We start from the raw sequence: 195,886 nt of genomic DNA on the forward strand, positions 1-195,886 counted from the left end.
TCCCGCTTCGGGCCGGTTTTGCCGATTGTCGGTGCTGGAACCAAGTTCCAGCCGGTCTATGTCGATGATGTTGCTGCCGTCGCCGTTATGGGTGCCGAAGGGGAAGCGCAGGGCGTTTTCGAACTCGGCGGACCTGACGTTTATACGTTCCGTGAAATGATGGCTAAGATGCTAAAGGTCGTTCGCCGCCGCCGTCTGGTCTTGAATATCCCGTTCTGGATTGCGCGGATTATGGCGTTTGGCTTCAAGGTTGGGCGTGTGTTGTCGCTGGGCTTTGTTCCAGGTCCACTTACTGCAGACCAGGTGAAGTTGCTTGCTGTCGATAACGTCGTGTCTGACGATGCGCAGGGTTTTGCTGATCTGGGTATGACGCCAACGCCGATGGAAGCGATCTTGCCGGACTACCTGTGGCGGTTCCGCCCGAGCGGGCAGTACGACGCTATCAAGGAAAGCGCGAAGAACCTGCGCGTTTAGGAATAAGAAATTCCAAGAAGAACGATGCCGAGGATAACGCGGTAGATCACGTAGGGCGTGAAGCTTACGGATTTCAATAAACGCATCATGAGCGACAATGCAGCGAGCGCGGCTAGGAATGCCAGGGCTGCTGCGATTGCGCCGTCTTTTGCGGCTTGCGCATCTGCCGTGACGGCGACTTCTGCGCCCAACAACACACCGGATGCAATAATTGTTGGGATCGACATGAGCATGGCGAGTTTGGCGCCGTCTTCGCGTTTGTACCCGAGGTGAAGCGCCGCGGTGATGGTGATGCCGGATCGCGACGTGCCGGGGATCAATGAGATAGCCTGCCAAACACCCATCGTCAGCGCGTCGCGGATCGTCCAGTCTTTGGCGGTTTTCTCGGTCTTTCCAGTTTGGTCGGCCCAATAAAGGACGATGCCGAAAATCAGCATCGTCCAGCCGATGACGGTCATGCTGCGCATCATGTCATCTAATCCGCTGAGTTTTAGGATGAGGCCGAAAATCACCACGGGAATCGTTGCGAGGATCAGGCACCACGCAAGAAATGCACCTTCGGTGTCGATCTTTCCGCGCAACACGCGGGGTAGGCCGAACAGCGCGGCGCGTGCGTCTGTCCAGAAATAGATGATCACAGCGAAGAGGGTGCCAACGTGAACCGCGACATCGATGACCTGACCTTGGTCGGCCATGCCCGTGAGTTGCGGCAACAAAATAAGGTGCCCAGAGGAGGACACGGGCAGGAATTCGGTAATTCCCTGAATGAGTGCAGCAAGTACGAGCGTTAAGAGCGGCATGGCGGTCCCTGATTCGTTTTGGTCTTTCTAAATCATGGGAGTCGCGGGGGAAGAGGGTATATAGGGCCAGATCGGACCTAAAAATCTTTGATGTATTGACAAACTCCTACTTCCAAGCACAAATATCCGGCAAATAGGTAAACTATACTGACTTTTATTTCCCCTGCGCGTGAAATAGAAGTGCGGTTCGAAATTCGATTTGGAGAATGTCCTGTGGCTGGTCAAAAGATGCTGAAGTTTGTGGAAGTGGAACGGGATATGCCCGAGAAGCGTCCGCCTAATCTACGTAAAGAAGACTTCGGAGAGATTTACGCAGAGTACGCTACGGCGAAAGCTGCCGAACAGGCGTCACGTTGTTCGCAGTGTGGTGTTCCGTACTGCCAATCCCACTGCCCGTTGCACAACAACATCCCGGACTGGCTGCGCATGACCGCCGAGGGGCGCCTTGAAGAAGCTTACGAGATTTCCCAAGCGACCAACACGTTCCCTGAAATCTGTGGCCGCATTTGCCCGCAGGATCGACTGTGTGAAGGCAACTGTGTGATTGAACAGTCCGGCCACGGTACGGTTACAATTGGGTCCGTTGAAAAGTATATCACAGACACCGCGTTTGAGAACGGTTGGGTTAAGCCGATCAAACCCCAGACAGAGCGTGCCGAAAGCGTTGGCATCATTGGTGCCGGCCCAGGTGGTTTGGCAGCGGCCGACATTCTGCGCCGTCAGGGCGTGCAGGTGACTGTTTATGATCGCTACGATCGCGGGGGCGGTTTGCTGACTTACGGCATCCCCGGATTCAAACTGGAAAAAGACATCGTCATGCAGCGCATGGCGCAGCTGGAAGATGGCGGTGTTGAGTTCGTTTTGAACTGTGATGTTGGCGATGACCTGTCTTTTGACGCCATTCGCGGCAAGCACGATGCGGTGCTGATTGCCACGGGTGTGTATAAAACACGTGGCCTTGAAGCACCGGGCGTTGGTGCTGAGGGCATCGTTCGTGCGATTGATTACCTCACAGCGAGCAACCGTAAGTCGTTCGGTGACGTGGTTGAAGAATTCGAAAACGGTGAGCTGAACGCAGTTGGTAAAAAGGTCGTTGTTATTGGCGGTGGCGACACGGCGATGGACTGTGTGCGCACAGCGATCCGTCAGGGCGCCGAAAGCGTGAAGTGTCTGTATCGTCGCGATGAGGCGAACATGCCGGGGTCCATGCGCGAAGTTCAAAACGCCAAAGAAGAAGGTGTTGAGTTCGTTTGGTTGTCCGCGCCCAGGGGCTTCACAGGTGACAAGGTTGAAGGCGTGATGGTGCAAAAAATGCGCCTTGGCGCGCCGGATGCATCGGGCCGTCAGATGCCGGAATTGATTGAAGGCAGCGACTACGTTGAAGACGCTGACTTGGTTGTTCAGGCGCTGGGCTTTGAGCCGGAAGACATCCCGACATTGTGGGGCGTGCCTGAGTTGGAAGTGACCCGCTGGGGCACGATCAAGGCAGAATTCACAACCGGTCAGACGAGCCTAGAAGGTGTGTTTGCTGCGGGTGACATCGTGCGCGGTGCGAGCCTTGTGGTTTGGGCCATCAAGGACGGACGCGATGCAGCTGAGGCCATTTTGGATTACATCAATCAAGAGGCTGCTGTTGCGGCGGAGTAACTGTCTGGGGGCCATACGGAACGGGTATGGTTCCGGTATGGGTATCGTATGGGTCCCAAAACACAGGTTAGGTCAGCGACGCTGACATGGAGAATTAACAGATGATGAAAATAGGTCTTACGATTGCCGTTTTGTCTGCCAGCCCGCTGGCGGCCCAAGAATTTGCATTGCCGCAAGGGTGCGAAGGATATCTGACGATCCAAAGCACCAGCTGTTCCGTGTCGCATTACTTTACCTGTGAAGGTGACAATAACGGTGAACAACGCCGTGCAACAATGGACGAAGAAGGCCTGTCTTATGTGGGTCGCATTAGCGGTGAAGCGGAATGGTTGGAGAGTTTTCATTTGCGGTCCGGCCACACGGAGCGTTTGTTAGAGGCCGCAGATTCAATGTCGATGAGTGAACTATTGGCCAACGACATCGATACGTGGGATTTCAAAACTGACAGTCGTGAGATTGGTGTGAGCCAATATGTGGGCTTTGACCGTCTGACAGGTGAAACGGTTGAGATTGACGGCGTGCCACTGCGCCGAACGGAATACGCGCTAACGGCCTATGATGTGGCAGGCACCGAGATGTGGAAAAGCGAAGGTGCGGAATTTGTGAGCGACGAGTGGCGCATGTTTATCGGCGGGACCAGCAGCTACATCACGTCTGACGATCACTTTGACAGCGACGACACGCCTGTTGAATTCATTTTTCCTGACGAACCCGGATTTCTGTCGGTGAACCCGAAATTTGGATGCGGCGTTGAGATGTCATCATACGACACAAACAACGCCCAGCTGATCCAAGCCAATTATTGAATAAGACCGCGCCGATCGAGGCCGCGATGAGGAGAAACGACATGACAAAGTACGATCAAGCATGGGTGGAAGCCGAACAAGCCAAGCGCGACTACATGGCCGAGAATGGCCTGTATGCGCATGATGATGAAAAAGCCAATTGTGGTGTTGGTTTGGTCGTTTCGATTGACGGCAAGAAGTCTCGTAAAGTGGTTGAAAACGGCATCGCTGCGCTGAAAGCGATCTGGCACCGCGGCGCTGTGGATGCTGACGGTAAGACAGGTGACGGCGCGGGAATCCACGTTCAGATCCCTGTTTCATTTTTCTATGATCAAGTTGTTCGCACAGGTCACACGCCGCGCAAGAATGAGCTTTTGGCGGTTGGTCAGGTGTTCTTGCCACGTACGAATTTCGGCGAGCAAGAAACCTGCCGGACGATTGTTGAGACCGAAGTTCTGCGCATGGGCTATTACATCTACGGCTGGCGTCATGTGCCGGTTGATGTGTCTTGCCTTGGTGAAAAGGCGAACGCGACACGTCCGGAAATTGAGCAGATTTTGATTTCGAATTCTAAGGGTGTGGACGAAGAGACATTTGAGCGTGAGCTGTATGTTATCCGTCGTCGTATTGAAAAGGCGGCGACCGCTGCTGGTATCCGCGAGCTGTACCTCGCGTCCCTGTCGTGCCGCTCAATCATCTACAAAGGCATGATGTTGGCTGAGCAGGTTGCGGAGTTTTATCCCGACCTGATGGATGAAAAGTTCGAGTCCGCGTTTGCGATTTATCACCAGCGCTATTCAACAAACACCTTCCCGCAGTGGTGGCTGGCGCAACCATTCCGCATGTTGGCGCACAACGGTGAGATCAACACGCTCAAGGGTAACTTGAACTGGATGAAGTCCCACGAAATCCGCATGGCGTCCTCGACGTTTGGCGATATGGCGGATGATATTAAACCAATCGTCGCAGGCGGATCATCGGATTCTGCCGCGCTGGATTCCGTGTTTGAAGTTCTGGTTCGCGCTGGGCGTTCTGCGCCGATGGCGAAAACAATGATGGTGCCGGAAAGCTGGTCAAAGCAAGCTACGGAATTGCCGCAAAAGTGGCGCGATATGTATTCCTACTGCAACTCCGTGATGGAGCCTTGGGATGGCCCCGCCGCTTTGGCGATGACCGATGGTCGTTGGGTTTGTGCGGGCCTTGATCGCAGTGGTCTGCGTCCGATGCGTTATGTTGTGACGGGTGACCGTTTGCTGATTGCGGGTTCCGAAGCTGGCATGGTGCCGATTGAGGAAGCCAGCGTTGTTGAAAAAGGCGCGCTTGGTCCGGGTCAGATGATTGGCGTGCACATGGGTAAAGGCGAGCTTTACCACGACGTTGAATTGAAGGACAAAATGTCCTCTGCGTTGCCGTTTGGCGATTGGGTCGGCAAGATCAGTGATCTTGATGAAGACCTCGGGGCGGTTACAGAAGCACCGCTTTACGCGGGCGCTGAGTTGCGCAAGCGGCAGATCGCGGCGGGCTACACCATTGAAGAATTGGAAAACATTCTGGCGCCAATGGCTGAGGACGCCAAAGAAGCGCTCGCGTCGATGGGTGATGATACGCCAAGCGCGGTTCTTTCCGAAAAGTATCGCCCGCTAAGCCATTTCTTCCGCCAGAACTTTAGCCAAGTTACCAACCCTCCGATCGACAGCTTGCGCGAATTCCGCGTCATGAGCTTGAAGACGCGGTTCGGGAACCTGAAGAACGTGCTAGACGAGGATTCGAGCCAGACAGAAATTCTGGTGATGGATTCCCCGTTCGTGGGCAACGCCCAATGGGACGCGCTGCAGACGAAGTTCAATGCGTCCTGCGTTGAGATTGATTGTACTTTTGCGGCAGACGGTAGTGCTGGCGCATTGAGCGCGGGACTTGAACGTATTCGCGCAGAAGCTGAAGACGCTGTGCGGTCGGGTGCTGGGCACCTGACATTGACGGATCAGCATCAGGGGGAGGGCCGCGTGCCTATGCCAATGATCTTGGCGACGTCTGCTGTTCATAGCTGGCTGACACGCAAAGGATTACGGACGTTCACGTCGCTGAATGTGCGGTCCGCTGAATGTATCGACCCGCACTATTTTGCCGTGCTGATTGGCTGTGGTGCGACGGTGGTGAACGCATACTTGGCCGAGGATTCACTTGATGACCGGATCGAGCGTGGCTTGCTGGATTGTACGCTGACCGAAGCGGTTGCGCGGTATCGCAATGCGATTGATCAAGGCCTGCTGAAGATCATGGCGAAGATGGGGATTTCTGTAATCTCGTCTTATCGCGGTGGTCTGAACTTTGAGGCTGTTGGTCTGTCCCGCGCGATGGTTGCCGAGTATTTCCCAGGAATGCAGAGCCGGATTTCCGGTATCGGTGTGTCGGGTATTCAGCGCAAGATCGAGGAAGTTCATCAAGCCGGTTGGCTGGGTGGCACAGATGTTTTGCCGATTGGTGGTTTCTACAAAGCGCGTCGTTCCGGCGAGAAGCACGCATGGGAAGCACAGACGATGCACCTGTTGCAGCAGGCCTGTAATCGCGCGTCGTATGAATTGTGGACACAGTATTCCAATGCGATGAAGGCGAACCCGCCGATCCATTTGCGTGACCTGTTGGCTGTGAAGCCACTGGGGAAATCCATCCCGATTGAAGAAGTCGAAAGCATCACGTCGATCCGCAAGCGGTTCGTAACGCCGGGTATGTCCTTGGGTGCGTTGTCACCTGAAGCGCATAAGACGCTGAACGTTGCGATGAACCGCATTGGCGCGAAGTCAGACTCTGGTGAGGGCGGTGAAGATCCGGCGCACTTCGTGCCGGAGCCAAACGGGGACAACCCGTCTGCGAAGATTAAGCAGGTTGCGTCGGGTCGTTTTGGTGTGACGGCCGAATACCTGAACCAGTGTGAAGAGCTTGAGATCAAAGTCGCGCAGGGTGCGAAGCCCGGTGAAGGTGGTCAGCTGCCAGGGATGAAGGTTACTGACCTGATTGCCCGTCTGCGCCATTCCACAAAAGGCGTGACGCTGATTTCACCGCCGCCGCACCACGATATCTATTCGATCGAGGACTTGGCGCAGCTGATCTATGACCTCAAGCAGATCAACCCGCGTTGTAAGGTGACTGTGAAACTGGTGGCGTCGTCTGGCGTTGGGACGATTGCGGCGGGTGTTGCGAAGGCGAAGGCCGATGTGATCCTGATTTCCGGTCACAACGGTGGTACTGGCGCATCCCCTGCGACGTCCATCAAATACGCGGGTCTTCCGTGGGAGATGGGTCTGACAGAAGCGCACCAAGTGCTGGCGATGAACAACCTACGTGAGCGGGTGACATTGCGGACCGATGGTGGTTTGCGCACAGGCCGTGACATTGTGATGGCTGCGATGCTGGGTGCCGAGGAATATGGCATCGGGACTGCTGCGTTGATCGCGATGGGTTGCATCATGGTTCGCCAGTGTCAGTCCAACACCTGCCCAGTGGGTGTCTGTACGCAGGACGAAGCGCTGCGTGACAAGTTCACCGGCAATGCCGACAAAGTTGTGAACCTGATTACGTTCTACGCAACTGAGGTTCGTGAAATCCTGGCCGAGATCGGCGCGCGTTCGTTGGATGAGGTTATCGGCCGTGCCGATCTGCTTGCGCAGGTTAGCCGTGGTTCTGCCCACCTTGATGATCTTGACCTGAACCCGATGCTGATCACAGTCGATGGCTCCAAAGGGATCGTTTACGATCGCAACAAGCCGCGCAATGCGGTTCCGGATACGCTGGATGCACAGATCGTTAAGGACGCTGCGCGCTTCCTTGAGGATGGTGAGAAAATGCAGCTGGAATACGCGGTGCAGAACACCTTGCGGACAATCGGTACGCGGACGTCCAGCCATATTGTTCGCAACTTCGGTATGCGCAATTCGTTACAGCCCGATCATTTGACCGTGAAGCTGAAAGGTAGCGCCGGGCAATCGTTGGGTGCTTTCGCAGCGCCTGGATTGAAGCTGGAAGTTAGCGGTGATGCAAACGACTATGTTGGTAAGGGTCTGTCTGGCGGTACGATTGTTGTGCGTCCGCCGATGAACTCCCCGCTGGATGCGTCCAAGAACACTATTATCGGTAACACGGTGCTTTATGGTGCGACCGCTGGCTACTTGTTTGCTGCTGGTCGTGCAGGTGAACGCTTCGCTGTTCGTAACTCTGGTGCCAGTGTCGTTGTCGAGGGGTGTGGTTCGAACGGGTGTGAATACACCACCGGTGGTGTTGCCGTGATCCTTGGGTCCATCGGCGCAAACTTTGGCGCGGGTATGACGGGTGGTATGGCGTATCTGTACGATCCTGAACGCACGTCCGAGACCTTGATCAACATGGAAACGCTTGTGACATGTGCCGTAACGGTTGAGCATTGGGAGACCCAGTTGAAGGGGCTGATCGAACGCCATCTTGAGGAAACGAACAGCCGAAAGGCCGCCGATATCTTGCAACACTGGGAGCTTGAGCGCGGTAACTTCGTGCAGGTTTGCCCAACAGAGATGTTGGTTCACTTGCCTGCGCCGTTGTCTATCGAAAAGACTGCAGTTCCGGCTGAGTAACTAAGTAAATAAGGCACCCGCCGCCATAATGTTGGTGGCGGGTTCTTCTTTGTTTCCAATTTGATGGCAATCGATCTGAATTTGGAAACAATAGGTAACACATTGTAATTAAACAGATTTATCTCGTTACATATGGAATTATCGCTAACGGCGCGATCACCAACTTACCTTAGGGTAACCTTAATTGTTCCTGAAAATGGACCAGTTGAAGGGGCATCTTTGCACTGTAATTTTTCAGAGCGGGTGCTTTATGCCTACGACGTACACAGATCAGTTTTATACATTCGACCCTGCCAATCCTCCGAGCGGCGGGACGTCCGTTAGTTTTGTCAGCTATAATCTGACTGACCAGAACGATGACGGTGATGTGGATGCATTTGACAATGACAGCGTCAATGGCAGCGATGTTTCGAGTTCCTATCCAGGGGATACGGTAACGATTAACGTCCCCGGAACTGGGAACGTCACGTATACGGGTACGACCTTCTACCTTGCGAATGGTGACCGAGTCTTTACGCCGACCGATGGTCAGGTGCTGGCGAACGGCACATTCGTTTCCAGTACTTGGGTGAGTGGGCAAGGCCCGCTTGATGTGGGTGATCTAGGCCCGCCGTGTTTTGCGGCTGGTACATTGATCGAAACCGAACGTGGCATGACACCGATCCAAGACATCGAAGTCGGTGATCTGGTGCGCACCCTCGACAATGGATTACAGCCTGTGAAGTGGAGCGGCAAACGTACTGTCGCGGCTTTGGATAAACGCGCTCCGATCCGGTTCGCGAAGGGTGCGATCGGGAATACACGCGAGCTTTTGGTTTCGCCGCAGCACAAGATTCTTGTGAGTGGCTGGCGGGCTGAGCTATTTTTTGGAGAAGACGAAGTGCTGGTAGCTGCAACGCATTTGGTGAACGCAGATACTATTCACCGCGCGCCGCGCCGCCACATCAACTATCATCATTTGATGTTTGATCGCCATGAGATTTTGCTCGCAGAGGGTATTCCGACCGAGAGCTTTTATCCGGGCGAGTATATTCTTCAGGACAGTGATTTACATGATGAGGTCATGGACCTGTTTCCAGAGATGATCGGCCAAGCCGGACCGGATTGGGAAACAGCGCGGACAGTTCTGCGCAGCAAAGAGGCGCAGGTGCTTTGCGGTGACAATCTGTAAATTGCGTGAGTTTGCCCGCTTGACGCTACCCCCTTTGCTGAGGTGAATGGCAGCATGGCCCGCAAGAAAACTTCCAAGACGGCAAAGACCTCAAAAACTGCTAAGGCGGCAACGCCTGTGCGGTTGCGCGATCGTCCGCGACTTTTCGTGCGGCGGGTCATGAAATACATATTCCGAGGTGTTCTGATAGTGATTGCATTGGCTGTGGCCGTGACAGCGGCGCTTACTGTCGTGAACCCACCGACAACACCTTACATGTTTTCAGAAAGCCGCCGAGTTGGTGGCGTGAACCAAACATGGGTCGCAATGGAAGACATTGCACCCGTCATGGCGCGTTCAGCCGTTGCTGCTGAAGATGCGAATTTCTGCCTGCACTGGGGTTTGGACGTGAATGCGATTCAGGCTGCTTTGGAAGAGGGCGGAAACCGTGGGGGGTCTACGATTTCCCAGCAGGTCGTGAAGAATGTGTATCTGTGGCAAGGGCGTTCGTGGCTTCGAAAATCACTTGAGGCGCTGATGACGCCGCTGGTTGAAGCGATCTGGAGCAAAGAGCGCATTCTGGAAGTTTACCTGAACGTGGCCGAGTTTGATGATGGCGTTTTCGGCGTTGAAGCCGCGGCGGTTCATTACTTTGGCGTGCAGGCGGCGGATTTGTCAGCGGTGCAGGCCGCGCGTTTGGCTGCGATCCTTCCGAGCCCGAAGACACGGTCTGCGTCCCAGCCGACATCCTACATCCGCAGTCGTGCTGCGAGCATCGTCGATGGTGCCGCAACAATCAGAGCGGATGGCCGCGCGGCGTGTTTTGAATAGCATGCTGGGATTGTAACAGACCGCGCGTTGAGGCATTGAAGGAGCACATTTCAACTCGAGGCCCTTGATGAACCGTCTCTATCATTACCCGTTGTCCCCGTTTTCACGAAAAGTGCGCTTGAGCCTCGCTGAAAAGCGGATTGAAGTTGAGCTGGTGGAAGAGCGGTATTGGGAAAAGGACGCCGATTTCCTGCGCCGTAACCCAGCCGGAAAAGTGCCTGTGTTGAAGATGGGCAATCGTACGATGGCCGACAGCACGGCGATTTGTGAATATCTGGAAGAAACGCACCCGACACCAGCGTTGTTACCAAAGGGTGAAGACAGCCGCTACGAAGTGCGGCGGATCGTTGCCTGGTTTGATGACAAGTTTAACGAAGAAGTCACCACGAAGCTGATGGGCGAGCGTGTGTTCCGTAAGGTTATGGGAACGGGCTATCCGGATTCGGCCAATGTGAAAGCAGGGTCTCGGGCGATTAAATATCACCTTGATTACATGCACTGGCTGTTGGACCAGCGGCGCTGGTTGGCGGGCAACGAGTTGAGCCTCGCGGACTTTGCGGCGGCGGCGCATTTGTCGTGTTTGGATTATGTGTCTGATGTGGATTGGAACCGGTCCGAGATTGTTAAGGACTGGTATGCGAAGATTAAGTCGCGCCCTGCGTTCCGGTCTATTCTTGCGGACCAGATTTCGGGGTTTCCGCAGCCCGCGCATTATAGCGACTTGGATTTCTAAGGGTCGAATTTGCTTCGCAAATCCGATCAAGGGGGCCAGCCCCCGTCCTGGCGGACTCCCCCGGGATATTTTTGAAACAAAAGCAAGGTGAAGGCGATTGGTTGAAGCGTTGAAAGATCAATTGCGGGCCAAGGCGCTTGAAGAGGGCTTTGTTGGTTTTGGTGTGTGTCGGCCGGATGCGGTGCCGCTATTGCCGGATAAATTGCAGACTTTTGTGGATGAGGGCCGTCACGGGCAGATGGGCTGGATGGCGGAACGGATGACGTGGCGCAGTGATCCGACTGCGCTGTGGCCTGAGGCGAAGTCGGTGGTGATGTTGGCGGAGCCCTATACGCCAGAGCACGATCCGCTGGCGGTTTTGGAGCAAAAGGATCGCGGGGCGATTTCGGTCTATGCGCAGAATCGCGATTACCATGACATTGTGAAGAAGCGTCTGAAACGGGTCGGGCGGTGGCTGGTCGATCAGGCAGCGTGTGAGATTAAGGTGTTCGTGGATACCGCGCCCGTTATGGAGAAGCCGTTGGCTGCGGCGGCGGGTTTGGGGTGGCAGGGTAAGCACACCAATCTGTTGAGCCGCGAGTTGGGGAACTGGTTCTTTCTGGGTGCTATTTTCACCACTGTTGAATTGGAGCCTGACGAAGCGGGTGTGGAAAATTGCGGGTCGTGCACGGCGTGTTTGGATGTTTGTCCGACGAAGGCGTTTCCGGCCCCGTTTCAGCTCGATGCGCGGCGGTGCATTTCTTATTTGACGATTGAGCATAGGGGGCCGGTTCCAGAGGACCTTCGTGCGTTGATGGGCAACCATATTTACGGGTGCGATGATTGTCTGGCGGTTTGCCCTTGGAACAAGTTTGCAGCCGATGCGCAGGAGATAAAATATGCGGCGCGGGCTGAGTTGGTTGCGCCGTCGTTGCGGGAACTGGCAGGCTTGGACGATGGTGCGTTTCGCGTGTTGTTTTCAGGTTCACCCATCAAGCGGATCGGGCGGGATCGGTTTGTGCGCAATGTGCTTTATGCGATCGGCAATTCGAGTGACGGGGCGTTGCGCGATGTAGCGATTTCGTTGTTAGAAGACCCAGCTGATGAGGTTTCGGATGCTGCGCGTTGGGCTGCGGCGCGTTTGGCGGAAACGTCGTGACGGTTGCACCGCAAAGCACAGTGATGCGTGGCATATTGCTGATGATGTCATCGGTGACGGTTTTCACAGTCATGTCTGCGTTGATCAAGGCGGCTGATGTTGTTCCCGCTGGCGAAGCGATGTTTTTCCGGTCGCTGCTGGCGTTGCCCATCATCATAATCTGGCTGATGACGCATGGTGGAATCGCGCAAGGCATCCGAACTGTGTCTGTGCGCAGCCATGTGATACGCGGGGTCGTTGGGTCCTGTGCGATGGGGCTTGGCTTTGCGGGGTTGAAGTTCTTGCCGCTGCCGGAGGTGACGGCGATCCAATTTGTGACGCCGATCGCTGTGGTTGTTTTAGCGGCGATTATCCTAGGTGAGAGATTTCGGCTGGTTCGGATTTCGGCAGTCCTGCTGGGGTTCATTGGTGTGATAATCATCGTCGCCCCACGTCTGAGCGTTGGCTTAGGGTCGCGTGAAGCATTGGGTGTGGGATTAGTGCTGGGGTCGGCCTGTCTTGCTGCGCTTGCGCAGATATTTGTGAAAGGCATGGCGGGGCGCGAAAGCACGACGGCGATCGTATTTTGGTTTTCGATCACGTCGATGGTTCTGTCGTTGGTGACCGCGCCGTTTGGTTGGGTTTTACCGAACGGACAAGAACTGGCGCTGCTGTGTAGTGCGGGGTTGATTGGCGGAGTTGGGCAAATCTTGCTGACGTCGAGTTATCGGAATGCGGATGCCAGTGTTCTGGCGCCGTTTACCTATGTGTCCATCCTTTCGTCGGTGCTGATTGGTTATGTCTGGTTTGACGAGGTTCCAACGGTTTCAATGGTGGTCGGGGCGATGTTTATTGTCGTTGCGGGCGTCGTTATCGTGCTGCGCGAACGCGCGCTGGGGACGGATGCGACTGCGCGGAGAAAGGTCAAAGCGAAGGGGCTTTGGTAGGGTCGGGTGAATTTTCACTGGATCTGTGTTAGGGTGCGGAACCTTTAAGGAGGAGCTGCCCATGACACGTCATGTTCTCGACCATCGCGAAACGCCGGATTCAAGCAAGCGCGTTGCCAGAATTCTGAAGAAAGAAAAACAGGAAATGGGGCAAACGACGCGGCGCAGGCTCATTGAGCATTCTCGTTTGGCGGGGGGAAAGCGCCTCGTTCAATTCACAAAAATCGAACGAGGCCACGTAGCATAGTTTAAGCGCGAACGAGCGCTTCGTATTCTGCGGCAAGGTCTGTGACCAATTTGCCGACTTCAAACGTCTTGTCGCCGATTTGACCAACTGGGGTCACTTCGGCCGCTGTCCCGGTGAGCCAGCATTGTTCGAACGAGTCGAGTTCTTCTGGCATGATGTGGCGTTCGTTTACTGTGATGCCTTTGTCGCGCAGCATGCCGATAACTGTTTGACGTGTAAGGCCGTTAAGGAAGGCATCTGGCGTTGGCGTATGCACTTCGCCGTCTTTAACGAAGAAGATATTCGCGCCAGTCGCTTCTGCGATGTAGCCGCGATAGTCGTACATCATCGCGTCAGAACAACCTTTGGCTTCGGCAGCGTGCTTGGACATGGTTGCGATCATATAAAGGCCAGCCGCCTTTGCTTGGGACGGGGCCGTTTCAGGAGACGGGCGTTTCCATTTCGCGATGTCGAGTTTCGCGCCTTTGGTTTTCGCATCGCCGTAGTAGTTGCCCCATTCCCAGCAGGCCACGGCCAAGTGGACAGGGTTTTTCGCGGAGGCGACACCCATGTCTTCACCAGCACCGCGCCACGCAACGGCACGAACGTAGGCATTGGTCAGACCGTTGGCGTCGAGAGTAGCTTGTTTAGCGGCTTCGATCTCATCGAGAGTGTAGGGAATGTCAAAGTCGATCAACTTACCGGATGTGATCAAACGTTCAGAGTGTTCACGTGATTTGAATATCTTGCCATCATAGCAGCGCTCACCCTCGAAAACCGAGGAAGCGTAGTGTAGAGCATGGGTCAGGATGTGCACGTTTGCATCGCGCCACTCGACGAGCTTGCCGTCCATCCAGATTTTTCCGTCGCGGTCATCGTATGCACCAGCCATGTGTAAGCCTCCTCTAGTTTTGCAAATATTACGCAATTAGGTCCGATGTGGACATTTTGTTGCGCACAACCTGCGATTCGATACCTTTCACTGCTTGGAATGTCAACAAAGCTGACGTATTATTGGGCGAATTGTGAAGGAGCGAATAATGGAAGGCAGCAGCAGAGAAAGCGGTAACGCGTTGTTGTTCCTGACGGATGAGCAGCTGCGCAAGGGGATTGAGGCGATGTTCTTTGCCTATCGCGGGTTTACTGCAGATCCCGATCGTATCCTTGCAGATTTGGCATATGGGCGGGCACATCACCGTGCCGTGCACTTCATTCACCGCAGTCCCGGAACGACGGTTAACAACCTTCTCGCGATCCTTGGCGTTACAAAGCAGTCGCTGAACCGTGTGTTGCGCGCGTTGGTAGAGGATGGTTTGGTGCGCAATGAAGTCGGTAAGCGCGATAAGCGGGAGCGGCACCTGTATCTGACGGAGGCCGGTGAGGGCCTAGAGCGCCGTTTGTCAGATGCGCAGAGGGATCGGATGAGAACGGCGTATCGAGCCGCGGGTCCGGAAGCGGTTACAGGGTTCCGGCAGGTGCTGGAAGCTATGATGGATGATGAAATGCGCAAACGATATGATGCGCTAAAAGAGTTAAAGGGATAACCGGATGCATAGTGACCAGCCGCATCTACTGATTGTAGATGATGACGAGCGCATTCGCGTGTTGCTACAGAAGTTCTTGGTGCGCAGCGGGTTTCTTGTGACCGCGGCACGGGACGCGGCGCACGCGCGGCGGATTTTGTCGGGGCTTGATTTCGACATGATCGTTCTGGACGTGATGATGCCTGGCGAAGATGGCGTGACGCTATGTGCCGATCTGCGCCGTGATCGTGAGACGCCGATTTTGTTGCTGACGGCGAAAGCTGAAACGGATGACCGTATCGCGGGGCTTGAGGCGGGTGCAGATGATTATCTGGCCAAACCGTTTGAACCCAAGGAGTTGTTGCTTCGCATCAATTCCATTTTACGACGCGTGCCGCCGAGTGAGGCGGAAACCGTATTGCCGAAGGTCCTGCACTTGGGGCCGCTTCGCTATGAAATGGAACGCGGTGAGATGTGGCGCGGTGAGGATTTGGTGCGTCTGACCGCAACTGAAGTACAGCTAATGAAGATTTTTGCTGCAACGCCGGGAGAGCCGATTAGCCGTGAAGAGTTGGTCGATAAGCTCGGGCGGTCGGGAGGCCAAGCGCAGGAACGCGCGGTGGATGTGCAAATCACACGGTTGCGTCGTAAGTTGGAGGCTGACCCGAAGCAGCCGCGCTATTTGCAGACGGTGCGTGGTGCTGGGTATATGTTGGCGCCTGACTAGGTTCTGACGTGTGCGAGGCTGCGTTAGGAGCCTCCGGCGGGGATATTTTTGAAACAAAAGCAAATAGAAGGTGCGTGTTTTGGCGACTGCATTGATTACACATAAAGCGTGTTACGATCACGTGACGCCACAGGGGCATCCAGAACAAGTTGCGCGGTTGGATGCGGTTTTGGGTGCGCTTGATGGGCTGGAGTTGGAGCGGGTGAGCGCGCCAATGGCGGCGGATGATGATCTGTTGCGGGCGCATCCAAAAGCGCATGTCGATGCAATCAAGGCGGCGGCGCCAAGCGAGGGGTGGCGCTCGCTTGATGCGGATACGCATATGTCTGTCGGGACGCTGGAAGCTGCGTATCGCGCGGCGGGTGGCGTTGTTAAGGCGGTTGATCTGGTGATGTCTGGAGACGTTGGCAATGCGTTTTCTGCGATGCGCCCACCGGGGCACCACGCAGAGCGCGAAACGGCGATGGGGTTTTGTTTCTTTGGCTCCATTGCGGTGGCGTCCAAGCACGCGCTGGATTTTCACGGGCTAAAGCGCGTCGCGATCTTGGATTTTGATGTGCACCATGGAAATGGCACGCAAGATTTGGTCGAAGAAGACGCACGGATCTTGTTTTGCTCAAGCCATCAGATGCCGCTGTATCCAGGAACAGGGGCCGCGCATGAGACTGGTGTTGGCAACGTTGTGAATGTGCCGTTGCCGGATGGGTGCGGATCGGCCGCGTTTAGGGCTGCGTGGGAAGCGCATGTTTTTCCGCGCGTTGATGCGTTTAAGCCTGAACTTCTGCTGATCTCGGCGGGATTTGATGCACATGCGGATGATCCATTGGCGGGTATGGAGTTGCGTGAGGATGATTTCGCGTGGGTGACGGGAAAGATTTGCGATTTGGCGGATAAGCATTGTCAGGGGCGTGTGGTATCCGCACTTGAGGGTGGTTATGATCTTGAGGCGCTGGGTCGGTCGGCACGCGCACACGTAGATGTATTGAAGGAACGGGCGCAATGAGTGCAGACGTACAAGACATGAGCTTTGAAGACGCACTGCGCGAGCTGGAACAGGTTGTCGGTAAGTTGGAGCGGGGCGAAGTTCCGCTGGACGAGTCTATTGCGCTGTACGAACGCGGGGCGTTGTTGAAGAAGCTTTGCGAAGGCAAGCTGAAGGACGCTGAGGAAAAGGTGGCCAAATTGACGCTGGATGGCGATGGCAAACCTACTGGGACGGCGCCGTTGGATGGCTGAGTTCAAAACAACGCTTGCGGCCGATGCCGCAGCGATTTCGGAGTTCTTGCAAGCACGGATTACCTGTGACCTGCACCCACCACTTGCCGAAGCAATGCGCTACTGCGTGGTTGGCGGAAAAGCATTGCGTGGGTTTTATGTGATGGAAAGCGCGCGTCTTCACGGGGTTTCTGGAGCAGTCGAAGTTGCCGCAGCGATTGAGTGCATGCATGCCTATTCGCTAGCCCATGATGATCTGCCTGCAATGGATGACGATGACATGCGACGGGGTCGTCCGACAGCACACAAGGTTTGGGATGATGCGACTGCGATTTTGGCCGGCGATGCGTTGCAGGCTTTGGCGTTTGAATTGATTGGTGACACAGAATTTCCCGGTAACACGCGGGCGGCCTTGATGGTTTCGTTGGCGAAGCAAGCGGGCATTGCTGGTATGGTTGGTGGGCAGGCTGCCGATATCGCTGCTGAAACCGCTGCGGTTCCCTTCAAGCTGGATGAGATTATCGCAATGCAGAATGGCAAGACTGGCGCGTTGTTGACGTGGTCTTGTGTTGCGGGCGCTGTCATGGCGGGCGCTAACCAAGGGCCATTGAAAGCTTATGGTGATTCCGTTGGACTGGCGTTTCAAATCGCGGACGACGTATTGGACGTTGAAGGCGATGAAGCCACGGTTGGTAAGGCCGTCGGCAAGGACGAAGATGCTGGTAAGGCCACGTTTGTTTCCCTTTTGGGGCTGGATGGGGCGAAACGCCGCGCAGATGAGTTGGTGGAATCAGCCTGTGATGCGTTAAGTAAGTATGGTGACCAGGCGGAAACGCTGAAAGAGGCGGCGCGGTTTGTTGTGAACCGCACGCACTAAGGAGACGCCAGTTATGGCCGAGAGACCCAATACACCCCTACTGGATCAAGTTGATCTGCCCAGTGACCTGAACGGGCTGAGCGATGCGCAGCTGAGCGCGCTTGCGGGTGAGTTGCGGGCCGAGACGATCTCGGCCGTATCAGAAACGGGTGGGCATTTGGGTGCTGGGCTTGGTGTGGTTGAGCTGACGGTCGCATTGCATGCTGTGTTTGATGCTCCGAAAGACAAGATCATTTGGGATGTGAGCCACCAGTGTTATCCGCATAAAATTTTGACGGGGCGGCGGGATCGTATTCGCACATTGCGCCAGAAGGACGGGCTGTCTGGTTTTACGAAACGGTCCGAGTCCCCGTTCGATTGTTTTGGCGCGGCGCATTCGAGCACATCTATTTCTGCTGCCTTGGGTTTCGCTGTTGCGCGTGATCTTGGGGGTGAAGGCGGTGATGCGATTGCGGTGATTGGTGATGGGTCGATGTCTGCGGGCATGGCTTATGAGGCGATGAATAACGCCGGGCATTTGAACAAACGCTTGATCGTCATTCTGAACGACAACGAGATGTCGATTGCGCCACCTGTTGGAGCGATGTCTTCGTATTTGTCGCGCCTATATGCGGGCAATCCGTTTCAGGAATTTAAGGCTGCGGCGAAGGGTGCGGTTTCGTTTCTACCTGAGCCACTTCAGGAAGGTGCGCGACGGGCTAAGGAAATGCTTAAAGGCATGACCGTTGGTGGGACATTGTTTGAGGAACTTGGGTTTTCCTATGTGGGGCCGATTGATGGCCACGATATGGAACAGCTTTTGTCGGTACTGCGTACGGTGAAAACCCGCGCGACGGGGCCGATCCTGATCCACGCGATTACCAAGAAGGGTAAAGGCTACGCGGAACATCGCGCCGACCGTGGTCATGCGACGGCGAAGTTTGATGTCGTTACGGGTGAACAGAAAAAGACGCCGAGCAACGCGCCGTCATATACATCGGTGTTTGCTGAAAGCCTGATCAAAGAAGCGACCAAAGACGACAAGATTGTAGCGGTTACGGCTGCGATGCCGGACGGGACGGGGCTTGATCGTTTCATGAGCCGTTTTACGAGCCGCTGTTTTGATGTTGGCATTGCTGAGCAACACGCGGTGACGTTTTGTGCGGGGATGGCGGCAGGCGGAATGAAGCCGTTTTGCGCGCTGTATTCCACCTTCCTGCAACGCGGCTACGACCAGATTGTGCATGATGTTGCGATCCAACGTTTGCCTGTCCGTTTTGCAATTGATCGCGCTGGGCTGGTTGGCGCGGATGGTGCGACGCATGCGGGGTCGTTTGATGTCGCGTTCCTCGCCAACCTTCCGGGGTTTGTGGTGATGGCTGCGGCAGATGAGGCTGAATTGGTGCGTATGGTTGCAACCGCCGTGGCGCATGATGATGGGCCCATCGCGTTCCGTTTCCCACGTGGAGAGGGTGTTGGGGTTGAGATTCCTGATGATGCGCAGCCGCTTGAAATTGGGAAAGGGCGCATGGTCCGTGAAGGTGCACGTGTTGCGATTCTATCATTTGGTACGCGCCTGCAAGAGGTTGAGAAAGCCTGCGAAGCGCTGGCCGCCAAAGGCATCACGCCGACGGTGGCAGATGCGCGCTTTGCCAAGCCGCTGGACCGCGATATGATCCTTGGGCTTGCGGCGGACCACGAGGCGTTGATCACTGTTGAAGAGGGCGCCGTTGGTGGGTTTGGATCCCACGTAGCGCAGCTGTTGGCGGATGAGGGTGTGTTTGATCACGGGCTGAAGTTCCGTTCGATGGTGTTGCCGGATATCTTTATCGATCAGGCCGGACCACGCGAAATGTATGAAGTCGCGGGTATGAATGCGGAACACATCGAAGCGAAGGTTTTGGATGTGTTGGGTGTCGAGGTGATCGGTAAGCGGGCTTGATGGGGGAGACGCTGTTGCCTTCGGCAAAACGCCCCTCCCGCCATCCCTATTTTTCGCTGAGACGCTTTTCGATAGCTTCTAGGCGGGTAAGAACCTCATCGCGGTAGCTGTCGGTTGCGGCATTGGATTCTTCTGCGTGGGCGTCCTGCATCGAGTTCACGATAAGACCAACCAGCAAGTTAACAACTGCGAAGGTTGTGACCATGATGAATGGTACAAAGAAGGCCCAAGCATATTTATAGGTTTCCATGACGGGGCGCACGATGCCCATCGACCAGCTTTCCAGCGTCATGATTTGGAACAGCGAATAGCCGGATGCGCCAAGCGTGCCGAACCATTCTGGAAATGCCTCGCCAAACAGTTTTGTCGCCATAACAGAGCCTATGTAGAAGATAAGCGACATCAGGAGGAACACGCTGCCCATGCCGGGAAGGGCGGACAAGAAGCCTTCGACAACACGGCGCAGGTTCGGGGATACGGCGACAAGTCGCAACACTCGCAAAATGCGCAGGGCACGTAGAACCGAGAACGTTTGCGCCGCTGGTACGAGCGCGATGCCGACGATGACGAAGTCGAACAGGTTCCAGCCGGAACGGAAGAACCGGAGGTGATGCGCGAATAGTTTCGCGGTGATTTCAGCCACAAAGATGTAGAGGCAAATCATGTCGAGGAAGTGGATGAGGTCACCGACCTTGGACATGACGGTCTTGGACGTCTCTAACCCCAGAATCACCGCGTTAAATAGGATTACGCCGATGATAAAATTGCGGAAGTAAGCGGTGTCCAAGATCTGAGCGGTTTTTTCGCGAAGTGTCATGTGTGCCCTCATTAACTGCCACGCATATTGCAATGAAGTGACTCAAGGGCAAGTGGGGCTATCGCGTTTGCTGATCTGAAGCGAGCAGTGCTGCAAGGCCAACACGGTAGTCGGGGTACTTTAGCTTAATGCCGAGCTCGGATTTGATGCGATCGTTCCGCACTTTTTTGCTTTCGGCGTAAAAGCTTCGTGCCATTGGAGTCATGTCGGCAGTTTCGAAATCTTGCGCGGGCGGGATCGGCATGCCCAGAAGTTCAGCAGCGTGCGCTATGACGTCTTCGGGTGGCGCGGGGTCATCATCGCACAGGTTATAGATCGCGCCAGCGTTGGGTTGATCGATGGATGCAGCGAGGATTTGGGCAATGTCTTCGACATGGATGCGACTGAAAACCTGACCCTGTTTGATGATGCGCCGTGCGGTCCCATTGCGAACCTTGGCAAACGGACCACGACCCGGTCCGTAGATTCCAGCGAGGCGAAAAATATGAAGCGGAAGGTCGAGGGATTGCCATTCGGCTTCGGCATCCACGCGCATTTGCCCGCGTTTGGTGGACGGGGTGAGGGGAGTGGTTTCATCGACCCAACCGCCGTCGTGATCACCGTAAACGCCAGTGGTCGACAAATAGCCGACCCATTCAAACTGATCGCGTCGGATTTCGATTTCTGCGCGAAGCTCGGTCAGAACAGGATCGCCTTGTTCGGTAGGGCCAGCGGAAATGAGCAGGTGGGTTGCAGCGTTGAGGGCAGGGATGAGGTCAGCACCCGGCCAAATGCGTGGCTCAATGCCTTCGCTCATCAATTGGGCGGCTTTGTCCTCATTGCGGGTGGTGCCGATGATGCGCCAGTCATCCGGCAAAAGCGCCGAGAGCGCCTGTGCTGAGTAACCGTGGCCGAAAGAGAGAAGCGTTTTTGTCATGCCCTTTCGTGGCGCAGGCTGCGTCGTGGTGCAAGGTGTGTTAGGCTGATTTCATGACAGATGAACCGGATCTAAAAAGCGCATATGCGTTGAATACACCCGATGATGCCAAACGCCTTTATGCGGCATGGGCGGAAACCTATGATAGCGATTTTGGCGAGGCGCAGGGATACTTGTCGCCCCGTGAAGTGGTGCGAGTGTTTGCGCAGGCTGGCGGGCAAGGCCCTGTTCTTGATGTTGGTGCAGGTACGGGGCTTGTCGGCGAAGGCTTGGCCGCAGCGGGGGTTGGCCCGATTGATGCGCTTGATCTGTCTGATGAGATGCTGACTGTCGCAAGGTCCAAAGGTGTTTACCGAGAAACGATTGCTGCAGATGTGACACAGCCGCTTTCGATTGGGCCGTATCGCGGGATAATCAGCGCGGGGACGTTTACGATGGGGCATGTGGGGCCGGAAGGCATTCCACCCTTGCTCGAGATCGCCGAGGTGGGGTGTTTGTTTGTTATATCGGTCAACGCAAAGCACTTTGAAAGTGCTGGTTTTGAGGCGCTTTTTGCAGGATTAGACACTGAAATTCACGAATTCTCCTTCGAGGACGTGCGTATCTACAGTGACAAAGCCGATCTGTCGCATCGCTACGACACTGCGCGGCTTGTCCAGTTTCGGAAGGCTTGAGGGCTTGCCATAGCGCAGCCCATAGCGGATGGTCTGCGCTATGGATAAAATACTTCTTCTCAATGGCCCGAACTTGAACCTTTTGGGGCAACGTCAGCCTGAAATCTATGGCTCTGAGACGCTCGATGATGTCGTGGCGACATGCACGGCGCTGGGCGCCGAACTTGGGGTCGAGGTGGACGCGCGTCAGTCGAACCATGAAGGGGTTTTGGTGGATTGGATTCAAGAAGCGCGCGGCGATGCTGCGGGCATCATTATCAATCCCGGTGCGCTGAGCCATACGTCGGTTGCGATTTTGGATGCGCTGAACGCGTTCGAGGGGCCGGTGATGGAGGTCCATATTTCAAACATCCACAAACGCGAGAGATTCCGGCATCATTCCTATGTGTCCGGCCGCGCCGAAGGCGTTATCGCGGGCTTCGGCACGGACGGGTACGGCTTTGCAATGCGTCGGATTGTGGCGGTTCTGGCCTAGCGGCCCTTCCAAACAGGATCGCGTTTTTCGGCAAAGGCTTTGGCACCTTCAAGCTGATCTTCGCTGGAATAGAGTCTATCTATCGACCCTAGTTGCCGTTTTGTGATGCGGTTCATCGCGTCTTGGAACTTGGAATCCTCAGCGTCGCGCACGACTTCCTTAATGGCTGCGTAAACAAGCGGCGGTCCGGACGCCAAAAGGCGCGCCATGTCCCAAGCTTGTTCCATCAGGTCGCCCGCAGGGTGAACGTGGTTGATAAGGCCCCAACTCAAGGCTTCGCCTGTGTCGAACCAACGACCTGTGAGCAGAAGTTCCATCGCGATATGATAGGGAATGCGCTTGGGAAGTTTGACTGACGCCGCATCTGCAACGGTGCCAGACCGGATTTCAGGCAATGCAAAGGTTGCGTGGTCAGCCGCAAGGATGATGTCCGCCGAAAGGGCCAATTCCAGCCCGCCACCGCAGCAAATGCCGTTCACGGCGGCGATAACCGGCTTGTTCATGTCGCGCAGTTCTTGCAAGCCGCCAAAACCGCCAATGCCGTAGTCACCATCAACGGCATCGCCGTCGGCGGCGGCTTTGAGATCCCAACCGGGGCAAAAGAACTTCTCGCCAGCGCCAGTTAAGATTGCGACGCGCAGTTCTGGATCATCTCGGAATTCTGCGAAGACTTCACCCATGATGCGGCTGGTCTGTAAATCGATCGCGTTTGCCTTGGGGCGATCAAGCGTAACCTCAAGAATGGCACCTTCGCGCTTTGTTTTGATCGGATTAGTCATGGTGTTTCCTTATGAGGGCATCAACGGCGACGGCGCGCGTAGGGGTGACGATAAGTGGGTTAACCTCAACCTCTTCAATGGTGTCGAGATTGGCAAGAACATACGCCTGAATCGCTTCGCATGCATCAAGAAGGGCGTCGATGTTGCCCGCGGGTTGGTTGCGATAGCCATCAAGAATTTTCGCGATTTTCAGGTGTGTTAGAGACTGTTTTAGGTGCGAACGCGAGGTCGGAAGCATTACAGAAACCGAGTCCTGCAACAGTTCTGTGAAAATTCCGCCAGCGCCGAGCGTTATGATGAACCCGTGCGCTGGATCTTTCACGACACCGATGAGAATTTCGGCGACGGCACCTGTAATCATCTCTTCTAGAATGAAAGTTTCGGACGTCATCTTAGCGCCAGCGGAACGAACAGCGTTCCCGTCGGTGAGGGACAAGGCGACGCCGCCTGTCTCACTTTTGTGGGCGATACCGACAGATTTCAGAACGTAAGTACCAGGGTTTTCATCGGCGAATGACGCGAGATGGTTGATATTTCCGGTCCGTAGGCTTGGGATTGTGACACCAACGCCGGCCAACGCCTGTTTTGCGTCGGCTTCGGGCATGGTTTCAGCCGCTTTGGTATCGGTGGGAACGGTCAGGTCCTGTTCGTGCGGTGTTCGTAACAGTGCGGCCTCTGTTGCGGCGAGTGCCTCGGCCAAACCGTTCAAAGGGATGACGCCACCTGCCATAAGCCGCTGCGCGGCGTCTTCGGGCATGAGCTCGGGAAGGGATGCAACCATCGCAATTGTTCCACCGGTTGCGCGGCGTGTGCTAAGCGCGGCTTGGATCACGCACTCCCAATCGGAAGGGTCGCAAATATCGGCGCGCGGGAAGTCGACAATCAGAAAGGTTATTGCCAAATGAGACTCTATCATGGCGGAAAATGCCCGTGTCATCGCCTCTGTGTCGCGCCAAATGTAGGTGTGGTAGTCGAGCGGATTGGCCAACGCGACCTTGGGGCCAAGGGCCGTTGATAGGCCTTTTGTTTGTTTATTCGTTAGGGGTGGAAATGAAAGCGCGGTGTCATGCGCCATATCGGCAATCAGGCTCGCCTCGCCGCCAGAGCAGCTGATTGAGGCAATTCGTCCTGAAGAAAGTCGGCCTGAGATATGAAGGATCTTTAGTGTTTCGAGCAGTGTTGGAAGGCTGTCCACGCGGGCGATTCCTAGGTGGTCCAACAATGCTTTCGCGCCGGTGTCACTGCCGGCAAGGGAAGCGGTATGAGAGATCGTCGCGTTCTGGGCCTCAATAGATTTCCCGACCTTAAGCGCCACAAGAGGGATACCCTTTGCGTGGGCCTTTCGTGCGAGGGCTTGCCATGCGGGGAGGTCACTAAACCCTTCGATATGCAGCCCGATCGCAGTTACGCGGGGGTCATCCAGCAGGGCGTCCGCAATTTGCGCTTCGGAAAGCTGCGCTTGGTTCCCACAGGTTATGACGTAGGCGATTGGCAGGCCGCGCCGCTGCATTGTCAGGTTAATCGCGATGTTTGAGCTTTGAGTCAGAATCGCAACGCCGCGTTCAACGGGACGGCATCCGTGTTGGTCGGGCCAAAGCGATACACCGTCGAGCGCGTTTATCATGCCATAGCAATTTGGCCCAAGGATCGGCATATCGCCAGCGGCCTTAAGTAGGCGCGCGTTCGCATCTTGTCCGTCGTCGGTTTCGCCAAAACCACTGGCAAAACAAACGGCACCACCTGCGCCAAGGCGGGATAGGCGTTCGACCGCACCAATCGTTGCGTCGCGGTTGATGCCGATAAAAACAGCGTCTGGTGGTGTCGGAAGATCAAGGACCGTTTGGTAGGCTTTGAGGCCGCAAATCTCTTCACGGCTTGGGTGAATGGGCCAGTTGTCACCGTCGAAATTCGACTTTTGCAGCTGTTCAATGACAGAACGGCACCAAGCGCCGCCGCCAATAACGGCGACGCTTTTAGGGCGAAATAGTCTCGAAAAGTCAAGTTTCATGCGCCAAGGGTCCGTAACATTTCGCGGCTAATGATGTGGCGTTGAATTTCGGAGGTGCCGTCCCAGATGCGTTCAACGCGTGCGTCGCGCCAGAAGCGCTCTAACGGGTAGTCATCCATTAACCCCATGCCGCCGTGAATTTGGATCGCTGCATCCGTGACACGGGATAGCATTTCAGAAGCGTAGAGTTTGGCGCTGGCAATCTCTCGATTTGCGGGGAGGCCTTTGTCGAGGCGATCAGCCGCGGCGAGCGTAAGGAGATCTGCTGCGTCGATTTCGGTGATCATGTCGGCGAGTTGGAAGCTGATACCTTGGAATTTGCCGATCTTTTGGCCGAATTGTTCGCGTTCAGCGGCATAATCTAGGGCGTAGTCAAAGACGCGACGTGCGCGGCCGACGGACATAGTGGCAACGGTAATGCGCGTCGCGTAAAGCCACTCGTTCATGACGGCAAAACCACCGTCGACTTCGCCCAAGACCTGAGCATCGGGCAGGCGGCAATCGTCAAAGTCGAGGATCATGTTTTTGTAGCCACGATGGGAGACGGATTTGTAGCCGTCGCGAATGGTGAAGCCAGGGGTGCCGCGGTCCACGAGGAATGTGGTGATCCGCTTTTTAGGGCCACGTGGTGTTTGGTCCTCACCTGTCGCGACGAAGACGATGATGAAATCCGCATGGTCGGCACCCGAGATGAAGTGTTTCGTGCCGTTGAGAACCCAATCGCCACCATCGCGCACGGCGGTACATTTCATGCCGCGAACGTCGCTGCCTGCACCGGGTTCTGTCATCGCAAGGGCGTCCATCCGTTCGCCACGAATGGCAGGATCACGATAGCGTTCGATTTGTTCGCCTTCGCAGGCCATGAGGATGTTTTGCGGGCGGCCAAAGAAGTGGTTGAGCGCCATAGACCCGCGCCCGAGTTCGCGTTCCACCAAAGCGAATTCGAGATGGTTCAGGCCAGCGCCACCCGCGCTTTCGGGAAAGTTGCAGGCGTAAAAGCCGAGCTCGATCGTCTTGCGTTTGATTTCATCCGCGATTTCTTGCGGGACTTCGCCCGAGCGTTCGACGAGTTCTTCGTGCGGATAGATTTCGTTTTCTACGAAGCTGCGGACGGTATCCGCGATCATCGTGTGTTCTTCGGTGAGGCCGTAAGTTGTCATGTTGTTTTGCCTTGAATTGAAAAAAGATGCAGGGCTAGAGCCTGTTTTCTCTCCCCAAGCGGCGCGTGCTGGTCCAACGTTTGAGGTTTTCAACAAAGATCATGCGCGTCTCCGCGCTTTTAGTCGTTCGGACAATTTGGCTTTCCCATCAGGCGTGCCATCGTGCCAGCTGCCGAATAGAATGTCCCACGGAACATCGAGGTTGCCGTAGTTGCATTCGAAATAGCGGTGGTGGATTTGGTGGTGAAACATGCCCAGCTTAAGGCGTTTTTTGTTGCGGAACAGCACGCTCTCGAACCCAGTATGGGTGGTGACCGCCGAGAGACCGTAGAACGCGAGGTGGAAGATGATGTGCACCGGATGGGAGGCGATGGCGAAGTGAATGAGGACTGAACCGAAGTAAAAAAGGTGCTCAACTGGGTGCATGGACAGGCCAGACCACGGGCCAATGTCGTTGTTGCGGTGATGCAGCGCGTGGAAGCGGTACATGACGTTGGTGTGCAAGAAGCGGTGCATCCAGTAGAAATAGAAGCTCTCCCAAACAGGGATGAGGAAGAAAATTGCGATAAACCAAACTGGGTTGGTCTGGAATGTGATGACGGAGGCATAGCCATTCGCCATCGACCACCACATGAGTGATTCAAACAGAGACCAGATCGTCACGCCAGATGCGATGGTCCAAAAGATGTTGTCCTTCAATTGGCTGTCGAATGTGAACATGCGGCCCATGCGCGGAAACGGGCGTGGATCATATTTTAGGTCAGTGCCTTGCACGGCGTATTTGTGGAACCAAAGGTGTAAGATACCTGCAACGATAGACACTATTATAGCGTTTCGGAGCCATATCCCCGCGATCCAGAGGCCCGGTGTGCTGGTGGTTTCTAATGTGGGACTGGCCCAAAAAAGCACCGCAAATGAAATGCCTACAATCATCAGGTTGATGGTGATGAAGAACCAACTGTCGAAGTACCACCTTAGAACTGCCAGTGGTTTTGGTGGCCATTGCCATAGCGGGGACACCACAATCGGCGTCTCTGGCAAGTGGTTCCATTCTTGCCGTTTAGGGGGTGCGGAATCAGCTGGCATAGCCAGAACCTTCCTCATCCAAGATCGCTTTGAGCTCGGACAGGTGACGTTCGTCTTGTTCGGGATAGTCTTCGACTTCTTGCGCGGTTTTTTCAGCGACGTCGTCTGAGAGCACGCGCAATGGTTGACCGGTTTGCAGGGCGCGGATGTAGGTTTCCGCCGCACGTTCGAAATAATAGAGGCGGTTAAAGGTTTCGGCCACCGTTGCGCCGATGATCATGATTCCGTGGTTGCCCATGATCATGACCTTCTGTTTGGGGTCGGTCAGGAGGTCCGCACAGCGTTCGCCTTCCTCCTCAAAAGCCAAGCCACCATAGTGGTCATCAATCACGTATCGGTTGAAGAATGTCGCACAGTTTTGATCAATCGGAAGCAAGCGACTGTCTTTGAGGGCGGCCAGAACGGTCGCGTGGATCGAATGGACATGCATTGCGCAACGCGCGTGCGGGCAGTGGCGATGAATGCCACCGTGGAGCCCCCAAGCAGTCGGATCGGGGGCATTCGGGCCAGACAGCGTTTCAGGGTCGTTGGCGTCTACGACGATTAGATCGCTGGCTTTGATCCGGCTGAAATGCATTTGATTGGGGTTCATGAGGAACTTGGTGCCATCATCGTTGATGGCGAGGCTAAAGTGGTTCGCCACCCCTTCGTGCATATTCAAGCGTGCAGTCCACCGAAATGCAGCGGCGAGATCAACGCGTTCTTGCCAGTTAGATAGGTTTGTTTTGAGTTCGGTGACGGACATTTTAGCTCTCCTTGATTGCAGACAATACGAGGACAGGGCTTCTGACTAGAGGAAAAACGACATTTTGCGTCTCATAACCGGGGCTTGCAGAGTGTCATATTCTGGTGGCAATATGGTGCATGAATACACAGATACATTTGACGAATGCCGCCGCAGCTTGTTCTGCGGCCTTTTTCGTCGCGCATAAGAACAATAATATAAGAAGGTACGCCCAATGATGAAATCTGACGCACATCTGCCCGTAGTTTCGCCCGAAGTCCCGGCTGCTCAGGAATTCAGAGACCCGAAGGCGGCTGTTAAACGCCTGCAAGAGCTTTACCAGATCGCGGTTACATTTTTGTCTGAAACGTTTTCGGAACATGTTGCGGGCACACGGCCGGACACGCGGTTTCGCGCGTTCTACCCCGAGATTCGCATTCGCACGTCGACCTATGCGCAAACCGATACGCGGTTAAGTTTTGGTCACGTCGCAGGCCCTGGAATTTATTCAACCACCGTGACGCGGCCAGACCTGTTTGAAGGGTACTTGTTGCAGCAGATCGGATTGTTGATCGAAAATCACGACGAACCCGTGGTGATCGGTGTTTCGTTGACCCCGATGCCGATGCATTTTGCGGTTTCAGGTGAGATCGCGGTGCCGCAAGAGGGTGCGCTGAAGTTCACTCTGCGGGATGTTTTTGACGTGCCTGACCTTGCCACGACTAACGATGACATCGTGAATGGCGTCGATTTTCATCACCAAGATGGGTCCAGCCCGTTGGCGCCGTTTACAGCTCAACGGATTGATTACTCGCTTGCGCGGTTGCAACACTACACGGCAACCCAAGCAGAGCATTTTCAAAATCACGTCCTATTCACGAACTACCAGTTTTATGTCGAAGAATTTGAGGCATACGCACGTAAAATGCTTGCCGATCCGGACAGCGGTTACACGTCGTTTGTAAGCACCGGAAACCAAGTGATCACAGATGCCGATGCGCCTTTGAACGTGCCGGAAAAAATGCCTCAAATGCCAACCTATCATTTGTGTCGCGAAGGGCAGGGCGGCATTACTTTGGTGAACATTGGCGTTGGGCCAAGTAATGCGAAGACCGCGACCGATCATATTGCAGTATTGCGGCCGCATGCTTGGTTGATGGTTGGGCATTGTGCCGGTTTGCGTAACTCGCAGCGCCTTGGTGATTTCGTTCTCGCCCATGGGTACCTGCGTGAAGACCATGTGTTGGATGATGATTTGCCTGTTTGGATGCCAATCCCAGCGCTGGCCGAAATTCAGATCGCCTTGGAGGAGGCAGTGGCCTCAGTCACTGAGCTTTCTGGGTATGAACTTAAGCGGATCATGCGGACGGGGACAGTTGCGACGATTGATAACCGCAACTGGGAACTGCGAGACCAATCCGGCCCCGTTCAACGTCTGAGTCAATCGCGTGCTATTGGGTTGGATATGGAAAGTGCAACAATCGCGGCCAATGGTTTCCGGTTCCGCGTGCCATATGGCACGTTACTTTGCGTGTCTGACAAACCGTTACATGGAGAGTTGAAGCTGCCTGGAATGGCGTCAGATTTCTACAAAACGCAGGTTTCGCGGCATTTGATGATCGGAATTCGCGCGATGGAGCGTCTTCGCGAGATGCCGTTGGAGCGGATTCACAGCCGGAAATTGCGCTCATTTGAGGAAACTGCCTTCCTATAATGCAGGAAAAATGGCGATTTTACCCACAATATGCAGTTTTTCACTTGTAAAGTGGCACTATTCGTTGTGGAACATAGCCACATACAGTCTAATGACGAAGTAAGAAGCTCAATAAACGGGCAGAACGAGGAGAATGAAGATGGCTACGAAACCAATGACAAAGACACAGCTGGTAGCAACACTTGCTGAGGACATGGGTACAGACAAGAAATCCGCATCCGCAGCACTGGACGCGATTGTCGGCCTGATCACTCGCGAAGTTTCCGGCGGTGGCGCTGTTACGCTTCCAGGCGTTGGCAAAATCTACTGCCGTGAGCGTCCTGAGCGTATGGTTCGCAACCCAGCAACTGGTGAGCAAATCAAGAAAGACGCTGACAAGGTTGTTAAAATGACAATCGCGAAAGCACTCAAGGACAGCGTGAACGGCTAAGGCTGATCCGCTATTTTGGTTAGAGGGCCGCCTGAAATGGCGGCCCTTTTTCGTTTGGAGAACCGATGCAAAAAGTTGACAGCAAAGCGATACTAATGGGCATCGCATTTGGAGTTATGTGGGCGTCCGCGTTTACGTCTGCGCGGGTGATCGTGCAGTATGCGCCGCCTTTGCATGCGCTTGCCTTGCGGTTCTTGGCATCTGGCCTAATCGGTATCGTGATCGCTTTGGCAATGGGTCAGAACTGGCGGCTAACTCGCAATCAATGGGTTGCCGTTGTTGTTTTCGGCATCACCCAAAACGGGCTGTATCTGGGTTTGAATTTTGTCGCGATGCAAACAATTGAAGCGTCACTCGCGTCTATTGTTGCATCGACCATGCCGTTGCTTGCGGCCTTCGCAAGTTGGGCGGTTTTCGGTGAGAAGATAAAGCCACTGGGTGTATTGGGATTGCTGGCAGGTGTTGTCGGCGTGGTGCTGATTATGGGCGCGCGACTGCAAGGGGACATTGATCTGTTTGGTGTCGCCTTGTGTGCGATCAGCGTCATTTCCCTTACGGTTGCCACGCTTGCGATGCGTAGCGCGTCGTCGGGTGGAAACTTCTTGATGGTGGTGTCGCTCCAGATGTTCGTAGGAAGCGCGATACTGTGGGGTCCTGCACTGGTGTTTGAGACATTCGACGTCACATGGAATTGGCAACTTGTCGTCGCGTTCAGCTACACCGTACTGGTGCCCGGCCTATTGGCGACGCTGATTTGGTTTTTTCTGGTGGATCGCATCGGCGCGACACCTGCTGCCGTGTTTCACTTTCTAACGCCATTCTTTGGTGTGCTGATTGCCGCTATTCTGTTGGGCGAAAAGATGGGCTCGATGGATATTATCGGGGTGCTGATCATCACTGCAGGTATTCTGGCCGTTCAGATGTCGAAACAAAAGCCTACGTCCTTGTGAAGTGACAGTGAATGGCCTGCGCGGCATAGATTGCCGCAATGGAATTAGTATTCGCATATGTTGCTGGGTTGTTGACGCTGATAAACCCCTGTGTCCTCCCGATCTTACCGATTGTTTTGGCAAGCGCGTTGCAGGTGAGCCGTGCAGGCCCTCTCGCGCTGTGTGCTGGGCTTAGTCTTTCGTTTGTTGTGCTTGGCGTCGGCATCGCGGCGTTCGGCCGTGCTCTTGGTATTGATAACGACATGGTCGCCTTTGTCGGGGCGCTGTTGATGATCGCCTTTGGCGTCATGATGCTGGTGCCGCGTTTTGCAGAAAAGTTCGCCTCGGCGACTGGCGGTATGGCCAGTGCCGCGGACGAGCAGCTTGATGATTTAGATCGCAGTGGTTTGCACGGTCAGTTCATGGGCGGCGTTTTGCTTGGTGCGGTTTGGGTGCCGTGTGTTGGGCCCACGCTAGGTGGTGCGATTGCGTTGGCATCGACGGGTGAAAGCCTTGGGTGGGCGACGCTTATTATGTTGTTCTTTGCGCTGGGCATTTCGACGATCATTCTGCTTTTGGCCTATGGCGCGCAGGCCGCGATCCGCACACGCCGCGATTGGTTGCGCAATGTCGCGGCCAAAGCCCGCCCTGCGATGGGCGTCCTGTTCATTCTCACTGGTCTTGTGCTTGCCATTGGGCTGCACAAATACGCCGAAATCTGGCTGCTGGATAATCTTCCATATTGGCTACAGGACCTGTCGGTCCGCTTTTAGAAAGGAATACCAAATGAAACGCAGAGAATTCTTGATTGCCGCTGGTGCGACAACGCTGGTCCCATTCGCGGCGCAGGCTGAAAACCTGCTGTATACAGAAGGCTTAGTTCAGGAACGTTTGGACGCTGGCGAAACGGTGTTCCTCGACTTCAAGGCGGAGTGGTGTTCAACATGTCGTGCGCAAGAACGTGTCATCAATGCCCTCAAGGCGGAGAACGGTTCTTATGAAGAAGCCATCACCTTTATTGACGTTGATTGGGACGAATTCGGCCGTTCACAACTGGTCAACGACCTGAACATTCCACGCCGTTCGACATTGGTCGTCTTGAAGGGCGATCAAGAACTTGGCCGCATCGTTGCTGGCACTTCAACCGCCGATATTCAGAACCTGATGGATATTGCGCTGAACGCGGCGACTGCTTAACCGATCTGGCCGCGCACACCGCCTGTTTGTCCTCGGTCGAGCAAGAGATGATCGAGGACAACAGCTGCCATCATGGCCTCGCCCACAGGCACAGCGCGAATGCCAACGCAGGGGTCATGACGGCCCTTTGTGACGACTTCGGTTGGCGTGCCATCCATACGGATAGAAGCACGCGGGCTAAGGATGCTGGACGTCGGTTTCACAGCGAAACGCACGACGATGTCTTGTCCGGTTGAGATACCGCCAAGAATGCCGCCCGCGTGGTTGCTGGAATATTCAGGCCCGTTCGGACCCATGAAAATTTCATCTGCGTTTGCACGACCTGTCAGGGCAGCGGCGGCCATGCCTTCGCCGATTTCAACGCCTTTGACGGCATTGATAGACATCATCGCGGCGGAGAGATCAGTGTCTAACTTGCCGTAAACGGGCGCACCGATGCCAGCGGGCACATTTCGCGCCACGACCTCAATCATCGCACCGACCGAGTTGTGATCGTCTTTGCGCAACCAATTGATGTAGTCGGTCCATTCGTCAACGACGGCCGCATCCGGGCACCAGAAATCGTTGCCCTCAATCGCGTCCCAATCAAAGCGGGATCGGTCGATGTGCTTTTCGCCCATCTGAACCATGTAGCCTTTGATTTCGACATTCGGTGCGAGCGTTTTGATCGCTTCGCGTGCAACACCACCTGCGGCCACGCGGGACGCTGTTTCGCGGGCGGAACTACGACCGCCGCCGCGTGGGTCACGCAGGCCGTATTTCTGGTGGTAGGTGATGTCGGCGTGACCGGGACGGAAGGTGTTCAGGATATCACCGTAGTCTTTGGATCGCTGATCAGTGTTTTCGATCATCAGCTGGATTGGCGTGCCTGTGGTCTTGTCTTCATAGACGCCAGACAGGATTTTGACGGCATCAGGCTCATTGCGCTGGGTCGTCATTTTGTTTTGCCCAGGGCGGCGCTTGTCGAGCCACTGTTGGATCATCGGTGCCGTAAGCGGAACACCAGGAGGGCAGCCATCAACAGTTGCACCCAAGGCAGGACCGTGGCTTTCGCCCCAAGTTGTGACGCGGAATAGGTGTCCGTAGCTGTTAATCGACATGAATGGCTCCTTTTGAAGGGGTCTAGCGTTGCTGCGCCCCCTTGCCAAGTCTCGCGCCGCGTCCTAGGTCTGTGCGTACCTCGGGGGGCTTTGATTGAAGCTGAGATGCCACATGGCGGACCCGTTGAACCTGAACCGGTTAAGACCGGCGGAGGGAAGGTAGCGGGTACTGCCCATCCTTTCTCCGTTCGGCGCAATGAGAGGAAGAAAGATGAAGAAGACCCTACTCACTGTCGCAGGACTGACGTTTGCCAGCGTTGCTGCTGCTGAAACGAATGTTCTGACAGTTTATGCCCCTGACTATTTCGGATCCGAATGGGGCCCAGGCCCGAGCATTGAAGAAGCATTTGAAGCGCAGTGTGATTGCGATTTGCAGTACCAAACGGGCGATCTGTTGCCGCGTTTGTTGTTGGAAGGTGAGCGCACCGAGGCCGATGTTGCCATTGGGTTTAACTCTGACATCACCAAGCGTGCCCGTGAGAGCGGGTTGTTTGCACCACATGGCTTGGACTTGTCACCGCTGACGCTGCCGCTGGAATGGGCGGACGATACGTTCCTGCCGTTTAACTACGGCCACACAGCGTTCATTTATGACAACACAAAGCTAGACGGGTTTGATTCATTCGAAGCCTTGTTGAACGCGCCTGACGATGTGCGCGTGGTCATCCAAGACCCGCGTTCGTCGATCTCAGGTCTTGCTTTGGTTCTTTGGGTAAACGCTGTTTATGGCGATGAAGCCGAAGCCGCTTGGGCGCGTCTTGCGCCAAAAATCGTGACGGTCACACAGGGTTGGTCTGAAAGCTACGGTTTGTTCACCGATGGTGAAGCAGATGTGGTGCTGTCTTACACAACATCCCCAGCTTACCACATCATCGCTGAGGAAGACCTGACGAAGTCCGCGGCGATCTTCGATGAGGGTCACTATTTCATGGTTGAATTGGCGGCGAAGTTGGCTGGCACGGATAACCCTGAATTGGCGGATCAGTTCATGGCCTTCATCCTGACCGAGGAATTCCAAACAATGATTCCGACAACCAACTGGTCCTTCCCCGCTGCGTTGACAGAGGACAAATGGCCGGAAGGTTTCCAAGAACTGCCGATGCCTGAAACTGTGTTGTTCTACGACGAAAACGAAGCCGCCGCCTTGCGCGACGGAGCGATTGAAGCGTGGCGCAGCGCGCTTTCTCAATAATTGCAGCACTTGTCGTTGCAGGGCTGATAATTGGTCCCGTAACGGCGGTGTTGTGGCGGGGCGGTGGTTTCACTGCCCTGTCTGCAGCTGACGTTTCCGCCCTTCAGTTCACGATTTGGCAGGCGTTTTGGTCAGCGTTTATTAGTGTCGGATTGGCAATCCCTGTTGCTCGCGCGTTGGCACGCAGGGCGTTTTGGGGTCGGTCTGCATTGATATCCGTTATGGGCGCACCGTTCATTTTGCCGGTGATCGTTGCGATCCTTGGATTGCTAGCCGTGTTTGGCGGCAACGGGATGCTAAACTTGCTATTGTCGCCCTTGGGCTTGCCGAGGTTGGAAATCTACGGCGCGCAGGGTGTTATCCTTGCCCATGTGTTTTTCAATTTACCACTGGCTGTTCGGCTGATCCTGCAAGGGTGGCTCGCCGTTCCATCAGAACGGTTTCGCGTTGCGGCGTCGTTGGGGGCGCCCGTGTTCTGGTTGTTGGAATGGCCGATGTTGCGGCGCGTGGTTCCCGGTGCGTTCGCAGTGATCTTTGTGATTTGCTTGGGGTCGTTTGCTGTTGCCCTGACACTCGGGGGTGGCCCAAGGGCAACGACGGTTGAGCTTGCGATCTATCAAGCGTTCAAGTTTGACTTTGACCTCAGCAAAGCGGCGTCACTAGCGGTGGTGCAACTGTGTTTGGGGTTGGGTGCAGGCGGATTGGCGTTGCTGTTGTCGCGTGGCGATATGCTGGGCGCTGGCTTTGACCGTGTTGTACAGCGCTGGGATGGCTCAAAGGTATTGGATGCTGTTTTCATCTCGCTCGCGTCGTTGTTTTTGTTGGCGCCCCTTGTCGCGGTGGCGATAGCAGGGATGGCTGGTTTGCCCGACTTACCAAGCAGTATTTGGGCCGCAACGTTCCGGTCGCTGATGATCGCGCTTGGGGCTGTGGCGTTGACGATGGCACTGGCACTGCCGTTGGCAACCAAGGCGGGGGAAGCAGCGTCGTTGTTGGGGATTTCGGTGTCCGGATTGGTACTGGGCACGGGGTTGTTCCTGATTGTGCAGCCGTTTGTGCGGCCCTCATCCGTGGCGCTACCCGTTACGATGGTTGTGAATGTGTTGATGGCGTTGCCGTTCGTTCTGCGAATACTGCGGCCTGGCGTGGAATCTGCGAAGGCGGATTTTGGACGGTTAGGGCAGTCGTTGGGGTTAAGCGGATTTGCCTTGTGGCGGATCGTTTATTTGCCGCGTTTGCGACGCCCGATGGGGTTCGCAGCAGGGCTGACAGGTGCGTTGGCGATGGGGGACCTTGGGGTCATCACGTTGTTCTCGCGCCCTGGCGAAGGCACGTTGCCGTTGATGATGTATGACCTGATGGGGCGGTATCAGATGGACGCGGCTTATGGTGCTGCGCTGTTGTTGGTGGCGCTTTCGCTCGGGGTATTCTGGGTGTTTGACAAAGGAGGCCGTGCCCATGCTGTGGTGTAAGGAAGCTGAGTTCACGCAAGGCGCGTATGCGCTGGCGGCCGATTTGCGGATTCAGACGGGAAAGGTCACTGCGGTGATTGGGCCGTCTGGAGCGGGCAAGTCGACGTTACTAGGCGGCCTTGCTGGGTTTGTGCCGCAAACGCGGGGTGCGCTGTTTTGGAAGGGAACGGACATTACGAAGCTGGCGCCAGCGAAGCGGCCGGTTTCGATGCTGTTTCAGGACAACAATCTGTTCCCGCATTTGACGGTTTTGCAAAACGTCGCGCTGGCTTTGGGAGCAAAGCTGAAACCGAGTGCGGATGTTCGCAATCGGGTTGAGACGATGCTGAAACACGTTGGGCTGGACGGTTTAGCTGACCGGAAACCAGCGGAGTTGTCGGGTGGGCAACAGAGCCGTGCGGCATTGGCGCGTGCGTTGTTGCAGGATCGTGACGTGATGCTGATGGATGAGCCGTTCAGCGCCCTTGGACCCGGCTTGAAGGCCGAGATGTTGGATCTGTCCGTGGCCTTGGCGAAAGAGGCTGGGCGTACCGTTTTGATGGTGACCCATGACCCAAACGATGCGGCACGGGTGGCCGATGCGATTGTCGGTGTTTCGCCAAACAAGGCGTGGCCACCTGTCGCGACGCAAAGCTTCCTAAGCGATCCGCCAGACGTCTTTGTCGACTACCTTGGTTAAAACGAAAAAGGCCCGCCAAATTGGCGGGCCTTCCGTTTGATTGTGTCAGACGCTTAGTCCTTGCGCTTGGCCGCTGCTTTGTGCGGCGCCCACAAACGTTTGTTTGTGAGGTACAACAACACAGACAAGACAGTCAGGAAGATCACACCTGTGAGGCCCGCCTGCTTGCGTGCCATCATCTTAGGCTCAGCTGTCCACATCAAGAAGGCAGCAACGTCCTGCGCCATGTGCTCAACATCGGCGGCATGGCCGTCGTTGAACTCAAGCTGATCATCATAAAGCGGTGGCGCCATTGCGATCCAGCTGCCTGGATAGAGATGCTCTCCGTGGTCGCCTTTACACTCATCAGGATAGCCGCCTGCCGCGAAGGTCGTGTTGTAGTAACCGTCAAAGTCCTCAGGCGCACAAGATGGTGCCTCGTGATAGCCGTTCAGCAGGGAAGCGATGTATTCAGGGCCGCCCATGCCACGTGTCAGTTGGTTGATACCTGTGCCGTAAGGGCCGTGGAAACCAGCGCGCGCCTTAGCCATCAAAGACAGGTCAGGTGCGTTTGGATCATTGCTTTCAGGGAAGTGATCAGCAGGCGTTGCCGTGCGGAAATCGCCTTCGCCGTCGAACAGCGCTTCGTCGAATACTTCGTAGTATTCTGCATAAGCACGCATCTGATCTTCCGGCAGGTGTGGCCCGCCTTCATCATGCAATGTGCGGAACGCTACGAACTTCAGGCCGTGACAGGAGGAACAAACCTCAGTGTAGATCTGAAGACCACGCTGAAGCTGGTTCGTGTCATAGGAACCGAATGGACCCTCAAACGAGAAATCAAAATCCTCGACGTGGGCTTCGGAACCGGCTGCGTACGCAGAACCCGAGGCGAGGCCTAGGGTAACTGCTGCGGTAAGGGTGAGTTTGCGGAACATGTTCATCGGTCCTTTCTCACTCAGCCGGAGATGCTGCGGAGTTATCCGAAGCAGCCGTTTGGCCGTAGTGGGCGTTGAAGTCGTCCTCGATTGTCGCTGGGGGTGTCATCGGCTTTTCGATAACGCCCAGAAGCGGCAGGATTACGAGGAAATAGGCGAACCAGTACGTAGCACCGATGAGCGCGATGATCGGGTAGATACCCTCAGCTGGCATAGCGCCGGCCCACATCAAGACGATGAAGTCCACGCATAGGATGGCGAACCACCACTTGAACATCGGACGATAGCGACCGGAGCGTGTGGAGGATGTGTCGAGCCAAGGCACAAGCGCCATCACTGCGATCGCGCCGAACATCGCCAGTACGCCAAAGAACTTAGCGTCGATGATGCCGAAGCTGATCCACTCAGCGAAGATCACAACCCATACAGTGTTATCGAAGGCCCGCAGGATCGCGTAGAATGGCAAGAAGTACCATTCAGGAACGATGTGCGCTGGTGTGACCAGTGCGTTGGCTTCGATGTAGTTGTCTGGGTGGCCAAGGAAGTTTGGCATGAAGCCAACGATTGCTACGAAGACCGTCAGAATGACGGACAGCGCGAACAGATCCTTGATCACGAAGTAAGGCCAGAACGGAAGCGTGTCTTTCTCAGCTTCTTCTTTGGAACCGCGACGAACCTCAACACCTGTTGGGTTGTTGTTGCCTGTCGTGTGGAACGCCCAGATGTGAACGATCACAAGGGCCGCAATCACGAATGGCAGAAGGTAGTGCAGCGAGAAGAAGCGGTTCAGAGCAGGTTGGCCAACGGCGCTGGCGCCCAAGAGCCAAGTCTGAAGGCTTTCACCGATGAACGGGATCGCACCGAAAAGGCCAGTAATAACGGCTGTACCGTGGAAGGACATTTGACCCCAAGGCAGAACGTAGCCCAAGAAGCCTGTCGCCATCATCAACAGGAAGATCAACATGCCGATGATCCACGTGACTTCGCGTGGGGCTTTGTATGAACCGTAGTAAAGGCCGCGGAACATGTGGGCGTAAACAGCCACGAAGAACAGTGATGCACCGTTCATGTGGAAGTAGCGGATCATGTGACACGAATTCACGTCGCGCATACAGTGTTCAACAGATGAGAACGCCATTTCGACGTGCGGTGTGTAGTGCATCACAAGGACAACGCCCGTTGCGATCTGCAAAACAAGTGTGAAGGCCAAAACGATGCCCCAGATCCACATCCAGTTCAGGTTCTTTGGTGTGGGGATCATCAATGTGCCGTAGATGAGGCCAATTACCGGAAGGCGGCTTTCGAGCCACTTTTCAGCGTTAGACTTCGGTTCGTAATGGTCGTGGGGAATGCCACCCATGTGTCTATCTCCTTAACCGAGTTCGATAGTTGTTGCGTCAACCCAACGCGCAGGCGGAACCGGAAGGTTCTCTGGCGCGGGGCCTTTACGAATGCGGCCAGCCAAATCGTAGTGAGAGCCGTGACATGGGCAGAACCAACCACCAAAATCACCAGCGCCGTCACCAAGTGGAACGCAGCCAAGGTGTGTACAAACACCCATTTGAACAATCCATGCGCCGTCGGCTTCGCCTTCAGGGGATGGCATTACGCGGTTGGCGTCAGATGCATCAGCCGTCGCCTCCAAGTTTTCATTGCGGGCGAAACCGTCGATAAATTCCGCTGCTTCGGCGTCTTGCGCCTGAGCTTCTGCGATTTCTGACCCTGTCCGGTGACGGATAAAAACGGGTTTGCCCTGCCACAGCACTGTAAGCTGCATGCCCGGCTCAACGGCACTTACGTCCTGTCGAATCGAAGCAAGCGCAAGAACATCTGCGGATGGGTTCATTTGATTTACGAGCGGCCAAACCGAGGCACCCGTGATAACTGCACCAGCGCCAGCGGTTGCATAATAAATAAAGTCGCGGCGCGTTGTGTGATCGTCTTCTGCTGTAGACACCTATCTAACTCCGGATTCTGGGGCTTTTGCCCGTCAAATACGACGAAAGCCCCTCAAAAGGGACATTCATTCCGTTTGGTTCTTAGCGGCCAACACTGCGCAGGTCCAGCAAGATTCAAGCACAGTTCGTCGCATGCGGCGATTGGCCCTTAGGTGGGTTTGGTCGCCTGCATAGAGTCGCGGTTCTCAAATTCGGCCTGCCAGTTGGCCAAAGATTCGTTGCCGTGGCGCCAATTGCGGGCGTCGTGACGCAGATCGACGTAGGAGAGAGCACAGGAAACCGCGATTTGGGCCATATTAAGTGGACCGTTCAGGTGGCTCATCCAACGGCTGTTTATTGCGGCTATGGCGCGGGATGCCTTGCCCCATTGGGCGTCAACCCATTCAGGTGCGTCGTCGCGGAAGCGTTCGCCGTAGATCATGCCGACGGTCACGACCATTAGCTCGTCTGCGGTCGCCTCAAGCGTTAGGACTTCGTAGAGGCTGGTTGCGGGGTAAAGACCAGCATCGGCCATATCGTCCAGGTAGCGTGTTATCACGCGGCTGTCGTAGATTGCAGGGCCATCTTCACGGATGAGAGCCGGTATTTTCCCCAAGGGATTCGCAGCCAGAATTTCGGGAGCAGAATTTAGCGGCGTTGATGAAACTTGCTCCTCTTCGACACGGTCAATCAGCCCAGTTTCACGCAATAACACGCGGGCTTTGCGGGCGAACGGGGAGGGTGGGGACATGATGAGCTTCATGAGGTGTCCTTTCAGTCGTCGTTAGGTGGGTTGCGCATAAGGTCGGCAAGGGCGCTTGTTTCCATACCGATGCCGCTTTGCGCCATTTCATCAGCGGCGCGCAGGCGCACGTCGTCAGGTTTGTTTTGGTTGAGCTTAAAGGTGCTTTGAATATCCGTGATGGTCAAACGGCAGGGAACAATCTGGCGCATCATTTTGTCGAGGACTTCTGGCGTCATTTTCTGGGTCGTCCACGGCGTTTTGGGAAGCTGGTTTTCAAACAGAGCCGACTGGCGGTCCAACACATCACGGATCATGTCTTGGTCAAGCTTTTCCAACGTGCCGCGAATGTGGACAGAAACGTAATTCCATGTTGGGACTTGGTCGTCAGCGCCGTACCAATCCGGCGAAACATAGCCATCCGGCCCTGTAATCGCGAGGAGTACCGTCAGGGGTTCGGACAACGCACGCGTGATGGGGTTTGAGCGTACCAAGTGAAGGTCGAGCGTGGTGGCATCATCGGAAAGCAGGACGGGAACGTGGGATGCTAGCAATCCGTCGGGGCCCATTGCCGTGATCTGACCAAAGGCGCGTTCGCGCACAAATTCGATTGCACGGTCTTCTGGTGTTCTGCGGTAGATCGGGTTGGGGTGCATGGCGGTGTTCCTTTGTTACGGGAACAGGACCACGTCATCCCCCGTTTTCCAAGGGGTGTATTTCGTCATGATCGACGTAAACCGTTCAGATGCTTTGAACGCCGCTAGCCAAGTTTGCGCGTGGGTGAAGGGCTGGGCATTCCACCAATCAATGTCGGTATGGGCGAACTGGCGCACGAAGGGCAGAATGGCGAGGTCGGCCAGCGACGGGTCATCGCCGAACAACCAAAGTTTACCATTCAGCTGAGAATCAAGCTTTGCGATAAAGGTTGCGGCTGTCGCTCTGCTCTCAGCTGGGTCCAGTTCGGGATGGCGGACGGCATACTTAGTGTGATCCAGCGCGGTCTTAAATGGCCCGTCGGATTCCTCGATCAGGGTGTATGCTTGTTCGGTCATTGGGGGCAGCAGGTTTTCGGGGTCTGACTGTTCCAACGCCCAACGCATGACGTCATAGGATTCCTCGACAATCGTGTCGGCAACGAGAACTGGAACCGTGCCTTTCGGGGATGCTTCAAGAAATTGGGGGGCTTTGTCGCGCAAAAGGATTTCGCGCAACTCAACCGTCAGGCCGCTGGATGCAATCGCGAGGCGGGCGCGCATCGCGTAGGGGCATCGGCGAAAGGAATAGAGGATGGGATAGGTCATGCTGTCAGCTGATCGCCGCGTGAGCCCATGATTCTCGCGGTGACGATTTGGGATTCCGGTTGGTCAGTATCAAACGTTACTTCGGTGAATTGTTCGGTGCGGCCCATGCGGGGGTTCTCCATCAGGATATGATGGGTTTTGCCGATTTGCTGGGACAGATGCTTGGCAACGGCTTGATCGCCAGCCGCACGAAGGCGTGCGGCGCGAGCTTTGATGTCTTTGCCGTTCACCGCGGGCATCCGTGCGGCGGGGGTGCCTTGGCGGGGCGAATAGGGAAACACGTGCAGCCAAGTCAGGGCGCAATCATCGACGAGTCTTAGAGAGTTTTCAAAATGCGCTTCGGTTTCTGTTGGGAAGCCCGCAATGATATCTGCGCCGAAGGTCATATCGGGGCGCAGTTTCCGGGCGTCTTCAGAAAACTTGATCGCATCATCACGCAGATGGCGGCGTTTCATACGTTTCAGGATCAGGTCATCACCGTGTTGAAGCGACAGATGGAGGTGCGGCATCAAGCGTGGTTCAGTGGCGATGGCCTGCATCAGGTTTTCGTCCACCTCAATCGAATCGATGGAGCTGATCCGCAGGCGCGGCAGGTCGGGGACTAACTTCAGAATACGCATGACGAGATCGCCAAGTTTTGGCTCCGCTGGGAGATCAGCCCCCCAAGACGTGAGATCAACGCCCGTAAGCACGACTTCATTGTAGCCTTTGCCAACCAGCCGTTTGATCTGTTCAACAACAACACCTGCGGGAACGGAGCGTGAATTGCCACGGCCATAGGGGATAATGCAAAACGTGCAGCGGTGATCGCAGCCGTTTTGCACCTGCACGTAAGCGCGGGAGCGGGTGCCGAAACCGTCGATCAGGTGTCCAGCGGTTTCAGTGACCGACATGATGTCGTCGACCTGCACCGGTTCGGTTTGCCCGATGAGGTCAGGCGCCATGCCGTTCCATGTTTCGGGCTGCATCTTTTCGGTGTTGCCGATGACCTTGCTGACCTCGGGCATGGCCACAAAGGTTTCCGGTTCGGTCTGCGCGGCGCAGCCTGTTACGATCAATGTCGCGTCTGGATTTTCGCGGCGCAGCTTGCGAATTTCTTTCTTAGCCTTGCGCACGGCCTCAGCGGTGACGGCGCAGGTGTTCACAACGACCGCGTTTTGAACGCCTGCAGCACCCGCGAGCTCTTTCATGGCTTCGGTTTCATAGGCGTTAAGGCGGCAGCCGAGGGTGGTGAACTTTGGTGCGTTCATAAGTGCCAGATACCGTCAAAGACGTGGGCGGTGGGCCCTGTCATCCAGACGCCGTCATCGCGCCAGTCGATGTGGATCGTGCCACCGTCGAGGTCGATGCGGACGGATTTGCCGGTAAGCCCTTTGCGATGTGCGGCAACGGCAGTCGCGCAGGACGAAGAACCAGACGCTAGCGTTACGCCAACGCCGCGTTCCCAAACACGCATGCGTAGATGGTCGGGCCCGACAAGGTGAGCGAACTGCACATTGGTGCGTTCAGGGTAAAGTGGGTGATGTTCTAACTCAGCGCCACGCGCCTCAAGGTCGATTGCGTCGGCGTTTTCAACGAAGAATGTGCAATGCGGGTTGCCCATACCGGTCGCCAGCGGCGCGCCGTCGATTGGCAAGGCATTGAGGTCAACATCCTCTGCAAGCGGTACGTCCTGCCACGTCAGTTGTGGGTGCCCCATGTTGACAGACGTCAACTGATCGCCAGCGTCGCGCGCAAAGAGCGTTCCACGTTCCGTCGTCAACGTCAGGTCGGCCTTACCCGATTCGTCCATGATGTGACGTGCAATGCAACGAGTCGCATTACCACAGGCGCCCGCAGTGCTGCCGTCAGAATTATAAAACGTCAGATGGACATCAGTATTCCCACGCTTGGTCATTACCGCCAATTGGTCGAACCCCACGCCGCGGTGACGATCGGCAATAGCCGCAACAATCGCTGGAGTGACGCGTGAGACGCCGTCACGTTCATCAATCACGACGAAATCGTTGCCTAGCCCGTGCATTTTCATGAAGGGCAGGTGGGAAGGGGAAGTCTGTGTCATGTGGGCGCATATAGTTGAGCTAAGTTCATGAATCCAGTCTTGCCGTATGATTAGGGGTTGACCCCTCGCGCTACGGTTTCTAATAGCACGCGGAGTGGGCCGTTAGCTCAGTTGGTAGAGCAACTGACTTTTAATCAGTAGGTCGATGGTTCGAACCCATCACGGCTCACCACTTTTTCCTCTTTGACGAATGACACCTGATCGTTCCTTTACGACAGGTTTTTGTCCTTTCTCGAGCTAGTTTGCTCGGCTGGCTCTATTTATTTTGGTCTATCGCTCAAATGGATGGCCGTGTGACTCATCCCTTCCAATCGTGCTGCCCTTCATTCTTCTTGGATTTTCTCCGCTAGGATGCCACTATGCTTACAAGCGATTTTCGAAAGCCAAATCTTAAGTAAGCGTATCGCAGCCAAATGCTAAAACCATGAATTCATATCTTCAGATTGCCCAATCAGTACTGCAGAAGTCTCGCCAGCCCTTGTCAGCACGTGAGATTTTGGATGCTGCTTATCGACTGCAGCTAGTACCGGAGCATCTCTTTGGAAAGACACAGTACAAGACGCTACAGGCTCGTTTGTCTGAAGATTTGCTCCGCAACCGCAAGAGAACCATTTTTGCGCGCACCGGACCCGGCCGATTTGTGCTACGGGAGCAGTTGAGCAAAACAAAAACTGACAATGATGAGTATGTTGCGCCACTAAGAGCATATCAGTTAAAGTAGTTTGATGTGATCTGTGCAGCGCAAGAAGATATTGATGCTATGTGGACTGCAGGCGCAACAGTCGCTCCTTTTTCAGGACTCGCGAAGGCGTTCACGCGCCAACTTCCATTGCTCGAAGTCGAGAAAGAGCCATCTCTAATACACATCAGATTGCTTGTAACAATCAAATGTTTGGACAAGTTTCTAAGCATGAACTCGATGCTAACAGCCAATGAAGCTTCAGGACGCTCACTAGGTTTTGGGGGATACTTGAAAGGCATGGATGCAGATTTATTTTCCACCGATCCATTTGGATTTGACGAAGCATCTCGACGGACTTTGGCGGAGCAAACCACACTGTCGAAGGAAGACCTCGACGGCCTCACATCTTTGATGGCAGATCATTCGCTACAGTGCATTAAACGGCTAGATCAGGACGAAGCTGGTAATTCAGTTGTGCTTTTAACGTCATACGAATGTTCTGAGCCAGACAAGTTGATATCACACATTCCCACTCATCGTTCGCCAAGATGGGTCCAGGTTCCTTCAGGCATCAACAATTACGAGAACTTAGAACCGGTATCAAAAATCGCTGTTGAAAATCGAGTCTTGGCGTCACCAATTTAAGTCTAGGTTTGCTACGCATATCATGGGATCTCAGCATACTGCCAAATCCGCGTGAACGCTTTCGTGATGAGTTTTTAAGTCAGTAATCGGTATTTATCAGCTTCTTCTCGGCTGACGGTAGAAACTTCAGCAACACCCATCCTGAAGGCATTTTCGTAGGAGCGACCATGTGCCAACGCCTGGTAGAATGCATAGGTAAATTTTGGAGCAGTCAGGTCATTAATCGAGTCAACGGAACCCACGACAGTATCAACGTGCTTCCGACAAGCTTGAGCGACATCCTCGGTTAGGCACGCATGCAGTACGACGCACTCGAGATTTCCGTATGCACCTAGGATCTCTGCAAGAACCTCTCCATCAATCTCCGAGGTGTTGCCTTCCCTGTCTTCAAACAACAAAACTCCAACATCGCCGTGGCCACTAAAATGAAGTACCATGGGTTCGTTGTTGAGCAATTCCTTTTGGATCTGATCTAGGCGGACAGCAAATTTCTGAACTACGGTCAGATCACGTCTTGGAGACTTCACCATTTCCAGCTGTTCTTCAAGAAGCGCCGCTTCACGATCAGCCCTGATGCGGCCTTGATCATCGGGCGTTGCGTTTAGTACGAGAACGTTCAATTTAGCTTGCATATCTACCGCCTTTACAACTTGTTGTTCATTGGATGGCTCTTCACTATGGGTTCTACGTGACAACCCATGTTCATCCGAAAGGATTGCAGCCAATTCCGCACTTGCATCTCCTATTTCTAGGGCTTCAATTTCGGTTGGATCTGTAAGACTGCCAGTTTGTCTAAGGGCCAATTGTGCCCAATCAAAAGTAGCTTTCCTAACTGCATTCGCCGTATGATACCTGAGGTCAGTTTCGCTCGGATATTTTTGCGCAAGCCCAGCATACGCATCAATTAGCTCAACAAATCCCGGCTCTGCGCGTATTCTCACAATGAATGCGGCTGAAGCTTGAAGCAGCATATTAGATACGCCAAATGCACTCAAAAAAATCTTAAAACGCTTAAAATTGTAGACGGCTCTCTGTGCTGGTAGGTAGAATAACCGTCTTCTCCCACAGGGTCTTTGTCGCCTGTAAAAACCTCGAGCTGGTCATGCAAAAGCGCGAGTTCAATAGCCTTTGCCTTGTTCAACTTTTGGAAGTGCGGTGCAAGAAGCTGAACGGAGCTTGCAACTTGAAACGTATGCGCTGCGACATTCTCGAGAGCTAACTCCCCTGGCTTAACTTCAGCTTCGCTCGTTTCAGTTTCCCAATGGTATTGTCCAAAAAAACGAATTGTTCGTTCCAGCTCAAACATTCGATAGATTTGGTCAATGTCTGCTCGAATTTCTGTCTTTGGGAGTCCCAAAACTTCGTTGATTGTCAAATCAGGGGTTAGCGTCTCTAGAAACATCTTGATAATACTCAAAGAAAATACTGTTTTACCCTATCGTCAAAGTTGTGGAATGGGAACACTTTGCTACCCATTTGGCGTAGTGCGCACAGTCGCGAGAGTTCGCATATGACTCCTACGCAAACGCGTACATGGGACAATCGGTAGACACAGATAGCCTGCAATTCGCATTTTTGACGTTCGTTTTAGTTTAGCCGCTGGCTTGCTTGTCCAACACTGACTAATCTGGATCAAGCAACACGGACTTCCAATCGATGGGCTAGTTTATGGTAAAATGGTCAGATCTAAACCGCTCTTCCGACGTCATCCTCGCTGTATGGCCGCGATACCGTCCGTTGCACGAGCGTTGGTTCATGCAAGAGTTTGTCGATAATGGAGATTCGTCACCAACTTGGCGTGATCGTCTAGTGCCTGGCGATGGTGACATGGTATTCGCTGATCATTACCCTGATCGGGGTTCTGCAATATCTGCTGCAGAAACGCTGAATGTGACCCTGCGGCAGGTGTTTTCAGGACGAACCATGGACGACAGTCTAAAGCGGTCTTTGGAACTCAAGATAGATAAGACGCTGCAGGCAAAACAGCGTTTGCAAGCCGAAGAATCGTTGATGCTACAAGAAGCAATACGACGTCATGCTGATGACGACCGGCCCGACGCTTCGTCTCTAAAGATCGCGCCGGAATCTGAACGGCATCGACATGATCTTTCTGTTCAGCTTGCTGCTATGCCCTACCTAAAAGTCGTAAAAGTTAGCAGGGTCAATAATCGCTGGTCTCATGATTTACTCTACCTTGGCCCCGACGATGTCTGGTCGAAACCATACTTTGCCGGTGAGAAAGCAGCCATGATTGCGGAACGTGCAAAAATAGCCAACGGTTTCAATATCAGCGCAACTGCACACTGGGGAAAAACCAAGGCGAAAATTCGCGAAATCCTTCTCCCGCGCGCCAATCAGCTGCTCCAACTTGCGAGCGTCCAACGTTTGCTTGCCGACACGCTTGAACGCGGGGAACGCGTGCTAGTTTCTAACGGGATTGTTTTTTGGTACGAGGGTGATGAGATCGGTTGGCTGATCAAGGAAATATCAGCCTCCCAAGCACGGGGCGGTCAAACTATATGGAAAGAGGGCACTATTCTTTCCAAAAACCATGGGCGTTTAGTCGTCCTCCCTTACATAAAGGAAAGTGGTGAACACGTTTGCGGGCACACTAAAAACGGACCAAACGATGGGCGAGCCTTACCTCGCCATCCAGACCAATATGTTGAAATTGATTTTTCATTCTATGATGGAGATCTGATGATCGGGCTTTTTGGTGAGTTGCCCTACGAATGAAATATCAGCCGTTGATAGGCTCAAAATTCATTTTCTAATTCCGCCTATCATTGATGTGATCAGGTTGGCGTAACGGACTAGCGAGTAAGAATGGTCTGTCAGATATCAGCTGGATGAATGATGGGCGTGCGTATCTACGACGCGACTGTTTCATGATCATTGGGTCCTAAGCGATCGAGGTTCCCCAAAGCCTTAGGCAACTTTGTCGCCTTGGCTCCAGACGCCGCGGAGTAGAGGCGTTTCGCCGATTTTGCGCACGCGCAGAACGTCACCGCGCAAACCTGTTTTCAAAGCACCACGGTCATGCAACCGCACGGCATTCGCAGGGTTGCTGGTAACGGTCGCAATAGCGCGAGGCAAATCATTCCAGATATCAGCAAGGCGGAAGGCCGACAAAAGCAGCGCTGAGGGCACGTAGTCCGACGAGACAATATCGAGAAGATCGGCTTTTGCGAGGGCCTCTGCCGCAACATTGCCGGAGTGGGATCCGCCGCGGATAAGGTTGGGTGCGCCCATCATCACGGCAATGCCGTGCATGCGACAGGCAGCTGCGGCCTCAACCGTTGTGGGAAACTCGGCAAACCCCACGCCGTTCCCCGCTGAGGTTCCAACATGATCGGCCGTGGTATCATCATGGCTGGCCAGAACTGCATTCAGGCGGCGGGCTTCTTTCACCGCCCCCACCTCGTGCTTTGCCCCGAGGCGTTTTTGCAGACCCAAAAGAGTCTCAACATGTTCGGTAAACTCTGCGTCGTTCATCCCGCGTTTCTTAGCGACGTAGGTTTTCAGCGCGGTTAGGTCACGGAACTGGCGCTGGCCCGGGGTGTGATCCATCAGGCTGACGATGCCGACCCTGTCTGACGATCCGAACGCCGACAGTTCCTCAAGCAGCGTCTCTGAACAGATTTCGGCCCGTAGATGGAGGAAATGACTTATCTTGAAATACCCTTGCGCGCGCGCTGCCAAGAGTTCATCCGCCAGCTTTCGGGCGTAGTCTATGTAGCGTCCCTTGCCGTTGTGGATGGACCCCACCCGCATGGCGTCAAACACCGTCGTGATGCCGGTGGATGCCAACTCTGCATCGTGCGCGATCAGCGCGGGCAAATGTGGCCAGTCCACCTCTGGGCGCGGTTCGATATGGCGTTCGACATTGTCTGTATGCAGTTCGACAAGACCGGGAAGAACAAGGTCACCGGCGCAATCCAGGGCTCCGGTTGGGACATGATCTCCTTCAGTAATGTCACAAATGACGCCTTGTTCGATCGTCACCGCACCAGTGAGTACCTGATCTTCCAACACAAGCTGCGCATTGGCGAGACATAGGTCGCTTGACACATCGTTGTCACAAGCCTTTGTCAAAGAGGACGTGGGGAAAGGGGAATTCATGTCATACTCTCGATTTGCAATTTACTATGTGCCGCCGGTAGGGCCCTTGGCCGATTTCGGTGCTTCTTGGCTTGGTTGGGATGTGTTGCATGGCCGTGAGACACCCCAGCCAGATATGCCGGGTTTGGATGACATCACGATGACACCGCGCAAATACGGGTTTCATGCGACTTTGAAACCGCCATTTCGTCTGGCAGAAGGGCAAAATGTGCCGGCTCTTGAAGCAGCCGTATCTGACCTTGCTGTCGACCTCGCGCCGGCCATATGTGATGGCTTGGAATTGACGACTTTGGGCGGTTTTCTGGCGCTGACCCCGCAAGACGATATGCAAGCAGTGCGCCGGGTTGCTGGGGGCTGTGTGCGAGAGCTTGATCAGTTTCGCGCCCCAGCTTCCGAGGCAGAATTCGCGCGCCGTCGCAAAGCCGGTCTGAGCCCGGCGCAAGAGGCGCTGTTGACGCAATGGGGCTATCCTTATGTGATGGAGGAGTTTCGGTTCCACATGACCCTGACGGCGGGGCTGCTGCAGGATGACATCGCCGTATGGTCGGCTGCTGTGCGGCGTCATTTGCCGGACCTGCCTCGCCTTTTTGTGTTGGATCAGATCGCTTTGTGCGGTGAGCGGGAAGATGGCCGGTTTGAGGTGATCCATCGCTACAAACTCACCGGCTGAAGCAGTGCTGCGCCCCGGGCGATGGTCTGGGACAGCGGACCATCGTTTGCGAGGTTGATCACCTTGAGCCCAGCCGGCAAGGGCTTGTCAGCCACTGCAAGGCGTTTGCTGATCTCTTTTTCCGTCTCACGGGCCCGCGCGGCCAGACGGTGCGCAAGTGTTTCCGGTTTCGCGGTGATGTTGAGAACGACGAGGCGTGGAAAAATCTCGGCCGCTTGGGCCAGAGCCTTGCGGGAGAAATTGACAAGGCAATCGGTGCCCTTGCCAAGTTGGTATTTGACGGCAATCGGAACGCCGTAATGCAGCCCGTGCGCGCGCCAATGCACGGCAAAAGCCCTACTTTCAACTAAGGCTTCAAATTGCGACACAGACACAGCATCGTAATCCTCGCCACCCAATTCGGGCGCACGTGTGATGACGCGGCGCACCAGATGCAAATCGGGTATTACGCCGCGTAGGCCCGCCATCACGCTGTCCTTGCCGACACCCGATGGACCGACAACCGCGATGAGGCGTCCCCCAGACTTTGAGGCAAGCGTCATGCAGCCATTCCGGGGGTAAAGCGGCCGACATCAATTTCACGATCACAGACTCGGGTGCGGGCTGCCTCATCATGGAAAATACCGATAATGGCCGCGCCGCGCGCTTTGGCGTCCTCAATCAAGGAGAGCACCACCTCGCGGTTCGCAGCGTCCAAGCTCGCGGTAGGTTCATCAAGCAACATCGCAGGGTAGGTATGGGCAAAACCACGGGCAATGTTCACGCGCTGTTGCTCGCCGCCCGAGAAGGTTGTGGGGGACAAGGACCACAGCCTTTCGGGGATGTTTAATTGGGTCAGAAGCGCCGATGCGCGGTTCTGCGCTTCGTCTGCCGGCACTCCCAAGGCGCGCAGAGGCTCCGCAACCACATCCAGCGTTGGCACGCGCGGCACCACACGCAGGAACTGGCTAACATAGCCCAGCACATCACGACGCAATTTGATGAGGTCGCGCGGTTCAGACCGCACGATGTCCAAATCGCCAATGCGAATTTCACCTGCCTGCGTCAGGTAATTGCCGTAGATCATCCGCATCAGCGTGGATTTACCAGCACCAGAGGCCCCAGTGAGCGCCACGCATTCACCGGGAACAACCGCAAAGGACACATCGCTGATCACTTCGATCACGGCACTTCCCTGGTTGTGCAGGGTAAAGGTTTTGGAGACGTCTTTGAGTTCAATCATGGCTCATACCTGTAAAACGGAACTGACAAGAAGCTGGCTATAGGCATGCTGCGGATCGTCCAGTACCTGATCTGTCAGACCCGCTTCGACCACGCGGCCTGATTTCATGACCATTAGGCGGTCCGCCAGCAGGCGCACCACAGCCAGGTCATGGGTTACGATGATCGCTGACAGCCCCATGTCACGCACCAGACCGCGCAGCAGATCCAGCAGTCGCGCTTGAACCGACACATCAAGACCGCCTGTGGGTTCATCCATGAACACAAGACGCGGGCCCGTCACGAGATTGCGCGCTATCTGCAAGCGTTGCTGCATCCCGCCAGAGAAAGTTGTGGGCCTATCATCTACACGGGTTGCGTCGATCTCGACCCGCCCGAGCCAATCCGTGGCCTTGTCGCGGATGTCACCGTAGTTGCGTTCGCCCACAGCCATCAACCGCTCGCCTACATTGCCTCCTGCGCTGACGCCCATGCGCAGCCCGTCGCGGGCGTGTTGGTGGACAAAAGCCCAATCGGTGCGACCGAGCATCCGCCGCTCCGGCTCTGACATGGTAATTGTGTCGCGCGGGCCGTCGGTGCGGGTGTCGAACACCACCTGTCCCGCATCGGGGATCAGATGCCCTGCCATGCAATTGAGCAAGGTGGATTTACCTGACCCGCTTTCGCCAACGATCCCCATAACCTCACCGGGATACAGGTCAAAAGACACATCCGCGCAACCGATATGCGCACCATATCGCTTGGTGATGCCTTGAACGGAAAGCAAAGGTGTCATGCTGCGTCCTTTCCTTTATGGCCCGCTGCCTGGCGCGCTTCGCAATAGTCGGTGTCAGAGCAGACAAACATTCGCCCACCTAAGTCATCGATGATCAACTCATCCAGATAGCTGTCGTTCGCACCGCACATCCCGCAGAGATGATCTGCTTTGGACGCTTCGAACGGATGATCCTCAAAGTCTAGGCTGACCACCTGGGTATATGGGGGCAGCGCATAAATACGTTGCTCGCGGCCTGCGCCAAAAAGCTGGATTGCGGCCATATCGCCCAGTTTGGCGTTGTCGAATTTGGGGATCGGCGAGGGATCCATCACATAGCGTCCTTCGACCTTGACCGGATAGGCATAAGAGGTCGCGATATGACCGTGGCGGCTGATATCTTCGTAAAGTTTCACATGCATCAGTCCATATTCTTCAAGGCTGTGCATCTTGCGAGTCTCGCTTTCACGGGGTTCGAGAAAGCGCAGCGGTTCCGGGATCGGCACCTGATAGACAAGGATCTGACCTTCGTGTAGCGGCTCTTCGGGGATGCGGTGCCGGGTCTGAATCACAGTGGCGTCACTTGTCGCAGTGGTCGTCGCAACTCCTGCCGTGCGTTGAAAGAAAGTCCGGATTGAAACGGCGTTTGTGGTGTCATCGGCCCCTTGGTCGATCACCTTGAACGTGTCCGAGGGCGTCAGCACCGCAGCCGACACCTGCACGCCGCCTGTTCCCCAGCCATAGGGCATTGGCATCTCGCGAGAGGCGAAAGGGACCTGATAGCCGGGAATGGCAAGCCCCTTAAGGATTGCGCGGCGGATCATCCGTTTTGTTTGTTCGTCCAAATAGGCGAAGTTGTACTCAGTCATTCCGCTGCCTCCTGCACCTGTTGCGCACCCGCTTCGCGACGGAGCTTGCGCACCAGTTCCAATTCAGATTGAAAATCGACGTAATGGGGCAGTTTGATATGTTCTAGGAACCCCGTCGCCTGAATGTTGTCGGCGTGATACAAAACGAATTCTGCGTCCTGTGCAGGTGCACCAACGTTATCCTCGCCCAATTCTTCCCAGCGTAACGCGCGATCGACCAAGGCCATGGAGATTGCCTTGCGTTCGGTCTGGCCAAAGACCAGCCCATAGCCCCGCGTAAACTGTGGCGGCTCGGTTTTCGAGCCGGTGAATTGGTTGACCGTTTCACATTCGGTCAGGGTCACTTCTCCGATCTCAACGGCAAATCCCAGTTCGGGGATGTCCATCTCGACCGGCACCGACCCGATCCGTAGCTCGCCCACAAAGGCATGGTTGCGCCCGTAGCCGCGTTGCGTGGAGTAGGCGAGGCCAAGGGTAAAACCTTCGTCCGCGCGGGTCAGCGCTTGCAGGCGCAGGGCGCGGTCGGCGGGCATTTCCAGCGGTTCGCGGGTCAGGTCTGGGGGCGGCGTATCGTTATGGGGGGCCTCTTCGATCAGCCCTTCGCGGTTCAGGAATTCGGTGACATGCGGGACAGTGCCCGTCTCGGCGTCACGTGAAGGAGCCTTGGGCACATCGCCATCAGCGGCCAGTTTGAAATCAAGCAAACGGTGCGTGTAGTCAAATGTTGGGCCCAGGACCTGCCCGCCGGGCAGGTCCTTGAACGTGGCCGAGATCCGCCTGTCGCAGGCCATAATGCCGGTATCGACAGGCTCGGACGCACCAAAGCGCGGCAGAGTGGTGCGATAGGCGCGAATGAGGAAGATCGCTTCGATCATATCGCCACGCGCCTGCTTGATCGCAAGTGCCGCCAGGTCCGGATCATAAAGCGACCCTTCGGCCATGACGCGATTGACGGCAAGACTGAGTTGCTCGCGGATTTGCGCAATGCTGAGCTCCGCGACATCCGTGTTGCCGCGGCGTTCTTCAGCGAGCCAGGCATGGGCATTTTCGATTGCCCGCTCTCCGCCTTTGACTGCTACATACATATCAGGATGCTCCCGCTTGCGCACGCGCTTGGCTACTTGAACGCGAGACTTCGGCTGATCGGGGCAAAGCCGCGAGGCGGCCGCCACAAGTGAAAATGAAATCCAGCCCCAAAGGGAACAGGGTTCGGTTGGCCTGAAACGCTTCCAATTCTGGCAAGGAAAGCGTTGCCGTTTCCTTGATACCAGGGCCCGTCAATGTTGCACCTGAGGCAAGTTCGGAACATTCAACTATGAGCGTGGCCGAGCGGTCAGGGTACTCGGACGTGCCGATCGGGTAGACCTCGAGCGGCGTGAGCGCGTCCCATTTGCCAACCGCAAACATGCACTGCGCGGGGCCAACAAAAGGGGCACCTGTGTGAAAGGCCAGCCACGCCCGCGCCGCATCGCAATCCATGTCGCCAGCCAGATAAACCGGTGTTTCCGTATCGCAGAGTGTCAGCAGAACGGCACCCATCGCGGGCGACAGCGGGGCTGGGGGTGCAGCCCCGTGGATATCCTGAATGGTGCCGGGGCGGGCCATGGCCTCCATCACACTACGAAAGGCGTGGGCTGACTGGGTGGCTGGATCAGCAAAGCCGCCGGACAGGGTGTTTGCCTGCATCAGTCTTCTCCTCTGGTCATAGTAAAGAAATCAACCTTTGTCGCGGCTGCCTTGGCCGCGCGGGCAGCTTTCATGGTGGCCATTCCTGTTTCCAGAGGCGCAAGGACCGCCTCGCGCAGCCTACTTGCCATTGCGGTCTGCATAAGCGCATCTACGAGAGCGGCGACTTCGGCATCTGCTTTGCTGCGCCCTTGAATATAGCTGTGCCCGACTTCGCCGGTTTCCAACGTCAAAGCGCAGCGGGTTATAGTCATCTCGCCCAGATTGAAGGGTGCGCCGGTGGCACCAGCGCGTGCGCGGACCATCGTGCTGCCAATCTCTGGTGCACGCAGCCACGTAAAAGCAGGGCGCGATATTTCAGCATCCAACAGTGCAGCCACGCGGCCTTCGGGCGCTTTAGCCAGCAGACCCATCCACGCCTTACGGGGATTATTTTCGCTTACAGTGTCTTTCATCTCGACAACTTGTCTCTTTCCTATACAACTATACATATCTTATCATATTGATGTCCTCATGACAGAAGAGTTTTGTGAAATTTGCGTGACAGTTCTGACAAAACCCCGATCTGGAAGGCCATCGCTAACGCATTGCGCAGCGACTTGGCCGAAGGGCGCTATAACCCCGGTGACAAACTGCCGACCGAGGCTGCGCTGGCAGAGCGATTTGGCGTGAACCGCCACACGGTACGCCACGGGATTTCTGTATTGGTTGAGGACGGGCTGGTGCGCACCCGTCGCGGCGCAGGGGCCTTTGTCGCGGCCACGCCAACTGACTATCCGATTGGCAATCGCGTGCGGTTCCACGAAAACCTGATCGCCGCGGGCCGTAGGCCCGAAAAGCGCATGCTCGCGTTGGACGAGCGCGCTGCGACGATTGGCGAGGCTCAGGCGTTGCAGATCGAGGCCGGCGATCCGGTTTGTGTCTATCACGGGCTTTCATTGGCAGATGGCCAGCCGGTTGCTGTATTCGAAAGCTTGTTCCCACTGGCGCGCCTAGTAGGCATCACCACTGCATTGAAGGAAGCAAGCAGCGTGACACAAGCCTTAAGTGTTGTGGGCATCGACGACTATACGCGTGCCTCAACCCGCCTTACGGCAGTCCGCGCCACGGCAACCCAGGCATTGCTGTTGCATGTTGCCGAAGGTGATCCGCTGCTGAGATCCTCGAGTCTAGATCATTCCGAGGGCGGGCTGCCCGTAGAATACGGTCGCACTTGGTTTGCTGGTGACAGGGTTACGCTGACACTTGAAACGTGAGGCTTGCTCACCAGCGCAGCACCCGTATCCATCTGCTTTGAACCTTATGATAAGCCTGCCTGTTCCTAGCGGCGCAACGCGACAACATTGTGACGTCTAGTGTCAGATCGTGCCCTCGTGGTGCTCCAGAAATTCCTCTGCACTGAGGTTACGAAAATCATCAAGCGCGCTGCGCAGGCGTGCGTGCGGCCAATCCCACCATGCAAGCTGCATAAGCCTGTCAAAAACCCGTGGTGCGAAACGAGGACGCATCGGGACAGCAGGGATGCCTGCCACGATCATGTAGGGAGGCACATCCTTTGTCACAATTGCACCGCCTGCGATAACCGCCCCGTGGCCGATGTTCACTTCGGGCCGGACCTGCGCGCCATGGCCAAGCCATGTATCATGACCAATCACCGTACGCCGGGTCCGTCTGTGGGCGAACCAAGCGTCATCGTGATCTGCATCTTCGAAATAATCGGCTGAGCGATAGTGAAAGTGATGCAAACTTGCTTTTTCCATCGGGTGGTCTGTGGCGCCGATCCGTACGAAGGCTGCAATGTTCGAGAACTTGCCCACGGAGGCATTGGCAATGTCGGCAAATCGGTCGCAGTATGAATAGTCATCCATTTCGCATTGCGCCAAGCGGCTACCGCGTCCGATTTCCACATACTGTCCGAATGTTGCATCTGTGATCTCGCAATCGGGATGAATAAAGGGGGCATCCGGTTTTAATCTGGTCGCACTCAAAACGCTCGTTCCTCGCCATTCCACCGAAAGAACTTGCCGGTATGCTCAAGGGTAATGCCTTCTGCCAAAGCGACGACCCCTGCCGCGACCTCACACGGGGTAAGATCGGCCTCTGCCCCACCCATATCGGTTTGTACCCAACCGGGATCGACAAGCACGACGGCAATGCCGTCAGGGTGCAAGTCCGTCGCCAGGCCTTGCATGACTTTATTCACCGCAGCCTTGGAGGCGCGGTAGGCAATACGATCCGATTTGGCATAACCCATATATGACATCTGACTTGAAACTGTCAGGATACGGGGCCTGCTGCTACGCTGCAAATGATCCAGACAGGCCGTGCTGACGGCCAGAGCACCAGCGACATTGACCGCAAATGTATAGGCCATTGCAGTCCAATCCATATCGGTTGTAGGGCTGTCCGGTCCGATAATACCTGCATTATTGATGACAATATCAATCGGATGGTTGATCGCTGATATCGCGTCCCGAACTTGCTGGGGATTGCTGACATCAAAGATGACATCGCCGCCCTGTCCCACGCGCGAGGCGCGCAGCACGTCATGCCCGCGATCCCCTGCACGTGCAGCCAGTGCCGCGCCAATCCCCCGGTTGCTTCCGGTAATCAGGATGCAGGCCATTAGTCCTTGCGCCCGATCAGCTTGCCACGCAGCCAGCCCGAGAACCAGTCCATGAACATCACCATGGCGATGATCAGGACGATATAATAAGCGACTTCTTCCCAGTCTTTCTGGGTCTGGATTGCTTGGGTCAGCATAAGGCCGATGCCACCGCCTGTGATGGCGCCGATGATGGTGGCAGAGCGGGTGTTGGATTCAAGGAAGTAAAGGATTTGGGCCAGAAGCACCGGCACAATCTGCGGTATGACGCCAAAGCGATAGCGTTGGAGCGGCTTGGCTCCGGTCGAGGCGACACCCTCGATTTGCTTTTGATCCACGTTTTCCAAAGCCTCCGAGAAGATTTTGCCAAAGGTGCCGGTATCCGTGATCAGGATTGCCAATGCGCCAGTAAGCGGGCCGGGGCCAAAGGCGCGGGCCAGGACCACCGTCCAGATCAGCGCATCGACACCGCGCACAAAATCGAACAGTCGGCGGGTTGCAGCGCGCACCAACATCAACGGCGAGAACCGTTTGGCTGCTAGAAAGCCCAAAGGCAGGGCGATGATTGCAGCACCCATGGTGCCGAGGAAGGCCATCAGGATCGTCTCGCCAATGGCCCAAGCCACATCCTTGTGCCGCCACATGGCGTTGTTCCACCAATCGGACACTGCCCCAGTAATATTGCCGCGCGCAGGGTCGATCTGGTCGCCAAACAGGATCTTGGCCAAGGACTGTCCGTAGTAAGGACTGTCGAGCGTGAACCAGAACAGTTCCCAACCGGGGAAATAGTTGAAAACCTCGGTCCGAGCGCCCGTTAAGGTTATGCGGCCTTCGGCCGTGGTGATGCCCACGCGGCGGTTTGAGGCGGAAATCCAATCGGGCAGATCATCGGGCAGGTTGGTCGTGACGGTGCGCCCCTCTGCCTGCGCCTCGATCGGTTGGAAGCCGGGAATTTCGATCTCGGTCCGGTTGTCGGGCAGATAGCGCACAATGATGTCACCGCCCAGATCGATGGTGATGACTTCATCTCCTCTTACCCAATCGGGACGCTGGCCCTCTGGGTAGCGACCCTTGCGTTCTCCCTCTACGGCATAAGTGATCTCTCCTGACCGATTGTCTCGGGTGACATGCACCTTGTGGGACCAGCTGTCGGAAGCCAACGTCACGGCGTTTTCCATATTGGCGCGTCCGGCAAGACCAGGCAGGTCAAACGCGAAGAAGATGTAGACGAAATAAACTGCGATGACCGCCGGGAAGCCAAAGCCAATCAAGCGTTTGCGCTGAAAGAGCTTTTCGGCCTCAAACTTGGTCGCGTCCAGATCAATAGTGGTCATTGGCCTTGTCCCTCAGTCAAACGATTGCGGTAGCGGCTGGACACTTGATCGAAGAATATGATCGTGCCGAACAGAAGGATGAAAATCGCGGCGGCTTCATCAAAACGTCCTGGCCCCCAGGCCATAGCGTTTCGCAACTCGTAACCGAGCCCACCGGCACCGACAAATCCAAGTATTGCCGAGGCACGGATGTTGATTTCAAATCGCAACAGCGTGTAGCTCACGTAGTTCGGTGCGACCTGCGGCAGCACACCCAGAAGCATCCGCTGCGACCATGTCGCACCTGTGGAGGCAAGCCCTTCTACAGCTTTCAAGTCGGTGTTTTCGGAAACTTCGGAAAACATCTTAGCCAGTGCACCGGCCGTGTGGATGGCTATTGCAATCATTGCGGGAACGGGCCCACCACCGAGTACAAAGATCAGAACCAGTGCGATGACGATTTCGGGCACGGCGCGCATGATATCCGAGATGCGGCGGAACAGGGGGATCAGACGCGGCCATTTCGCCAAGCCGCGGGTGCCGAGCAGCGATAGGAACAAGCCACCAATTGCACCGATTAGGGTTGAGACAGCGGCGATGTTGATGGTCTCCACTAAGGCGGGAAAATACTTGGCGATCAAGGCCGGCAGATCGGCGCGCTTTTCCCATGCTTCAGACAAAACATCTGCTGGGTAATCGCCGATCTGATGCAGTCCATCCCAGAAACCTCCAGCGTTGCGGTCATCTGCGACATTGAACCCGGAAACCATCAGAACGACGAAAATCAGAAGAGTAAGACCGCCATAGAGCCTGCGGCGCTGTACCTGCGCCATACAGCTGGCTTGAATGCTGTCCACGTGGTGTTGCGCGCCACTCAGTGAAATATCTACCATCCTGACCCCCGGACAAAGAAATACCGGCAGCCCCAAAGGGCTACCGGATGCGTCATAAGAATTATCTTAGTTTCCAATTACGGACTGGCGTGCCGCTACGATGCTTTCGTACATCGCGTGCGTGACTGGCTGGAAACCCAGTGTATCCCCCGCAGCGACGCCGTAGGCACATTCAGGGTCTGCTTCGTAAAGCCCATCTACCAGTGCAACCATTGTAGCTTTGACGTCGTCCGGCAAGGCTTGACGCAGAACGACTGGGCCTTCGGGGATTACGTTGGATTTCCAGATTTGAACCATGTCGTTCATGTCGACGAGGCCTGCATCAACCGCTTTGCGCAGTGCGCCGGAGTTGTAGCCGTCTTCCCAGTTGCCCTGACCATCGGCCCACGTCACGCCGCCGTCGATATCGCCGTTGTTTACTGCGACGATGGTCTGCTCATGACCGCCTGTGAATATGACTTCACCGAAGTATTCGCCGGATTCCATTGTGATGCCGTCTTTGTACTGCGGGATCTCGATGGATGGGATAAGGTAGCCCGATGTGGAGTTTGGATCACCGAAACCAAACACCTTGCCTTCCATATCATCCAGCGATGTGACGCCGTTATCGATGCGGGCAAAGCCGATAGAATGGTAGCCGACTGAGCCATCAAGGTTGACCTTGATCAAGACAGGCTCAACGGCGTCCGGATCCTGCAGGAATGTTGCGGCATAGGAAGATGCGCCCAACCATGCCATGTCGATGGTGCCACCCAGAAGGCCCTGAATGACGCCATTATAGTCGGCTGGGGCGAAAAGCTTGGTTTCGACGCCGAGCGCTTCGGCCGTGTAATCCGCCAGACACTGGTAGCTGTTCATCCGGTCCTGCGCGTTTTCGCCGCCGAGGATACCGATGCGGAATTCAGTGATCTCTTGGGCAAAAGCGCCCGTGCTGAGGGCTGTGGTGGCGGCGAGCGCCAGTGCGAGGGTCTTTTTCATTGTCATCTCCGTGGTTTGTTGCCCTACCGCTTTGCGGATAATTGAGGGCAGGTTGATAAAGGTGGCCTGCTGCAGATGCACAGGCTGAAACTGGCTCAGGCGTATGCTTTCACTTCGCGGATCTCCGACCTGTCCAGTGTTTCGATTTCGGTGGAAGTGGCGGCTTCGGAAAAATCCGCGCCAGCCCCGTAGATGTCCCGTGCCACCCCGGTGGTCAGCTGCTCTGGCGTGCCGTCAAAGACGATCCGCCCATCGCGCATCCCGATTACGCGATCACAATAGCGCCGCGCAGTATCAAGCGTGTGAAGGTTCGCGATGACCATGCGTCCGTCTTCTTCGTGAATGCGGCGCAGGGCTTGCATGACCACTTGCGCATTCATCGGATCAAGACTGGCGATCGGTTCATCTGCAAGGATGATTTTTGGGTCTTGCATCAAGGCGCGCGCAATCGCCACGCGCTGCTGTTGCCCACCCGAAAGGGCCTCGGCCCGTTTCGGGGCCTGTTCGGCAATACCGAGCCGGTCAAGGATTTCGATGGCGCGGTGAATATCTGACTGCGGGTAAAGGTTGAACATTGTCGCGAAGGTCGACCGCTTGTTCAGGGTGCCATGCAGCACGTTTGAAACGACATCCATGCGGGGGACGAGATTGAACTGCTGGAAAATCATGGCGCATCGCGATTGCCAATTGCGACGCGCAGCTCCCCGCAGCCCAGTGATCTCTTCACCCTCAAAGGTAATCGTGCCCTGCGAGGCATCGCTTAGACAATTGACCATCCGCAAGAGCGTTGACTTACCCGCACCAGAACGGCCAATGACCCCAATCATCGACGGTTTTTCTACCAGGATGTTTGCAGCATCTACAGCCGTTTTATCCCCGAACCGCTTGGTCAGCTTATCAATCTTCAGCATATCGCCCCCATGTTTGGTGAGGGCGTAAACGCCTGACGCTACGGTTTGATGACGGTTTTGAGTCAGTTTCTTTACATAAAAGTAAAAGAAAAATGACCCTTCCAAGGGACGCAAAGCGCAAGCTTTTGCAATGATTGGCACATATTGCCTAGGCGCCACAGTTATCCACACGGCTTCATTATTCTGTTATATTTTGAAAATCAGACGCTTAGGATTGCCTTATGGCCTTTCGAATGCGCTCACTTTGTCGGTCTGCTTCTCGTTTCCTGCGCTTACGGAAGTGCAAATGACTGATGTGAGTTGTGATGACTCCACTCGAATGGCGCATATACTGACCGATGCTATGGGAGCAGAGCGTCAGGGGAGTGGCCTGCGGGACCCCGAAACGCTGGTCGAAATCTGGGTCACCCAAAGAAACGGTGACTTGATCATCGTACAGAACTACACAAACGGAACATCGTGCACTGTCGCCATGGGCGAACATTGGGAAGGCGAAATTCCCGGACCAGCCTAATTGCTGGCTTCCTCAAGCCGATCCGTCGCTGGAGCAGGTCTTGGTGATAAAGCTTCCATGCGCGCATAAACTTCCGCGCTCAACATCACGTCTTTAGCGTCCAAAGAAGGTTTCAATTGCTCAACATTGCGTGCGCTGATGATCGGAGCTGTTACAACAGCATTCTGTGCGGCCCAGGCGACGGAAAGCGTGGCAGCGTCAATGCCCTGTTCAGCAGCCAGTTCTGACAACGAACGTGCCGCCTCGAGCATCCATTTTTGACCATAGCGGGCGGCATAGCGTTTGTCCGTCGAAAGACGCCCCGTCCCCCCCGAAAAATACTTGCCTGTCAGCAATCCACTACCGAGGGGAGAATAAGGGGCGACGGCGATCTCTTCTGAGAGTGCCATTGGAAACAGTTCAACCTCTGCCTGACGTTTGACGAGCGAATACATTGGCTGGATTATGTCGATGCGCGTTCCTGCAATATTTGCCGCCGCCTGAGCTTTCATCACCTGCCACGCAGCAAAGTTTGATACTCCGATATAGCGAATTTTGCCCGATCTCTGCAAAGCGCCCAAAGTCTCGAAAGTTTCTTGCAAGGGTGTTTCCGGGTCCCAGCGGTGCAAATAGAGGATATCGACTGTGTCGAGGCCAAGCCGAATACGGCTTTCATCGAATTGTCGAATAATGTTGTTGCGGCCGCAACCACCGGTATAGCCAGCCTTGGTTGCCACGATCAGCTTTTCGCGATCCAGTTTTGCAAACTGGCCCAACATCCGCTCAGAGGAGCCGTCCGTGTAGGTATGGGCGGTGTCAAAGAAATTAATGCCCGCCTCTTTGCACGCTTCGAACATGGCTTGGCTTGCCGCAGTATCGGCCGTGCCGCCAAATTGCATGCATCCGAAACAGAGTGTAGATGTCTTTGAGCCATCTTGCGCATTGAATTCTTTCAATAGATCGCTCCAAGTGTGCAGTTATCAGCAGAAATCCTTAGACCTTTTGCATGACTGTTTTGTGACGGCCCTGAGAACTGTCAGTCTATTGAAGTACCTCCTTAGGACAAACCCTCCATAATTTGGGTGTCGTATGGCGGATCAACAAATGAACTCGACGCCAGCATTTTCCGCGGTTTTCTGTCGGAACCCTTCACCCAGGTCCTTACCTATAGAGGAGTGGACAAGCCGACCGTTTGAATCAATGCCACAGCCAGTGTATCTGCGCAACTTCTGAACACTTCAAGGTGAAGGTCCGCAACCCGTTGGATCTTAGCGGAGTTAAATGACGGCACAACGTTAATGCCAGATGGAAGACCGGCCCGAATTGCGACCGTAACACTAGATGGGAAAATCAGCTGGAAAGATCTAGGTATCCATACATTAAGAACCGGACTTAGATATCCAATAAAAGACGGACGACATCTTAACCAACGCAATTATTGGGAAAAGGTGAAGACTCAAACCCAAAAACAGGGCGTGGTTGGTGTCCACAATGACGAATGTCAGCACATATTTACCAACAGAAAGCCTGAAGCGCGCGAATTGATCCTGGATAGCTTCAAACGCTTTTGAAGCAGCCCGACTGGCCGTTCATACTGGTTCTTTCAGGGACCGGCAAACTCGGGGAGCGAATTCAGGAAGAGCCACAACTTGCTCATCTCTTAAGACCGGTATCGTTCACGGAAATCGATGTTCATCGACAGGAGGACCTGAACGAGCTGAATAGCTTGTGCCACGCCTACGCCGAACGCGCTGGTCATGACTTTACTGAAATCGGCACGGTTGATTTCTATCGAAGGTTTAGTATCGCCCGCGGATACAGCTGGGGCATAGCTGCTGACCTAATGATTGCTGAGCTCTTGATCGCTCATGGCAAGAACGTCGATATCTTATCCACCGCAATGTTCTGTGAGGCCTTTACTGAAAGGCTAGAGCTGCAGCCTGGCTTTTCGCCATTCTCAGTTGATGACTACGAAGAGATCTTTCACGCTCAGAAGATGATCGAGCTATGGAGCAAGTCGAAAGAATGAACTAGCCACTTTTAAATTTTGGTGCTTCTGGGCCTATGCATTGCGCAGGCGCTTTTTGTTGACCCCCCCAACTTCTGCACGCTTTTGGGCCAAATCTGCACTTTTATGGGATAATGACACCTCTGAACGATAGATTGTCATGTCGAGCATGAGTAAGGCGCTTGAATTGGACAAGTTTCCATTCAATTGTGACCTCAGTCAGGGAACATCCCCATCAGGAGGACAGTTATGCGATACGAGAGTCCGGCAACAATCGAGAATGCGGTCGATTTGTTGGCAAATTCAGACGGCCACGCTTTCGTGCTTGCAGGGGGGACCGACCTGTTAGTTCGGATGAAAGGCGATGATTTTAATGCAAGCCTTGTGGTTGATATTAAGTCGGTCGATGGGATGGGTCAGATCGAAGAGACCGCAGATGGTTTCGTAATTGGCGCAGCGGTGCCTTGCGCCGCACTGTCAGAGCACGCGGCGCTGGTTGCGGCTTGGCCCGGTGTGGTTGAAGCCGCGAATCTAATCGGTTCCACACAGGTGCAATCGCGCTGCACAATGTCTGGCAATCTTTGCAATGCATCACCAGCGGCAGATAGCGTTCCGGCGATGGTCGCCGCGAATGCGCAGGCGCGCATTATTGGGCCGGATGGACGGCGCACGATTGATGTGGCTGATGTCCCAACCGCGCCGGGGCAAACGTCGCTTGCGAAGGGTGAGATCATCGAGGCGATCTTGTTGCCAAAACCTGGGGCGCGAACTGGCGACGCATATTTGCGTTTTATTCCGCGCACCGAGATGGACATCGCCGTCGTCGGCGCGGCTGTTAACCTAACGTTGGATACGGACGGCACCGTGCAAACGGCGCGGGTTGTTCTCGGGGCTGTTGCGCCGAGTGTTGTTGTCGTAGACGCGGCTGCTGATGCCCTTCTGGGAAGCAAGTTGAGTGAGGACACATTGAAGTCTGTTGAAGTTGCTTGCGTCGCGGCGAGCAACCCGATTGATGACAAACGCGGTACCGTTGAATTTAGAAACCAAGTCGCGGGCGTGCTGGGGCGTCGTGCCGCTGCAATCGCATTTGAACGCGCAGGGGGCCAATCATGACATCGATAGCTGTATCCACGACCATCAATGGTGATGATGTCGAATTTCTGTGTAACGCAGACGAAACGTTACTGGACGTTTTGCGCAATCGGCTTGGCCTGATGGGCGCGAAAGAAGGCTGCGGCACGGGAGATTGCGGCGCATGCAGCACGATAATGGACGGGCGCGTTGTTTGCTCATGCCTCGTGCTTGGGGCCGAAACGCAAGGACGCGAGATCGAAACGATTGAGGGGATGTCGGAGGGGCAAGACCTGCATCCGCTTCAGGCTAAGTTCATCGAACATGCAGCGCTGCAATGTGGAATCTGCACGCCGGGTTTCTTGATGGCAGCCAAAGCATTGCTTGCGGCCCACCCAGATCCGAGTGAAGAAGAAATTCGGTTTTGGCTGGCAGGGAACCTGTGTCGTTGCACTGGTTACGACAAAATCGTTCGCGCCGTGCAAGGCGCCGCTGCCGAGATGAGAGGAGCAAAAACATGACCTTTGATCCCAGCTACAAAGAACAAGGCCTTAAATCCGTCGGTACGAGGCCACTGCGCCCGGACGGTGTAGATAAAGTCACTGGTCGCGCGCGCTATGGTGCGGATTTCAACATGCCAGGGCAGTTGGTCGGGCGCGTGCTGCGTAGCCCTCATGCCCACGCACGGATTGTTCGCATTGATACGTCACAGGCTGAGGCGCTAAAGGGTGTGAAAGCTGTCGTCACCGCTGCCGATCTGCCGGACCAGAGCAATGGCGATGCCGCAACTTTTGCGGTTCTCGACAATTGTATGGCGCGCAAAAAGGCAATGTATGACGGGCACGCGGTTGCGGCTGTGGCAGCTATTGATGCTTCGGTGGCGAAGGCTGCGCTTAAGTTGATTGTGGTGGAGTACGAAGTCTTGCCCCACGTCGTAGACGTGGATGTTGCAATGGCTGCCGATGCGCCGGTGCTGGACGAAACAGTTTTCACAACGGGTGTAGAACCTGCGCCGAAAACCCCATCGAACGTAGCGAACCGGTCCGAGTTTGGCCACGGTGATGTAGAGGCCGGATTTGCCAAGGCCGACATGATCGTTGAGCGCAACTACAAGACCGAACAGACCCATCAAGGCTACATTGAGCCGCACGCTTGTGTGGCCAATTGCAACAGCGATGGCACTGCCGACCTATGGGTCTGTACGCAGGGGCCGTTTGTCTATCGTCAGGTCTGCGCGGATCTTTTGGGGCTGGATGTGTCGAAACTGCGCGTTACTTCGTCCGAGATCGGTGGCGGTTTTGGTGGAAAAACCCATGTCTGGGCCGAACCTGTCGCGCTGGCGTTGTCGCGCAAAGCAGGGCGGCCTGTGAAACTGGTGATGACACGGGAGGAAGTGTTCCGCGCCTCTGGCCCGACAAGCGCCACGTCTATCGACGTCAAGATCGGGGCGAAGAAGGACGGAACTATCACTGCAGCCGAAGCGACGTTGCGCTACACCAGCGGACCTTATGCGGGCATGTGGGCTGAACTGGGCGCGATGACGTCGTTTGCCTGTTATGACCTTGAAAATGTTAAAACGGTCGGCTGGGAAGTCGTTGTAAACCGCCCGAAAGTGGCGGCGTATCGCGCGCCCTCAGCGCCTATGGCGGCTTTTGCGATTGAAAGTGCGGTGGATGAGCTGGCACATAAGATTGGCATGGATGCGGTTGATTTCCGCATCAAGAACGCGGCCAGCGATGGCAGCAAATCCTCCTACGGACCGGTCTATGGCCCCATTGGGATTGGCCCGACGTTGGAAGCCGCCAAATCGCATCCGCATATGTCCGCCCCACTTGGCGAAAACCAAGGGCGTGGCATGGCCTGTGGGTTCTGGTTCAACTTTGGTGGGCAAACCTGCGTGGACCTTAACATCGGTGCGGATGGCACGGTGACGATTGCTGTGGGTACGGTGGATGTGGGCGGATCACGGGCCTCGCTGTCGCTGATCACGGCTGAGGAGTTGGGCATTCCCTATGAAAACGTAAAAGCCATCGTCGCGGATACGTCTTCACTGGGGTATAACGATATGACCGATGGCAGCCGTGGCACGTTTTCAAGTTCTATGGCCGCGATTTCGGCGGCCCGTAATGCGATCCAAGTGATGCGAGAACGGGCGGCCACCATGTGGGACATTTCGGTAGATGACATCATCTGGGAAGACGGCCACGCTAAGGCGGTCGGTGCAACCCATGACAACCTTGCACCTTTGTCAGTGGCCGATATCGCGGCAGAGGCTGGTAATACCGGCGGGCCGATCGCAGGCCATAGTGAGTTGGTGGCGGACGGTGCTGGGGTGTCGTTCGGAACGCATATCTGTGACGTCGAAGTCGACCCAGAGACCGGTTCCACGCGTGTTGTGCGCTACACGGTCATTCAGGACGCGGGTAAAGCGGTGCATCCCGATTATGTCGAAGGGCAGTACCAAGGTGGTGCCGTGCAGGGTATCGGTTGGGCGTTGAACGAAGAATACGTCTACGGTGCTGATGGGCGTTTACAGAATCCGGGGTTCCTCGATTACCGCATTCCGGTTTGTTCAGATTTGCCGATGATCGACACGCAAATTCTTGAGATTCCAAATCCCAACCATCCTTACGGCGTGCGCGGTGTCGGTGAGACGTCGATTGTGCCACCACTGGCAGCCGTCGCGAATGCGGTGTCAAATGCGGTCGACGTTCGGATGTTCCACATTCCGGTCTCGCCACCACGGATACTGGCGGCGTTGAATGCGCAGGCAAAGGGGTAATGGTTGAGGTGACGCTCTGGGCAGGTTTGCGTCCACTGGCAGATCACCAAGAACGTGTCATGGTGGAGGCCTCAACGATCCGCGAGTTGTTGCGCAAGTTGCAAGATCGGTATCCGGGTTTGAAGGTGCCGTTCAAAAACGATGTCGCAGTGGCCATAAATGGCACGATCTATCGCGATGACTGGTCGCAACAGATTAGCAGCGACGACGAAGTGTTTTTATTGCGTAGGCTGGCGGGTGGCTAAAGACGCTGTAGCGTCTTGCGCATCGCTACCCAAAAGTGACGGCTGGTTTGATTTTACCGACACAAGTGCCGAAACCCACTTGGTATCCATCACCATGAGCCGCGCCAGTTAGTGTCAGCGTATCCCCATCTTCGATGAAGGTGCGTGTGTCGCCGGTGTCCAATGTCAGGGGCTCTTTGTCACCCCAGCTGAGTTCTAATAGTGACCCTCTCTCAGATGGGTCTGGGCCGGAAATTGTTCCTGAACCGATCAGGTCACCGGCGGTCATTGCGCAGCCTGAAGACGCATGATGTGCCAACTGCTGAGCCGCCGAATAATACATCATACGGTAGTTTGTTTTCGTGATTGTCGTAGCGTCTTTGCCATCGGGCGCGATCGTGACGGAAAGGTCGATATCATAGAGCATCGGACCGGGTTCAGTCAGGTAGGGCAGTAGATCTTTCTCGCGGTCTGGCGTCGTTGTGCGGAAGGGCTCCAAGGCGGCCTTCGTGACAATCCACGGGCTGATGGAGGTCGCGAACGCTTTTGCTTGAAAGGGACCGAGTGGCTGGTACTCCCATGCTTGAATGTCGCGCGCGGACCAGTCGTTCAACAAGACGTAACCAAAGATCATATCATCGGCTTCTTGCACCGAAATCGGTTGCCCAATTGCGTTGGCCCCACCAACAATTGCGCCCATCTCTAATTCATAATCAAGCCGTTTGCAGGGGCCAAAGGACGGCATATCCGCATCAGGGGCCATGGTTTGGCCGTTTGGCCGGGTGATTTCGGTTCCTGAAACCACAACCGTTGATGCGCGGCCATTGTAGCCGATGGGGATGTGCAGCCAGTTTGGCGGCAATGCGTTTTCAGCCCCACGGAACATCGTTCCAACGTTGGTTGCGTGGTGTTTTCCGGCATAGAAATCCGTGAATTCCGACACCAAAAACGGCATGTGCATCTCGGCATCTGCCTGCGCGGTCAGGTAGTTTTCCAGTTGTTCTTGCTTGTCCGAATTGGACGCCAGTAAAGATGTCAATCGTTGCCGGAGACTGGCCCAAACTTCGGGGTTTAGCTCCATAACTTCGTTCCAGAATGGAACATCGAACAACGGGCTGTCATGAATATCAATCAAGCCAGCCTCTTCGAGGGCTGCAAGATCAAGGATCATGTCACCGATCGCTACGCCGCACCTTGGCTCGGTTCCTGAAGTGGAGAACACGCCGTAAGGCAGATTGTTCAAAGGGAAGGGAGCCTGTGCGCTGTTTGCGCTTTGCACCCAGGATTTGAGCAATGTCATACCTCTACCTTCACGGTCTATTTCTTACCTGGTGTGCCATCGAATTTCTTTTCGATGTCGTCCCAACAGTCGATGTAGTCGTCCTGTAGCGGCGCTTCTTTTCCGGCAAATGACGTGAGGTGTTGGGGGAACCGGGTTTCAAACATGAAGGACATAGTGTTGTCCAATTTTTCCGCTTTCAGGTTTGCATTGGACGCCCCTTCAAACGCGTTTTTGTCTGGACCATGTGGCAGCATCATATTGTGTAGCGACATGCCGCCCGGAATGAACCCTTTGGGCTTGGCGTCATACTGGCCATAAATATTGCCCATCAGCTCTGACATGACGTTCTTATGATACCAAGGTGGTCGGAACGTATCCTCGGCAACCATCCAGCGTTCGCGGAACAAAACGAAGTCAATGTTCGCAGTTCCATCCTGACCAGACGGCGCGGTCAACACGGTGAAAATGGATGGGTCGGGATGATCGAACAGGACGGCCCCAACGGGACAATAGGTTTTCAGGTCGTACTTCACGGGCGCGTAGTTACCGTGCCAGGCGACGACATCTAGCGGGCTGTGACCGATCTTTGTTTCATGAAACTGGCCGCACCATTTGATCGTAACTGTGGATGCGACTTCACGATCTTCAAACGCAGCGACAGGTGTTTTGAAATCGCGCCGGTTTGCCATGCAGTTCGCACCAATTGGCCCTCTGCCCGGTAGCTCAAACTTCTGCCCATAGTTTTCACAAACGAAACCTCTGCACGGGCCATCAAGAACTTCGACGCGGTAAAGAAGGCCGCGAGGTATGACCGCGATTTCCTGCGGCTCGAGGTCAATTATGCCGAGTTCAGTGCAAAACCGCAGGCGCCCCTCTTGTGGAACGACAAGCAGCTCACTGTCGGCGGAATAGAAGTAACTGTCCTGCATACTTTGTGTGACGAGGTAGACATGGCTGGCCATGCCGACCTGGGTGTTCACGTCGCCTGCGGTGGTCATGGTTCGCATACCAGTCAGCCACGTCAGCGGCGCGTCGGAATGCGGGACTGGGTCCCAACGGTATTGACCTAGGCTGGTCACGTCGATTGGAATGTGCGGTGCAGATTTCCAGTAAGGGAGATCTATTCGATCGTAACGATGCGAGTGCTTTACTGACGGCCTAATCCGGTAGCACCACGTGCGTTCATTTTGATGGCTCGGCGCGGTGAACGCCGTACCCGACAACTGTTCGCCGTAAAGACCGTAGTTGCATTTCTGTGGGCTGTTCATCCCTTGCGGTAACGCATCAGGGAGAGCTTCAGTTTCAAAATCGTTGCCAAATCCGGGCATGTACCCAGCATTAGGGCCGGGCAAAGAGGGGGCTTGTACCATTCCAGATAGCCTTACTTCTTCCATTACTTCAATCCTCGAAAACCATTTCAACTGCGGCCGCTGCTTTCTTACGTACCGCTGCTTCCGCGGTGCGCGCTAGCAAGAACGTACCTTTGATCCCGCTCATACTTGGAAAGTGCCAACGCCCCGTAATGCGTGTAGCTGTTGCATTGATCTGCCCTTCGTAGTGCGGGTGGTCGGTGTCTTCAAAGTCTGTGTAAGTTTTGACGAAGGAAACGTTTGACCCGCTGCGCGTTCCCGTCAAAACAGAAAGCAGTGTATCCGTTGCCTCGGGGCGAAATGTGTTCGGTTCGACAATTTCGCCTCGAAGGGTGCTGCCTGTTTCGATCAGGACCGCATCAAATGACACAGGAGTACCATGGGTAATGTTGTCGTAGTCAAACCGACCCGTCCAGCTGCCACTTAAGGAGTCTGAACCTGCCATATGTCAGGCTTTGCGCAGCGTGTCGCCAAAGGACAGCGTCGGTGACAGCTCAACAACTTGGCCGTCGTCATTCGCGCCTTCTGCATTACGTGCCGCAATAATGCGCGCAGCGGTTTGCCCGATTTCACGACGACAGGCATCCATTGTCGCAAGCTGCAATGGCAAGCCGTCAAGTAGCTCGACGCCATTGAAACCGGCTAGACCGATTGTGTTTGGAATATCGGTGCCATTTTCATGCAGATAGATGAGCCCGCCCGCACCGATCATGTCGTTGGAATAATACAGAAAATCCAAGTCTGGCGTGCGTTTTAGCATTGCGGCCGTCATCTCGCGCCCCTTCGCGAGAGCGGACCCACCGGAATAGAATTCCTGATCTGCGATCTCGATCCCACTTTTTGCGAGCGTCTGGGTAAACCCTTCGAACCGTTTGCGGGCACGGTGGTCGAGTGGCATTTTGGTGCCCATGAACCCGATCCGTTTGTATCCGGCCTTGATGATCTGATCAGCCATTAAGCGACCTGCGCGACGGTGCGAGATACCTACTGCGGTGTCGATCGCTTCGCCGTCTGTGTCCATGATTTCCACAACAGGGATGCCCGCCTGATTCAGCATTGCACGTGATGCTTCGGAATGTTCAAGGCCCGCAATAATGACACCTGACGGACGCCACGAAAGCATCTCAAACAAGACCTTCTCTTCCTTCTCGGGTTGATAATCTGTCACCCCGACAACGGGTTGAAGCTCGGTGCCCTCAAGCTCTTCGCTAATGCCGGACAGAACTTCGGGGAAGACCATGTTGCCCAAAGACGGGATGATGACGGCCACGAGATTGACCCGCTGGGACGCCAAAGCACCTGCAATCTTGTTGGGAACATATCCCAGTCGCCGCGCCGCTTCTTGAACTCTCTCACGCGTTGCGGCGCTCACGTCGCCTTTTTTGCGCAAAACGCGGCTAACGGTCATTTCGCTTACACCGGATGCCTCAGAGACATCACGTAGAGTAAGCGGGCGTTTAGAATGAGTCGGCAATGGCACTGTCCTGTAGAAGCTATACACAAATGTTAGCGCCGATAGTCGAGGATGTCCAAGCCCTTGCAGTAACCACGGTTCCACGGCAGATAGTCAAAACGTGGCCCCGTGGCTCAACTGGATAGAGCAGCCCCCTCCTAAGGGGCAGGTTGCAGGTTCGAATCCTGCCGGGGTCACCACTATTAACCTAACATTGTCTTTTGGAGGCTTAGGCAGGTACAGTTTCCGCGGGGAAAGCGATAGGATTGGGTATGCGTCAGGCCACAATAGACCTGATGATTGAGTTTGCCGTTGCGAGTTTGGCGACTGAAGATCATCGACGTATCAGAAAACTGGTGCGCGAACTGGCGCAAGTCTGGCCAAATGAGCCTGCGCTTGGCATCGCTTTTGCGATCACGTCAGCAGCTTCAACGATTGAGGATATGGTGGATACGCCTGATTCCGTGAAGTCAGTACAATTGGCGTATAGACTGGCGGCATTGGTTTCGGCAGATATCTACGCGATTCAACAGATGGGGCAGGTTCCGGCAAAGGGGCAAGATTTGCTGCATTTTTGGAAACGTGTTGATCCGTACTTCTTGGACGTCTAAGCGGCCCAGCCATAGCTGGGGTCAGTGACAACATGCGCCATAACTGCGTTAAACTTGCTCAGTAACGCTTGGTTTTCATTGCTCACGTCGTGCTTTGATTCAGTTTCGGCCGGAATCTCGGGCGCACGTTTGTCCCATGCTTGCCAAGCTCGTGTGGGTTGGGCCCGTCCGTCAAGACCGGGTGCATGAATGACACCACGCATGAGCATACGGTCCATGAGGCCCGAAGCGTCGCTGGGTGAGATGCGGAAAACGCGTGCGATATCTGCTGCGGATACACCGTTGTTCATTTGCGCATAAACGCAGGCCCAACCGTAGTGAAATGGAATGACCTTGGTTGTCCCAACTGCCGCAGCCTTCGCGAACGTTGGCACAGGGAATGTAGCTGCCCCCGCGCTTGCGGCGATGCCTTGCAAAAAATTACGGCGTTTCATTTGCCGTCTCCTCAATTGTTGGCTCTGGCGTGGTTTCAATCTGGTCGTCTGTTTCATCCTCCTCAACCAGCGTGTCGAACACCTCTTTGGCGGTTTCGACAGCTTTCTTTGACTTGTTGAACATACCAGTAACGCCGCCACTCGGATACATTGGCTGAACTGCGGTTGCGCTGCCTGCGACTGGCAATTTGATGATGTTTCGACTGACCAGCTCTCCCATTAAGGCGTTCGCCTGTTCTGGACCGACCCGCAGCCATTTTTGGATGAGGGCAGGGCTCGCTTGGTTTTGCGCGCGGGCGTATAACGCCGCCCAGCCGACCTGCATGGCATTGACTGGGGCTGTGGCCACTGGGACGGCCGCAGCGGGCAAGGGCAAGACTGGGATCACAGCCGCTGCTCCGGCGGAACGGAGAAAATCACGTCGTTTCATGATGTATAGATGGGTGTGAATTGCTGACCTTTTAGGGGGAAAGCCTACCTGATCTTCCCCGTTCTTGGTCAGACCATGCGAATGACGTCTTTATCAATCGCCAGCATATAGCCGCGCCGTGCGATGTTGCGCACAAGCAGTTCGGAAATCATCTGGTTCCCGAGTGTGTCACGCAGGCGTTTAATCCGTGTCGCGCCTGCTGCTTCTTCACAGTCCGAAGATGGGCGGCCAGAAATGACGCCTTCGATTTCAGCACCTGACAGTACTTCGTCGTCCATGCGGGCTTCGGCTAAGACAGACAGCGTTTCAATTGCGGCATCCGTTAGTTTGAATTCAAAGTTGTTGAGGTAGACCATGTTCTGATCGCGTGAGATCAGGAGCGAGTTCACTTCGATCCCTTTGCGTTCAATCTGCCCCATGCGGCGATTCATCGCGATGAGCATGACAAGAAAGGCAACAGCGGCGACAAGCAAGGCTGTCGCGAAGATCAGCAGCACGAAGATCACGAAACGATAGCTGTCCAGTGTTTCAGAAAACGCGGTGCCGGATTGTGCAAGGATCTCGAGCAGTTTGATTTCGGCTTGCCCAGTGAGCGATGCGTTTTCGACAAACAACGCTTCGACTCGGGCATTAAATGCGTTCGCGTCGGGAAGGTTAAGGAACAACAAAACAGCCGCCGTGAGCAAGATGACCACGATGGCTGCAATTCCGCCGATGACAATTCGATTGCCCGTCTGGCGTGCTTCAATAGCGGAGGTAGTATTCGCCTGCACTGTTCTCTCTCTCCTCAAGTCCGGCGTCATCAAAGACGCCTTCGATACTTAATAACTGCCAGTCATCTGCAGCAAGGCGCGGTGTCAGTTCGGCAAGTGCGCCTTCTGGCGTACATGCGCCCATGACCTCTGCGACACCGTAGTGCAGCCGGAGGGGATCGTCACGCTTGGCTTTGTAATCAGCATAACAGGCGGCCTGCGCCGATGCTGACATCGCCATAAGTGCGAGGGTAAGGAGGAGTGTGCGTTTCATGCCGTGAACATGCCGTGTGGCGTCTTGTTATTCAATATCCATCAAGGCGACGTGCGGCGAAAGGCGATAACACCGTCCCGTTATTGAGAGACATTCAGCCCATCCCGCATCGTTGGTTCATCACTAGCCGTCACACGTTGCGGCGAAACCCGAAAGGACCACACAATGTTTGCTCGTTCACTTAAAACAACGATTACCGCAGGCTTACTTGCTACAACGCTGGCAATGACGGCTGTCGCTCCGAATAACGCTGAGGCGCGGATGTCAGACGATGAAATTGTAGGCTTGCTCGGCCTGTTGGCTTTCGGCGCGATCATCCATCACCGCCGCAACAGCAACGATGCCGCCCCCGCCCCTGCACCTGCGCCGCAACCGACTGTGAACCGTGGTTGGCGCGTGTTGCCTGTCGATTGCATTCGCAATGTGACGCGCAGAAATGGCAACACGATCCGCATGTTTGGTCAGCGCTGTTTGAACAACAACTACAACCACCCGAACCGTTTGCCAGAAGCGTGTCACGTTCGCGTTCGCAATGAAAACGGCCAACGCCGTCAAGGGTACCGCGTACGCTGTATGCGCGACCATGGATTCCGCACCAACCGTCGCTAAGGACGAAGCGGATACCGGGTAGCTGCCCCCCAGCGGTTACCCAACTAGAGGCAGGGGGGAGGACATGGCCCCCTGCCTCTTTTTTATGCTTAGCAGGTAAGGTCTTTGCAGCCAGTGCATGACGGGATTGCACGGCTGGCGCTACCTAGATGGGTCAGGATAACTTACCTTTGATTGCAGGGAGCGATCGATCTGAAAGGACAGACCATGATCCAAGACCGTTTGACCGCAAAATTTTTGACGGCGCCACATGCCAAAAAGAATAACGTAAAACCGTTAAAGGCAGCCCCTATTAAACGAAAGGTTGCTCCGGCAACTGACCTGTACACCCGCGGGCGCAGCTTGTTCGGTACTTTCTGGCTCTGAGGCTTGCAGGTTCTGCCTGTGTTTGAAACACGGGCAGGATGAGTACATCAATTACAATCGGCCCTGACTTCACATTTGAAGAAGACTTAATCGCTCGCGGCGCGTTGCGCATCACGGGCGTTGATGAAGTGGGACGTGGCCCATTGGCTGGTCCTGTTACTGCCGCGGCGGTGATCCTTGATCCGGCAAACATTCCCAACGGATTGAATGATAGTAAGAAACTGACGGCCAAACGCCGTGAGGCATTGAATCCGCTGATCCTTGCAAGTGCGCAGGTATCCATCGCCCACGCGACTGTCGAAGAAATAGACGAAATCAATATTTTACGCGCCAGCCATTTGGCGATGGAACGGGCGGTTGCCGGATTGAGCGACGTCGATCATGCGCTGATTGATGGTAACATGATCCCCAAAGGGCTGGTCGTTCCGGCGACGACCGTCATCAAGGGAGACAGCCGTTCGCTGTCCATTGCGGCGGCCTCAATTGTGGCCAAAATATGTCGCGATCGGATCATGGTGGATTTGGCGCAACAGTACCCAGGCTACGGATGGGAGACGAACGCCGGATATGGATCAAAAAGTCACATATCGGCGCTTCAAAATTTGGGGGTTACCCCACACCATAGACGGTCGTTCAAACCCGTCCACAATATGTTGTGACAAGAGTATTTTCTAACCCTTTGATTCAATAAAGTTTTTGACTGCGAATCGCCTTTGACTCACATTGAGGTCAACAAACGAGCGGATAACCGCCGTGACTATCAAAGTCGGGACAGAGGCGTAAAATGACTAAGAAAACCAAAGAGGCAGCTGCGCCAGCGCTGCCGCTCAATAGCATTCTTGACGGTGATTGCATCGATATCATGAACAGCCTGCCAGAGTGCAGCGTTGATCTGATCTTTGCCGACCCGCCCTATAATCTTCAGCTGAAGGGTGAATTGCATCGCCCAGACAATTCCAAGGTCGATGCGGTTGATAATGACTGGGATCAGTTCGAGAGCTTTAAGCGCTACGATGAGTTTACGCACGCTTGGATGAAGGCCGCGCGCCGTATCCTTAAGCCGAATGGCGCGATGTGGGTCATCGGGTCTTACCACAACGTTTTTCGCATGGGCACCGAGCTGCAGAACCAAGGGTTCTGGATTCTTAACGATGTGATCTGGCGCAAGTCGAACCCGATGCCGAACTTCCGTGGCATGCGTCTGACCAATGCCCATGAAACGATGATCTGGGTGTCTAAGACCGAGAAGTCGAAACCAACTTTTAACTATGAAGCGCTAAAAGCGCTTAACGAAGGAACCCAGATGCGCAGCGATTGGGTGCTTCCGATTTGTACAGGACATGAACGCTTGAAAAACGAAGCTGGCGACAAAGCCCACCCGACACAAAAACCAGAAAGCCTGCTTCACCGCGTATTGGTGGGGTCGACGAACCCTGGTGATGTGGTGCTTGATCCGTTCTTTGGGACGGGCACGACTGGCGCTGTCGCTAAAATGCTTGGACGTGATTACATCGGTATTGAGCGTGAGGCCGAGTATCGCGCTGTCGCTAAAAAGCGCTTGGCGAAAATTCGTAAGTTCGACAATGAGGCGCTTGAAGTGTCGCAATCCAAACGCGCAGAACCGCGTGTTCCGTTTGGCCAAGTTGTTGAACGCGGCATGTTGCGCCCAGGTGAAGACCTGTGGTCCGTCAATGGCCGCCACAAAGCTAAGGTTCGCGCTGATGGTACATTGATTGCCGCTGACTCCAAGGGGTCGATCCACCAAGTTGGCGCTGCCTGTGAAAACGCGCCAAGCTGCAATGGCTGGACATATTGGCACTACCGTCGCGATGGCAAGAAGGTTCCGATTGATCTTTTGCGCCAGCAGATACGCTCTGAGATGCGCGCCAACTAAGCCAACACACAGTTTACAAGTTTACCGCCTGTGCCTGCGGCCCAATAGCCGTGGCACCACTTATCCCCCGTCGGTTTTATGACCTGACGGGGGTTTTTTCTGTTTCAGTTCCCGCGTGACGTTGTGCAAATTCCACGCCATAAGGGGCCAAGTTTAACGAGGATCAAAATGGCGAAAATTCTACTAACGGGTGGCGCGGGTTACATCGGATCGCACACGTATCTGGCGCTTGTTGAAGCCGGCTTTGATGTTGTGATCCTCGACAATTTTTACAATGCAAAACCAGATGTTCCGAACCGCTTGGAGGATATCGCAGGTGGAACTGTTCACGTAGTTGAAGGCGATGTGTTAGATCGCGCGACGCTGGATCAGTTGTTCATTGAACATAAGGTTGACGGTGTTGTTCACTTTGCCGCGCTGAAGGCCGTTGGCGAAAGCGTGCAAAAGCCGCTGGAGTACATGAATACGAATGTCGGCGGTTTGCTGAACCTGCTGGCCGCGATGGACCGCGCTGGTGTGCGGCGTATCGTGTTTTCGTCCTCAGCAACGGTTTATGGCGACACAAACGTGCAGCCGATCCCGGAAAACCACGCGCGCAGCTACACGTCCCCCTACGCGTTTACCAAAGTCGCGGGTGAGCAAATTCTTGAACAACTGACGGATGACTGGGCCGTCGGCATTTTGCGTTACTTCAATCCAGTGGGCGCACATAAGTCCGCGATTATTGGTGAAGACCCTGAAGACATTCCGAACAACCTGGTCCCCTATATGGCCAAAGTTGCGACCGGAGAGCTGGCAGAGCTAAGCGTTTTTGGAGACGACTATGACACCCCAGACGGGACAGGTGTGCGTGATTACATTCACGTCGAAGACCTCGCAGAGGGGCACGTGCTGTCGCTGAAGTCGCTTATCGAGACGGGTCAGAGCCATACTGTTAACTTAGGCACCGGCGAGGGTTCGTCTGTGTTTGATGTTATCAAAGCCTACTCGGACGCTTGCGGGCACGAGCTGGCATATAAGGTCACACCGCGGCGTGATGGCGATGTTGCAGAACTGACCGCACGGCCAGAAAAGGCGAAAACGGTGCTAGGGTTTGAGGCAAAGCGTACGCTTGCGGATATGTGTGCTTCTAGTTGGGCATGGGTTAGCGGACAGCGCCGAAACTCGCGTTAACGGGGCATCGGGTTCGTGGCGTCTTTATACGGCGTCCAGTCCTCGATTTCGGGATAGTACTTTTTACGCCATGCACGCACGCGCGGGTTCATTATCCGAATCCAAACTGGCGGAACCATCGCCGCCATCGTCATAATCGGATAACCATACGGCAGTTGCGGCGCGTCGTTTTCATCGTAGGTTTGAAGTAGCGGAAAACGGCGGTCAGGTTTGTAGTGATGGTCAGAATGGCGTTGCAAATTGATCAGCAACCAGTTGGACGCAAGCTGTGATGCGTTCCAAGAATGGCGCGGCAGAACGTGCTCGTATTTGCCGGCCCCAAGGTGTTTGCGCGTCAGGCCGTAATGTTCAACGTAGTTCACGATCTCAAGCTGCCACATTGAAATGAAGGCTTGGTATACGAACAGGCCGAGCCCAACCCAGCCGCCAATCCAAATCGCAAGGCAAATCATTGCCAACTGAAGCGCCGCATAGCGCCAAAACGGGTTGGACCGGTGATGCCACGGTTGATTTTTACGCGCCAACATCGCGGCCTCTGCCTTGAAGGCCGAAACGGGTTGCTGGTGAAGAACGCGGAAGAAAAATTTGTGGAACCCTTCGTTGTAACGCGCCGTCACAGGGTCGCGCGGAGTGCCGACATAGCGATGGTGCACCAACAAATGTTCGCTACGGAAATGGGAATAGAGCGACATTGAAAGCAGAATATCTGCTAACCAGCGTTCAAATTTCGGTTTTTGGTGAGCGAGTTCATGGGCGTAGACGATGCCGATTGTGCCGGACATCACACCAAGCCCAAAGGCGAGGCCGATCAGTTCCCAGACGTTCAGGTGCCCAGCTGCGGTGACGTACCAGATGATGCCAAAGAGAGTCACGAACTGCAGTGGCGCCCAAATGATGGTGACGAGGCGATACCAGAACAGTTCGCCCTCGGATGTTTCTAGGTCTGCGTTGGCGTCATAAGTGCCCGCAATCGCGTCGATCGCGGTGAACAAATACCATGTCATGACTGGCATCAAAAATAGGGTCCAACCGCCGTAAATCGCCTCGATCCATGCGATGGGAACAAGCCCGACCGAACACCAAAATGGGGCCGCCCGTGTGATGCGGGCCATATTCGCGGGGGAGACGATTGGGAAAGTTGTCATGACAGACTCCGATTTGGGTGGAGTATAGCGATTGAGGGGGGCTGCTCAAACATGTCGTAGGGTCGCAGCGGCTAATGTGTAGGCCTTTTTCATCACGGTCGGAAGTGATGTTGCATCAAAGGTTTCCGCGGCGATGAAGTGACCGCGGTTTGGGGATGCATCAGCGGGAAGCCATGCCGTTTGAACCCGTAAAATCAGATGGAAATGTGTGAACGTGTGGCGAGCGTGATCATTCAATTCAGTCCAATTTGTTGAATGTGGGGCGGCATCGACGGGGTCGTCGGCCCATTCCGTTGTCGGCCACCCGAGCATCCCGCCAAGGAGCCCTTTTTCAGGACGAGTTTCCAGAAGCCAAGCGCCGTCTTCGCGCCGCGCGATATAAGCAATACCGGTACGCGTTGGTTTGGGTTTCTTTGGTGTCTTTTTGGGCAGATCAAGCTGTGTTCCGGCGCAGAAACTATCACACTGACTTTGGATGGGACAGATCCCGCAGACTGGGGTTTTAGGCGTGCAGATCGTCGCGCCGAGGTCCATCACCGCTTGCGCATAGTCACCGGGGCGGTCGTTGGACGTATGGCGCCGGGCGTAGTCCATGAACACAGTTTTAGCGGCGGGAAGCGGCGTATGATCATCATACAACCGCGCCATCACGCGTTCGACGTTGCCATCGAGCACGGTTGACGGCTCGTCAAAGGCAATCGCCGAGATCGCAGCGGCGGTATAGGGGCCAATTCCAGGTAATTTGATCAGCGCATCATAGGTTATCGGGAACATACCGCCGTGTTCATGAACCACGGCACGGGCGGATTTCAAAAGATTGCGCGCCCGTGCGTAGTACCCAAGCCCTGCCCACGCTGCCATGACGTCGGCATCGTCAGCCGATGCTAGGGCCGCAACGTTTGGCCAAAGGGTCGTGAACTTTTCGTGGTATGCACGTACGGCCGCGACCGTAGTTTGCTGTAGCATAACTTCAGATAGCCAAACCGCATATGGATCAGGGCGTTTTCCCGCCTTTCGGTCCGCTGGCATCACACGCCACGGCATTGCGCGGGCATGGATATCGTACCAATCCAAAAGAGCGTTGGTAATCTCACGCAATGTTTATGAACCTTTAAGCTTGGTTTCTCTGGCGTTGTGGTGCCAGAGGTTTAGAATAGCGCAGAAATATGAAACAGCCACGCCCTCATAGCACCACGCGCGGATTCTCTCGTGCTGTCACCCTGATGCAAAAACGCATTCGTGGGGCGACTGAAACGCGTGGCTTCGCGCAATCGCGTGTTTTGACCCATTGGGCAGAGATTGTAGGCGAAGCGACGGCTAAAATCGCGCATCCAGTTGATGTGGGCTATGCAAAGGGCGGATTTGGCGCGACGCTCACGGTTCTAACGTCAGGCGCACAAGCGCCGATGCTTGAGATGCAGAAAGAGCAGATTCGCGAAAAGGTGAACGCGTGCTATGGCTACAATGCGATTGCACGCATTCGTATCACGCAGACCGCGGCAACGGGGTTTGCTGAAGGGCAGCTGGCGTTTGACCACGGCCCTAAGGCACTGCGCGGCCCGAAACCGGAAGCTCAGGCGGCGGCCAAAGACCTTGCCGAACCTGTTGAAAACGAAGATCTGCGCTCTGCCCTCGCGGCGTTGGGTGCAAACGTAATTAGTAAACGTCCTACAAAGACATAAATTTCAGACCTGAAAGAAGACCCGATGAACAAATCTGTCCTTACATCCGTTGCTGCTGTTGCCATTGTCGCCGTTGCTGGTGGCGCATGGTTTATGAACCGCTCAGCGGCAAACGCTGAAACGGCGAGCATTGTCGCCCCTGATGTCGCGAATGAATTTGATGTCGTTGAAATGATCCAGGGCAATCCGGACTCTGCGGTTCAGGTTGTTGAGTACGCGTCTTTCACGTGCCCACATTGTGCGACATTTCATGCGAACCAGTACCCGCAGATCAAAGAGAACTACATTGATACAGGTTTGATTGGTTTCACTTACCGTGAAGTCTATTTTGACCAGCCGGGACTTTGGGCGTCCATGGTTGCCCGTTGTGGCGGCGAGATGCGTTTTTTCGGGATTACAAACCTGATCTTTGAAAACCAACAGGATTGGGCGCGTCAGGCTGATGGCGCAGCAATTGCAGACGCTTTACGCAATATCGGTAAGGTCGCAGGCCTGACCGACGAAGAACTCGACGTTTGCATGACGGATGCGGAACAGGCGCAAACGCTTATGGGGTGGTATCGTGCGAATGGCGATGCGGACAACGTGCAGGGTACACCGACATTCCGCATCAACGGCGAAGAATACTCCAACATGAGTTACGAAGACTTTGCAACGGTTCTTGACGAAAAGCTGGCTGAAGCAAACTGATGACACCTCTGGCTGGCCTGAAGGTCGTTGAATTGGCCCGTATTCTGGCGGGCCCTTGGGCTGGCCAGCTGCTTGCCGATATGGGTGCAGAAGTCGTTAAGGTGGAAGCACCCAGCGGTGATGATACGCGCACATGGGGCCCTCCGTTCATTGAGCATAAGGGTGAGACTTCGGCAGCATATTTCCACGGCTGTAACCGTGGGAAAAAGTCGGTTGTGATTGATTTTCGAACCGATGACGGCAAGGCTGAGCTGCTTTCGCTCCTTAGTGATGCGGACGTCATTATCGAAAACTTCAAAGTCGGCGGACTAGCGAAATACGGGTTGGACTTTGCGACCCTCAAGCAAAGCCACCCGCGCCTGATCTACTGTTCAATCACTGGTTTCGGCCAAGACGGGCCTTATGCGGAGCGTGCGGGTTATGACTACATCATTCAAGGAATGTCCGGCTTAATGTCAGTCACCGGAGAACCCGACGGCCAGCCGCAGAAAGTCGGTGTTGCCGTGACTGATATCTTTACCGGTCTATATGCGAGCAATGCAATTCTGGCTGCCGTGCACCAACGTCATCAGACTGGTCGTGGTCAGCACATTGACCTCGCGCTTTTGGATGTTGCGGTTGCTACGACGGCAAATCAGGCGATGAATTATTTGGCGACGGGCAAGTCGCCCGAGCGCCTTGGGAACGCACACCCGAACATCGTTCCCTATCAAGTTTTCGAATGCGCGGATGGGCATGTGATAATCGCTGTGGGAAATGACGGACAGTTCCAGAAGTTCTGTACCGTGTTGAGTGTCGAAGACCTGGCCGACGATCCGCGCTTTGCAACCAATCCAGCGCGCCTTGAGAACCGCGATACTCTAGTGCCTATGTTGGCTGACAAAATACGTGCGTGGACAAAGTCTGATGTCATGGGTGCCTGCGAGGCTAACGGTGTTCCTGCTGGCCCAATCAACACGTTTGAAGATGTGTTTGCTGACCCGCAGGTCATCGCGCGTGGTCTGAAGTTGGACATTGATGGTGCGCTTTCAGTGCGCCCGCCGATGCGGTTCTCGGATGGGGAATTGTCGCTAGATCGGCCTGCGCCTAAGTTAGGGCAAGACCAGGATATTATTGGCGAGTGATGCCGATTTGGGCGAGTTTCTCGTCAAGCGGCGTCCAATCCGCAATGGACAAGCGCACGGGTAAAACTGATACTTTTGGTCGGAACGCATCCGGTAGGCGCACGGAATCTTTTTCAGTCGTGACGAGGTTTAGTCCGCGTGCTTTCGCTTCGGTCTCTAACCGCGTCAGCAACGCTTCGGTGAACGGTTGGTGATCATCCAGTGCTTCACCACGCACAACGTCCGCGCCCAATCCTTTAAGCGTCGCGAAGAATTTTTCAGGGTGGCCAATTCCTGCAAAGGCAAGCACGCGTTGTCCCTTCCACGGCATGCCGGTTGGCAGCGCATCAAGTTGGCCATTCAGTCGCGCACAATTTGACGGCAGTGAAGGTTGGAACGACTTGCGCGCGCGCTCGGGCCCGATCACGAGCATCGCATCCGCGCGCGCAAGCCCACGATTGGCGAATTCTCGTAGTGGACCTGCAGGTAAAACACGACCATTGCCAAACCCTTTGACGGCATCAACCGTCACGATGCTGAGGTCTTTAAAAACACTTGGGTTCTGAAAGCCGTCGTCAAGGAGGATCACAGATGCGCCGGCGCTTTCGGCTGCCTTAACCCCAAGTGCCCGGTCCTTTGACACCCAAGTTGGTGCAAATTCAGTGAGGAGAAGGGGTTCGTCCCCAACATCATTCGCGTCGTGATTAGCTGGAGAAACCTGTACCGGCCCAGCAAGTGAGCCACCGTATCCGCGACTAACGATATGGGGGGTCTGGCCCATCTCAACCAACTTTTGGGTCAGGGCAATTGCAGTCGGTGTTTTGCCAGTGCCCCCAGCGTTGATATTACCGATGCAGATGACGGGAACCGAGGCGCGATGTTTCGGGTCTTGCGCAACACGTCGTGCAGTTGCGGCAGCATAGATCGCCCCGATAGGAGCAAGCAGAACCGAAAGCAGGCTATTGTCGCGATACCAAAACAGTGGCGGTCTCATAGTGTGCCCTTAACGGTTTCAAATTGCGTGGCCGCTTCTTGCATTAGATCATTAATGATCTCGGCGTTCTGCGTGATCTCCGACCATCCGGCCATTGCCATTCTTGCAGTTTGTTCTGGCGAGATCAAAGCACCCACTGCAATTCCAAGTTCGCCAGCAGTTCGGACTTCACGACAGGCCTGTGCATCAGAAAGACGGGTGTAACGTGCACCGTGGGGTTTTTTGCGCGGACCGTGAATGATCGCTGAACCTAATACGATTGGCTCGAATGGAGACGCAGCACCGCCCGCGCTAAACGTTCCGCCCATAAAGGTGAGCGGAGTAATGCGATACCACAAGCCAAGTTCGCCATTGATGTCTGCGACATATGCTTGTTGTTCCGGCAACGGGTTGTCGCCTTGCGAGCGCACACCAACCTTCAAGCCAGCTTCGCGCAGGGTTTCGGCAACTTGTTGGCCGCTTTCGAGGTCGCGAGGCGTTATGATCAACAACAATCGATAGTTCTTCCGACTGGCCGCCAATTGTGCTGCGGCCATGTGCTTAACCTCACTCGAAACCACGTCAGCCGCGAACCAGAAGGGGCGCGTCCCTAACGTTTCCACGATAACGGTTAGTTCATTTTGGTCATGGGGAAGCGCAATGGGTTCTTCTAGGATTGGGCCGGTCGCTGTGACTTTGTCACGCGAGACACCACCACGTATAAGGCGCGTCGCAGTGGCACCATCCGCCGTAAGTATGCGTGAAAACGGCATCGCTGCGTTGCGCGACGCACCTGGCAACCAACGTGACCCACCTGAGAACAAGGTGCTAACGCGCGCGTTTATTAAGGTTGCGTTGATCTTGTTTCTCGCGACGAGCCGCAGAAGCGCCGAACGGATCGGGCCGCCATTCCAGACGAGGAACTTTGGTTGCCACTTCGCAAGAAAATCGCGTGCCTTGGCCGGTGTGTCGGGCGGAATTTTCTCAACGTTGACGCCATCGGGTACATTGGAAAATGATGATAGGATATCCGCTTCGGCCGTGATCAGAACGTCGTTGTGATCCAGAAATCGCGTTGCGAGTGAAAGGGTTGCGGCAACTTCACCTGCTTCACCGCAATGAACCCAGATCACCGCCCCCAATCCCGTTTAGCCGAGTTCTTCGGTCGAGGACGCTTCGACGCCTTCTTCGCGCAAGCGGTGAATATGCGCGATGAAGTAACGCATGTGCGCGTTGTCGACGGTCTTTTGCGCTTCAGATTTCCAAGCGTTGAATGCTGTTTCGTAGTTGGGGAACATGCCAACGATGTGAATGTCATCGACATCCTTAAAGGCATTCTTGGTTGGGTCGATAAGTTCGCCACCAAAGACGAGGTGAAGACGCTGGGACATAGGGCACCTGTGGGTCAAATAACGTTGTCGCGACCCTATGGCTTGGGGCGCGAATGGTAAAGCAGATCAGGCGAGGGCTTCGATAAGAGCTGCGTGAATTCCACCTGCTGCAACTGTGCCATTAATCTGCGGGTGTGGATTGTTGAAAACTGCTGTCTTACCGGCTTGATCGCTTGCTGTGCCGCCTGCCTCTGAGACGATTAACATGCCAGCGGCAACATCCCATTCCCACGTCGGGCGCAGCGTAAGCATTCCATCAAAGCGCCCCTCGCCAACAAGTGCGAGGCGATAGGCAAGTGAAGATCGGAATGCGCGTTTGAAGGGCGGAGCCGTATTTGCCCAATATTTCGAGTCCAAATTTGGCTTTGAGGACAGCACTGTTGCGGTGTCGATTGGTTTGTCCTGTAAGGCCATGAGTGGGACGCCGTTGAGAGTAGCGCCGCCACCCAGTGTCGCGGTGTACATTGCGTCTCGCATAGGGACGTAAACGACTGCTGAGGTGACAACGCCATTTTCGGAAATCGCCAAAGAATGCGCCCAGTCTTTGCTGCCTTCGATGAACGCGCGCGTGCCATCAATGGGGTCGATGATGAACTGGCGGTCCGTCTTAAGGCGGGCATCGTTGTCTTCGGTTTCCTCCGACAACCATCCGTAGTCAGACCGTGCGGCTTGTAGATCGGCGGAAAGCTGACGGTTCACGTGGAGATCGGCTTCGGTGACAGGGCCTTGGCCGCCTGATTTTTCCCACACCTCGGGCGAGGCATTGAAATAACCGCGCGCGATTTCGCCGGATGCCCGCGCCGCGTTGATCAGCAGGGAGAGATCCGGATTAGGCACCAGCGAGCGTCATCCCGTCGATCATCAAAGATGGAATGACCCGACTGATATGTGTTCGAGCATCATTCGCTGGAATGATCCGCGCGAGCATGTCGTGCAGATTTCCAGCGACGGTGCATTCGTTCACGGGGTAAGCGATTTCGCCGTTCTCGATCCAGAAACCAGACGCGCCGCGCGAATAGTCGCCGGTGTTGGGGTTGATTGTTGAACCGATCATTGAGGTGATGAGCAGCCCTGTGCCCATGTCTTTCATGATGTCGGTTGGGCTTTGGGTGCCTTGCGACAATGTCAGGTGTGAAACAGACGGGGACGGTGGGCCAGATGTGCCGCGCGATGCAGAGCCAGTGCTTTGCAAGCCAAGTTTATGGGCAGTGGCGAGGTCCATTGTCCAGCCGGTGAGCACGCCATCGTCAATGATCTTGCGTTCAGCCGTTGGCAATCCCTCACCATCAAACAAACGCGATCCGGCGACGCGGGCGCGGTGTGGGGTTTCGATGAGGTCCATACCCTTTGGGAGTACCTGTTTTCCGTCTTTTCCAAGCAGCCACGACGATCCACGTGCGATCATCGCGCCGTTACTGGCCGATATAAGATGTCCGACTAAGGATGATGCAATGCGCTCGTCAAACAACACCGGATAGGTGCCGGTTTGAGGTTTGCGAGCGCCATGGCGTACAACTGCGCGTTCACCTGCGATACGACCAATTTCAGCCGCGTCTCTCATGTCAGACCGATGGATGCGGCTGTCGAAATCGTAGTCACGTTCCATCCCAGTTCCGGTTCCTGAGATGGCAACAGAACTCAGGGAATGGCCTGTGCTTTCGGAGCCACCTGAGAAACCGTTGGAGGTCGCTAAATGGGCCTGACGGCGACCATAGGTTGCCGATGTAGATTGAACCTGCGCAACGCCCTCAACGGCCATTGCTGCAGCCTCGGCGATGCGGGCCTGTTCTTCCAACCACTTTGGATCAGGCTCATCACCTGCATCAATTAGGTCCAAGCGCGTTGCGTCAATATCTGTGGCAAGCTGGCTTACATCCGCAATTCCGGCGTGCGGATCTTCGGGTGCCTCGTTCGCCATTGCAACGGCGCGCGCGGCCATTTCATCTACAGTGCGATCGCTTGTGTTGGACGCCGACACATTGGCAGAACGTTGCCCGACAAAAACACGCAACCCAATGTCTGTACCTTCAGACCGTTCCGCCTGTTCAAGCACGCTATTGCGCACATCAATCGACACGGACGTGCCTGCAACGGCAACCGCATCAGCGCCATCAGCGCCCGCTGCTTTGGCAGCTTCAATCAATCTATGTGTGAGGTCTGCAAGTGATTTGGTCATGTGACGTCCTTTACTTGCCTCAGGACGTAATGTGAGACGAGGCGGCCCGCAAGTGCAGGCCGCCTTGAATTGTTGTTATTGGAGACGTTGACCGTTGGCCAACACGTGGCCTTCGCTGTTCACTTCAAGAACAGTTTCCAGCATGTCGTCACCCACTGGCGTTGCGAACATGCCCATCATCATGCGTGGCATCATCAGGTCTTCTTCGGGGATGAGGCCCATTGCAACTAGCTTATCCATCAGTGCGTTCGCACCAGTCAGGTTCACGGTTACAGTTCCTTCCGGGCGGGCGATGCCGGGGATTGTTTGGAAGTCGGTCCAATCAAATGTCATCGAGCCCGTAGCAGTCGCATCAGCGCCTACAGCTGCAATGCGAAGATTTTCGATTGTCACTTCGTCTACTTCGATCGGCGGAGGCCCCATCAGGCCAGCCATCGCTGCAAAGTCGAGCAGGTCCATGCCGTTAGTACCCATCCCAGTGACGTCGAAAGAGATTTCAGCAGGATCGCGCGGCAATTGTCCTGAAGGGTCAAACATGCCCCAGATTGACTCACCGATGGTCACGTCTTTGAGGCTCGTCGCTACGCGGAAGTCTTGAGACTCATCAGATGCGTTCAAAGGTACATCGTAGTCCATTGAGAGCCCGCCGATGCCAAATGCGATCTCGCCGGGGAAAATCAGCGGATCAAGCATGGTCATTTCGAACGCACTTGCGACGCCGTTCATCGCAAGACCTTCTTCAGTGAAGGAAAGTGCGAATTCTTGAGCGCCAGTAGATGTGCGCTGTGTGTTGAACTGTTCACCGTCCAGTGTGGTTTCTGTTGAAGACGAGTTGCCCTCACCAGTGCTTTGGATAACCAAAGACAAACCGTTACGAAGCGCTTCAGATAAGTTCATGACGTCGGAGCCGCCGACTTGGAATGTCGCGTCGATTGAAGACGTCATCGGTTGGGTGGTCTGCTTGCTGCGCGACGTAACGTTGTCAACGCTGAACGTGAAGTCCGCCTCGGACGCGCCAACTACAGTTTCCGCGGTGTAAGCGATTAGGTTGCCTTCGGTCACATGAGACGTTCCACCCCAATTGGCGAGCGTCATGAACCCTTCGATTGCCATTTCCTCAAGGCCAGTCGCGCCGTCAACAGACACTTTTCCAATCTCGAAACGCAGGTTGTTGCCTTCGGACACGTAGGCAATGTCACCCGGGTTACCTGTCGCAGTTACCGTGTAACCGTCATGAGTCATTGTTGCTGTCGCGTTAAAGCTGCCTTCGCCTTCTGCACCACCTGCAAACGTGATCGTCATCGGGGACGGGTATTCGATGGTGACAGAACCGTCGCCGTTCTCGATCATCGTGACTGCATCAGTCTTGATTTGAAAGCTTGCGACGCCTGCTGGAAGAATGACATTGATTTCAGGGTTAATCAGCTGATCACCAGAAATTTCGCCACTCATTGATGCGCCCATTGACGCGTACAATGCCTGCTGATTTGACCAAACATCTGCTGCGGTTACGTCTGCCATTGCGGGCGCTGCGAGGGCAGTGGAAAGGGCGATAAAACTCGTCGCCAAACGATACGTCATGGTTTGTCTCCTAAAAAGGTTCGCGGCGCCTGAACCGTTCAGACGCCGCAGTCGCGTTACTCTTATATAATATTAACGAAGCCGTTGACCATTGGCGAGAAGATGACCTTCGTTATTCACCTCAATTGTCGAAGTGAGCATATCATCGCCGACGGGTGTCGCGAACATGCCAAGCATCATACGTGGCATCATGGCTTCTTCTTCAGGGATCAGGCCCATTTGGATAAGTTTATCCACAAGGCCGTTCACGCCGTTAATCGCAAAATCAACCTTACCTTCTGGGCGTGGCAAGCCATCGAACGTCTCAAGGTCGCTGTTGTCGAAGGTGAACGCGCCGCCACCAGTGATTTCAGCACCCGCTCCGCGAATGGTAAGCTCTGTGATCTGAACGCCATTCAGTTCACCGGGAACATCGGTCATCATCGCGGCTTCTTGTTGGGCTGGGTCGAGGAAATCAAAGAACGGCGTCACTTGTGCATCTAAGCCTAGCGCAATCGTCAGTGCGTCACGCGGCAGAATGTTCTGTGGGTCCGCCATGTTCCAAATGGTTTCACTGATTGCGAGATCCGTAAAATTGAACGCCATACGCGCATCGTGCGGGCCATCTTCGCCTTGGCTCAAGGGAATTTGGAAGTCGAAGCCGTAGTTGCCCATTGCCACTTCAAGCGGGAAGGGCACTTCGTTCGGGATCAAAAGGTTTAGGCTGATGTTGCGCGTTTCGCCGATGTAGGAAAGACCATCAATGTCCATTTCAAAACCAAGCGTACCGCCATCACCAGTAGAGGATCCAGATGCCGCTTCGCCGTCGACATCAAAATCGAATGTGTAACCGAAGGCGCCAGAGGTGTAGCCACCTTCAATTGCCAAGCCATCAATAAACGGAGGCATCTCTGCTTCCATGTCCATATCAATCGGCGTGACAATGTTCGCAAACATCGCGAGGTCCGCGATATCGCCGTTGGCTGCCACAATACCTTCGCCGTCAGTCTCGTTGAACAAGACGTCGATATCCAATGCGCCAACATTAAAGGCATAGGCAATGCGCGTTAGGTTGTCGGATTTAACTGAATAGGTACCTGCAAGGTCGATCATCGCGAACATAGCGTCCGTGAGCTCAATTTCTTCACCCGCACCACCTTCAAGACTATCAATGCTGATCGCATATCTGTCTGCAGAGATGTCATAGATCATTGCCTCAGGGTCACCTGAAACGTTCAGAACCATTTCTTCATGCGTGACCGAAAGATTGATCACCGAAGGGTCGTAGTATTCCGGTGTGAGGTTCAGGGTAATCGGGTAGCTGTCCGGCACAGTGATCGTAACCGTTCCGTCACCGTTCTCCACAAGCATGATGTCGCCAAGGGCCGCCGTAACGGACGCTTCGTCATCAGACATCGCGATCTTTACATCTGAAATCGTCAATGTGTCGCCGGACATGTCTTCACCGCCAGTGGTGAAACCTTGACCGTAGACTTCCATCTGTTCAGTCCAATTGTCCCAAACCTGTTGGGCTGTGACGTCGGCTGTTGCAGTTGTCCCGCACAAAACGGCGGCAATGATTGCGGTATGGCGAATGCACTTCATGGAATGGCTCTCTTATTAAAAAATGTTGCGCAAAGCTTTTCAAGTCTGCGCAGGAGGGTCAAGGTCAGGAAAACGTTACATCATAAGAGAATTCAGCACAAAGTGTGCAATTTTTCGAGAGGACAAAATATGGATTTGAAGGGCAAGGTTGTCATAATTACAGGTGCGAGCCGAGGAATTGGTGCTGCCAGTGCGCGTGCATTCGCTGATGAAGGGGCAAAGGTTGCGCTGTTGGCACGTTCCGGTGGCGAAATCGGTGAACTGGCTGCCGAAATCGGAGATTCCGCTATCGCTATCCCCTGTGATGTTTCGTCCTACGAGGAAGTTGTGAAAGCAATTGATGAAACGGTCAAAGCCTTTGGCCCTCTTGATGTATTCATCGGTAACGCGGGGCTCCTTGACCCGATCAGCCACTTGGCAGACGCTGACCCTGACACTTGGGGCAAAACGATTGATGTGAACCTCAAGGGGGTCTTTAACGGGATGCGGGCGGCGATGCCTGACATGATTAAACGTGGCAAAGGTACGATCATTACCATTTCGTCAGGTGCGGCCCATGGCCCGGTTGAGGCATGGTCGTCTTATTGTTCGTCGAAAGCGGGTGCTTACATGCTCACCCGTTGTGCAGACAAAGAAGCCCGCGAACACGGGCTTCGCGTTATGGGGCTATCCCCTGGAACGGTCGCGACGGATATGCAGCGCGACATTAAAGCATCGGGAATTAACCCTGTTAGTCAGTTAGAGTGGTCCGATCACATTCCACCGGAATGGCCCGCAAGAACGCTGGTTTGGATGTGTAGCGATGAGGCGAATGAATTCTTGGGTGATGATGTTTCCCTGCGTGACGAAAACATCCGCAAGAAAGTAGGATTGATATGATCGAAGCAACTGTTACCGACGGGCGACTGACACTCAAAATTAACCGCCCGGACAAAGCCAATGCATTAACCGAGGCGATGTTGGCAGAGCTTGCTGATCATGTAGAAGCCGCGGACCAACCTGTGTTGGTGATTACTGGTGAAGGCAAAGTCTTTAGCGCGGGCGCTGATCTTGATGATGTGCGTGGTGGGACACTTGCAACGTCGCCGGAGTGGGAACGTCTTTCGTCTGCGGTCGCGTCTTTTAAGGGTCTCAGCGTTGCGTCATTGAATGGGTCTTGCGCTGGTGGATCGATGGGGATGGTGCTTGCATGTGACCTGCGCGTTGCGGTCGAAACTGCGAAGTTTTTCTATCCAGTTATCAAGATCGGCGTGCTGCCCCAGCCCTCCGACCCCGCACGCATGCGTGCGCTTGTCGGCCTGTCCGCGACGAAACGTATTTTGCTAACCGGTGCGAAGATTGAGGCGCAAGAGGCGCTTTCGCTGGGGCTGATTGACCAGATAAGCGACCTGGACCTTGAGGCTGATACTCTTGCCCTAATCGAACCCGCGCTTAAGGCTAAGCCGGCTCAGGTTTCCGCGATCAAAGCGCTGATCGGTTAACGTCGCCCGTTTTAATGAATGCTTGGGTGGTGTAAGGGGACTTTATGAACGATCTTTTGAACACTGCTTTGGGCTACGTGACGCCGGTACTAGAATTCGCACTTGCTTGGATTATCGATCCGGCAAATTGGGTGCAGTTCGCGCTTTTAGTTGGCGCGTACGTGGCGGCTGTATTCATTACCCGCAAATTCAACCCGCGTATCACGAAACTTCTGACTCCGGCTCAGGAGAGCACGACGATCCTGTCACAGACCCGGCGGTTTATCCTTATCTTCCTTCCTTTGCTCCTTCCGCTTTTGGCGTTTGGATTGACGGCGGTCGGCGAACAAGTAACTCGGTCTATCTTCGGCTCAGGCGAGGTCATTGCTTTCGGTAAGCGTGTGTTCTTATTCCTCGCCGCACGGGCCTTCGTGCGCGACATGCTGAGCGACCCATTGCTGAAGATGGTCGGCAAGGTCGTCCTTGTTCCTCTCGCGGCGGTCTATGCGCTGGGCTTCCTTGATCCTGTTCTTGCATGGTTAGAAACGACAGTGGTTCCTCTTGGTAATATGTCGTTTTCCGTTTTGGGACTTTTGCGGTTCCTTGTCGTTGCAACGATCATGTTTTGGCTTGGTCGCTGGTCCAACGACCAAAGTAGCGCACTTATTGAAAAGCAGGAAATGCGGCCTGCAACGAGGCAGTTGGCTGCAAAGGCGACCGAGATCGCAATCTTTGGCGCTGCATTCCTGGTCGCAATGAACATCGCGGGCGTCCCGCTGACATCGCTTGCGGTTCTAACCGGTGCGCTTGGTGTTGGTATCGGTTTCGGCCTGCAAAAGATCGCATCGAACTTTGTGTCCGGCGTCATCTTACTACTCGAAGGACAGGCGACCGTCGGCGACTATGTTGAGCTTGATGGCGGTGAGACCGGTACAATTGTTAAGATGACGGCCCGTGCCGCGATTTTGGAAACTTATGACGGCAAGTGGATCGTCGTTCCGAACGAAGATTTCATCGTCACACGGGTTATCAACTATTCCGATAGCGGTTCCGCGAACCGATATGACGTTACTTTTTCTGTCAGCTATGACACGGACATAAACAAGATTCCCGATATCGTCGCCCCCGCAGTTGCCGCGCTCGATTTCATACTGAACGACCCTATGCCGCCGGACGTTGAGCTGGAAAACTTTGGCGATAGCGGCATTGATTTCATCGTGGAATTCTGGGTCAACGGCATTGATGATGGCCGCTTCAAATACCGCAGCCACGTGCGCTTTGCGGTTTGGAATGCGCTTAAGGAAGCTGGTATCGAAATACCGTTCCCGCAGCGTGTTGTCGAAATCAAAGGCGGGTTTCCCAAAGGTTTGACTGAATGACGGACGCGCTGATAATCGGCGGTGGACCTGCCGGTTTGATGGCAGCGGAGGTATTGTCAGCGTCGGGGTTCTCTGTCGAAATAGCGGACTCGATGCCAACAGTGGGCCGAAAACTCCTGATGGCGGGTAAGTCTGGGTTGAACTTAACAAAGGCTGAGGCGAAGCCAGAGTTTCAAGCAGCATTTGGAAATGCCGAAGTAGCCCTTTCACCTATGCTTTCGGCATTCGGACCTGAAAACGTCGTCGGCTGGGTTGAGGAGCTAGGCCGGGACGTTTTTACAGGATCAACTGGTCGCGTGTTTCCCAAGGAAATGAAGGCTTCGCCACTCTTGCGGGCGTGGCTTGAAAGACTGACTAACCAAGGCGTAACAATTAAAACACGTTGGCAATGGACCGGCTGGGATGGGGATGTCGCGACGTTTGACACACCTAATGGCTCCCAAGGAATAGCGGCGAAAGCAACGGTCCTTGCGACGGGTGGAGCAAGCTGGAAACGCCTTGGGTCAAACGGGCGGTGGATAGAACATCTGGCAAACGACGTCGCGCCATTTAAACCCGCGAACATGGGTTTTGCGCTGGACTGGTCAGACCACATGACCCCGCACCATGGCTCTGCTGTGAAGGGTGTGAAATTGACAGCTGGCAACGCCACATCGCGGGGTGAATTCATCATCTCTGGCAAAGGGATAGAAGGTGGCGGAGTCTACATGGTGTCGGCGGCGGTTCGTGATGGCGCCAAGCTGACATTGGATCTCTTGCCTGATGTTTCGGCGCGAGAGATCACGGCGAAGCTCGCCGCGCCGAAAGGTAAACAGTCACTTGCAAATACGCTCCGTAAAACGCTGAAGCTCGACCCAGTAAAGCGCGCGTTGTTGAATGAGCTTGGTCGAGGTCTAGACCTGCCGCTCGCGGAAAAAATAAAAGCCCTTCCATTCCCGGCTCTTACAGCGCGCCTGATTGATGAAGCTATTTCCACAGCAGGTGGAGTTCGGTTTGACGCCTTAACAGACGACCTCATGCTGAAGTCGCGTGAAGGGGTTTTTTGTGCCGGTGAAATGCTTGACTGGGAGGCGCCAACGGGTGGCTATCTGATCACCGGTTGCCTCGCGACGGGTCGTTGGGCGGGACGAGCTGCCGCGCGGTATCTTCAGACGTCGTAGTAGTCACGGTACCAATCTACGAATGCCTTAACCCCGGTCTCGATATCCGTTTTTGGGGAGTAACCGGTTAGCTTTTGCAAGAGCGCACCATCAGCCCACGTCGCGGGGACATCACCAGGTTGGATGTCCATGAAATTTTTCTCAGCGGGCATTCCGGTGGCTTTCTCGATCGCTTCGATAAACGCCATCAACTGGACAGGCTCGCCGTTGCCGATGTTCACGATGCGGTGCGGCGCGACGGGTGAAAGACTGTCGCCATCTGGCACTTCGTCCAATCGTTCGGGGGCTGCGTCCAACAACAGCTGAATCCCGCGAACAAGGTCAGTTACATAGGTAAAATCGCGGGACATATCTCCATGATTGTACACATCAATCGGGTCGCCATTCAGCACCGCTTTGGTGAACTTGAACAGCGCCATATCCGGACGCCCCCAAGGGCCATAGACAGTGAAAAAACGGAACATCGTCGTCGGGATGTCGTAGAGGTGGGCGTAGGAGTGGGCCATGACCTCGTTTGATTTTTTGGTCGCGGCGTAGAACGACATTTGCGTGTCAGCCTTGTCCGTTTCGGCGTAGGGCATCTGCGTATTCGCGCCGTACGCCGAAGAGGTGGACGCCAAAAGCAGGTGCTTGACTGGCGTCGCGCGCACTGCTTCAAGCAAGTTGAATGTGCCGATTATATTTGCTTCTACATATGAGCGCGGTTCATCAATCGAATACCGAACACCCGCTTGCCCTGCCAAATGCACAATGAAGTCGGGCTTTTCAGTTGCCACGAGATCCATCAGCACACCGTCCGCCTCTAAACGTTCGTTTACAGCTCTAAAGTTCCCCGATTGCAGCAAGTTCGCTTGCCGACGTTCTTTCAAACGCACATCGTAGTAGTCCGTCATCGCGTCAAAACCGACGACGTCGAACCCCTGATCCAGCAGCAACTTGCAAAGATGGTAACCGATGAATCCGGCAGACCCAGTGACGAGAACTTTAGGCATTAAGACTCTCCGTCGGTCGTAGGTTCCAGCGACGAGCGACCGATTGAAACATAGGCATCAAAACCAGCGCGCTTGGCGTCTTTGGTGGAATAGATGTTGCGTAGATCGGCCATGCGTGGCGTTGTCATATGTTTCGCCATGCGTTTTAGGTCGAGCCCACGGAATTCGTTCCATTCGGTCAAGATAACCACAAGATCAGCATTGCGGGCTGCCTTATAGGCGTCTTCAACCCAGTTCACGCCGGGCAATAACGCTTCGCCCTCGTGTTTACCTTGTGGGTCGGTCACGCGCACCTTCGCACCGCCGCCAACCAGTGCAGGTACAATGGTTAATGCAGGGGCATCGCGCATGTCGTCGGTGTTGGGTTTGAACGTGACGCCTAGCACAGCAACTACCTTGCCGTTAAAGCTGCCATCACAGAGGTCGAGAAGTTTGTCGACCATCCGGCGTTTTACTTCTTCATTAACCTTAATCACAGCCTCGGTGATCTGCATTGGCACCGCGTGTTCCTGACCAATGCGTGCTAAGGCTTTGGTGTCTTTCGGGAAGCAAGATCCACCGTACCCAGGGCCGGCATGCAGGAATTTATTTCCGATGCGCCCATCAAGGCCCATGCCCTTACTGACCTGTTTGATGTCAGCGCCAGTGCGTTCGCATAAAGCGGCGATCTCGTTGATGAACGTAATCTTCGTAGCAAGAAACGCGTTGGCAGCGTATTTGATCATTTCGGCGCTTTCGAGGTCCGTTATCACGACAGGGAAGTCCCGTAAAAACAGCGGACGGTATACGTCGTTCATGACATCGCCTGCGCGTTTGGTTTGAACGCCAACCACAACACGATCAGGACGCATGAAATCGTCGATAGCGGCACCTTCGCGCAGGAACTCAGGGTTGGACGCAACGTCGAATTCAAGGTCAGGGTTTGCTTTGTGAACAACCTGTTTGACCTTGCGGTTCGTCCCGACAGGTACCGTCGATTTGGTGACGATGACGGTATAATCTTTGGCGGCGAGGGCAATTTCCTCTGCTACCGCCATCACGAACGTAAGATCCGCATGTCCGTCACCGCGGCGGGTCGGCGTGCCAACAGCGATGAATACCGCTTCCGCGCTTTCAATCGCGGCCGCGAGGTCCATCGTGAACGTCAAACGCCCCGCATCGACGTTTTTGGCCATAAGCTCTTCCAAGCCAGGTTCGTAAATCGGGACTTCGCCCGCTTCTAGCTTAGCAATCTTAGCTGGATCTTTGTCGACGCAAACAACATCGTGCCCGAAGTCGGAAAAACAAACACCCGACACGAGGCCCACATAGCCCGTTCCGATCACTGCGATTTTCATGGTTTAGCCTCAAGATTGTTTTGACAGTTGCATACCGCAAGGCATGTCTTTGCTGCCAGCCCAAATCTGAGCGCCGTGAAATCTGTTGGGGGGATGTGCCTCTAACGCTTCAGCAGGCATATTACGGTTTGCCACATAATTTTGGCATCAAACCAAATCGATGCATTGCGCTGATAGATAAGATCAAGCGCTGCTTTACGTGGAATGCAGCGGGTCGTGTAAATCTGTTCGGTCTCAGTGGGTGACTTCGTACGGGCAATAAGGCGCTCTTCGTGGCGATGGTAATGCAAGGTCGCCAAACCGGTTACCCCAGGGCGAGACTGAAGGACCGCTTGATAAATTTCTGGGAACGCATCGGTGTATTGGCGTAGCGGTGGGCGAGGTCCAACAAAGCTCATATCCCCTCTGAGTATGTTTATTATCTGCGGGGTTTCATCCAAACGAAAACGGCGAAGCATCCGGCCTACCGGTGTAATTCGACCTTTTTTGTCCCCTCCAGTTACCCCCGCATCGGCCCCGTCAAGAGTTGTATACATCGTACGGAATTTGATGATTTTGAACGGTGTACCTGGCGCTTTCATGCGTTCGGAAATGTAGAAAATCGGTCTGCCTTCCAAAACAAGGAGTAGAACCGCGACGCAAATGATGATGGGGGCGATGAACACAATCCCGATTCCAGCAACGACAAGGTCAAATACGCGTTTTGTTGGGCGAATACGTTTGAAACGTGTGCTTTTGTGGGCAGCGCCATCCTTGAGCGAAGGTCGGACGAGCGAATTAAACGAAATGGATCGAGAAGTTTCCGGAAACGAGTATTTAGGCTTCTCGAATAATACCAGTTTTGTCACCTTTGGCATTTATTACGCAACTTTCGCAGTTGGAAATCAGATGTATTGCATTCCGCCCACGGGTTATTGCCGAGATTTCGGCTGCGTTAGAATTGGGTTGCGGTCAGGCGTGGTACAATGTCAGACCAATATGTATGGTAAGTGTTAACAAAAAATTTCTCTTCGCGTGTGCAGCGGTTGCGGCGGTTTGCGCGACGACATCAGTTGCGCAAGATGACTGGCGTACAAACTATACATTGTATGGCACGCCTGGTATCATTGATATGCCGTCTGCCGTTGCGCCTGCCGACGGAGAGCTTTCGGCGACTTTGGCGATGTTCGCGGAAAATTGGCGAACAACCTTTTCGTTCCAGGTGCTGCCGCGCCTCACAGGGAGCTTTCGGTATTCGCATATTTACTCTTATGATCGCAGTTTCGACCTGCAATATCAAATTGCTACCGAAGGGCAGTATCGCCCTGCAATAGCCGTTGGCTTGCGGGACTTCTTGGGCACAGGGCTTTACAGTAGCGAGTTTATCGTCGCAACAAAAACGGTGAGCCCGAATGTTCGGGTTTCCGGTGGTTTGGGCTGGGGCCGTTTGGCGTCGCACAACGGATTCACTAATCCTCTGGGAGCGTTAGATGAGGCGTTCGAGGTTCGCCCCAACGATAGGTCTGGAAAAGGCGGAACCGTACTTAGCGGTCGATTTTTCAGAGGAGACGCAGCGTTTTTCGGGGGTGCAGAATTTCGCGTAAGCGATGAGTTGACCGCACTCGTTGAGTATTCGTCAGATGCGTACAATATTGAAGAATCTCGAGCAGGCTTTGACCGTCGCTCCCCTTTAAACTTTGGGGTGAAATGGCAGCCAAACAGTACTTATCAACTGGGTGCCTATTACCTGTACGGAACAGATATCGGAATTTCCGCGACGATCATTATCGACCCTACCAGCTCAAGCTTTCCGAGTGGGCTTGAGACAGCTCCGATGCCAGTTGGCGTGCGTGCTGAAGCTGAAGGAGTAGCGGCGGCTGCGTCATGGGACACGCCTTCGGCGCAAGCTTCCGGTGTTGAAACCTTGGGGCAGGTTATGGCGACGGATGGTTTCCGTTTGCTAGGTGCCGAAGTTAACGGCAATACGATGCGGGTCCGCTATGAAAACTCAACCTACCGCGCGGAGGCGCAAGGGTTGGGTCGTGTCGCACGAATGTTGAGCCATGTAGCGCCTACAAATGTCGACACTTTCATTCTGGAGCCCACTCAGCATGGGATAGCGTTGTCCGCGGTAACGATAAGCCGTGACGACCTTGAAGAGCTCGAAAATGCGCCTAATGCTGCTGCACTATCGTATGATCGCGCCATTTTTGGGGATGCAGCGGGCGCTGCCCCAATGATTGGTTGGGATGATCCAAATCCTGCGTTCCTGTGGGGTATTTCACCGTATCTTGAAGTGTCATTATTTGATGGCGATAACCCTGCTCGTGCTGACTTGGGCCTTGAGGCGTCTTTCCAGTATGAAATTCAGCCAAATCTTGTTTTGTCGGGTGCTTATCGCCATAGGCTCGTTGGGAACCGCGATGAGATTGGTTCAATTTCACCTTCAACACTTCCGCCAATTCGCCGAGAAGGTCTGCGGTACGGCGCTGAAAGCGGCGGCGGCATCGAGAATTTGACGTTGACGTGGTATGGTCGTCCAGCGACTGATTTATACTCGCGCGTTTCTCTGGGGTATTTGGAACGTATGTTTGGCGGTGTTTCCGCTGAATTGCTTTGGAAGCCTATCGATAGCCCGCTCGCACTTGGAGCAGAGGTTAACTATGCGATCCAGAGGGACTTTGACCTTGGGTTTGGCTTTCAAGATTACGATATCGTGACGGGCCATGTGTCTGCATATTACGATTTCGACAACGGTTTTCAGGCACAGCTTGATGTTGGCCGTTACCTTGCAGGCGACATAGGTGCGACGTTCCGACTTGACCGCGAATTCGATAACGGTTGGAAAATCGGGGCGTACTTTACACTGACAGATGTTCCGTTTGATGACTTCGGTGAAGGGTCTTTTGATAAAGGGATCGTTTTTGAGATACCGACGGATTGGGTTCTCGGGCGTCCGACGCGTAATTCAACGGCGACGCGGTTGTCATCTTTGGAAAGGGATGGCGGAGCTCGCCTGAGGGTGGATGGCCGATTGTATGAGATTGTCCAAGATGGGCATCAAGGAACGATGGGCGACCAATGGGGACGGTACTGGCGATGAAGTGGATTTGTGGAGCTGCGCTGACTGTTCTAGCATCATGTGGACCGCTTGGGCGAAACGAAAACGCTATAGGCGCAGTTCGCGGAGTTACCGGTTCGAACGCGCAAAACGAATCGCCTGCCGCAGATGCGTTTACCGGATGGGCGCTTGCTGGGCTTGAGGAGCAATCTTCGGACCGACTGCTCCTAAACGTATTTGAAATTGGAGCCGCCGCTGCAATGGTGCAAATTGGCACCAATGGCTCTCGGGCCACTTGGGTCAGCACAGAAGGTGCCTCAATAACGATCGAGCAGGGCGTTATCGTTGGAACACGGGGATTCGGGGCCGACTTAATGGGACTTCAAACCCCAGTCGCCGGAGCCGCACTTCAAGATTCGTCTAACTACATAAGAACACACGACTTACTTAACGGCCTTGGTCAAATTGAGCGACATGAATATCAGTGCGTTTCTTCGTTCCTGAAAGAAGAAACGCTAGAGATATCCGACAAGAGCTATGAAACTTCTGCTTATCGCGAGGCCTGTCAGGGCGAGAATTACAGTTTCGAAAACACTTATTGGCTAACGTCTGACGGTTCATTCGTGCAGTCAGTTCAATGGATTTCGCCCGAACTTGGGCATATTGGGTACCAAAAGCTCTAGTTTCACAGTTCCTGCTTGCTTTTCGTACCTGCCAAAGTATTCTACACATGATTTTTTCGCACTGGAGTTTATTATGAAAATCAAGACACTTGTCGCAGCTGGCGCACTTGCTACAGCATCCACGACTTCGTTCGCGGGTAACAATGACGCAGTAGTTATCACACCTGCTCCTGACTTCGTTGCACCTGCAGCTACTAACTCACCTTCCGCAAAGTACATTGTTCCGATCGTAGCTTGCTTGATCATCTGTACTGCTCTGGGTTCCGGTGGCGGTTCCTGAACTTTAAGCTTATAAAAGTTTGGAAAAGGCAGGCCTCGCGCCTGCCTTTTTTACGTTCAGGTCTAACCTCTGCGGCGACCAAGCATTGCTAAACGGATGAACATGCGTTCCACCAAAGCGCGATCCGGTGCCGAGTGAACAGACCTTAGCGTCAGGTCCGTGTCCGTAATCGTTCCAAGCGCATCTTCCAGGTTAATCCGCCCCCAGCTCGATGCTTGACGCATTAAGCGGTCCCGTCGCGGGCCGAAGACGGGCGGGCGAAGACGGCCGATACCAGCCCCGGCACCGCCGGGGTCCGACGCGACTGTATGCAACTGACGGAAGTGACGTAACGCGCCGATGCAAAGTGCGACAGGTTGCGTACCTTGCGCGTAAAGGCGGCTAAGTACGGGGCCAATCTCGGCAGCCTTTAAATCGGCAACCACGTTTAGAATGTCATCTAGGTCGGCTTCGTTGGATACCGGTGCGCAGGCCTCGACGTCGGCGACGGACACCTCTCCTGCTTCCCCTGTCATATATAGGCCGAGCTTTTCGATCGTTTGGCGGAAATCCCCTGGTGACAGTTCGCGTGCGAGAGACGTTATGAGCTCCAACGCGTCACGCTCAACATTCGTTAACCCAGCTTCACGAAGCGAACCTTCGATTTCTTCACGCGTGGGCGGATCATCGTAGACGCCAGCGGCATAAGCGGACGAATGACCCTCAAACAGTTTGCGTAAGGATGATCGAGCATTCAACTGGCCAGCTGTCACGACGATTTGCGCGTCGCCCTCAACCCAATCTGCAAGTGCTGGTGCAATCGCCTTCGTAACACTATCCCCTGCTTCCTCGATGAACGCGACCCTCGGGCCGGGGAAGAACCCCTGCGCTTTGATCGCATCCCCGAGCAAGGCGGGATCTTTGCGCAGCTCGGTGCCCGTCATCCGCGTCAGGCGCATTTCTTCTTCGCCGTTGGGTCCGACCAATGCTTTGATGACCTCTTGGCGTTTCAACGCAACCCGCATTGCGTCACCACCGTAGATCAAAATACCCGCACCTTTGGAATCAGGCTTTCGAAAGTAATTGGCGGCATCGCGTGCAGAAAGTTTCATGGGCTAGCGCCCTGCCGACGCAACGATGATATCCGTGACGATCAGGTCTGCCAGCGCAATTGCCAGACGATCACGCGCGTCATCTTGGGCTTCGCGGGTGGCAACGGTGGTGCCAAATGCTGAATAGGCGGTGAAAGTTACCGCGATTCCTGACGCAAGCGGAGTATCATTGCCCTGTTCTGTCAGTTCCCATGTAGCTTTGCCGGGCAGATTGAAGCGGTTGATGTCTTGCGCGGATGAGATCACGACCGCCTCTTCACCTATTTCAAGCTGAACCGTGAGTAAATAGTCGCCCTGCTCAACCCGCCCGAGCCGATCCTCAAGACGTGTGCGTAGACGGAACCCTTCTGGCGTATCTGGTGCACGATACGCAATACGGCCCCGCAAAGTGCGCGCTGATCCGTTTGTGCCATAGACAGGTGTGAACCCGCAGCCTGCCAATGGCAGTGCAGCAAGTACGCCCAAGAATTTACGTCTGTCAGATGACAACATTGATAATCCGGCCCGGTACAACAATCAGCTTTTTGGGCGCGTTGCCCTCCAATGCCTTAACCACAGCCTCATCCGCCAGCGCGAGTTTTTCAACCTCTTCCTTGCTCATGTCTTTTGGAACGGCAAGTTCAGACCGACGTTTACCGTTAATCTGGATTGGCATGGTGATGGTGTCTTCGACCAGCATCGCCTCATCCGCAACGGGCCATGGCGCGTTCGCGATCAGGCCATCACCACCCAGCATCGCCCAGATATCCTCAGACAAGTGCGGCGTCATTGGTGACATCAGCTGTGCTAGGGTTTTCATCGCCTGACGCTTAGCGTCGCCACCCGCCTTGGACTTCGCAATGGCACCCGTGAAACCGTAAAGCTTGGCGATGGATGCGTTGAAGCCAAAGGATTCCACACCTTGTGTGACGTCATGAATGGCCTTGTGCATATCGCGCAGCAGGGCTTCGTCTTGGTCGTTGGAGGCATCTGTGTTGGACGCGATTTCCGTTGCGATACGGTAGACGCGTGACAGGTGTTTGTGCGTCGCTTCCGCGCCGGAGGCCGTCCACTCCACGTCCCGCTCAGGAGGGGAGTCGGACAGCACGAACCAACGAGCCGTATCCGCGCCATACTGATCAATGATCGCCACTGGATCGACAACGTTGTTCTTGGATTTCGACATTTTGGCAGACGGGATGATGTCCACTTGCGTTCCGTCTTTTAGGAAACCACCGCCATCACGAAGCTCGACTGCTTCAGGGTAGTGATAGACTGGGCGGCCGTCTGCTCCGTCGGTTTTAAAGATCGCGTGTGTCACCATGCCTTGAGTAAACAAAGCATCGAACGGCTCGATAGCCGACGCAGGCAAGTGGCCTGTCTTGTGCATCGCACGGGCAAAAAAGCGCGAATAGAGCAGGTGCAAAATCGCGTGTTCGATGCCGCCGATGTACTGATCGACATTCATCCAATAATCCGCGTCGGCCTTTTCGGTCGGTGTCTGTGCGTGGGGTGCAGTAAAGCGGGCGAAGTACCAACTGGAGTCAACGAAGGTGTCCATTGTGTCGGTTTCACGCAGGGCGTCTTTGCCACAGGATGGGCACGGCACGTTGCGCCAAGTTGGATGGCGGTCTAGCGGGTTGCCAGGAATGTCGAACGAGACATCGTAAGGCAGCTCAACCGGCAAGTTCTCTTTCTTTTCGGGCACCACACCGCAGTCGTCACAATGAACAACTGGGATAGGCGCGCCCCAGTAGCGTTGGCGGCTCAGACCCCAATCGCGCAGGCGGAACTTGGTGACGCCTTGACCAACGCCATTTTCTTCGCAGAAATCCACAGCCTTGTTGATCGCGTCTTCACCATTTGTGGCTGGGTCCCAAGCGAAGGGCGTCACCCAATGAACCATGTCGGTTTTGTTGGGGACGAAGGCCTCGGTCAATTCAGGATCACTATCCGCGGACGGTAGGAATGTCGGGATGATTGGCAGCTCGTACTTCTTGGCGAAGTCAAAATCACGCTGGTCGTGCGCTGGGCAGCCGAAGATCGCGCCGGTGCCGTAGTCCATCATGATGAAATTCGCGATGTAGATGGGCAGTTTCCATGATGTGTCAAACGGGTGACGCACGCGCAGGCCCGTGTCAAAGCCCAGCTTCTCGGCCTTCTCCAAAGCCTCAGCCGTCGTGCCACCTTTGCGGCATTCGGCGTTGAAGGCTGCGATATCTGCATTGTCTTGCTCAAGCTCCTTGGCGAGCGGATGATCAGGTGAGATGCCAACGAAAGATGCGCCCATAAGGGTGTCAGGGCGGGTTGTGTAAACCTCAACCCGATCATGCGCGCCAATACCTTCGAGCATCGAGAACGAGAACTGAAGGCCACGTGACTTGCCGATCCAGTTTTCCTGCATCAGGCGCACCTTGGCGGGCCAGTTATCCAAACCATCCAGTGCTTCCAGAAGCTCATCGGCATAGTCGGAAATCTTGAAGAACCACTGGGTCAGGTCCTTACGCTCAACCTCGGCACCAGAGCGCCAGCCTTTGCCGTCGATCACCTGTTCATTGGCCAACACGGTCATATCGACCGGATCCCAGTTCACGGTGGCGTTTTTGCGATCAATCATACCTGCGTTCAACATATCGATGAACAGGGCCTGCTGCTGGCCGTAGTATTCAGGGTCACAAGTGGCGAACATGCGCGACCAGTCGATGCCTAGGCCCAGCGGCTTCATCTGCGCGACCATGTCGTCGATGTTTTGGTAGGTCCAATCCTTGGGGTGGCCACCGGATGCCATCGCCGCGTTCTCGGCGGGCATACCAAAGGCGTCAAAACCCATCGGGTGCAGCACGTTATGGCCTGTCGCCAGTTTATAGCGCGCGATTACGTCGCCCATCGTGTAGTTGCGCACGTGGCCGATGTGGATGCGGCCGGACGGGTAGGGGAACATCTCAAGCACGTAGTATTTGGGCTTGTCGTCACTGCGGACGGCCTTAAAAGTTTCGGCTTTATCCCAAGCGGCTTGCCACTTTGCTTCGATTTCGGAGGGGGAGTATTGCGACATGTCGTGTCCTTAAAAGCGAACGCCGGGTGCTGGACCCGGCGCCTGAAATACTATGGGTTGCGCCTGTTTTACAGTGCGCCGTCTGCGATGCGGATTTGGCGTGCGCGTGAAAGGATTGCATCCTCAATCGCACGGGTTGTTTCAGCGGCGGCAGGGCCGGAACGCGTCAGAAGCGAAACGTTCAATGACCGCGCATCAAGTGCAGGGTCAGTGATGTAGATCGTCGCGCGATAGGCGCGGCTGCCACCGGGTGGTGTGCCGTAGCCTAAGACGATAACGCCAGTGAATGGATCAACGGATTCAACAGGTAAGAAGCTAAGCACATCCAAAGACGCAGCCCAGAGGTAGCGGTTCACGGCTACGTTTTCGACGCCGCGCGTTCGTGATGCCTGTGATGTGCCAGCGTTGTCGTTGCCACCGCCGCCCAAACTGCCGATTGACCCGAATGGATTGCTGCCGGAAAGGCTGCCTGATCCGCCGCACGCAGAAAGCGTGGCAATCAAGCCAATTCCAAAAGTCATGCGAATGCGTTTCTTAAATCCGGTCACAGGATCGCCCTTTGCGCTTTTTGCTTAGCAAATGTGTAGCGAAGGGGGGCAGGTGCCACAAGACCCGAGGTTGATGCGAACCGGAGAGTTTCTTGTCTAACAAATAAAAAGGGCGGCTCCCGAAGGAACCGCCCAATCTTTAGATAACTTCAGGTTCAATTAGAACGCGAAGGAAATCTCAACAGTTGTACCGTGCTTCAGCTCGTAGCCACCGAATGTGTCGATGTCATCGGAAGTAGCTGTCGCAGCGTTGTTGCTGTCAGCGAAGGAAGCAAGAACAGATGCGCCGCCACCGAGGTCGTATTCAGCAACTACGTAGTTAGCGAAGTCGTTGTCTGTAACGCTGCTACCATCGATCATACCAGCAGTAATTACGAGGCCGTTGCCGACGTCATAAGAACCCTGCAGAGCGTACTCATCGTTGCCACGGTCGTCGTTGTAGTATGCTGCAACAGATACTGGGCCAGAAGCGTAAGCAACAGAAACACCCATTGCATCGTTAGCAACGCTTTCCATTACGTAGTAAGCACCCAATGTGATGTCGCCGACTGTGTAGCCAACTTCAATACCAGTGGAGTCTGTACCAGCAGTAGAGTTTTCAGCGTAAGCAAGCTCAACGTCGAAACCAGCTACGGACGTCTGAGCGAAGAGACCGAGAACTTCAGCGTCAACGTAGTCGCCGTTAGCTACAGAACCAGAAACGCCGCCAAAAAGACCGGATGCTTCTTGGTATGCCATACCAACTGTGAAGTTGCCGAATGTACCAACAACACCCAAGGACAGCTGTGTGAAGTCGTCGTCAGCTTCTACGCCATTGTCGTCTGCAACTGCATAAGACACGGATGCATCTACGTTTCCGAAGGACAAGTCGCCACGAAGAACGATTTCGTCGGAAGCATCGGAGAAGTTGTCGGCGCCCATGTCACCAGCAGACTGCCAGTGTGTTTCTGCTGCGAAGTCTGTAACACCGAAGTGCAGGCCAGCAGTGTCGGAAGACAGGGACATTTCCCAGTCATCAAAGTTGACGTCGGTCCCGTTAGGGCGGCCGTTTTCGTCAATGATGTTCAGGTCAAAAGACGCAGCAGCTGTCAGGCCGTTGTCGAGAGCTTGGGAAAGCCCAACATCGACACCAGCGTCGTAGTAAAAGCCGTCTTCGACGTCGTCATTGTAACCAACAGTAACATCACCTGTAAAGGAGACTTCAGCAGCAGCGGCGCCAGCGAAGGCGACGAGAGCTGTAGATGCGAGAAGCATGTTTTTCATTGTGTAATTCCTCGTGTTTGCATTCTTCGAGAATGCCAGTTCAACTAGCATTGAAGGGTGTTTGCGCCCAAAGCTTTGCACACTCAAGGAAATTGGCCACTCAAAACCGTCCTGCTGGAGAAATGATGCAGACGTGCCACACACCCTTATACCGTATTATGGCCATGACAGCCCTTAGATAACGGCCTATGTCAAAGTGAAACACAAAACACGCCGATTTATCAGGAGGTTGCTATGGCCCTGCAAGATATCAAGGACCGGATCAGTTTAGCGGAAGAGAAGGCAAGACGCGTTGCGGGAAGTACCCAGCTTATCGCCGTATCCAAGGTACAGCCCAACGAACGCGTCCAAACGATTCTCGAACAGGGGCACCGTGTGTTTGGTGAAAACCGTGTGCAGGAGGCTGCAGGTAAGTGGCCAGCATTTCGTGAGCAGTTTGAGGGAATCGATTTACACCTCATTGGCCCGCTGCAAACCAACAAGGCACGCCAAGCGATGGAACTTGCACAGTCTATCCATACTTTGGACCGCGCCAAGCTCGCAAAAACATTCGCGCGCTTGGCGCAAGAGATCGGGAATTGCCCTGACCTCTATATACAGGTGAACACGGGCGCGGAGCCGCAAAAGGCCGGCGTGTTGCCAGCGGATGCGGATGCATTTGTGGCTGAGGCAATTGCAATGGACCTGCCCGTGCGTGGTTTGATGTGTATTCCACCGGTTGATGAAGACCCTGCATTGCATTTCGCAATGCTTGGTAAAATCGCGGCCCGCAATGGGCTAACTGGTCTGTCGATGGGGATGTCTGGTGACTTTGAAACCGCAGTTGCCCTTGGGGCGACCCATGTGCGCGTCGGGTCCGCAATCTTTGGGGACCGCGTGCCGCCAGGGGGCTAAAGCACGATAAGGCGTGATTTAGGTAATAAGCGTGGTGTGATCCATGTGAGGTCCGCAGGTCGTAGTCCAATGCACCCTTCCGTTGGGTGGCCCGGTTTGCGCCAGCGGTGAATGAAAATCGCTGATCCACGGTCTTTTACGGCATTCGGCCAGTTCCAATCCGTCAGAATGACAAGGTTGTATAAAGGGTCCGAGCGGCGCAGTTTTTCGTGGCTGTATATATAGGGCGCTTGAACCATCTGATTATAGTCGGGCTGGGACGGATCATCTGACCACAAATCACGCGGGCGAATTGGCTTTGCACGACTGGTGGGTTTCTCAACCCTATCTGCGCGAAACAACACACCGACAATCTTGTGCGTGCCACGCGGCGTTGCCCCGTCCCCCTCCATTTTATGATCACTCAGGCCGCCTTTGCCAATTGAGCAAGGAAATTTGCGGTTTAGAAAACGTAAATGGGTCGGGGTGACGACAAGATCAGTGGGTTTCATACCACGAGATTGAGCAGAACTGAGCGGGTTGTTCAAGCAGCCCCGCAGCGCCTAGTGTGCACCAAAGGGGAGCGGTATGCCAACAATTGTTATTGGGACCACGCTGTTGGCAGCTTTGCTGCATGCCTGTTGGAATGCGCTCGCAAAAGGGGCCGCAGACAAACACCTGAGCATGGCGGGCGTTATAATCGGGCATTTGCCGCTTGCTGTTGTCGGGTTGTTTTTCGTTCCAATGCCGGATTTGGCATGTTGGCCGTATTTGCTGGGGTCGTTGTTGTTTCACTTTGGCTATCAGGTGTTTTTGCTGAATTCCTATCGCATTGGCGATCTAACACAGGTTTACCCTGTTGCACGTGGGATCGCGCCGTTGATCGTTGCGATGGTGTCTGTGTCGTTCCTGAACGTTATCCTTGGCTGGCAAGAAGTTATGGCCATTGTCTTGATTGGCACAGGGTTACTGTCACTTGGCCTTGTGCGTGGGCACGGCGGCGTGAGAAACCACAAAGCGGCGATGCTTGCGGCGATTACGGGGTGCTTTATTGCCGGATATTCACTGGTGGACGGGCTTGGCGCGCGTGTCGCGGGCACGGCTGTTGGGTTCTACGGGTGGTCCGCCATAGGAAACGCATTCGTCTTCACGCTGTATATGCGCGTAGCCAAGCCAGGAACGTTGTCGCGGCTGTGGACTGAGGGGCGATTTGTGCTGATCGTGGGCGGGTGTGCGTCTTATTGCGCTTACGTTTTGGTGGTATGGGGGTTCATGCAGGCGCCAATCGCGTTGGTGACGGCCTTGCGCGAGACATCCATTATATTCGCGTTGTTCATTGGCGTGTTCTTCATGGGTGAACGATTGGACCTGTTTAAGGTCGGGTCGACATTCCTCACGCTTATCGGCGCGATCTTACTTCGGTTTGCCCGCTAAAGAAGGTGGCCGGATTTGCTGGCTTTGGTCGCTAAATAGGCTTGGTTGTGACGATTTTCCCCAACTCTAAGCGGCACACGCTCTGTCACGTCTAAACCGCAGCTTTCCAGCTTTGCGATTTTGGCGGGATTGTTTGTCAGCAAACGAACTTGCGAGAACCCCATTTTTTGCAGGATTTCCCCGCCAATGCGAAAGTCACGTTCATCATCGGCAAATCCAAGGCGGTGATTTGCCTCAACTGTATCGAAACCTTGATCCTGCAAGGAATAGGCACGCATCTTATTGGCAAGTCCAATGCCGCGCCCCTCTTGATTCAGATACAAAAGGACGCCGGCGCCTTCAGACCCCATTTGCGCCATTGCGCCGCGCAGTTGCGGGCCGCAGTCACATTTAAGGCTGCCAAGCACATCGCCAGTGAAACAGGCGGAATGCAATCGCGCCAGGACGGGTTTGCCGCGATCAGGATGACCGATTTCAATTGCATAGTGTTCCTCACCACCGTCATCGGGGCGGAAAATGTGAACACGCCCTGCCTCAGATGCGTCCATGGGAAGACCGGCGTGAACAACACGTGTTAGGGGACTTGCCTCGGGATCAGAAATCGCATCGGTGGACACGAGCGTTAAGTCATTCGCAGCGGCGAAGCTTTTGGGGTCTAAAACGGGTGCACAAAGAACGGACGGCAGCAATTGCGCTGACTTCGCGAGAGAAATAGCCGCGTGGACGGGCCCAGCTGGGCCATCGCGTAAAGTTTTCAGTGGACCCTTCATGGGATGATTAAGATCATCAGCGGGGTCTGCAATTGAACGCGCCCAAGTTACGGTTGCGAAACTGGGCAGCGCGATGCGGGCGATGTCACCATCATATGCATGCGCCTTAAGCGTGTGGGCGCGCCATCCTGTGATTGCAAGGACTGGATCAGGGCCGATTGAGCGAAGGCTATCAAACCTGTCCTTCGTTAGCGTTTCAACGGCGAGTATGACCAATCCGCTCGACATAACGACAGGCACACCCGTTCGCAAATCTGCGCGGGCGCGGGCTAGGCGTTCAGTTGTGTCCGGTGCGAATGTCATAAATAGCCTCAAATTACTGCAATCGAATACCTGTAAGTGCGGGAAATTGAAACAATTACCCCTCATTCGACACGACGGCGTGAGAAGTTGCCATAAAACTTGTGTGAACAAGTATCTCAACACATCTAGGATGCAACGAAGGAGATACCAGTAATGGCACAACTCAAGAAAATTCTACTTGTCGACGATGATGAAGATCTGCGCGAAGCGCTTGGTGAACAATTGCTTATGACCGAGGACTTTGATGTCTTTGAAGCAGGCAATGGCGCTGAGGCAATGACGAAAGCCAAAGAAGGGCTTTATGACCTTGTAATACTGGACGTCGGTCTTCCTGATACGGACGGACGAGAGCTGTGCCGCCTGATGCGCAAACAGGGCGTGAAATGCCCTGTGGTTATGCTGACGGGCCATGATGGGGATAGTGATACGATCCTTGGTCTGGATGCCGGTGCGAATGATTATGTGACTAAACCGTTCAAGTTCCCAGTGCTTTTGGCCCGCATCCGCGCCCAGCTGCGCACGCATGAGCAGTCTGAAGATGCCGTATTCACGCTTGGGCCTTACACGTTCCAGCCGGCGCAAAAGCTGTTGGTTACCGAAGACGAGAAGAAGATTCGTTTGACCGAGAAAGAGACGAATATCCTGAAGTATCTTTACCGCGCGACCGAAGGCGTCGTGGCGCGGGACGTTCTTTTGCACGAGGTTTGGGGCTACAACGCTGGCGTTACAACTCACACGCTTGAGACGCATATTTATCGACTGCGTCAGAAGATTGAGCCAGACCCAAGCAATGCGCGTTTATTGGTAACAGAAAGTGGCGGATATCGTCTCGTTGCTTGATACAGATCAAGGCTTTGCCTGTTGATGCAGGCTAGCCAGAAGAAGTTCCTAATTGACGGGGTTTCTTCACTTTTTCCCTGTTGGACTTGCCCCGGCCTTAGTTGGTCGGGGCTTTTTTATTTGTGCGGCTGGAAAGTGGGGCGCTGCCCCGTCCTTCGAACTCCCCGGGATATTTGAGAAACAAAAGCAAATGGGACGCGAGAAGGGATGGACCTTGAGGGGTTGTCCTGTTCCAGTGGCGCTAAGGGAGAATTGGCATGAAGATTGAACCGTTTGGCGTAGAGCAGTGGATGAATGCTTGGGAAACCAAGTGTGAGTTGAATTTGGCTGAGACGTGCGTGGCGTCTTTGACGCTTTCGGAATTGATGCAGATGGCGGGGGCGACGCAACAGATGCCAAGTGAGTTGGCGGCTATGCAGATGACCTATGGCGAGATTCGCGGATCAACCCGATTGCGTGGGCTGGTGGCAGGGATGTTTGCTGACCAGAGCGCCGGAAATGTGCTGATTACCCATGGGACGATTGGGGCGAATCACTTGGTTTATCAGACGCTTGTCGGTGCTGGGGATCATGTCGTTGCCGTGACGCCGACGTATCAACAACACACAGCAATTCCGCGGTCTTTAGGCGCCGAGGTGACCGAAGTGGCGTTAAGTGAGGCGGGCGATTGGTTGCCGGATTGGGATGCTGTTGCCGCAGCAGTTACGCCGGCCACTAAGGTTATTGCGCTGACTAATCCGAATAATCCGACGGGCGCATTGATTGAGCGCACGGGGTTGGAGCGTGTTGCCGAGATTGCGCGATCTGTTGGCGCCTGGGTTCTGTGTGATGAGGTTTATCGCGGGACTGAGCAGGGTGATCCTGTGCCGTCTATCGTTGATGTCTATGACAAAGGCATTTCTACGGGTTCGACGTCGAAGGCATTTTCCCTAGCGGGGTTACGGTTGGGATGGATCGTGGGGCCGGAAGAACTGCTTGATGCGTGTGAAATTCACCGTGATTACACGACGATTAGTGTCGGTATGGTCGATGATTATTTCGCGGCGATGGCGATTGAGGCCAAGGACGTGATTTTAGAACGTTCGCATGACATCACGCGCGGCAACCTTGAAATCTTGGACGCATGGGTGCAGGGCGAGCCTAAGGCGCGGTATGTAAAGCCGAATGCGGGGACCACAGCGTTCGTGGTGCTTAATCTGGATATTTCGTCGTATGATCAATGTGTTGCGCTGTTGAAAGATACTGGCGTTATGTTTACGCCGGGGTCGGCGCTGGGCGTTGAGGGTTATGTGCGGATCGGGTTTGCATGTTACCCGCAAGTTCTTAAGGAAGGGTTAGAACGGGTGTCGCAGTGGCTGGCAAAGCAACCTGCGGCCAGTTAGAGTCCCGTAAAATCAGGAGAATTTCATGTCATTTACGCTAGCTACTTGGAACATCAACTCGGTTCGTTTGCGCGAGGGTTTGGTTGCGCGGTTGATGACGGAGGAAGCGCCGGATGTGCTGTGTTTGCAGGAGTGCAAAAGCCCTGTTGAAAAGATCCCGTTAGAGCAGTTTCACGCCCTTGGTTACCGCCACATGGTTGCCCGTGGGCAGAAGGGGTACAACGGCGTTGCGATCTTTTCAAAGATGGCGATTGAGGAAGTGGACGCACAAGATTTTGCGTCCCTCGGCCACGCCCGCCACATCGCGGGGCGGTTGGAAAATGGCGTAACGGTTCACAACTTTTATGTGCCAGCTGGCGGCGATAAACCAGACCGTGAGGTCAACGAAAAGTTCGGTCAAAAGCTCGACTATCTATCTGAAATGCGGGACTATTTTAACGCAGATAAGCCCAAAAAGGCGATCCTTGTTGGGGATTTGAACATCGCGCCGCGTGAAGACGATGTTTGGGATCATAAGAAGCTTTTGAAAATCGTGAGTCACACACCTGTGGAGGTCGAGGCACTTGCCGAAACACAGGCAGCTGGCGATTGGGTTGATGTGACCCGCGCGGACGTGCCCGAGGGTAAGTTATACAGCTGGTGGAGCTATCGCGCGAAGGATTGGGATGCGGCCGATAAGGGGCGTCGTTTGGACCATGTTTGGGCCACGCCTGATATCTCAAATTCTGCCCATTCGAGCCGTGTAATTCGCGCTGTTCGCGGGTGGGAGCAGCCCAGTGACCATGCGCCAGTTTTTGCGACGTTTGATCTATAAATTGGTGTGTCACACTCCGTACACAATGCGTACACAACCTGTACATACCGCGTATGTACAACTGGCACTTGGACTTTGGTGCGCGCTTGCCCATATAGACGCAAACGAGATGCGCTAATTCGGAGACGAAAATGATTGAGCTTGGTGGCGAACAGCAGTCCGCGGTCGCGGATGATTTGATTAAGGACGTAAACGAAGACACGTTCATGCAGGACGTTGTTGAGGCGTCTAATGAAGTTCCGATCATCGTCGATTTTTGGGCTGGATGGTGTGGCCCGTGCAAAACGCTTGGGCCGAACTTGGAAGCTGCCGTTAAGAAAGCCGGCGGGCGGGTGAAGATGGTGAAGGTCGATGTGGACCAGAACCAAGCCATCGCTGGCCAGTTGCAAATTCAATCCCTACCGACGGTTTATGCGTTCTTTAACGGCAAACCTGTTGACGGGTTCCAAGGAGCATTGCCACCAAGCGAAGTTGAAGCCTTTGTGAACAAGATCGCCGAAATGGGGCCAGAGCCGGACAACGGGTTGGATGACGCGGTAGAAGCGGCGGAAACCATGCTGGCGGATGGCGATTTCGCGGATGCGGTTGAGACGTTCTCGGCGATTTTAGAAGAAGACGGTATGCACGCAGGGGCAGCAGGCGGTCTGATCCGCGCGCATCTTGCGCTTGAGGATCTGGAAAACGCGGAAGCCGTGTTGAATGGCGTTCCGGCAGAATTGCACGACGCACCCGAAGTTGAAGCGGCGCGCGCGACATTGGAATTGGCTAAAAAGGCCGCCGATGCTGGCCCCGTTGCTGAATTGATGGCAGCGGTTGAGGCGAATGGTGATGATCACCAAGCGCGCCTTGATCTAGCGGTTGCGCTGCATGCATCCGGTGACAGCGAAGGCGCTGTTGAGCAGTTGCTCGAGAGTTTCCGCCGTGATCGCGAGTGGAATGATGGTGCGGCCAAGGCGCAGTTGTTTACTGTATTTGAAGCGCTTAAGCCCACTGATCCGGTTGTTTTGAACGGACGACGGAAACTTTCATCAATGATATTTGCCTGATGCGGCGATCGGTCTAGGCTGGCGGTATGACAAAGCCAAAAGACCTTCCTTCGGTAGTTCCGGTTTTTCCTTTGCCTGGTGCGCTGTTGTTGCCGCGTGCGCAGCTGCCGTTGCACCTGTTTGAACCGCGTTATCTGGCGATGCTGGATGACGCGCTAAAGACAGATGCGCGGATGATTGCGATGGTGCAGCCGAATGATGGCGTTGATGTCGAAGACGCGCTGCACAGGATTGGTTGCGCGGGCCGTGTTACGGCGATGTCTGAGACCGAAACGGGTGGTTACATGATCACGCTGACAGGTGTGTCCCGTTTTCGTATTGAGGAAGAAGTTGACGGGTTCACTCCTTATCGCCGTGCGCGCGTGAACTGGGCAGGATTTGAGGACGATCTGGGTGAGGCACAAACGGACCCAGACTTGGACCGTGCAGGCCTGACGGATTTGCTGAAACGGTTCTTTGATGACCGCGACCTAAGCACCGATTGGGGCAGCATGAATGAAGCGGAGCCGGAATTGTTGATCAATTCCCTGTCGATCCTTTGCCCGTTTGAACCAGAAGAGCGTCAGGCGTTGCTAGAGGCGGATACATTGAAAGCGCGGCGGGAAATGCTGGTGACGTTGATCGAATATGCGCTTCATGGCGGAAATGAGCAGAAGGTGATGCAATGACACAAAGCGACGAGCGCAAGTTTGACCCGAAGATGCTAGAGGCCCTGGTCTGCCCGCAATGTCAGGGGCGGTTGAGTTTTGATGCGGAGGCACAGGAATTGATCAGTGCCGTTGCGCGTTTGGCCTATCCAATTCGGGGCGGTATTCCGGTGCTGTTGATCGACGAAGCCCGCGTGATCAACGAGGACTAGCGTTTCATTAGGTTTGGCAAGTCACCGGTCAAACCCGCGGCTTCGCGGATGAATTTGCGGCGTAGGTTTGGGGCAGCATTGATTACGCCCATGCCAACATCGCGGACCGCACGCAGCAGTGGGTTGTCATTTGAGAACAGGCGGTTGAATGTGTCTGTCGCGGCGGCGAGGGTTGTGGTGTCAAAGCGTCGCCATTGCTCGTATCGGGCGAGAACGGCTGCGCCGCCGATGTCTTCGCCGCGTTGTTTGGCGTCTGACAGGACGTCCACAAGTGCCGCGACGTCGCGTAGGCCAGCGTTCAAGCCTTGTCCAGCAATCGGGTGCACACCGTGGGCAGCATCCCCGATCAGTGCGATCCGATCTGCGATAAAACGATTGGCTAAGGTGAGGTTCAGCCGGTAGCTGAAACGTTTGCCCGTGAGGGAGATATCACCCAAGAAATCGCCGAACGCAGGGCGCAATGCGTCCAGAAAATCGGCATCGTTCATATCCATGATTTCAGCAGCGCGGGCGTCGGTTTCGGACCATACGATGGAGCAACGATTGCCCGGTAACGGCAAAATCGCGAGCGGGCCTGAAGGCATGAAGAACTGGTGCGCGATGCCACCGTGCGGCTTTTCATGGTCCAAGGCGCAAACGATGGCTGTTTGACCATAGCCCCAGCCGGTGCGTTTGATCCCCGCACGTTCCGCAGTTCCTGAGGCACGCCCATCCGCGCCAATCACCAGTTGCGCAGTGAGGGTCTTGCCGGAGGCGAGGGTCACGCTGCCTGCGGATTGCGCCACGACGGTTTCGCCAGATAGCTGTGTAATTTTGTCGTTCGCGTCCATGCCCGCAAGCAGGGTTTGGCGCAGAAAGCGGTCTTCGCACATGTAGCCCATGGGGCCTTCTTCGATTTCGGCATGATCAAAATGCAGCATCCACGGGGCCGGACCTTCGCCAGCACGGCCGTCGGTCACTTTGATTTCCAGCATAGGTTGCGCGTGGTCTGCGACATCGCCCCAGATGCCGATGTTTTTGAACAAACGCATAGAGGCGAGGGCAAGGGCATAGGACCGCCCGTCAAAGTCAGACAAGCTGCGCGTCGGGGCGGGCAAGGTGTCGATCACTGTGACGCGAAGCCCTATCTGAGCCAGCGCGAGCGCGAGTGTGGGGCCGTTTAAGCCGCCACCAACAATGGCGATATCTGTATCGGTTTTCATAAGGCGCAATATGGCCCGTCCTGCGGGATTGTCCATGCGTGAGATGGTCGCTACCGTCCGCCCAAAGGAGACGTGCAATGAAAGACTGGCTTTGGACAGCGGCGGCAGATTTAGGGCGTGGAATTGAGACCGGAGAGATTGATCCGGTTGATCTGTGCGAGGCCTATTTGGCCGCGATTGATGCGCATCCATTGCGGGACCGGATCTATGCGCGTGTGACGCATGATCGTGCGCGGGCTGAGGCGAAGGCGGCGTCTGTGCGCGCCAAGGTAGGGCAACGGTTGTCGCCGCTGGATGGGGTTCCGATCAGTTGGAAGGATTTGTTTGATACGGCTGGTGTTGCAACCGAAGCTGGAACGAAACTCATGGAAGGTCGGGTGCCTGAACGCGATGCAGAGGTACTGCGCGTGGCGACGGGTATGGGACTGGTGTGTTTGGGCAAAACGCATATGACCGAAATAGCGTTTTCGGGCCTTGGCTATAATCCGGTGACCGCGACGCCGCCCTGTGTGAACGACGAAGCGGCGGTTCCGGGCGGGTCGTCATCTGGTGCGGGGGCGTCCGTGGCGTTTGGACTGGCGGCGGCAGCGATTGGGTCAGACACCGGTGGGTCCGTGCGTATCCCGTCGATGTGGAATGATCTCGTTGGTCTCAAAACAACGTTTGGGCGTTTGCCCGTTGATGGGTCCGTCGCGTTGTGTTCTGAATTTGATACCGTCGGGCCGTTGTGCCGATCCGTGGAAGATGCGGCATTGGTGTTGAACGCGCTGGAAGGCGGGTCGCCCGTTGACCTGAAAGGCGCGTCGTTGAAGGGAATGCGGTTTGCCGCGTTGCAGACCGTTGTCATGGACGACATGCGCGAGGTGCCTTTGTCTGGATATCAAGACGCGGTGGCTAAGTTAGAAGCGGCAGGCGCTGAAATTGTGCCGCTGGAGGTGCCTGAGCTTACACGGGCTTTTGAGATGTCTGGCCCGCTTTATACGGCGGATGCCTATGCCAATTGGCGCGATTTGATCGAGCGGGATGGCGACAAGATGTATTGGCAGATCTACAATCGGGTGATTGCTGGCAAAGAGGTCTTGGCCCATGATTTCCTCGCGCTTTGGCAAGAGCTGCGCGGTATTCGGGCGGATTACGCGACTGCCACAGCGGGTTTTGATGCCGTGTTGTGCCCCGGATCGCCGATCATGCCGCCAAATTGTGAAAAACTGGCCACCGATGAGGACTATTACCTTTCCGAGAACCTATTGGCGCTGCGCAATACGCGGGTTGCGAACCTTATGGGGCTCGCGTCGTTGGTATTGCCGACGGGGGTGCCGTCGGTTGGGATCATGTTGAACGTGGCAGAGGGCGATGATGCGCGTTTGCTGCGGATTGGGGCCGCTGTTGAAGCTGCGCTGGCCTAGAGCAATTTGCGTTTCAACTGTAACGAAAATCGCTGCCTCGCGCTTTGCGCGAACGCGTTTTCCGTTACACGATGACAACATGAAAAACGCAAATTGCTGAAAAGCCACACAAGTTACCGATAAAGCGTCCTTTTTCTGGACAGTGGGACTCCTGTCAGGCTACTTTGGGCGAAAGCGACCCGTTAATGAGGTCGTAGTTTGAGGCAGTAATGACGTACCCCGAGCGGTTTTCGAACCTACCGGCCTATGCGTGGCCGCGCTTGCGCGCTTTACTCGACGTCCATGAAGCGGGCGGCGAGCCTGTAAATATGACTATTGGCGAGCCTCAGCATCCGTTCCCGAATTTCGTGCCCGACGTGTTGGCACAATCCGTCGGCGAATTTGCGAAATACCCAACAAATGAGGGCGCGCCAGAGCTTTTGGCGGCGATTTGCGGATGGGTCACGCGGCGCTATTCAGTTGATATAACGCCGGATCGTGTGATGATATTGAATGGCACGCGTGAGGGTTTGTACAACGCGGCGATGGCGCTTTCACCGGAAGTAAAGAACGGCAAGCAGCCTGTCGTGCTGCTGCCGAACCCGTTTTACCAAGTTTACGCGATTGCGGCTTTGTCGGTGAACGCCGAACCTGTGATGGTGCCTGCGACGGCTGAAAGCGGGCATTTGCCGGATTACGCCGCCCTTGATCCTGAAATTTTGGACCGTACGACGATTGCTTATATTTGCAGCCCCGCGAACCCTCAGGGCGCTGTGGCGGATCGCGAATACTGGGCGCAGCTTATTGCGCTTGCTGAAAAGCATGATTTCAAGATTTTCGCGGATGAGTGCTATTCCGAGATTTATCGGGATACGCCGCCGATGGGTGTTCTTGAGGCGGCAGCCGACACTGGATGTGATCCTGAACGCATTGTTGCGTTTCATTCGTTGTCAAAGCGCAGCAACCTTCCGGGCTTGCGGTCCGGCTTTGTTGTGAGTGGACCCAAGAACACCAAAGAGATGCGTCAGTTGCGCGCCTATGCGGGTGCGCCGCTTCCTATGCCGATCCAGCGCGTGTCGACGCGTGTGTGGTCTGATGAGGGGCATGTGATCGAAAACCGCGCGCTGTACCGTGCGAAATTTGACGCCGCAGATGCGATTTTTGCTGGCGTGAACAGTTATACCTCACCGGAGGCAGGGTTTTTCCTGTGGCTTCCAGTGGAGGATGGAGAAACCGCAGCGTTGAAGCTGTGGAAAGAGAAGGGTGTGCGGGTTTTGCCCGGCGCCTACCTGAGCCGTCCCGACCCAAGCGGTGACCCAGGCTCAGGATATATCCGGGTGGCACTGGTCGCCTCAATAGAAGAAACGCAGCGCGGTTTGACCCAAATCCGCGACTGTTTGTACACGTGAGGAACGGCAAAATGGCATCGTATCAGACCCGACAGAGAGACCCACTTTTGGATAGCTCTACCCAAGCTGCGATTGAAAAACGCGGGCGTGAGTTGGTGGGGATCGGCCTGTTTGTTGCTGGTCTGATGGTCGCTATGATGCTGTGGTCTTATGCAGCCGATGATCCGAATTTCATGTCCGCTACGGATGCCCCTGTTCAGAACTGGCTGGGTCGGCCAGGTGCGTCGTTTGCCGCGGCGCTGTTTATGATCGTTGGGTATGCGTCTTGGATGGTGCCGACGGTGCTGATGGCTTGGGGCCTACGTTTCACGCTGCATCGTGGGCAGGAACGCGCATTGGGTCGCGTGATTTTTGCGCCCATCGCGATTGCCGTATCTGCGATTTACGCCGCGACGTTGTCGCCCGGTGCTGGCTGGGACGAAACATTTGGTCTGGGCGGTCATTTCGGTGACATGATCCTGTCGATCCTGCTGACGATCTTGCCGTTTGGCGCAACGTTTAGTGTGAAACTGATGTCCTTTGTAATGGGCTTGGGTGTCCTTGCGCTTATGGCGTTTGCACTGGGTTTTACGATACATGAAATCAAACGCTTGGGCCGTTTCCTGTTGGTTGGTCTTATCGTTGCCTATTCCGGGCTTCTAAAGCTTTTGGGTCAAACTGCGTCCGCTTCCTACAGGGGTGCGCAGGCGTTTGGTGCAAAGGTTCAGGAACGCCGCGAGTTGTCGCGTCAGGAAAAAGAAGAATATGAAGCCGAGCTGGAAGCAGCGCGCGCTATTCCAACGCCTTCGATTGCGCAGGAAACTGCACGTGTAGCAGCTGTTGTTCGTGCGAACCCTGTCATGCCAACACGTTACGAAGACTTTGATCCGATTGAGGGTGCTGAACCGGCGGTTGCGCCTGCTGCGCCTGCGCCGTTGGCCGCGCCCGTGCGCCATGCGGAGCCTGAGCAAAAGCAAGGTTTGTTTGCGTCTGTGTTCAAGCGTGCGGACCCGATGCCAGAGCCTGAGTTGATCGAAGAACCCAGCATGGAAGGGGATGTTCCGCCTGCGGATACCGATCGTATTTCCGCGCGTATCGCCAATGCCGTGCGGTCCCGTTCCGGTCAGCCGCAAGAAGTACAGATCGCCACGAAACCGGGTGTTAACCCTGCGATCACAGCCGCGATTGCCAGCCGTATGGAACAGCCACAAGACGCCCGTGTTGAGCCGCCTGTTGAACGCCATACTGGCCCGCGCCCATTGGTGTTGAACACCGAGCAAAAAGCAGCCCTTGAAATGGCCGCCCCTACTGAGGCACCAATGGCAGAGTTCGTTGAAGATTACGTTGAACCGGCGATGGAATACGCATCTGTTGACGTCGCGCCGATGGCCGCGCCAGCCGCCACGTTCACGCCAGCGGCTGTACCTGTTCCTGAGGCGAAAGCGGTTGTGCAATACCCTACACGCAAGGCCCCGCAACCGTCGCGTCAAGCGAAGGCAGAAGCGCAGCCAGCGCTGAAATTCGAAGACAAACGCCCAGAATACGAAATGCCGCCTCTTAGCCTTTTGGCATCTCCATCTGGAGTGAAGCGTTATGTGTTGTCTGATGAAGCCCTCGAAGAAAACGCACGCATGTTGGAAAGCGTGTTGGACGACTACGGCGTCAAAGGCGACATCGTCTCTGTTCGCCCGGGCCCTGTTGTCACCATGTACGAGCTTGAGCCTGCACCCGGTTTGAAAGCGAGCCGTGTTATCGGTTTGGCCGACGATATTGCACGTTCGATGTCCGCATTGTCAGCGCGTGTATCTACAGTTCCAGGTCGTTCGGTGATTGGTATTGAACTCCCGAATGAACACCGTGAAATGGTTGTTCTGCGTGAAATGATTGCCGCGCGCGATTTTGGTGACAGCAATATGAAGCTGCCGTTGGCCTTGGGTAAAGATATCGGTGGTGAGCCGATCATCGCGAACCTTGCCAAGATGCCTCACCTACTGATCGCGGGTACGACGGGTTCTGGTAAGTCTGTGGCGATCAACACCATGATCTTGTCGTTGCTTTATAAGCTGTCGCCGGAAGAATGCCGGATGATCATGATTGACCCTAAGATGCTGGAACTGTCGGTTTATGACGGCATCCCGCACCTGTTGTCGCCTGTTGTGACAGATCCGAAAAAGGCCGTTGTTGCCTTGAAATGGGTCGTCGGTGAAATGGAAGAGCGTTACCGCAAGATGTCCAAAATGGGCGTGCGTAACATCGACGGGTATAATGGTCGCGTGAAAGATGCGCTTGCCAAGGGTGAGCAGTTTAACCGCACCGTTCAGACAGGGTTTGATGATGACACGGGCGAGCCGATCTTCGAGACGGACGAGTTCACACCAGAGGTTCTGCCCTACATCGTCGTTATCGTCGACGAGATGGCCGATTTGATGATGGTCGCTGGTAAAGAAATCGAGGCCTGCATCCAGCGCCTTGCACAGATGGCGCGTGCGTCGGGTATCCACCTTATCATGGCCACACAGCGCCCGTCGGTTGATGTTATTACCGGTACGATCAAGGCCAACTTCCCAACGCGGATTTCGTTCCAAGTGACGTCCAAAATCGACTCGCGCACCATTTTGGGTGAGCAAGGCGCGGAGCAACTGCTTGGGATGGGTGACATGCTTTATATGGCGGGTGGTTCCAAAATTACCCGCGTGCATGGGCCGTTCTGTTCCGATGAAGAAGTCGAAGAAATCGTCACCTACCTTAAGGCTTATGGCCCACCTGAATACATGAGTGGTGTCGTCGAGGGACCTGCCGAAGATAGCGCAAGCAATATCGATCAGGTGCTTGGACTTGGTGGGAACACAGATGGCGAAGATGCGCTTTATGATACGGCGGTGGCGATTGTTGCCAAAGATCGCAAATGTTCGACGTCCTACATCCAACGCAAACTGGCGATTGGCTATAACAAAGCCGCGCGCTTGGTTGAACAGATGGAAGACGAAGGAATTGTGTCCGCTGCGAACCATGTTGGCAAACGCGAAATCCTTATTCCCGAACGCCAATAACGCACCGCTTTTGCTCTGCCTTTGTTTCGTAAATATCCCGGGGGGGCGCGTAGCGCGGGGGCTGGCCCCCTCCGGGATTTCGGGTGATGGGCGCATTGTTAACGGATAGCAGTTAGCATGATATCGCTTAACGCGCTGCGATGCCGGAAGTTTATCTCATCCAAGGGTGCAAAACCCTGCAACCCAGCTTAGGTATGAGATATGAATATGATTACACGTCGACTTTGTCTTTTGGCTGTCCCCCTCGCGCTTGCAGGGCTTGCGGCTTCTCCGACATCAGCCCAGCAGCTTTCGCTTGGGCAGGTGTCCAGTTACCTGAACTCGTTTACCAGTGCCGAAGGTGAATTCACGCAGATCAATGCTGATGGCACGATCTCTACGGGGACCATTTATATCAAGCGCCCGAACCGTGTACGGTTTGAGTATAACCCACCAGAAGAATCGCTGGTCGTCGCCGGTGGTGGCCAAGTCGCGATCTTTGACCCGCGTTCTGACACGGGGCCGGATCGGTATCCTCTGAACCAGACGCCGCTCAAGATTATCCTTGAACGCAACGTCGATCTGACGCGCACCAATATGGTGACAGGCCACACAAGTGACGGCACGACAACGATCGTGACTGCACAAGATCCGGATCATCCCGAATATGGCAGCATCCAGATGGTGTACACGTCCAACCCGGTTGAGCTTCGCCAATGGATCGTGACGGATGATACAGGTCAGCAGACCACAGTTATTCTGGGTGACTTGGCCAAGGATGGGAGGGTGCCAGACATCCTGTTCAACATCCAACGAGAGATGCGCAACTGGGGGAACTAACCCCGTTTCAACACGCACCAAAACATTAGAAACAACAAAGCGCGCCCTGTTAAGGGCGCGCTTTTCAATTGGATCACGCTAGGTTTAGCGGAACTGGCGGCACGTGCGCAGTTGGGCGTCGTACATCACGGCGCGGTCGCGAACTTCACCGGCAATGCGGATTAACCACGGTTTTGAACGGTACGTCCCGCGCCGCCAACCTGTGCGCCCGTCGTGATAGGCAAGGTATTGGTTGTAGGTGTCGTTCAGCGGGATGCCGTTTTCACGTACTGTTGCCGCCATATACCAACCCATGAAATCTGTCGCATCGGCGATATTGGTCCGGCTGACCCCGCGGCCACCTTCTTGGTCAACGTATTCCGCCCACGTGCCGTTCAACGCTTGGCTATACCCAAGAGCGGAGGATTGGCGCCCTGTTGGGATAACACCCAATGCATAGGTGTGCGGGGGGCGGTTGTCGGAAATGAATTTACTTTCCTGATAAATCATCGCCATCAGGACGTGGGTTTCGACACCCCAGTTGCGTTCAGCCTGTTTGAAGGCGCGCACGTAATGCGGGCGCTCTATTAGAATGGAACAGGCGTTGTCTAGATTGCGCGGCGCAGAACCGTCTCGGGCGCCGCAGCTTCCCAAGATTAACAGTAGTACGCAGGCGCGAAAGAGTTTGCTCATATGCCTCATCGCTTATTTATTAGTTTTATTGAGGCCAGTTTAGCGGAAGTCGCCCCATCTGGGAACCGGTTTCACGCGGGATTTAGATCACAAATGCGAGGATGAGCGGTAAAGTGACCACTGACATCAGCGTTGAAACAACAACCAAACCCGCAACGCTGTCTGAATCCGCGCCGTATTTTTCTGCCAATAGGTAGGAGGTCACGGCGACAGGTGTCGCGATCTGGACGATCAGTACTGCCAGCGCTACGGGTTCCAAACCGAACCATAGCCCGACAACAGCCGCGCAGGCTGCGCAAATTGCGTATTTCAGTGCAGCAAGAAGGGTCGCAAGGCCGAGGGCGTTGGGTTTGAGGCGAGCAACGGCAACGCCGAGGGTGATGAGCATCATCGGGATCGCCATCTGCCCAATCAGTTCTAACGCGTTGGTTAGGAAGGTCGGGGTTTGCCAGCCTTGCCATAGGAACAACGCCCCAAAAAGGGTCGCGCCGACCAGTGGTTCCTTGATGACTTTGAGGAGGGACCCGCCATCAGACACCAGCCAAATTCCAAACGTAAAGCTGAGGATCGCCATCACCGCAAAGACAACAACGGCATAGCCAAGGCCGACGTCGCCAAACGCAAAGAGCGCCAGTGGCAGGCCAAGGTTTCCGGTGTTGCCAAAGATGAGTGGGGCCAAAAATGTGCGCCGATCCAACCGCCCTGCTAAGACAAGTAGCCACATCGCAGCGGTAACCAATCCATAGGCAACAAGGCTGGCCAAAGACAGTGTCGCAAGTGCCGTTGCGTCAACCTGTGTCCCCATAAGGGCCGTGAAAATCAGGCAGGGAACAGACAGTGTCATCGCGAATCTTGTCACGAATTCAACGCGATACTCGTACCCTAGCTTTACCCAAGCAAAACCAACGGCGGCCAAAAGAAAGACCGGAGCAACGATTTCCAAAACGGTCAGGGCAAGGTGCACAGTTTGTTTCCTAAATTTTTGCCGAGTTTGCATGGACTCAAGGGTGTGAGTTTGTCTAGTAACCCGTAAGGGGCAAAACAACTATGCTGAAAACTCGCGCTAAATATTATTTGGGCCAGGTGGTCCGCCACCGGAAGCATCCCTTCCGTGGTGTGGTATTTGACGTGGACGCAATGTTTACCAATACCGAAGAATGGTACGAGGCCATTCCAGAGGAAGCGCGCCCTGCCAAAGATCAGCCGTTTTACCACCTGCTGGCTGAAAACGATCAGTCCTATTACGTGGCCTATGTGTCCGAGCAGAACTTGGTTGCTGACTATTCCGGCCAGCCTGTGGACCACCCTGATTTGGACGATTTGTTTGGTCCGTTTGAGGATGGCCAGTACCCGCTTCAGTTCCAGATGAACTAGGGCTTCCTACTCCAAAGGAACAAAACTCCGCCAAAGCTGAACAAGGCTGCATAGATTGCGGCGTTCAATATGGCGTCCGGTACATCGTTCAGCGCGTCGTTTACGGCTTGGCCGCAAAGGATGCCTCCCGCGATCATGAATGCGAGGCCCCCCGAGCGGGCCAGTCGTTTCAGCAGGGCGTCAATATCCAAGGGCGATGCCGTCCTTGCGCGGGTCTGATGCGCCTTCGAGCAGGCCGTTTTCATGCAGTTTGATCGCCTGCGCGCCACCGATCGGGGAATCAGCGCGTTTGATAGAATGTCCCAAGTCCGCCAATTCCTGTGCGACGTTGTCGTTATAGCCAGTCTCGACATTCAGCCCGCCATGTTCGGCAAAGCAGCGGGGTGCGTCGATGGCGGTTTGGGCGTCCATGCCGAAGTCTTCCATGTTCGTCAGGAACCGCGCATGGCCGCAGGGTTGATAGGCACCGCCCATCACGCCGAACGGCATTTCGACCTTTCCATCGCGTTTCACCATACCGGGGATGATCGTGTGCATCGGGCGTTTACCGCCGCCGGCCTCATTAGGGTGGCCTTCCTCAAGCGTGAAACCTGCGGCACGGTTTTGGAACAGGATGCCGAATTTGTCGGACGCCATGCCGGAACCGAAGCTGTGGAAGATGGAATAGATCATCGACACGCACATGCGGTTTTTGTCGACCACGGTGATATACACCGTGTCTTTGTGCACGGCCTCGGCGGTTGGCAAAGACGGGTCTAGTGCTTTGTTAGGGTCGATTAGCGCTGCAAGTTTTTCTGCAGTCTCTGCGCTGAGCATATGTTCTAGGCGCGCGGTGTGGTCCGGATCAGCGATGACACGGTTGCGGGTGTCATAGGCGAGCTTGGCGGCTTCGGCTTCAAGGTGGGCGCGTTTTGAACCCATTGGGTCCAAACCTGCGATGTCGAATTGTTTGAGGATGTTCAGCATCAGGATCGCTGTCGCGCCTTGCCCGTTTGGCGGGTGCTCGACCAATTCGATGTCTTTGTAAGTGCCGCTAATTGGGGTCGTGTATTCGGCACGCACATTCGCGAAGTCATCAAGCGTGTGGGTGCCGCCCGCGGCGTTGAGTGACTTTACCATGTCTTCGGCGACTTCGCCTTCATAGAAACCGGCGCGTCCATCCATGGACACGCGACGTAGGACTTCTGCCTGTTGTGGGGCGCGGAAAATCTGGCCAGTGGTCAGGGGTTTGTCCTGCAAGGTGTAATGGGTCCGGCCTGCGCCGTGTAGGGTATCGCCGGACTGTGCGTAGTCAAACGCAACCTTTGGGGCGATCGGGACGCCTGCATCGGCGTAGTAAATCGCAGGCGCGAGGATCGCCTTGAGGCCGAGTTTTCCGTGGTCCTTGGCGAGGCGAATGAAACCGTCCATCGCGCCGGGGAGGCTGATGGCGTGCACGGAATCGAGCGGCAGAACATCCATACCCTGCGCACGCAACGACGCTGCATCCAACGCTGCTGGCGCACGGCCCGAGGCGTTAAGCGCGTGAACGTCGTCTGATCCGGCTTCGTTGAACAGACAGAAGGCATCACCGCCAATTCCGGTGGACTGGGGTTCGCATATGCCTAGAAGGACGGCGCCTGCGATAGCGGCATCCATAGCGTTTCCGCCCGCTTCGAGGATTTGAACGGCAACTTTGGCAGCCAAAGGGTGCGACGTGGCGCAGATGCCGTTTTGTGCAAACACAGCGGACCGACCGGGTTGTTGAAAATCGCGCATGGGGTCTCCTTCGAATTCAAGGGACCGTAGCAGTATGTCGGGTGGGGGAAAGGCTTTGCGCACTAAAATTGAGCCGCATAGTCCTCGACGCCTCGCACTGGGTGGGGGCTGTTACACGTGACGCCGAGGTTAGCCTATGCAGCTACAAGGACGAATGTGACCTTGGATTCGGGTGACCGTGGGGAAACTTTGAGGCGGTTTTGTGGTTTTTCATACTTAACGCTTCAGTTTTGGTGCTCGGGAAATTGATAGCGATGACACCCTGTTTCTTTGGCTCTAAAATACTCGAATTCAGCGGTTAACAGCAGAGACGACCATGCCCGATTACAAGACTCTTACACAGACTATTCGAAGCCTAACTGAGGGCGAAAGCGATGTGGTTTCACTTATGGCGACGATAGCGTGCGAGGTGCACCATTCTGATGATCGATTCGATTGGACTGGATTTTACCGCGTAACAGAGCCTGAAATGCTGAAGATCGGGCCGTATCAGGGTGGGCATGGGTGTCTGCAAATTCCGTTTTCACGGGGTGTTTGTGGTGCTGCCGCGCGTACGGGTGACGTTCAACTGGTAGCGGATGTCGATAGCTTTGAAGGGCATATCGCCTGCGCCAGTTCTACCCAGTCCGAGCTGGTGATTCCCGTGTTCAACGGTGCGGGTGATCTGCTTGGCGTCTTTGATATCGACAGCAATCAGCCGGACGCGTTTGATCAGGCCGATGCGGATGAATTGACGACTATTTTGACGGAGGTTTTTCATCGCTGCGATGCGGCGTGAAAAAATCCTTTGAATTTTCACGAAGCCGTGTCACGACTCTCTTGAACAGAGAGAATTGTCACAGTGATTCACGACCTACCACCAGAAAGCCGAACACTCGGGGCTGATATCCGCGCGCTGCGAAAGGCGCGGGGCCTGACGTTGACGGATCTGGGGATTGCGCTGGATCGTTCGGTTGGGTGGCTTAGCCAAGTTGAGCGGGGACTATCGGAACCGTCAATTTCAGACCTGCGCGGTATCGCGAAGGCGCTTGATGTGTCTGTTTCCAGCCTGTTTCGCTCCGACGCGCCTGAGCATGAGCAGGGTTTGATCGTCCGTGCGACAGCGCGTCGTCCAATCGGATCTCGTAGTGCTGGATTGGTTGAAGAACTGCTTTCACCAGATTTGACCGATGATTTTGAGGTGCTGCATTCTACGTTCGAACCGGGTGCTGAGATCACAGAAACCGTGACACGCCCGACGCAAGAGGTCGGGTATGTCGTGTCCGGCAAGCTTGAGCTTTGGATTGCGGGAAAGACCTATTCGTTGAATGCGGGTGATAGTTTCCGCGTTCGTGGTGAACCTTTCCGCTGGAAAAACCCCCATGCGCATCCCTGTGTTGCGATCTGGGTTATCGCGCCTCCGGTGTATTAAGATGACGTTTGAGGAATTGAGCATATTGGCATTTTTCCGGGTGGTGTTTGCGGCCGCAACAGGTCCGAGTGCTGCGTCCCAACCTTCGGGGGGCATGTGACGTGCTGAAGGGGAGCTGCAACTGCGGTGGCGTTTCTTTCACCGTCAAAGACGGCGGGCGAAGCGTTTCTGCCTGTCACTGCGGACAGTGCCGCAAGCAGTCGGGGCACCATTGGGCATCGGGGTATTCCGAAGTCGAAAAATTCACGATTGAAGGTGATGTGCGTTGGTTTGAAGTCAGCGAAACAGCCAAACGCGGGTTTTGCCCGACGTGCGGCTGCTTTCTGTTTTGGAAAGCGAATGATGAAGACGCGATGAGCTTTTCGCTCGGTGCGATCGATGGCCCGACTGGGTTGAACCTACAGAAACACATCTTTGTCGCAGACAAAGGCGATTATTACGACATCGCGGACGGCGTACCGCAAAGGGAGCACTAACAATGGCAGATTTTCCAACTACGGCCCGTGTGGTCATTATCGGTGGTGGCGTCGTGGGGACGTCCGCATTGTTCCATCTGGCACGTGCTGGTTGGACAGATTGTGTATTGCTTGAGAAGAATGAACTGACGGCGGGTTCGACATGGCACGCGGCTGGGAACGTTCCAAACTTTGCCCCCAACTGGGCTGTTATGAACATGCAGCGTTACGGCGCTGAGATGTATCGCGGGCTGGCCGAGGATGTTGACTATCCGATGAACTACCACGTTACTGGTGCGATCCGTTTGGCCCACACCAAAGAGCGGATGCAGGAATTTGAAAAGATTTCCGGCCAAGCGTGGGCGCAGGGTTTGACGATGGATGTTTGCACCCCCGACGAGCTGAAGGAACATAACCCATTTATCGAAACCCACGACCTTGCAGGTGGCCTATGGGACCCGCTGGATGGCGATATTGACCCCGCACAGCTGACTCAGGCGCTTGCCAAGGGTGCGCGTGACGCGGGTGCGCGGATTGAACGGTTCAGTCCTGTTACTGGCATTGATCGTGACGGCGACGAATGGATCGTGAAGACCGACAAGGGCGATATCCGTTGCGAGTTTGTTGTGAACTGCGCGGGCTACTACGCCCAGCGTGTGGGTGAGATGTTCAAGCCGTTTGGCGGACGTACCGTGCCGATGGTCGTGATGAGCCACCAGTACTTCCTGACAGGTCAGTTGCCAGAGCTTGAGGCGTTCACCAAAGAGCGCGGTCAGAAGATGCCGATGATCCGTGACCCCGATATCAGCTACTACTTACGTCAGGACAAACACGGTCTGAACCTCGGCCCATATGAGCGCAATTGTAAGGCGCATTGGGTTACGCCCGAGGATCCGATGCCAGAAGATTTCAGTTTCCAGCTTTATCCTGACGATCTGGAACGCCTTGAGTTCTACATTGAGGACGCGATGGAGCGTTTGCCGCTGTTGGGCGAGGGCGGTGTTGAGCGCAACATCAACGGTCCGATCCCATATGCGCCCGATGGCCTGCCGATGATTGGTCCGATGCCCGGCGTGAAAAATGCGTTTGAAGCGCATTCCTTTACCTTCGGTATCGCGCAGGGTGGTGGTGCTGGTAAGGTGCTTTCCGAATGGATCATGCACGGTGAAACCGAGATTGACATGTGGTCTTGTGATCCGCGTCGTTACACCGATTATGCCGATCACGATTACTGTTTGTCCAAGGCGCTTGAGACTTATGGCCACGAGTACGCGATGCATTTCCCGCATCATGAGTGGCCTGCTGGTCGTGATAAGAAGCACTCGACGCTTCATTCGCGTCTTCAAGATGCGGGCGCGCAGTTCGGGGCGTACAACGGTTGGGAACGGGCCAATTGGTACGCCAAAGAAGGTGAAGACACATCTGAGGAATCGACACAAACATGGGGCCGTAATGGCCGATGGGAAGTGGCGGTTAAGCGTGAAGTTGAGGCCGTTACGACGGGCTGTGGTATGCTGCCGATCACAGGCTTTAGCCGCATCAAGGTTGAAGGCGAAGGCGCGAAGGACTTCGTTGATGGCTTGACGGCGTCGCGTTTGCCGAACCCAGATCGTGTGACGCTTGCATATTTCCCTGACAGCCGTGGGCGTATTCTGACGGAAACCTCTGTGATGGTGCATTCAGACACGGATGTTGGGTTGATTACCGCCGCGACTGCGCAGTGGCATGACTTTGAGATTTTCTCGCGCCAAGCGCCTGAGGGGATTTCGGTGACGGACCACACAACCGAGGTGGAATGTCTGCTGGTCACAGGCCCAAAGGCACGCGATATCCTTGCGCCGTTGGTTGAAGGACATGACCTAAGCAAGCCTTGGCTGTCCGTGAGCATGGACGGCAAAGTTGCCGGACAAGACGCGGCGATGATCCGTGTGTCCTTTGCGGGCGAATTGGGTTGGGAAATTCACGCGGCGCCTGATGCGATGCCAGCAATTTGGGACGCTTTGGCGGATGCGGGCGTGACACCGTTTGGTATGTATGCGCTGAACTCAATGCGTTTGGAAAAAGGTTACCGTGCATGGAAGGGCGATTTGTCCACGGATTATTCATTGCTTGAAGGTGGTCTTGATCGTTTCATCAAGTTCGACAAAGAGGCTGACTTCCCAGGTAAGGCTGCGCTGTTGGCCGAGAAACAAGCGGGCCGCAAAAAGGGCTTCGTGACGATGGTCATGGAGGCTGGTGACACGGACGCGCCTTATATGGCTCCTGTTTGGCATGGGGACGAGATTGTCGGTGAAGTTACGTCCTGTGGAATGGGGTATCGCACGGGCAAGTGCGTTGCGCTGGGCATGGTGCGTGTTGACCTTTTGGCGGTCGGGACCGAGCTTGAGATTGATGTGTTTGGCAAACGCCAGAAAGCCGTCGTCCAAGAAGATGAACCGATGTTTGATCCCAAGAACGAGCGGATCCGCGCATGACACAGATAACGCTATTGGATGGTGGTATGGGCCAAGAATTGGTGCATCGTGCAGGCGATAAGCCGACGCCGTTGTGGTCGACGCAAGTTATGATCGACCATCCCGGTTTGGTTGCTGATGTTCACCGTGATTTCACGGCGGCCGGTGCAACCGTCGCGACCCTGAACACCTATGCGATCCATCACGATCGGCTGGACGGAACACCGATGGAGGGCAAGTTCGCTGAGCTGCACCAGACCGCTTTGCGTGAAGCAAAAGAATCAGGTGCTAAGCGGTTAGCTGGATCCATCGGGCCGCTTGGCGCCAGCTACCGCGCGGATGTGATGCCCTCCCACGATGAGGCCGTTGCTAAATTCGCGGAGGTTGCTGCGCAGACGGGTGACAGCGTTGATTTGATCCTGTGCGAAACGGTGGTGTCGTTGGATCAAACGCGCGCGATTCTTGAGGGCGCGTTGAGTGTTGGCAAGCCGGTCTGGATTTCATTCTCGGTCAGCGATCAGGACGGCACGTTGCTGCGATCCGGTGAACCACTGGCCGAGGCCGTTGCACTGGCAGGTGATGCCGAAGCGGTGTTGGTGAACTGCTCAACTCCCGAAGTGATTGGTTCCGCGCTTGATGTGTTGGCGACCTCTGGCAAGCCATATGGCGCTTATGCAAACGGGTTTGAGAAAATCAGCGATGGTTTTCTGGAGGACAAGCCGACGGTCGACGCCCTAAGTATGCGCCGCGACTTCACTCCGGAAATGTATGCGGACTACGCGATGAAATGGGTTGATCAAGGGGCAACGATCATCGGGGGCTGCTGTGAAGTCAGCCCATCCCATATTGCCGAAATCGCCAAGCGTCTGAGCGCGGCGGGTCATTAGATAGTTTAAAGGACGACACAAATGGCTGATCTTCCAAACAAAGCGCGCGTCGTCATTATTGGTGGCGGAGTTATTGGCTGTTCGGTGGCTTACCACCTGACGAAATTGGGCTGGACAGACGTTGTCTTGTTAGAACGCAAGCAGCTGACTTCGGGTACGACGTGGCATGCCGCAGGCCTGATTGCGCAGCTGCGTGCGACGCAGAATATGACCAAGCTCGCGAAGTACAGCCAGGAGCTTTATGGTGATTTAGAGACTGAAACTGGTGTTGCTACCGGTTTCAAACGCTGCGGGTCTATCACGGTTGCGCTGACGGATGAGCGTAAAGAAGAGATTTACCGCCAAGCGTCTATGGCGCGGTCTTTTGGTGTCGATGTTGAGGAGATTTCACCAAACGAAGTGAAGGCGAAATACGAGCATCTGAACATTGATGGTGTCGTTGGTGGTGTCTACCTGCCGCTTGATGGGCAAGGCGACCCTGCCAACATCGCATTGGCGTTGGCCAAGGGTGCGCGCCAGCGCGGCGCGGTTGTGAAAGAGCGCGTGAAAGCGACGGGCGTTGTACGTGATGGCCGCCGAATTACGGGTGTGCATTGGGAAGATGAAAACGGCCAAGGCACGATTGAGTGTGAGCACGTCGTGAACTGTGCGGGTATGTGGGGCCGCGAAGTTGGCCAGATGCTTGGCACGAACGTACCGCTGCAAGCCTGCGAGCATTTTTACATCGTGACCGAAGCAATTCAGGGTCTAACACAGATGCCTGTGCTGCGCGTGCCGGATGAATGCGCGTACTACAAAGAAGACGCGGGAAAGATGCTTTTGGGTGCGTTCGAGCCTGAATCGAAGCCTTGGGGGCCGATCCCCGATGATTTCGAGTTTGACCAGCTGCCCGAAGATTTCGACCACTTTGAACCGATTTTGGAAGCAGCGGTTGAACGCCTTCCGATGCTTGCGGATGCGGGGATTCATACGTTCTTCAACGGTCCTGAGTCCTTCACTCCGGATGATGCGTACCATCTTGGGCTGGCGCCAGAGATGGACAACGTTTGGGTCGCTGCGGGTTTTAACTCGATCGGTATTCAGTCTGCGGGTGGCGCGGGAATGGCGCTGGCGCAGTGGATGGACGAGGGCGCAAAGCCATTTGATTTGGGCGACGTCGACATCAGCCGCATGCAGCCGTTTATGGGGAACAAGACGTTCCTGATGGAACGTTCGAAGGAAACGCTGGGCCTGCTTTATGCGGATCATTTCCCGTACCGCCAAAAGGCGACTGCGCGTGGTATTCGGCGCACGCCGTTCCATCAGCACCTGTTGCAGCACGGCGCGGTGATGGGTGAGCTGTCTGGTTGGGAGCGTGCCAACTGGTTTGCTAAGGACGGGCAGACGCCGGAGTATGAATATTCTTGGCAGCGTCAGAACTTCTTTGACAACGTGGCGGCCGAACATAAGGCCGTGCGCGAGAACGTCGGCATGTATGATATGTCGTCTTTCGGTAAGATTAGGGTCGAGGGGCGCGATGCCGAAGCGTTCATGAACTATGTTGGTGGTGGCGATTATTCGGTTCCGATTGGTAAGATCGTCTACACGCAGTTCCTGAACCACCGCGGTGGGATTGAAGCGGATGTAACCGTGACGCGCTTGTCCGAAACCGCCTATCTGGTGGTGACTCCGGCCGCGACTCGACTGGCTGATCAAGTCTGGATGGAACGCAACCGTGGTGATTTCAGTGTAGTCATCACGGATGTGACTGCGGGCGAAGGTGTGCTGGCCGTTATGGGCCCAAACAGCCGCAAGCTGTTGCAGGCCGTTTCGCCGGCGGATTTCAGCAATGATGCGAATCCGTTTGGCACGGCGCAAGAGGTTGAGATCGGCATGGGTATGGCCCGCGTGCATCGTGTGACCTACGTCGGTGAGCTTGGTTGGGAAGTCTACGTTTCTGCAGATCAAGCGGGTCATGTGTTTGAGACTTTGCATAACGCTGGCCAAGACATGGGTCTAACGCTGTGTGGCATGCACATGATGGATACCTGTCGCATCGAGAAAGGGTTCCGCCATTTCGGGCATGATATCACTTGTGAAGACCATGTGATGGAGGCGGGCCTAGGCTTTGCGGTCAAGAAAGACAAACCTAATTTCATTGGGCGCGAAGCGGTGCTTGATAAGCAGGAACAGGGTCTAAATATGCGGATGGTTCAGTTTAAGCTCACTGACCCTGAGCCGCTTTTGTACCATAATGAACCGATCTTGCGGGATGGAGAGCAGGTTGGTTTTCTGACGTCTGGCGCTTATGGGCATTCCTTGGGCGGAGCGATGGGCCTTGGGTATGTGCCCTGCAAAGGTGAGAAACCAGCAGACGTTTTGGCATCAACCTACGAGATCGATGTGATGGGGGTGAAAGTGAAAGCCGAAGCCTCGCTCAAGCCAATGTACGACCCATCATCACAACGCGTTAAAGTCTGATAACAAAAAACGATGCACCTCGGGTAAGCCAGCCCTTGACCCGGGGTGCTTAAATCGTGCTGATGCAAGCATGGCTACACCCTCTCAAAATGAAGACACCCTGCGCGGTTTCGGCTTTGCGTTTTCTGCCTATCTACTGTGGGGGTTTTTACCTCTGTATTTGAAATGGCTGGCGCATGTCCCCGCCGTTGAGGTCGTCTCGCACCGAGTTTTGTGGTCCGTTCCAGTCGCAGGTTTGGTTTTGTTTTTGTTGGGCCGTACGGGTGATATCGGGCGGGTGTTACGAGACCCAAAAGCACTCGCAATGGGGGGGGTAACGGCCGCGCTGATTTCGATTAACTGGGGCGTCTATGTTTGGGCGATTGCGGTAGACAGAACCTTAGATGCCGCGCTGGGCTATTACATCAACCCGCTGTTTTCGGTGCTCTTGGGCTCTGTACTGCTCGGCGAGCGGCTGATGCGCCTGCAATGGGTCGCAGTGGCCCTTGCCGCGGCGGCTGTCGCAGTATTGGCAATTGAGACAGGTAGTTTGCCGTGGCCGGCGCTGGCGCTGACAACAAGCTGGGGCTTTTACGCCTATTTCAAACGCTCGCTTCCGATTGGCCCGAACCAAGGGTTCTTGCTTGAGGTGTTGATCCTGACGCCGTTTGCTATCGGGTATCTGATTTGGCTTTGGCTGAACGGGGGTGGGCATTTCGTCCCGGTGACGACTGATATGTGGTTGCTTATGGGGTGCGGTATTGTGACGGCGGTGCCGCTGATGCTGTATGCCAATGGCGCGAAAGGCCTACGGCTGACGACCATTGGCATCATGCAGTATATCGCGCCGACGATGATCATGTTGGTTGCAGTCTTCGTGTTCAAAGAACCCTTTGGCAGCGCACGCGCCGTTGCCTTCCCAATGATCTGGGCTGCGCTGGGTTTATATACCTATTCCATGTTCCGATCCCGCCGCAAATGAGCAGTGAATACAATCCACCGAGTGACCCACTTGATGTGATCCACGCCGATCATGAAATCCTGATCGTGAACAAACCGACCGGTTTGTTGTCGGTTCCGGGGAAGGGGCCGCATTTGGCGGATTGCCTGATCTCCCGTGTCCAAGAGGCGTTTCCCCAAGCTTTGCTGATCCACCGGTTGGACCGTGACACAAGTGGCGTGATGGTCTTTGCGCTGACGCCACACGCCCAGCGCCACATCGGGTTGCAGTTTGAAAAGCGCATGACGAAGAAAACCTACGTTGCCCGCGTTTGGGGCAGGTTAGAGCCTAAGACTGGCACTGTGGACTTGCCGCTGATAGTCGATTGGGAAAACCGACCGCTTCAGAAAGTGTGTCATGAAACGGGCAAGGCGGCGCAGACTGATTGGAAGGTTCTGCGCAGTGATGGCGTCGAAAGCCGTGTTCGGATGATGCCAAAAACCGGACGTTCCCATCAATTGCGAGTGCATATGCTTAGCCTTGGTCATCCGATCCTAGGGGATCCGTTTTATGCCACGGGTGAGGCGCTGAATTTTGACCGCCTTATGCTGCATTCCGAAGAACTGCGTCTGCGCCATCCTGATGGCGGAGAAGGTGTTCGGTTTCGCGCGAAGGCGCCGTTTTAGAGACCGTCGAGGCGGCGGTCGGTTAGGTTCAGGCGACCAGCGACAATCGGGTCTGTTATGGCGCGAAGGTCGGGTTCAGCGTTCAGTACGATCTCAAGCTCATCCAAGCGGTTCATTGCGATCAGTTCCAAGACGTCCGTGCGCGGCAACTCCGCAACGGGCTGGATGAGTTCAACGCGTGTTTCAGAGATCAATGCGCGAACCTCTTGTGCAGATAGGTCAGTTTGTACAAAGGCGTAAATGCCCATGCCCTTAGCGGGGAGCGCGAAGGGGCTGAGGGATACGCAGTGGACGGCACTGTTTTTCAGAAGGTCTGCGGTGATGGATGGGCCGTCTTGCGCAATGCGATTGCCCGTGCCTTCGCCATCAGACCAGCTGAACAGCCCGCGCGTGATCGCGTTATAGGCGCGTTTTCCGGTGGCCATCCAGATGCGGGTTGGAAGGGATTTGCGGGCCAGCATTTTGGTTTCTGCGGGCGTAAGCAGCGCAGGCGCATAGCGGCGCTTTTGTTTGACCAGATGGCGGAGGTCTTCGTAGCCCATGATGCGAAACAGCTTGCCGCGGCGGCGATGAACCGACGCGAGCTGAAAGTCGATTACGGCGGCGGAGCCATCGGGTGCCATCAGCCAGTTTTGCGGCTTGGCGAGGTCGTTGTGGGTTACATTGCGCCGGCGCATGCCGCGCAAGATACGCTTGGCGTCTTTGTAAAATTCGGCCGTGTCAGGTTTGGCGAGGTTCAGCGGAATACCTGCAGACCAGCTGCGCAGGATGCCTTCGTCATCGACGCGGATTAGGTCTGGCGTGCCTTTAATGCCTGTCACTACCCGCAATGAGCGGATCTCTTTGCGGGCAAGAAAGCTAGCGATGGGTTTTGCCCAGAATGGCACACCGTCGAGTTTACGCAGAACCAGTTTGGCGTCTTCAGCCCCTTCCAGATGGCCGGAAACCGTTTCCGAGAACTCGTCACGTTTGTGAACGGTTGTAGGGATGAAGGGCGTGCGTTCAGACATGAGAGGTTCCTATCTGCGCGGCGATTGTCTGTCTAGGACCCGTCAATACCTACTAAGGCCTTGGCCTGACCCTCTGATTGGCACGAATGGTCGCAGAGCGGTCCTCGGGTGCTGGAACTGTTCGCGACCCGGTCCTATATGACCATAGAACGTAATCAGAAAAGGAGACCCGACATGGGCCTGCGTATCAATGACACGATCCCTGACATGACAGTCGAGACAGACCACGGCACGATTAACCTGCACGACTGGGTTGGCGATTCTTGGGCTATTCTTTTCAGCCACCCAAAAGATTTTACACCTGTTTGTACGACTGAATTTGGTGCAGTTGCGCAGCTTGCTGATGAATGGGAAGCACGTGGCACGAAGGTTCTTGGTATTTCCATTGATGGTGTTGAAGAACACAAAAAGTGGAAAACAGATATCGAAGCTGTTGGTGGCGCAAAGGCGGGTTTTCCGATTGTAGCTGACTCCGATCTGGCTATGGCGAAGGCGTTCGACATGCTGCCAGCCGAAGCCTACATGCCCGATGGCCGTACACCTGCGGATTCTGCGACTGTGCGTTCAGTGTTTATCATTGGGCCAGATAAGCAGCTGAAGCTGTCCATGACATACCCAATGAACGTGGGGCGCAATTTTGCTGAGGTTCTACGCGCACTTGACGGCTTGCAGACAGCAGCCCGTGAGAACGTGGCGACGCCTGCGAACTGGACTGTTGGTCAGGATGTTGTTGTTCCAATGGGCGTGTCTGATGAAGATGCGATCGCCAAGTATGGCTCTATCGACACCAAGCTGCCTTATCTGCGGATTGCGAAGCTGCCTGAGTAACGCTGAGCGACGCTGTTTGCTTTGCAAAGGCGCCCCGCCCACCGTCCCTACGGGATTGGCAAGCGGGGCGTCTTTTTATGCGTCGTCGGCGTCAAGCAAGCCGGACTTGAACAGCAAGCCAGCAGCGACAGCACCGATGATCGGTGCAACGATGAACAACCAAAGTTGTGCAATGGCGGAACCACCTGCGAACAGGGCTGGGCCGATGGAACGCGCAGGGTTCACGGAAACGCCTGTTACGTTGATGCCGACAAGGTGGATGACAACGAGGGCCAAACCAATCGCGAGGCCAGCCATAGCCGCGGGTGCGCCTTTGCCCGTTGCGCCAAGGATCACGACCATGAACAGAAAGGTTGCGACGACTTCGAAGGCGAATGCGGACATCATGTTATATTCGCCGAGGTAGCCTTCACCCCAGCCGTTTGCGCCCATGCCGCCCTCAAAGCCAGCACTGCCTGATGCGATTACCCAAAGAGCAAACGCGCCTGTGATGGCGCCCGCGACTTGTGCAATCATGTATGGAATTGCTTCGCCGATGGTCATGCGGCCTGCGGCGACTGCGCCTAAGGATACGGCGGGGTTGATGTGACAGCCGGACACAGCGCCTATGCTGTAGGCCATGCCGATCAGTGCGAGGCCGAAGGCAAAACTGATGCCGGTGAAGCCGATTGCATCGCCCGCGATGACCGCTGAACCGCAGCCCAGAAGGACGAGTGTAAATGTGCCGATAAACTCGGCCAATGGTTTTTTCATGATGTTCCCTTTCCATTTTCCGCCCATTGATTGGACAGTTGTCAGAGAGGGTGGCGCAAATTTACACATTCCACATAGGGGAAAATCTGTAAAAAAGGCCCCATGCGATACGCAGGGACCTATTTGTCACTCCTGATTTTACAGGTTTTTAGTGCAGAACAGCGCGCGTATTCAGGGGAACGCGGTTGTACAGGTCTGAGATGTGGCTGTTCACCAAACGCACGCAGCCGTTGGAAACAGCGCTGCCGATAGTGCGTGGTGCGTTGGTGCCGTGGATGCGCAGGAACGTGTCGCGGTTGCCTTTGAACAGATAAAGCGCGCGTGCGCCTAGCGGGTTGTTGATGCCGCCTTCCATGCCGTCTTCGTATTGCAGGTAGGAGCCGGGGTCGCGTTCGATCATCTCTGGCGTTGGAGTCCAGCTGGGCCATTCTTTCTTGACCTGAATGATGAAATCGCCGGATTCGTAGAGACCAGCGCGGCCGATACCAACGGAGTATTCCATTGCCATACCCGGGCTGAACATAAAGTAGAGTTTGAAATTTCCGGGTTCGACGTGAATTTCGCCGGGCGCATAATCGCGGTCGATGCGCACGATGCGCGGCAATTGCTGTTCTGGAATGAGATATCCCTGTGCGTTCACAGAGGTTGCAGCAAGGCCAGCCGTTGCAGCGGCTGTGTTCAGAAAATGGCGGCGCGTAATCATCAATCTTCCCCAGAAATACGTTAACTACGTTGTATATGCCCTTTGTTGGGTATGTTGGGCAAGGTTCTGCTGATCACGACTCGGTCAGGGTTCCCTTACCTGTTGAACGCAAAAGGCCCCGACGTTTCCATCGGGGCCTTTGTAAGAGCATTTGAAAAGACCTTAGTCTTCCTTCTTCTCTTCTTTGATTTCTTCACCAGTTTCCTGATCAACAACCTTCATGGAAAGGCGAACCTTGCCACGGTCGTCAAAGCCCAGAAGTTTAACTTTAACTTCCTGACCTTCTTTCAGAACGTCAGACGGGTGGTTCAGGCGACGGTTTTCGATTTGAGAAACGTGCACGAGGCCGTCTTTCTTACCGAAGAAGTTCACGAATGCACCGAAGTCTACGATTTTGACAACTGTACCAGTGTAAACCATGCCTTCTTCAGGCTCAGCTACGATGGACCAGATCATGTCGTAGGCCTTCTTGATGCTGTCGCCGTTTGGAGACGCGATCTTGATGATGCCTTCGTCGTTGATGTCGACCTTTGCGCCGGACACTTCAACGATTTCGCGGATGACTTTACCGCCAGAACCGATGACTTCGCGGATTTTATCCGTTGGAACCTGCATCGTTTCGATGCGTGGTGCGTGCTCGGAGAACTCAGCAGCGGAAGACAGCGCTTTGTTCATTTCGCCAAGGATATGAACGCGGCCTGCTTTGGCCTGTGCGAGAGCTTCTTTCATGATTGCTGGCGTGATGCCAGCAATCTTGATGTCCATCTGCAAGGATGTGATGCCGTTTTCGGTACCCGCAACCTTGAAATCCATGTCGCCGAGGTGGTCTTCGTCGCCAAGGATGTCGGACAGGATCGCGTAGGAACCGTCTTCTTCCATGATCAGACCCATAGCAACACCAGCAACTGGTGCCTTCAGCGGAACACCCGCGTCCATCATGGACAAGGAGCCACCACAGACGGATGCCATAGAGCTTGAGCCATTGGATTCAGTGATCTCGGACACAACGCGAACGGTGTATGGGAAATCAGTTGCCGCAGGCAGAACCGCCTGAAGCGCACGCCAAGCGAGCTTACCGTGGCCGATTTCACGACGACCTGGAGGGCCGAAACGACCAACTTCACCAACAGAGTATGGAGGGAAGTTATAGTGCAGCAGGAAGTTCGACTTATACATGCCCTGAAGGCTATCGATCATCTGCTCGTCGTCGCCAGTACCCAGTGTCGTTACAACAAGACCCTGTGTCTCGCCGCGTGTGAACAGGGCAGAACCGTGTGTACGTGGCAGGATGCCCGTCTCGGAAACGATGTCGCGGATTTCGTCAGTCTTACGACCGTCGATACGCTTGCCAGTTTTAACAACGTCACCGCGCAAGATGGAAGCCTCAAGGCCCTTCATCGCGGAACCGAGGTTCTCGTCTTCGAGTTGTTCTTCTGTAAGTGCTTCTTTGATCGCTGTGCGAGCCTCAGAAACAGCAGCTGTGCGTTCCTGCTTGTCGGAGATCGCGAATGCTGCACGCATCTGCTTTTCACCAGCCTTTGCAACAGCAGCTGCAAGGTCGGAGTAGTCAGGTGCGGAGAAGTCGAATGGCTCTTTTGCGGCGTCTTCGGCCAGATCAATGATCAAGTCGATAACTGGCTGAATCTGCTCGTGGGCAAATTCAACAGCGCCGAGCATTTCGTCTTCAGACAATTCGTATGCTTCGGATTCAACCATCATCACGGCGTCTTTGGTGCCAGCAACAACAAGGTCCAAACGCTGCTCTGGGTTTTCACGCAGCTTGTGCATGTCGTCCATTTCAGGGTTGAGGATGTAATCGCCATCTTCAAAACCAACGCGGCAAGCTGCGATTGGGCCCATGAATGGAGCGCCAGAGATTGTCAGCGCAGCGGATGCGGCGATCATAGCAACCATGTCTGGGTCGTTAACGAGGTCGTGGGACAGAACAGTACAGATCACCAGTACTTCGTTCTTGAAACCATCAACAAACAGCGGGCGGATCGGACGGTCAATCAGGCGGGCTGTCAGTGTTTCTTTTTCTGTTGGGCGTGCTTCACGTTTGAAAAAACCACCTGGAACCTTACCAGCAGCGTAATATTTTTCGCCGTAGTGAACTGTCAGCGGGAAGAAATCTTGGCCCGGCTTTTGTTTCTTTGCGAACGTGACGTTCGCCATAACAGTTGTCTCGCCGTATGTAGCGATGACGGTGCCGTCTGCCTGACGCGCAACCTTACCTGTTTCCAGTGTCAGCGTTTCTTCGCCCCACTGGATGGATTTTTTAACTTCTGTAAACATTATCGTTTCCTATTTGAGGGCACCCACGGGCGTTCCCGTGTCCCTCGTATCATTGGTGGCCCCATTGCCACCGACCCCTAATTCCTTTTGCACACGCCGGAGTCATATGCGCGCGTCTCAGATGGGGGGCGTTTACAGGGGTTTTGCTGGTTTGGGAAGCTTTGTGTTTTAAGGCTTCGTTACAGCGGATCCGTTTGATACAACCGCACCTTCATTCCGCCATGATCGACGACCGGACCCGCCGGTTTGAATGGCAGCTTGGTCGCCTTTGCGAGGCTGGGTTCGGTCGTGATGATCCCAACACGCCAGCCCTTGAATTCTGTCATTAGGCGTTCCCCGAAGGACGCATATAGCCCGAATAGCGGCTTCTTGTTGCCGATGCGCCCGCCGTAGGGTGGGTTGGCGATGACGAGGCCTTTGTCGTCGCAGGGCGGCGTGATTTCGGAGATTGGTTTGACCGAGAACTTAGAAATATCGCTGACGCCTGCACGTTCAGCGTTGGCGTGGCTCATGGTGATGGCGCCTGCGTCGCGGTCAGATCCGTAGACGTTGAAAGCCGCTTCGCGCGTCGGGCTGCGCATGGTTTCGAATGCTTCAGGATCGAAATCTGGAAGCGATTGGAAAGCGAACGAACGCGCGCGGCCACTGTCAAAGCGCCGAGTAATTTCGGCGGCTTCGATCGGGAAGGTGCCAGAACCACACATCGGGTCATACAGGGGCTCTCTACCGTTGAATCCCGCGTCGCGCAGGAACAGGGACGCCATGGTTTCACGCATCGGCGCTTTGTTCACGGCTTCTTTGTGGCCGCGCTTATGAAGTGCTTCACCAGATGTATCGATAGAAAGCGAGACGATATCGCGGTCAATCCGCACACGAATGTTGAAGCTGTCTTCGGTTCCGGCTGGCGCGATGAAAAAACCTTGGGCAGCCAGTGCTTCTTCAACCCGTTGGGTTGCCGCGCCAGCATGATAGATTTTGGATTTGTTGCAGCTCGCCTCAACCGTGACCATTGCGCCGTCTAGCAGGGTTTCCGCCCACGGAAATTCGCTGGCGTGTTTTTCAAGTTGGGAAAGATAGATCGCGCGGAATTCACCGATGCGGGCGAGAACGCGATTGGCGCCGCGTAGTTGCAGGTTGGCGCGCCAGACTTCGGGCCACTCACCGCGCAGGGTCACGCCGCCGCCAATTACAGATGTGACTTTGAACCCTTTTTCGCGGGCTTCAGTTGCCAGCAAGTCTTGCAGTCCGGGTGCGGTGATGAGGAAAATGTCCATTGGTGAGAGCTATCCTGCTTGCGGGCAAAACAAAACCGCCCGAGCAATGCTTGGGCGGTTTCGAAAATCTTTGCGAGAACTTGATAGGGGGTGCACAATGCGAATTCTTGAGCGAATTCTCTGCCTGCGCGCTCCGTCAATTCTGCGAATTGTCGGTTTAGCGACGGATGCCGAGACGTTTGATCAGGTCCTGGTAACGGGCCTCATCTTTGCCTTTGGTGTAGTCCAGAAGCTTACGACGCAGAGCAACCATTTTCAAAAGGCCACGGCGACCGTGGTTGTCTTTTTTGTGAGTTTTGAAGTGCTCAGTCAGCGTTGTGATGCGGGATGTAAGGATAGCAACCTGTACTTCCGGCGAACCTGTGTCGCCTTCTTTGGTTGCGAATTCTTTCATCAAGCGTGCTTTTTCTTCAGCAGTAATCGACATCGGGGTCTCCTTGGCTAAAGGGTGAATGGCGCAAGCCGGGATGTCGTCCAGCAGGGCCCGTGGAGGGTGAACACCACCTATCAGATAGGGGGGTGATTGCGGGCGTATAGGTAGATTCCCCCGTTTAAGCAAAGGAAAAATACAAACGCTTCGGTAAGGTGTGTTTAGGACGCGATAAGCTGAACCGAGTTGATATCAAATGATGTCACGCCATAAAGCGAAGCCACAGGTGCGCCGTCCGCAAACAGCATCGTGCCGTCTGTAGTGGTTTGGGTGGTTAATTCGGGTGGAGTGCCGTCGAATTTTAGCACTAAAACATCATCGTCGGCGTAATCCATGATGGAGACCGTTCCGCTGTCGATCTCAAATCGGTCACGGTCTGCGCCGCCTGACATCACGTCACCGTCGTTACCGATCAACGTGTCGCGCCCCGCGCTGCCGTTGAGGTAGTCTTTTTCGGCGACGTCTTCGCCAGTCACGCCATCAATCACATCATCGCCTTCACTACCTTGAATGTTGTCATTCCCCGCACCGCCGATCAGCGTGTCATCGCCGTGCCCGCCCAGCAAAGTGTCATCGCCTGCGCCGCCATCAAGGGTATCAGCGCCGTCACCTGCTATGAGGGAGTCGTCGCCAGTTCCGCCTGTCATGTCGTCATCACCGATGTAACCGTAAACGAAGTCATCACCGTCATCGCCCGCAACATCGTCGTCGCCTGCACCGCCGTGAATATGGTCATCGCCGTCGTCGCCTTGCAACGTGTCATCCCCGCCGCGGCCATCAAGATAGTCGCCGCCTCCTTGTCCTTCGGCGAGGTCCGCGCCATCACCGCCAAAGAACTCGTCATAACCGTCGGTCGTTTCGGCGACGATACCGTCAGTTGGTTCTGTTGGATTGGACTTGGTTTCCGCGATGTCCAACAGATCAGTGTTTTGAAGGGTTTCATGGTCGGTGTTGTCTGGTTCGGGGGTGTCTGTTTGTTCGCCCCCAATCGGAATGCCGACCATTGCGGTTCCAGCGAGAGCGACGCCGAGGAGGCCCAGGATTGCAATCATATCAAAAGACCTTCTGTTGAAGCGACAGGTTCAAACAGACGCACCAGTTGCAACGACTCATGTTCGCGCTGCGGCATGTCTAAGGTCTTGGATACAGGCCAAGTCCCAAAAAATCCTCAAAACAAAAGCTAATTGGTTAACGCATTGTTGCGTTAGGGGGTAATCCAAGGCTCGGGTTGTTGGGTGTAGGTGATGTAGAGCGGGTGTTTCGGGTGGCCCGCTTTTGTCAGACCCAAATGCATGAGATTGGCACTCGTTTCACGCAAGAGCGTTGCGACGTCGGCGCCTCGGTTCAGGTGTTCGCCATGAGTGCCCCAAGCGCAGATTGTGACATCTGCCCATGCCACCCCGTCGCGGATTGTGGAGTCGTTTGCTTCGCCGATAGGCTCGGGCGCGGCGCGCATGTTGCGGGGGTCCGTGTCGCGCCACGCAAAGATGTTGGTCACGCGAAAGCCGCCATGCCCAAGCGCACGCGCACGACGCTCGCAGCGCTCAACGGTTGGGTCGTTTTGAACTTCGGTCGCGGTGGAGGGGTTGAGCATGACGAAATGCACTTTGGTTCCTGCGTCATCCCAAACCCGCGTCAGGGAATAACGGTACCTTTCACAGTCAGAGTAAACGGCTGTTGAGGGGGCATCGCCCTTGGTGTGTGTGCGCGTGATCATGGGGTGGTTATGCCGACGTCGCGTGAATTGTGCTAGAGTAGAGCAAACACGAAAGGACAGTTTATGAAACTCGGTGCATTTTCGATCAGCCTCGCGGTTAAAGATCTGCCCGCGTCTATGGCTTTCTACCAGGACCTAGGGTTCACGCATTTTGGCGGTTTGGTGGAGCATAATTTTGCGATCATGAAGAACGGGGACACGCTTGTCGGGCTGTTTCAGGGCATGTTTGAGAAGAACATGCTGACGTTTAATCCGGGCTGGGATCAATCAGCGGGTGAGGTGAACCCGTTTGACGACGTTCGCGATATCAAGGCCAAGGTGAAAGCTGCGGGGCATGAGGTGAGCCAAGATTTGGGCGAAGAAATTGGTGTCGGGTCGTTTGTGGTTATTGATCCTGATGGCAATCCGATCTTGATTGACCAGCACCGTTGACCGCCCAGTGAGGTTCGTTAGCGCACGAAAACCCGTGTTGGGTGGATTTCACCAGCTTTGAAGACACCAACGGCGATGGCTTGGCCATCATGTTCGGCCCAGCATTCATCGCCATATTCAACGTCGCCCATGACAAGCGCAGGGTTGCCGTTGCGCAGTTTGGCGATGCTGGATTCGGGGCAGTGCACGCGGGGGAGATCATCAAGGCCAGCCTCAAGCGGCAAGATCAGATGGTCAAGTGCTTCGGTTTTGGCGTGCTCGTCGAGTTGTTCGAGCGTGACGCCGTCTTTGGCGTCAAACGGGCCGGACCAGATGCGGCGCAGTTCGCGGACGTGGCCATGACAACCTAACGCCTCGCCCAGATCGCGGGCGATGGAGCGGACGTAGCCGCCTTTGCCGCAGGTCATTTCAAGGGTGACGTGGTCTTCATCAGGGCGGTCGATGAGCAGCAGTTCTTCGACCCAGAGCGGGCGGGCAGCGATTTCGAAATCTTCGCCGTCGCGAGCGCGCTTGTAGGCGCGTTGGCCGTCGATCTTCACGGCGGAAAACAGCGGCGGGACTTGCATGATGTCGCCAACGAACTGGCCGAGTTGGGCTTTGATTTCGTCGTCGGTGGGGCGTTTGTCGCTTTCGTCGGTGATTTCGCCTTCGGCGTCATCGGTGTTGGTTTTCTGACCTAGGCGCACGGTGAAGGTATAGGCCTTCAGCGCATCGGTGATGTAGGGAACGGTTTTTGTTGCCTCGCCCAAAGCCACGGCCAAAACACCGGTTGCTTCAGGGTCGAGGGTGCCAGCGTGGCCCGCCTTTTTTGCATCAAGCGCCCATTTGACTTTGTTCACGACAGATGTGGATGTGATTCCTGCAGGTTTGTCCACGACAAGCCAACCGTGAACGTCGCGTCCTTTGCGTTTGCGTGCCATGTGAAAAACTCCGAAGTCAGGTCAAGCGGGCGGGGTAGTCTGCCCGCCACCTGTCGTCAAGCGTAGCTACTGCGATGGCAGAACACCGATGATCGGGCCAAGTTGCCAGCCAAAGTCAGATCTGTTGTTTGCAGGGGCATGAAGGCGGCTGACTTTGCCATCAAAATAGAGCGCGTTGTCTGCGCCTATTACATCGCGAAATAGAGTGGCGAAATCATGAAAGTTCACCGGTTCATTTGAGATCGCGAACACGGCACGTGTTCCATCGTCAAAGGTACCGACACCGTTGCGGATATATTTGGATGTGCCGTTCGGAATGAAACGGGGATGCAAAGCACCGTCGATCACAAGCATTGGGCCAGATTGCGTTGCATCCGAGCAAAACGGCTCACGTGCGAGAAAATCTAGGGTTTCGAAAACCTTAAAGGTATCACCAATGCAGAAAACACCATTTGGAAGCAGGCCAAAATTTCCCGGCCCGTCGTTTGAAATCACGCGCATTTCTTCAACGAAATCTTCAACGTAGTGTCCAACCGGAGAGCGATCTTCGTGATACATACCAGCGTTCATAGCAAACAAAAGTGGCAGGTGCGTGTGGGCTTCAACAGCGCTAAAGCTGCCTAGAATGTCACCGTTGTCGTCACGCAAGAATAGCTGCAGGTCTTGGTCAAATCCGACGTCACAAATAGTGTAGGATGCGCCGAGATGGTCGACGTCTTCACATGTGACAGCTGCAGCGGGGGATGCCAGCAGCGCGAGTGCGGCCAGCCAGCGCATTATTCTTCCTCGGTGGATTCTGGTGCGGCTACGTCCTTGGCGACGCGGTCTTCAGCGAACATGGCGCGGGTTGCGTCCATGCGGTCATACATGTCGTCGATGCGAAAGCGCAGGTCCGGTGTCACTTTAAGCTTCACGTCCTTGGAAATCAGGTGCCGTAGCTCGCCTTTGTTGCGGGCCAAAGCTGCAATCGCGAGGTCTGCGTCTTTGCCACCAAGCGGCAGCACGAAGCAGGTCGCGATCGAAAGATCGGGTGTCATGCGCACTTCGCCCACGGTGATGGACATGCGTTGCAGATCGGGGTCGTGGACCTCACCGCGCTGCAAGAGTTGCGACATTGTGCGACGGATCAGTTCGCCAACGCGCAATTGCCGCGTTGAGGGACCGTCTTTACCTTGAAAACTGTTCTTTGCCATTCTGCCCATGTAAGGGGTGTGGAACGGCTTGCCAAGCACGCCAACGCCAATGTGAAAGAAGGAAACGACATGACGGATTTGCCAGGGATTGTGGTAACAGGTGGATCTGGCCGTATGGGTCAGATGTTGATTAATGCTGTGAAGGCGTCTGAAGCGTGCAAATTGGTCGGTGTGTTGGAACGTTCGGGTCATGATTGGATCGGTCAGGATGTTGGTGTCACCATGGGGGGCGCCGCGATAGGTGTAACCGTGAGCGATGATCCGGTTGAAACATTCGCAAAAGCCCAAGCGGTTATTGATTTTACGGCACCAGCCGCGACGATTGGCTTCGCTGAGTTGGCTGCGCAAGCGCGAGCGGTTCATGTGATTGGGACGACGGGGTTGACCGAAGATGACATCGCCCATTTGGATGCAGCGGCCCGTCACGCCGTGATTGTGCGCGCTGGGAACATGTCGCTTGGTGTTAATCTGTTGGCAAAGCTTACTAAAAAGGTTGCGGCGGCGCTGGATGAGGATTTTGATATCGAAATCACCGAAGCGCACCACCATCACAAGGTAGACGCGCCATCTGGTACGGCTTTGATGCTCGGCGAAGCTGCGGCTGAAGGGCGCGGTGTTTCCCTAAAGGATGTCAGTGATTCTGGCCGTGACGGGATTACGGGTGCGCGTCAGCGCGGTGACATCGGGTTTAGCGCAATTCGCGGCGGCGATATCGTTGGGGAACACGATGTACTGTTTGCTGCCGCTGGTGAACGCATCAAGCTGACCCATATTGCCACGGACCGTGCGATTTTTGCGCGGGGGGCTTTGAAGGCCGCACTTTGGGGGCAGGATAAAAAACCCGGCAGCTATGACATGTTTGACGTGTTGGGTTTAGGCGACTGAGCGGAATTAGGGGGATTTAGCCGCCAGATCAGAAATCGACGGCGATTCCCTTTTTCTCCCAATCGCCGAAACGCACTGGCTCTGGCCCGTCGCGGCCGCCTAGTTCGTCCGGCAAATCCAACGCTTTGGCTTTCTTTTTGCGTTCCTGCGCTTCTGCGAGGGCGCGTTTTGCTGCATCGGGCAGGTCTTTGTCGAGATCGCTCATGTCGGCTCCTTGCGGCGGTTAGTTGTGTGATATACCCCGCAGCGATCAATAGCCAAGGATAACAAATGTCGCAGCAACAGGGCCTCGGGCCACGCAGGGCCGCACTTTACATGCTCGATCAGGTCACCGGAGAAGGCAAATTGCTCCCCGAAGTGATCGGTGAGGGGGCGTTGCAGCACCTATCGCCGGAAGATCGTGCCCGCGCCCAGCGCCTAGCGACAGAGACATTGCGCGGCTTGGCGCGTGCGGATCGGATGCTTGCGCGGTTTTTGCAGAAGACACCGCCGTTGCAGGTGCGCAATGTGCTGCGCCTTTGTACAGTTGAATTGGCCGGTGGAGAAGCGGCGCATGGTGTTGTGAACGCCGGCGTTGAGATGGTGGCGCGCAACAAGCGCACATCGTCCATGAAGGGCTTGGTGAACGCGGTTTTGCGCAAGGTTGCTGCTGAAGGTCCGGAAGGTTGGGCCAAATTGGCGCTGCCACGCATGCCTGGTTGGTTGCGCAAGCCGCTTAAAGACGCATACGGCCCTGAGGTTATTGCCGCGATCGAAGCGGTTCAGTTTGCCGGTGCGCCGCTGGACATTTCCGTCAAAGGTGATGTGGAGGCCGCGAATGAAGCGCTAAAGGGCGAAATTTTGCCGACGGGGTCCATCCGGCTGCGCGATGCCGGCCAAGTGTCGGCTTTGCCCGGTTTTGAGGTTGGCGATTGGTGGGTGCAAGATGCCGCTGCCGCGATACCGGTGATGGTTCTTGATCCGCAAAAGGGTGAGAAAATCCTTGACCTGTGTGCCGCACCGGGCGGAAAGACGATGCAATTGGCTGCCGCTGGCGCGGATGTGACGGCTGTGGATTCCTCTGAGGGGCGTATGATCCGTGTGGGTGAGAACCTCAAACGCACAGGGTTGAGCGCCAAAACGGTTAAGTCGGACGCGTTTGCATTCACCGAAGATGGTTTCGATGCGATTTTGCTGGATGCGCCGTGTTCTGCGACGGGCACGATCCGCCGTCATCCAGATTTGCCCTACGCAAAAGATGGGTCCGAATTCGGGATGTTGATTGATCAGCAAGCACGGATGATTGACCACGCGCTAAGCCTGTTGAAACCGGGTGGGCGATTGGTGTTTTGCACCTGTTCACTGCTGCCTGATGAAGGTGAAGTGCAGGTCGAAGAGGCGCTTGAACGCCACAAGGGTCTGACAGTCGAACCAGCTGTGCTTGAGCGCGCGGGTATTGATGCTGCATGGCGTACTGAGGACGGCGGGCTGCGTTTGCGGCCTGATTATTGGGCTGACAAAGGCGGGATGGACGGCTTTTACATCGCGCAATTGCGAAAGCCCCAGTGACTTAGGGCGCGACCCAACGTATAAGTCCTTAACGCAAAGATGCTGAATAGCACGGGCGAGAGGCAAGACGACGTGGTCGACACAACTGACACCTATTCAAGACGCGTGCGTCTGATGAACCGGCTGCATGCGCGGCGTGCGGCGCGTTCGCGGCCCGCAACGGGCTTTCAATCTAATCCTGAACCCAAGATGATTGGCCATTATGCGCGTGGCCGTCAGCTGCTCGCGGGCAATTTTCTATTCTCTGGCCATCTGATCGAAGCCCCAAGTGTTAGCATTTGGGAAGCGGCTGAGCGCGTGGATACCTCAACGAATTCGGCGCATGGGTTTGAGTGGCTTGATGATTTGGCTGCGGTCGGGGACGTGAAGGCGCGCCAGACGGCACAAAGCTGGATGGTTGATTGGATTGAGCGTTACGGCCACGGGCGTGGGGCAGGCTGGACGCCGGACATTACGGGGCGCCGCCTGATCCGCTGGATCGCGCATGGTTTCTTCCTGCTGCGTGGTGCGGACAAAGAAACATCTGAAGCCTATTTTCGATCAGCCGCGCAACAGGCGATTTTTCTGTCGCGACGTTGGCATGTCGCACGCGCTGGGCTGCCACGGTTTGAGGCTTTGGCGGGCATGATCTACGCCGGTTTATCGCTGCAAGGCATGGAAGACCGCATTGAACCAGCGATTGCGGTTCTGAAGCGCGATTGCAAAAGCCAGATCGGGCCTGATGGTGGAATTCCATCACGCAATCCCGAAGAACTACTTCAAATACTAACCCTATTTACGTGGGTTGATTCAGCCTTGCGAGATGCAGAGCGTGAAGTTCCTCAATCGTTGACCGCCTCTATGGTGCGGATTGCGCCTGCGTTGCGAGCGATGCGCCATTCTGACGGCGGGTTGGCACGGTTTCATGGTGGCGGGCGAGGGTTGGATGGTTGGCTTGATCAGGCGCTGGCTTCAGTTGGCACCATGGAGCAACCTGACAACGGGTTGCACATGGGTTACGGGCGTTTGCACGCGGGGCGGACTAGCTTAATCGCTGATGTTGCGCCCCCTCCGGGTGGTGCGGCGGACGCCGAAGCGCATGCTTCGACCCTTGCATTTGAGCTTACGTCGGGACGGCGCCCGTTGATCGTGAATTGCGGATCGGGCAGCAGTTTTGGCCCTGAATGGCGCCGCGCTGGGCGGGCCACGCCGAGCCACTCAACGCTTTCGATTGAGGGCGTATCATCTTCGCGGATTGTGATTGGCAAAGATGGGGTGGAACGATTGAGCGTGGGCCCCAAGGATGTTCAGTCCGAGATTACAGCGCTTAAGGATGGCAGCCGCCTTGCGATGGCCCAAGACGGATATCGTGCATCACACGGTCTGACCCATGTCCGAACGCTGGACCTGAGCCAAGACGGGCGCGCATTGGCGGGTGAAGACCTGTTGACGATTCTCGACGAGGTAGACGAGCCTAGGTTTGATCGGGCGCTGGACGGCGAAAAGCTACAGGGCATCCCTTGGTCTGTGCGGTTTCACCTTCATCCTGAAGTTGATGCAGAGATTGATTTGGGAGGAGCCGCCATTTCGTTGACGCAAAAGTCTGGCGAAATCTGGGTGTTCCGCCATGACGGAGCCGGTGAATTGCGCCTTGTACCGTCAGTTTTTCTAGAAAATGGCCGCCTGCGCCCTCGTGCCACGCAACAGGTGGTTTTATCCGGGCGCGCAATGACATATGCGACCCGCATCCGCTGGTCCTTGTCCAAAGCGCAAGACACGCCAACTGCGTTGCGTGACGTACAAGAAACCGGGTCGGAACTGGATGATTGATTTGCCTGAGGGGGCCCACATGACTGACCTTCACCCTATTTCCCGTGCTTTGCTGTCTGTTTCTGACAAGACCGGACTAATTGAATTGGGAAAGGCGCTCGCGGCGCGCGGTGTTGAGCTGCTCTCGACGGGTGGAAGTGCCAAGGCGCTTCGTGATGCGGGGCTTGAGGTGCGCGATGTGGCGGATGTGACAGGCTTCCCTGAGATGATGGACGGGCGCGTAAAGACGCTGCACCCAGGTGTGCACGGCGGCCTTTTGGCGCTGCGTGACAACGATGAACACGTCGCAGCGATGGAGGAGCATAACATCAGTGCGATCGATTTGTTGGTCGTGAACCTGTATCCGTTTGAGGCTGCTTTGGCCCGTGGCGCTGAATATGACGAGATGATTGAAAACATCGACATCGGCGGCCCAGCGATGATCCGTGCGGCTGCGAAAAACCATTCCTTTGTGAACGTGCTTGTTGATGTTGAAGACTACGACGCACTGTTGGCTGAACTTGATGCCAACGACGGTGCGACATCTTTTGCGTTCCGCCAGACGTTGGCACAAACCGCGTATGCACGTACAGCGGCTTATGATGCGGCTGTCAGCACATGGATGGCTGGTGCGATTGGTGATGTTACGCCACGCCGCAAGGCAGTTGCAGGAACACTGGCGCAAACATTGCGCTACGGCGAAAACCCGCACCAAGCGGCGGCGTTTTACACCGATGGCTCCAACCGCCCCGGTGTAGCGACGGCGACTCAGCATCAGGGTAAGGAGTTGTCCTACAACAACATCAACGACACCGACGCGGCGTTCGAACTGGTCAGTGAATTTAGCGCGGCTGATGGCCCCGCTGTTGCGATCATCAAACATGCGAACCCATGTGGTGTTGCCAAAGGCGCGACATTGGCGGAGGCCTATCAGAAGGCATTTGAATGCGATCAGACGTCTGCGTTTGGCGGCATCATCGCGTTGAATGGTGAGCTGGACGCTCAGACTGCCGAAGCGATCACTGGCATCTTTACCGAAGTTGTTATTGCGCCGTCCGTTACGGATGAAGCCAAGGCGATGTTCGCTGCCAAGAAAAACCTGCGTTTGTTGACGACAGGTGGTTTGGCTGATCCGATGGCGGTTGCCGAAACCATTCGCCAAGTGTCCGGCGGATACCTGATGCAGAACAAGGATAACGGCCATATTGCGGCGGCTGATCTTAAGGTTGTGACCAAGGTTGCGCCGACGGACGAACAACTGGTCGATTTGCTGTTCGCTTGGAAAGTTGCCAAGCACGTTAAATCCAACGCAATAGTCTACGTCAAAGACGGCGCGACGGTTGGTGTTGGCGCTGGGCAAATGTCGCGCCTCGATTCTGCTTTGATTGCCGCGACAAAGGCGCAACGCATGGCGGATGCACTTGGGTTGTCTGAGAGCCTTGCCAAGGGTTCGGCTGTAGCGTCCGATGCGTTTTTCCCATTTGCCGATGGTTTGCTTGAAGCCGCGGCGGCGGGTGCGTCTTGTGTGATCCAACCGGGTGGGTCTATGCGGGATGACGAAGTGATTGCGGCCGCTGATGAGGCAGGGCTCGCGATGGTGTTTACGGGTATGCGCCATTTTCGGCACTAACAATTCGTTGAAAGGGCCACGTTGATGCGGCTGACATTTTGGACAGGGTTTTGGATTTTCTTGCTCGATCAAGCGACGAAGTATATCGTGCTTTACCTGGTGAATCTTCCGACCCAACCGAACCAAACCTATGATGTTTTTGCGCCGTTCCTGACGTTGCGCATGGCATGGAACCGTGGTGTGAATTTCGGGCTGTTTGCTGATTTTGACATGCGTTGGGTGCTAATCGGGGTCGCTTTGGTGATTTCCGGCTTTGTGATTTGGTGGATCCGTCGCGAAAAGAACATCGGGCGTTGGGCCTATATCAGCGCTGGTTTGTTGGTTGGCGGCGCACTGGGCAACGTGGTTGATCGCGTTATTCACGGGGCCGTTGCGGATTTCATCAACATGTCTTGTTGCGGGATCAATAACCCGTATGCGTTCAATATCGCTGATATTTCGATCTTTGCGGGGGCGATCGGGCTTGTGTTGTTCACCGATGGCGGTGACAAAAAGAAGACTGCGTGACGCGCGGCGAGGATTACGCTAAAACGCGGTAGGGAAGACGTGAGGGTAGAATGAAACTGATTTTATGTTTCGGAATGATTGCGATGCTGGCCGCCTGTGCGGGGGGTGATCGTGGCCTGCGTGATTTACGCGCTAATGGCGGTGGTCCGGATGAATTTCGCGTTTTGCCGATGCAGCCGCTGACCTTGCCAACCGACATCACAAATCTGCCGACGCCCACCCCTGGTGGTGCAAACCTGACTGATCCGCGCCCGAATGCTGATGCTGTCGCGGTGCTTGGCGGTAATCCAAACGCATTGAACCCGAACGGTATTCCGGCGCGCGATGGTGCGTTGGTGACTGCGGCTGGGCGCAATGGTGTTGATCCTGCTATCCGCCAAACACTTGCGTCTGAGGATGCAGCATTTCGCAATCGCCAAACCCGTTTCGGGATTTTGCGTGGGCGGGATCGCTATTTCAGCGCCTACGCACGCCAAGCGCTTGATGCTTACGCAGAGCTGCAGCGGTTCCGTGATGCGGGCATTGCAACGCCATCTGCACCACCACAATAGCTAAAACTGCCTCACATCCGCGTATGGCCCCTTGAAGCTTGCCCAATGCGGCGTAGGTTCTCTCTAGATATTTGCGGAGTAATTTAATGCGCCTATTAGCTGCGGCCCTTGCCGTGTTTGCCACAACGACCCTCGCCGAAGAGGTCACGACCTATCAGCTTGATAACGGGATGGATGTTGTGGTCATCGAAGACCACCGTGCGCCGGTTGTGGTGCATATGCTGTGGTATCGCGCGGGGTCTGCGGATGAACCTGTGGGTAGCTCAGGCGTGGCGCATTACCTTGAACATCTGCTGTTCAAGGCGACCGAGAGCGTTGATTCTGGCGAATTCCAACGGATTGTCGCGGAAAATGGCGGTTCTGATAACGCGTTTACCAGCTACGATTATACTGGCTACTTCCAACGCGTCGCCGCCGACCGTTTGCCGCTTATGATGCAGTACGAGGCTGACCGGATGAACAATCTGGTTCTGACCGAAGAAGACATCGTAACTGAACGCGGTGTGATTTTGGAAGAGCGCAACCAACGCACTGAAAACTCCCCCAGTGCGTTGGCGCGTGAACAAATGCGCGCGGCGCAGTTCCTGAACCACCGTTACGGTGTGCCGATCATCGGTTGGAAGCACGAGATGGAAACGCTGGATATGGAGGACGCGTTGTCGTTCTACGATATCTACTATTCCCCCAATAACGCGATCCTCGTGGTGGCCGGTGACGTGCAGCCCGAAGAAGTTCTAGCGCTGGCGCAGGAACATTACGGCCCGCTTCCTGTTGAACCGAACCTACCTGAGCGTTTTCGTACTCAAGAGCCACCACAAACCGCAGAACGCCGTCTGATTTTTGAAGACCCACGCGTTGCGCAGCCCTACATCAGCCGCACCTACATTGCGCCTGAACGGGACGCGGGTGCGCAGGAAGAGGCCGCCGCGCTGACCTATTTGGCGGAACTTCTGGGCGGGTCACCCTTTACATCGGCCCTTGGGATCGCGTTGCAGTTTGACACGAACACGGCTGTTTATTCGGGTGCGTATTATGACGGGCTGAACCTTGATGATGGGACATTCGGTATGACGGTGGTGCCAGCAGAAGGCGTGACCTTGCAGGAAGCAGAGAACGCGATGGATGCTGCCGTGGCGGCATTTCTTGAAGACGGCATCGATCCTGAGCGCATGGAAGCCCTGCGCACGCAGTTGAAAGCTGGCGAGATATACGCCCGCGACAATGTGGGTGGATTGGCGCGTCGTTACGGGGCGGCGCTCACCTCCGGCCTTACAGTTGAGGACGTTCAAGCATGGCCTGATATCCTTCAGGCGGTCACCGCCGAAGACGTACTTGCCGCCGCTGAACGTGTGCTAGATCGTGACCAATCCGTTACAGGCTGGATTGTTCCAAGCCGGGAGATTCTCCAATGATCCGCTATATTTTCGCAGCCTTTTTGACGCTTTCCGCTGCCAGTGCCCATGCGCAAATGGAAATTCAGGAAGTGACATCCCCCGGTGGCATTGATGCTTGGCTGGTGCAGGAAGAATCGATTCCGTTTATTGCGCTTGAGATCATCATTGATGGCGGTGCATCGCTGGACATGCCGGGAAAACGCGGCGCCACGAACCTGATGATGGCGCTTCTGGAAGAAGGTTCGGGAGATCTGACTGCGCGTGAGTTTCAAGCAAAGCTTGAGGGTATCGCGGCCTCATTCGGGTTTAGCGCTTATGACGATTCCATTTCAATTTCTGCGACTTTCTTGACGGAAAACCGCGATGAAGCCATTGCGTTGTTGCGTGGAGCGTTGATCGATCCGCGCTTTGACGAAGACGCGGTTGAAAGGGTGCGTGCGCAGGTGCAATCGATCCTGCGTTCAGACGCCCAAGACCCTGACAGCATTGCCAATGCAACGTTTGATGCGGCTGCGTTTGGCGATCATCCCTATGGCTCGTCGCTTGATGGTACTGTGGAAACTGTCGCGGCGCTGACCCAAGCAGACCTGTTTGAAGCGCACCGCAATGCGCTGGTGCAGTCCCGCATTTATGTGGGCGCAGCGGGTGATATTTCCGCCGAAGACCTTGGCGCATTGATGGATGATTTGCTGGGTAATTTACCCGTGGATGGTCCTGAACTGCCGCCGCGTGTTGAGTTTGGTTTGGATGGCGGCATGACCGTCGTGCCGTTCGACACGCCGCAATCGGTCGCGCTGTTTGGTCATGCGGGTATTGAACGGGATGACGACGATTTTTTCGCTGCCTATTTGCTGAACGAAATCCTTGGTGGGCGCGGTGTTGAAAGCCGTCTTATGCACGAAGTCCGCGAAAAGCGTGGGCTGACTTATGGTATTTCTACCTATCTCGTGCCCAAAACTGCGACCGAGGTTTACCTGGGCTCCGTTGCGTCTGCGAATGCGACGATGGCTGAGGTGGTTGATGTTGTGCGTGCCGAATGGGAGCTGATGGCGACTGAGGGTGTGAGCGCTGAGGAGTTGGAGCAGGCGAAGACCTACCTGACGGGCGCTTATCCGTTGCGGTTTGATGGCAATGCCGAAATCGCGGGTATCCTCGCGTCGATGCAATGGGTTGATTTGACGCCGGAATACATCGTTCACCGCAATGATTTCGTGAATGCGGTGACGTTGGACGACATCAACCGCGTTGCGGCTGAGTTGTTGAACCCCGAGGGTTTGCATTTCGTTGTTGTCGGCCAGCCTGATGGTTTGGAAAGCAGCGATTAACTATCAATAAGCCTGTCAGAATCGCTTAATGGCGTGCTACTTATAGCGGTATGTCTGCACCTGACCCCAACATAGGCGAATCTCGGCCGGTTATTCGCCAGCTCGATGATGCCGCGATCAACCGTATCGCGGCCGGTGAGGTTGTGGAACGCCCTGCGTCCGCTGTGAAAGAACTTGTCGAAAACGCGCTTGATGCGAGGGCCACGCGGATTGAAATTTCTATAGCTGATGGTGGCAAAACCCTGATCCGCGTAACGGACAATGGGGTGGGGATGACAGCGGATGATCTGCCGCTTGCGCTATCGCGGCATGCGACGTCCAAGATCGATGGGACTGATCTACTGAACATCCACAGTTTCGGGTTTCGTGGCGAGGCATTGCCGTCCCTTGGCGCGGTTGGCCGATTGACGATACGAAGTCGAACTGCCGACGGGGAAGGTGCCGAGGTTACCGTTGCAGGTGGTAAACATGGTGCTGTGCGCCCCGCCGCCCTGACGGTTGGAACCGTCGTTGAGCTGCGTGATCTATTTTACGCCACGCCTGCGCGTCTGAAGTTCCTGCGCACAGATCGCGCAGAGATGCAGGCGATCAATGATGTGATTAAACGCCTCGCGATGGCGGAACCGTTTGTGACGTTTATTCTGACGGATGTGTCCCAAGGGAAGTCCCGTGTCACGTTTCGCGCGGATGCTGAAACTGGTGACATGTTTGAAGGGCTGCATGCCCGTTTGCGCAGCGTTCTGGGCAAGGATTTTGCCGACAATGCCCTGCCGATTGATGTGGTGCGCGAAGATGTGCATTTGACGGGATACGCGGCATTGCCGACCTATTCGCGTGGATCAGCCGTGCAGCAGTTCCTGTATGTGAATGGCCGACCGGTGCGAGACAAAGTTCTGATTGGCGCTTTGCGCGGGGCGTATATGGATACGCTGAGCCGTGATCGCCACCCAGCCGCCTGTCTGTTCATCGACCTTGACCCTACGCGCGTTGATGTGAACGTTCATCCGGCAAAATCCGAGGTGCGATTTCGCGACCCCGGCGTAGTGCGCGGCCTGATTGTGAGTGGTTTACGCGCTGCGTTGGCCGATGCTGGGCACCGTGCGTCGACGACAGTTGCGAACGCGACTTTGGGGGCGATGCAGCTAGAGCAACCCGCTGGTCGCGTCTATCAAATGGACCGCCCGATTGGGGGTAGTGGCCCTGCGTATCGCCCGCCTGAACGCACAACAGGTTTTGCGGAAATGGCGCCGGATATGTCTGGGCGCGTGGATGTGATTGAGGAAACGCCGAGTGCCGATGAACGCCCGCTGGGTGCTGCACGTGCGCAGGTGCACGAGAACTACATCATTGCGCAAACCGAAAACGGGATAGTCATTGTTGATGGGCACGCTGCCCATGAGCGATTGGTTTACGAAAAGCTCAAAACGCAGATGGCAGAAAACGGGGTCGCGGCGCAGGCGCTTTTGATACCCGAGATTATTGAAATGTCGGACGGGGATGCCGCGCAATTATTGTCCGTCGCCGATGATTTGTCGCGTTTCGGGCTGACGATTGAACCCTTTGGCGGTGGCGCAATTGCCGTGCGTGAAACGCCTGCCATTTTGGGGGAAGTAAACGCAGAGGCCATGCTACGCGATATTTTGGATGAATTGAGCGACCAAGGGTCAAGCACGTTGGTGCAAGAAAAGCTGGAAGCGATTCTAAGCCGCGTAGCCTGCCACGGATCTATCCGCACGGGTCGTGTGATGCGCGGCGAGGAGATGAACGCCTTGTTGCGCGAAATGGAGTCAACGCCTCGATCCGGGCAATGCAACCACGGGCGGCCGACCTATGTTGAACTTAAATTGACTGATATCGAGCGACTGTTCGGACGCACATAGCAAAGCAACGCTAAATGCCTATTGAGACACTGCAACTTGGGCGGTACCGTACCTGCAACTGGGGAACATATTATGCGAACTCTTTTAGCAGTGATCTGCCCGTTGGCCCTTACGGCCTGCATGAACGTTGATTGGGCAACGACCCGTGCTGCGGTCGAAAACGTGAATCTTCTGGATGAAACGCGACGCGCCGTTGATGTTGCCTACCGCGATCTGCCGTTTGATACGGGCCGCGTTTATGTTGTCGCCAATGAGCATGGTGATTTGCACACCTATTCGCTGACGCCTTGTCGGGGTGGTACGCATATTTGTGGTGGAACCGGACGCGTTGGCCATCTTGAGCGGACGCCGGATTATTTTGTAGTGACGGGCGCGTATCGCGATCGCACATTTTATTTGTCGCCCGGTGGCGATGGTTATCTGACTTGGCGAGGAGTGGATCGTGATCTTGCGTGGAATTAAACAAACGGCGCTAGTGGCGTTGATGGGAACGGTGTTGTCTGGCTGTCTGGCTGAATTGCCGGGTGGTGAAACGGGGCCGTTTGCACCCGGAAACACCCTGACGTTTTACTATCAATCGGTTCTAACCGACCCACCGGAGCAAGCGGTCATCGTGTCATGTGGCAATGATCTGTTTCCGAAATCCTGCGTTCGTCTTTCCAATGGTGCGACGTTTGAATTGCAGTCGACGGAAACCGGCGTTTCGTATGGAAACGAAGAATTACAGATGGTTTTGCAGCTGGACCCGGGAAATGTTCCGTCGGGCCTCGGCCAGGTGAACAACCTGACATCGGGTGACGTAACCGGTATGCGCTGGATTTCCTTGCCGTCCTAAGCACCGTCTACTGACAGTTAAAAAAGGCGCTTTCAGGTCTTCTGGGGCGCCTTTTTTGTATTTGCTTGGGCAGCAAGGATTGGCCTGTTCGTGCGTGTTTCGGTTAGGGGCGCTTTGTCCTAGATCAACGTCGGCGTAACATGAACCTGCCAATGTCTATCCGGTAACAAGGAGGACCAAAGATGAAAATCAATGCTGATAAGGTCGCCGAGGTTATTATCCTTGCACGCGACATGGCTCGAAATCGTGGTCAGTTTGATAGCTTTATCTCAGGCTTAAGAGATGAGGAGAAAGCGAGCCTCGTGGCGATTATGTGGATCGGGCGGGATAGTTTTGATGCCGCTGAATGGGACGAGGCGTTTGAAACCGCGTTAGGTGAGGCGACAACGCCAACGCAAGACTACTTGCGCGGGTCGCCGCATTTAGCTGACCACCTTGAGAACGGGCTTGATGCGCTCGGGATATCTGCATCGTCCGAAGAAGACGAACTTTACTGATGCTAATCTATAGATGAGTGCGGAAGGTTTCTTGCGCTCGTCCCCAAACACCTTTGTCGAGCTCATCTAACTGCATCAGGTGCGGCAACAATTGGCGTGCAAAATCGTCGGTGCTTTCGGCTGGTAATAAGGATGGCAAGTTATCAATCGCCATCACATCCAGCGGCGGCGCGTCATGTGCGCGTAGGGTTGGGACGTCCCACGTGGTTGTTTGCCCATAGACCTTAATCGGGGAGAACGCGCTTTCAGGATCACAGGCGATGTCGCCAATCACAGAAAGCTCGCGTTTTGCGTCGCCAGCATCTGCCTCCACAAACACCGGTGCGCCTTCGTGGGCTAGGATGCAGTTGAGCAGGATGTCGTTTCGTAAAACTTCAGGGAATGGCCCACCATGCGCTGTTTCAGCCATGTCCCAGCCTGTTTGTGTCATGCCAACGGCCTTACACAAATCGGTCGCCCCACTTCCGACACGGCCCAATGCGCCGATGATCAACGCGGACGGTGCTTTGTCGATCGTCGCGCGCACTTGGCTTGCCATATCTTGGGCTGAGGCGAAGGCATCCACGGCTTGCAGCAGCTCACCACGTTGCTGATGGCCCCATGCCATAACGGAAAGCGCGGCACCTGCGTAGCCTGCCCAATACCCGAATGCGGCCACGCGGCGACCGGTGTCATCCACGAGGTATTCCAGATCTAGGAGGGTTCCGCCGCCTGTTTTGAAGCGGTCCAACAATACGCGACCTGATGCTTGGCCCTTATAGGCGTGGCCGAACATGATGTGTCGGTGGCGCAAAGGTGTTCCGTCTTCTGGGAGTTCTTTCAGCCCAAGAATGATCGCGCCATCGGGTGCATCTACCCAAGACCCAACAGGAACGATCTCGCATCCAACGGCGCGGTATTCGTCCGTTGGGATGCAGCGTTCCGGAGCGTCTTCAACAACGACACGCCAGCCCTTTTCAACCATTTGCGCGGCACCCTTTGGCACCATCGGTGCACGGGCTTCGTTCTCGCGTGGTTCGCTTCGCATCCAGATCAGCATGGCGTCGCTCCTTAGATTAATGTGTCGCTCGGTAGTCTGCCTGAAGTTCTCTCAAACGTTCAATGGCTTCGGCGCGGGTGTTGCGAATGTTGGGGCGTGCTGCTTTCGCCTCATATCGCATTCGTTTGTCGGCTTCGGTCTCCGAACCTAGAGCGTAACGAACGGACCCCATCGAATAGGTGTCGTTGAAACTTTCCGATCGCATAGAAAACTGAACCCAAGCAGGGGATTGAATGCGCGTGCCTTCATAGTTGAAGACAATCCACCATTTCAGGCGTGTGGCGCGGATAGCTTCTTCGGTCCAGTTGTGGACATCGTTGACGTCGCGCGAGTGTTCAAAACTCATCCCGCTGAGGTCGATTTCTAGGATGTTTGCATCGTGATCAAAGTGCAGCCTGCGCAGGAATTCAGCCTTGTGGAAATTCGGGTGATGCGCGGTATGGGTGCGGCGCTTGGAGGGTAAGGACTTTAGATACTCCATCGCCTTTTCGCGAGACCCGAACAGAGACGGGTTTTCGCGATCCGTCCCTTTGTCGCGGGCGATTTGTTTTAGTGTTGCTTCGTCCGCGTCATAGCGCACGGTTTTCATGGAATGCGCTTCGTTCAAATCCTGCCCGCGGCGGGTGAAGGCGAACCAAGCGTCCCCATCAATGCGGTAGCCTTCGGTGTTCACCATCAAGAACCACAGTGCTTCGCCGGTTTCATTGATATGGGTTTCGATGCAGTCGTAAAATGCGTTCACGTCGGCGGTCGTGTGAAAATACAGACCTGTAAAAATGATCTCAATAACCTGCGGGCCTTCATGGGTGATGAAGCGGGATGAAAGCGCGTCTGCGGAAAAGTCGGCGGAAAAACTCATGTTCGGAACCAATGGCTTGCGTGTTGGATCGGGATGATGAAACTGGGTGCAAATTATGCCAGTAATGAAGGCGTATAGGTATAATAGAGCAAAACAACGAGCCACTGTAATGTGGCAGATTGAACATTAACGACATTGCTTGGAAAACACCTTCAGGCGGCAATACTTGTGGCGATTCCGATCGCAAGTCATGGGCGTTCCTTAGGCGTCGATATTGAATAGCAGCACATAAAACCCTTCATATGTGTTAGCTTCTATTTGAAAGGACACTCGATGTTCCAGACTTCTATACGCTGTCTTTTGATGACGACAGTTCTTGCGCTGCCAATGTCCGGTATGGCGCAGGATGCCGCGCTTATCCTTGGGAATGAACGCTACGAACAGCTGGACCGCGTGAACCGTGCAGATGACCTTTTGGGTGCGATTAGCCGCCTTGAGGCATTGGGTTTTGAAGTTGCCAGTCGTGCCAACGGGCGTGTTGATGCCGTCAAAGATCTTGCTTCGGCGTTTCAGGCGCAAGCAGATGGTGCGGATCGTCTGGTTGTCGCGTTGTCTGGGCACTTTGTGACCGATGGAACGCGCACGTGGTTGTTGACGGCCGAGGCGACTGAGCCGGATTTGTTTTCGGTGGATGATGCGGCTTTGTCCCTTGATAGCGTGCTGCGCATTCTTGGATCTCGTCCGGGTAAGGCCGTTTTGCTGATGGGCGCTGCTGATCCTGATGATCTTGATATGGACGGCAGCGGGATGCGTGCAGGTGTGGGGGACATGGATGTCCCGCAAGGTGTGACTGTTTTGCGAACAACGCCGTCCATCGCGGCGTCCACTTTGTCGGGTCTTTTGACAGAACCTGAGGCGACGATAGGTCTGCAATTGGCAACTAACCCGTCAATATTTACTAGCGGCTACTTGCCTGCGGATTGGGTTTTGATGCCCAGCGAAGTCATCGTTGAAACCCCTGACCTGACAGTCAGCGGCCCAAGTGAGGCGGATTTGAACGCCGAAGCAGCACTGTGGGATCGCACGACGGCAGAGGACAGTGTTCAGGCGTACCGCAATTATGTGGCGCAGTATCCGACGGGTCGGTTTGTGAATGACGCTGAAACCCAGATCGAAGCGATCTTGGCGGAACCCAACCGTTCTGCACGGTTGAGCGAAGAGGCCTTAAACCTGAGCCGCGCAGCGCGTCGTGAAATACAGTCAAATCTTACGTTGTTGAACTATAACACGCGTGGCGTTGATGGTATTTTTGGGCCCGGATCACGCGGGGCTATTTTGAACTGGCAACAGTCCAACGGGTTCCCGCAGTCGTCCTATCTGACACGCGACCAGATCAACCTTTTGGACGCGCAGGCGTCACGTCGCCAAGCAGAAATTGAAGCTGAGGAAGCCCGCATACGTGCACAGGCAGAAGCGCGGGATCGCAGCTACTGGACTGAAACGGGTGGTGTTGGTGATGAGGCCGGTTATCGTGCGTATCTCGCGCGTTTCCCTGAAGGTTTGTTCGCCAATATTGCACAAGCGCGATTGGACGAAATCGAGAACCGTCGCCGTACTTCCGCCGAAGCGCAGGACCGTGCAGCGTGGTCCATTGCTGACAGCATCGACAGTGTCGCCGGGTATCAGGAATATCTTGCGGCGTATCCGAGGGGGGTGTTTGCAGGTCAAGCCAACGCACGCATCGCCGAAATGAATGCACCGCAAGTTTCGAACGCTGAGATCGCGCGCGCACGGGCGGAAGAAGGTAATCTGCGTTTGTCGGGTGTGCGGGCGCAATTGCTTGAGCTGCGGTTGCGGGATTTGGGTCTTAACCCTGGTCGTTTGGACGGGGTGATTGATGAAAATACACGCCGCGCTATCGCTGAATATCAAGAATCGCAAAGCCTAACACCGACTGGATATGTGGATCAGGCAACGGCGGTTGGTTTGATGACAGGGTCCATCAGCATCACGGTTCCCGGCCGATAAGCCAAATAAAAACCCGCCCCAACAAGTGTTGGAGCGGGTCAATTTTTTAGACGTAGTCTATTTTACGGACGCGCTGGAACGTAGCGTTCGAACACCATGCGGATGAAGCCCTGTGTTTGATCGTCCAGTTGGCGTACCGCGACAAGGTACGTTCCGGGCTGAACACGAACAGTAAGAAGCGAGTCCAATGAGCCGCCAGCGTCATCGTTGTATCCGACCTGACGGCCAAGATCATCGTACATCGCGAGAACAGGATCACCGTTTCCTTGGGCAATGGCTTCAACCAAGACGAGGCCTCCCTCCGAGACATCGAACGAATACCATATGGCATCGCCGCTAACGTTTACGTCTTCGCGCAAACGTGTTTGTAATTCACCCAGCGCGTCAACCGGGTGACTTCCATCCAATGGTGGGCTTGCTTCGCCTCGGTCATAGAGGTTCATCAAGACTTCTTGTGCGTCGTATTCTTTGGCGGTCACGGTGATTGGCACGTTCTCGTCGCCGTAAAGATTCACTGCGATGCAGTACTCACCAGCAGGCAGCGGTTCGGACATATCAATGCGGCTGTTCAAACCGTCAAAGTCGTCGTTCTCAGCAAGCCAATTTCCTGACGAATCAAACAGAGTCAGGATTGGGTCAGCATCTGGGTTTTCGGCCGTGACTGATACAGATGTCGGGCCATCCAACCGCAGCGAATAAATGTTTTGCACGGACCAGTTGTTCGCGACGGGTTCACCCAGCGTAATTGGCTGCGCCATGCTCAGGTTACATTCACCTGCAACGCTGTTGTCTTGCTGTTCAACGAAACCTTCTGTCAGCGCCTCTTGATCCATACGGGATGCACGAACGAAGCCAGTAATTGGTGATCCATCAAAACTGCGCATTGACACGCAGTAGGTTCCGGCAGCGAGGAAGGTTTCGGCGCGGCTGGCTGCGTTCCCTCCGCTATCGTCATCGGATGCGACGATCACGCCCTCGGCGTTGCGCACATCCAGAACAGTATCTCCACCGCCGCGTCCTTGGGCTTCGATACGGTAGTCGCCGGGTTCCGACACGGTGAACAAGCCGACGTATTCGTTGCGCATAAGAACAAGGGCCATTTGTTCTATGTAGTTTGGGGCGGTCGAGATGTCAGAAGCGACTTCCTCTCCACCGAGCCACTGTGCGTTTTCACCGATGCCGCCACATAGGTTGGCGTCTTGCGCCAGGGCCGGCAAAGCGGCCAGCGCGAAGGCGCTCGTTGCAAGTGCGGTTGAAATTGGTCGGATCATGTCGAATACCTCATTGCTGTTACTTTCCCGCAACGTAAGCGGCGAAATCGCAGGTGGCTAGGGGATAGATTGCCATAGGCGGGAAAGGTCAGGGAATCCTGACCAGCCAACTACAATTTGGCCAATGCCAATTCTTCTGCTTCCAATGCACCTTCGATATAGCCCCCAAATTGAGGAGCGGCTTCGGTTCCTCCAAACAAAAGCGCGTTGTCCCAAAGGGCCGTCATCACCGATGGAAGCGCATAATGCAGATGGCTGGAAACCGGTACCAAATCGGCGAGGGTAGAGGTGAAGGGGTCAAACGCCCAGTCCTTTACATGGATTGCCATCGGATTCGCTGCACGCAGTCCGAACAATCGGACGAGTTGTGCAAGAAGGTGATGCGTAAAGCCTGCGTGTCCTGGCGGTGTTGGTGTGGGACCCCGCATAACTTGGCCATTATGGGGTGTTTTTTGACCACTCCGCACAGATCAAATGACCACCGGCCTTTTTGAGGTTGGTCGTTTTTTATTGTTTTCAGCGGGTTACTGGATTCGCGACTTTCTTCAGTTCATCATGTAAGTGCCATAGGCGCCTCGCTGTCGCGGGCTTGCTTTGCTCGCTTGTTTGTTCCCTAAGTGTTCCACAGGTTCCGGAACCTTTCATATCTATCAGCCCGACATCCATTGATCGTCGGACGGCCGCGCTGGGTTATCCCCGCGCTATGAAAGGACGCCGACTTGACCCAATCTCAATCCAAGATCCCGTTTCACGATCTAACCTTCTACGATGACCTGCCCAAGCTGCGGGATGTGGAAGCGCGGTTGAAGGCCTTTTTGAAGACTACCCGCGAGCGGGTTCAGCCTATTGAGATAGAAGCAGGTCGCATGGCGGATGAAGACAGGTTGTATTCGTATGACATGCGTCGAATCAAAATCCGTTCGGTGCGATATCTTGAGCGACTGCATTCCTCCACAGGCATGTATGATTTGGCCGAAGAAAACCGTGTCTGCCTCACACCCCTGAAAGGCGGGTTGGGTCTCTTAGCGCTTGGTGTCTGCGTTCACTTCGGCGGTTAGCGAAACCAACTGCTCGTCAAATCTTGAAGAACTCCAAGACTACGAAGGATTTATGCGTCGAAACCTAAGACTCCTGTTCGCCACGCTCTCCACACGAAATCCGAGGTTAAACACCCCCATGATACCTCAGTCGGCAGCACTTTTGTCTCGTCACAAACGGCCGAAATAGAGAAATCCCAAATCGTCGCAGCTTGGGTTCTAGGGCAAGTGTAATTCTAAGCGCCGCACAACAGATTCTACTCCCAGATAAATGGAGGAAGTTCATCTCTAACGATCGCACTTCTCAGCCAATTGGACTGCTGGCCTTAATTGAAACGCTTGTGGATCACGGCGACTGCGTCCGCCAGCAGCACTAAATCCACGGCTACCGCCACAAACGTGGCACCAAGAGCCAGATAGCGGTCGGCGACATCGGGATCTAGGGCCATAACGCCGGCGGGCACGCCCATGTCCACTAGATCGGTTATCGCTTTGCTGACAGCCTTGTCCACGTCCGGATGGGCCATCTGTCCCGTCAGCCCCATACTGGCACTTAGATCGGCAGGACCGATGAAAACGGCGTCTACGCCGTCGGTGCGCGCTATGGACCTGAGGTTCGCCAGCCCTTGGATAGTTTCGACCTGCACAATCAAATAAAGCTGCTCTTCTGCGGATGTGAAGTAATCATCGACCTTGCCGTAGCGTGTGGCACGGGTCATGCCAGCCATGCCGCGCATACCTTTGGGGCCGTAGTGCATCGCGTCAACAGCGGCTTCGGCCTCTTCTGCAGTCTGCACGTAGGGCACCATCACGCTTTGTGCGCCCATGTCCAAAACCCGTTTGAACAGCGTCGGGTCATTGGCCGCGACACGGACAACGGCAGACGTATCAGGGTTTTGACCGATGGCCTGAAGCGCGGGCAAGACTTCGACCGTTTCGATTGCGGCATGCTCGCAATCCACCAGAACCCAATTGAAACCGGAACCGCCGAGCAGCTCCGGCACCGTGTTGCCGCCGACGGTGTTCCAGATCCCCAATTGCCGTTCCCCATCTGCAAGGGCGGATTTGAAACGGTTCACGGGGTTTCGCATTGGGTCGCCCTTCTAGGTTGCCACGTGGCTGACGTCTTTGTCGGGGCTGTAAATATCAAGGATATTCCAATGGCCCGTCGTCGGCGTCGGGTTGTTGATCATGGGCACATCCAACACCGTGGGCTTGCCGCTGGCGATGGCCGCTTGAAGCGCTGGCAATAGCTCATCCGCAGCAGAAATGCGAATACCCTCTGCCCCATAGGCCCGCGCGATCTCGGCGTAGCCCGGCCCGTTGGTTGGCGCGTCCGGCGTGCCGGGGAACGTCGTGCCATAGGTCAGGCCGTAGTGCGCCTTTTGCAGGCCCGCGATGGTGCCAAAGGCGTTGTTGTTCATCACCAACCAAATGATACCGAGGTTGAGCTCGACAGCTGTCGCAAGCATCGAGGGGTTTTGTCCAAAACCGCCATCGCCTACAAGGCTAAGAACCACGCGATCGGGGGCCGCCAATTTTGCGCCAATCGCTGCCGGGGGGCCAAAGCCCATGGTCGCAAATCCCCCCGGCGTCAGGATTGACCCCGGAGTCAGGATATCGAATTGCTGGCCGACGCCATTCTTGTTCCATCCTACATCCGTTGTGATGATTGCGTCATCAGGAAGCGCGGTGCGGGTGTCTGCCAAAATACGCTCCGGCATCATCGGGAAGGCTGTCGAGGTTTGCATTTCCACGTTCGAGGCTTTGAAACTGGACCGGAAGTCGGAGATTTCGACCTTCTTCTCTGCGCGTCCAAACCCATTTGGATACATCTCTTTGGCCACGCGGGTCAGGACACGTAAAGCCGCCTTCGCATCCGCCACCACCCCGATTTCAGTCGGATAGTTCCGGCCGATTTCTTGCGGTTCGATGTCGATATGAATGACCTTTGTGTCATTGCCTTCGGCCCCAATATTAAAGGTGTAGCCAGGGTACCAGCTGGAACAATCGGCTTCCTTGAAACGGGTGCCAACAGCGAAAACAACATCCGCATTCAGGCAGGTTTGGTTCACCAACTCCGTACCCCAAAACCCCGTCATCCCCATCACCAATGGGTGGTCATCGCGCACTGCGCCTTTGCCCATCAGGGAATGTGCGATGGGCAGACCCATGTGACTGGCAAACGCCGCCAGCTCGTCGGAGGCCTGCGCCAAAAGAATACCTCCGCCGACATAGGCCACAGGCTTCTCGGCATGCGCGAGTTTCTCAATTATCTCCCGCGCAGTGTCATCGTCGATCGATGGTTTTTTCAACGCAAGGGTGTTCTTGGCCACGCGGTCAAAGGTGTCTGATGGGATCACCTCAGAAAAGATATCCATCGGCACGTTCACCAAGACCGGACCGGGCTGCCCGCTTTCAGCCAAGTGGAACGCCTTCTCCAGGATTTCCGCCATCAGATCAGCACGGTCAACCCGCCAGGCGCGTTTGACGAAGGGGCGGTAAATTTCCCACTGGGCCGCGTCCGCATGCAGGTTGACCTCTTGGTGGGGGTGCTTGCCGTAGTAATGTGTCGGAATGTCACCTGCGATCACCACCATCGGGATACAATCAAGCGCGGCATTTGCCACACCTGTGGCACAGTTGGTCAAACCGGGGGACAGGTGCGACAACACCACAGACGCGCGCCCAGTTACCCGTGCATAGGCGTCGGCGGCATGACTTGCGATTTGCTCATGACGCACAGTGATGAATTCAATTGGGCTTTCCGCTAGCGCGGCAAGTACGGCAATGTTTGTGTGCCCGCACAGGCCAAAGACATGTTCAACTTCGCGGCGCTGAAGGAAATCAACGATATGTTCCGCGACCGTTTTGCCGTTTATTTTGCTGCCGTCCATCATGCAATCTCCTGTCCGTAAAACTCACCGAACAGCTCTTCCTCGCTGGGCCGATCTTCGGCAATGGGTCGGGCGACCCAAGTGTAATTCATCATGTGCTTCATGGTAACGTTCTCATTGGTGATGTTGCCGCCCCAGATGCCGCAGCCCAGTGAACTGGTCATGGGCATACCGTTGGTCCAAGCGCCTGCATTGGCTTTGGATTGCGGCTGACGCACCATCATGCGGCTGACCGGGGCAACCCGCGCCAAAGCGTCGATGTTGGCGTCGTTGTGGCTGTAGATGCCGCAGGAATGGCCTTTGCCACCGGTGTTGTAGATTGCACGAACCGTGTCGAGCGCATCATCAAAAGTATCGAAGTGGTAGAGTGCCATCAACGTGGTCAACTTCTCTTTCGAGAATTTGTGCTGGGGCCCGATCTGGCCCTGATTTTCCACCATCAGGAACTTGCGATCCTCAGGGATCGAGAAACCCGCCACATCCGCAGTCTGCTGAGGCTTACAGGCGATTGTCGGGAAGGTGCGATTGCCCTTTTCATCCCACATGGCCTTTTCCAGCAACGCCTTTTCTTCGTCGTTGCACAGGTATCCACCTTCAGCCTGAAGGGCTACGACCATGTCATCGTAGATCGACTTCTGGATGATGATATTGCCATCCGCAGAGCAACCGGACCCAAAGTCAGACGTTTTGGATATGCGCGTATTCTGCGCTGCGATTTCGATGTCGGCGGTTTCATCTATCACGATGGACGAATTGCCCGCGCCCACGCCATAGGCTGGGCGGCCCGAGGAATAGGCGGCCTTGACCATTGGCTTGCCGCCGGTGGCAAGTGTTAGATCGCATTTCTCCATCAGGTGCTGTGTCAAAGGGATTGACGGCTGGCGAACGCATTGGAACAGATCTTCCGGCGCTCCGACAGCCTTACAGGCCGCCCGCATCACTTCTGTCATCTCCCACGTGGTCTGCGCGGTGCGCGGGTGCGGCGAGAAGATCACCGCATTGCGAGCGTTGGCCGAAGATACGCCCGTCACTGGCGGCGTCATGGCTGGGTTCGTCATCGGGATGAGAGAGGCAATGACACCGGCGGGTTTGGCATACTTCGCTAGCCCTTTGGCTTCGTCCACTTCAACAACACCCGTGGAAGGCGTACGCAACACATCTCGCAACACCATCTGGATTTTAAAACGCTTGGCCGGACGACCTGCACGGTCGCCGATGCCACTTTCGTCGACACCTTGCTCGGCCAACCGTGTAAAGGTCTTTTCATTGCCCGCATACCAAGCGATGGCTTGCGAAAGGCGGTCGAGGTCGGCTTGCGACCAGCCTTCAATTTCTGCCATCGCCTTTCGGGCGCGGGCGATCATGTCTGCCGCTAGACTGCGGTCTTCTTCAGTGAGCTCTTTGGCCATCTGTCATCGTGCTTTCTTGTGGTGGGATCGGGTGGGTGCGCCGTTGGGATCGGATGTGACCAAAGGTGCGTTTGGCGCGCTGCAAACAGCGGCGCGCGTGTTCTTCAAAGCCCAATTCCGCAACGCGGGATTGGTTGGGGAGTTCAATGGAGTAATCGACGGGAGGCATGCGTTCGATTATGCCAGCGAAATCGATGCAACCTTCGCCGGGGTATAGACGTGCATCGCGGGCCAGCTGGATCATGCCCTCTCGGGTATCGGCGATACCAGGCAGGGCGTCAGAAATATGAAGGAAGTTCAGCAGGTCACCGGGGACGTGAAGGAGTTCGGCAATGTCGACCCGCGAAAGATGTAAGTAGAGCGTATCAACCAGAATACCGCCATTTGGTTGATCGGCGGCACGGACGATGTCCAGCGTTTCGTCTAACGTCCGCAACCGGCTGAAGCTGGGGAACTCAAGGTCAACAGACATTCCGTAGGGTGCCGCGATTTCGCAGGTCTCCGCGTAGCAGTCGACGATGAAGTTGCGATCGTCTCGCGAGGGGGTCCATGCAGACATGATCATGCGGCTGGCCCCCAACTCGCCTCCCAACTCGCAAGCGGCCTCGAAAGTCCGTGGGTCACAATCCTCGGTTATGCGGGCCAGCTCAATGTCCAATACCTTCAATCCAGTGGTCTGAAGTGCGGTCTTGGTGGCAGAGACCATAGCCTTGTCGATCGGGCTTTCGCGAAATTCCCCGGGCACGTTCATCTGAATGAAGCGTGGGGAAACGGCATCGTAGCCTGCGCGGGCGGCGATGTAGATCAGTTCCGGTGCCGTCGCATTGATGAGAGTCAGATGCGCCAAGGAGTAGAGCGGATCGCATGTCTCGTCGGGCATTGTGAATCACCTCATGGTATCTGCCTGTAGCATTATCATAGTAGGTAATCAAAAATCTATGATATTTTATACTTTGTCATATTTTGGCAGATAGGCCGGCGGCATTGGCCCTTTGTTGCGTCCGCCCTGCTGCATCTGCTCCCACGCGTGTGACAGGATGCCGACAGATCTGGACAGGCAAAACAGCCCGCGTGAAAGTGGCGCCGGGAAACCAAGTTCGCAGAAGATCACCGCTGTGGCCCCATCAATATTCATCGCCAGTGGCTTGCGCGCGCTCAGGTTTGCCTGGACGGCCTCGCCAATGTCGGCATAGCGGCCGGAGACTGTGCCAGCTTTCGCCGCCTCGCGTACCAGCGCCATCAAGCGGGGCGCACGGGGGTCCACGGGATTGTGGAACCGGTGACCAAAGCCGCTGACGATCTTGCCGTTCTCGGTGCGCCATTCATCAAGGCCGGAATGCACAGCCTCTTCCAACGAGACCCCACCGTCTATCCGCTCATTGATATCGTAATAGAGCTCTGCACATTGCTCACCAGCTCCGCCGTGCACATCGCCCAACATATTCACGCCGTTGGCCATCGCGTTGTTGAGGCCGACACCACAGGTCGCAGCCATTCGCGCAGCGGCAATCGACGGGGCCTGCGGGCCATGGTCGACCCCGGCGACCAAAGCGGCTTCCAACAAAGCGGCCTCTTCTGGGGAGGCCAAACGCCCAGCCGTCATCAGCCAAATCATTTGCGGAAAGGATACGTTGCCGATCAGTTCTTCGATCGGATGGCCTCTAAAGGCAATCTTGCCCGGGGACATGTCGATGATGGATGTGCGCCACCACGCGCGGATTGCTTCTGCGTCGTCGCTCATACGGCACCTTCTTGTGTCTTGGTTCTGGATTGGGACTGCGCCGCCAGCCGGATCGGTGCATTGCGCGCGCCATACCCCGCGTATCGCCCCTTGCGTTGAACAATTTCGAAGAAAAACCCGTCGAACAGGCTTTGCCCATAAAGCTGAAAATAGGCACCGTGTTCATCTTCGTCATAAAGGATGTCGTGGCGGCGCAGATCAGCGGTCACCGCGTCACTCAACCCGAATGAAGCCTGGGTGTCAGCGTAGTAGTTTTGCGGAATGGGCAAGCGGTCAAATCCGGCGACCTGAAGTCGATCGGAGGTTTCGAAAATATCGTCGGTCTGAAATGCAATGTGCTGCACGCCCGCACCGGGCCGCCCTGATACAAATGACCCCGCGAGCGTGTCTGATCCAGCGGCCCCATTCAGGTTCAGCCGCACCGTGCCTTCAGGCGTTTCGATGGCCTGAGAGCGCACGATACCCGAAGGGTCGGCAACATTGACGATTGGTGACTTGGTCATCTCGAACGTGGTGAGATAGTAGAGCAACCAGCTTTGCATTTCGTCATAACGCATGGTTTGCGCGACGTGATCGATCCGGCGCAGACCCGCAGGCGGGGTCGACTTGGTGCGGGAAACCGGTTCAAATTCGATGTCCCAGACACGATGCAGGTCCGACTGTTCATCGATGAAGTGAATGACACTGCCGCCGACACCACGAACGGCCGGAATGTTTAGTTCCCCGAGGCCGACCGACTGCGAAAAGTTCTGTGAACCCAATGCTTTGGCCCGTGCGACCGTCTCTGACGCATTTTGGACGCGCAGCCCCATGTCACACACGCATGGGCCATGCTCCATGACGGTCTGCGCTGCGTGGCCTGCGCCGTCGCGGTTGATCACGATGTTAACCGCGCCCTGTCTCCATAAGGCCACCTGCTTTGAGCGATGCTGGCGTTCACACCGGAACGCCATCGAGACCAGAACCGTTTCAAGCTCATCCGCCCCAACGGCGTCGACCGCGAATTCGATAAACTCAATTCCTTTGGCAGGGACTTTTGCCGGAAGATCGGGTGGCACCTCTCGCAGCAAGGGTTCTGTCTGGGCTGCGTCGGATAGAACCGTCACCAGCGAACGGTAGGCGTTGCGTACCGTGTCCGGCCCTTCGGGGGTTGCACCAACCGACCACGGGCCAACGTACCCTGAACGCGCCAGAACCCGCGCCAAACCGCCAAGATTGAGCGTCCCTTGCCCCGGCAACATTGGGTGTACGGGTCCGTCCCAGAGGGCGACATGAAAGACGCGCGCACCGTCAAGTTCGCGCAAGCGGGCCGGACGGGACCCGTCGCCTAGAACGTCGAACGAATTCAAGGCTAGGCCGATCAGCGGATTTGCTTGTGCCGCGACGAATGAGACCACCTCCGCCTCTACGGTTCGCGTGGGCCGCAGCGCCAACCTCACCCCTTTCAGATCCGGCAAGTCATTCGGCACGTGAGTGTCAACCTCAACGATGAGTAATCCCGCGCCCAGAACCCCCGCCATATCCACCTTCGCGGCAATGAGGGAAGCCGTGGCGTCCGACGCAAGCGGTCCTAGCGACGCAATCTTTAGGCCCACTTCAGCAATCAGAGAAGCAAGCTCGACGAGCGTCCCATCAAACTGGGCCACATCCGTCAGGCTCAAATCAATCGCTTCAAATCCCATGGCTGCGATAGAGTGCAGTTTCTCTGGCAGCGCCCCCGGAACAACATGTGTCGGGATCGTCAGCATCAGCCTTGATAGCCCAAGAGCCGCGGCAGCCAGAGCACCAGATCAGGCGACAACATCATAATGATCAGCGCAAGGATCAGCACCGCGAGGAAGGCCCAGATTTCGGAGATGATCTCGCGCAACGGGATGTCAGTAACCGCATTGATGACGAATAGCAGAATTCCGTAGGGCGGTGTAATTAGACCTATCATCGAATTCACAACGACCAACACCCCGAAGTGGACCAGATCAATCCCCAGCGCCTCACAGGTTGGGATGAACAGCGGAACGATCACGAGGATGATCGTCGTGGCGTCCAACACGCAGCCCAGTAGCAGAATAAGAACATTGACCATAATCAAGAACATCAGCGGGCTTATGTCGGCCCCTTCCAGCACCATAGAGATAGACTGCGGAATTTGTTCGGTGATCACGATGAAGTTGAGGATGAACGCGCCGCCGATGACGATGCCGACAGCCGCAGAGGACCGCGCGGAATCGACAAACACGTTATAGAGCGCTTTGAACGACAGCGACCTGTAAAACAGGGCCGCCAGCATAAGCGCATAGAACGCGGCCACGGCAGCGGCTTCCGTCGGCGTAGTCACGCCGCCATAGATGCCATAGAGCAGGATGACCGGCATGAGCAGCGCAGGAAACGCCTTGCCCGTGACGCGCGGCAGGTCTTTCAGCGGCACGGGCTCTTCGGTCTCAAACCCACGTTTGTGAGCAAGATAGCCGTTCATCCCCATCAGCACGACGCCCATGATGAGGCCCGGTAGGATACCGGCAAGAAACAGCGCCCCGATTGAAGCGTTCGAGATCAGCGCATAGAGAACCATCGGGATAGAAGGCGGGATGATCGGGCCAATTGTGGCCGACGCGGCGGTGATCGCGGCCGCATAGCCGCGCGAGTATTTGCCCGAACGGGTCATCATCGAGATGATGATTTTGCCGATACCTGCAGCATCTGCCACAGCAGACCCCGACATGCCCGAGAAGATCAACGAGGCCACGACATTCACGTGGCCCATGCCTCCCTTGAATCGCCCCACAACCGCCACGCAGAACTGCAGCAAACGATCTGTGATCGAGCCTGCATTCATGATGTTGGCGGCGACAATGAACAACGGGACCGCCAGTAGGATCGCGCTACCATAGAAGCCTTGCAGGATCTTCTCGCCCGCAAGCGCAACGTCTAGGCCCGACAGCCCCAAATAGACAACCGCACTCAAGAGGATCGAATAGCCGATTGGTGTACCGATACCCGCGAGGAGGAAAAGCGTGAAAAGAAGGGATGCAAGTTCGAAGCTCATGATGGTTTCTCCGCTTCAGCGGCAGCTTCTGCCTCAAGCACGACTTCAAGTTCGGTCTTCGGCGGGCCATTGCGGATGGTATCAATTGCCAGCCAAGCGTAGCGTATCGCGACGACGATCATGAAAGCGCCGTAGACGCTGAAGATCGTTCGCATCGGGATTTTGCCGCCCGTGAACGGGTTCCGCACGGTCGAGGTTTTGCGGATTTTCATCCAGTCGATGTAGTCGAGCGTGGGCAGCAACGCGTAGAGCATACCCGCCACGATTGCGACCGCTGAGATGACAGCGAAGATCGTCCGCGTCCGTCGGGACACCGACAAATAGATAATGTCGAATTTCACGTGGTCCCATTCGCGTACAACGAAGGCGCAGCTAAAAAAGATCACCCAAACCCAAAGGATCGCGATTAGCTCTAGGGTCCAACCAAGGGGTTGTATGGCGCCAAGGGCGGGAAAGGTTTCGGCAAGCCCGAAGTAATCAATGATTTTCGGCGCGTAACGCGTGGCAATTTGCAATAGAAAGGTAAAAAAGATCACGGCCAACAATGTGGCCGCGATCGCATCAGAAACCCGAGAGACCCACCGGAAAACAGTCTTCATGGCAGGTCCCTCTCTCTTTCAGGTCTTAGTTGCCTAGCGCGTTGATCGCGTCCAGCGCACCTTCGGGCCAGCTGGCGGCAAACTCGGAGCCAACATACTGCGCCTGGACATGCTCGCGGAATGCGGCTGTGTCAGGTGTGTAGACTTCCACGCCGTTCTCTTCGAGGAAAGCGGCCAAATTGTTTTCCAACTCAAGTTGACGCAGACGGCCAACAGACGCGGCGGCATCGGCCGCACGCTGAACGGTCAACTGTTGCTCGGGCGACATGGAGTTGAACGTCTCGGCGGAGATGGCGATGTAGTTCAAATCAACGAGGTGCGACGTCAGAGCGATCTGGTTTGTCACTTCGTAGAACTTGCGATCCACAACTGTTGGCAGCGGGTTGTCCTGACCGTCAATCGCGCCTGTGGACAGGCCGGTGTAAACTTCGGTGAAAGCCATCGGCGTCGGTGCTGCACCCAAAGCGGCGCCAAGGAACTGCCACGCATCCGTACCCGGCATACGCAGGTTCACGCCAGCAAGGTCAGCAGGTGTCTGAACGTCCAGCTCTTCGCGAGTCTGGCGCAGGTTCACGTGGCGGCGGCCCAGATACATCACCGAGAGAAGCTTCACGCCAAGCTCGTCTTCAACAGTCTGCTTGAACGGGTCCATCAGCGGGTCGTTGAAAACGCGGACCTGATGGGCAGCGTCCTGATGCACATAACCTGTTGCGAAAATCGAGAACTCAGGGAAGAACTGCGCAAGTTCCTGAGCCGATGTGATCGACATCTCAAGGTTGCCACGGCTGATGGCGTCCAACTCCGTACCCTGATCGAACAGTGTCGCATTGTAGGATGGCTCGTAGGACGCGAAGCCCGCAACGGACGGGCCAAAGACCTCGGCCAGAGCGACAGAGCGTGCATCCGTTTCGGAACCGGATGTGGACATGCGCAGCTGGATCGCGTGACCGTCAGCGAAGGCTGGAACAGCGGCAATCGAGCTTGCGGCGACCAGTGCGGCCATCGCGACGCGACGAGTGAATTTCAGTGTCATGTGTGTGTCCTCCCAGACGTTTTGTGCCCCTCTGGGCATATTGTGCGGCGTATTAATGCCTCATTTTCCCCATTTCGCAATACATTTTGCAAAATATCGGATATTTTATCCAGCAAGGCTGGCGGGTTTCTCCGCTCCTGCATTGAGTCGGATCAGTTTTTCAGTTTGAGCTGCGGATTGGATCGCCTCTACAACGCGCAATGTTTTGAGGCCTTCCTCACCATTGACCAAAGGCTCGCAGCGCCCGCGGATCACATCTTCAAAGTGAGCGATCTGATTAATGAGCGGGTCCGATGAGCTGACCGGCATCGCTGTAGCCTTGATTGGATTCCACCAACTTGTGCCGCCTTCGTGTTGCCAAAGCCGCATGTCAGGGACGCTTAGCGCCCCTTCTGATCCGCCAATCAGATAGCAGGATTCGTTTGTGGCAGGGTAGATGGGGTATTCCCTTGAGGTCAGTTCCCAACTCCACGGGGACACGACGCTGTCAGACACCGTGATGGTGCAAACGGCCCCGCTTTCAAAGCGCAGAACAGCCGCCGCCAGATCTTCGTTTTCATATCCACGCATGGATGGCGCGCATTGCGCTTGCACAGTGACGACCTCCCCAAGGAAATGACGCATCAAGTCCACGTCATGCACCAGATTGACCGAAACCGGACCTGCTCCGGCCTTTTTGCGCCAAGGTGCTACGTCAAAATAGTCGTCAGGTTTGTAGAACCAACAAGTGACTTGAGCTGCGCGCACCTCTCCGATGGCCCCTTCTTTGATAAGGTCAGCCGTTTTCTGAATGATCGGATTGTGACGCCGGTGATGTCCCACGAGGATTGGCACGCCTTTTGCGCGGGCGGTTCTGACCAGGTCCTCAGCGTCATCCGCAGATGCCGCCAATGGTTTCTCGATGAGAACCGGAACTCCACGTTCTACACAAGCCGCAGCCCCCTCGACATGCAGTAATGTCGGTGTCGACAAGATCACGCCATCGACGTCCACCGCGTCGAACACCGCGTCCAAAGAGGCAAATACTGGTACAGACTGCTCGGTCTGCCCTGGTTCAACCACGGCGGCCAATTCAACCCCGGACACTTGACCAATGGCCGCGATGTGACGTTGCCCGACAAGTCCGGCCCCAACGACAACTAGTTTTTGTGGATGCCCCATGTGGCCCTCTTCTTAAGTCTTGAACGCACGCTAGCAGAGTAAATCAGATTCGCAATAATATATGATATTTTTTATATCAGCATATTTTATCCACCATTGAGGAATATCGGATGATCGTGTTATTCCCTGACCAATTCGAAATGCGTAAGGGCAGGCATGTCACAATCCACACCCACAGTTGGGTCCAGTACATATGAACGCATCAAGCGCGACATCATCTTTGGTGAGCTGGCTCCGGGCTCGAAACTGAAGCTCGACGGGTTGCGTGACCGCTATGCCGCCAGTGTTTCGACACTGCGAGAGACCCTAAACCGATTGGCAAGCGAAGGATTTGTGCAAGCCGCAGAACAGCGCGGTTTTTTCGTCCGCCCGGTATCAGCCGATGACCTGACCGAAATCGCGGAGTTGCGCATCCTGCTGGAATGCTCTGCCCTGGAGACCTCTATCGCTTGTGGCGATGCCGATTGGGAAGGCAATCTGGTCGCTGCTCATCACAAACTGCACCTGATCGAACAAAAGATGCTCGATGGTGACACGTCGCAGAAAGAACAGTGGAAACGCTACGATTGGGAATTCCATCAGGCCCTTATTCAAGCCTGTAACTCACAAAACCTGTTGTCATTGCACGGGACTATCTTCGACAAATACCTGCGTTATCAAATGTTGGTGCTGACCTATCGCGGGGTCGAAGCGGTGCTAGAACACAAGACAATGTTCGAGGCCGCTCTGGCCCGAGACATTCCCAAGGCGAAAGCGGCATTGGAAACCCATATCCGTCTTGGGTTGGAACATACACTTGCGGCCATGGCGAACCTCAAAGAATGAACGACGGCGGTTTATGAGTGCGCGCACTGTGCCATCGACACACTCACATTCGTGCTCTCTCACCCATCTCCGCTATAGAAAGGAAGCGGTCAAATGCTCTATTGCAACGGAATGGCGCTGAGCCCGCGCAACGGTTATCGAGGAATAGATTTGCTGCTGGCATTGCCTGAATGTCTGGCCTAGCGAAGCTGCGTCGCAGCGACAAGCTGGACCATGAATGCCCGCTTTAGGCCGAAATTTTGTGTGTTGAGTACAATGATTCTTACATGCTGCAGTGAACCAGACTACGGCTTTGTCAGTAGTTTGTGATAACTACTTGGCAAGTCCGAGTGGAGTGCAATTTGCGGGAAAAATCTTGAAGAGGCATATCGCAAGTCAGGAAACACTATGGGCTGGTGCTTGTTGGCCAGTTCTGAAGTCACTTTGAACGAATCGAGGATCGCATTCAATAGTCTGAACCCCGGAGGGTCGACCGAAGACGCTGCACACTCTGTCTATGCCATGCCAGATAGTCAAAGCGCATATATAAACGAAAGTTGGGCGAGGCATGCTGTTGCTCAGAGCCCCTTGCTGCGTCAGGTTCGAGCTCTATTTGCTCGACTAAATGTTAAGCCCCAAATGGTTCTTGCTGGGAACCTCGTGCCGTTGCCTCTATTGCGAAGGTTGAGCACCCTCATTCAAAGACGTTGACGAACATTCTGGAGTTGGCTGGCGCTATTGATGAAGCGAAGCCGTTGAAAGGTGCGCCCAATGTTGTTGCCGATTATGCTAGGGCGAAACCACTCATCGAGCGAGCGAAGCATGCGAGGCCATTCGCTCGGGTTCCAGATATGTTGTCTGCATCGCGACCAATGGTTGCTGCCCTGATCGAGCTGGGGCAGCTACGCAGGATACAGGATCATGATGAGCTCAAAAGTAAGGTTGGTAAATCAATCGATGGCCGGTCGATCCAGGAAGTTTTGAAGTTCATTGAGGGGCGATTTGAAGTCGTGGAAGACGTGCCGGTAGGTCATGTACATTTGGCAAAGGCGGCCGAGAAAACCAAGGCTACGCTGTCGGCAATATTGGAGCTTTTGTTCGGTCTGCATCTGAAAGCAGTTTGCAGACTAAAGGATCATCATGGGTTCAGCGGAGCGTTGGTTTCGCCGACGGAGATTATGAAATGTATCGAGCAACCGCCGGATAATGTCTCGAATGAGATTCGGTTCGGGACGCCCTGACGGCCACTTTAGTAGGGTAATCCCCTTAAATCACTGCAAATGCTGCCTTCGGGTGGCATTTGTTTGAAACTTTCGATGGCCATTTGATCTGGGTAAGTGGACATTGTGGCCGCCGAATGGGGGCGGAAACTCAATGAAATAAGGGGTTATATCTCACAGAGTGGCCAAGTTACAGTGTATTCCACAGTTGGGGCGGGACGCCAATGAACCTGAACAATGCGTACGGTTCGCCCTTGGAAGGGGACTCGTCATGGATTTCGACCGTCGGTACATGTCTGCTCATGGCGTCGCCAGACAGTGCATCCTCGCGCCAGAACGGTGCGTTATAGATTGCGACCGCTTTGGCTTGGCCTGCCATCCATGTCGGGATTTCTTGCATCGCGCGGATCGTATTTTCGGGTAGAGGGGCGGAAAAGGAAAAACCGCGGCGATGCGTGGCAGGATGGCAAGTACGGCTTCGTCGGCAACAACGTTGTCTCCATTCCCGAGCTGAGCTGTGATATCTGAGTCCGTTTTTGTTGATTGAGTAACTGCGACACCCGATTGCCGTTTGTGATCGGGAGTGCGGGAAACCAAAGCATCGATTATCGCGCCAAACCACCCTTCAGTCGCCAGGACCCCTCCATTGAAGAAAACCCGCGCCCCCGTTGGGCTCGACCTTGTTCATCCTCAAACATCAGGTCCCCGTTGGCATATTGGTCAAACTTGGTGAGCACGAGCGCGTTAATCATTGCGGCAATGCGAGGTTGGCCGGGCCAAAGCCAAGCAGGGCTCATGTCAAAGGTCCCGTCGTCTAGCTTGATAGTTTTCATCCGCCCACCAAAGCGGTCACGTGCCTCGACTAGGGCATAGTCGCGCTCCTGTGCTTCAAGCGCGTTTGCCGGAGCAAGTCCGGATAGGTCGCCACCGGTGACAAGTGTTTTCATTCCGTGGCCGGTGGTTTTGCATGTGCCAAATGGCCTGTTTTAACCCAGACCTTTGCCCCTTGGTTGCTTGCAATTGCCCTTAGCGCATCGCCGCTTGGAAGTCGTAACCATGTGCCTTTGCCTAACACCTCACCGTATTCAGTGACGGCCCCTTCAATCACCAACATCTCAAGGCCGCCGTCTGCCGGAATTGTGAATGACGCGTCTGCGTCCAATTGGCTGTACGTCACTGTTTCAATATCATCTTTGTGAAGTTGCGCAGTCGCAACACCATCAATAGGCACGGCCAGTTCTGCTGCCATGTCTTTGCGGAACTGGGTGCGGTCATCCATGTCAAACTGCCAAAGTTTAACGAATATGGTGCATCCATCTTCTGAGCCCGGAGTATGGGAAGATGTTGGCGGGTTACGTACATAGGCCTTTTGGGAAAGTCACCATGTTCATCTTAGAAAACACCGTCCAAAACGATGAACTCTTCTCCGCCCGTGTGTGAGTGCGCTGAAAACGAGCTGTTTGGTGCATAACGAACAATTGTCGTCACGCGGACAACTTCACCACCGATACGGTCCAGCATTCGGCGCTCGACTCCTTTCATCGAGGAGGGGACCCATTCAATTTTTTTCTGAACTTAGGACGATCCGTAGGGAAAAATCCGCATTGAGGTCCATGTGGCACCTTTCCTGTTCTGCTTTGAACGATGGAAAACACACAACACAATCGATAGCAAAACACGAAACTGGGAAAGAAAAAGCCGCGTCCCGATGTATCGGTCGCGGCTTTATCGAATTGTTGTCGTAGGTGACTTAACCTTGGCGTGCCTTAAAACGACGCTGAGTCTTGTTGATCACGTAGACGCGGCCTTTGCGACGCACAACGCGGCAATCGCGGTGGCGGTTTTTCAGCGACCGGAGGGAGTTGCGAACTTTCATGGTTCTATCCTTTGTCTCGCGGCGCGGTGAAAGGCGCCTAAGTTTCGTTCATGCACTGACCAGCAGCGCGGCTAAAATTCATGGTGGACGATACTGGGATCGAACCAGTGACCCCTTCGATGTCAACGAAGTGCTCTACCGCTGAGCTAATCATCCACTCCTTAACACACTTAACGCCCTATAAACGAATAGGACGCGCAAGCGCGCGTCGGTTGTCGCGGTCTATATAAAGAGTCGGGATAGGGATCAAGGGCTTTTGGCAAATGCGTAAAATGCGCTACAGTGGGTCGTGAAAGGGCCACGATGACTGACGTTACGAACAATCCGTCCTACCTACTACGTCGCCCTGAAACGCGCGCAACCTCGGTGGTATTTGCATCGCCGCATTCCGGGCGCAAGTATCCGGCCTCGTTTTTGCGTAGGATTGAGCTGAACGAGATCGAGGTGCGCTCTTCAGAGGATGCATTTGTCGATGAGTTGTTCGGCGCAGCTATTGAACATGGGGCACCATTACTTCTGGCGCAGTCACCGCGGGCTTATTTGGATTTGAACCGGGGGCCAGATGAGCTTGACCCAGCTGTGATAGATGGTGTGCGCCGAGTGGCACATAACCCGCGCATAGCCAGTGGTTTGGGGGTGATTCCCCGTGTCGTGGCCAATGGGCGTGCAATCTATCGCGGGAAGCTTACGCTAGAAGATGCGCACGAAAGGATCACCAACGTTTGGCGACCCTATCATGACACGCTGCGAACCTTGATGGACGAAGCGCATGCGAATTTTGGCGAGGCCATTCTCATTGATTGCCATTCCATGCCGCATGAAGCGCTTGAACATGTCGGGCCGCCGGGAGCGACGCGCCCTGATATTGTGCTCGGGGATCGATTTGGGGCATCTGCGGCCAGTTCCGTAGTTGAACATGTCGAGGCAGCGTTTGCTTCTGCTGGCTTTAAGGTTGCGCGTAACATGCCGTTTGCCGGTGCCTATATGTGTCAGCACTACGGGCGCCCTTCGCGACACTATCACGCCGTTCAGGTCGAGATTAATCGCTCTCTTTACATGGACGAGGCTACGATCAAGCCAAATTCGAAGTTCAAAGCGTTCAAAGCTGCGTTGGATGGGGTGATCGCTGAGATCGCAGACATTGGACGTGAGAACAATTTGCGGATCGCGGCCGAGTAGTTAACGCAGTGCACGGCCCTTTTTGATAGCATCTTTTCCGAATTTCTCACGGATGGCATCCGCTGCGCGCTCCGCTTCAGCGCGTTTTCCTGCGTTCGGGTCGAGTAAGTCGCCTTCACGGTCAGCGTCGCCAGCGGGCACCAGTTCAGAAATCCCAACACCAAGCAGGCGGTAAGGCCCTTGATCGCCGACTTGATCAAACAACGCGCGTGCGGTGCGATAGATCGTGTCCGCCAGTTGGGTTGGCTGGTGCAGGCTTTGTCGTTTGCTCAGCAGTTTGTGGTTAGCGCGTTTCAACTTCAACGTGACCACGCGGCCGGCTTTGTCTTTCGCTTTGGCGCGATCAGACACTTTTTCCGCCATGCGCCAGATGTGGCCATCCAGAATATCAGGGTCACTGGTGTCTTCATTAAACGTGGTTTCGTTGCTGAGCCCCTTAACCGGAGTGCTGGCCGAGATTCGCCGCGCGTCTTCACCACGGGCGAGGGAATACAGACGTTCCCCCATGCTTCCGAAACGCTCGTGTAGGTCACGGCGCTCCCAACGCAGAAGATCGTCAAAGGTACGGATGCCTGCTGCATCGAGGCTTTGTTGTGCTACAGGGCCGATGCCCCAGATCAATTTGACGGGCTTTGGACGTAGGAATTCCGTCGTTTCCTTTGCGCCAATCACTGAGTAGCCGCGCGGTTTGTCCAGATCAGACGCCACCTTGGCGAGGAATTTGTTGTGACTTAGCCCGATTGACCCCGTGATACCGATTTCTTCGGCCATGCGTTTCGTCAGCCGTGCTAGCATCACAGCGGGTGGGGCCCCGTGCAGTTTTTCGGTGCCGGTAAGGTCCATGAAGGCTTCGTCGAGGGAAAGGGGTTCGACAGTTGGGGTGAGTTCATCCATCAGCGCGCGCACTTGGCGAGAAACCTCAACGTACCGATCCATACGACCTGGCACGATAACCGCTTCGGGGCAAAGTTTAAGCGCTTGAAACATCGGCATGGCAGAGCGCACGCCCTTGATACGGGCGATATAACAGCATGTCGAGACAACCCCACGATGCCCACCGCCGATGATAACGGGCTTGCCTTCAAGCTCGGGATTGTCGCGCTTTTCGACGGAGGCATAGAAGGCATCACAATCCATATGCGCGATGGATAGATCGAACAGCTCGCCGTGGGCCGTCACGCGCGGGGAGCGACAGACGGGACAACGGGTTCCCGTTTCGAAAGTTTGAAGGCAGGCGCGACAAAGGGCTGGCATGGGACGTAAATACGCGGGACGGGGGAGACGTGGCAAGCGGGCCCTGCGGGGCGTGAGTATTTGTGAGCCAAAGAAACTGGGCGTTGGCGTTTTGGGCTATCATGGAATGTGGCCATTTTGCCAAATCTGGTTCCAGCCTTGCGAAGTCTACTGTCGCATTGGTTGCGCGCTGGGGGCAGTGACCCTATCTAGATTGCGAGAGAATGGCGGCTTCCTTGTTATGTTTAAGTATGCCGCGCAACAAAAAAAGAAATTTGAGGAACGACTAAATGGACATTGAAAACCTAATCACTGGCGGGAATATCGTCCTGCTGTTGCTAGCAGCCTTTATTATCATTTGTATTCTGCTTGGTGTGCGGATTGTTCCGCAATCCGAAAAGTACGTTGTGGAACGCTTTGGTCGTTTGCGCGCGGTGCTTGGGCCAGGCATCAACTTTATCATCCCATTCCTTGATCGCGTTGCGCATAAGATTTCGATCCTTGAGCGTCAGCTGCCGGTCATGGGCCAAGATGCGATTACATCAGACAACGTGTTGGTGCAGGTCGAAACATCCGTATTCTACCGCATCATTGAACCGGAAAAGACTGTCTACCGTATTCGCGACGTAGATGGTGCGATTTCCACAACTGTTGCAGGTATTGTGCGTTCTGAAATCGGTAAGATGGAATTGGACCAAGTGCAGGCAAACCGCACCGGTCTGATCCTCGCTATTCAGGACCAGCTTGCTGCGCAGGTTGATGACTGGGGAATCGAAGTAACGCGCGCTGAAATCCTTGACGTGAACTTGGATGCGGCAACACGTGCTGCGATGCTTCAGCAGTTGAATGCGGAACGTGCGCGTCGTGCGCAGGTGACTGAGGCCGAAGGTAAGAAACGTTCGGTTGAGCTTCAGGCTGATGCGGAGCTATATGCCGCTGAACAGGCCGCGAAAGCGCGCCGCGTATCTGCGGATGCGGAAGCCTATGCGACACAGGTTGTTGCGGTTGCGATTGCCGAGAACGGTTTGGAAGCGGCGCAGTACCAAGTCGCGTTGAAGCAGGTTGAAGCCGTTAATTCCATGAGCTCGTCTGCTGGTAGCAATACCGTCGTCTTGCCAGCAAACCTGATCGAGAGCTTTGGCGACGCGTTCAAAATGCTGAAAGGACGTTAATCATGTCTTTGTTCAATGAATGGTGGGTCTGGATGGGCGCGTCTCTCGTGCTTGCGATCCTCGAGGTCTTTGCCCCAGGCTGGGTATTTTTGGGTTTCGCCGTTGGTGCGTTTTTCCTAGGTGCAATGATTGCGCTGGGGATTGGCACTGGGCTGTCGCTGGCTTGGTCACTTGTGATCTTTGCGGTGCTTTCACTGATTGCCTACGTTTTGATGCGTCAGATATTTGGCGTTCGTCGCGGTCAGGTGAAGATCTGGGATCGCGATATTAACGACTAGCGCGCCTTTGGTGTGATAAAAAAGGCCCCGCTCAACGGCGGGGCCAGTTTGATCTGAACACGAGGCAGGTTCGGTCCGAGGGACAATTCGGACAGAGGCAGTGTCAGATATTCCACAAAAATCTAGCGAGTGCGCTGTCGCACAGCGTGGCCGAGCAAAGCCCGTTTGACCTGTGACGGATCGAGTGTGGCGGGCCCATCAACGCGGCAATTGAAATTCAGCGGTCCATTGCGTGTTGGCAAGACGACAGCTGCTTCAAAGCTTCGGCCTGTGTAGCGAATGTTGTTCAGTTCTATCATCTCGTATCCCCCTTAATGCTGGGTGTGGTGGCAAAACTTGTTGCCTCCACTACATCTGGGGTCAGTTTGACGAGATTTAAGGGGGGGAGAAACTCACGTTTGCCCCCATACTTGTGAATCGACGGTATAATTGCCGGCAAAACTATGCCGATACCCTTATTTTTAAGCGTTTGCGGCGTAAGCTAGGATGAGCGGAGTTCTGCCAGAACGGCTTCGGCGGCGGCTTTTGGGTCCGCGTTCTGCCAAATTGGGCGGCCGACAACCACGTGATCTGCGCCGTTTTCGATGGCTTGGGCAGGTGTGGTGACCCGCTTTTGATCACCCAATTCGGCACCCGCCGGGCGCACACCGGGGGTGACGATCAGCTTTCCAGCCGCCTCGGGTAGGGCGCGAATAAGGGCTGCTTCTTGCGGGGAGGCGATGACACCATCCGCACCGTTGGACAGCGCGAGGCCGGCACGTTCTTGCACGAGGTCCGTGATATCGCCCGACTTGATGCAAGACGCATCGAGATCATTGCGATCAAGTGATGTCAGGATCGTCACGGCGAGGATCTTCATGTCCGTACCACCTTTGCCTTCGGCAGCTGCGCGCACCACGTGGGGATCGCCATGTACCGTCAGGAAGTCGTGGTTGAACTGGGACAGCCCGCGCACGGCGGCCTCAACAGTGGCACCGATATCAAACAGTTTCATATCGAGGAAAATGCGTTTGCCGTGCTCATCCGCCAGTTCATTTGCGAGGGCGAGGCCACCGCCGGTCAGCATGCCGAGGCCGATTTTATAAAACGAAACGGCATCGCCGAGCTGTTCTGCCAATGCCAGCCCACTCAACGCGTCAGGGACATCCAAGGCAACGATCAGGCGGTCATCAGTGGTCATGGCTCTCTCCAATATTTTGGCCGTTTTATGCGCCTACGACCTAATCAGCAACCAGCCTTGAAGGGGGCACGTTCAGACCCCATATATTGGACGAGGCCCCAACAAGCCTGTGCCGCATAGCGGGCAGCAATTTTTGTAGGGGCGCTTTATAAAGGAGAGACCTATGAACCTTGAAAAGTTCACTGAGCGGTCACGCGGTTTTATTCAGGCCGCCCAAACGATCGCAATGCGCGAAAGCCATCAACGGCTTTCCCCAGAACACTTACTCAAAGCTTTGCTGGATGATGACCAAGGGCTTGCCGCCAACCTGATCAATGCGTCAGGTGGTGATGCAGCACGGGTATTGCAAAACGTAGATATAGCGCTTGGCAAACAGCCGACCGTCACTGGCGATGCTGCGCAAACTTATATGGATGGCACAACTGGTAAAGTATTGGCCGAGGCTGAGAAGCTCGCCCAGAAAGCTGGCGACAGCTTTGTACCCGTTGAACGTATTCTGATGGCGCTGGCGATGGTGAAATCCAAAGCCAAGGACGCGTTGGATGCCGGTAAGGTTACGGCGCAGGGTTTGAATTCTGCGATTAATGACATTCGCAAAGGTCGCACAGCTGACAGTGCGTCCGCCGAAGACGGATATGATGCGCTGAAAAAATACGCGCATGATCTGACGGCGCGTGCCCGTGAAGGAAAGATTGACCCGATCATTGGCCGTGACGAAGAAATTCGTCGTGCAATGCAGGTGTTGTCACGCCGCACCAAGAACAACCCGGTTCTTATTGGTGAACCGGGCGTGGGTAAAACCGCGATCGCCGAAGGCCTTGCTTTGCGCATCGTTGACGGTGACGTGCCTGAATCCCTTCGCAACAAATCGCTTTTGTCACTTGACATGGGTGCCCTGATTGCAGGTGCTAAATATCGCGGTGAATTCGAAGAACGCCTTAAAGCGGTCTTGAACGAAGTCGGCGAAGCTGCGGGCGAGATCATTTTGTTCATCGACGAAATGCATACTCTTGTCGGCGCTGGTAAAGGTGACGGCGCGATGGATGCTGCCAACCTGATTAAGCCTGCGCTTGCGCGGGGTGAATTGCACTGTATCGGTGCGACGACGCTGGATGAATATCGCAAGTACGTTGAAAAAGACGCAGCACTTGCGCGTCGTTTCCAGCCGATTGTGGTGCAGGAGCCGACTGTCGAAGACACGGTTTCAATTTTGCGCGGAATTAAGGAAAAGTATGAGCTCCACCACGGCGTTCGCATTTCCGATAGCGCCTTGGTGAGCGCGGCAACGCTCAGCAACCGCTACATTACCGATCGTTTCTTGCCTGACAAAGCCATCGACCTTGTCGATGAGGCAGCGTCGCGTTTGCGGATGGAAGTCGACAGTAAGCCAGAAGAGCTGGATCAATTGGATCGCCAGATCATGCAATTGCAGATCGAGGCCGAGGCACTGCGCCTTGAGGATGATGCGGCATCTAAGGACCGTCTTGAAAAACTCGAAGGGGAACTTTCGAACTTGCAAGAACAGTCCGCAGCTATGACTGCGAAATGGCAGGCGGAACGGGACGAGTTGGAAGGCGCACGCGGGCTAAAGGAAAAGCTGGATCGTGCACGTGCCGAGCTTGATATCGCGAAACGCGAAGGCAACCTCGCCAAGGCGGGTGAGCTTTCTTATGGCGTGATGCCAGAGCTTGAAAAGCAACTGAATGATGCCGAAGACAGCGACCTAATGGTCGAGGATGCCGTGCGTCCCGAACAGATCGCAAGCGTGATTGAGCGATGGACAGGTGTTCCCGTCGCCAAGATGCTGGAAGGCGAGCGCGAGAAGTTGTTGCGGATGGAAGACGGGTTGCACAAACGTGTTATCGGCCAGAACGCTGCGGTGAAAGCGGTGGCAAACGCGGTGCGCCGTGCGCGCGCTGGGCTGAATGACGAAGGGCGCCCACTTGGTAGCTTCTTGTTCCTCGGGCCAACCGGCGTCGGTAAAACCGAGCTGACCAAAGCCGTTGCCGAATTCCTATTCGACGATGACAACGCGATGGTGCGGATCGATATGTCCGAGTTCATGGAAAAGCACGCGGTCGCGCGTTTGATCGGCGCACCTCCGGGGTATGTCGGCTATGATGAAGGCGGCGTGTTGACCGAAGCTGTGCGGCGTCGCCCGTATCAGGTGATCCTGTTTGACGAAGTCGAAAAGGCGCACCCTGATGTGTTCAACGTGCTGTTGCAGGTTTTGGATGATGGTGTTCTGACAGACGGCCAGGGCCGCACTGTGGATTTCAAGCAAACGCTAATTATCCTTACGTCGAACCTTGGAAGCCAAGCGCTTAGCCAGCTTCCAGAAGGGTCCGATGCCAGTGACGCCAAGCGTGACGTGATGGATGCGGTTCGGGCGCACTTCCGGCCTGAGTTCCTCAACCGTCTGGACGAAACGGTTATCTTTGACCGGCTTGCACGCGATGACATGGATGGCATTGTGACCATCCAGATGTCACGGCTCCTCAAGCGGCTTGCTTCACGCAAGATCAACTTGGCGCTCAACGACGAGGCGCGAAAGTGGCTTGCCGATGAGGGCTATGATCCGGTGTTCGGAGCGCGCCCGCTGAAGCGGGTTATACAGCGTGCGCTGCAAGATCCGCTGGCGGAGATGCTGCTCGCGGGGGATGTAAAAGATGGCGACACCGTACCTGTTTCGGCAGGGCCGGACGGTTTGCTGGTCGGGGATCGCGTGAGCGAATCCAAACGGCCTAAACCGGATGACGCCGTCGTTCACTAATCGCTCGGTATAACAGCCCCGCCCGCGTATGTATGTGGGCGGGGCTTTTCGATTTTACCGCGCGTCGGCGCAACCTTGCATCAAAAAACAATCGCTTACTGGCTGCGCAACGCCGGAAGCCCCACACCCGTTGCTTCAAACCCTCCGTCCGCTGCAATCGTTTGGCCCGTGACATAGCTCGCCTTCTCAGACAACAAAAAGGCAATTACCTCACCAATTTCGTTCTCGGATCCATAGCGATTCAAAGGGATCGCGTCGTGATAGGCATCAATGATGTCTTGCGTATGAACCGCCATCGCCAATTTGGTACGTACGGGTCCGGGGCAGACGGTGTTGGCTCGAATGCCGAACTCACCCAATTCGGCCGCTTGCTGCAAAGTTAGTTGGATCACCGCCGCCTTTGAGGTGCCATAGGCGACCCGTAGGGTCGAGGCACGTAAACCGGAAATACTGGCGATATTCACAATCGCACCTTTGGATTCTTTCAGTGCGGGAGTTGCCGCTTGCGTGCAGAGAAACACGCCATCAAGATTGGTTTCCATGACGGTCTTCCATCGCACGAAATCCGTTTCGGCAATAGGGCCAAAGTCGGCGACACCCGCGTTATTTACAAGCCCGTCAATACGTCCGAAATGGCGCAAGGTCTCATCGACCATACTATTAACAGAGCTTTCCTCTGAAACATCGCAATCAATTCCATGGACATTCGTGCGCGAAGAGACAGCAGCTGCTAGGGCCTCGCTGTCACGATCAATCATCGCAACTTGCCAGCCGGTTGCCAAAAGTAGGTCTGTCGTGGCCAGACCGATGCCGCGTGCGGCGCCAGTAATAATAGCTGTTTTCATCTCTGAAACCTGACGCGGTTTCACTGTAATTGAAAGCCTGTTCTTAGAGGCATCAGCGTAAGTTGATTGGGTGTGGGTTGACCGGCGGGCTGGCGGTCTATTGTGTCTAAGGTCACATCTTTCTCAATAAGGCGGCCACACATGTTTTCCAGTTTTTCAATGTCCGTATTCGAAGGCCTCGCGATTGCGTTGATCCTTGCTGTTGGCCTTGTGATTGCGGTGATCGCTGTCTTCTTTGTGATTGACCGAACGCAAACCCAAGATGCAATTCGCAGGAACTACCCGGTGGTGGGACGCTTTCGATATGTGTTTTCGTCGCTGGGTGAGTTCTTTCGCCAATACTTCTTTGCGATGGACCGCGAGGAGCTGCCGTTCAACCGTGCACAACGGGATTGGGTAAAGCACGCGGCCGATGATGGCAGTAGCACGGTTGCATTTGGGTCTACGCGAAACCTGTCCGTTCCGGGTACGCCGATCTTTACCAATGCCGCTTTTCCGCCGCTCGACAATCAGTTTGCCAGTACCGAACCGCTGGTGATCGGGGAGACCGCTCGTGCGCCGTATTCGGCGAAGTCCATTTTCAACCTGTCGGGCATGTCCTACGGCGCGATTTCGAAACCTGCCGTTCAAGCGCTCTCCAAGGGTTGCGCGGCTGCGGGCATTTGGATGAACACGGGCGAGGGAGGGTTATCACCGTACCATTTGGAAGGGGGTTGCGACATCGTCTTTCAGATGGGCACTGCCAAATACGGAGTGCGCGATGATGAAGGGAACCTTGATGATGCGAAGCTTCGGAAGGTCGCCGAGACACCACAGGTTAAGATGATTGAAATCAAGCTCGCCCAAGGTGCTAAGCCGGGAAAGGGCGGCATTTTACCTGCCGCGAAAATCAGCGCCGAGATCGCTGAAATTCGCGGTCTCCCAAAGGGCAAAGACGGTATCAGCCCCAACCGACACGCCGAGGTCGATGATTGGAATGATTTGCTGGATTTCATCACCCATGTTCGCGAAGTCACGGGCCTTCCAACGGGGATCAAAACCGTTATGGGTTCGGAAGCGGCCTTTGCCGAGTTCTTTGACACTATTTTAGAGAGAGGTGCTGAAACCGCGCCTGACTTTATCACGTTGGATGGCGGCGAAGGTGGAACTGGCGCTGCACCAATGCCGTTAATTGACTTGGTTGGCGTTTCCATTCGCGAAGCGCTACCGCTGGTAAGCGCAATGAGAAATGAACGCGGGTTAAAAGAACGTATCCGGATTGTCGCTTCCGGTAAGCTGGTGAACCCCGGTGATATCGCCTGGGCGCTTTGTGCAGGCGCGGATTTCGTAACATCAGCGCGCGGCTTCATGTTCTCGCTTGGTTGCATCCAGGCGCTTAAGTGCAACAAGAACACCTGCCCGACAGGGATCACCACCCACGACCCGCGTTTTCAAAAAGGGCTCGTACCGGAAGAAAAATGGGAAAAGGTTGCCGCCTACGCCAAAGGCATCAACAAAGAAGTCGAAACGATCGCCCATTCCGTTGGTGTTGCCGAACCGCGCCTGATGCGCCGCAACCATGTCCGTATCGTCCAACCCCAAGGCAACAGCATCCCGCTTTCAACGCTTTATCCTTCTTAGTTTTTGTCTTTGTCTCAAGAATATCCTTGGGAGAGTCCGGGACGGACCGGGGGACTAGTCCCCCTCTACGCTCGCGGCACGCGCAAACGTTACAGGTTTCCCGCGCAGTTGTGAGATGTCGTTTAGTGACCTGTGAACATGCCCCTATATATAGAGTGGAGAAATTGAACTGGAGCACGACATGGCCTTTCGCTGGAAAAACAATCTAACGCATGCAGACGTCACCCCTGAACCAATCTGGTTGAACCGCCGCGCGGTGCTTGCAGGCATGGCAGGCGCGGGTGCGCTTGGTGGATCTGTTGCAGCGCAGGAGTCGCTTGAGCCGAACACGTGGGAAGAGATTACGAGCTATAACAACTTCTACGAATTCGGCACCGGTAAGTCTGACCCATCTGACAATGCGGGTGATATGGTCACGGACGGCTGGGAAATCACGATTGATGGAATGGTTGATAATCCGGGTACGTTCTCTCTCACTGACTTGACTGCGGACATGACTATGGAGGAGCGCTTGTATCGTTTCCGCTGTGTGGAAGCTTGGTCGATGGTTATCCCGTGGAACGGATTTGAGCTTGCGGATCTGCTCAACAAAGCAGGTGTTCAGTCGGGCGCAACGCACGTCGCGTTCGAAACGGCTGTTTTGCCGGATGTTATGCCAGGTGTGCGGCAGCGCGTTATCGACTTTCCATATGTGGAAGGTCTGCGACTGGATGAAGCGATGCATCCGCTTACGATCATGGCGACCGGTGTTTACGACCGCCCGCTCGCCAATCAGTCCGGTGCGCCGATCCGTTTGGTTGTGCCGTGGAAATATGGCTTCAAGTCTATCAAATCCATTGTGCGGATTACCCTGACGGATGAACAACCCAAAACGTCTTGGAATGACATCAACGCGCGCGAATACGGTTTCTATAGTAATGTGAACCCAGAGGTAGACCATCCGCGTTGGAGCCAAGCGTCTGAACGGGTGATCGGCGGTGGTTTGTTTTCAGCCCGCCAAGACACATTGATGTTCAATGGCTACCCTGAAGTTGCCAGCCTTTATGACGGCATGGATTTGAGCATCGAATTCTAAGATGATTTGAGGTCGGAAACTCGGTTCACGGCAAACACCAACCCGCCACGTGTCTGGATGATATGGCCGACATAGCCGTCGCGCATCATATGAGTTGCGGCTTCCCACACTGGGAGAGCTTCATCTGCGATATCTTCGCAGATGTACCATCCTCCGACGCGTAGACGAGGTGGAGCAAAGGCGAGCGTTGCAAGATTGGCATGTGCAGAATGCAGTCCGTCATCAATAATTAGGTCGAGCTCATCAGGCAGGTTTCGTTCCAATGCCTCTAAGGTGTCTGGTTTGTTCTGATCGACAAAAAATGTACTGATCCGATCTTCTTGAAAAAGTATGCGCTCATCAAAGTCAGCGCCATAAATATGGGCATTAGGTAGGAATCGGCGGAATGCTCGCAATGAAGCTCCGGGGATACCTCGCTTACCCATGTTCGAGACTACGTCTGTTTTGTTGGTGCCCATCCCAATTTCCAGCATCGCTGTGACCTGTTCTGGCTGGGTAAAAACATGTGCCAGCAGGAGATTGTAGTTGTGTTTTCGGGCTTTGTCCGACCCTTCATCGGTCAAAATTTCACCTAATGCGTCACTGCGGGCTTGGGTTGCGCTATCCATTGCGAAGTCTTCGACGCTTTGAACGTTGGCATTGCGATTGGATCCTACAGCCGCAAGGTCACGAAACCGGGGTACGGTTTGTTCAATCCCTTCGAGCGTAAGATCGGTCAACATTCGTGAAGGACCGGTGCTGTTGGGCGCAAAGAGAGGAAATGTTAGAAAATGGACCCAGCGACCGTGTGAGATTGCTTTTATTCGGCGTTTTACACGGCGTCTAAATTTCATTGCAGGCCTCAACATCAATTAGAGTAAAATCCAGCAAAGCCGACACTCTGCTACGAGCCGGACGCCATCTGAGGGTTGGAACTCACGCAAGACGAGGGGCAACTTAAACTGAGGCCGAAGACTAAGAGCATTCTGGAATTGAAGGTCGCTAAAAACAGTTGAAACAAACACTCAACTCACCGTGGGAATGGTGACAAGCCTCTATCTTTTGTGGGGGTTAGACCCGATGTAGGATGAAAGCAATCGAAGGTCTGATCCACATGTCCAAGTTTATTGATCGAATTAACCAGCTTGCCCGCAAGGTGCCGACGTGGGTTGTCTATCTATTGCTAACGCTGCCAGTTGCCTTGCTGCTTTTTCAGCTGGTTTCCGGTGGGTTGGGTGTTGACCCTGCCAAGCGGTTCGAACACGAAACGGGCGAACTGTCGCTCAAACTCATTGTCCTTGGTCTCGCGATCACGCCGCTTCGCAAATTCCTGAAACTGAACTTGTTTAAGTTCCGTCGCGCTGTTGGTGTAATGTCTTTTGTTTATGTCTCAGTGCATTTGTTCGCATGGGTTTTGATCGACATGAATCTGCGCTGGGCGCAAATGTACGAAGACATCTGGAAGCGCCCCTATATTACTATCGGCATGTTTGCGTTTGTCTTGATGATCCCATTGGCGGTAACATCCAACAACCTTTCGCTTCGAAAAATGGGTGCCGCGACATGGCGCAAGCTGCACAAGTTGGTCTACCCAATCGCGGTGCTGGGTGGGGTACACTATATAATGGTGCAGAAAGTGTGGGAGACTGAGCCTATGGTATATCTCGCCGTTATCCTCGCATTGCTTGCAACACGGATCAAATGGGCGCCAAAGGCACGCACGGCTCCGGGCGTATAGGCGCATTAAGAATGGGGCCTGCGGCCTACTGAAATTCGTATTATCGGCGCAGCTTCTTCGGCCTTAAAACGCACTATATATACACACTATATATACACCTAAAAAACGACGCATGGTTTGGGTATAAAAAGAGGGCCGGATTTTAGGCGAATCCGGCTTTCATGCAGGCG

198 protein-coding genes, 3 tRNA genes, 1 pseudogene and 1 riboswitch (1 of these 203 cut by a window edge) are annotated in these 195,886 nt (G+C 55.1%); of the genes and pseudogenes, 99 read left to right on the forward strand and 103 right to left on the reverse strand.

Going from position 1 to position 195,886, the window contains the following annotated elements; all coding sequences use genetic code 11:
* Window positions 1-474 carry the end of a complex I NDUFA9 subunit family protein gene (locus tag OCA8868_RS12370; protein WP_093996900.1) on the forward strand. Its footprint begins 504 nt before the window's first position, so only the last 474 of its 978 coding nucleotides appear in the window; its start codon lies off the left edge, out of view; it ends in the stop codon at window positions 472-474.
* Here OCA8868_RS12370 and OCA8868_RS12375 read toward each other — a convergent pair.
* Window positions 471-1,274, reverse strand: a complete 804-nt coding sequence (locus OCA8868_RS12375) for an undecaprenyl-diphosphate phosphatase (protein ID WP_093996901.1) — start codon at window positions 1,272-1,274, stop codon at window positions 471-473. The two genes, OCA8868_RS12370 and OCA8868_RS12375, sit on opposite strands and share 4 nt — an antisense overlap.
* A gap of 213 nt (window positions 1,275-1,487) precedes the next feature.
* Here OCA8868_RS12375 and OCA8868_RS12380 point away from each other — a divergent pair, with 213 nt between their 5' ends.
* The 8 genes from OCA8868_RS12380 to OCA8868_RS12415 all read left to right on the forward strand — a co-directional run bounded on the left by OCA8868_RS12380 (window position 1,488) and on the right by OCA8868_RS12415 (window position 13,085).
* A complete protein-coding gene (locus OCA8868_RS12380; RefSeq protein WP_093996902.1) occupies window positions 1,488-2,921 on the forward strand; it encodes an NAD(P)-dependent oxidoreductase in 1,434 nt (477 codons plus the stop codon).
* Between the two features lie 101 nt (window positions 2,922-3,022).
* Entirely contained in the window at window positions 3,023-3,727 is a 705-nt protein-coding gene (locus OCA8868_RS12385; protein WP_245848234.1) for a hypothetical protein, read from the forward strand.
* A 41-nt stretch (window positions 3,728-3,768) separates the two neighbouring features.
* Complete coding sequence (gltB, locus tag OCA8868_RS12390; protein WP_093996903.1) at window positions 3,769-8,307, forward strand: glutamate synthase large subunit; 4,539 nt, start codon at window positions 3,769-3,771, stop codon at window positions 8,305-8,307.
* A 250-nt stretch (window positions 8,308-8,557) separates the two neighbouring features.
* Window positions 8,558-9,478: a Hint domain-containing protein gene (locus OCA8868_RS12395; protein ID WP_093996904.1), complete on the forward strand. Its 921-nt coding sequence runs from the start codon at window positions 8,558-8,560 to the stop codon at window positions 9,476-9,478.
* A gap of 54 nt (window positions 9,479-9,532) precedes the next feature.
* Window positions 9,533-10,288 (forward strand): monofunctional biosynthetic peptidoglycan transglycosylase, encoded by a 756-nt coding sequence (gene mtgA, locus OCA8868_RS12400; protein WP_093996905.1) that lies wholly within the window; start codon window positions 9,533-9,535, stop codon window positions 10,286-10,288.
* Window positions 10,289-10,355: 67 nt separating this feature from the next.
* Entirely contained in the window at window positions 10,356-11,021 is a 666-nt protein-coding gene (fzlA, locus tag OCA8868_RS12405; protein ID WP_093996906.1) for an FtsZ-binding protein FzlA, read from the forward strand.
* Window positions 11,022-11,118: 97 nt separating this feature from the next.
* Window positions 11,119-12,159: a tRNA epoxyqueuosine(34) reductase QueG gene (gene queG / locus OCA8868_RS12410; RefSeq protein WP_093996907.1), complete on the forward strand. Its 1,041-nt coding sequence runs from the start codon at window positions 11,119-11,121 to the stop codon at window positions 12,157-12,159.
* Entirely contained in the window at window positions 12,156-13,085 is a 930-nt protein-coding gene (locus OCA8868_RS12415) for a DMT family transporter (protein WP_245848237.1), read from the forward strand. The genes queG and OCA8868_RS12415 overlap by 4 nt, the downstream gene beginning before the upstream one ends.
* A gap of 248 nt (window positions 13,086-13,333) precedes the next feature.
* Here OCA8868_RS12415 and OCA8868_RS12425 read toward each other — a convergent pair whose 3' ends face one another.
* Window positions 13,334-14,203, reverse strand: coding sequence for a branched-chain amino acid aminotransferase (locus OCA8868_RS12425; protein ID WP_093996909.1), 870 nt, complete (start codon window positions 14,201-14,203; stop codon window positions 13,334-13,336).
* A gap of 148 nt (window positions 14,204-14,351) precedes the next feature.
* On the opposite strand from OCA8868_RS12425, the gene OCA8868_RS12430 reads away from it, so the two are divergent.
* The 6 genes from OCA8868_RS12430 (at window position 14,352) to dxs (ending at window position 19,574) form a co-directional block, all read left to right on the forward strand.
* A complete protein-coding gene (locus tag OCA8868_RS12430; RefSeq protein WP_093996910.1) occupies window positions 14,352-14,855 on the forward strand; it encodes a MarR family winged helix-turn-helix transcriptional regulator in 504 nt (167 codons plus the stop codon).
* Between the two features lie 4 nt (window positions 14,856-14,859).
* Window positions 14,860-15,561, forward strand: coding sequence for a response regulator (locus OCA8868_RS12435; protein WP_093996911.1), 702 nt, complete (start codon window positions 14,860-14,862; stop codon window positions 15,559-15,561).
* 79 nt (window positions 15,562-15,640) lie between these two features.
* A complete protein-coding gene (locus OCA8868_RS12440) occupies window positions 15,641-16,564 on the forward strand; it encodes a histone deacetylase family protein (RefSeq protein WP_093997212.1) in 924 nt (307 codons plus the stop codon).
* Window positions 16,561-16,797, forward strand: a complete 237-nt coding sequence (locus OCA8868_RS12445) for an exodeoxyribonuclease VII small subunit (RefSeq protein WP_049835809.1) — start codon at window positions 16,561-16,563, stop codon at window positions 16,795-16,797. Before OCA8868_RS12440 ends, OCA8868_RS12445 begins: the two co-directional genes overlap by 4 nt.
* Window positions 16,790-17,653 carry a polyprenyl synthetase family protein gene (locus OCA8868_RS12450; RefSeq protein WP_093996912.1) on the forward strand — a complete coding sequence of 288 codons (864 nt, stop codon included), beginning with the start codon at window positions 16,790-16,792 and terminating at the stop codon, window positions 17,651-17,653. The genes OCA8868_RS12445 and OCA8868_RS12450 overlap by 8 nt, the downstream gene beginning before the upstream one ends.
* Window positions 17,654-17,666: 13 nt before the next feature.
* Window positions 17,667-19,574, forward strand: a complete 1,908-nt coding sequence (gene dxs / locus OCA8868_RS12455) for a 1-deoxy-D-xylulose-5-phosphate synthase (RefSeq protein WP_093996913.1) — start codon at window positions 17,667-17,669, stop codon at window positions 19,572-19,574.
* A 46-nt stretch (window positions 19,575-19,620) separates the two neighbouring features.
* On the opposite strand, the gene OCA8868_RS12460 is transcribed toward dxs, so the two are convergent.
* Window positions 19,621-20,391 (reverse strand): ion transporter, encoded by a 771-nt coding sequence (locus OCA8868_RS12460; protein ID WP_093996914.1) that lies wholly within the window; start codon window positions 20,389-20,391, stop codon window positions 19,621-19,623.
* 58 nt (window positions 20,392-20,449) lie between these two features.
* Window positions 20,450-21,307: an SDR family oxidoreductase gene (locus tag OCA8868_RS12465; RefSeq protein WP_093996915.1), complete on the reverse strand. Its 858-nt coding sequence runs from the start codon at window positions 21,305-21,307 to the stop codon at window positions 20,450-20,452.
* Between the two features lie 53 nt (window positions 21,308-21,360).
* On the opposite strand from OCA8868_RS12465, the gene OCA8868_RS12470 reads away from it, so the two are divergent.
* The gene (locus tag OCA8868_RS12470; protein ID WP_093996916.1) at window positions 21,361-21,981 is read left to right on the forward strand and encodes a class I SAM-dependent DNA methyltransferase; all 621 of its coding nucleotides are present in this window, start codon (window positions 21,361-21,363) and stop codon (window positions 21,979-21,981) included.
* A 40-nt stretch (window positions 21,982-22,021) separates the two neighbouring features.
* On the forward strand, window positions 22,022-22,456 hold the full coding sequence (gene aroQ, locus OCA8868_RS12475) for a type II 3-dehydroquinate dehydratase (RefSeq protein ID WP_093996917.1): 435 nt from the start codon (window positions 22,022-22,024) through the stop codon (window positions 22,454-22,456).
* Here aroQ and OCA8868_RS12480 read toward each other — a convergent pair.
* From OCA8868_RS12480 to OCA8868_RS12500, 5 genes are all read right to left on the reverse strand, one after another.
* The gene (locus OCA8868_RS12480; protein WP_093996918.1) at window positions 22,453-23,235 is read right to left on the reverse strand and encodes a carnitinyl-CoA dehydratase; all 783 of its coding nucleotides are present in this window, start codon (window positions 23,233-23,235) and stop codon (window positions 22,453-22,455) included. The two genes, aroQ and OCA8868_RS12480, sit on opposite strands and share 4 nt — an antisense overlap.
* A complete protein-coding gene (locus OCA8868_RS12485; RefSeq protein WP_093996919.1) occupies window positions 23,228-25,243 on the reverse strand; it encodes an acetate--CoA ligase family protein in 2,016 nt (671 codons plus the stop codon). The genes OCA8868_RS12480 and OCA8868_RS12485 overlap by 8 nt, the downstream gene beginning before the upstream one ends.
* Window positions 25,240-26,403 (reverse strand): acyl-CoA dehydrogenase family protein, encoded by a 1,164-nt coding sequence (locus OCA8868_RS12490; protein WP_093996920.1) that lies wholly within the window; start codon window positions 26,401-26,403, stop codon window positions 25,240-25,242. The genes OCA8868_RS12485 and OCA8868_RS12490 overlap by 4 nt, the downstream gene beginning before the upstream one ends.
* 99 nt (window positions 26,404-26,502) lie before the next feature.
* A complete protein-coding gene (locus tag OCA8868_RS12495; protein WP_093996921.1) occupies window positions 26,503-27,489 on the reverse strand; it encodes a sterol desaturase family protein in 987 nt (328 codons plus the stop codon).
* Entirely contained in the window at window positions 27,479-28,234 is a 756-nt protein-coding gene (locus tag OCA8868_RS12500) for a class II aldolase and adducin N-terminal domain-containing protein (RefSeq protein WP_093996922.1), read from the reverse strand. The genes OCA8868_RS12495 and OCA8868_RS12500 overlap by 11 nt, the downstream gene beginning before the upstream one ends.
* A 214-nt stretch (window positions 28,235-28,448) precedes the next feature.
* On the opposite strand from OCA8868_RS12500, the gene OCA8868_RS12505 reads away from it, so the two are divergent.
* From OCA8868_RS12505 to OCA8868_RS12525, 5 genes are all read left to right on the forward strand, one after another.
* Entirely contained in the window at window positions 28,449-29,927 is a 1,479-nt protein-coding gene (locus OCA8868_RS12505; RefSeq protein ID WP_093996923.1) for an AMP nucleosidase, read from the forward strand.
* A gap of 139 nt (window positions 29,928-30,066) precedes the next feature.
* Window positions 30,067-30,357, forward strand: coding sequence for an HU family DNA-binding protein (locus OCA8868_RS12510; protein ID WP_049836208.1), 291 nt, complete (start codon window positions 30,067-30,069; stop codon window positions 30,355-30,357).
* Between the two features lie 65 nt (window positions 30,358-30,422).
* Window positions 30,423-31,307, forward strand: coding sequence for a DMT family transporter (locus OCA8868_RS12515; protein ID WP_245848240.1), 885 nt, complete (start codon window positions 30,423-30,425; stop codon window positions 31,305-31,307).
* A gap of 38 nt (window positions 31,308-31,345) precedes the next feature.
* Window positions 31,346-32,059: a cytochrome c biogenesis CcdA family protein gene (locus tag OCA8868_RS12520; protein ID WP_093996924.1), complete on the forward strand. Its 714-nt coding sequence runs from the start codon at window positions 31,346-31,348 to the stop codon at window positions 32,057-32,059.
* A gap of 13 nt (window positions 32,060-32,072) precedes the next feature.
* Window positions 32,073-32,483, forward strand: coding sequence for a thioredoxin family protein (locus OCA8868_RS12525; protein ID WP_093996925.1), 411 nt, complete (start codon window positions 32,073-32,075; stop codon window positions 32,481-32,483).
* On the opposite strand, the gene aroC is transcribed toward OCA8868_RS12525, so the two are convergent.
* Window positions 32,480-33,583, reverse strand: a complete 1,104-nt coding sequence (aroC, locus tag OCA8868_RS12530; RefSeq protein WP_093996926.1) for a chorismate synthase — start codon at window positions 33,581-33,583, stop codon at window positions 32,480-32,482. The genes OCA8868_RS12525 and aroC overlap by 4 nt on opposite strands.
* Before the next feature lie 71 nt (window positions 33,584-33,654).
* A riboswitch (TPP riboswitch) is annotated at window positions 33,655-33,757 on the forward strand.
* 37 nt (window positions 33,758-33,794) lie between these two features.
* Here aroC and OCA8868_RS12535 point away from each other — a divergent pair.
* The 3 genes from OCA8868_RS12535 to OCA8868_RS12545 are packed head-to-tail and all read left to right on the forward strand — an operon-like array spanning window position 33,795 to window position 36,926.
* Complete coding sequence (locus tag OCA8868_RS12535) at window positions 33,795-34,775, forward strand: thiamine ABC transporter substrate-binding protein (protein WP_093996927.1); 981 nt, start codon at window positions 33,795-33,797, stop codon at window positions 34,773-34,775.
* Window positions 34,751-36,247, forward strand: coding sequence for an ABC transporter permease family protein (locus OCA8868_RS12540; protein ID WP_093996928.1), 1,497 nt, complete (start codon window positions 34,751-34,753; stop codon window positions 36,245-36,247). Before OCA8868_RS12535 ends, OCA8868_RS12540 begins: the two co-directional genes overlap by 25 nt.
* Window positions 36,234-36,926, forward strand: a complete 693-nt coding sequence (locus tag OCA8868_RS12545) for a thiamine ABC transporter ATP-binding protein (RefSeq protein WP_093996929.1) — start codon at window positions 36,234-36,236, stop codon at window positions 36,924-36,926. Before OCA8868_RS12540 ends, OCA8868_RS12545 begins: the two co-directional genes overlap by 14 nt.
* A 53-nt stretch (window positions 36,927-36,979) precedes the next feature.
* Here OCA8868_RS12545 and OCA8868_RS12550 read toward each other — a convergent pair whose 3' ends face one another.
* The 8 genes from OCA8868_RS12550 to dapF all read right to left on the reverse strand — a co-directional run bounded on the left by OCA8868_RS12550 (window position 36,980) and on the right by dapF (window position 43,885).
* The gene (locus tag OCA8868_RS12550; RefSeq protein WP_093996930.1) at window positions 36,980-37,849 is read right to left on the reverse strand and encodes a cytochrome c1; all 870 of its coding nucleotides are present in this window, start codon (window positions 37,847-37,849) and stop codon (window positions 36,980-36,982) included.
* A gap of 10 nt (window positions 37,850-37,859) precedes the next feature.
* A complete protein-coding gene (locus OCA8868_RS12555; RefSeq protein WP_093996931.1) occupies window positions 37,860-39,203 on the reverse strand; it encodes a cytochrome b in 1,344 nt (447 codons plus the stop codon).
* Between the two features lie 12 nt (window positions 39,204-39,215).
* Window positions 39,216-39,800, reverse strand: coding sequence for a ubiquinol-cytochrome c reductase iron-sulfur subunit (gene petA / locus OCA8868_RS12560; protein WP_093996932.1), 585 nt, complete (start codon window positions 39,798-39,800; stop codon window positions 39,216-39,218).
* A 149-nt stretch (window positions 39,801-39,949) separates the two neighbouring features.
* Window positions 39,950-40,543, reverse strand: coding sequence for a glutathione S-transferase (locus OCA8868_RS12565; RefSeq protein ID WP_093996933.1), 594 nt, complete (start codon window positions 40,541-40,543; stop codon window positions 39,950-39,952).
* An 11-nt stretch (window positions 40,544-40,554) separates the two neighbouring features.
* Window positions 40,555-41,178: an FMN-binding negative transcriptional regulator gene (locus tag OCA8868_RS12570; RefSeq protein WP_093996934.1), complete on the reverse strand. Its 624-nt coding sequence runs from the start codon at window positions 41,176-41,178 to the stop codon at window positions 40,555-40,557.
* 15 nt (window positions 41,179-41,193) lie between these two features.
* On the reverse strand, window positions 41,194-41,823 hold the full coding sequence (locus OCA8868_RS12575; RefSeq protein ID WP_093996935.1) for a glutathione S-transferase: 630 nt from the start codon (window positions 41,821-41,823) through the stop codon (window positions 41,194-41,196).
* Window positions 41,820-43,073: a tRNA (N(6)-L-threonylcarbamoyladenosine(37)-C(2))-methylthiotransferase MtaB gene (mtaB, locus tag OCA8868_RS12580; RefSeq protein ID WP_093996936.1), complete on the reverse strand. Its 1,254-nt coding sequence runs from the start codon at window positions 43,071-43,073 to the stop codon at window positions 41,820-41,822. The genes OCA8868_RS12575 and mtaB overlap by 4 nt, the downstream gene beginning before the upstream one ends.
* Window positions 43,070-43,885 (reverse strand): diaminopimelate epimerase, encoded by an 816-nt coding sequence (gene dapF, locus OCA8868_RS12585; RefSeq protein ID WP_093996937.1) that lies wholly within the window; start codon window positions 43,883-43,885, stop codon window positions 43,070-43,072. Before dapF ends, mtaB begins: the two co-directional genes overlap by 4 nt.
* A 96-nt stretch (window positions 43,886-43,981) precedes the next feature.
* On the opposite strand from dapF, the gene OCA8868_RS12590 reads away from it, so the two are divergent.
* The 3 genes from OCA8868_RS12590 (at window position 43,982) to OCA8868_RS12600 (ending at window position 45,212) form a co-directional block, all read left to right on the forward strand.
* Window positions 43,982-44,057: transfer RNA gene (locus OCA8868_RS12590), tRNA-Lys, on the forward strand.
* A gap of 252 nt (window positions 44,058-44,309) precedes the next feature.
* Window positions 44,310-44,606, forward strand: a complete 297-nt coding sequence (locus tag OCA8868_RS17040) for a winged helix-turn-helix domain-containing protein (RefSeq protein WP_093996938.1) — start codon at window positions 44,310-44,312, stop codon at window positions 44,604-44,606.
* A 6-nt stretch (window positions 44,607-44,612) separates the two neighbouring features.
* Window positions 44,613-45,212 carry a hypothetical protein gene (locus OCA8868_RS12600; protein ID WP_093996939.1) on the forward strand — a complete coding sequence of 200 codons (600 nt, stop codon included), beginning with the start codon at window positions 44,613-44,615 and terminating at the stop codon, window positions 45,210-45,212.
* Window positions 45,213-45,286: 74 nt separating this feature from the next.
* On the opposite strand, the gene OCA8868_RS12605 is transcribed toward OCA8868_RS12600, so the two are convergent.
* Both OCA8868_RS12605 and OCA8868_RS12610 read right to left on the reverse strand, forming a co-directional pair.
* Entirely contained in the window at window positions 45,287-46,183 is an 897-nt protein-coding gene (locus OCA8868_RS12605; protein WP_093996940.1) for a CHAT domain-containing protein, read from the reverse strand.
* Between the two features lie 20 nt (window positions 46,184-46,203).
* Entirely contained in the window at window positions 46,204-46,629 is a 426-nt protein-coding gene (locus OCA8868_RS12610) for an HD domain-containing protein (RefSeq protein WP_143849625.1), read from the reverse strand.
* Between the two features lie 338 nt (window positions 46,630-46,967).
* Here OCA8868_RS12610 and OCA8868_RS12615 point away from each other — a divergent pair, with 338 nt between their 5' ends.
* Window positions 46,968-47,948, forward strand: a complete 981-nt coding sequence (locus OCA8868_RS12615; RefSeq protein WP_218822685.1) for a hypothetical protein — start codon at window positions 46,968-46,970, stop codon at window positions 47,946-47,948.
* Window positions 47,949-48,140: 192 nt separating this feature from the next.
* Here OCA8868_RS12615 and OCA8868_RS12620 read toward each other — a convergent pair whose 3' ends face one another.
* On the reverse strand, window positions 48,141-49,334 hold the full coding sequence (locus tag OCA8868_RS12620) for an alpha-D-ribose 1-methylphosphonate 5-triphosphate diphosphatase (protein ID WP_179214854.1): 1,194 nt from the start codon (window positions 49,332-49,334) through the stop codon (window positions 48,141-48,143).
* On the opposite strand from OCA8868_RS12620, the gene OCA8868_RS12625 reads away from it, so the two are divergent.
* On the forward strand, window positions 49,333-50,004 hold the full coding sequence (locus OCA8868_RS12625) for a DUF1045 domain-containing protein (RefSeq protein WP_093996943.1): 672 nt from the start codon (window positions 49,333-49,335) through the stop codon (window positions 50,002-50,004). The two genes, OCA8868_RS12620 and OCA8868_RS12625, sit on opposite strands and share 2 nt — an antisense overlap.
* Here OCA8868_RS12625 and phnN read toward each other — a convergent pair.
* Genes phnN through phnG form a run of 7 tightly spaced genes read right to left on the reverse strand, consistent with a single transcriptional unit; the run spans window position 49,986 to window position 54,989 of the window.
* Window positions 49,986-50,546 carry a phosphonate metabolism protein/1,5-bisphosphokinase (PRPP-forming) PhnN gene (gene phnN / locus OCA8868_RS12630; RefSeq protein ID WP_093996944.1) on the reverse strand — a complete coding sequence of 187 codons (561 nt, stop codon included), beginning with the start codon at window positions 50,544-50,546 and terminating at the stop codon, window positions 49,986-49,988. The two genes, OCA8868_RS12625 and phnN, sit on opposite strands and share 19 nt — an antisense overlap.
* Entirely contained in the window at window positions 50,543-51,226 is a 684-nt protein-coding gene (gene phnL, locus OCA8868_RS12635; protein WP_093996945.1) for a phosphonate C-P lyase system protein PhnL, read from the reverse strand. The genes phnN and phnL overlap by 4 nt, the downstream gene beginning before the upstream one ends.
* Window positions 51,227-51,229: 3 nt before the next feature.
* The gene (gene phnK, locus OCA8868_RS12640) at window positions 51,230-52,000 is read right to left on the reverse strand and encodes a phosphonate C-P lyase system protein PhnK (RefSeq protein WP_093996946.1); all 771 of its coding nucleotides are present in this window, start codon (window positions 51,998-52,000) and stop codon (window positions 51,230-51,232) included.
* Entirely contained in the window at window positions 51,997-52,848 is an 852-nt protein-coding gene (locus OCA8868_RS12645; RefSeq protein WP_093996947.1) for an alpha-D-ribose 1-methylphosphonate 5-phosphate C-P-lyase PhnJ, read from the reverse strand. The genes phnK and OCA8868_RS12645 overlap by 4 nt, the downstream gene beginning before the upstream one ends.
* Window positions 52,845-53,933 (reverse strand): carbon-phosphorus lyase complex subunit, encoded by a 1,089-nt coding sequence (locus OCA8868_RS12650; RefSeq protein ID WP_093996948.1) that lies wholly within the window; start codon window positions 53,931-53,933, stop codon window positions 52,845-52,847. Before OCA8868_RS12650 ends, OCA8868_RS12645 begins: the two co-directional genes overlap by 4 nt.
* A 1-nt stretch (window position 53,934) precedes the next feature.
* Window positions 53,935-54,534, reverse strand: a complete 600-nt coding sequence (gene phnH, locus OCA8868_RS12655; protein ID WP_093996949.1) for a phosphonate C-P lyase system protein PhnH — start codon at window positions 54,532-54,534, stop codon at window positions 53,935-53,937.
* Window positions 54,534-54,989, reverse strand: a complete 456-nt coding sequence (phnG, locus tag OCA8868_RS12660; RefSeq protein WP_093996950.1) for a phosphonate C-P lyase system protein PhnG — start codon at window positions 54,987-54,989, stop codon at window positions 54,534-54,536. Before phnG ends, phnH begins: the two co-directional genes overlap by 1 nt.
* 81 nt (window positions 54,990-55,070) lie before the next feature.
* Here phnG and phnF point away from each other — a divergent pair, with 81 nt between their 5' ends.
* Window positions 55,071-55,790 (forward strand): phosphonate metabolism transcriptional regulator PhnF, encoded by a 720-nt coding sequence (gene phnF / locus OCA8868_RS12665; RefSeq protein WP_093996951.1) that lies wholly within the window; start codon window positions 55,071-55,073, stop codon window positions 55,788-55,790.
* 102 nt (window positions 55,791-55,892) lie between these two features.
* On the opposite strand, the gene OCA8868_RS12670 is transcribed toward phnF, so the two are convergent.
* The 6 genes from OCA8868_RS12670 to phnC form a co-directional block, all read right to left on the reverse strand.
* Window positions 55,893-56,522, reverse strand: a complete 630-nt coding sequence (locus tag OCA8868_RS12670) for an LbetaH domain-containing protein (RefSeq protein ID WP_093996952.1) — start codon at window positions 56,520-56,522, stop codon at window positions 55,893-55,895.
* Window positions 56,519-57,160, reverse strand: coding sequence for an SDR family NAD(P)-dependent oxidoreductase (locus tag OCA8868_RS12675; protein ID WP_093996953.1), 642 nt, complete (start codon window positions 57,158-57,160; stop codon window positions 56,519-56,521). The genes OCA8868_RS12670 and OCA8868_RS12675 overlap by 4 nt, the downstream gene beginning before the upstream one ends.
* Complete coding sequence (gene phnE, locus OCA8868_RS12680; protein WP_093996954.1) at window positions 57,160-58,473, reverse strand: phosphonate ABC transporter, permease protein PhnE; 1,314 nt, start codon at window positions 58,471-58,473, stop codon at window positions 57,160-57,162. Before phnE (OCA8868_RS12680) ends, OCA8868_RS12675 begins: the two co-directional genes overlap by 1 nt.
* Window positions 58,470-59,345 (reverse strand): phosphonate ABC transporter, permease protein PhnE, encoded by an 876-nt coding sequence (gene phnE, locus OCA8868_RS12685; RefSeq protein WP_093996955.1) that lies wholly within the window; start codon window positions 59,343-59,345, stop codon window positions 58,470-58,472. The genes phnE (OCA8868_RS12680) and phnE (OCA8868_RS12685) overlap by 4 nt, the downstream gene beginning before the upstream one ends.
* 66 nt (window positions 59,346-59,411) lie before the next feature.
* Window positions 59,412-60,323, reverse strand: a complete 912-nt coding sequence (gene phnD / locus OCA8868_RS12690) for a phosphonate ABC transporter substrate-binding protein (RefSeq protein ID WP_093997215.1) — start codon at window positions 60,321-60,323, stop codon at window positions 59,412-59,414.
* A 95-nt stretch (window positions 60,324-60,418) separates the two neighbouring features.
* A complete protein-coding gene (phnC, locus tag OCA8868_RS12695; RefSeq protein WP_093997216.1) occupies window positions 60,419-61,234 on the reverse strand; it encodes a phosphonate ABC transporter ATP-binding protein in 816 nt (271 codons plus the stop codon).
* A gap of 286 nt (window positions 61,235-61,520) precedes the next feature.
* On the opposite strand from phnC, the gene OCA8868_RS16530 reads away from it, so the two are divergent.
* Entirely contained in the window at window positions 61,521-61,748 is a 228-nt protein-coding gene (locus tag OCA8868_RS16530) for a hypothetical protein (RefSeq protein WP_143849627.1), read from the forward strand.
* Here the strand turns inward: OCA8868_RS16530 and OCA8868_RS12705 are convergent.
* Entirely contained in the window at window positions 61,745-62,683 is a 939-nt protein-coding gene (locus OCA8868_RS12705) for an aldo/keto reductase (RefSeq protein WP_281253628.1), read from the reverse strand. The two genes, OCA8868_RS16530 and OCA8868_RS12705, sit on opposite strands and share 4 nt — an antisense overlap.
* A 611-nt stretch (window positions 62,684-63,294) precedes the next feature.
* Between OCA8868_RS12705 and OCA8868_RS12715 the strand changes: the two genes are divergently transcribed.
* The 5 genes from OCA8868_RS12715 to OCA8868_RS12735 all read left to right on the forward strand — a co-directional run bounded on the left by OCA8868_RS12715 (window position 63,295) and on the right by OCA8868_RS12735 (window position 67,833).
* Window positions 63,295-63,756, forward strand: coding sequence for a hypothetical protein (locus tag OCA8868_RS12715; protein ID WP_093996959.1), 462 nt, complete (start codon window positions 63,295-63,297; stop codon window positions 63,754-63,756).
* Window positions 63,757-63,984: 228 nt separating this feature from the next.
* Entirely contained in the window at window positions 63,985-64,848 is an 864-nt protein-coding gene (locus tag OCA8868_RS12720) for an FAD binding domain-containing protein (RefSeq protein ID WP_093996960.1), read from the forward strand.
* A complete protein-coding gene (locus OCA8868_RS12725) occupies window positions 64,845-65,327 on the forward strand; it encodes a (2Fe-2S)-binding protein (RefSeq protein WP_093996961.1) in 483 nt (160 codons plus the stop codon). Before OCA8868_RS12720 ends, OCA8868_RS12725 begins: the two co-directional genes overlap by 4 nt.
* The gene (locus OCA8868_RS12730) at window positions 65,324-67,588 is read left to right on the forward strand and encodes a xanthine dehydrogenase family protein molybdopterin-binding subunit (RefSeq protein ID WP_093996962.1); all 2,265 of its coding nucleotides are present in this window, start codon (window positions 65,324-65,326) and stop codon (window positions 67,586-67,588) included. The genes OCA8868_RS12725 and OCA8868_RS12730 overlap by 4 nt, the downstream gene beginning before the upstream one ends.
* Window positions 67,588-67,833 carry a MoaD/ThiS family protein gene (locus OCA8868_RS12735; RefSeq protein ID WP_093996963.1) on the forward strand — a complete coding sequence of 82 codons (246 nt, stop codon included), beginning with the start codon at window positions 67,588-67,590 and terminating at the stop codon, window positions 67,831-67,833. The genes OCA8868_RS12730 and OCA8868_RS12735 overlap by 1 nt, the downstream gene beginning before the upstream one ends.
* Before the next feature lie 25 nt (window positions 67,834-67,858).
* Here OCA8868_RS12735 and fahA read toward each other — a convergent pair whose 3' ends face one another.
* From fahA to OCA8868_RS12755, 4 genes are read right to left on the reverse strand one after another with little or no spacing between them, the layout of a single operon-like run.
* Window positions 67,859-69,112, reverse strand: coding sequence for a fumarylacetoacetase (gene fahA / locus OCA8868_RS12740; protein ID WP_093996964.1), 1,254 nt, complete (start codon window positions 69,110-69,112; stop codon window positions 67,859-67,861).
* A 17-nt stretch (window positions 69,113-69,129) separates the two neighbouring features.
* Window positions 69,130-70,464, reverse strand: coding sequence for a homogentisate 1,2-dioxygenase (gene hmgA / locus OCA8868_RS12745; RefSeq protein WP_218822686.1), 1,335 nt, complete (start codon window positions 70,462-70,464; stop codon window positions 69,130-69,132).
* A 28-nt stretch (window positions 70,465-70,492) separates the two neighbouring features.
* Window positions 70,493-70,909: a hypothetical protein gene (locus tag OCA8868_RS12750; protein ID WP_093996966.1), complete on the reverse strand. Its 417-nt coding sequence runs from the start codon at window positions 70,907-70,909 to the stop codon at window positions 70,493-70,495.
* 3 nt (window positions 70,910-70,912) lie between these two features.
* Entirely contained in the window at window positions 70,913-71,938 is a 1,026-nt protein-coding gene (locus OCA8868_RS12755) for a LacI family DNA-binding transcriptional regulator (protein WP_093997217.1), read from the reverse strand.
* A gap of 102 nt (window positions 71,939-72,040) precedes the next feature.
* On the opposite strand from OCA8868_RS12755, the gene OCA8868_RS12760 reads away from it, so the two are divergent.
* Window positions 72,041-72,117: transfer RNA gene (locus OCA8868_RS12760), tRNA-Arg, on the forward strand.
* A 72-nt stretch (window positions 72,118-72,189) separates the two neighbouring features.
* Entirely contained in the window at window positions 72,190-72,528 is a 339-nt protein-coding gene (locus OCA8868_RS12765) for a hypothetical protein (RefSeq protein ID WP_093996967.1), read from the forward strand.
* On the opposite strand, the gene OCA8868_RS12770 is transcribed toward OCA8868_RS12765, so the two are convergent.
* The 4 genes from OCA8868_RS12770 to OCA8868_RS12785 all read right to left on the reverse strand — a co-directional run bounded on the left by OCA8868_RS12770 (window position 72,525) and on the right by OCA8868_RS12785 (window position 74,418).
* Window positions 72,525-72,962: a helix-turn-helix domain-containing protein gene (locus tag OCA8868_RS12770; RefSeq protein ID WP_093996968.1), complete on the reverse strand. Its 438-nt coding sequence runs from the start codon at window positions 72,960-72,962 to the stop codon at window positions 72,525-72,527. The two genes, OCA8868_RS12765 and OCA8868_RS12770, sit on opposite strands and share 4 nt — an antisense overlap.
* Window positions 72,949-73,311 (reverse strand): hypothetical protein, encoded by a 363-nt coding sequence (locus tag OCA8868_RS12775; RefSeq protein ID WP_179214855.1) that lies wholly within the window; start codon window positions 73,309-73,311, stop codon window positions 72,949-72,951. Before OCA8868_RS12775 ends, OCA8868_RS12770 begins: the two co-directional genes overlap by 14 nt.
* 149 nt (window positions 73,312-73,460) lie before the next feature.
* A complete protein-coding gene (locus OCA8868_RS12780; RefSeq protein WP_093996970.1) occupies window positions 73,461-74,165 on the reverse strand; it encodes a winged helix-turn-helix domain-containing protein in 705 nt (234 codons plus the stop codon).
* On the reverse strand, window positions 74,137-74,418 hold the full coding sequence (locus OCA8868_RS12785; RefSeq protein ID WP_093996971.1) for a hypothetical protein: 282 nt from the start codon (window positions 74,416-74,418) through the stop codon (window positions 74,137-74,139). The genes OCA8868_RS12780 and OCA8868_RS12785 overlap by 29 nt, the downstream gene beginning before the upstream one ends.
* Before the next feature lie 165 nt (window positions 74,419-74,583).
* Here OCA8868_RS12785 and OCA8868_RS12790 point away from each other — a divergent pair, with 165 nt between their 5' ends.
* From OCA8868_RS12790 to galE, 4 genes are all read left to right on the forward strand, one after another.
* Entirely contained in the window at window positions 74,584-75,027 is a 444-nt protein-coding gene (locus tag OCA8868_RS12790) for a hypothetical protein (RefSeq protein ID WP_093996972.1), read from the forward strand.
* Between the two features lie 404 nt (window positions 75,028-75,431).
* Window positions 75,432-76,052, forward strand: coding sequence for a ribonuclease HII (gene rnhB / locus OCA8868_RS12795; protein ID WP_093996973.1), 621 nt, complete (start codon window positions 75,432-75,434; stop codon window positions 76,050-76,052).
* 125 nt (window positions 76,053-76,177) lie between these two features.
* Window positions 76,178-77,287 carry a site-specific DNA-methyltransferase gene (locus tag OCA8868_RS12800; RefSeq protein ID WP_093996974.1) on the forward strand — a complete coding sequence of 370 codons (1,110 nt, stop codon included), beginning with the start codon at window positions 76,178-76,180 and terminating at the stop codon, window positions 77,285-77,287.
* Between the two features lie 168 nt (window positions 77,288-77,455).
* Window positions 77,456-78,460 (forward strand): UDP-glucose 4-epimerase GalE, encoded by a 1,005-nt coding sequence (galE, locus tag OCA8868_RS12805; RefSeq protein WP_093996975.1) that lies wholly within the window; start codon window positions 77,456-77,458, stop codon window positions 78,458-78,460.
* Here the strand turns inward: galE and OCA8868_RS12810 are convergent.
* Both OCA8868_RS12810 and OCA8868_RS12815 read right to left on the reverse strand, forming a co-directional pair.
* Window positions 78,457-79,605 carry an alkane 1-monooxygenase gene (locus OCA8868_RS12810; RefSeq protein WP_093996976.1) on the reverse strand — a complete coding sequence of 383 codons (1,149 nt, stop codon included), beginning with the start codon at window positions 79,603-79,605 and terminating at the stop codon, window positions 78,457-78,459. The genes galE and OCA8868_RS12810 overlap by 4 nt on opposite strands.
* A 45-nt stretch (window positions 79,606-79,650) precedes the next feature.
* Entirely contained in the window at window positions 79,651-80,703 is a 1,053-nt protein-coding gene (locus OCA8868_RS12815) for an A/G-specific adenine glycosylase (protein ID WP_503121334.1), read from the reverse strand.
* 68 nt (window positions 80,704-80,771) lie between these two features.
* Here OCA8868_RS12815 and OCA8868_RS12820 point away from each other — a divergent pair, with 68 nt between their 5' ends.
* From OCA8868_RS12820 to OCA8868_RS12830, 3 genes are read left to right on the forward strand one after another with little or no spacing between them, the layout of a single operon-like run.
* A complete protein-coding gene (locus OCA8868_RS12820; protein WP_093996978.1) occupies window positions 80,772-81,287 on the forward strand; it encodes a DUF721 domain-containing protein in 516 nt (171 codons plus the stop codon).
* Window positions 81,288-81,311: 24 nt separating this feature from the next.
* Window positions 81,312-81,977 carry a DsbA family protein gene (locus OCA8868_RS12825; RefSeq protein WP_093996979.1) on the forward strand — a complete coding sequence of 222 codons (666 nt, stop codon included), beginning with the start codon at window positions 81,312-81,314 and terminating at the stop codon, window positions 81,975-81,977.
* Window positions 81,977-83,101: a CaiB/BaiF CoA transferase family protein gene (locus tag OCA8868_RS12830; protein ID WP_093996980.1), complete on the forward strand. Its 1,125-nt coding sequence runs from the start codon at window positions 81,977-81,979 to the stop codon at window positions 83,099-83,101. Before OCA8868_RS12825 ends, OCA8868_RS12830 begins: the two co-directional genes overlap by 1 nt.
* Here OCA8868_RS12830 and lpxK read toward each other — a convergent pair.
* From lpxK to OCA8868_RS12865, 7 genes are all read right to left on the reverse strand, one after another.
* A complete protein-coding gene (lpxK, locus tag OCA8868_RS12835; protein ID WP_093996981.1) occupies window positions 83,088-84,074 on the reverse strand; it encodes a tetraacyldisaccharide 4'-kinase in 987 nt (328 codons plus the stop codon). The two genes, OCA8868_RS12830 and lpxK, sit on opposite strands and share 14 nt — an antisense overlap.
* A complete protein-coding gene (locus OCA8868_RS12840; RefSeq protein ID WP_093996982.1) occupies window positions 84,071-85,186 on the reverse strand; it encodes a 3-deoxy-D-manno-octulosonic acid transferase in 1,116 nt (371 codons plus the stop codon). Before OCA8868_RS12840 ends, lpxK begins: the two co-directional genes overlap by 4 nt.
* A gap of 15 nt (window positions 85,187-85,201) precedes the next feature.
* The gene (locus OCA8868_RS12845; protein WP_093996983.1) at window positions 85,202-85,444 is read right to left on the reverse strand and encodes a DUF4170 domain-containing protein; all 243 of its coding nucleotides are present in this window, start codon (window positions 85,442-85,444) and stop codon (window positions 85,202-85,204) included.
* Between the two features lie 66 nt (window positions 85,445-85,510).
* Complete coding sequence (locus OCA8868_RS12850) at window positions 85,511-86,281, reverse strand: 3'(2'),5'-bisphosphate nucleotidase CysQ (protein ID WP_093996984.1); 771 nt, start codon at window positions 86,279-86,281, stop codon at window positions 85,511-85,513.
* The gene (locus OCA8868_RS12855) at window positions 86,274-87,620 is read right to left on the reverse strand and encodes a TldD/PmbA family protein (protein WP_093996985.1); all 1,347 of its coding nucleotides are present in this window, start codon (window positions 87,618-87,620) and stop codon (window positions 86,274-86,276) included. Before OCA8868_RS12855 ends, OCA8868_RS12850 begins: the two co-directional genes overlap by 8 nt.
* Window positions 87,621-87,695: 75 nt before the next feature.
* Window positions 87,696-89,201: a DUF2125 domain-containing protein gene (locus OCA8868_RS12860; protein WP_093996986.1), complete on the reverse strand. Its 1,506-nt coding sequence runs from the start codon at window positions 89,199-89,201 to the stop codon at window positions 87,696-87,698.
* 72 nt (window positions 89,202-89,273) lie between these two features.
* The gene (locus OCA8868_RS12865; protein WP_093996987.1) at window positions 89,274-90,785 is read right to left on the reverse strand and encodes a DUF2125 domain-containing protein; all 1,512 of its coding nucleotides are present in this window, start codon (window positions 90,783-90,785) and stop codon (window positions 89,274-89,276) included.
* 129 nt (window positions 90,786-90,914) lie between these two features.
* Between OCA8868_RS12865 and OCA8868_RS12870 the strand changes: the two genes are divergently transcribed.
* Genes OCA8868_RS12870 through OCA8868_RS12885 form a run of 4 tightly spaced genes read left to right on the forward strand, consistent with a single transcriptional unit; the run spans window position 90,915 to window position 94,784 of the window.
* On the forward strand, window positions 90,915-91,664 hold the full coding sequence (locus tag OCA8868_RS12870; RefSeq protein WP_093996988.1) for an SDR family oxidoreductase: 750 nt from the start codon (window positions 90,915-90,917) through the stop codon (window positions 91,662-91,664).
* A complete protein-coding gene (locus OCA8868_RS12875; protein ID WP_093996989.1) occupies window positions 91,661-92,266 on the forward strand; it encodes an enoyl-CoA hydratase/isomerase family protein in 606 nt (201 codons plus the stop codon). Before OCA8868_RS12870 ends, OCA8868_RS12875 begins: the two co-directional genes overlap by 4 nt.
* 44 nt (window positions 92,267-92,310) lie before the next feature.
* On the forward strand, window positions 92,311-93,624 hold the full coding sequence (locus OCA8868_RS12880; protein WP_093996990.1) for a mechanosensitive ion channel family protein: 1,314 nt from the start codon (window positions 92,311-92,313) through the stop codon (window positions 93,622-93,624).
* Window positions 93,621-94,784, forward strand: coding sequence for a TIGR03862 family flavoprotein (locus tag OCA8868_RS12885; RefSeq protein WP_093996991.1), 1,164 nt, complete (start codon window positions 93,621-93,623; stop codon window positions 94,782-94,784). Before OCA8868_RS12880 ends, OCA8868_RS12885 begins: the two co-directional genes overlap by 4 nt.
* Here OCA8868_RS12885 and OCA8868_RS12890 read toward each other — a convergent pair.
* The 3 genes from OCA8868_RS12890 to OCA8868_RS12900 all read right to left on the reverse strand — a co-directional run bounded on the left by OCA8868_RS12890 (window position 94,772) and on the right by OCA8868_RS12900 (window position 97,970).
* Window positions 94,772-95,776, reverse strand: a complete 1,005-nt coding sequence (locus tag OCA8868_RS12890; RefSeq protein WP_093996992.1) for an NAD-dependent epimerase/dehydratase family protein — start codon at window positions 95,774-95,776, stop codon at window positions 94,772-94,774. The genes OCA8868_RS12885 and OCA8868_RS12890 overlap by 13 nt on opposite strands.
* Window positions 95,776-97,113: a UDP-glucose dehydrogenase family protein gene (locus OCA8868_RS12895; RefSeq protein WP_093996993.1), complete on the reverse strand. Its 1,338-nt coding sequence runs from the start codon at window positions 97,111-97,113 to the stop codon at window positions 95,776-95,778. The genes OCA8868_RS12890 and OCA8868_RS12895 overlap by 1 nt, the downstream gene beginning before the upstream one ends.
* 101 nt (window positions 97,114-97,214) lie before the next feature.
* On the reverse strand, window positions 97,215-97,970 hold the full coding sequence (locus OCA8868_RS12900; protein WP_306456136.1) for a sugar transferase: 756 nt from the start codon (window positions 97,968-97,970) through the stop codon (window positions 97,215-97,217).
* Between the two features lie 125 nt (window positions 97,971-98,095).
* Here OCA8868_RS12900 and OCA8868_RS12905 point away from each other — a divergent pair, with 125 nt between their 5' ends.
* From OCA8868_RS12905 to OCA8868_RS12915, 3 genes are all read left to right on the forward strand, one after another.
* Window positions 98,096-100,195, forward strand: a complete 2,100-nt coding sequence (locus OCA8868_RS12905) for a YjbH domain-containing protein (RefSeq protein WP_093996994.1) — start codon at window positions 98,096-98,098, stop codon at window positions 100,193-100,195.
* Complete coding sequence (locus tag OCA8868_RS12910; RefSeq protein WP_093996995.1) at window positions 100,174-100,836, forward strand: YjbF family lipoprotein; 663 nt, start codon at window positions 100,174-100,176, stop codon at window positions 100,834-100,836. Before OCA8868_RS12905 ends, OCA8868_RS12910 begins: the two co-directional genes overlap by 22 nt.
* Window positions 100,837-100,909: 73 nt before the next feature.
* Window positions 100,910-101,116, forward strand: coding sequence for a hypothetical protein (locus tag OCA8868_RS12915; RefSeq protein WP_093996996.1), 207 nt, complete (start codon window positions 100,910-100,912; stop codon window positions 101,114-101,116).
* Window positions 101,117-101,178: 62 nt separating this feature from the next.
* Here OCA8868_RS12915 and holA read toward each other — a convergent pair whose 3' ends face one another.
* From holA to OCA8868_RS12940, 5 genes are all read right to left on the reverse strand, one after another.
* Complete coding sequence (holA, locus tag OCA8868_RS12920; protein WP_093996997.1) at window positions 101,179-102,207, reverse strand: DNA polymerase III subunit delta; 1,029 nt, start codon at window positions 102,205-102,207, stop codon at window positions 101,179-101,181.
* 3 nt (window positions 102,208-102,210) lie between these two features.
* Window positions 102,211-102,699: a hypothetical protein gene (locus OCA8868_RS12925; RefSeq protein ID WP_093996998.1), complete on the reverse strand. Its 489-nt coding sequence runs from the start codon at window positions 102,697-102,699 to the stop codon at window positions 102,211-102,213.
* Entirely contained in the window at window positions 102,686-105,241 is a 2,556-nt protein-coding gene (gene leuS, locus OCA8868_RS12930) for a leucine--tRNA ligase (RefSeq protein WP_093996999.1), read from the reverse strand. Before leuS ends, OCA8868_RS12925 begins: the two co-directional genes overlap by 14 nt.
* Window positions 105,242-105,309: 68 nt before the next feature.
* Window positions 105,310-105,789 (reverse strand): DUF3576 domain-containing protein, encoded by a 480-nt coding sequence (locus tag OCA8868_RS12935; protein ID WP_093997000.1) that lies wholly within the window; start codon window positions 105,787-105,789, stop codon window positions 105,310-105,312.
* 159 nt (window positions 105,790-105,948) lie between these two features.
* A complete protein-coding gene (locus tag OCA8868_RS12940) occupies window positions 105,949-107,052 on the reverse strand; it encodes a porin (RefSeq protein ID WP_179214856.1) in 1,104 nt (367 codons plus the stop codon).
* A gap of 234 nt (window positions 107,053-107,286) precedes the next feature.
* Here OCA8868_RS12940 and OCA8868_RS12945 point away from each other — a divergent pair, with 234 nt between their 5' ends.
* Entirely contained in the window at window positions 107,287-107,946 is a 660-nt protein-coding gene (locus OCA8868_RS12945; protein WP_093997002.1) for a YggS family pyridoxal phosphate-dependent enzyme, read from the forward strand.
* Here OCA8868_RS12945 and OCA8868_RS12950 read toward each other — a convergent pair.
* The gene (locus OCA8868_RS12950; RefSeq protein ID WP_093997003.1) at window positions 107,943-108,437 is read right to left on the reverse strand and encodes a L,D-transpeptidase family protein; all 495 of its coding nucleotides are present in this window, start codon (window positions 108,435-108,437) and stop codon (window positions 107,943-107,945) included. The two genes, OCA8868_RS12945 and OCA8868_RS12950, sit on opposite strands and share 4 nt — an antisense overlap.
* Before the next feature lie 76 nt (window positions 108,438-108,513).
* On the opposite strand from OCA8868_RS12950, the gene OCA8868_RS12955 reads away from it, so the two are divergent.
* On the forward strand, window positions 108,514-109,359 hold the full coding sequence (locus OCA8868_RS12955) for an EamA family transporter (protein ID WP_093997004.1): 846 nt from the start codon (window positions 108,514-108,516) through the stop codon (window positions 109,357-109,359).
* On the opposite strand, the gene ribA is transcribed toward OCA8868_RS12955, so the two are convergent.
* Window positions 109,356-110,432 (reverse strand): GTP cyclohydrolase II, encoded by a 1,077-nt coding sequence (gene ribA, locus OCA8868_RS12960; protein ID WP_093997005.1) that lies wholly within the window; start codon window positions 110,430-110,432, stop codon window positions 109,356-109,358. The genes OCA8868_RS12955 and ribA overlap by 4 nt on opposite strands.
* A gap of 153 nt (window positions 110,433-110,585) precedes the next feature.
* Here ribA and OCA8868_RS12965 point away from each other — a divergent pair, with 153 nt between their 5' ends.
* The 6 genes from OCA8868_RS12965 to OCA8868_RS12990 all read left to right on the forward strand — a co-directional run bounded on the left by OCA8868_RS12965 (window position 110,586) and on the right by OCA8868_RS12990 (window position 115,373).
* Window positions 110,586-111,272 carry a response regulator transcription factor gene (locus OCA8868_RS12965; protein WP_093997006.1) on the forward strand — a complete coding sequence of 229 codons (687 nt, stop codon included), beginning with the start codon at window positions 110,586-110,588 and terminating at the stop codon, window positions 111,270-111,272.
* A 257-nt stretch (window positions 111,273-111,529) separates the two neighbouring features.
* The gene (locus OCA8868_RS12970; RefSeq protein WP_093997007.1) at window positions 111,530-112,654 is read left to right on the forward strand and encodes an aminotransferase; all 1,125 of its coding nucleotides are present in this window, start codon (window positions 111,530-111,532) and stop codon (window positions 112,652-112,654) included.
* Between the two features lie 25 nt (window positions 112,655-112,679).
* Window positions 112,680-113,468 (forward strand): exodeoxyribonuclease III, encoded by a 789-nt coding sequence (gene xth, locus OCA8868_RS12975; protein ID WP_093997008.1) that lies wholly within the window; start codon window positions 112,680-112,682, stop codon window positions 113,466-113,468.
* 131 nt (window positions 113,469-113,599) lie between these two features.
* Window positions 113,600-114,514 carry a thioredoxin family protein gene (locus OCA8868_RS12980; RefSeq protein WP_093997009.1) on the forward strand — a complete coding sequence of 305 codons (915 nt, stop codon included), beginning with the start codon at window positions 113,600-113,602 and terminating at the stop codon, window positions 114,512-114,514.
* 26 nt (window positions 114,515-114,540) lie between these two features.
* Window positions 114,541-115,182 carry an LON peptidase substrate-binding domain-containing protein gene (locus OCA8868_RS12985; protein WP_093997010.1) on the forward strand — a complete coding sequence of 214 codons (642 nt, stop codon included), beginning with the start codon at window positions 114,541-114,543 and terminating at the stop codon, window positions 115,180-115,182.
* On the forward strand, window positions 115,179-115,373 hold the full coding sequence (locus OCA8868_RS12990) for a Trm112 family protein (RefSeq protein WP_093997011.1): 195 nt from the start codon (window positions 115,179-115,181) through the stop codon (window positions 115,371-115,373). The genes OCA8868_RS12985 and OCA8868_RS12990 overlap by 4 nt, the downstream gene beginning before the upstream one ends.
* On the opposite strand, the gene OCA8868_RS12995 is transcribed toward OCA8868_RS12990, so the two are convergent.
* Window positions 115,370-116,611, reverse strand: a complete 1,242-nt coding sequence (locus OCA8868_RS12995; protein ID WP_093997012.1) for a UbiH/UbiF/VisC/COQ6 family ubiquinone biosynthesis hydroxylase — start codon at window positions 116,609-116,611, stop codon at window positions 115,370-115,372. The two genes, OCA8868_RS12990 and OCA8868_RS12995, sit on opposite strands and share 4 nt — an antisense overlap.
* 41 nt (window positions 116,612-116,652) lie before the next feature.
* On the opposite strand from OCA8868_RS12995, the gene OCA8868_RS13000 reads away from it, so the two are divergent.
* The 4 genes from OCA8868_RS13000 (at window position 116,653) to OCA8868_RS13015 (ending at window position 123,217) form a co-directional block, all read left to right on the forward strand.
* Complete coding sequence (locus OCA8868_RS13000; protein WP_093997013.1) at window positions 116,653-117,981, forward strand: amidase; 1,329 nt, start codon at window positions 116,653-116,655, stop codon at window positions 117,979-117,981.
* Between the two features lie 209 nt (window positions 117,982-118,190).
* Window positions 118,191-119,369: an aminotransferase class I/II-fold pyridoxal phosphate-dependent enzyme gene (locus OCA8868_RS13005; RefSeq protein ID WP_093997014.1), complete on the forward strand. Its 1,179-nt coding sequence runs from the start codon at window positions 118,191-118,193 to the stop codon at window positions 119,367-119,369.
* 11 nt (window positions 119,370-119,380) lie between these two features.
* Window positions 119,381-122,398: a DNA translocase FtsK gene (locus tag OCA8868_RS13010; RefSeq protein ID WP_093997015.1), complete on the forward strand. Its 3,018-nt coding sequence runs from the start codon at window positions 119,381-119,383 to the stop codon at window positions 122,396-122,398.
* Between the two features lie 201 nt (window positions 122,399-122,599).
* Window positions 122,600-123,217 carry a LolA family protein gene (locus OCA8868_RS13015; RefSeq protein ID WP_093997016.1) on the forward strand — a complete coding sequence of 206 codons (618 nt, stop codon included), beginning with the start codon at window positions 122,600-122,602 and terminating at the stop codon, window positions 123,215-123,217.
* 84 nt (window positions 123,218-123,301) lie between these two features.
* Here OCA8868_RS13015 and OCA8868_RS13020 read toward each other — a convergent pair whose 3' ends face one another.
* Window positions 123,302-123,889 carry a transglycosylase SLT domain-containing protein gene (locus tag OCA8868_RS13020; RefSeq protein WP_093997017.1) on the reverse strand — a complete coding sequence of 196 codons (588 nt, stop codon included), beginning with the start codon at window positions 123,887-123,889 and terminating at the stop codon, window positions 123,302-123,304.
* A gap of 82 nt (window positions 123,890-123,971) precedes the next feature.
* Window positions 123,972-124,853, reverse strand: a complete 882-nt coding sequence (locus OCA8868_RS13025) for an AEC family transporter (protein WP_093997018.1) — start codon at window positions 124,851-124,853, stop codon at window positions 123,972-123,974.
* 83 nt (window positions 124,854-124,936) lie between these two features.
* On the opposite strand from OCA8868_RS13025, the gene hspQ reads away from it, so the two are divergent.
* Entirely contained in the window at window positions 124,937-125,263 is a 327-nt protein-coding gene (gene hspQ / locus OCA8868_RS13030; protein WP_093997019.1) for a heat shock protein HspQ, read from the forward strand.
* On the opposite strand, the gene OCA8868_RS13035 is transcribed toward hspQ, so the two are convergent.
* Both OCA8868_RS13035 and OCA8868_RS13040 read right to left on the reverse strand, forming a co-directional pair.
* Window positions 125,260-125,454 (reverse strand): hypothetical protein, encoded by a 195-nt coding sequence (locus OCA8868_RS13035; RefSeq protein ID WP_093997020.1) that lies wholly within the window; start codon window positions 125,452-125,454, stop codon window positions 125,260-125,262. The genes hspQ and OCA8868_RS13035 overlap by 4 nt on opposite strands.
* Window positions 125,444-127,021, reverse strand: a complete 1,578-nt coding sequence (locus OCA8868_RS13040) for a gamma-glutamyltransferase family protein (RefSeq protein ID WP_093997021.1) — start codon at window positions 127,019-127,021, stop codon at window positions 125,444-125,446. Before OCA8868_RS13040 ends, OCA8868_RS13035 begins: the two co-directional genes overlap by 11 nt.
* 316 nt (window positions 127,022-127,337) lie before the next feature.
* Here OCA8868_RS13040 and msrC point away from each other — a divergent pair, with 316 nt between their 5' ends.
* The 8 genes from msrC (at window position 127,338) to OCA8868_RS13080 (ending at window position 136,292) form a co-directional block, all read left to right on the forward strand.
* Complete coding sequence (gene msrC, locus OCA8868_RS13045) at window positions 127,338-127,799, forward strand: free L-methionine (R)-S-oxide reductase MsrC (protein ID WP_093997022.1); 462 nt, start codon at window positions 127,338-127,340, stop codon at window positions 127,797-127,799.
* Between the two features lie 63 nt (window positions 127,800-127,862).
* Entirely contained in the window at window positions 127,863-128,432 is a 570-nt protein-coding gene (locus OCA8868_RS13050) for a helix-turn-helix domain-containing protein (protein WP_093997023.1), read from the forward strand.
* 101 nt (window positions 128,433-128,533) lie between these two features.
* Window positions 128,534-128,908: a GFA family protein gene (locus OCA8868_RS13055; protein ID WP_093997219.1), complete on the forward strand. Its 375-nt coding sequence runs from the start codon at window positions 128,534-128,536 to the stop codon at window positions 128,906-128,908.
* 2 nt (window positions 128,909-128,910) lie between these two features.
* Complete coding sequence (locus OCA8868_RS13060; RefSeq protein WP_093997024.1) at window positions 128,911-131,361, forward strand: GcvT family protein; 2,451 nt, start codon at window positions 128,911-128,913, stop codon at window positions 131,359-131,361.
* Window positions 131,358-132,227 (forward strand): homocysteine S-methyltransferase family protein, encoded by an 870-nt coding sequence (locus OCA8868_RS13065; protein WP_093997025.1) that lies wholly within the window; start codon window positions 131,358-131,360, stop codon window positions 132,225-132,227. The genes OCA8868_RS13060 and OCA8868_RS13065 overlap by 4 nt, the downstream gene beginning before the upstream one ends.
* Window positions 132,228-132,248: 21 nt before the next feature.
* The gene (locus tag OCA8868_RS13070) at window positions 132,249-134,687 is read left to right on the forward strand and encodes a GcvT family protein (RefSeq protein ID WP_093997026.1); all 2,439 of its coding nucleotides are present in this window, start codon (window positions 132,249-132,251) and stop codon (window positions 134,685-134,687) included.
* 70 nt (window positions 134,688-134,757) lie between these two features.
* Window positions 134,758-135,648 carry an EamA family transporter RarD gene (gene rarD, locus OCA8868_RS13075; protein ID WP_093997027.1) on the forward strand — a complete coding sequence of 297 codons (891 nt, stop codon included), beginning with the start codon at window positions 134,758-134,760 and terminating at the stop codon, window positions 135,646-135,648.
* Complete coding sequence (locus tag OCA8868_RS13080; RefSeq protein ID WP_093997028.1) at window positions 135,645-136,292, forward strand: RluA family pseudouridine synthase; 648 nt, start codon at window positions 135,645-135,647, stop codon at window positions 136,290-136,292. The genes rarD and OCA8868_RS13080 overlap by 4 nt, the downstream gene beginning before the upstream one ends.
* Here the strand turns inward: OCA8868_RS13080 and OCA8868_RS13085 are convergent.
* Window positions 136,289-137,302 carry a serine/threonine protein kinase gene (locus tag OCA8868_RS13085; protein WP_093997029.1) on the reverse strand — a complete coding sequence of 338 codons (1,014 nt, stop codon included), beginning with the start codon at window positions 137,300-137,302 and terminating at the stop codon, window positions 136,289-136,291. The two genes, OCA8868_RS13080 and OCA8868_RS13085, sit on opposite strands and share 4 nt — an antisense overlap.
* 174 nt (window positions 137,303-137,476) lie before the next feature.
* Between OCA8868_RS13085 and OCA8868_RS13090 the strand changes: the two genes are divergently transcribed.
* A complete protein-coding gene (locus OCA8868_RS13090) occupies window positions 137,477-138,130 on the forward strand; it encodes a peroxiredoxin (RefSeq protein WP_093997030.1) in 654 nt (217 codons plus the stop codon).
* A gap of 75 nt (window positions 138,131-138,205) precedes the next feature.
* On the opposite strand, the gene OCA8868_RS13095 is transcribed toward OCA8868_RS13090, so the two are convergent.
* The 7 genes from OCA8868_RS13095 to OCA8868_RS13125 form a co-directional block, all read right to left on the reverse strand.
* Window positions 138,206-138,883 (reverse strand): aquaporin, encoded by a 678-nt coding sequence (locus tag OCA8868_RS13095; RefSeq protein WP_093997220.1) that lies wholly within the window; start codon window positions 138,881-138,883, stop codon window positions 138,206-138,208.
* A 148-nt stretch (window positions 138,884-139,031) separates the two neighbouring features.
* A complete protein-coding gene (locus OCA8868_RS13100; protein ID WP_093997031.1) occupies window positions 139,032-139,586 on the reverse strand; it encodes a L,D-transpeptidase in 555 nt (184 codons plus the stop codon).
* Window positions 139,587-139,748: 162 nt separating this feature from the next.
* Window positions 139,749-141,881: a polyribonucleotide nucleotidyltransferase gene (gene pnp / locus OCA8868_RS13105; protein ID WP_093997032.1), complete on the reverse strand. Its 2,133-nt coding sequence runs from the start codon at window positions 141,879-141,881 to the stop codon at window positions 139,749-139,751.
* 179 nt (window positions 141,882-142,060) lie between these two features.
* Window positions 142,061-143,155, reverse strand: a complete 1,095-nt coding sequence (locus OCA8868_RS13110) for a THUMP domain-containing class I SAM-dependent RNA methyltransferase (protein WP_093997033.1) — start codon at window positions 143,153-143,155, stop codon at window positions 142,061-142,063.
* A gap of 157 nt (window positions 143,156-143,312) precedes the next feature.
* Window positions 143,313-143,582, reverse strand: coding sequence for a 30S ribosomal protein S15 (gene rpsO / locus OCA8868_RS13115; RefSeq protein WP_073145673.1), 270 nt, complete (start codon window positions 143,580-143,582; stop codon window positions 143,313-143,315).
* 164 nt (window positions 143,583-143,746) lie between these two features.
* Window positions 143,747-144,637 carry a calcium-binding protein gene (locus OCA8868_RS13120; protein WP_093997034.1) on the reverse strand — a complete coding sequence of 297 codons (891 nt, stop codon included), beginning with the start codon at window positions 144,635-144,637 and terminating at the stop codon, window positions 143,747-143,749.
* 152 nt (window positions 144,638-144,789) lie between these two features.
* A complete protein-coding gene (locus OCA8868_RS13125) occupies window positions 144,790-145,302 on the reverse strand; it encodes a DUF1643 domain-containing protein (RefSeq protein ID WP_093997035.1) in 513 nt (170 codons plus the stop codon).
* Window positions 145,303-145,365: 63 nt separating this feature from the next.
* Between OCA8868_RS13125 and OCA8868_RS13130 the strand changes: the two genes are divergently transcribed.
* Entirely contained in the window at window positions 145,366-145,734 is a 369-nt protein-coding gene (locus tag OCA8868_RS13130; protein WP_093997036.1) for a VOC family protein, read from the forward strand.
* Window positions 145,735-145,751: 17 nt separating this feature from the next.
* Here OCA8868_RS13130 and truB read toward each other — a convergent pair whose 3' ends face one another.
* The 3 genes from truB to rbfA all read right to left on the reverse strand — a co-directional run bounded on the left by truB (window position 145,752) and on the right by rbfA (window position 147,847).
* Window positions 145,752-146,654, reverse strand: a complete 903-nt coding sequence (gene truB / locus OCA8868_RS13135) for a tRNA pseudouridine(55) synthase TruB (protein WP_093997037.1) — start codon at window positions 146,652-146,654, stop codon at window positions 145,752-145,754.
* Between the two features lie 66 nt (window positions 146,655-146,720).
* Window positions 146,721-147,431 carry a phosphodiester glycosidase family protein gene (locus OCA8868_RS13140; protein WP_093997038.1) on the reverse strand — a complete coding sequence of 237 codons (711 nt, stop codon included), beginning with the start codon at window positions 147,429-147,431 and terminating at the stop codon, window positions 146,721-146,723.
* Window positions 147,431-147,847, reverse strand: coding sequence for a 30S ribosome-binding factor RbfA (gene rbfA / locus OCA8868_RS13145; protein WP_093997039.1), 417 nt, complete (start codon window positions 147,845-147,847; stop codon window positions 147,431-147,433). The genes OCA8868_RS13140 and rbfA overlap by 1 nt, the downstream gene beginning before the upstream one ends.
* Window positions 147,848-147,916: 69 nt before the next feature.
* Here rbfA and dapB point away from each other — a divergent pair, with 69 nt between their 5' ends.
* The gene (dapB, locus tag OCA8868_RS13150; RefSeq protein ID WP_093997221.1) at window positions 147,917-148,732 is read left to right on the forward strand and encodes a 4-hydroxy-tetrahydrodipicolinate reductase; all 816 of its coding nucleotides are present in this window, start codon (window positions 147,917-147,919) and stop codon (window positions 148,730-148,732) included.
* A gap of 28 nt (window positions 148,733-148,760) precedes the next feature.
* Here dapB and OCA8868_RS13155 read toward each other — a convergent pair whose 3' ends face one another.
* Window positions 148,761-148,937, reverse strand: coding sequence for a DUF1674 domain-containing protein (locus OCA8868_RS13155; protein ID WP_093997040.1), 177 nt, complete (start codon window positions 148,935-148,937; stop codon window positions 148,761-148,763).
* Window positions 148,938-149,002: 65 nt separating this feature from the next.
* Here OCA8868_RS13155 and OCA8868_RS13160 point away from each other — a divergent pair, with 65 nt between their 5' ends.
* The 11 genes from OCA8868_RS13160 (at window position 149,003) to OCA8868_RS13210 (ending at window position 160,687) form a co-directional block, all read left to right on the forward strand.
* The gene (locus OCA8868_RS13160) at window positions 149,003-150,280 is read left to right on the forward strand and encodes an RsmB/NOP family class I SAM-dependent RNA methyltransferase (protein ID WP_093997041.1); all 1,278 of its coding nucleotides are present in this window, start codon (window positions 149,003-149,005) and stop codon (window positions 150,278-150,280) included.
* A 39-nt stretch (window positions 150,281-150,319) separates the two neighbouring features.
* Window positions 150,320-152,089, forward strand: coding sequence for a heparinase II/III family protein (locus OCA8868_RS13165; RefSeq protein ID WP_093997042.1), 1,770 nt, complete (start codon window positions 150,320-150,322; stop codon window positions 152,087-152,089).
* 19 nt (window positions 152,090-152,108) lie between these two features.
* Complete coding sequence (gene purH / locus OCA8868_RS13170) at window positions 152,109-153,698, forward strand: bifunctional phosphoribosylaminoimidazolecarboxamide formyltransferase/IMP cyclohydrolase (RefSeq protein WP_093997222.1); 1,590 nt, start codon at window positions 152,109-152,111, stop codon at window positions 153,696-153,698.
* Window positions 153,699-153,722: 24 nt separating this feature from the next.
* A complete protein-coding gene (gene lspA / locus OCA8868_RS13175; RefSeq protein WP_093997043.1) occupies window positions 153,723-154,205 on the forward strand; it encodes a signal peptidase II in 483 nt (160 codons plus the stop codon).
* Between the two features lie 50 nt (window positions 154,206-154,255).
* Entirely contained in the window at window positions 154,256-154,756 is a 501-nt protein-coding gene (locus tag OCA8868_RS13180; RefSeq protein ID WP_093997044.1) for a DUF3035 domain-containing protein, read from the forward strand.
* Between the two features lie 86 nt (window positions 154,757-154,842).
* Window positions 154,843-156,168 (forward strand): M16 family metallopeptidase, encoded by a 1,326-nt coding sequence (locus tag OCA8868_RS13185; RefSeq protein WP_093997045.1) that lies wholly within the window; start codon window positions 154,843-154,845, stop codon window positions 156,166-156,168.
* Window positions 156,165-157,475: a M16 family metallopeptidase gene (locus tag OCA8868_RS13190; protein WP_093997046.1), complete on the forward strand. Its 1,311-nt coding sequence runs from the start codon at window positions 156,165-156,167 to the stop codon at window positions 157,473-157,475. The genes OCA8868_RS13185 and OCA8868_RS13190 overlap by 4 nt, the downstream gene beginning before the upstream one ends.
* 50 nt (window positions 157,476-157,525) lie before the next feature.
* The gene (gene mutL, locus OCA8868_RS13195; protein WP_093997047.1) at window positions 157,526-159,355 is read left to right on the forward strand and encodes a DNA mismatch repair endonuclease MutL; all 1,830 of its coding nucleotides are present in this window, start codon (window positions 157,526-157,528) and stop codon (window positions 159,353-159,355) included.
* 72 nt (window positions 159,356-159,427) lie between these two features.
* Window positions 159,428-159,817, forward strand: coding sequence for a hypothetical protein (locus OCA8868_RS13200; RefSeq protein WP_245848243.1), 390 nt, complete (start codon window positions 159,428-159,430; stop codon window positions 159,815-159,817).
* A complete protein-coding gene (locus tag OCA8868_RS13205) occupies window positions 159,798-160,190 on the forward strand; it encodes a hypothetical protein (protein ID WP_245848244.1) in 393 nt (130 codons plus the stop codon). The genes OCA8868_RS13200 and OCA8868_RS13205 overlap by 20 nt, the downstream gene beginning before the upstream one ends.
* Window positions 160,191-160,372: 182 nt before the next feature.
* Window positions 160,373-160,687, forward strand: a complete 315-nt coding sequence (locus OCA8868_RS13210) for a DUF3775 domain-containing protein (RefSeq protein WP_093997048.1) — start codon at window positions 160,373-160,375, stop codon at window positions 160,685-160,687.
* A gap of 7 nt (window positions 160,688-160,694) precedes the next feature.
* Here OCA8868_RS13210 and OCA8868_RS13215 read toward each other — a convergent pair whose 3' ends face one another.
* The gene (locus tag OCA8868_RS13215; protein ID WP_093997049.1) at window positions 160,695-161,726 is read right to left on the reverse strand and encodes a saccharopine dehydrogenase; all 1,032 of its coding nucleotides are present in this window, start codon (window positions 161,724-161,726) and stop codon (window positions 160,695-160,697) included.
* A 16-nt stretch (window positions 161,727-161,742) separates the two neighbouring features.
* Window positions 161,743-162,585 carry a hypothetical protein gene (locus OCA8868_RS13220; RefSeq protein WP_093997050.1) on the reverse strand — a complete coding sequence of 281 codons (843 nt, stop codon included), beginning with the start codon at window positions 162,583-162,585 and terminating at the stop codon, window positions 161,743-161,745.
* A 273-nt stretch (window positions 162,586-162,858) separates the two neighbouring features.
* Between OCA8868_RS13220 and OCA8868_RS13225 the strand changes: the two genes are divergently transcribed.
* Window positions 162,859-164,553, forward strand: a complete 1,695-nt coding sequence (locus OCA8868_RS13225; protein WP_093997051.1) for a peptidoglycan-binding domain-containing protein — start codon at window positions 162,859-162,861, stop codon at window positions 164,551-164,553.
* 62 nt (window positions 164,554-164,615) lie between these two features.
* On the opposite strand, the gene OCA8868_RS13230 is transcribed toward OCA8868_RS13225, so the two are convergent.
* Window positions 164,616-165,824, reverse strand: a complete 1,209-nt coding sequence (locus OCA8868_RS13230; RefSeq protein WP_093997052.1) for a DVUA0089 family protein — start codon at window positions 165,822-165,824, stop codon at window positions 164,616-164,618.
* A gap of 110 nt (window positions 165,825-165,934) precedes the next feature.
* Window positions 165,935-166,153, reverse strand: a complete 219-nt coding sequence (locus tag OCA8868_RS13235) for a hypothetical protein (RefSeq protein ID WP_143849629.1) — start codon at window positions 166,151-166,153, stop codon at window positions 165,935-165,937.
* Window positions 166,154-166,543: 390 nt separating this feature from the next.
* On the opposite strand from OCA8868_RS13235, the gene OCA8868_RS13240 reads away from it, so the two are divergent.
* Window positions 166,544-166,882, forward strand: coding sequence for a hypothetical protein (locus OCA8868_RS13240; RefSeq protein WP_093997054.1), 339 nt, complete (start codon window positions 166,544-166,546; stop codon window positions 166,880-166,882).
* 305 nt (window positions 166,883-167,187) lie between these two features.
* On the opposite strand, the gene OCA8868_RS13245 is transcribed toward OCA8868_RS13240, so the two are convergent.
* The 10 genes from OCA8868_RS13245 to OCA8868_RS13290 form a co-directional block, all read right to left on the reverse strand.
* Window positions 167,188-167,952, reverse strand: coding sequence for an HpcH/HpaI aldolase family protein (locus tag OCA8868_RS13245; RefSeq protein WP_093997055.1), 765 nt, complete (start codon window positions 167,950-167,952; stop codon window positions 167,188-167,190).
* A 12-nt stretch (window positions 167,953-167,964) separates the two neighbouring features.
* The gene (locus tag OCA8868_RS13250; protein ID WP_245848246.1) at window positions 167,965-169,761 is read right to left on the reverse strand and encodes a thiamine pyrophosphate-binding protein; all 1,797 of its coding nucleotides are present in this window, start codon (window positions 169,759-169,761) and stop codon (window positions 167,965-167,967) included.
* On the reverse strand, window positions 169,758-171,167 hold the full coding sequence (locus OCA8868_RS13255; RefSeq protein WP_093997057.1) for an aldehyde dehydrogenase family protein: 1,410 nt from the start codon (window positions 171,165-171,167) through the stop codon (window positions 169,758-169,760). The genes OCA8868_RS13250 and OCA8868_RS13255 overlap by 4 nt, the downstream gene beginning before the upstream one ends.
* A complete protein-coding gene (locus OCA8868_RS13260) occupies window positions 171,148-172,047 on the reverse strand; it encodes a sugar phosphate isomerase/epimerase family protein (RefSeq protein ID WP_093997058.1) in 900 nt (299 codons plus the stop codon). The genes OCA8868_RS13255 and OCA8868_RS13260 overlap by 20 nt, the downstream gene beginning before the upstream one ends.
* Before the next feature lie 66 nt (window positions 172,048-172,113).
* On the reverse strand, window positions 172,114-172,908 hold the full coding sequence (locus OCA8868_RS13265) for a citryl-CoA lyase (protein WP_093997059.1): 795 nt from the start codon (window positions 172,906-172,908) through the stop codon (window positions 172,114-172,116).
* The gene (locus tag OCA8868_RS13270) at window positions 172,905-174,656 is read right to left on the reverse strand and encodes a bifunctional sugar phosphate isomerase/epimerase/4-hydroxyphenylpyruvate dioxygenase family protein (RefSeq protein ID WP_093997060.1); all 1,752 of its coding nucleotides are present in this window, start codon (window positions 174,654-174,656) and stop codon (window positions 172,905-172,907) included. Before OCA8868_RS13270 ends, OCA8868_RS13265 begins: the two co-directional genes overlap by 4 nt.
* On the reverse strand, window positions 174,656-175,951 hold the full coding sequence (locus OCA8868_RS13275) for a TRAP transporter large permease (protein WP_093997061.1): 1,296 nt from the start codon (window positions 175,949-175,951) through the stop codon (window positions 174,656-174,658). The genes OCA8868_RS13270 and OCA8868_RS13275 overlap by 1 nt, the downstream gene beginning before the upstream one ends.
* On the reverse strand, window positions 175,948-176,550 hold the full coding sequence (locus tag OCA8868_RS13280; protein ID WP_093997062.1) for a TRAP transporter small permease: 603 nt from the start codon (window positions 176,548-176,550) through the stop codon (window positions 175,948-175,950). Before OCA8868_RS13280 ends, OCA8868_RS13275 begins: the two co-directional genes overlap by 4 nt.
* A gap of 25 nt (window positions 176,551-176,575) precedes the next feature.
* On the reverse strand, window positions 176,576-177,583 hold the full coding sequence (dctP, locus tag OCA8868_RS13285; protein WP_093997063.1) for a TRAP transporter substrate-binding protein DctP: 1,008 nt from the start codon (window positions 177,581-177,583) through the stop codon (window positions 176,576-176,578).
* 105 nt (window positions 177,584-177,688) lie between these two features.
* Window positions 177,689-178,744 (reverse strand): Gfo/Idh/MocA family protein, encoded by a 1,056-nt coding sequence (locus OCA8868_RS13290; protein WP_093997064.1) that lies wholly within the window; start codon window positions 178,742-178,744, stop codon window positions 177,689-177,691.
* A 156-nt stretch (window positions 178,745-178,900) separates the two neighbouring features.
* Between OCA8868_RS13290 and OCA8868_RS13295 the strand changes: the two genes are divergently transcribed.
* Together OCA8868_RS13295 and OCA8868_RS13300 are read left to right on the forward strand one after the other, a co-directional pair.
* Window positions 178,901-179,569: a GntR family transcriptional regulator gene (locus OCA8868_RS13295; RefSeq protein ID WP_093997065.1), complete on the forward strand. Its 669-nt coding sequence runs from the start codon at window positions 178,901-178,903 to the stop codon at window positions 179,567-179,569.
* A gap of 686 nt (window positions 179,570-180,255) precedes the next feature.
* Window positions 180,256-180,789 (forward strand): hypothetical protein, encoded by a 534-nt coding sequence (locus OCA8868_RS13300; protein WP_179214857.1) that lies wholly within the window; start codon window positions 180,256-180,258, stop codon window positions 180,787-180,789.
* A gap of 169 nt (window positions 180,790-180,958) precedes the next feature.
* Here OCA8868_RS13300 and OCA8868_RS13305 read toward each other — a convergent pair whose 3' ends face one another.
* The 5 genes and pseudogenes from OCA8868_RS13305 to OCA8868_RS13325 form a co-directional block, all read right to left on the reverse strand.
* Window positions 180,959-181,168: a hypothetical protein gene (locus tag OCA8868_RS13305; RefSeq protein ID WP_093997066.1), complete on the reverse strand. Its 210-nt coding sequence runs from the start codon at window positions 181,166-181,168 to the stop codon at window positions 180,959-180,961.
* A gap of 205 nt (window positions 181,169-181,373) precedes the next feature.
* Window positions 181,374-181,715: an FAD-dependent oxidoreductase gene (locus OCA8868_RS13310; RefSeq protein WP_093997067.1), complete on the reverse strand. Its 342-nt coding sequence runs from the start codon at window positions 181,713-181,715 to the stop codon at window positions 181,374-181,376.
* Window positions 181,712-182,383 (reverse strand): annotated as a pseudogene (locus OCA8868_RS13315) (cupin domain-containing protein). The gene OCA8868_RS13310 and the pseudogene OCA8868_RS13315 overlap by 4 nt, the downstream one beginning before the upstream one ends.
* A gap of 135 nt (window positions 182,384-182,518) precedes the next feature.
* Entirely contained in the window at window positions 182,519-182,644 is a 126-nt protein-coding gene (gene ykgO, locus OCA8868_RS13320; protein ID WP_005850168.1) for a type B 50S ribosomal protein L36, read from the reverse strand.
* 81 nt (window positions 182,645-182,725) lie between these two features.
* Window positions 182,726-182,800, reverse strand: a tRNA-Val gene (locus tag OCA8868_RS13325).
* A 147-nt stretch (window positions 182,801-182,947) separates the two neighbouring features.
* Between OCA8868_RS13325 and OCA8868_RS13330 the strand changes: the two genes are divergently transcribed.
* Window positions 182,948-183,823 carry an N-formylglutamate amidohydrolase gene (locus OCA8868_RS13330; protein ID WP_093997068.1) on the forward strand — a complete coding sequence of 292 codons (876 nt, stop codon included), beginning with the start codon at window positions 182,948-182,950 and terminating at the stop codon, window positions 183,821-183,823.
* Here the strand turns inward: OCA8868_RS13330 and OCA8868_RS13335 are convergent, their stop codons facing one another.
* Window positions 183,824-185,077 (reverse strand): DNA polymerase IV, encoded by a 1,254-nt coding sequence (locus OCA8868_RS13335; protein ID WP_093997069.1) that lies wholly within the window; start codon window positions 185,075-185,077, stop codon window positions 183,824-183,826.
* 269 nt (window positions 185,078-185,346) lie between these two features.
* Here OCA8868_RS13335 and OCA8868_RS13345 point away from each other — a divergent pair, with 269 nt between their 5' ends.
* Complete coding sequence (locus tag OCA8868_RS13345; RefSeq protein WP_093997071.1) at window positions 185,347-186,228, forward strand: SPFH domain-containing protein; 882 nt, start codon at window positions 185,347-185,349, stop codon at window positions 186,226-186,228.
* Window positions 186,229-186,230: 2 nt separating this feature from the next.
* Window positions 186,231-186,506: an NfeD family protein gene (locus OCA8868_RS13350; protein WP_093997072.1), complete on the forward strand. Its 276-nt coding sequence runs from the start codon at window positions 186,231-186,233 to the stop codon at window positions 186,504-186,506.
* A gap of 122 nt (window positions 186,507-186,628) precedes the next feature.
* Here the strand turns inward: OCA8868_RS13350 and OCA8868_RS16695 are convergent, their stop codons facing one another.
* Both OCA8868_RS16695 and pyrF read right to left on the reverse strand, forming a co-directional pair.
* Window positions 186,629-186,805 (reverse strand): hypothetical protein, encoded by a 177-nt coding sequence (locus OCA8868_RS16695; protein WP_179214858.1) that lies wholly within the window; start codon window positions 186,803-186,805, stop codon window positions 186,629-186,631.
* Between the two features lie 182 nt (window positions 186,806-186,987).
* Complete coding sequence (gene pyrF, locus OCA8868_RS13355) at window positions 186,988-187,686, reverse strand: orotidine-5'-phosphate decarboxylase (RefSeq protein WP_093997073.1); 699 nt, start codon at window positions 187,684-187,686, stop codon at window positions 186,988-186,990.
* A 163-nt stretch (window positions 187,687-187,849) separates the two neighbouring features.
* On the opposite strand from pyrF, the gene clpB reads away from it, so the two are divergent.
* Window positions 187,850-190,459, forward strand: coding sequence for an ATP-dependent chaperone ClpB (gene clpB, locus OCA8868_RS13360; protein WP_093997074.1), 2,610 nt, complete (start codon window positions 187,850-187,852; stop codon window positions 190,457-190,459).
* Between the two features lie 95 nt (window positions 190,460-190,554).
* Here clpB and OCA8868_RS13365 read toward each other — a convergent pair whose 3' ends face one another.
* The gene (locus OCA8868_RS13365; protein WP_093997075.1) at window positions 190,555-191,304 is read right to left on the reverse strand and encodes an SDR family NAD(P)-dependent oxidoreductase; all 750 of its coding nucleotides are present in this window, start codon (window positions 191,302-191,304) and stop codon (window positions 190,555-190,557) included.
* Window positions 191,305-191,445: 141 nt separating this feature from the next.
* Between OCA8868_RS13365 and OCA8868_RS13370 the strand changes: the two genes are divergently transcribed.
* Both OCA8868_RS13370 and msrP read left to right on the forward strand, forming a co-directional pair.
* The gene (locus OCA8868_RS13370) at window positions 191,446-192,924 is read left to right on the forward strand and encodes an FMN-binding glutamate synthase family protein (RefSeq protein WP_093997076.1); all 1,479 of its coding nucleotides are present in this window, start codon (window positions 191,446-191,448) and stop codon (window positions 192,922-192,924) included.
* Window positions 192,925-193,105: 181 nt separating this feature from the next.
* A complete protein-coding gene (gene msrP, locus OCA8868_RS13375; RefSeq protein WP_093997077.1) occupies window positions 193,106-193,999 on the forward strand; it encodes a protein-methionine-sulfoxide reductase catalytic subunit MsrP in 894 nt (297 codons plus the stop codon).
* Here msrP and OCA8868_RS13380 read toward each other — a convergent pair.
* A complete protein-coding gene (locus OCA8868_RS13380) occupies window positions 193,996-194,721 on the reverse strand; it encodes a class I SAM-dependent methyltransferase (protein ID WP_093997078.1) in 726 nt (241 codons plus the stop codon). The two genes, msrP and OCA8868_RS13380, sit on opposite strands and share 4 nt — an antisense overlap.
* A 371-nt stretch (window positions 194,722-195,092) precedes the next feature.
* Here OCA8868_RS13380 and msrQ point away from each other — a divergent pair, with 371 nt between their 5' ends.
* On the forward strand, window positions 195,093-195,716 hold the full coding sequence (gene msrQ, locus OCA8868_RS13385) for a protein-methionine-sulfoxide reductase heme-binding subunit MsrQ (RefSeq protein ID WP_093997225.1): 624 nt from the start codon (window positions 195,093-195,095) through the stop codon (window positions 195,714-195,716).
* Window positions 195,717-195,886: the final 170 nt, after the last annotated feature.

Origin of the sequence: Octadecabacter ascidiaceicola (assembly GCF_900185015.1) — a bacterium.
GTDB lineage: Bacteria > Pseudomonadota > Alphaproteobacteria > Rhodobacterales > Rhodobacteraceae > Octadecabacter > Octadecabacter ascidiaceicola.

Bases quoted from the DNA above. Each gene is read 5' to 3' on its own strand.
- OCA8868_RS12375 (WP_093996901.1), bottom strand. From the start codon at position 1,274: ATGCCGCTCTTAACGCTCGTACTTGCTGCACTCATTCAGGGAATTACC.
- OCA8868_RS12385 (WP_245848234.1), top strand. From the start codon at position 3,023: ATGATGAAAATAGGTCTTACGATTGCCGTTTTGTCTGCCAGCCCGCTG.
- gltB (WP_093996903.1), top strand. From the start codon at position 3,769: ATGACAAAGTACGATCAAGCATGGGTGGAAGCCGAACAAGCCAAGCGC.
- OCA8868_RS12395 (WP_093996904.1), top strand. From the start codon at position 8,558: ATGCCTACGACGTACACAGATCAGTTTTATACATTCGACCCTGCCAAT.
- mtgA (WP_093996905.1), top strand. From the start codon at position 9,533: ATGGCCCGCAAGAAAACTTCCAAGACGGCAAAGACCTCAAAAACTGCT.
- fzlA (WP_093996906.1), top strand. From the start codon at position 10,356: ATGAACCGTCTCTATCATTACCCGTTGTCCCCGTTTTCACGAAAAGTG.
- OCA8868_RS12425 (WP_093996909.1), bottom strand. From the start codon at position 14,203: ATGGCTGGTGCATACGATGACCGCGACGGAAAAATCTGGATGGACGGC.
- OCA8868_RS12430 (WP_093996910.1), top strand. From the start codon at position 14,352: ATGGAAGGCAGCAGCAGAGAAAGCGGTAACGCGTTGTTGTTCCTGACG.
- OCA8868_RS12435 (WP_093996911.1), top strand. From the start codon at position 14,860: ATGCATAGTGACCAGCCGCATCTACTGATTGTAGATGATGACGAGCGC.
- OCA8868_RS12445 (WP_049835809.1), top strand. From the start codon at position 16,561: ATGAGTGCAGACGTACAAGACATGAGCTTTGAAGACGCACTGCGCGAG.
- OCA8868_RS12450 (WP_093996912.1), top strand. From the start codon at position 16,790: ATGGCTGAGTTCAAAACAACGCTTGCGGCCGATGCCGCAGCGATTTCG.
- dxs (WP_093996913.1), top strand. From the start codon at position 17,667: ATGGCCGAGAGACCCAATACACCCCTACTGGATCAAGTTGATCTGCCC.
- OCA8868_RS12460 (WP_093996914.1), bottom strand. From the start codon at position 20,391: ATGACACTTCGCGAAAAAACCGCTCAGATCTTGGACACCGCTTACTTC.
- OCA8868_RS12465 (WP_093996915.1), bottom strand. From the start codon at position 21,307: ATGACAAAAACGCTTCTCTCTTTCGGCCACGGTTACTCAGCACAGGCG.
- OCA8868_RS12470 (WP_093996916.1), top strand. From the start codon at position 21,361: ATGACAGATGAACCGGATCTAAAAAGCGCATATGCGTTGAATACACCC.
- aroQ (WP_093996917.1), top strand. From the start codon at position 22,022: ATGGATAAAATACTTCTTCTCAATGGCCCGAACTTGAACCTTTTGGGG.
- OCA8868_RS12480 (WP_093996918.1), bottom strand. From the start codon at position 23,235: ATGACTAATCCGATCAAAACAAAGCGCGAAGGTGCCATTCTTGAGGTT.
- OCA8868_RS12485 (WP_093996919.1), bottom strand. From the start codon at position 25,243: ATGAAACTTGACTTTTCGAGACTATTTCGCCCTAAAAGCGTCGCCGTT.
- OCA8868_RS12490 (WP_093996920.1), bottom strand. From the start codon at position 26,403: ATGACAACTTACGGCCTCACCGAAGAACACACGATGATCGCGGATACC.
- OCA8868_RS12495 (WP_093996921.1), bottom strand. From the start codon at position 27,489: ATGCCAGCTGATTCCGCACCCCCTAAACGGCAAGAATGGAACCACTTG.
- OCA8868_RS12500 (WP_093996922.1), bottom strand. From the start codon at position 28,234: ATGTCCGTCACCGAACTCAAAACAAACCTATCTAACTGGCAAGAACGC.
- OCA8868_RS12505 (WP_093996923.1), top strand. From the start codon at position 28,449: ATGATGAAATCTGACGCACATCTGCCCGTAGTTTCGCCCGAAGTCCCG.
- OCA8868_RS12510 (WP_049836208.1), top strand. From the start codon at position 30,067: ATGGCTACGAAACCAATGACAAAGACACAGCTGGTAGCAACACTTGCT.
- OCA8868_RS12515 (WP_245848240.1), top strand. From the start codon at position 30,423: ATGCAAAAAGTTGACAGCAAAGCGATACTAATGGGCATCGCATTTGGA.
- OCA8868_RS12520 (WP_093996924.1), top strand. From the start codon at position 31,346: ATGGAATTAGTATTCGCATATGTTGCTGGGTTGTTGACGCTGATAAAC.
- OCA8868_RS12525 (WP_093996925.1), top strand. From the start codon at position 32,073: ATGAAACGCAGAGAATTCTTGATTGCCGCTGGTGCGACAACGCTGGTC.
- aroC (WP_093996926.1), bottom strand. From the start codon at position 33,583: ATGTCGATTAACAGCTACGGACACCTATTCCGCGTCACAACTTGGGGC.
- OCA8868_RS12535 (WP_093996927.1), top strand. From the start codon at position 33,795: ATGAAGAAGACCCTACTCACTGTCGCAGGACTGACGTTTGCCAGCGTT.
- OCA8868_RS12545 (WP_093996929.1), top strand. From the start codon at position 36,234: ATGCTGTGGTGTAAGGAAGCTGAGTTCACGCAAGGCGCGTATGCGCTG.
- OCA8868_RS12550 (WP_093996930.1), bottom strand. From the start codon at position 37,849: ATGAACATGTTCCGCAAACTCACCCTTACCGCAGCAGTTACCCTAGGC.
- OCA8868_RS12555 (WP_093996931.1), bottom strand. From the start codon at position 39,203: ATGGGTGGCATTCCCCACGACCATTACGAACCGAAGTCTAACGCTGAA.
- OCA8868_RS12565 (WP_093996933.1), bottom strand. From the start codon at position 40,543: ATGAAGCTCATCATGTCCCCACCCTCCCCGTTCGCCCGCAAAGCCCGC.
- OCA8868_RS12570 (WP_093996934.1), bottom strand. From the start codon at position 41,178: ATGCACCCCAACCCGATCTACCGCAGAACACCAGAAGACCGTGCAATC.
- OCA8868_RS12575 (WP_093996935.1), bottom strand. From the start codon at position 41,823: ATGACCTATCCCATCCTCTATTCCTTTCGCCGATGCCCCTACGCGATG.
- mtaB (WP_093996936.1), bottom strand. From the start codon at position 43,073: ATGAACGCACCAAAGTTCACCACCCTCGGCTGCCGCCTTAACGCCTAT.
- dapF (WP_093996937.1), bottom strand. From the start codon at position 43,885: ATGACACAGACTTCCCCTTCCCACCTGCCCTTCATGAAAATGCACGGG.
- OCA8868_RS17040 (WP_093996938.1), top strand. From the start codon at position 44,310: ATGAATTCATATCTTCAGATTGCCCAATCAGTACTGCAGAAGTCTCGC.
- OCA8868_RS12605 (WP_093996940.1), bottom strand. From the start codon at position 46,183: ATGCTGCTTCAAGCTTCAGCCGCATTCATTGTGAGAATACGCGCAGAG.
- OCA8868_RS12615 (WP_218822685.1), top strand. From the start codon at position 46,968: ATGCAAGAGTTTGTCGATAATGGAGATTCGTCACCAACTTGGCGTGAT.
- OCA8868_RS12625 (WP_093996943.1), top strand. From the start codon at position 49,333: ATGTCATACTCTCGATTTGCAATTTACTATGTGCCGCCGGTAGGGCCC.
- OCA8868_RS12620 (WP_179214854.1), bottom strand. From the start codon at position 49,334: ATGAATTCCCCTTTCCCCACGTCCTCTTTGACAAAGGCTTGTGACAAC.
- phnN (WP_093996944.1), bottom strand. From the start codon at position 50,546: ATGACGCTTGCCTCAAAGTCTGGGGGACGCCTCATCGCGGTTGTCGGT.
- phnL (WP_093996945.1), bottom strand. From the start codon at position 51,226: ATGATTGAACTCAAAGACGTCTCCAAAACCTTTACCCTGCACAACCAG.
- phnK (WP_093996946.1), bottom strand. From the start codon at position 52,000: ATGACACCTTTGCTTTCCGTTCAAGGCATCACCAAGCGATATGGTGCG.
- OCA8868_RS12645 (WP_093996947.1), bottom strand. From the start codon at position 52,848: ATGACTGAGTACAACTTCGCCTATTTGGACGAACAAACAAAACGGATG.
- OCA8868_RS12650 (WP_093996948.1), bottom strand. From the start codon at position 53,933: ATGTATGTAGCAGTCAAAGGCGGAGAGCGGGCAATCGAAAATGCCCAT.
- phnH (WP_093996949.1), bottom strand. From the start codon at position 54,534: ATGCAGGCAAACACCCTGTCCGGCGGCTTTGCTGATCCAGCCACCCAG.
- phnG (WP_093996950.1), bottom strand. From the start codon at position 54,989: ATGAAAGACACTGTAAGCGAAAATAATCCCCGTAAGGCGTGGATGGGT.
- OCA8868_RS12675 (WP_093996953.1), bottom strand. From the start codon at position 57,160: ATGGCCTGCATCCTGATTACCGGAAGCAACCGGGGGATTGGCGCGGCA.
- phnE (WP_093996954.1), bottom strand. From the start codon at position 58,473: ATGACCACTATTGATCTGGACGCGACCAAGTTTGAGGCCGAAAAGCTC.
- phnE (WP_093996955.1), bottom strand. From the start codon at position 59,345: ATGGTAGATATTTCACTGAGTGGCGCGCAACACCACGTGGACAGCATT.
- phnD (WP_093997215.1), bottom strand. From the start codon at position 60,323: ATGAAAAAGACCCTCGCACTGGCGCTCGCCGCCACCACAGCCCTCAGC.
- phnC (WP_093997216.1), bottom strand. From the start codon at position 61,234: ATGCTGAAGATTGATAAGCTGACCAAGCGGTTCGGGGATAAAACGGCT.
- OCA8868_RS16530 (WP_143849627.1), top strand. From the start codon at position 61,521: ATGACTGATGTGAGTTGTGATGACTCCACTCGAATGGCGCATATACTG.
- OCA8868_RS12720 (WP_093996960.1), top strand. From the start codon at position 63,985: ATGCGATACGAGAGTCCGGCAACAATCGAGAATGCGGTCGATTTGTTG.
- OCA8868_RS12725 (WP_093996961.1), top strand. From the start codon at position 64,845: ATGACATCGATAGCTGTATCCACGACCATCAATGGTGATGATGTCGAA.
- OCA8868_RS12730 (WP_093996962.1), top strand. From the start codon at position 65,324: ATGACCTTTGATCCCAGCTACAAAGAACAAGGCCTTAAATCCGTCGGT.
- OCA8868_RS12735 (WP_093996963.1), top strand. From the start codon at position 67,588: ATGGTTGAGGTGACGCTCTGGGCAGGTTTGCGTCCACTGGCAGATCAC.
- fahA (WP_093996964.1), bottom strand. From the start codon at position 69,112: ATGACATTGCTCAAATCCTGGGTGCAAAGCGCAAACAGCGCACAGGCT.
- hmgA (WP_218822686.1), bottom strand. From the start codon at position 70,464: ATGGTACAAGCCCCCTCTTTGCCCGGCCCTAATGCTGGGTACATGCCC.
- OCA8868_RS12750 (WP_093996966.1), bottom strand. From the start codon at position 70,909: ATGGCAGGTTCAGACTCCTTAAGTGGCAGCTGGACGGGTCGGTTTGAC.
- OCA8868_RS12765 (WP_093996967.1), top strand. From the start codon at position 72,190: ATGCGTCAGGCCACAATAGACCTGATGATTGAGTTTGCCGTTGCGAGT.
- OCA8868_RS12770 (WP_093996968.1), bottom strand. From the start codon at position 72,962: ATGAAACGCCGTAATTTTTTGCAAGGCATCGCCGCAAGCGCGGGGGCA.
- OCA8868_RS12785 (WP_093996971.1), bottom strand. From the start codon at position 74,418: ATGAAACGCACACTCCTCCTTACCCTCGCACTTATGGCGATGTCAGCA.
- OCA8868_RS12790 (WP_093996972.1), top strand. From the start codon at position 74,584: ATGTTTGCTCGTTCACTTAAAACAACGATTACCGCAGGCTTACTTGCT.
- rnhB (WP_093996973.1), top strand. From the start codon at position 75,432: ATGAGTACATCAATTACAATCGGCCCTGACTTCACATTTGAAGAAGAC.
- OCA8868_RS12800 (WP_093996974.1), top strand. From the start codon at position 76,178: ATGACTAAGAAAACCAAAGAGGCAGCTGCGCCAGCGCTGCCGCTCAAT.
- galE (WP_093996975.1), top strand. From the start codon at position 77,456: ATGGCGAAAATTCTACTAACGGGTGGCGCGGGTTACATCGGATCGCAC.
- OCA8868_RS12810 (WP_093996976.1), bottom strand. From the start codon at position 79,605: ATGACAACTTTCCCAATCGTCTCCCCCGCGAATATGGCCCGCATCACA.
- OCA8868_RS12820 (WP_093996978.1), top strand. From the start codon at position 80,772: ATGAAACAGCCACGCCCTCATAGCACCACGCGCGGATTCTCTCGTGCT.
- OCA8868_RS12825 (WP_093996979.1), top strand. From the start codon at position 81,312: ATGAACAAATCTGTCCTTACATCCGTTGCTGCTGTTGCCATTGTCGCC.
- OCA8868_RS12830 (WP_093996980.1), top strand. From the start codon at position 81,977: ATGACACCTCTGGCTGGCCTGAAGGTCGTTGAATTGGCCCGTATTCTG.
- lpxK (WP_093996981.1), bottom strand. From the start codon at position 84,074: ATGAGACCGCCACTGTTTTGGTATCGCGACAATAGCCTGCTTTCGGTT.
- OCA8868_RS12845 (WP_093996983.1), bottom strand. From the start codon at position 85,444: ATGTCCCAGCGTCTTCACCTCGTCTTTGGTGGCGAACTTATCGACCCA.
- OCA8868_RS12855 (WP_093996985.1), bottom strand. From the start codon at position 87,620: ATGACCAAATCACTTGCAGACCTCACACATAGATTGATTGAAGCTGCC.
- OCA8868_RS12860 (WP_093996986.1), bottom strand. From the start codon at position 89,201: ATGACGTATCGTTTGGCGACGAGTTTTATCGCCCTTTCCACTGCCCTC.
- OCA8868_RS12865 (WP_093996987.1), bottom strand. From the start codon at position 90,785: ATGAAGTGCATTCGCCATACCGCAATCATTGCCGCCGTTTTGTGCGGG.
- OCA8868_RS12870 (WP_093996988.1), top strand. From the start codon at position 90,915: ATGGATTTGAAGGGCAAGGTTGTCATAATTACAGGTGCGAGCCGAGGA.
- OCA8868_RS12875 (WP_093996989.1), top strand. From the start codon at position 91,661: ATGATCGAAGCAACTGTTACCGACGGGCGACTGACACTCAAAATTAAC.
- OCA8868_RS12880 (WP_093996990.1), top strand. From the start codon at position 92,311: ATGAACGATCTTTTGAACACTGCTTTGGGCTACGTGACGCCGGTACTA.
- OCA8868_RS12885 (WP_093996991.1), top strand. From the start codon at position 93,621: ATGACGGACGCGCTGATAATCGGCGGTGGACCTGCCGGTTTGATGGCA.
- OCA8868_RS12890 (WP_093996992.1), bottom strand. From the start codon at position 95,776: ATGCCTAAAGTTCTCGTCACTGGGTCTGCCGGATTCATCGGTTACCAT.
- OCA8868_RS12895 (WP_093996993.1), bottom strand. From the start codon at position 97,113: ATGAAAATCGCAGTGATCGGAACGGGCTATGTGGGCCTCGTGTCGGGT.
- OCA8868_RS12900 (WP_306456136.1), bottom strand. From the start codon at position 97,970: ATGCCAAAGGTGACAAAACTGGTATTATTCGAGAAGCCTAAATACTCG.
- OCA8868_RS12905 (WP_093996994.1), top strand. From the start codon at position 98,096: ATGGTAAGTGTTAACAAAAAATTTCTCTTCGCGTGTGCAGCGGTTGCG.
- OCA8868_RS12910 (WP_093996995.1), top strand. From the start codon at position 100,174: ATGGGGACGGTACTGGCGATGAAGTGGATTTGTGGAGCTGCGCTGACT.
- OCA8868_RS12915 (WP_093996996.1), top strand. From the start codon at position 100,910: ATGAAAATCAAGACACTTGTCGCAGCTGGCGCACTTGCTACAGCATCC.
- holA (WP_093996997.1), bottom strand. From the start codon at position 102,207: ATGAAACTTTCTGCACGCGATGCCGCCAATTACTTTCGAAAGCCTGAT.
- OCA8868_RS12925 (WP_093996998.1), bottom strand. From the start codon at position 102,699: ATGTTGTCATCTGACAGACGTAAATTCTTGGGCGTACTTGCTGCACTG.
- leuS (WP_093996999.1), bottom strand. From the start codon at position 105,241: ATGTCGCAATACTCCCCCTCCGAAATCGAAGCAAAGTGGCAAGCCGCT.
- OCA8868_RS12940 (WP_179214856.1), bottom strand. From the start codon at position 107,052: ATGAAAAACATGCTTCTCGCATCTACAGCTCTCGTCGCCTTCGCTGGC.
- OCA8868_RS12945 (WP_093997002.1), top strand. From the start codon at position 107,287: ATGGCCCTGCAAGATATCAAGGACCGGATCAGTTTAGCGGAAGAGAAG.
- OCA8868_RS12950 (WP_093997003.1), bottom strand. From the start codon at position 108,437: ATGAAACCCACTGATCTTGTCGTCACCCCGACCCATTTACGTTTTCTA.
- OCA8868_RS12955 (WP_093997004.1), top strand. From the start codon at position 108,514: ATGCCAACAATTGTTATTGGGACCACGCTGTTGGCAGCTTTGCTGCAT.
- ribA (WP_093997005.1), bottom strand. From the start codon at position 110,432: ATGACATTCGCACCGGACACAACTGAACGCCTAGCCCGCGCCCGCGCA.
- OCA8868_RS12965 (WP_093997006.1), top strand. From the start codon at position 110,586: ATGGCACAACTCAAGAAAATTCTACTTGTCGACGATGATGAAGATCTG.
- OCA8868_RS12970 (WP_093997007.1), top strand. From the start codon at position 111,530: ATGAAGATTGAACCGTTTGGCGTAGAGCAGTGGATGAATGCTTGGGAA.
- xth (WP_093997008.1), top strand. From the start codon at position 112,680: ATGTCATTTACGCTAGCTACTTGGAACATCAACTCGGTTCGTTTGCGC.
- OCA8868_RS12980 (WP_093997009.1), top strand. From the start codon at position 113,600: ATGATTGAGCTTGGTGGCGAACAGCAGTCCGCGGTCGCGGATGATTTG.
- OCA8868_RS12985 (WP_093997010.1), top strand. From the start codon at position 114,541: ATGACAAAGCCAAAAGACCTTCCTTCGGTAGTTCCGGTTTTTCCTTTG.
- OCA8868_RS12990 (WP_093997011.1), top strand. From the start codon at position 115,179: ATGACACAAAGCGACGAGCGCAAGTTTGACCCGAAGATGCTAGAGGCC.
- OCA8868_RS12995 (WP_093997012.1), bottom strand. From the start codon at position 116,611: ATGGACAATCCCGCAGGACGGGCCATATTGCGCCTTATGAAAACCGAT.
- OCA8868_RS13000 (WP_093997013.1), top strand. From the start codon at position 116,653: ATGAAAGACTGGCTTTGGACAGCGGCGGCAGATTTAGGGCGTGGAATT.
- OCA8868_RS13005 (WP_093997014.1), top strand. From the start codon at position 118,191: ATGACGTACCCCGAGCGGTTTTCGAACCTACCGGCCTATGCGTGGCCG.
- OCA8868_RS13010 (WP_093997015.1), top strand. From the start codon at position 119,381: ATGGCATCGTATCAGACCCGACAGAGAGACCCACTTTTGGATAGCTCT.
- OCA8868_RS13015 (WP_093997016.1), top strand. From the start codon at position 122,600: ATGAATATGATTACACGTCGACTTTGTCTTTTGGCTGTCCCCCTCGCG.
- OCA8868_RS13020 (WP_093997017.1), bottom strand. From the start codon at position 123,889: ATGAGCAAACTCTTTCGCGCCTGCGTACTACTGTTAATCTTGGGAAGC.
- hspQ (WP_093997019.1), top strand. From the start codon at position 124,937: ATGCTGAAAACTCGCGCTAAATATTATTTGGGCCAGGTGGTCCGCCAC.
- OCA8868_RS13040 (WP_093997021.1), bottom strand. From the start codon at position 127,021: ATGCGCGATTTTCAACAACCCGGTCGGTCCGCTGTGTTTGCACAAAAC.
- msrC (WP_093997022.1), top strand. From the start codon at position 127,338: ATGCCCGATTACAAGACTCTTACACAGACTATTCGAAGCCTAACTGAG.
- OCA8868_RS13060 (WP_093997024.1), top strand. From the start codon at position 128,911: ATGGCAGATTTTCCAACTACGGCCCGTGTGGTCATTATCGGTGGTGGC.
- OCA8868_RS13065 (WP_093997025.1), top strand. From the start codon at position 131,358: ATGACACAGATAACGCTATTGGATGGTGGTATGGGCCAAGAATTGGTG.
- OCA8868_RS13070 (WP_093997026.1), top strand. From the start codon at position 132,249: ATGGCTGATCTTCCAAACAAAGCGCGCGTCGTCATTATTGGTGGCGGA.
- rarD (WP_093997027.1), top strand. From the start codon at position 134,758: ATGGCTACACCCTCTCAAAATGAAGACACCCTGCGCGGTTTCGGCTTT.
- OCA8868_RS13080 (WP_093997028.1), top strand. From the start codon at position 135,645: ATGAGCAGTGAATACAATCCACCGAGTGACCCACTTGATGTGATCCAC.
- OCA8868_RS13085 (WP_093997029.1), bottom strand. From the start codon at position 137,302: ATGTCTGAACGCACGCCCTTCATCCCTACAACCGTTCACAAACGTGAC.
- OCA8868_RS13090 (WP_093997030.1), top strand. From the start codon at position 137,477: ATGGGCCTGCGTATCAATGACACGATCCCTGACATGACAGTCGAGACA.
- OCA8868_RS13095 (WP_093997220.1), bottom strand. From the start codon at position 138,883: ATGAAAAAACCATTGGCCGAGTTTATCGGCACATTTACACTCGTCCTT.
- OCA8868_RS13100 (WP_093997031.1), bottom strand. From the start codon at position 139,586: ATGATTACGCGCCGCCATTTTCTGAACACAGCCGCTGCAACGGCTGGC.
- pnp (WP_093997032.1), bottom strand. From the start codon at position 141,881: ATGTTTACAGAAGTTAAAAAATCCATCCAGTGGGGCGAAGAAACGCTG.
- OCA8868_RS13110 (WP_093997033.1), bottom strand. From the start codon at position 143,155: ATGGACATTTTCCTCATCACCGCACCCGGACTGCAAGACTTGCTGGCA.
- rpsO (WP_073145673.1), bottom strand. From the start codon at position 143,582: ATGTCGATTACTGCTGAAGAAAAAGCACGCTTGATGAAAGAATTCGCA.
- OCA8868_RS13120 (WP_093997034.1), bottom strand. From the start codon at position 144,637: ATGATTGCAATCCTGGGCCTCCTCGGCGTCGCTCTCGCTGGAACCGCA.
- OCA8868_RS13125 (WP_093997035.1), bottom strand. From the start codon at position 145,302: ATGATCACGCGCACACACACCAAGGGCGATGCCCCCTCAACAGCCGTT.
- OCA8868_RS13130 (WP_093997036.1), top strand. From the start codon at position 145,366: ATGAAACTCGGTGCATTTTCGATCAGCCTCGCGGTTAAAGATCTGCCC.
- truB (WP_093997037.1), bottom strand. From the start codon at position 146,654: ATGGCACGCAAACGCAAAGGACGCGACGTTCACGGTTGGCTTGTCGTG.
- OCA8868_RS13140 (WP_093997038.1), bottom strand. From the start codon at position 147,431: ATGCGCTGGCTGGCCGCACTCGCGCTGCTGGCATCCCCCGCTGCAGCT.
- rbfA (WP_093997039.1), bottom strand. From the start codon at position 147,847: ATGGCAAAGAACAGTTTTCAAGGTAAAGACGGTCCCTCAACGCGGCAA.
- dapB (WP_093997221.1), top strand. From the start codon at position 147,917: ATGACGGATTTGCCAGGGATTGTGGTAACAGGTGGATCTGGCCGTATG.
- OCA8868_RS13155 (WP_093997040.1), bottom strand. From the start codon at position 148,937: ATGAGCGATCTCGACAAAGACCTGCCCGATGCAGCAAAACGCGCCCTC.
- OCA8868_RS13160 (WP_093997041.1), top strand. From the start codon at position 149,003: ATGTCGCAGCAACAGGGCCTCGGGCCACGCAGGGCCGCACTTTACATG.
- OCA8868_RS13165 (WP_093997042.1), top strand. From the start codon at position 150,320: ATGCTGAATAGCACGGGCGAGAGGCAAGACGACGTGGTCGACACAACT.
- purH (WP_093997222.1), top strand. From the start codon at position 152,109: ATGACTGACCTTCACCCTATTTCCCGTGCTTTGCTGTCTGTTTCTGAC.
- lspA (WP_093997043.1), top strand. From the start codon at position 153,723: ATGCGGCTGACATTTTGGACAGGGTTTTGGATTTTCTTGCTCGATCAA.
- OCA8868_RS13180 (WP_093997044.1), top strand. From the start codon at position 154,256: ATGAAACTGATTTTATGTTTCGGAATGATTGCGATGCTGGCCGCCTGT.
- OCA8868_RS13185 (WP_093997045.1), top strand. From the start codon at position 154,843: ATGCGCCTATTAGCTGCGGCCCTTGCCGTGTTTGCCACAACGACCCTC.
- OCA8868_RS13190 (WP_093997046.1), top strand. From the start codon at position 156,165: ATGATCCGCTATATTTTCGCAGCCTTTTTGACGCTTTCCGCTGCCAGT.
- mutL (WP_093997047.1), top strand. From the start codon at position 157,526: ATGTCTGCACCTGACCCCAACATAGGCGAATCTCGGCCGGTTATTCGC.
- OCA8868_RS13200 (WP_245848243.1), top strand. From the start codon at position 159,428: ATGCGAACTCTTTTAGCAGTGATCTGCCCGTTGGCCCTTACGGCCTGC.
- OCA8868_RS13210 (WP_093997048.1), top strand. From the start codon at position 160,373: ATGAAAATCAATGCTGATAAGGTCGCCGAGGTTATTATCCTTGCACGC.
- OCA8868_RS13215 (WP_093997049.1), bottom strand. From the start codon at position 161,726: ATGCTGATCTGGATGCGAAGCGAACCACGCGAGAACGAAGCCCGTGCA.
- OCA8868_RS13220 (WP_093997050.1), bottom strand. From the start codon at position 162,585: ATGAGTTTTTCCGCCGACTTTTCCGCAGACGCGCTTTCATCCCGCTTC.
- OCA8868_RS13225 (WP_093997051.1), top strand. From the start codon at position 162,859: ATGTTCCAGACTTCTATACGCTGTCTTTTGATGACGACAGTTCTTGCG.
- OCA8868_RS13230 (WP_093997052.1), bottom strand. From the start codon at position 165,824: ATGATCCGACCAATTTCAACCGCACTTGCAACGAGCGCCTTCGCGCTG.
- OCA8868_RS13235 (WP_143849629.1), bottom strand. From the start codon at position 166,153: ATGGCAATCCATGTAAAGGACTGGGCGTTTGACCCCTTCACCTCTACC.
- OCA8868_RS13245 (WP_093997055.1), bottom strand. From the start codon at position 167,952: ATGCGAAACCCCGTGAACCGTTTCAAATCCGCCCTTGCAGATGGGGAA.
- OCA8868_RS13250 (WP_245848246.1), bottom strand. From the start codon at position 169,761: ATGATGGACGGCAGCAAAATAAACGGCAAAACGGTCGCGGAACATATC.
- OCA8868_RS13255 (WP_093997057.1), bottom strand. From the start codon at position 171,167: ATGGCCAAAGAGCTCACTGAAGAAGACCGCAGTCTAGCGGCAGACATG.
- OCA8868_RS13260 (WP_093997058.1), bottom strand. From the start codon at position 172,047: ATGCCCGACGAGACATGCGATCCGCTCTACTCCTTGGCGCATCTGACT.
- OCA8868_RS13265 (WP_093997059.1), bottom strand. From the start codon at position 172,908: ATGAGCGACGACGCAGAAGCAATCCGCGCGTGGTGGCGCACATCCATC.
- OCA8868_RS13270 (WP_093997060.1), bottom strand. From the start codon at position 174,656: ATGCTGACGATCCCGACACATGTTGTTCCGGGGGCGCTGCCAGAGAAA.
- OCA8868_RS13275 (WP_093997061.1), bottom strand. From the start codon at position 175,951: ATGAGCTTCGAACTTGCATCCCTTCTTTTCACGCTTTTCCTCCTCGCG.
- OCA8868_RS13280 (WP_093997062.1), bottom strand. From the start codon at position 176,550: ATGAAGACTGTTTTCCGGTGGGTCTCTCGGGTTTCTGATGCGATCGCG.
- dctP (WP_093997063.1), bottom strand. From the start codon at position 177,583: ATGACACTGAAATTCACTCGTCGCGTCGCGATGGCCGCACTGGTCGCC.
- OCA8868_RS13290 (WP_093997064.1), bottom strand. From the start codon at position 178,744: ATGGGGCATCCACAAAAACTAGTTGTCGTTGGGGCCGGACTTGTCGGG.
- OCA8868_RS13295 (WP_093997065.1), top strand. From the start codon at position 178,901: ATGTCACAATCCACACCCACAGTTGGGTCCAGTACATATGAACGCATC.
- OCA8868_RS13305 (WP_093997066.1), bottom strand. From the start codon at position 181,168: ATGCAAGAAATCCCGACATGGATGGCAGGCCAAGCCAAAGCGGTCGCA.
- OCA8868_RS13310 (WP_093997067.1), bottom strand. From the start codon at position 181,715: ATGAAAACACTTGTCACCGGTGGCGACCTATCCGGACTTGCTCCGGCA.
- ykgO (WP_005850168.1), bottom strand. From the start codon at position 182,644: ATGAAAGTTCGCAACTCCCTCCGGTCGCTGAAAAACCGCCACCGCGAT.
- OCA8868_RS13330 (WP_093997068.1), top strand. From the start codon at position 182,948: ATGACTGACGTTACGAACAATCCGTCCTACCTACTACGTCGCCCTGAA.
- OCA8868_RS13335 (WP_093997069.1), bottom strand. From the start codon at position 185,077: ATGCCAGCCCTTTGTCGCGCCTGCCTTCAAACTTTCGAAACGGGAACC.
- OCA8868_RS13345 (WP_093997071.1), top strand. From the start codon at position 185,347: ATGGACATTGAAAACCTAATCACTGGCGGGAATATCGTCCTGCTGTTG.
- OCA8868_RS13350 (WP_093997072.1), top strand. From the start codon at position 186,231: ATGTCTTTGTTCAATGAATGGTGGGTCTGGATGGGCGCGTCTCTCGTG.
- OCA8868_RS16695 (WP_179214858.1), bottom strand. From the start codon at position 186,805: ATGATAGAACTGAACAACATTCGCTACACAGGCCGAAGCTTTGAAGCA.
- pyrF (WP_093997073.1), bottom strand. From the start codon at position 187,686: ATGACCACTGATGACCGCCTGATCGTTGCCTTGGATGTCCCTGACGCG.
- clpB (WP_093997074.1), top strand. From the start codon at position 187,850: ATGAACCTTGAAAAGTTCACTGAGCGGTCACGCGGTTTTATTCAGGCC.
- OCA8868_RS13365 (WP_093997075.1), bottom strand. From the start codon at position 191,304: ATGAAAACAGCTATTATTACTGGCGCCGCACGCGGCATCGGTCTGGCC.
- OCA8868_RS13370 (WP_093997076.1), top strand. From the start codon at position 191,446: ATGTTTTCCAGTTTTTCAATGTCCGTATTCGAAGGCCTCGCGATTGCG.
- msrP (WP_093997077.1), top strand. From the start codon at position 193,106: ATGGCCTTTCGCTGGAAAAACAATCTAACGCATGCAGACGTCACCCCT.
- OCA8868_RS13380 (WP_093997078.1), bottom strand. From the start codon at position 194,721: ATGTTGACCGATCTTACGCTCGAAGGGATTGAACAAACCGTACCCCGG.
- msrQ (WP_093997225.1), top strand. From the start codon at position 195,093: ATGTCCAAGTTTATTGATCGAATTAACCAGCTTGCCCGCAAGGTGCCG.